Source organism: Bacillus sp. LSHTCR4, assembly GCF_057197025.1.
Genome location: NZ_JBXUNO010000001.1, coordinates 991,851 through 1,222,536, shown reverse-complemented (window position 1 = coordinate 1,222,536; position 230,686 = coordinate 991,851). Strand labels below are relative to the sequence as shown.

Genomic DNA, 230,686 nt, shown 5'->3' with positions numbered 1-230,686 from the left:
AGTGAAATAAAAACTTTTCGTAATCACAATATCAATCCTCTTTTTCATTGGATTTTTGAACTTCCTCTACTTTACGCTGTAACACGTTGTTTAAAGTGGAGACTCCTATGAATACAAAAGTACCCTTAGACAATCCCTGTAGTCCTTATGGTTAGAAGATTTATACTCTATTCATCTCCACCTAATCCATCCCCCATCCTACATATCCAATTAGACGAGGACTCGTTATCCGTATATTGCTTAATACATTTAGTATAAACTTATAAAAGCGCAAAGTTTGTCTAAATTTTGGAGATTCTATAATTTTTTTCTTCTTTATATTGTATACGTTTATAGCTAGAGTATAACAAATAAATAAAAAAAGTGCCTTTATAACGAGGCACTTTTCGAATGAATTTCTTCTTCTCTTTTCTTTTTTCGCTTACTCACAATCTTTGATAAAGCAATACTAATTTCATAAATACAAATAAGCGGTACCGCAACTAAACTATGTGATAAAAAATCTGGCGGTGATATACACGATGCAATGATAATTAATGCTACGTAAGCATACCTTCTTATTTTTATTAGAAATTCCGCCGTCAATAGTCCAATACTCGTTAAAAACATTACTACTACTGGCAATTCAAAAATTACAGCAAATGGAACTGTTAAATTAAGAACAAAATGAAAATACTTTTCTGTCGTAAACATCGTATTAAACATTTCATTACCTATCGTAGTTAAAAAATGAAATAAAAACGGCATTACAACGAAATATCCAAAGCATAAACCTGCAATAAATAATATAGACAATACCGGTATATACATTACTGTCATCTTTTGTTCATTTGGATGTAAACCCGGTTTTACAAATAACCAAATTTGTATAGCAGCAAAAGGAATTGTACAAACGATAGCAAATACTGTAGCAATCGAGAAAAAAATCCACAATACATCACTTGGACCGAGAACAGTTAATTTCATTGGTAAATCTTTTACAAGCCAAAAATAAATATCCTTCGTAAAAGTAAACCCAATAATTAAAAATAGTACAAAGGATAACACTGTATATATTACTCTTTTGCGAAGCTCAACTATATGTTCTACGACGCTCATTTCCCGATCTTCCATCTCGTTCACCACACTTTATTTATCCATTACGAGGAAAATTCATTACATTTTTTCTTTCTTTTCCTTCTCTTGAAATGCATCATCAGTCAACTCTTTCGTTGATTTTTTGAATTCTTTTAACGTTTCCCCTAAAGCCTTTCCGATTTCCGGCAATTTTTTCGGCCCAAATAAAATAAGTACAGCTACTAAAATTAAAATTAATCCTGGAAAGCCAATATTTGAAAACATTTCTCCATCCCCTTTATTAGTAGATTCCTTGTCCTACTATTACATAATTTTATTTTGTCAAAAAAGTTTGAAAACGTCAACAAATCCATTGGCTTTTGTCAAAAAAATTCAAAAATATAATCAATTATACAAATTTCATTTTCTATTGCCCTTGTGTATGATATGGTAAGGGAAACGACATATTATTTTATGATAGTAGAAAGGATTTGCATTATGACTGAAAAAATGACACGAATGACACAATTTGTGAAAGAAGAAATTGCAAATGCAATTACACATGGTATCGGTGCCATTTTAAGCATCCCTGCCTTAATCATATTAATTATTCATGCCTCTAAGCATGGTACCGCATCTGCAGTAGTTGCATTTACGGTTTATGGTGTAAGCATGTTCTTACTGTACTTGTTTTCGACATTGTTACATAGCATTCACCATCCAAAAGTAGAAAAATTATTTACTATACTAGATCACTCAGCCATTTATTTATTAATCGCTGGCACATATACCCCTTTTTTACTTATTACGCTTCGTGGACCATTAGGTTGGACGTTACTCGCAATTATATGGACACTAGCAATTGGGGGTATCATCTTCAAAATTTTCTTTGTACGACGCTTTATTAAGGCATCAACGCTATGTTATATCATAATGGGATGGCTCATAATCGTTGCTATTAAACCACTTTATGAAAATCTAACTGGACATGGTTTTTCACTACTTTTAGCAGGTGGAATTTTATATTCTGTAGGAGCTATATTCTTCCTTTGGGAAAAGTTACCTTTCAATCATGCCATTTGGCATCTTTTCGTATTAGGTGGTAGTGCGATGATGTTCTTCTGCGTACTCTTTTACGTCTTACCTACGGCATAATAAAAAAGGTTTCAGCTTAATGTAAGCTGAAACCTTTTTTATTACTTATGTAATTGTGATGCGATAACATCCTGTGTATGCTTCGTTAACTCTTTAATATCCATATTCGCATACTCTTCAGGTGTAATCGGCTTAGAAATTGTTACTGTTGCACGAGCTCGCTTCATACGGTTTCCATTCGCTTCAAACATTTTATATGTCCCATCTAATGTTACAGGTAAGATTGCTACACCAGATTTTACAGCAAGATGAAAACTCCCAGCCTTAAACTCTCCAATTTCGCCACCCTTACTTCTCGTTCCTTCAGGGAAAATTACGATAGAATGCCCATTCTTCAATAGTTCAATTCCATCTTTAATGGCTTGAAGTGATTGGCGACGATCGCTACGATCCATAAATACACAATTCATAAGTTCCATCCAAGTTGGTACAACTGGGAACTTTTTAATCTCCGCCTTTGAAACAAAGCCAATTGGTTTATTTAAATAACCTAGTAAAACAGGGATATCCATATTACTCTGGTGATTACTTACAACTAGTACCGGCTTGTCTTTCGGAACATTTTCAAGTCCTTTCACTTCTACTGTTCCCCCAGCTACACGTACCATTTTCTTACCAAACCAATTTGTCGTTTTGTACACAGCATTATCTTTTTCTTGTGGTGACATCGTATTTACTTGTCTTTTAAGACGCCACATTCTCGGTGTAATCGCAATTACGATTAAAATTAAATAAAAGATTTTAAAAAACGTTTGAATCATACAGAACCCCCACCTATTATCATTCCGACCTTCATTATACTAGACAAACGAAGGAAAAAGAAGAAAAAATGTCCAAACAACAAGTGTTTGGACATTTTTAAATATTATATATTAGAAACGTTTTGCTAATTCACGAGCATTAGCAATTGCTGCTTCTTTAATTTCTTGTGCTTTTTCAGGGTTTGCATTCATACCTTCAACTGCAATATATTCAGTATCATTTACACCGACAAATCCTAATACAGTTTTTAAGTGATTGCGTCCGAAGTCTACAGCTGCGTATGCTCCTTCAGAATATACGCCACCTGTCGCTTGAATGTGAAGTGCTTTTTTACCTTCTAATAAGCCAACTGGACCATTTTCAGTATATTTGAATGTTTTACCTGCGATTGCTACGTTATCTAAGTATGCTTTTACTACTGGTGGGTAGCTAAAGTTCCACATTGGAGTTACGAATACATAACGATCTGCATGCATAAATGTTTCTAAGTTTGTGTTCATTGCTGCAACTTTTTGTTGTTGAGCTTCAGTTAAAGTTTCAAAACCTTCACCTGCTGCAAATTTACCCCAAGCAGCAAATACATCTGCATCGATTGCTGGTACTGTAGTATTGAATAAATCAATTGTTACAACTTCGTCTTGTGGATGTTCGTTTTTATAAGCTTCGATGAAAGCTTCCCCTACTGCCATTCCGAAAGAACCTTCTGCTGAATTTGGATTTGCTGTAATAAATAGTACTTTTGTCATTGTATTCTCTCCCTTTTTTCTCTTTATCTTTAATTCAAGATTTGTTTTTTAAAAGTTAATAACTTACCTTATGTAAGTATAATACAAAAAGTTTTAATCGATGTCAATAAAAAATAGCTACTTTTTTTTCGTAAGTTAATGATTTATTTCGTTTCCTTAAAATTCAGTATACAAATATTAAGAATTCCTTCATATAAAAAGGCTAGCTCTACAAATTATAGAGCCAGCCTTTTATTACATATTATTTTTGAAATACATGTTTTACTTTTTCAGCTGGAATATTACTTCCGCCTCTACCTTTTACATCTTCAATCATCATGGTAATGACCATATCTGGTGAATTTAAATCAAATGCAGCGAACCAGCCTAGTTCTTTTCCTTCGGCCTCTTTTGATACTTTTAATTCTGCTGTACCTGTTTTTCCAGCAAGAGTCATGCCATCAATTTTAGCAATTTTCCCAGTACCATCTGGATCATTAATTACTTTCGTCATAGCAGTTTTTAATATATCCTGATTGCCTTTTGAAATTACATTCTCTTTCCAAACTTTTGGTTGCTTATCTGTTTTAATAATATATGGAGAAGGTATGTTTCCATCATTAACAATTGGTGCGTACGTTAATGCTAGATGGAGTGGCGTCATTAATACTTGCCCTTGTCCATAACCTGTGTCTGCCATTTGAATATCATTTTTAATACCATCATTTGCGATTTTAGAAGCTGGGAATCCATATTCAATTGGTAGTTTCTCATCGAATCCGAATTTTTTCGCTTCACTCATAAACTTGTCTTTTCCGATTTTCAAAGCTTCTTGTGCGAAGTAAATATTATCCGAGTATTTCATCGCCTTATCAAAATCAATCGGATTTGCATCTTTTACACGCGTTACATAATAATTACCCCAAGAAGAATCTTTTGTCCATTTTAATCCTTCAATTTTTAACTCTTCTTTTGGATCAATCGTTTTCGTTTCAAGACCGATTGCACCTGTAATTGGTTTAAATACAGAACCTGGAACTGATAATTGTGTAAATCGATTCGTCATCGGTTTTTTTGGATCATTATTCCATGCTTCTCGTTGTGCTTTTGATGTCCCTCTTGCAATTATATTTGGATCATATGCTGGGCTACTTACTAGTGCAATTGTTTCTCCACTTTTCGGATTAATTGCTGCACTTGAACCAGCTTCGCCCTTCATTTCATTATACGTTTTTTCTTGAACAGCACTATCAATCGTTAAAGTTACATTTTCTCCATCAACAGCATCTGTTTTTGCTAAATTTTTAATTTCTTTTCCTTGTGCATCTTCTACAAAGACACGGCCACCTTTTTTACCGCGTAGCTTTTCCTCTAACACTTGCTCTAAACCAGCTTTACCTACTGGATCATCTGCTTGATAGCCTTTCTTTTGTAGCGTTTTTAAATCTTCAGCATTTACTTTTCCAATATAACCAGTCAGATGAGCTGCCGCTTCCCCTAATGGATATGTACGAACATTTACAGGCTTTGTTGAAACACCTGCTAATTCAATGTACGTATTTTGCGTTGCCCCCTCAGGCAAAATTCCAATTGGTACAAGATATCCAGGTTTTACCCATTTAGCAGCTAGTTTTTGATCAATTTCTTCTACAGACATATTTAATAACTTTGCTACTGTCTCTTTCGTTTGCGGAGCAGTATCGCCTAACTTTTCAGGAATCAATCCGATTTCAGAAGCTTTCCCATTCGTTGCAAGACCTTTTCCGTTACGATCGTATATTTCACCACGTTTTGGCTGTGTTGTCTGCATACGCACTTTACTATCTTTCGTCATACCAGGGAAAATAAAATCAGGAGTCCAATCTATTTTCCAAGATTCTTTATCTCCATCTTTTTCTTTCACCATTTTTGCTTCATGACCAAATGTAATTTTACCACCAACTGTATCCATGCTTACTTTAAAAGGAACAGGGCCTTCATCTTTTTTCTCTTCTTTTACTTCCCCTGTTTCTACCTTTAAGTCTTTCACTTCGATACCAGAATAAATTTTTTCATATTTCTCAGTGAATTCTTTCTTTGAAATATCTTTTTTTGCATTTTTTGATAGTTGATCATACATATCTGCAAATTTTTGTTTATTCCACGCTTTTACATATGTATCAAACGCTTCTTGTGGTTTTTCTTCTTTACCACATCCAACTAACATGAATGTTAAGCAAAGAAAAAGAATCCCCCATATCTTTCTCAATCGATTCTCCTCCTCTTTCTATATTAGTACTTTTGAAAATTTTAGCATTTTCACATGCTACCTATCATTATAGCACTATCGAATCTCATCTATAAACTTATATTGGTGAATATAAATAAAAAGATTGATGCGAATTCTCACATCAATCTTTTTTATTATTTTTGTTTCTCATATACATGGTAATAATACGTATACGGGTTTTTTTCATCCGTTAAACCTTTTTCAACAAAAATCTCTTTCCAATTTGTCATATCTATTTCTGGGAAGAATGTATCTCCTTCAAATGCATGATGGATTTTTGTTATATATAACTTGTCTACATACGGTAAAAAGAGATCGTAAATTTGCGCTCCACCAAAAATAAAGATCTCTTCTTCATTTTTGCATAGCTCAAACACTTCTTCTACAGAATGAACAACTTCACAGCCTTCAACATGATACCCTGCATTGCGAGTTACAATAATATTACGTCTTCCAGGCAGTGGTCTACCAATCGCTTCATAGTTCTTTCTTCCCATAATAAGCGGGTGACCCATCGTTGTTTTCTTTACGTATTGTAATTCACTCGGTAAACGCCAAGGTAAATTATTATCTTTACCAATTACTCTATTTTCGTCCATAGCGACCATAAATGAAACAATCATTTTTTCATCTCCTCTACAATTACACTGCAACCGGTGCTTTAATTGCTGGGTGTGGATCATATCCTTCAATCGTTAAGTCTTCCATTTCAAAATCAAACACCGATTTCACATCTGGATTTAGTGTAAGTTCCGGGAACGGACGTGGTTCACGTGCCAATTGCTTTTCTACTTGCTCAAAATGATTCGTATAAATGTGTGCATCTCCAATTGTATGAACAAATTCTCCCACTTCAAGTCCGCATTCATGTGCAATTAAATGTGTTAATAGTGAGTAACTTGCAATGTTAAATGGAATTCCAAGGAATATGTCACCACTTCTTTGATATAGCTGACAAGAAAGTTTGCCATCCGCTACATAAAATTGGAATAGTGTATGACAAGGCGGTAATGCCATACTTGGTACATCTTCAGGATTCCAAGCGGAAACAATTAGGCGACGTGAGTCTGGCGTTTTTTTAATCATTTCAATTACATCTTTTAATTGATCAAGCGTCTCACCAGCTGTCGTTTTCCAAGCACGCCACTGCTTTCCGTATACGTCTCCTAAATAACCATATTTATTTGAGAAATCATCATCTTCTAAAACGTTCTTTTTAAATAATTCCATTTGCTCATCATACTGTACTTTAAATTCCTCATCTTGTTGTGAGCGAAGACCGAAATCGGTCATATCAGGACCAGTATACTCGTCACTTTCTACCCAGCTCTTAAACGCCCATTCATTCCAAATATTATTATTATGCTGCAATAAATAGCGAATATTTGTATCACCTTTCATAAACCAAAGCAGTTCACTTGCTACAAGACGAAACGGCACTCTCTTTGTCGTTAATAAAGGAAAACCTTTACTTAGATCAAAACGCATTTGATAACCAAATACAGATACAGTGCCTGTCCCTGTACGATCTTCTTTCTTCGTACCATGCTCCATTACATGGCGGCATAAATTTAAGTATTCATTTTCAGCATGTTTCATATGTAGAAAAACCTTCTTTCAATCGTATATGGAATTTATCATAACATGAAAAATAGTAAATTTAATCATCCTAATCAATAAAAAATATTTCTATATTAACAGAATTCTACTCCTTTATATTTTTACAAAAGGTAAATTTATAATCGCCTGATACTAAATCCCTTTCAATGTTATGTTCTGCTTTCCAGTGCGTTTCGTCTATCCGCAATGTAGCGCTTGTATTTGGCGGTACAAAAACCTGTAGAAAGGCTTGTTCATTTTCTACACGCCACTCAATCTTAATTTCCCCATAAGCTGTCTCACGTTTTACTCTAATCCATTCTAAATTCGAATCAAAATGTGGTTGTACATAAAAATGTTTATATGCTGGTTTTGTTTCATCCACTTCTAATCCAATAATATATCGGTATATCCATTCAACGATAGAGCCATATGCGTAATGATTGTACGAATTCATACTATCATTCCAAAGTGTTCCATCCTCTTTCACGCCATCCCAATGTTCCCAAATCGTTGTGGCACCTTGTTTCACTTGGTATAACCATGATGGATAATCTTCATGAAATAGAAGCTTACAAGCAAGGTCATGACGGTTAAACTTGCTTAATATTAAATTTAAATACGGTGTTCCTATAAAACCTGTTGTTAAATGATTTTTATTTGCTTTTAAAAGCTCAATTAATCGATTAAATACTTTCTCCTTCACATTATCTGTCACTAGTTCAAAAAGAAGTACTAATATGTGGGCTGTTTGGGTATTTGAAATTAACCTACCATTCGGTGTAACGAATTCATTTTGAAACGCTTGAACAATATTTCCATGTAGCTCTGCATAAAACTTAGCGTCTGTATTTTCACCTAAAATCTCAGCAACCTTTCGTAAAAGCGATGTAGAATACGCGTAATAAGCTGTCGCAATAAAATGCTTGTCTGTTCCGCCTTCATATACATCAGGTTTCGTATCTAATGCAAGCCAATCCCCTAAATGATAGCCTGTATCCCATAAATACTCATTTTCACCTTGTGAACGTATGTAATCTATATACTTCTTCATACTGTCATATTGTTCTTTTAAAATCGATATATCTCCGTAATGTAAATAATGAACCCACGGACATATAATTGCTGCATCGCCCCAACCACCAGAAGTATGTAAATCAAAATCCGCTCTTTTCCCAAACGCATCTGGAATAACTAACGGCACAGCTCCATTAACATTTTAATCTAATGATAAATCTTGGAGCCATTTTTTAAAGAACAATTGCACATTCATAATTTGCGTAGCTGTCCCAATAAACATTTGTGCATCTCCTGTCCATCCAAGTCGATCATCTCGCTGCGGACAATCTGTTGGCACATCAAAAAAGTTCCCTCTTTGAGACCATTCCACATTTTGATGCAGTTGATTGATTAATGGATTAGACGTTTCAAATTCAGTCGCTTTTTCCATATCTGTATGTAATACACCCCCTTCAAAATCTGCTATTTGAGGGGGCTGGGTTAATCCACTTATTTTCACATACCTAAAGCCTTGATAGGTAAAATGAGGCTCAAACGTTTCCTCTTCCTCTCCTTTTGCTATATACACTATTTTTTGTTTTGCCTTTCGGAGATTCCCAGTATAAAAGCTACCGTCTTTATTTAATATTTCAGCGTGATGCAATTCTATCTTTTGTCCAGTATAAACATGACGGACTTTAAACCGAACCCAACCTACCATATTTTGCCCCATATCAATAAGCCATTCATGATTTGGTAGTTTTGAAATAGCGATTGGTTTTATAATTTTCATTTTACGAATTGCTTCATTTTCTTGTGCAACAATTATTTGTTTAGAATGCACAATTACTTCAACATCTTCTAGCTTTTGATCACTTTCTTCTAGCCTAGCGTCATAAACCTCCCCTTCATATATTTCCGAATACAAAATAGGGCTTGGCATTACTTTCCATGTTTCATCTGTTACAATTTTTTCTTTCGTTCCATCTTCATATGTTATATGTATTTGAGCAATTATCGCACGTCTTTTCCCGTAATAATTACGTACATGCTGCATAGTAATCGGCCCTTTATACCAGCCATTACCTACCAGAGTAGAAATATCATTATACCCAATCTTTAATACATGCGTTATATCATACGTTTGATACAACACCCTCTTATCATAACTTGTCCATCCAGGGGTAAAATAACAATCCCCAATACGCTCTCCATTTATAGAAGCCTCGTATAATCCTAAACTTGTGATATATAAACGTGCTTTTTCAACTAATTTTTTAACAGAAAAGCTTTTATGAAAAGACATAACTTGCGTGCGCTCTCTTTTCGCAGCAATCCAGTTTCCGCTCCAATTATCTTGCCTTTGTAATCCAGTCTCCCAAAATGCTACTTCTGACCAAGACGACTCTTCTTCATGATTATCCCATGCCTTCACTCGGTAAAAATAACGTGTTTCCTTACTATATGAAAACGAATTGATTGGTATATATAAACTTTGATCTGTTTCTATCTTCTGTGAATCAAATACTATAGTTTGAAACTCTTTATCCTTCGCAACCTGCAATTGATACGCAAGTTGTTTTACATTTCGGTTACTCGACTCGAATTGCCAACTAATTTTAACAACTTTCGAATCTATACCTATCGGATTATTTTTATTATCACAGAGCAATTTTTTTATTGTTAGCACACTTTTTCACCATCTTTTCTACATATTAATTTAAATTAATTATAATAAAAATAAAATTCTAAATAAATAATAATTTTATTCATCCTTACAAAATTATTAACTTTCCATAATTAAAAAGGTTTTCATTTTCTATTACCGAAAGTATAGTGCGGTAGAACAAAAATTATATTTGGAGGTTAGAAGTATGTCTAAAATTGAAACTCCTGTTATGGCTTCTTTACAAACAACGGTGGAAAAAATGATGAAGGATTTAAATGTTCCTGGTGCTGCTGTGGCTGTTATAAAAGACGGGGAAATCATTATTTCAGAAGGATTTGGCTATCGAAATCTAGAAACAAAAGACGCTGTTACACCGCGTACTTTGTTCGCAATCGGTTCCTCAACGAAAGCTTTCGGCACACTTTCATTAAGCTTGTTAGCACAGCAACAAAAGTTTAATTGGGATGCTCCTGTCCAATCTTATATACCAAACTTCTCTTTATCTGAACCACTTGCTAGCTCACAAGTTACAGGACGAGATTTAGCTTCTCATCGAACTGGCGTAAGTCGTCATGACGCTCTTTGGTACAGCTCTTCCTTATCTCGAAAAGATCTCGTTGAAAAAATAAAACATTTACCACTTGATGCACCGTTCCGCACATCATTTCTATATAACAACTTAATGTATGCAACAATTAGCTATATTGTAGAAAACATCACGAATCAAACGTGGGAGCAATACGCTACAGAACATATTTTAGAGCCTTTAAATATGAGGCATACAAATTTCTCTGTTACCGATTCACAAACGACAGATAATTATGCTTTACCTTACATCGAAAATGATAGTGAAATAAAAGAAGTTCCTTTCCGCAACATCGATACAGTTGGCGCTGCTGGATGTATTAATTCTACAATTGAAGATATGGCAAATTGGGTCCTTCTTCACTTAAACGAAGGAAAATTTGGAGATCATGAATTAATCTCCTCTGAATTATTACAACAAATATATACACCACACAATTCAATTCCAGACCAACCAGTTTTATCACTCCCTGAATCTCCATTAAATAGTTATAGTCTTGGTTGGTTTATTAGTGCTTATCGTGGGAATAAGGTAATTCATCATGGCGGGAATATTGATGGATTTTCAGCGCTTGTGTCATTCATGCCAACAGAAAACATAGGCCTTGTCATTTTAACGAATGCTGGAGGCACATTACTGCCTACTTATCTCGCTAATCAAATTTATGACGAACTGCTTGAATTAGAATCCATTGATTGGCATAAACGTGCTGTAGAAGATACTGAAAAAATGAAGGAAATGATGAAAGAAGCAACTGAATCCATTCCAGAACAAATAAAAGGAACTACACCTTCTCATAAATTAGAAGATTATACTGGTACTTTCGAACATCCGGCATACGGAACATTACAAGTATACAAACGAGATGATTTGTTATTTGTACAATTTATGGAGATGGACATTCAATTAGGGCATCATCATTACGACATCTTTTCTGCAAAAGTTGATTTATTCCAAATGAAAATGAGTTTATTATTCGCTTATGAAATGAATGTGAGTGGTGAATTTCCATCGCTTCAGTTACATGTGCCAGCTTCACTTAGTACTCAGCCACTTGCATTTAAGAAAACAAAATAAATATTTTAATAGAGGGACGATAACTCTTCCCTCTATTCCCCTTTTCTCTATGCAAAAAGGATAATACATAAAGGATACCGAATTCTATTATTTATCTAATTAAATTATCTGGAGGAAAAGCTATGTACACAGAAATTTTCAAAGAAGTTGTTTCAATTACTCATCACGATTATTCAGGCTGTATAGATAAGAAAGGATGGGACGATTCTACTACTTATTTACATTCAATAGAGAAACTAGAGAAACAAGGAGAACTAACACCAATACCCTTTACTGAAATTGTAAATGACTACTTACTAGACTATAAAGACAATCATATGTTTTTCAAAATTATCACTAGCGATCAACCTCTTAACAATGTTGGCTTCCAAGTGAAAAGATACGAAGATCGCTTATATATTACATCTACTTCAGCTGAAAAAAGAGTAAAAAAAGGACAAGCTATCCTTGCATTAGACAATATGAAAATCCCTGATTTATTAATAAAATATAAGAAGTATTTAAATGAGAATTCATATGAACGTGAAAAATGGGGATATGTTTTATCAAAGTTTTCAAATTGTACACTTATAGATGAAAATGGATTGACCCACACAATTACTTTACAAAAGTATAAACAGAGCAAATATACACCTATATATTCATTAGAAAAATATAATAAAGATACTCTCTTAATTACTTTGACGGACTTCGCAAATGCTGAAGCTATCAATACATTATTAGACTCACACAAAAATGAGCTTAATTCTTTTCCAAACTTAATTATTGATGTGCGATTAAATCGTGGCGGAAGTGATGATGCATTTTTCAACCTACTTCCTTACTTATTTGAAGACAAAGAGATTTCTCTTTTCGATTCTTCTGATACAATGCAATTAAATCATACAGAACGAAACTTTCATTTACGTATGAAAGACATGGAAATGGATGATTATGATTCTTTAGACGAACTTTCCAAATTATTCACTAATATGTTTATTCAAGATTTAAAAAAGAATTATAAAAAAGGATTCGTTACATTTGATACCTCTGGGTTACCAAAAGAACTTCAATCATTAAAAATACACGGACGAAAATTACCTAGTAGAGTAGTCATATTAACAGATGTTACATGCGGGAGTTCTGGCGATTCTTTTGTAGAAGTTGCAAAAAAATCATTGAAAGTAAAAGTAATAGGTCGTCCTACAGCTGGTTTAAACGATTATTCTAATTTAGCAGTAATGGAATGGGCTGATACATTTGCACTTTACTATCCTACTTCAAGGCTTTCAATTATAGATAAAGGTGAAGGAATGTCCGGAATTGGTATTCAACCACATATACATATCCCTTGGACTCCGAAACATATACAAGAAGATGTAGATTTAAAATTAGCATTGCAACTACTTCAAAAGGAAGAATGGTAAAAAACAATAGGTAGGTGTGAATCACACCTACCTTTTCTATCTCATATCAACATTTTCTGGTTGAAACCAAATTGGCTTTAATAGCTCAAAGTCTTTATGATCGTCTAAAACGATAGTAAGACGTTCTAACGTATCATCTAACATATGCGGTGCTGCTCGTAATGTCCAGACAACTGAAGAGAAAACTGTCATGCCAACGTACACCGCATATAATTTCCAGAACTCCTCTGGTATTCTCCCATTAAAGTATCCTTCTATTTGTCCGATTGAATACGGAATACTAATGTCTCTTGCAAATAGTGCAATTTTTACGAAATCATGAAGTGGGTCGCCCCAATCATAACCATTAAAATCAACAACACCTACATATTTCCCATCCTGTACAATTATATTTTCTAAATGAAAATCATCGTGTTGAAATCGATTTGGGCGGTTTTGTAAATACATTTCATTTTCATCGATAAACTTAATGATTTTATCATCATTTTTTATTTTTATTCCGCATGTTTTGTATGCCTCTATATATTTTTGGTTTTTTTTCATTGCTCTTTCATACCATGGAAGTATATCATTAGGAGCTTCATATGTATGCATTTTTGCTAAATCTTTTCCTGCCCCTATACCAATTTCATATTGTTCTTTTGGTGAATATGTAGGCAATAGCTTCTTCGCATCCTCCCCTTCTAAATACGAAAAAATGCCATAGCATAAACCTTCTTCTGCCAACACCCCCATTTCAATTGGTTTTTGCGCTTGCACACTACGGTTTTGCATTTCATTTAAAATTTGAAACTCTATTTTCTTTCTTTCATACTCTTTTATATCGCCCGTCCGCAATAAATATTTTTCATTATTCGCACTTGTAATGATATATTTCTTATCAGGCGAAAAACCTTTAGAAATTTCCTTAATATCCACTGCACCTTTTACTATTTGTATATTATTTTGCCATGCTGTATTTGTCTTCATGTTTATTCCCCTTACATTTCTACATTTGGTGTGTAAGCTACTTCTATAATAAACCCATTCGGATCATAAAAATCAATCGTATAGTACCCTTCCGAATAATGATTCATTTCAATTGGACCACGTATTACGTAAACATTCGTAATAGAAAGAAACTCTGCTATTTCATCAAAAACCTCTCTTTTAATAGCTATGATCAATACCTGCTCGGAGTGTATTCATATTAAGAATACGCCCCTTGTACTACTTGCACAATTTCCATCGGCTTATGAACCATATAATCTGGTGCATCTTTTTTCACTGTTTCAATGACATCATATCCCCAAGATACCCAAATTACGTTCACCCCAGCCTTTTTACACGCTGCTACGTCTCGCTGTTCATCACCGACATATAACATATCTTTCTCTGTGATTTTTTTCGATTTTAAAAACCTTTTTATCATTTTATCTTTACCGAACAAATTTTTAGAACAATACACTTCTTGTATATTTTCTATACCATTATTGTGTAAAAATGCCCGAATATGCTCTTCTGAGTTCGATGATATGACTGCAATTCCGTAGCCTTTTTTATGTAGTTCATCTAATACTTCCTTCATCCCATGGAACAAAATAAGATCTTTTATGGCAGGTTGATACAATTTATAAAACTCCAGCGCTAATATCGGTAATTTATACAGTGGTACATCGAGTTGTTTACATCTCTCCGGCATCGTTAATTTACGTAAATACTCAATTTCTTCTTCCCTTACCGTTTTATATCCGTGCTTTTCAGCAAGTTGATTATAAATTGGTACAAATATATTTTGTGAATCTACTAATGTGCCATCAAAGTCAAAAACAATATATTTTTGCATTGTCCTACTCCCTTTACTTCTTTTTCTAAACCTATTTTATTCAACAACATAGTCGTCTTACCCTTCTATAAACATAAAAAAAGAACAAGATTTCTCTCGTTCTTTTTAAGAAAGCCATTTTGGCGGCACATTCGTATTCCAATAAATATTTCCTAACTCATGATGTCCTGAGTACCCATCATCAAAACGGTGATAGTGGAAATTAAAATAATACCCATCTTGCGGTGGATGATCTCTTCTTACGTGGAAACGCAATAAGTCATTTCCTGTTTTCGTATCGTAAACGTGAAAAATCTTTTCATTATTTCCACCAGCTGGTTTTTGAGAAATCGCTAATGATTGTAACGACTCCTCTGGTACATCATTTGCCAGTTCAGCAATTGCCTCTTCAATTTTCGGTAATATTACATCTTTAAACTCATCTTCAATTACTGGACCAATTTTAGTGCCAAACTTTTGCATTGACTGCTTCTCTGCTTCTTGCATTGCATACGTAATAAAAGTATCGGTGGTTAACCTGTCATTCGTTTCTTCATATGTATAGGACGTACTCTCCAAATTTTGTTGCCCAGCTGTGCTCGTAGGCTTGTCCGCAGCTTTGGCATTATCAAGTAATATGGAGGGAGGCGTCACTAGACCAAATGTAAATACGGTAATTAATGCGACTAAGGTTTTTCTAAACCAATTTGGCATGTATGTTCCTCCCCTTTCACTCATTATATTTTATATAACGGTTGTTTCCTCTATTATACAAAATGATTGTAATTTTTGCACTTTACAATTTTATTAACGTTCACATATTTTTCACTTGAATATGAAATTGTAAGATTTCATACAATAAAAATACAACAATAATGAGGAGGAGATCCGATGACTTTAGATGTCATGTATTCCGCCGCAAGCATACTCGTTTTAGTATATTTTATTTATCAATGTGTTACGGATTAGAAAAAAGAGCCATTTTCCGGCTCTTTTTTCTATGGTAAGAATACTATCCAACCAATCCATACTATAAAAATAATCCCGGCAATTACAGCTGGTAATAAATAAAAATGAGAAAGTATAACTATTCCATACAAGAGTATTACTGGAAACAATAAATAGCGATCTGCCTTCCATCTTAACAATAGTAATTTGCCTTCATCACAATATAAATGAAGAAACATTTTTTTCGTAAATTCAGTCCAATAATCGCGCGCATAGCGGGAAATTGCAACTAAAGTAAATACAAGAATTATAGCTGAAATCCACCTCGGACTCATAATAATACTTACAGTACTTATACATACAATTTGAATAGAAAATATTCGTGCACTACTTGTACGAAAAAATTCTTTCAAAAAGGATTCAACAATACGATCATCAGTTTTCTTCCCTAAAAACTTTTTAGAACGCGGAAACATCCACGGCTTTTTATTCGAACTACTCGGTTTAGCCGCATGACCACCAACTTGCATAATCCCGCTCGTCCAGCGCATACTTTCTTCTTTTTCTTTCTCAACTTCTTTAAAAAAGAAATTTTTATAATTCAATTTTTCTTTTATCAATACGATAATTAGAAAAACTGCTAGACCGATACATAATATAGAATAAAATGGATTTTTATAAATAAGAAACAGACTCAATCCAAAAAAGGATAGACTTATAGAAAATATTACATTTTTGATAACCCATAGTAACCATCTTTTTCCCACACGTACATGAATACATCTCGTTAATAACGACAACATAAATCGAAATACAGTAAAGAATAGCCAAAATAATACGACTTGTACCTTCGTCACTCCAATACTTTTCAGCAGCACTGGTAACATAACAACTACTACCAGTACATTCGTTATCGCTATCCGAATAAATGTATATGTCATGCCATACTGGATTAACTTTTGCATATGAACAGGATACGAAATTAAAAATAAACTATCCGCTTGTTCAAAAAATGAACGAACTCCTCTTGCATATGTAATCACATAAAATGCGAATAGACCTAATCCGAAATAAACCGTCTCTCCCATCGATAGTTCTTCCGTCCATAGTGAACGATAATAAATCCCTATAAATATAAGTGCTGGAATAATAATATATAGCGCAACCGTCCAATCAGTTACCGAACGTATAGACTTCCATTTTCGTCCCAGTTCATGGCGCAATCTTTTATAAAATTGTCGTTTAATCATGCTGTTCACGCCTTACGATTACATCAAAACAATCTAACAGTGAACTTCCTGGCATTTCTGCTAACGTTTGAATTGCCTCTAAATGGCCATCTGCGACTAATGTACCTTGTGAGATGAGTAAAAATCTTTCGCAAATTCTTTCAGCTGTATCTAATACGTGCGTACAAAGTAAAATTCCTGCCCCGCGTTCTTTCTCTTTATATAAATAACTTAAAAACTCTTTCGTAGCTACCGGATCTAAACCGATAAAAGGTTCATCAATGATATAAAAATCTGGTTCAGTTAAAAATGCTAATATAAGCATCGATTTTTGTTTCATCCCTTTTGAAAACTTTGATAAATACTCATGTTTATGTTTATCCATTCGAAACATATGTAATAATTCTTCCGCTTTCCATTCCCAGCTTCCTTTCTCATTCTCACGAGCAGCCATTAATAATTCAATATGTTCCCAGAGCGTCAAGTAATCATAATATGTTGGATGTTCTGGTACGTATGCATACGGATTTTTCTTTTCACCGAATGATATTTCACCATTCACATTTACGAGTAACCCGAGCATCGTTTTAATCGTCGTACTTTTCCCAGCACCATTTGCGCCAATAAGAGCAACTAATTCACCTTTTTCAATAGAAAAAGCGATATCATGAATTGTCTTTTCCCCTAAATCATATCCTGCAGAGCGGATATTCACTTCTAACATAATACATTCCCCTTCTTTCCATTTCCAATACAAACAAGGAAAAGAATAACATATAACTATCTATATATCATTATAAAATATTTATTTTCATGGCAGGAAAAAAATTTTTTTAACAGAATACTAAATGTTTGATTACATTTTATTGGAGTGGATAATATGTCTTTTCAAATTCGTGAAGCGGAGATAGACGATATAGATGCACTTTGCTCTTTAGTAAAAGAATTAAAAGGTTCCTCTATTTCCTATGAAGATATGAATAACCGATTGCAATTCGTACAAATGAGTCCTTTTGATTTTTTATATGTTTATGAGGAAGAAGACACTATATTTGGATTACTTGGGTTCCGTATACGTGAAAATTTAGAAGATGTAACGCGGTATGGAGAAATTTCAATTATTAGCGTTGATTCAACAATAAGACGAAAAGGCATTGGACAAGCGTTAATGGATTATGCTGAGCAATTAGCAAAGACACATAATTGTATCGGCACATGGCTAGTAAGTGGAACAAAACGAGTAGAAGCACATCCTTTTTACAAAAAATTAGGATACGAAGTAAATGGTTACCGATTTGTAAAATATTTTTAAACTACTTTTTAACGGAAAGGACTATAACTATGACAAACATTCAAGCAATTTTCATTGACCGTGACGGTACAATCGGTGGCGATACTACAATACATTATCCAGGATCTTTTACATTATTCCCTTTTACAAAAGCAGCTCTACAAAAACTAAAAGCACAAAATATAAAAATTTTCTCTTTCACAAATCAACCAGGTATCTCGGATGGGATAGCAACTGTAGCCGATTTTGTACAAGAATTAGAAGGCTTCGGTTTTGATGATATTTATGTATGTCCTCATAAACATGATGATGGTTGTGAATGCCGGAAACCAAGTACAGGTATGCTTCTTAAAGCAGCAGAAAAACATGGCCTTGATTTAACACAATGTGCTGTAGTGGGTGATCGCTGGACTGATATCGTTGCAGGGGCAACAGTAAACGCGACAACGATTTTAGTACGAACAGGCGCTGGATATGATGCTTTACATACATACCGAGACAAATGGGCTCATATTGAACCCAACTACATTGCAGAAAACTTTGAAGATGCGACAAACTGGATTTTAAGTCAACTATAGTGCAAATTAAAAGAGCCGTTTTCACAATGAAAACGGCTCTTTTAATCTTAAAATTTTTTAAAACGTCAATTCATAATGGAAATAACGATTATCTCTCAAATAACCATTTTCAGCGTATAATCGCTGTGCTGATAAATTATCAATCTCCGTTTGTAATTTTACACCTTTTGCACCATTTTCTAAGGCAAATTCTTTCGCAGCTTCTAATAATTTTTTTCCTGTTCCTGCTCCGCGCTTAGTAGCTTGTACAAATAAATCATTTAAAATCCATAATTCTTTCATCGAAATAGAAGAAAATGATGGATATAATTGTGTAAATCCAATATATTCGCCGTCTTCAACTGCCACGAAAATAACGGATTCCTTTCTCTCGATTCTATTTCGTAAAAATACTTTTGCTCCTTCTAAATCGGAATCTTGTCTATAAAACATACGATAGTTATTAAAAACTGATGCTAGTCCATCTAAATCTGCAATTGTTGCCTCATATATTCTCATTTTACTCCATTCCCCTTCCAATACTGTTTCATTATATCCGTTGCCCATTTAGGCTGTACAATTTCTTCTTTCGGCATAAACTCTTTCATTATTGGCTTTATATCCAATATAGGGGTGCCATCAATAGCATCTAACCCCTGAACAATAATTGATTTACCTTCTCTTTTAATTACCTTTACAATTGTTGCTCCTATGCGATTCGGACGATTTTTCCCACGCTGTGCAAAAATGCCTACTTTAGGATAATCATTATTATTTCTAGGGTGTCTAGCAACATATTGAATTTGTTCATCAGTTACTTTATGAAAATAAAAAACTACTTCAATATGAGAAAAATCTTCAATCCCTTGTATACTTTCCTCTGTATACATTTCAGTTAAAGTAATATAGGATCTTACTTCTCCCCACTCATCATCTTTTATTTCCTTTCTTTCATTATGTACAAATGCGATTGGTTGAACTGAAAACATACGCATTCCCCCTTACATGTAACCACTTACATTATAAAGTATTTTCTGAATGTTTTCCACACATGCGAACTAGGTTACATAATATAATTATAATCAATTTTGTAAGGCGAAATGAACTGCTTCAACTGCATGTATATGGGTTGTGTCGAATATCGGAATGGATACGTCTTCCTGCTTAATTAATAATCCTATTTCTGTACAACCTAAAATAATTCCTTCGGCCCCTTCTTGTATTAGATTTTCTATAACTCTTTTATAATACTCTCTAGATTGAGATGTTATCTTTCCTAAACACAATTCTGTATATATTACTTCATTTACCTTATCTCTATCCTTTTCTGATGGTACCATTACTTTTATATGATTCTCTTCAATACGTGACTTATAGAAGTCTTGCTCCATTGTATATTTAGTTCCAAGCAAACCAACTGTTTGAATATCTTTTCTTTTAATTTCTTTTGCAGTTGCATCTGCAATATGTAAGACTGGAATATGAATATTCTCCTTTATTTTCTCAACTACTTTATGCATTGTATTTGTGCAAATAATAATAAAGTCTGCGCCTCCCTTTTGTAATGAATATGCTGCATTCCCTAGAATTTCTCCTGCACTATCCCAATCACCACTAGACTGATATCGTTCAATCTCTTCAAAGTCTACACTATTAATTAAACATTTAGCTGAATGTAACCCACCTAATTTACTTTTTATTTCTTCATTTATGATTCGATAATATTCAGAAGTTGATTCCCAACTCATACCACCAATTAACCCTATTGTTTTCATGAAAACATCACCTACCTCATAATATTTTTTAGCTAATTAAAACGTTTTATTATGTATATTATACATAATAAAACAAGACTTTACGTTTGAAATATAAAGTCTTGTTTTAACTATTTCCAAGGAAATTTTATAAGAATATTCTGAAATTAATTATCTGATATTTTTATAGAATCTTCATATCGATAATGAAAACATTCTCGATACAACTGCTTGATTTCATCATAGGATGGTACTCGTGGATTATTTCCTGGACTTCCACTTTCAATTGCATCTGACGCCATTTTAGAAATAGCTTTTTCAAATTCAACTTCACCGATTCCGTATTCTTTTAAGTTTGGAATACGAAGATCAAAACAAAGTTTTTTTATTGCCCTCAGTGTGTAATCGGCTACTTCTTCATCACAATGGGAATACATATCTTTATTTAAACAACGTCCAATTTCCGCTAGTCTTTTTACTGCACTACCTTTTGTATATTCTAAAACTGTAGGTAATAGTATTGCATTTGATATACCATGTGGTACATGAAATAACGCCCCTACTGGTCTTGACATTCCATGAACTAATGTAACAGATGCATTAGAAAATGCGATCCCAGCTTGTAAAGACGCAATCATCATCGCTTCTCTTGCCTCCATATTCTCTCCCTCTTCATATGCAATACGTAAATACTTCATAATACTTTCAATTGCTGAAAGAGCGAGTACATCTGTAAGTGATTGTGAAACTTTAGAAATATATGCTTCGACTGCATGACATAATGCATCTATCCCTGTTGCTGCTGTTATATGAGGTGGTACCGAACGTGTTAAAATCGGGTCAATTATAGCTACTTGCGGGGTAAAACTTGGATGCTTTATCATCATTTTTACATCTGTTCGTTTATTTGTTATTACTGCTACACTTGTTACTTCCGATCCAGTGCCAGAAGTTGTTGGAATTGCAATAAGTGGTAGCGGATCATTGTCTATTTCTAAATCCTTTTGAACATAATTTTCCACTTCTCCACCATTTGTATATAACACCGCAACTGCTTTTGCTGCATCAATACAACTACCACCACCAAGACCGATAATAAAATCACATTTTTCTTCTTTACAAATAGTTAACGCCTCTAACACGTGTATATTTGTAGGCTCAGCATTTACTTTATTATATGTAATCACAGTTATACCTTTCGTATTTAATTGTTGTATACACCTCTCAACATATCCTAAATCCTCCATAATTGTATCCGTAACTATAAACGCTCTTTTCCCGAATTTCTTAGATTGTTCCCCCAGTTTTTCAAGTGAATTTCTTCCATATAATACAGACTTCGGCATACGAAACTCAGCAACTTCTTGCAAGTACTCCACCCCTTCTTACCCTAATTAATATTTTAGTTCATAAAATATCGACTTAATAAATTCCTGTTACCGTATAGAATGCGATAACTAAAAATACAGCAAGCGTTTTCAAAACTGTAATTGCAAATATATCTTTATATGACTGTTTATGAGTTAATCCTGTTACTGTAAGAATAGTAATAATAGCCCCATTATGTGGTAGTGTATCCATTCCGCCTGATGCCATTGATACGATACGATGCATTACTTCTAACGGAATATCAAATTGATGAGCCGCTGCAATAAACTTATCCCCCATTGCACTTAAAACGATTCCCATTCCTCCTGATGCAGAGCCTGTAATACCGGCTAAAATATTCGTCGTGACTGCTCCATTCACGAGGGGGTTTGTGAATGTGGCAGAGATGCCATCTCGCATAATCGCAAATCCTGGAAGTGCTGCGATGACACCACCGAATCCAAACTCAGCTCCTGTATTCATCGTTGCAAGTAGAGCTCCACCAATACTTGTATTTAATCCAGCTTGGAATCCTGTTACTACTCGTTTCCAATATAATAATAACGTTGTTACTATACCTATAATAAGCGCTAATTCTACTGACCATATTCCAACTACTGCACTTAACTCTACTTTTCCAAATGCTTTCATACCAATTGTAGAAAAATCAAAACCGTTCGGATACCACTTCGGTATCATAATAGTAAAAACTTTATTCATTACACCTACTAAAATAAGTGGTATAAAAGCAATTACTTGCTGTGCTCTTGTAATTTCAAGGCTTTTAAGTAACGGCATATCTTTTTGTTCTACTTGTAAAGAAGCTGCCATTTCAGTATTCCCATCGTTAAAACCAAAGTACCCTTCACCTGCTGTCTTCGCCTTCTTACGTCTACTCTCTAAATATAGTAAACCTAATGTAAGAACAAAAATTGCTCCTACAATCCCAAGTACCGGTGCAGCATAAATGTCCGTTTTGAAAAAAGTTGTAGGTATTACGTTTTGAATTTGTGGTGATCCAGGTAGCGCATCCATCGTAAACGTGACTGCTCCAAGTACAATCGTTCCAGGGATTAAACGCTTCGGAATATTCGCTTGTCGAAACAGCTTAGCTGCGAACGGATATACAGCAAACACTACTACATACACACTAACACCGCTATACGTTAAAATAGCACCCATTAATACAATCGCTAATATCGTACGTTTTTCACCAACTAACTCTATAATTGTCTTTGCAATCGAATCTGCAATTCCTGACATTTCTACTACTTTCCCAAATATTGCTCCGAGTAAAAATACAGGAAAATATAGTTTAATAAAACCTACCATTTTCTCCATAAAGATATTCGAAAAGAAAGGTAATACAAAACTAGGCTCTGTCAAAAATACCGCAAATAATGCAAATATCGGTGCAAATAAAATAACAGAAAACCCTCTATATGCTACAAACATTAGTAAACTAAGTGCTAATAATATAATAACTAGCTCCAATTATACCCCTCCTTTAAACTGAAAATTCTAACTTTTATTGATAAATTTCTATTAATCCTTTGATTCTGACATCACTCCTCTTATTCATACAAATTTTTTATGCTAAAAATGTCTAATTATAAGTATTCGATTACATATGAAAAATCCCTTTAAACAAAAACGATTTCATCATCATACGTTATAAAGGGGTTTTCAGTCTCTATATTTACTTCTTTATCAAACTATTTTCTAAACAAAAATGATGTAGTTCTTTTACATCATTTACTATATGAGTCGCACCAACTTCAGTCAATTCTGTTTCACTACCATAGCCATATAAAACGCCAATCGATGCAATTTCATTATGATTCGCACCAATTATATCGTGCTTTCTATCTCCAATCATAACAATTTCTTCTTTATTAAGGGCTTCATTTGTTTGTAAAATATGAGCAATGATTTCTTCTTTTTTTATTCTTGTACCATCTAAATTACTTCCAATAATACCTTCGAAATAATTTGTTAGCTGAAAATGCTCTATAACTTGTTCAGCAAATACAGTAGGCTTTGAAGTTGCTATAAATAAACGATTTCCGGTATCTTTTAATTGTTTTAAAAGATTTGGAATACCCTCGTAAACATTATTCTCCAACAATCCACGGTGCTTTAAATATTCTCTGAAATAAAAAACAGCTCGTTCAACTTCTCCCTGATTCATATTATATCTCTCTACAAATGATTGCTGGATGGGTGGACCGATAAATGAATTTAAATCGTTTATATGTAATTCTTCAATTCCAAGCTTTTTTAATGCATATAAAACTGAATTTACAATGCCTTCTTTCGGATCCGTCAATGTTCCATCTAAATCAAATAGAAATGTTGTGTACATGTTTCAATCCCCCACTCATTTTACTTTATAAGTAACCTATAACAGCTTTTCCCACTTTATCTTTTATTATAATACTATCATTATCTTTTTTTCTGAAAAATTACTTTTCCTATGTCACATACTTTCAGTTACAAAAAAAGATACATATGGTAAAGTAAAAAAGTTACAATTATTTTAATAGAAACTGGTGAAACAAATGTCAATTACGTTAATTTTTATAATGGCTTTCACAATTATTATCCATGCGGTTGAAACTAGCTCTTATAGTATTCGATTAGCTGGTGTACGTTTAAAAAAGATTGCCGTTGCCTTATCCGTCGTAGGAATGGTACTGCTTATTTCAAGAACATCTAACTTACTACAAGCCTTTTTAATCGGTGGTATTGTAGATGAAGCAAAACTAGATTCTTCTATTGATTTAGAGCATATTATACGTCTCGTTCTATTATCTGCTTCTATCGGTACATTACTTGCGATTATACTGTATCCAACTTTGACAAAACTATTTGGATACGTCATTCAAAATTTTGAAACAGATGGTTCATTCATTCGAATGATGAAGACGAATAACATTCAAAAGTTAAAGTACACAAAAAAATATGTACGGTTTCCAAAGTTAGAAATGATTCATAGACTACGTATTGGTGGTATTCCAAAACGTATTATGCTTATTAATATGTTTGCTACTGCTATTTATACAGCTGGTGTTCTTTCTGCTCTGTACGCTTCATTTCTAAATCCAGACTATGCAACAAACGCAAGTACAGCTTCTGGTCTTGTAAATGGTTTTGCTACAATTTTATTAACCGTACTACTCGATCCACGCATCGCTCTTTTAACAGAACGTGCTTTACAATCAGAGCATGGTGCTGAGTCTATGAGTAAAATGTACGGTTGGCTAATGATTTCTAGACTTTTCGGTACATTATTAGCACAACTACTATTTGTACCAGGTGCTTACTGGATTTTATGGATTATTGAACTAATACATTAATTTACTAGAAAGGTGAATGTATCAATGAATATCCAAACAGAGCAACATATCATTCGCTTAATAGAAAACGACGAATGGATGATGAACGTATTACAATTAGCAAAATCACTTGAGCTACCTGATTGGTGGATTTGCGCCGGGTTTGTTCGTTCTAAAATTTGGGATACTTTACATAACTACGAAATAAGAACAACTACACCAGACGTTGATGTCATTTATTTTGACCCTTTTCGTAAAGATGAGATATACGAACAATTATTAGAAAAGAAACTGATAAATTTGGATGCCTCTATACCTTGGTCAGTAAAAAATCAAGCTCGTATGCATGTAGTGAATAATATGCTACCGTACTCTTCTTCTGTTGATGCTATTTCTAAATTTCCTGAAACAGCAACGGCTTTAGGGGTTACATTAGACGAAAAAAATAATGTTATATTAACAGCTCCGTGCGGTATTGAAGATGTTCTTTCCTTACAAGTGAGACCAACAGCTCATTTTCTTGAATCAAAAGAACGATTACATATGTACGAAAACAGAGTTATAAAAAAGAATTGGCAAAGTAAGTGGCCTAACATCACAATCACATATCCAGAAATTTAGAAAGGGTGCTTCTCATTTATAGAAGCACCCTTTTCTTCATTTCAAAAAATGTATGATTGTTTCTGCAAATCTATCTGCTTCCTCATAATGAGGTGAATGACCGCTCTCTTCAAATACGATATACTTGCCGTTTCGGGCATCTTTATTAAATATTTCAATTTGTTTTTCACACGTTACTACATCATGTTTTCCTACAATTAATAACATTGGATTTTGTACATCTTTTATTTTTCGTAATAATGAAGTATGAAATGCTCCTTCTAATTTTAATCTATCAAAATGAACCTTGGAGCGATTTGAAAATTCTTCCCACTTTTCATCACTATATAAACTCTCGTCTGTCACATCTTCCTTATAATTGTAAAGTTCCATTCTTCTTTCTTCTAATTCATCACTTAACCTTATATAAGCTTCTAACAACTCTTCTGAACAAGCATTACTAGATGAATAAGCAAGAGACTCTTCTGCTACTGCTTCTTTTCCATGCTTTTTTAATAAATGCCCTGTCTTTTTCAACAAAGCTCTACTTGTTAATGCAAAATCAAAAGTTGGTCCTTCAAATATTATTTTCTCTATTGAACTTGGATATATCGACGCATAAAGCAATGCTACATATCCACCGAAAGAATGTCCAATTACAGACCACTTCTCAATTTGTAATACTTTTTTTAGTTCCTCACAGTCTTCAATCAAATCATTTAATCCAAAAGCTTCGTCTTCAGTAATTTCTTCTGAGCGACAAACACCTCTTTGATCTATCATAATTACATATAAAGAATCTTTTAAACGTTCCGCTTGATGAAATGAAAAATCATAACAACTTTCTCCCGGTCCACCATGTAAGTATAGAACTGGTTTATTTTTAGGGTTTCCATGCGTTTCAACGTATAGCTTTTTGCCTCTAATATGCATGTATTTCCCTGCTTCTATCAAATTCGCCTTTATGATCATCACCTTCTTTTTTTATTGAATATTATAACACTTCACCTTAAATAATCCCTATTACATTTAAAAAGACGATGATGATTGCGAGCGGTGCTACAAATCGAAGTAAAAACGCCCAACAAGTAAATACTTTCTTTCCATAATTTCCACCTACAAAAAACTCTGCTTCTAGTACCTTCTTTTCCATTTTGAATGAAACAAAAATACTAATAAACAGTGCTCCAAGTGGCATTAATATATTACTAGATAAGAAGTCTACTGCATCAAAAATATTCTTTCCGAAAATCGTAATATCACTCCATACTCCAAATGATAACGCAGATGGTATACCTACTAAGAAAATGCAGAAACCGATCATCCATGATAATTTTCTTCTTCTTTCTTGTTCCCCATTTGTTAATGCTGAAACAACTGTCTCTAGTAGAGAAAATGCGGATGTTAATGTCGCAAATGTAAATAGTGCAAGAAATACTGTTAAGAAAAACCCACCGAACGGAATTTGACTAAATACAGATGGTAATACGATAAATAGTAATCCAGGCCCTTCTGTTGGCTCCATTCCTAATGAAAATACAGCCGGAAAAATAGCAAGACCCGCAAATAATGAAACAAATAAATTCAATCCAACAATTGTTATTGCTGATTTTGGTAAACTTTCTTTTTTATTTAAATAGGAACTATACGTAACCATAATAGAAATCCCGATACTAATCGCAAAGAACGATTGACCCATTGCAAACAAAATACTTTCTGAAGTAATCTTTGAAAAATCTGGTTGTAAGAAAAACTTCACACCTTCCATTGCATTATCAAGTGTTAATGAGCGAACAATAAGAGCGACAAATAAAACGAACAACGCTGGCAACATATATTTACTTGCTTTTTCAATTCCATTTTGTACACCTTTTGATACAACCCAAATCGTAATAAACATAAAAGCAAAATGTCCCATTATCGCCCAAGCCGGATTTCCAATTGTTTCAGTAAATAATGCTCCGTAATTTTGTCCTGGAGTAATAAGTTGTCCTGTTACACCTCTAAATAAATAAATTAATACCCATCCACCTACAACACTATAAAATGAAAGTAGTATAAAACACGTTCCAACACCAAGGCGTCCAATCCAGTGCCACCCTGTATTTGGTGCAATACTTTTAAATGCGCCAACTGCTTGTTTCTGCGTACTACGTCCAATCATAAATTCAGCTATAAGTAGTGGTAATCCAATTAATACAGTAAATAATATAAAAATTAAAAAGAATGCTCCTCCCCCGCTCTTCCCGGCGATATAAGGAAACTTCCATATTGCACCAAGTCCTATTGCTGATCCTGCTGCAGCCATTATAAAACCTAATTTCGAAGTCCATTGCTCCGTTTGTTTCATCTTATTTTCCTCCCAATTAAATCTTTTTATATAAATAAATAAATTTTATGAACCTATCCAAATAAACCCTCCATTTCTTTTTCTATAAAATAAAAAATGGCTCAGCATCTCTTTATATAAAGAGACGCTAAGCCATTTACTTAACGCGGTACCACCCTTATTGATTCCATTATGAATCCACCTTAGTAGTAATCGTTTGATTACAAACCTAATATCGAAGGTTAACCGTTAAGATTTACTAAGAATGTGATTCCGTTCCACCTTACTGCTCCTAGGCGAGTTCAGGATGTCATTTGACTATGTCACACCAACCCATAGCTCTCTGTACAAATATACGACCTTACTACTCCTATTCAACACATTGTAATATTTAGAATATATTTTCTTTTGAAATTAATATGAAGTATATCGGTTATATTGGTAACTGTCAAGGTATATATTGATTTTTTTGTCGAAAAGGATTATTTCGGCCCTATTTTATTTTTTACTATCGTTATTTTAGCTGTATATATGATGTTATCTGGAATGCAAAATGCATAAAAAAATGAAATAGTTCATATTGATAGCTCACTTTTACTAAGTTTTTTAGCAAAAGAAAGGATCACTATTTCCCCTTTTTAAACCAACTATAAAATAGCATTAAAAAAGAATCTTCGCGATAATCGCGAAGATTCTTTTTACGGTATAAGACGAGTACAATCTCTCGGAAAAGCACTCGCCTCTCGTACGTTTGTTAATTCTAAAAGTTTATATACAACTCGTTCTAATCCAATTCCAAACCCTCCATGTGGTGGACAACCGTATCGGAATGTATTTAAATACGATTGAAATGTATCTGGATATAATCCTTTTTCTTTAAACGAAGCGAGTAACATTTCATAATTATGAATTCGCTGTGCTCCTGAAGTTATTTCTAATCCTTTATATAGTAGGTCAAACGAATCAGTAATAGCTGGATTCTCGTTATTCGGCATCGTATACATCGGTCTCGCTTCTTTCGGATAATGTGTAATGAAAACAAATTCACTCTTATATGTTTCCTGCACATATTTCCCTAGTAGCTTTTCACCTTCTGTATCTAAATCCCCAATTGGCGATTCTTTCCTATACTTACTTTTCAAAATTTCTTGTGCTTGTAACAATGTAATTTTCGGTATTTCTGTAATAACAGGTACTTCTATTTGTAATAGTTGTAGTTCTTTTTTACAGTTTTTTGCTACTTGTTGAAACATATATCGTAAAACATCCGTTTCTAATTGCATCACTTCATGAAAATCATGAATAAAGCCAAGTTCTACGTCTAACGATATATATTCATTCAAATGACGGGAAGAATTATGATGCTCCGCTCTGTAAACAGGTGCAATTTCAAAAACACGTTCTAAGCCTCCAGCTACCATCATCTGTTTATAAAACTGTGGTGATTGTGCTAAATAAGCTTCTTTTTGAAAGTATGGAAGCTTAAAAACATTCGCTCCTCCTTCTGCCCCTTGTGAAACAATTTTCGGAGTAAATATACGTGTGAAATCGTTCTCTATAAGAAATTCACTAAAGCTCTGAACAAGTGTAGATTTCACTTTAAATATCGCCGCGATCCTCTCATGTCTTAATGATAATACCCGCTCATTCAGTAGTTGATCTAAGCCAACTTGCAATTTCTTTTTATTTATTTCAAACGGAAGTGGTTCTGCGCGATTTAATATTTTCACTTCGTGAGCGAGCACTTCAACTCCTAATTCTGTTTTCGAAGTCTCTACTATTTGGCCTACTACTTGAACGACACTTTCCACATCTACCTTATATCCAGCTAACTCATTTTCTAATACACATTGCATAACTCCTGAGCGATCTCTTATTAATAAAAAACTAACATTACCTAGATGACGAATCTTTTTTACCCATCCTTGAAGTAATACAACTTTTCCGCTTTGCTTTGTACATTCTTTTGTGAGTGAACGCTTCATTATTGACTCCATTATTTTTCCCTCCAGTAATTTTATATTTATTTACGTTATTGTTGTTGTCATCGTCATCATCCACGGTCACTCACCTCCCTTAAAAGAATACAAAAATCCGCCCCTATAAATAGGGACGGATTTTTCCGCGGTACCACCCAAATTGTCATAATGACCATCTTAGCCCTGATAACGGTAGGTACCGTTTGCTTTTACTAATTATCACGTTCAAAGCAACACTCACAGGTGTCTTTCCATCATGCGGTATCGCAATCTTCTCAGCAACCGATTGCTCTCTGTAGACCTTTGCATCATGTACTTTTCCTGATCATCACTTTTTATATTTACAGAGTATTCTATCTCTTTAACTTATAAAATGCAAGCACTTTTAAATATATTTTGATTTTTCACATCCAGTTTTGTACAATCTCCTCTAAAGCCATTCCACGTGAACCTTTCAATAAAACAACATCCTTTTTCGTTATTACTTTTAATACTTCCTCTGCTATCTCGGCTTTATTATCAAATGACTGTACTTTTCCTGTATGATAGTTCTTTCTTGCTTCTTCCGCTACAATTTTGGCTAATTCTCCATACGTAAATACATATTGAATGCTCTCCTCATTTAACATTTTACCAATTTCTCTATGATATGTTTCCGCTTTCTTGCCTAACTCCAACATATCCCCAATCACTATAATTTTTTTCTTATAGGCATTTAATTTCTGCAACGTTTCAATTGCTGCCTTCATGGAGGACGGACTGGCATTCCATGCATCGTTAATAATCGTAAAACCTGTTTTAGCGGTTAAAAACTGAAAGCGCATTTGTGTAATATTTATTTGCTGCAATGCTGCTTGTATTTTTTTTATAGGGACTTTGTAAAATTGACCTACAGCTATTCCAACAATCGTATTAAAAATATTATGTTTTCCATATAAGGGAACATCGTACTGTATTTTTGAATGATTTAATTGAAAATGAACGCCATATTCATCTAATTGTACGTTCGTTGGAAACAAATCATTTGTATACTTTCCACCAAACGACTTACTTTCTATACCTAGCATATTAATATGTTGAGAAAGTAATGGCTCATCACCATTATATAAGAACAGTCCATCATCATTTAATCCGTCTACAATTTCAAATTTAACCCTCGCAATCTCTTCTCTTGATCCAAGCGTTTCTAAGTGTGACTGTCCAATCATTGTAATGATCGCTACATCTGGCTGTGCGATTCGTGATAAAATTCGAATTTGTCCTTTTTCACTCATTCCCATTTCAAGTATTAAGAACTCAGTATTTCGTTCCATTTCTAAAATTGTTAACGGCAAACCGATTTGACTATTAAAATTCCCTTTTGTTTTATGCACTTTATAAGTTGAACTTAAAATGCCTCCTATTATATCTTTTACCGTAGTCTTGCCATTACTACCTGTAATTCCTATTACTTTTACATTTATCTCTCTTCGATAAAATTGTGCCAATTGTTGTAAAGCAAACAAAGTGTCATTCACAAATATAATTGGAATCCCTTTTGGCGGAGTACCGTAAGACTTTTTCCATAAGGAAGCGACAGCTCCATTATCCATTGCCTCTTTCACATACTCATGCCCATCTTTCACCCTAATGATTGGAACAAATAAATTTCCTTCTTCCATGCTTTTAGAATCTATGCAGACACCATGTATCTCTATAAGATGAAACGATTCTTGTAATCCTTCTCCATTTACTACTTCTTCAAGTTTTTTCAAATTCATTTGAATCAAAGCATCACCTTTTTTCCATCAAATTACATATTCACTGTTTTATTTACGCATATTAATAAAAATTTTATAGCGAGGTGTTTATATGAAAAAAGCGATTAGTTTCTTTCTTCTTTTGTTATGCCTAATTGTAGTGAATGAAACGTACGCCTATTCACCAAAATCTTTACCTATCTCTCAAAACTCTGATCAATGGCAAGTGAATATTGCTGAACCGAAAAAAGTAAACAAAAAAAAGCTTCAAGCTAAAAAAGACGAATTTCAAACATATCAATTTTCAGTAAAAAATGTTGGAAACAGTGAAGTATATAACGTACAAGTCGAAGTATTCCGCAACGAACCAAAAACAAAAACGAAATATGAACTCTTCTCCCTAAAGGAAAGTCGTTTAGCAAGTGGAAAAACTGGATTTGAACATGCTAATTTTCCAGTTGCTACAAAAGCAGATGAGGTTGATGTTATTATTACATGGCAAGAACACCCATTCCGATCGATGCGAAATGGTCAAAAAGTTGAATCTAGAAAATTTAAAGAGCATTTTCTTTTTAAAGACGAAAAAAAATAAATGAAATGCGAATAAATTCACATTATCATTCATATAGCTTACTTTACTAGTACCAGTTCTAAAGCAAATTAAAAAGTCGTGGCTTATACATGCCACGACTTTTTATATTAATTCGTACTAATTCCTCTCGCTGCCCAAATACGATCGATATCAGCGGCATGTTGTCCGCCATATAAAAGAGCATCCGCTTGCTTAATCGCTTTTGCTCCATCACTGAATTTAGAGTTTGGTGTTAACGACCAGTGCGATTGTAAAATAATTTTCGTTGCAACATCACGACCAAATGCTTGCGCCATCTCATATTGTCCTTGAGCCCAAATTTCTCCATCATCATGGACTTCATTCGTAATATCTTTCGGATACACTTTATTATTATCTAATCGGCGTAAGCACGTTGGATCTGAACTAGAATAAGCAGTCGCATCCCATTCTCCAACACATGCTTTTCCGTAGCCTGTTGTCGATACTGCATCTTCATACGTAGCACCTAAGAAATCACCAAATCCTTCTCCCATCGCTCCACCTTCTGCAGAACTACCGAAGCCAGGAACTTGGTTATCTTGAATTGAATGTCCATATTCATGTGCGATAATACCCGCATCTTCTGCATCATCTACTCCGCCAGTACCAAAGGTTAAAGCTTTCGTTGTCGGAGAATAAAATGAGTTGTCCGCCGTCGTTCCATTCACATTCACTTTAATAGAGCGATTATTAATATTTTTAAAACCTAGACTTTGAATGTAACGTTGTAAAGTATCGATATGATAATACGACATCACATCTTCAAAGCTATCATTTGCGCGTGTATAGTTAAATTGTAAGTTTGTAGATTTCGTTTTTGCTTTTGAAGAAATCGTTACATACTCTCCAATTAAAAATCCTGTTCCATCTAAACCTTTTAACGTAACAGTCTTTAATTGGTTCGTTAACGCTGTTGAATCTGCATCATTATTATCTTTTAAACCTACTTTACTACCGCTAGATACGACTGGGTTAGGTAAAAATACTTTTCCTGATCCTTCTGCTTTACGGTTTATATCAACCTTTTTAATTAACTTTCCATTTTCTGCATCAACAAATGTTTCCCATGCACCAAACGGATTATTAGAATGGACTACAACTTTGTATACTGGACGAGCAATTCCCTCTTCTACAATATATCCGAATTCTTTCTCTGTAGGCGCCCATAAGTTTTGTTCACTTGCTTCTCCAACATACGCCATTGACTTTTGTATTGCATCTTTTTCACTAATTTTTGTCGTTACTTCCTTCACACCTTTAACAGATTGATAATCAGAAACAGCAAGTACTCCCTTTCCCTCTCCGTTAAGAGTAACTGTAATTTGTTTTGAAAATACAGGTGCACCATTCACAACTTGTTGGAACCTAACATATGAAGCTACTGACGTTTCTGTTGTAGAAATATATTGTAAGTCTGAAAGGTCTGCTTTTAATCCATACTGCGCAGCATTTTCTTTTAAATATTCAGTTGCTTTTTTCTGCGGTGAATAAGCTTCTAGCTTTACTTGCTGTTGTTTTTCCAATGCCGAAACTGTAGAAATTGTCCCCATTACTAACGGCACAGTCATTGCCATTGCCACCATTTTTTTATTAAACATAGAACCACTCCCCCTAATAAAGTAGCTCAACCTTATCCCATTACCACTAGGCAATCATTCCCCACAAAATGGGAGGATAAAAATTGAATCTACGAGTAATTCTCTATGAACATTTCTATTACCTTTCCATTTAGGGTGAGTGAAATTTTCTCAACATTTATGTGTAAAGTGAAAACAATACTGTAGAAATATTTTTCTACAGTATTGTTTTCAGTGTGCTATGAAAAAAGATATTTGTTACGGGTCCTATCGAATGTATAGCCAAACAAATTCTAAACATACAAAAAGGAAGTTGGAATGATTCCAACTTCCTTTTTTTTAATTAGCTGAACTTAATTTAATGCGGACTTTTGTCTCACCTAAAGAAAGTTCATCGTCTTCATTCGTTAAGTGACCAAATGTAAATTGTTTAACGAGTAAGTTTTCTTCCAACAACTGTTTATGATTCGTTAATGTTTGCTGCAGTTCTTCCTCTGTATCAAGAATTACATCTACTCGTAAATTAACAGGTAAATTCAACTGTTTACGATATTCTTGAACGGCGCGAATGAATTCACGTGCTACCCCTTCTTGTAGCAATTCTTCCGTCACATTCGTATCTAACATTACTGTATATTGTCCGTTAGTTGTATTAGAGAATCCAGATTTTGCAACTTTCTCTACTAATACATCTTCAGTCGTTACAACTACTTCTTCTCCTGATGCTGCTTCGTAAACTGCTCTTTCTGTAGTGACAAAGTTTTGTACCTCGTCTTGTGATAATTGTTTTAGCCAGTCATTTACTGCATTCACATTTTTACCGAACTTCGGCCCAGCCGTTTTAAAATTCAGCTTTAATTGATAGGACGTGTATTTCGTTTCATCAAGTTCAACATGGAACGCCTTCACATTTAACTCATCCATGACGATATCACGATAAGATTCCCAATCCATATCATTTTCATTATGCTCAAGTAATACAAGTTCCGCTAACGGCTGTTTTACTTTTAAAGAATGCTGATTACGATTACTTCTTCCAAGTTCAACAACTTGTAAAACTGCATCCATTTCCGCTTCTAATTTCGGCTGAAGTAGTGATTCATTTACAACTGGATAATCCTCTAAATGAACGCTACTTCCAGTTAAATTCAAATGAATATCTTCAGCGACAAACGGTGTAAATGGTGCAATTAACTTACTAATTGTCACAAGTACTTCATGGAGTGTCTCATACGCAGCAGCTTTTTCAGCATTCATACCAGATTCCCAGAAACGATTACGTGACCGCCTTACGTACCAATTGCTTATTTCATCTACAAGCGCCGCGATTTCACGAGCTGCATTCGTAAATTGATACTCATCAAGTGCAGTTCTCACTTTTTTCGTTGTGCTATGCAATCTTGATAATACCCATTCATCCAATTTCGTCCGCTTTACGTCATACGTTTCGTTCGGATTATACTCATCTAAACTTGCATATAAAACGTAGAAGCTATACACATTGACTAACGTATCTACAAATTTAGATTTTGCTTCTAATACTGTTCTTTCAGAAAAACGCTTCGCATTCCACGGAGCACTGTCAACGAGTAAAGCCCATCTTAAAGCATCTGCACCAAACTTCTCTACTAAATCAACTGGATCTAGTGCATTCCCTTTACTTTTAGACATTTTCTGTCCTTCCTCGTCTAGAACATGCCCTAGTGATAACACTCGTTTATACGGTACTTTTCCAGTATATAGTGCTGATACAGCTAATAAACTATAAAACCAACCGCGTGTTTGATCAATTCCTTCTGCAATTACATCTGCTGGAAACTGTTCTTCAAATAACTCTTTATTTTCAAACGGATAATGATATTGCGCAAATGGCATCGAACCACTATCAAACCAAACATCAATTACTTCTGGTGTACGATTCATTGTACTTCCGCATTTTTCGCAGCAAACTTGCACTTCATCTACATATGGCTTATGCAATTCTAAGTCTTCAGGTGTCTCTTTCGTACTATGCTTTCTTAAATCAGCCATACTTTTCGGTGCGAATTGATGATCGCAACTTTCACATTCCCATACGTTTAATGGTGTTCCCCAATATCTATTTCGGCTAATATTCCAGTCCACCATGTTTTCTAAAAACTTACCAAATCGTCCATTTTTCATATGATCTGGATACCAAGTAACAGTATCGTTATTTTGTAAAAATGTATCTTTAATTGCAGTCGTGCGGATTAACCAGCTCTCTCCTGCATAATAAAGAAGTGGTGAATCACAGCGCCAACAATGTGGGTAACTATGTTCATACTTTTCTTTATGGTATAGTAAACCTTCCTTCGCTAAATAACGAACGATATCTACGTCACAATCTTTAACAAATTTACCTTTCAAAAATGGTACTGCCTCTGTATACTCACCTTTCTCATCTACAACATGTAAGAATGACAAACCTTCACTTTGAACGACTCTATAATCATCCTCTCCGTATGCTGGAGCAATATGAACAAGTCCTGTACCACTATCTGCCGTTACAAAATCTGCTCCGATAACACGGTAACCATTTGTAACTTCTTTCATTGGAAACGGTGCTGTGTAAGAAGTATTTAATAATTCTTCTCCTTTATGAACAGATAATACTTCATAGTTTTCTTTTAATACATCTTGTACACGTTCTTTTGCAACAATGTATACATGACCTTCTTGTTTCGCTTTCACGTATTCCATATTTGGATGTACAGCGAGTGCAACATTTGCTGGAAGTGTCCAAGGTGTTGTCGTCCAACCTAGGAAGTATTCATTGTCACTATCTTTCACTTTAAACTTAACTGTTGCACTTAAATCTTTTACTGTTTTATACCCTTGGGCAACCTCATGTGAACTTAGTGAAGTTTGACAACTTGGGCAATATGGTGAAACTCTATGCCCTTTATACAATAATCCTTTTTCATGAATCGTCCCTAAAATATGCCATACACTTTCGATATAAGGATTCTCTAACGTAACGTATGGATCATCCATATCTACCCAATAACCGATACTTTCAGTGAATTCACGCCATTGCTTCTCATATGTGAATACACTCTCTTTACACTTCTGAATAAATGGCTCAATTCCATACTCTTCGATTTCATGTTTACCTGAAATACCGAGTTGCTTCTCAACACCTAATTCTACAGGTAAACCGTGTGTATCCCATCCCGCTTTTCTTAACACTTTATAACCAGCCATCGTTTTATATCTTGCTACTACATCTTTAATTGTTCGTCCAAGCGCATGACCTACATGCGGTAGTCCGTTCGCCGTCGGTGGTCCTTCATAAAATACGAAAGACTGTGCGCCTTCTCGATTCTGAATTGATTGCTCAAAAATGCTTTGCTCGTTCCACTGTTTACGAATACGTGTTTCTCTCCCTACAGCTGACTCTTTTACATCTACTTTCTTCATCTACAATCACTCCTTTTGAATGTTTTAAAGCACACAAAAAACCCGTCCCTATAAAGTAGGGACGGGTTTACCCGCGATACCACCCTAATTCTATTAGCTCTTCACTAATAGCACTTAGCAACGTACGATCATACGTGTTCTTTGTAACGGTAGACATCCGTCCGAGCTTACTTATTTTCAGCCTCGGCTCCTCGGAGATGATTTTCAAATAACGTCTGCACACCGGCTTTCAGCAATAGACCGGCTCTCTGGGGAACAGTACACTATTTTACTCTTTCTCGTCTTCAGATTTGTATACTTTGTTAAAAGCTATTTTATGCCATCAGGCGATGAATTGTCAACTAATTCAAAATATATTTTTATCTATATCCTTTTTTCCCTATTCTTATACAATTACTTTTCAGATCCTCGTACTGCTGCTAAATTTTCATCATCCTCGATACGTTCAGCAAAGAATCCCGACTCATCCTCACGAAGTACAATTTCAAGCTCTTCCTTCGCCTCTTCATTCCTGTTTAACTGTGCTAAATAACAAGCACGATCATATCTTGCTAACAAATCACTCGCATCCATTGTTAATACTTCATTTGTTATTTTTTCTGCCTTTATCGTTTGGCCAGCACCATGATATGAAGATGCTAAAGAAAGAAGAATTGCTGTTTCATTCGGATGATGTATAGCGGCATTTTCTAATACATGAATTGCCTCTTCAAACCTCTCTTGACTTTGATATATTTCTCCTAAAGCAAGAAATGCTCTACTTACAAATGGTGTTTGCTCCGTTAATTGTAAGGTAATCTTTTCTGCCCTTCTTTCTTCCCCTGCTTTAAACAATACTTGTGCTTGCAGAAGAAGAGTATCATAATCATCTGGTAACTCTCGAACCATTTGCTTCGTTAATTCCGAAGCATCCCTTATCATATCCTCTTCCTCGTACTCTATGAAAAGATTTACAAGTTGCTTCGCTACATCATAATCCCATTTATTTTCTAACGATGTTTGCAATACATCTATCGCCTCTTTATTCATCATTACATTCTCGTAAAACAGTGCAAATCGCAGCGCTGCCATGCTATTTTTCGGATTTAACTGTAACGAAATTTCATATAAATCAATGATTGTAGTAATGATTGAAATTTCTTTCGCACGGTTTTTCATACGATAAAGGGCTCTCGTAAATATGGATTTCTTCGGCTGTTCATTTTGTTGACGTTCAATCCATCTTTCTGTAACCGCAGATGCAGCATACATAAACGCCATACTTCTGTCTGCCTTTTTTACTTTTAATATATGAAGAAAATCTCGTATGTTAGACCATTTCTTATGTTGTTCTATCGCTTTTACATATACATCAAATATACGTTCATTATTTACATCTTTTTGTATAACCTTCATTGCAATTTCAATTGCTTTTGCATTTCTATTTTTCACTAATACTTTTGCATAATGATATAAAACTTCTGTATGCTCGCCATCTAATCGTAGTGCCTCTTCAATCTGTGCTTGTTCTTTATCTATTTCATCCATTGCTCCGTACACATATGCAATCGCATCTAATCGCCATATTTCAGGTACTTCGTCCGTTAATTGTTCTAGTTCAGCCAGCAATTCTTCCTGAAGATTCATTTCTACTGAAAGCTGTGCCAAATATTCCATATTAATATGCAACGGCTCTTCTTTCATCGCCTGAACCATATGACTTTGTTCTTTAGAACGATTTTCTTCTTTTTCATATATTTCCGCAAGCTGTAAATGTACACCGACGAAATTCCCATCAAGTTCTAAACATGTTTCATACGCTTGTTTTGCTTCTGACAACTGCCCTAATGCCATAAGTGTTTCACCAATTCGGTAATACGGTAATGCCGTTTCCTTTTGTTCTATCGCCCTTTTATATCTTTTCATCGCTTGGCCATACTGTCCGATAGATTCATATAAAATACCTGTATAACAACCGTATTCACTTACTTCATTTCTTTCTTTGTGTAACGTTCTTAAGAATGCTATACCTCGCTGTACAAATACAGTTCCTTTCATTCGATTCACATATTCATCTAACGCACTTGCTACATTATATTCGCTCTGCTTTATACCACTCTCTAACTTAGACAACGCTACTTTAAACCCTTCTTCACTTCCACCAAGTTCAACTTCAGCATCCCATAAAACCATTCCCGCATTCATGAGGAAATCTTGGCTCTTTTCAATTTGCTTCTCAAGACCAAGAATATATTCTTTTGCTTCCTTGTATTGTTCTCTTGCCATATACACTTGCGTAATTCCGAAGTGAGAATAAACATCATCATGATTTTCTTCTAAAGCACGAGTATACAACGATTCTGCTTCTTCCAGGCTATCATTTTGAAAATGATAGTCACCCAGTTTTACATATAGAGGTGCCTTATCATCACAATTCTCAATACCGTTTAATAAAATTTCTTTCGTACCTTCCTCATCCTTCAAATCAGATTCGTATATTTCCGAAAGTTTCGTATAAATGTAGGGTGCATTACTATCCAAATGAATCGCTACTTTAAGCCCTTTTATCGCTAAATGTAATTTCCCTAAATGATGCGCACATCTCGCTCGCTCATACCATACATGTGCCTCATTTTTATACTCTCTTAACAGGTCGTTAAAGATTTCATACGCTTCTTCATATCTTTCTAAATCTATTAATATTAACCCGTGATTCGTTAAAGTAAATCTTTCTGGACTACGTTCTAAAGCAACTTGAGAAAACTGCAATGCCTTATCAGATTGATCGATATACATATATGATAACGCAAGGAAACTCCAAGCAATCGGCTGATCTGCATCTAATTGTAATGAGGAACGAAAACTTGAAATCGCTTCTATATAACTCTCCTGCTCAAAAGCATATCTTCCGTTTATGAAATGATATAAAGCACGATTATTTTTCTTCTCAACACTCGCAAGCATTTGTCCAGCTTTCTCTAATTCTTCAAGGCGAATAAAGCACTGCGCACCATGTAATTTAACAAAGTCCGAGTTTGGAAACTTCTCCATTAAATTTTCTATACAATATAAAATAAATTCTTTATCTACTTCAACATCTAAATGCTTAACCGTATATAACCACGTATTCGGATTATCACTTGTCTCTTTTAAAAACTGTACTAACTTATGAACCCCCTCTTTATCTTGTTCATCTAAATGATCCGTTAAAGAAAAAATTGATTTGAAATAAGTATTTTCTTCTTCATTTAAAAATGATAGCTGTTCCTTCTTTTCCTTTGGAACAAATGTAATCGCTAAACAACCTGTATAACGATATTTTTCTTGTAACTTACTATATTCCACAATAACTGGCTCTATAAAGTTCGGATCTTGAACATAAAAGGCCTGCAATGTATCATCATATCCAGCTAGTACTTGTACATGTGAAGCATGCTCAATATCTATACTTAATAAAACAGGAATTCCTTCATCAATCAGTCTCTTATAATTCTCTTCATTACCTTTAAAATAACGATATTCATAACCTAATTCTTCTACATAAGAAACAGTATCTGAAAACTTCGATCCTGTCATATCAAAAATAAACTCTGCTATTTCATCTTGTGTACGTTTTTCTCCCCATAACTGCAACATCATTTCCAAACTTGTCGGTACACAATAATTATCCTTTTGTACAATAGGAACGATCGGCAAGTGAACCTTTTTTCCATCTGGATTTTTTTCTAAATTATGATATAAAGACCCTTTTAAACTTTTTTCTTCTTTTAATAATTGTTGTAAATCTACAAGTTTATTCATTTTGTACATCGCTTCTGCTCGTAAATGTACGAAATAAGCCTTATACGCATGATAAGGAAGCTGATTATTTATGTTATCTATTACCGATAACATATCTTCGTACTTCCCTAAATCTAATAAATATTTTACCTTTTCAAAATGAAAATATGGTACTTGCGGGAACTTTACAATCGCATCATCAATTAGCTGCAATGCACGTTTCTGTTCCCCTTTATTCGCATATAACTGTGATAATAAATAGGTAGATAACTCTTCACAATCTTTATGCTGCATACCGGCGATAAATTGTTCTTCAGCTTTCTCCCATTCACCTGTATGCATATAGACGTAGCCCCATTTATCAAATACGGCACGTGTACTGTACTCCTCCGCTTTTTGCATATAGATTAGCGCTTCTTCATTTCGTTTCATTTCTAAAAGACATCGTACTAAAGTAAAATATGTTTTCGCTAAAAAATCGGCATCTATTTCTTCTTTATTGCTCTCTTCTAAAGCGTCCTTTAGCAACTGTTCTGCTTCAAGAATTTTCCGCTCATCAATTAACTCATCACAATATAAAGAGAGCGTTCTCATATTTGGGAATTTTTTATAGGCGTAGCGAATGAGGAATGAACTGTATTGGTGCATAAGCCCTTCATCAGTAAGGCGTATTAATATATCAAACTCCTTATGTGAAGGAACATTAGCAAGCCAACTCTTCAAATAAGATAAAGTATTCTTTTCTTTTATATATGAAATTTCATTATTTATTTCCTGTAATCCATCTATAAATCTCTTGTCTTTCAAACAAGCATCTAACTGCTTAAAATCTAGCATGTATTCACCTCTAATATTTATTTGCACTGCTACTTGCTTAGATTTTACACATCATATTGTAGGTATTCAACTAAAATCTCCTATAATGGATAGTATTATTTAATATTATTCGAATTTATAACAAAATATAGTAAAAATGATTGTTTTTCTCTGTATTTTGTTTGATTATATGGAATAACGTAACATGTGGATCTTATCTTTTGGAATCTGGAATCAGTACATGGAATTATATCGGCGATAATTCAAATATATCAGCGATTCTTTCGTTTTATTGGCGATTTTCAGAATATATCTACCGATACTTAACTTATAGCAGCGATTATATGTCGAATATCGACTCATCGACATTAAGCGACACTTTTCATCGTATTGCTACCCTTTAACTTACTATTTCACCAAATGTAATTTTCATATTTGGAGCATATACTAAAGAGGAATGTAAATGAAATGCTTTAAAAAAGCATAGTTCAGCTTCATATTGAGCTAGCCCATCATCATATGTTAATCCTCTACCCATTAAACGTTCTATAAATTGCTGTTTATCTCCCGGATTGCCCGCTATTCCCTCTTCTTTTAAAGAATGATATAAATCATTTTTATCTTTGTGATGTATATTAGAGTCTAAAAAATTCACTTTATCGCTCACTCGACACTCAATATTTTTTACACCTAATTCACTTAAATACATCGGTATTTTCATGCCGATATTGCCATCTTTACCGTTTCTCTTCGTATCACTTTCAAATAACCTTTGCAAAATACCTAGCTGAATAATTTCCGATTGCTCCTCCCCATCTAACACGTATGAAGACATATTTGAAATCCAATGTGGTTCAAAACAGATTATTTTTCCGCCCTTTTTAACTGAATGCATCATTTTTTGTAACATCGTTTTTGGTGAACTCATATGTAATAAGAAAGCATGACAGATTGCTATATCGTATGTATTCAATTCAATTTCTGTAGCATCCCCCTCAATAAATTCTGATTCATATGGGAGTGAACGAAACAACTCTCTCGCTTCCGCTATTAATATTTTCCCACTATCAATGCCTGTATACTTGGATCCTTTTGGAAGTAATGGCATTAATACTAAGCCTAAATAACCATAGCCACAACCGAAATCAACGATATGTACGGGCTTATTAATCTTCCAAACTGTATTTACTAAAAAGCTTACATAATCGTCGTTGTAATATAAATCTCTTGTATTTTTTAAATAAGTTAGTTTACTGTTCCAGTCGTATGTTTCCAAGATTAACGCCTCCTTTATTTATATGACATTACAATTCTCCATTTAATACGGACATTCCTACACCTGAAACAATTCTAGAAAAGTTTAGATTTAATAAAATATAACTGTTACTTACATATTTTCTATAAAAATAAATAGGCATACATATCTAATATGATACGTATACCTATTTGTTTTACATCTCCTCAGGTGCCTCCACCCCAAGTAAACGCAATCCTTCTTTTAATACAACCGTCACAGCATACACTAATGCAAGTCTGCTATCTTTCTCTTCGCTCTCTTCCAATATACGCACATTTCCATAATATTTATTAAACGATTTTGCCAAATCTAATACGTATTTCGAAATAACCGATGGCTCATTTTTGTTACATGCTGCTTCAATTACTTTCGGGAATTTGTTTAGTAATTTTACGATATTCCAACTATGATCATCTTTTAAAGCAAACGTACACGTTTCAAATTCTACACTTTCTTTTCTTAAAATAGAGCACGCACGTGCATGTGTGTACTGTACATACGGTCCTGTTTCCCCTTCAAATTTCAGCATATTTTCTAATGAGAATTCAATATTATGCATACGTTCATTTTTTAAATCGTGGAAGATAACTGCCCCTACACCAACTTGCTTTGCTACTTCGTCTTTTTGTTTTAAGTTTGGATTTTTCTCTTCAATATTTTGTTTTGCAAGTTCGATTGCTTCCTCAAGTACTTCTTCAAGTAAAATAACTCTTCCTTTACGTGTCGACATTTTCTTACCATCTTTTAAAATAAAGCCAAACGGTACATGTTCCATGCCGTCAACCCAAGTGTAGCCAAGCTTTTTTAATACAGTGAAAAATTGATTGAAGTGTAAACTTTGTTCCGGGCCAACTACATATAACGCTTTATCAAAACCAAATGTGTTTTGACGATATAGTGCTGCTGTTAAGTCACGTGTTGCATAAATCGTCGCACCATCTGATTTTCTAATTAAGCAAGGCGGCATTCCCTCTTCTTCTAAATTAACGACTAATGCGCCTTCTGACTCTTCAAGCAAATCATGTTCCTCTAAAATCCCAATAAAGTCTTCCATTAAATTATTATAAAAAGCTTCTCCTTGAAAATTAGTAAATTCCACACCGAGAAGTTCATAAATACGAGAAAATTCTTTTAAGGATTCGTGGCGGAACCAATTCCAAAGCTCAACAGCTTCTTCATCACCTTCTTCTAATTTCTTAAACCAAGCGCGTCCTTCTTCTTCTAATTCTTCGTCGTCTTTTACCTCTTCATGAAATTGAACATATAACTTAAATAATTCACGTATTGGATCCTCTTTCACTACTGCTTCATTTCCCCATTTTTTATAAGCCGTAATTAACTTTCCAAACTGTGTTCCCCAGTCTCCAATATAATTAATTCCTACAACTTCATACCCACATTTTTCAGCGATATGTTTCAATGAATTCCCTATCATTGTAGAGCGTAAATGCCCCATTGAAAATGGCTTTGCGATATTAGGAGAGGAATAATCGATAACGACCGTTTTTTCATATCCAAAATGATTGTGACCGTACTCTTCTTTCTCCGCTAAAATCGTTTTTAATACTGTATCACTTACAGTTTCACGATTAAAAAGTACATTTACATAAGGACCAACGGCTTCTACTTTCGTAAAAAATGGATCGCTTAATTTCTGTGCAACTTCCTTTGCAATAATAGCCGGTGCTTTTTTATATTGCTTCGCTAATGAAAAGCATGGGAACGCTGCATCTCCAAATTCATCTTGTTTCGGTGATTCAATTAAATCTAAAATTTGTTTTTGCGTTAATTCATTCGTGAAAATATTAGATAAACTTTCCGCAAAATGCATTTTATAATCCATAATTTAACCTCCTTATTTTTTAAAACACAAAAAACTCGTCTCTAAAAAAGAGACGAGTTTTAACCCGTGGTACCACCCTTGTTGTTCATTACGAACCACTTTCCCGTTTATAACGAGGACAGGGGGCCTCGGCTTACTCTACTATTCGTTCAAGAAGCGTCTCCGAAGTGCGCTTCATCTTTTTCTTCCGCACTAGGCTCACACCATCCCTAGCTCGCTTTCCTTCTAAAAAAGACTACTCTCTTCATCACAGACAGTATATTTAATTAATTATTGCTTATTATACATCTTTTCAAACAATTAGCAAGGGTCAATTACACCAAAGTGAAACTTAGCACTTTTTCTTTTGTATACGTAAAAATTATGTTTTTCAAATCTAGAACTTCGGAAATGGTCTTTCAGAACGACACGCTTTCTCGCCACACGCTTCGCTTCCGCAATTGTTTCATCAGTAATATCATGATACAAAGCGAAGTGTTTTAATCCTTTTATTCCGTCAGATTCTATGACACTTTCTTCAAACATCGGATCGAGATAAACGATGTCATAGCTATTATCTTCACATTGTTTTAAAAATGCGTAATGCTCAGTTTGCTTTACATCAATTCGTTGCATTGCTTCATCAATTTCAGAAACGGATGAAGACCATGTTTTCAAACCATTTTCCATAATATAAGCCATATACTCATTGCCTTCAAGTCCTGTTACTTTTCCATTTTCACCAACAAAATAACTAGCTACAATACTATCTGATGCCATACCGAGCGTACAATCTAACACTGTCATTCCGCTCTCTAATTTAGCAGCTTGTACAAATGGATCGTGTTCTCCGCGCATTAACCTTTTCACACGAAACATCGCTGAATTCGGATGAAAGAAAAACGATTCTTCTGTACCTTTCGGATAAATAGTTAATCGGTTCTTCCCTACGACAAGTACATCTTGTTCATACTGTTCATGCAGTTTATGTACTGGTATGTCATTACGTATAACGAAATTACTATTTAATTCTCCCGCTACCTGCTTTGCATAAGATGTCATTTCTTTGTTCGTTCTTCCTGCTGTTGTTACTATCATTGTTTCACCTCTATATAAAGAAAAGAGAGAGATTTACTCTCCCCCTTCTTTAGCAATTCTTTTCAAAAGCTTGTTCTAAGTTCGTAATAATTTCGTCCATAGTTGCACCTTCAATTTCATGACGGTGAATGAAGTGAACAACTTCTTTTCCTTTTAATAATGCCATAGATGGTGAAGATGGAGGAATTTCTCCGAAGTATTCACGCATTTTTGCAGTAGCATCTTTATCTTGACCTGCGAATACAGTTACAAGATGATCAGGTTGTTTTTCAGCACGAACAACCGCTTGACCTGCTGATGGACGTGCTAAACCAGCTGCACAACCACAAACAGAGTTTACAACTACTAAAGTTGTACCCGTTGTGTTTTCCATAAATTCTGTTACAGCTTCTTCTGTAGTTAACTCTTCAAACCCAGAACGCACTAATTCTTGACGCATTGGGATTACCATTTGGCGCATGTATTCTTCATAAGCATTTGACATCTTGTAATCTCTCCTTCAACTTTCATTCCAAATTCATCATATCACGCTCTATTAATAGGTGCAAAAGAAAGATAACGATGATTTCATTTTTTTGTAGGGATTTCACAAACCCCATCACGACAATGTCCAACTGGAACAAGTTTTCTATTGTTAGCGATATAATCGTATACTTTACTTCCAAAACCAAGTACGATAGATAGCTTTATAAAAGGAACTGCAAACCAATAAGATGGAACGGCCTTTGCTAATACATGTATGCTATGAATGCCGTCATACCACTTATTATTTTTTAAAATATACAGTCTTTGTTCCATCTTACTTTGTAATTCTTGAGAAAGTTCATACCTTTCAACTACATCTTCATCTCGAAATGAAACAAATTTCATCTTACCCTTTTTATCTAATTTTTTCGTACGTTCTGCAACGGCCGTACACATCGGACACCAACTATCATAGAAAACAATCATACATTATTCCCCTTTACGAGACTCCGTCATTTGTTTCCATACAGAACCTTTTGCTTCTTCTCCGCCTTCAATACGCTCTAATGCTAGACGTGCTTGCATTGCTACTTCAAACTCTGGATCATCTTGCGCTACTTTTAAAGCGGGAATCGCACTTTCATCTCCAAGTTCAAATAAGAACATAGCAGCACGCCAGCGTACTAATTTACTTGGGTCTTTCAGAGATTTAATCATAACAAACATCGCTGCTGGATCACCTACATCTGATAAACAATCTCCCGCAGTACGACGAACACTTACAGATCGATCTAATAAAGCTTTATATAATAACGGTAATACTTCATCACCTTTTACCATACCTAAATACGCTGTTGCTAAACGGCGGATTGAAACTTTTTCATCATCTAACGCCATCTTCAACACTGGAATATCTTCTTCTGTAGGATCCATTTGTTCTAATGCTGCAAAACGGTTTTTCCAGTCAGCATCTTTCATCATCTCTTCTGTTACTTTATATGGCTCACGCTTTTGAATCGTTACTTCAACAGCACCTGCTTGATTTAATAACTCTTTAACCGTTTCATTTACACGTTCTTCTGAATAAGCAGCAACAATCTCTTCTACTACTTCTTTCCCGATTTCTTCAAAATTACCGTAACGTGTACTTTGTTCCACCCATTTACGTTCTTTTACAACGTTTGGTGCAGACATTTGTACTTTCATAATTGATTCTTTAAAACGATCTGGTAAACCAACACGTTCTTCCGTCGTGCCATCTGTTAGCTTTACTTGCATTGGAATTGTAAAGAACATTTGAACAAACACTTTTACTTCTCCAAAATGAGCAAGTTGTTGTTCTTCACTTTCTTCTACTACTTCTTCACCGAAAACAGCACGAACTTGTTGTAATAAAACTTTCCAGTCATACTTTGCATTTCGTTCCACTGCTAAAAAGTCGGCTACATGATATACACCTTTAATGCCTTCAATTTTCAAAATCTCTTGCACTTGCATTGGCGCTTGTTCTGTATTTTCTTTTGTATAATTATTACGTGCTCCTGATGGTAATACTTCATTCAAAATAACTTTCATTGTATTTGGACTTGGCGTCGGTTCAATTGCTTTAATCTTCACGTAAAAAACTCTCCTTTATTGCATGTTCTTAGCTGTATTGTAACATGTTCCACCTCTTTAAACCTACTCGGATGCTTTATCTTGCTGATTTCTTTCCATCATCATACTTTATCTTTCCTCCTAATTCCCCCAAGTCCCATCTTTTTTTGATGCACCCTCCCGCCTTTTCTCCAAAAATGTAATGCTCTCAATCAGAACTTCTGTTATATATATTCTCTTTCCTTGATCATCCTCGTAATTCCTCGTATGAATACGTCCAGTAATTCCAACAAGTGATCCCTTCTTACAATATTCAGTTACATTCTCAGCCGATTTTCTCCAAACGACACAATTAATAAAATCTACTTGCTGCTCACCTAAACTATTTCGAAAACCTCTATTCACCCCAACACATACTCGTGCATACGCGACGCCTTGCTTTGTGTAGTATAATTCTGGCTCCTTTGTCAATCTACCGATTAATACAACTCGATTCATCATAAGTTATACCACCTCACATATTTTTCTTCATTGTAAAGAAAAATGTTTGAAGGGTAAAAAGCTTAAAATAATATATTTTATAATAAAAAATATATTTTTATATCTTATAAAAACAAAAAAGAAACCTTACATACTTTAAACATGTAAGGTTTCAAAAAATTATACTTCACTGCATGAAATGTAATATCCTCCGCGGGCCATCTTGATTTCCGCACGATACAATACTTCGTCTAAGTAGAAAGTTATCGGTTTTACTTTACTCTCAAATTTCAGTTGTTCATTACATTCAGCTGCATAACTTTCAATAGCTGAAGTAATAACTTCTGATGATGGATACGTTAAAGCATCATCTAGTTCTATGAAAAAACTTTTAGAAAATAGTTTTTTCATAATCCCTTTCTTCTCTTTCATCATATTCCATCCCCTTCAATTTAAGGTTACCAACATCCATATTATACCATATCATCAATTTATCTTTGAAAATAAAAAAATCCTGCATTTTTCATGCAGGATTTTTTATTAGTCATTTTTCGTAAAGTAAGAAACGAAACGAAGAATTTCTAAGTATAACCAAACTAATGTAAGCATTAGTCCCATTGCAGTGTACCACTCCATATATTTCGGAGCTTGACTACGTACACCATTTTCGATTAAATCGAAATCTAGTAATAAGTTTAATGCAGCAACTACGATAACAACTGCACTAATAATAATACCAATCGTACCACCTTGGTGAATGTACGGAACAGTTACACCAAACATGTTTAGTAGAAATACGACTAAATACATAACCATAATTCCAAGTGTTGCTGCCATCACGCCTGTACGGAATTTATCCGTTACTTTTACTACACGTGTTGCATATAACACTAACATTGCAAATAGAATTGAGATTGTTAGTAAAACAGCATTTAAAACGATAGAATCGCCAAATTTCATTGTATAAACCGCTGAAATACTACCTAACACAACCCCTTCTACTGCCGCATAGATTGGTGCACCAAAAGGTGAAATACGTGGGAAGAACATAGACGCAAATGCGATGATTGCCGCAACGATTAAAGCGCCAATTAATACTGGCATCTTCATCGTACCCTCTATCATCTGTATGTATGAATAGACAGACGTTGCAAGTAGCAAGATAAGCATAATAAACGTTTTGCCTACTGTTCCGCCAATAGTCATCGCAGAAGCACTTGCTCCTTCTTTACGGAATGCCTCTTTTTTCAACATTGGATTAGATGTTCTCATTTTTTCCCTCCTAAAATAGGTTCTACCAATAGTGTAAAGTTTTTCTCTTTACTTTTCAATATATGCAGCTTGTTTTTATTTTAATCCTTCAACAATGTCGGATAGTTCACTCCATCTTTCCATCGTTTTTTCTAACTCTTCTTCTGTTTTTTGCTGTGCTTCAGACAATTCTTGCGCCTTCGTAAAATCAGAACCAACATTCGCAAGCTCTTCTCCAATTGATTCTAGCTTTTCTTCAAGTTCCGCAATTGTATCTTCAATTGTTTCCCATTCGCGCTGCTCGTTATATGAAAGTTTACGCTTACGTTGTTGTTTCGGTGCTTCTTCTACTACTTTTTTCTCTTTCTGTACTTCCGCTTTCTCAATAAGTTCTCTCGTTTTTTCCATTTCTAAATAATCCGTATAACTACCTAGAAATTCACGCACTTCCCCTTCTCCCGTAAAGATGAACAATTCATCTACTACTTTATCTAAGAAGTAACGGTCATGCGATACAGTTAAAACAACACCTGGGAAATCCTCTAAATAATCTTCTAATACAGTTAATGTTTGTGTATCTAGATCATTCGTAGGCTCATCCAGTAATAGTACGTTCGGTTCTCCCATTAATATACGTAATAAGTATAAACGTCTTCTTTCACCACCAGATAATTTGCCAAGCGGTGTACCATGTGAATGCGGCGGGAATAAGAAACGTTCTAACATTTGAGACGCACCAATTACTTTTCCATCTGTCGTATGAATAACTTCCGCGATTTCTTTAATGTATTCAATCATACGTTGATTTAAATTCATTTCTTCATTTTCTTGCGTATAGTACGCGATTTTTACTGTTTGCCCAACTTCAATTTCACCACTATCAGGAGATATTTTACCTGCAAGCATATTTAATAGCGAAGATTTCCCGCTTCCATTCGCTCCAATAATACCGATACGATCGCCTGGTTTCACGATATGATTAAAGTTGTTTAATACCGTTTTATCACCAAATTTTTTCGTCACATCTTTTAACTCAAGTACTTTTTTTCCTAGACGGCTACCGCTAAGTGCAATATCAACTGACTGTTTTGCAGCTGGACCTTCTTGACCTTTTAGCTCTTCAAAACGTTGAATACGTGCCTTTTGCTTTGTCGAACGAGCTTTTGCACCACGGCGAATCCATGCTAGTTCACGGCGATATAAGTTTTGACGCTTTGATTCTTGCGCAAGTTCTTGCTCTTCACGAAGTGCTTTCGCTTCTAAAAACGTACTGTAATTCCCTTCATAACTATACAGTTTTCCATTATCTAATTCGAAAATACGATTCGTCACACGATCTAAGAAATAACGATCATGGGTTACAAGTAATACCGCACCTGTGTACCTTGCTAAATATTCCTCTAACCACTCAACTGTCTCATGGTCAAGATGGTTCGTAGGCTCATCTAAAATTAATAGGTCAGGTGTTTCAATAAAACACTGCGCCATCGCAATACGTTTTTTCTGCCCACCAGATAAATTTCCAACAGTTGCTGTGAAATCCGTAATTCCTAGTTTCGTTAATAACGATTTAGCATTCGCATTTGCTTCCCACGCACTCATTGCGTCCATACGTTGTTGCACTGCAAATAATTGTTCCTGTACCTTTTCATTACTTGGATCTTTTTCAATATGTAATAGCGCCTTTTCATAATCACGAAGAAGACGAATTAAAGGTGTATCACCATGGAAAACTTGTTCTAATACTGTTAATTGTTCATCAAACTCTGGTTGCTGTGATAAATAACTAATTGTATACCCACGTGAATGAGTCATATCACCTGTGTCAGGAATTTCTGCCCCTGCAATAATTTTTAATAACGTTGATTTACCAGTACCATTTACACCGATAATTCCGGCACGTTGTCCTTCTGCAATACTAAATGATAATCCATCAAATAACGGTTTTTCTCCATATGATTTTGATAAGTTTTCCACAGTTAACATTTTCATATTTGTGCATTCCACTCTTTCATAAATTGTTCAATAAACTGTTCCATATAACGATGACGAACTTCAGCCTCTTGTTTTGCTGCATCTGTATTCATTAAGTCTTTTAGTTTTAAAAGTTTTTCATAAAAATGATTTAAAGATGGATCATTATTTTTTCTATATTCATCTTTCGTCATCACTTCACGAGGAGGAATAGTTGGATCATACATTAATCTCCCTTTCGCCCCGCCATACGCAAATGTGCGAGCTATTCCAATTGCACCAAGCGCGTCTAAACGATCTGCATCTTGAACAATCTTCCCTTCAAGCGACTCCACTTTACCGCCATGACCACCTTTATAAGACATATTGGCGATAATATGAAGAACATGTTTACTTTCCTCTTCTTCAACATGTAACTCTTCTAACCAATCAGAAACTTTTTTCATTCCTGCTTCTTCACTCTCATTTAACTTCTCATCTGCCACATCGTGAAGTAATGCTGCCATTTCAATTATAAAACGATTTCCTCCTTCTTGCTCAGATAATGAAATCGCCAGTTTATGTACACGCTCAATATGATACCAATCATGCCCACTCGCATCTTTTTCTAAAATATCTTTTACAAAAGTAATGGTTTTTTGAATCTTTTCTTGTTTTGTCATTTTATCTTCACCCAGTTACTTATTGTAACACGCCCGCATTTTTTCATCACATATTTTCTTGTCCGCCCATACACTGGGTGGTAGGCATCATCATGAAGGAGGAATAAATATGTTCTATAATAATCAACCGCCTTACCCACATCAACCATTTTACCCTCAGCAACAGGAACAAAGATATACAGAACAATATGAAGAACAAGAGTTACAACAGCAAGAGCAACAATATGAACAAAATCCATACGCAACAACGCAATATCAAGAAGCTGATTATCCACAAAATCCATATACAGCGCCGCAAAATCAAGAACAACAATTTCAACAAAATTCATACGACACACGTCCAAATTATGAATATCCTCAAAATCCATATGCAGCACCGCAAAATCAGGAACAACAATTTCAACAAAATCCATACGCAACAACGCAAAATCAAGAAACTGAATATCAACAAAATCCATTCGACACACGTCCAAATTATGAATACCCTCAAAATCCATATGTAGCGCCACAAAATCAAGAACAACAATTTCAACAAAATCCATACACAACTCAACCTCAACAACCACAATATCAGCCGCAAATGTACCAACCAAACTATGACGCGCGTGTTTCACCGCCAGCACCACCAACAATTGATCCGACACAACCACAAATCTTACCACCAGGACCTACATTCGATATTACACAGCCTCAAATTTTACCACCTGGACCAATTACAGAACCAACGCAACAACAAATTCAACAAGTTGTCGGTACACAGTTTTTACCTTTAAAGAAACCTGTACTAGATTTCGTAAAACCTTGGGTAGATTACGGTTTAAATGAAGCAAAACATACTTCACACAAACACGCTTTAACAGAAGTTGCGGCGATTATGTTTTTAGTTGGGAAAGGATTCAACCCGACGATTGCACATTATATTGTGGAATCTTGGGAGAAGAATGAGCAGTTTTAGGGTTGTTCATTTTACTTTTAACAAAACTACAAAAGTGTCACGAATGCCTGTTATACAAGCATTTGCGATGCTTTTTATTTGTTACGTTATATCTTATTATAAAAATATAATTCATATTTTTTCGCGTGTTTTTATAACATTTGTGAGCAAAATGTGAGCAAAAAATAGCCTCTTAATTAAACTACATTAGATAACTTTTATTAAAAAATTCCTCATCGAAGTTCGCCACTCACAATCTTATTACATTTTAAAAAGCTATCCTTATAGCCATTGAATACCAGAACGTTGTATTACTTTTAAAAACTCTTTTTACAGTGAATCTAAAATGATTTGAGGGTTCTGGAAGGTTGTTAGACTTCACAATAGAGCTATAAATCATATTAAAACTGAGGGGTAGAGAATTAAATAACGAACAGGAGATTACTATTGGCTTAAAATTTATTAAAAAGTGTGTATGAATATTAAACATGGAGTAAAAATACAGCATGATAAATTCACTTATTTCAGCAGAATTATAAATTACTTGATAAATAATACCAATGTCCCCAATGTTTGATATAATGATACAGTTATTAATATCAACTTGGAGGAATAAATCTATGAAAAAATTAATTGTAGCAGGACTATCTCTAGGACTTTTAGCTGGTTGTGGTTCTACAGAAGAGAAAACTGAGGCAAAAGATAAGTCCGTACAAAAACATGAAGTCAAAAAAGAAACATCTAAAGAAGGGCCAGATCAGCAAAAAAGCGTAGTGGCTGAGGCAGAATTTATTACTTATGCAAAGTCTATCAAAGGCGGGAACTTCATTAAAGAAATAAAAGTTAACAATAACAATGCTGAAATTACATATTATGACTCTTTCGCAGCTTACAAATCTGCACACGCTGATAGTACTACTACGGAGGAACAATACAAGCAATACTTTTCAACCGGAGATGCTATCGAGAAATTATTTGTTGGTGAACCTGCAAGACTACTAAGACATTTTCATGCTTTAAACTCAGTAAAAATGACTCTTCCATTTGAAGGAAAAACATATAATATCAACCTAGATAGAAATACTTTAAATACATACCTCGGATTTAAAATTGAATCTTTAAAAGTTGACGATAATTCTTGGACTAATAAATTTAACAATCCATATGTATACACTAAAGCTAAACGAGCAGAATTCTTCAAAAAATTTGTCACTGTTAAATAATCACAAATAAAAAAAGCCGTCGAATGACGGCTTTTTTACTTCACATCAACAAATTTAGAACTAGCTGTAATGTAGTAAACATGACCTTTAGAATTTTTTACCTTGTACTGTGGAGATCCATTTGCTATTACTTTATCAATAATTTCGAATCCGTTGCCTTCAGTTGCAAATCCAGCGACATCTTTATCTTCCCAAGAAGGTTTAGAATAAAATCGTAATTGGGCTACCTTTGAAACTACGCGGTTTCCTGCTTCTGGTACGACTCCTCCTATATGACCAGCTGTGAACCACGCTAAAGATTTGCTACCTATTAGATAATTCAAATCACATTTACCGATTCCATCCACATTTCCTGTTTCAGTGTATTGCCAGATATCACATGGATATCCCGGTTTGTTCCCGCCATAACGAGGAATCCAAACAAAATCTGCTAAAATAGTATAGGCTTCAAATTGCTCATAAGTATGATGGCCTACATATAATCCGACTTTCTTAGCTCCAAGTTTTCGTAATTCATCAATAAATGCTTGCGTACCTGCCTTCATATCTCCCATAGTTTTTACTTCCACATCAGCAACCCAGAATAATGCATCTTTGTCACCGCGATTCCAGAAGTCGCGGGCTTCTACACGTGCATCATTTTCAGATACAAAACGACAAAACGCATAGTTCCCAAATGGTACCCCGCGCTTTTTCATTTCACATACATAACCTTGATACATATGATCTACAGTTGTTGAACCATCTTGTACCCTTGCAATTACTAAATCCAATTTTGGTGCTGCTACATCCCAATTAATATTACCGTTCCATTTAGAAATATCTACAATATGACCCATTATTGAACATCTCCTTTTTTATCTTCTTGTTTGTGTTTACCGCCTAAAACTTCAACTGCGTTTGTCAAAGCCTGTGGGAGTGGTATTCCCATGCGACCAGCATTTTCTAAAAGTGAAAGTAACTCGTTTCCAATAAAGAAAAAGATTGTAGCTTCACGAATAGCACTATTGCTTCCAAGCGCTGTATCTAACTGAGTTGCCACTCCAACCAAAAGAAAAAGCATTACCTTTTTGACAATGCCTTTGAAACCAACTTTGCTTTTCAACTCTCCGTAATATCCAGCTGCAAATACTCCTGTAATATAGTCGATAGCTGCCATAATAACTAGAACTTTCAATGTCGTATCCCATCCTCCCAAAAAGTATCCACAAAAGCCACCAGACGCGGCTACAAATGATTTCATTAATACATCAATTCGTTCCATCTTTACACTCCTTTTCTAAAAATAAAAAATACCCGTTTATAACTGCTCTTTAGTTTCTTCTTTCATCGGTATCACTTGCTTAATTTCAATCTTAGAAAAAATTAACGATCCAATCAAAACAGTCATTACTTCATTACTGTTCAGCTGTTCATTTAACTTAATTGCATCTTCCACCTCATATTTTTCTACCTTTACAACATGTTGCTCTCCACTATGTGTAATGATTTTAATTATTTGCATATTGTCTCCAACTCTTTTTATATTTTCGTTAATTTATATTAAAACGTTCCACCGCTTCTTGATTGGATAAAAAGACGACCTGTAACAGTGGCGTTTATCCTCGCTAAACTATTTGGAGTGATTTTAATTTCAACATAACGGCCACGTTGAAGTTTCCCATCCTTATCTTTTGCTAAATAGGGAATTAAATTTATATCTTGTCCTCTTATTGAATCAAACGGTAACCTATTCCCATCAACTTCAATCATCACTTTTGATGGTGTTTCGTATAATTCAAAAATACCAAATTCAATTTCATGTGTATGGTCTGGTAATGCTATTTCATGCGTATGGTTTGGTATATTAATATCATGTGTGTGATTTGGAATATTCATTGAGTGTGCGTGACTTGGAATAGTAGTAGTATGAGTGTGGTTCGGCAATGTTGTTTCATGCGTATGATTTCCACTAGAACTATACGTGTATAAGTCACTCCCTGTTCCTCTTGCGTACATTGTAGCCATTGTATTTCTCCCTGGATCGGAATAAGCTGTGTACATTCCTTTTGTTTCAGGTTCAAAACCAACAATTCCCGCACCGTCAAACATCTTATGGACATGATCCCCACCAGCACTCGATGTTTTAACAATACCACTGCCAGAACTACTTGTTTGTACAGCTCCTCCACCTGCTAAAGTTGTTCCGACCACACCACCACCTGAACTAGTCGAACCAACTGTTGCGCCACCAGCTGAAGTTGAAGCTACCACAGCTCCCCCGCCTTTAATCGCTCGTTCATACGCCCTAAATTTTAATGTTTCAAATGTGAGTATCATTTCATTCACATACTTCACATCGTTAGGTATTTGAAATCTAATAATAGCTGGATGATTTGGATCACAGTTATCTTGAAATGGTTGACTGTCAATATTAGTGCTACCTTGGGAATATGTATCATTGACCAACTGTTTTTTCTGTAAATCAGTAATTGTCGTCCCAATATCATCACGAACATTCCCAATTTCAAATTGTATATTTGATGGATCACCATAGATATCTGATTTTGTGATTTTCATAATGCGTAAATCATCATTTGTATCAGTGTCTTCGTCATACACGCCTACTACTTTTGAAATATCGTATTTTACAAGCTTATATGGATCAATCAGCTCATAATCTATGCAATCTACAGATATAGTGACTTGCGGCTTTTTATATCTATCTAACAAACCTTGTGCAGATGCCTTTAATGACTGTGCATTCTCAAACTTTCTATCAACCCATATACGTTTGTGAATACCATACTGGTCAATAATAGATTGTTCTGCCTGTAAATACGGTACGCCATTATTCACACTCTCAATACCAAGTTGATTTACACCTTCACCAGAACCCAACGGGTAAATTCTTGTTATTAACCCTGTTGGGTCTTCCTCCTTTTCAATACCTTTTAAATTTTTTCCATATCGAATGATATCTATTTTTTCATCTGTTGCACGAACCAAATTAAGTGTAAATGGATATTTCGTATCATCCCACGTCCACAAATATGATTCGTTAAATGGTTTAGGTACGCTTATAAGTGCGTTTAATAACGAATCTTCATTTTCCCATGCATACTCAAAATACTTTGTAAACGCTACTGTTCCTAATTTCCAATGCTTTATTTCTTGTTGATCGATAAGGTATTGAAGTACATCTTTTGTGGTCCAATTCGTTTTTTGATGGTAACGAAAAAGCACGTCTGAGTGGAATGTACTCAAAACGTGCTCACAATTGTACGTTATGCTCTGGTCACTTTCGTTTTTGACTGTCTTTTTAGGATTAACAATGAATTTACCAATATATTTATCATGGTCGTACAGTTCAATAAAATACTTTGGCTTCACCTCGAAACGTTTTGGATCATCAAGAGGTAATGAAAAGGAGAAAGTCCACAAATTGTTAGTTTCTTTTTCATAACCAATCTTATAGGCATTTTCCAAAATAGCCACTAGATTCATTTTAATATCATAAATTCTTAAATGTTTCATAATCTCACCACACTTTATAACCAAAGCCAAGATGCTTCATTATATTTTTAAACATTAATTCATATCCAACATCATTAGGATGAAGTCCATCTGCTAGTAAAGAATTAAGGTCTTTTTCCGTATACATTAAATAATCAATCATAAAGTGATAATTATTGATAAATGGAACTTGCATTTCATGTGCTAAAGCTACAAGTTTATTATTAATATCCTCCATATGCCAAGCATACGGATAAGATGTTTCACTTGCTGTAGGTGCTGGGATAGATGCCATCATAATTACCTTCTTACCTTGTCCTCTTGCATAGTTAATGAAATTTCGTTGATGCTCTTGTGTATATCCATATGGATCACGCTGCCTATCGTTTGTTCCCAATTGCAATAAGATGAAATCATCATCTGCTTCAACCCATTTCGTTCCGTCATAAGTTAAGTGACGAGATTGTCTACCACTAATACCCCAGTTTTTAACGATTGTTGTTTGCGGTATTTTTAAACCTTGAATGTATATCGTTGTCCCTGTGGATGAGGCGTTCTTACTTGCCGTTTCAACAAATCTCACTTTATGATAATCATTTGATAACCCAGTAACATCAACAGGAGTAAATTGTGTAAAACTAGAATCATAAGTGTCAATTGTTGTTTTTTTTACACCATCAATATATACATCAAACATACCTCTTGATGCGGCTTTAGAAATAAGTACAGAAAAAGACTCGCCGTAAAATGTAAACTCTAACATGTTACAGCCAGCCTGTTTATTTGGAAATTGATATTGATAACCTGTTCCTACTGTAGAATCATATTGAATGAAACTACCATCATATGATCCTAATTTAATTTCAGGATGAGATAAATCTACCAGAAAGACTTTATTAAACTTTTCTTCTAAGTACTTCTTCAACATATTTGCCCAACAAATGGCATCTTCCACATTCGCTCTTTGCTCTTTACCAGTCGAATCAATAAACATTAATTCACCTGTTGGTGAGTAACCTGTCCCGCCGACACCGGCTGTAATGGAGTCACCAATAATTTTTATCTTTATTCTTTTGAAAGGATTCATAATGTGATACAAAAGATCTGTGATTACATCTTTTTGTAAAACGTTTTTTATGGCGGCTGGAGTTTTATACACTTCATAAGTGGTAGCATATCCACCTTCTTCAAGTTGAACTTTGCTTTCATTTCCCTTTACAATCGATACTCGGATATAATACGCATCCGCTGGAGAGGTAAATGTTTTAGTTGCGGCTACTCCAGTAATACCACTTATATACTTCTTATTTTTATCGTAAAAAGCTAATTGATCAGCTGGCGTGAGTGTGTATGAAGTACTTGGTTTAATGAAAATAAAATCACTAGCACTATAACTAGAGTTTGGATTCTCGTTCCCTGTTCCAGCACCAATGTAATAACCTACTTTAATTCGCGATTTATCAATTAAATTTTTAGAAGGTGTGATATAAGTAACAGGCGTCGCCATATGTCTAATATCCACTATTTTTTCATCAATTTTAGTAGCGGTTACGGCTTTATCGTCAATAATAGATGTAGATGCCGCCCCATCTGCCATTTTCTCTTTTGTTACTGAATTAGGTTTTAATCTTTCAGTTCCAATTGGTTCCGTTACTTTATTTAAAGCTGTATTTGCATTGTCTATCGCTTGATTAATCTTCGGATAACCTTCTCGTAACTTATCCGTTGGTAATAACTTTTGTGCATCAGCCATATAATCACCACCTTACATGTATTTCGCGCGGAATTTAAATGTAATATTTATGTTTAAGCTAGTACCGCCGACACCAACTGTATTTGCACCTGGCATTAATTCTAAAAAATCTCCTGTCATCTTGTGGATATAATTTTGTCCATCCTTCATCACAACATAATGTGCGCTATCAATTAGAAGTTCTGCTCCTTCAGGAAATCCGCCAACAGAAAAACTCTTACCATTAGCGGTAAGAGTCATAGAACTTGTACTCCCTGTTATTTCGATAACTGGACGAACAACAAGAGAACCTAAATTTTCAACTCGCAAGTACGACGGTCCTGTTACGTTATATTGAAAATTTTCAATTCCAAAAGGTATATCTGAAAGAAACGGGATATCATCCCCCCATAAGACATCATCTGATGTATCAATTACTGAGTATGCGTGTGGATCAAACGCTGTTAATGGAATAACAAGATTAGTCATTGTTTTAAAACGATTTGTATCTAAACTACCGCTATACCTTACCTTGTAATATTTATCTGGTTCATAATCAAATATTAACTTTACAGTCTTCGGCTTTCCATATGGGTCGAAAAAAGTCTTCATGATCTCTCGTATTTTTGGAGCTGATTCATAAATCGATTGCGGTTTAACTAGTAATGGTAAAGTAAATGGCCTTACTTCTAAATCAGCTCCGAAATCATATGCGCCAGACATTCCTGGAATTGTAACTGTATAATCGCGTGTAGAAGGTGCGGCTGAATGTTCATGCCCTGGTAAAAGCGCTAAACCCAATTCATTTAACGTTTTTCCATCGATTGTAAGACTCATTTTTCATCACACCTTTCTACCCGCTCCATTAATAATTTTAGTCATTTCTCTTGCTAATTTTTGTACATCCGCTTCTTCTCTAATGACAAATGTTGAACCTCTAAACATGTCAGCTAAATTATATGAAACATTAGCATTTGATTTAGAAGTGTTACCTTCCACACTTCTTTGACTAGCGTTTCGACTCATTGCTTGAGAGCTGCTAGCCATACTGCCATATACATTGCTCATTACGCTTTTTAAGCCAGATAGCTCTTTCATAGAACTAGCCATTGAATAACTCATATCGCCAATTAATCGACTCATAGTACCTGTGATACCAAGTGATTTTTCATTTGAAGATAATGGCGTAACAGATACACGATTACCTCTCTTGGTAAATAACTCTGGTCCAGCTTCTCCAGCAATAAACGATCCATCCCCAAGAACATGTCCTCCAGTTGCTAACATAGGAATTCTAGGGATATTCGGTTTGCTACCTCCAATAAACGGGACCCAATCCGGCATTTCTATGCTGTTAATACCTTCAATCAATCCATTAAGCATTGATACTACAGCATTTATTGGTGCTTTCGCCGCTGATTTAATACCTTCGAAAACACCGCTGAATATTTTCACAATTCCTCCCCATGCTTTTTCCCAGTTTCCTGAGAAAATACCGGAAATGAAATCTATAATTCCGTTAAGAATTGGTTTTAAAACATTATTCCACATATCCTTTATTCCACTAAATGCATCTGACACTACACTACCAATAGCAGAGAATACAAATTTAAACGCTGGTAAAAGAACTGTTTTGATAATGGAACCAATGGCTGAAAAAACAGGTGATAGTATTTCATCCCACACACGTTTGATAATTTCAAATGCATCTTTAACAATATCTTTTATGATTTTAAAACCTTCATCAAAGACTGGCTGTAAAGTCTCAGTAATTATAGATACTATTTGATCTATCGTGGGTTTGAAATATTCATTGTATATAGCCATTATTTTATCGCCGAATAATACCCATATAGCAATTAATCCTGCAATTGCCGCAACCACTAAAGCAATCGGGCTTGTTAGAACAGCCATAACTCCCGCAAAGGTAATAGCCCCTGATGTGGCTAAGAATATTACTGGGGCGAGAGCCGCACAAATACCAACAAGTATACCAATTGCAACTGTTATAGCTGTAATTGTGGCTGCTAGCACTGGATGAGCTGATATGAAACCAGCAAATGCCGAAACGACATCAGCTACTGTAAGTAACACTGGTTCAAGAGATTCTTTTAACTCTTTCATCGCATCTTTCCATTTGACCATCGGTGATGCATCCATTTTATTTGCCGATTCTTGTAAATCATCTATTCCTTTTTTTAAATCAGCTTGTTTTTCTTCCGTTTCTAAAATTGTATTGATGATATTTTGACCTTGATCTTCAAACATTGTACCAAACAGTTCTACGCCAATCGCTTCTCGCAAAGCAGCATCATCGATTTGATCTAGCCATTTAACCATATCTACAAATGCCTGCTTACCTTCTTCGCCACCTTTAGCAATCGCTTTGCCCCAGCCTTCTAATTGAGCAAATATTTCTTGTACTGCCGCACTATCTGGTGGATTTTTCGCAAGTTCAAGTTTCTCCGCATTCATTTCTTTGAAAGATTCAAGTTCTTCCCTATGAGCTTCTCGTACAGCGTCCATTTCATCGCTCAAACGCTCACTTAACGCTTGTTTACGGTTATTGTGACTTTCTTTCAAAGCTGATAAGTTTGCTTGATTCACTTCTCTTAACGAATCAAGTTGTGCTTTATTTGATTCGCTAATCGCTTTTAAATTCTCTTGTTTGTTCTGCTGGAAAGCCTCTTTTTGTTCTTGCTGTCGTTCTTTCAGCGCTTCCTTTTCATTGTTTATTTGCTCTTTAACTTGCTCTTTTCGGCTATCAATCTCTGACTTCAACGCTTCTTTCTTTGCGTCAGATGCTTCTTTAATACTGTCTTTTTCCTCTTTTAATCTGTCAATCTGACTTTTACGTTCTTCACGTATTTTATCAAGCTGCATTTTCTCTTCAAGATCTCGCAATGCTTTTACTGCTGCCTGACGCTCTTCTTCGTTTTTGGCTTTGCTTATTTTCACCTTTAAATCAGCACGTTTTTCAGCATTCTCACGGTCTTTAAAATATTTATCTTCAGCTGCCGTTTTCACATCCAAAGAATTAATTTGATCGTCAACCGCTTTAAGACGATTATATTTTTCCTCATCGATCACTTTCAGACGTGCCATATATTCTTTATCAATGAGTTTTATTTTCTGTTCAGATGATTTTTCGAACGCTTTAAGTTCCGCTTCGAGGGACTTTTCAAGCGCTTTTTGTTGCCTATCGTAATTTTTAGATGTTGCATCATATTGAGCGCTAAGTTTCTTCTCTAAATTCTTTTGCTGATTTTCATAACTTTTGGAAACTGCATTGTACTCAGTATCAAGACTTTTAGCTAATTCATTTTGTCTTTTGCTATGACTTTTAGAGAGCGCCTTTTCTTGATTACTAAATGATTTAGCAAGTTCAGATTCTTGTTTCGCGAGTCCTTTTTGCATCACTACAACTTGTTCATCAGACATTTTCTCAGTATCATCCACAACATCACGAATAGAATCTTTCATACTGTTGCTTAATCCACGTGCCATTTCAACAGAACGAATACGTCCTTCTTTTAGTCCATCTAATAAGTTATCGATATTCCAAGATTTTTGAGAAGCTGCACTTGCCATAATACTTTGTACTTCTTGTGCCGTATAACCAACCCGTCTTAGTTGCTGGCCGTATTCAGCAATAATATCGAGTTGTTCTGGCGGAAAACCTATTTTCAAAAGAGAGTTAACTAATCCTAGCGCTTCTTTATTTGAAATATTTAATTCGCTACCAATTTCATTGGTTTCTTGTATTAATTCTGTAAAATCAATCTGCGAATAGGAACTAGCGATGTTAGCTGCCCCTTTTATAATTTCCGTATTTGCTGCGTCAGAAGCATCTTTATTTAATGCCCATTGTCTACGTACACCCTCCAGCGCTTCCTCTGCATCACCGCCATATGCAATAACAGTTCTAACTGCATCTTCCACAGATCGCTTTGAGGATTCTGGAACGTCAAAATTAATATCAATTTTTGTCTTTAACTCTGACATGTCTAAAGCCTGTCCGATGACTTCCTGAATGCCCCCACCAGCAACTATTCCACCCAATACGTTTTCTAATTCAACACCTAATCCCTTAACACTTTCACCTGCTTGTTCTGCTTCTTGGGAAAGTTGATTTAAGTCGTTTCTTATGTTTTGAATGGAATTACCATCATCAACAGAACGAAGCGCCTGTTGTAGCTTCTCAATATCAGCTTCAGCTCCTAGAGCTTCTCTACCGATTATCTCAATGGCTTGTTGTAACTGCCTACTTGATGCGGTACCGTTTTTAATTGCATTTACAAGACGATTCCCTAATGCATCTGCAAAATCATCAACACTTTTTCCAGTGGCGCTAAATAAAGTCTCTAATTGTCTTGTTGAACTTGCTGCTTTTTCTTGCTCAGCCTTTAATCCTGCAAGACTGTTTTTGAATCCATTAAGTTGCCCTTCTGTAAATTCAATTTCACGCCTGAACGCTCGATATTGCTTCTCGTTAATCGCGCCACTTTCAAACTGTGCTTGCACTTGCTGTTGGGCTGCTTTTAAGCTATCTAATTTTTTCGTTGTATTCTCAATTTGTTGAGTAAGCAATTGTTGTTTTTGCGCTAGTGCCTCCACATTGCCTGGATTGAATTTCAAGAGTCGTTCAATATCTTTTAGCTCTTTAGTTACGGCTTCACTTTGTTTGTTAACGTCTTTTAAGGCGTTCTGTAACGGTTGAGTGTTCCCGCCGATTTCTATCGTTATTCCCTTAATTCTTCCTGCCATGTTATCACCTCACTCGCTTAGAAATTATTAAAGTCATCTTGTGTAGCTGTTCTTGTGTTTTCTTGTTCTTTCTTCGGATTTCGTAATTCAACATACTCATCGATATAATCCAAGCAATCACCTATTGTCATATCTTCTAAATCTTCTTTTGATAATTTGCATGAATAACAAAGAGCAAGGAATGTATCAACGGAAAACATTCCTTTCCCATCGCTACGTCCTTGCCCTTGTTCATCTTCTGTTATTTTTTTTTTGACTGAACAGTACTTTTAATTAAGTCCTGGATTTCAGTGATAATTTCAGTGATAGGAAATTCGCCGAATGTATCTAGCCAAGTTAATGGATCTGGTACGTCCTTATTTGCTGTCTTAGCAAATGCCCAAACTAAGTTATAAATAACTTCAAAATCTAATTTACTTAGATCAACCTGCGAAAGATCGATATTATTTTGGTCACCATCAGTTGAAATATATGAAGAAAGTACCCCCAAACCAAGGATATCCGCAAACATATCACGTCTAAATTGTGATTTATAGCGGATTGCCGTGCCAGCGGTACTTTTCAAAAGGACTGCTTTTTCATCAATTATAATTGTTTTTTCCATTTAATTACGCTCCTACAACTTTTTCGTAAACTTTTGTATACCAAGCATCATAAATAGCTGCTGGCGTACCTACTGTTGTTGAATCCTTCACTTTTAATGTTTCTGGATGCTGTGATGCAACGAATTTCAATTCCGTTGTAGTTGGCTCTGTTTTATCACTCTTTGTGGAAGAACCGAATCCAGGACGTGATACAGTCACATTGTATAGTAAATGACGAATGGCTTTTACATCGCCATCAAATTCAAACATAAGAGCAATTTTTTTTGTTTTTGCATTTGAGACTTCTGAAATAACTTTGTCTTTTTCATCTAAAACTTCGCCTAGTACTTCAGTTCGAAAAGCTTCTGTTAACTTAGCAAGATTCAAAGTTCCTTCATAACCTTGGTTACTTGATTCAGTGTAATAATTGCTATCGTCAGCATAGAAGTCTGATTGCTCGCCTTTTGGCTCCAATTTCATTTCAACCGCACCTGGTAATTTAGCTGGAGTTCCGTATATGATTTTTCCTGTTTCGTCTTCAGTGATAACACTGTAATGCACTTTCTTTAGACCGAAAATTACTTTGTTTTCATTCATTTATATCAACCTCGTTTCGTATATTTTTTGATACATTTTTTCAGATTCAATAAAAGTCCCATACGAATCATAAGGAATCTCATGATCGTCTAGGACTTGTTCAAGTTTTGCTTCTGCAGTTAAGTCTTTTTTTACTGTATAAAGCTCAATATTTAAATCATTTATTTTGTGATAAACCTTATTGTCAGCCATTAAATTTGCTGATCCATCCACAAGAAAACAAATATATGGTGGCTTCGGTACTGGCTTGCCTGGTGTTGCTGTGAAATGCGAATAAGCCACAGGGTAGCCTGTAGCCTCAAGAATTTTCGTTACTTCACCTAATGTCATTGTTGAACCGCCCCTTCTATACGTCTTGGCAATTCATCAATAATATAATCTTCAACCGGACTGATGTGTACTTGCGCTGGAACTCGACCACCTTCAGCTTTTGCATGACCTTTTTCTAAAAGATGTGTTAATTGTCCCTTTGTATTATAAATAACAATATTCTTACCATCTTTTTTCTTACGCCACCCTTTACGATACGCACCTGTTTTTTTAGGACTGTCTTGCTTTAATTTTTCTACAGCAACATCAGCCACTTCTTCTTGTGCTATAAGTAATTCCTCTTCCACAACATTTGCATATCTTTGCAATTCTCTAGCAAGATCACTCGCAAAATCATCCATATCAAGTATGCTCCTTTGCGATAATAGTCAATGTTTGATACATTTCATCATCATTCATTGGCGGTTCGATAATATCAAAAATACGACCCTTCATAGTAATTCGCATTAATTCTGTAATCCCTGTTGTATAAGGAACTACAAACCGATAAATCCGTGTAGACTGTGAAACCGAAGCTTCAATATACTCTGAGCCTTTTACTGTTTTTATCATTGCCCATGCCTTTTTAACTTCTTGCCAATTCCCTGTTTCAACTTCTTGATTTAGTTCATCTTTTATTACTTCAGGTTGTTCAATGATAATTCGATTTCTACAATCGCCAGTATTCAGTGGGTTTTTATACTGAAAAGGACGCATATTAATCACCGTCCAATTTAATTTCTTCTAATGCTTTATCGATGCCTAAACTATTAATCTGATTTAAAAAATTCTTGTCAAAATACTCTAGTGCATCGTTATAAACATAACGAGAGCGTTCAAAGACTAATTCCTTGAACTCCTCGTCATTATTTAAATCGTAAGCTCCACAAACCCTAAGTAATGCCTTGTTAGATGTAGAAAGGATGCGCTTTAGGTTATCATCTTCCTCATCCCCTAAGTGCATCCTATCTTTGAACTCCTGTATAATTACATCTGAAATTACTGTATCCATTCACATCATCCTTGTGTCGGTGGCGTTACTTCCTCAATTTTCAATTCATAAACTTGTGCAGCATATTTATCTTTTGGTTTACCTGTAGCATATTGTTTAGCGATATAAAGTGTTGCATCCTCTAACGCTAACGTTTGATCAAACTTTTTAATCGGCTCCGTTCCACCCATTGCTGCAATATACTGCCCTTTAACAAAAAATAACACTTTCCCTTGAGGTACAAACACTGATTCTGTAGGTGTTGGATTAAATGGTAAGCTCGTTACATAAACCCCAGCTGCATTTAAAGTTGTTGCATTTGCTTGAACATCAAACGTGTCAAACGGATTCGTCACCATAACTACTTTCCCTGCAATATTCTTCGGCTTATCTGCATCCTTACCATCAGCTTTTAATTTTTTAGCAAGTAACTTAACAACATTTTTCAATTCATTAATTGTTTTACGACCAGGTTCAAAAGTTAAAGTTCCAGCGACTTTTTTATCTGGATATACCCCATTCGTAACACTTCCACTAGGGTCTTTTAATAATCCAATAGGCTCATTTTTACCTGTACCCACTACAAACCCTCGCTCCAATCCAACTGCCATTGCTTCTGTAATCATTGTGCGAACATAACGTTCTACCCATACTGGACCTAAATTTAACATATCATTTGATAGTGGAATAAATGCTGTTAATTTAAGTTGTGTAATAGGTTCTTTTCGGAACGTAGCATTTAGTTGTCCTTGAATATCACCAAATAATGGTCCCCATACAGCTGCACCTTCTGGATCTCCATAGATAAGTTCTGTAACAGCTCCTAAATTTTCTAACCCAATATGCTCTAAGAATGAATGTCCACTTACTAAATCGTCAAAGATTCGCTCTTGTGTTGTTTTAGGTAAAATCTCAGTATCTTTAAATCCGCCATCTTGCACAACCGCATTAAAGAACTTCATTTCTTCGCTTGTTAATACATTGGAACCACGAGATTGCATAATAGAACGGTCTACCATAGATTCATTTACTTGATTTAAAATATCTACTCGCACATCTGTAGCAAGTGCCTCAATCATGGAGTTTAATGCTGCCGTTTGTTCTTCTGGCGTACCTTCCTGCGTTGCTTTCGCGAAAGCTAGTTTCTTATCTTCAAAATCATTAAATTTAATCACCATATTTTATTTTCCCCCTAAATTTAAAAAGAGCGTACTCAGATTCTGTTTTGTATTAACAGGCTCTTGAATAGGCTCTTTTGAATTTTGATTATTTGGTTGTTGCATATACTTTGCTACTAAATCTTCTTTGAAATTTTCTACAACTTCCACTTCTTCATCTTCTTGCGTATCATCAATTTCAATTTCATCAGCAATTTCGTCAGCTAAACCAAGAGCAACCGCTTCCTCTGCTGTTAGCCAAGTTTCATCTTTTAGAAGTTGTTTTAATTCTTCGTCTGTTCCAACAAAGCGTTTTTTATAAGATGCTGCTAAAGCTGAATCAATCTTTCGTAAATCTCGTGCTGTTTTTTCAAAAAGATCTGCATTTCCATATTCAAAGGTACTCGCTTGATGAATCATCATCATCCTAGTATTACTAGGCATAATGATTTTATCACCTGCCATTGCAATTACAGATGCGGCACTAGCCGCCCAACCATCAATATGAACTATAATTTCTGCATTATGTTGCTTTAACTGATTACAAATTGCTACACCATCGAATGCGGAACCTCCCCCCGAATTAATATGAACGTGAATTTTTTCTGCTTTAACATCTTGAATTTTTCTTCTTACTGCTTCAGCATTGTTTTCACTAAACCATCCACCAATTGACCCATAAACAGTTAATTTGTATTCATTTTCACCTTTAGCTTCAAAACGAATATCTCGCTTTAAATTCAAAAGCTTATTCATACTCACATGTTCCATCATTTCTCACCTCCTTCAGATTCATTTAATTTTGTATAGTTCTTCGTAATATGATGGATATTTAGATTTGGATCATCCGACTCTTCATAATCTACTTCTGAACGAATTTCATTTCCTGTAAATGCACTTGAAGAAATGAGTTTATCAATACTTGTCGCAAGATCAAATATACTTTGATAGGAAACAGCCTTAACTTCAATTTTTTGTCCTAAAAGATATTCACTCATTTCAAAGAATTTAACGTTCGCTTCATCAGATAGCTTTTTTAATAATGGCCTTACTGTAAAAAGCATATAATTTTTCGTTTGCTTTTCTACATCAGCCATTTCTCCATATATCAAAGCTACAGGAATACCAATTGCCATAGCTACTTGATTTAAGAAACCATTTGTTACTTTATTAATTTCTTCCACGCTTGGACCATTCGCAACACCATTGTATATCTCGTTATAATTTATACCTTTTTGTTGTGGAACAATAGCTATATCTTTTGAACCAATTGATTTATACATGTTGTCTATAAACTCTTGTAACTTTGCTATTTATTCTTCAGTTTTGGCACCAATCATATCCATATCAACCGTACCACGAACTTGATTTTTACGTTTTTGAGAGTTTAATATCCTGCCGAATAAATCTCCGTAGTCTGCAAATAGTCCATCAATAAGTGGAGATAATTTATCATTCCGATACTTCAAATGAATAACTTCGCTTTGCTTAAAACTTCTCTTAAACGTATAATCTTTTACCCTTACATCAGTAAAAGTATCTTCAAACACAGCATACTCATTATGTTGAAATCCATCTGCAATAAGTAAATCCCCATCATCAGCTTGTATAACTAAACACTCATTATCATAAATAAGTTTGCGAACAAACCTTTCCCAAAAGGTACTTGCGGTCATATTCTTATTTGGTCTTACATTTAATCGATAATAAAGCTCATCCTTCTTAAATGCTTTACCATTTCTTACTCTAAATTCAGATTGACTAATTGTCCTTCCTAAAAATGATACGCATGTATCAATCGCCAAACGTTTCATATGAAGCCTGTTTGCTGTATCAGTTATTATGTCTAGATCCAACATGAATTCTAATTCTTTATTTCTTTTAAATACTGAACCTAACCATCCAATGGTTATCACCCCCTTTATTAGAATTTAATATTGCCTATAACAAAGTCAATAGCTTCTTGTATCTCGTCCGCCCGATAAAGAGCATGAACAAAACACTGAAACCCATCTGTTTTTCGACGAACGGGCTCTTTCTTTTCATATATTTTATTTCCATCAGCTTTGATAACAACCAAAACATTTTGTGTATACCAACGCATTAGCGGATTATCATCAAACACAATTTGTTGATTTGCAAACGCCATTTCAATACGTGGAGCTAATAAACTATGAATTGCTTTTGGGTTTCGTATAACCTCTATTTCAAACCCTTCTGCTACTAATAGTGGCCTTATTGCTTCCATTCTGAAGTTATCAGCTATAATCTTTTTAATTCCATATTGTTCTCGCATTTCTACAAACCAATCAACAATGTGTTGAGGATTAATAGTCGGTTCATCCACAACTGTTAGTAGCCCTTGCTCTTCCCACTCTTTAATTGGAGCGAATTTTTGTTTCTTGAACTCGCCGGCTTTTTTAGAATACCCGTAATAGATATCAACAAATTCTTTTCGTACTAAGGAATGAGTTTTAAAAATATATTCACCATTTCGTCTAAATAAAAGACCACATGCTGCAAAATCTCGAATACTTGCAAAGTCTAACGCTCCTATGCATTCTTGAGCATATAAATTAGGAAATGGACGGTTTGTAGCAAGAATCTCTGACCATTTTGCAACAGATCGTTCTAGATTTGTAACTGGTAAGTTCATACGCTTTGTCATAAACTCTTCTCGGTTACTTGGATCATCCTCTAAATCTTCATATTCTTCCTTTATCGTTTCAAGCAACCCTTCAGCATACTCACTTAACGGTTTTGATAACATTGGATTTGCTAATTCCCAATTATCAATGTCATCGACTTCCTTTTCATCATTAAGCTTACAGATAAATGGAAATACAGCATTGGGACGAGCTTCACCTTTTAAAACCTTCACCGCTTTATCTTTTTGCTTATCTAAGAAACCATCACGTACATATCCATCTGTACCAATATAAAACTCGCGTGGGTTTTTCTTTTTCCCTAAACCGCTGATATGGACTCGAACGTCTTTATTACTTTCATATTGATGTATTTCATCAAATACAACCGCACCATCACGTAGCCCATCTTTTGTATCACCATTTGAAGTTCTAAACTTTAGTACACTTTCAGTAGCTTTTGAAACAGTTTGAGTTAATGTTGTTTTAAAGGCTCTCTGTAAAATCTCATTTTTTTTAACGCACTTATGAACTTCGTCAGGACTTGTTTTTGCTTGTTCTTCACTATTTGCAACAACGGAAATGTTATACTCTGGAATACCGTGCAATTCACTAATTAAAAAGTGAATAATTACAGATATCAGACCATTTTTACCGCCACCACGTCCTAACATCCATAGGAATTTCCGATAAAATACGCGTCCATTTTTCTTATAAAACAAAAAAACGAATGCTATTAAGAATTTCTGAAATGATTGTAACGGGAAATACCATTTCTCTCCAAAGCGGATACACTTCTCAATCATTTCATCATCAAAATACAAATCGTCTCTGTTTAAAACATATTTTTCTAGATAGTCAATTAACAGTTCTCTTTCTTTATTAAACTTTATTTTCCCACTTCTATAAAGCTCAATGTATTCATCTACATACTTTTGCCTGATCATATTAAATCACTTGGGCTGTACCCCGTATTAGAAACACCAACTTTAGGAACAAATTTTATATCTCTTCCTAAAGCAATTAATGAACTGTTAATTTTATTCCTCTCACTTATAAGAGGGTGGGCTTTAACAAAAACTTGAGTACCGTTTTTTATCGTTACGGACTCACCTTCTTTATTAATAGTTTTATTTATTTTTCTAAATGCTTTTACAAGATCAATGTACCTTTCTACCTTTTCAACTTCGACTAAATCTGTAATATCAATACTATTCATGAGCTGTTCTTTTAACCTCACAATACTAACAGCCATCTACCCACCCCCCTTACGTGCGTAAAATCGAAAAAAAACTGACAGTTAACCCCCTCCTCCGGTGCCCCTTAGACGAAAAAAAGCCCAATTCTCGAACCGGGGGGTGTTATTATCGAATCATTTTTACCACTTTTCATCATTTTCCCATTTGTTGATTTTCTTTTTGAATGTTCTACCGTGTTCTTTATTGTGGCAATCCACACAGATTGTTTCTAAATTATTTATTTCTAATGCAAGATCAGGATGATGCTCGAGCTCCTTGATATGATGGACAACCAACTGTATCTTCTTACGCTTTGCACTCTCACTGTATTCATTGGTGTCCACACGAACACTACCATTACGCTTACACTCTTGGCATTCATAGTTGTCTCGCTTCTTTACTTGCTCACGTATACTCTTCCACTCAGAACTATCATAGAACTTACGCTTCTGTTGTTTGGTTTTATATTCTTTCATTATCCTCTACCAATCAATATTGCATTAGCTTTATCAGCTTTTAATAGATCTTCCATTGAAGTACGTTCAAGATATCCAACAGAATAAAGCATGTGTTCCTCACCATACAGTTTGTAATATTTAATACGATTAATATCTATCTTCGCTCGCTTGTATGTTTCCTCATAAGGTTTTAGATATTTGTTATAAGCTGTCTCATCTATGATAAGAAGACCGAGTGTATTAATCTTTCTTTGTAAGTCTGTATCGAGTACTCCTCCAGTCGGAAACACTAATTGACTTCCACACTCAGGACAATTCTTTCCATCCGTTGCGAATGCTGTTCCACTAAATGAATGTCCACAATCACGACAACCACAGGTGATTAACTCCTTACTCATCTATCCTCACTCCTTATCACTGTCTACATACTCACGAGCCACAGAATCCCAAACCTCACAATTGTCGAACCGTTCTTTTTCTTCTTCATACCATTCGATCGCTTCTTGTCTAGAATCAGTAGATTTCAGAATGTCAGCAAACCCACCGTTATGATAATATTGATCGAACCCAAAACACCAATATCTATGATTTAAATCAATCTCATCCATCCTTCATCCTCCTCCAAAATAAAAAGCATCCACTATGTGAACGCTTCGTGTTATTATATTTAAGCTATATTAATTCAGATTGTAAGTGAAACAAATGGAAAACAAGGAACCTGAACAAAAGTAAGATTTAAGCAAAACATACACATACACAGAACGTCCTGATAAAATTTAAATAGACTAAACTAATAAGAGGATAGTATGTTCAATATAAGAGCATGCCATCCTCTTTCTTGTATATGTTAGAATTATTAACATGATATTGGAAATATAGTTTAATATGTTTAAAATATCAAGCAAGAATCTGTGTTCTTTTTATGGCGGGTGTAGTGTACATTGAAAGGTGTACTGAAGTCTTTAAACTGTAAATTTCGTGATTGAGGAGGAATTGTTATAAGAGTACAAGAGGTTCTTATAGAGGGTAAGAAGAAAAGATATATATTGCTGAATCAAGATGGATTTCCAGTGGTACCAGTTATGAAGTATATCAAATATTTAGATAAGACTGGGAAAAGCCCAAACACTCAAAAAACATATTGTTATTCCTTAAAACACTTTTTTACGTACCTGGATGAAACCAAAAAAGATTATAGCTGTACAAGGTTCGAAGATTTAGTTCAATTTGTTGGTTGGTTAAGAAGTCCTTATGAAAGTTCGAAAGCTATTCCCTTTAAGAAGGAAAAGGCCAAACGAACCGAAAGAACCATTAACTTAACAATCACTGTTATTGCTAACTTCTACGATTATTTATTTCGAAATAACGAAGTACAAAATGACATTATAGAAAAATTAATAAAACAAGTATTTGTAGGGGGACGCTCACATTATAAAAGTTTCTTACACCATGTCAATAAGGATAACCCTTCAACAAGAAATGTACTTAAATTAAAAGAACCAAGCAAGAAGGTAAAAACTTTGACAAAGGAACAGGTGCAGCAAGTATTAAAAGCAACAACCAATATAAGGGATACGTTTTTGATTCAGCTGTTATTTGAAACTGGTTTGCGGATTGGAGAGGCTTTATCTCTATTTATTGAAGATTTTGTTTTTGACCATGCAAAAGGACACCGCATTCGTTTGGTAGATAGAGGAGAATTAGAAAACGGTGCTATGTTAAAAACAGGAGAACGGGAAATTCATATATCACAAGCTTTAATGGATTTATATGACGATTACTTGTATGAAGTGATCGATGAATTAGAAATTGATTCAAATTTTGTTTTTGTGAAACTCCGTGGGATAAATGCCGGGAAACCAATGGAGTATTGGAACGTGAATTCCCTTATTAAACGGTTAAAGAAAAAAACAGATATTAACCTTTATCCACATTTATTTCGTCACACCCACGCTACAATATATTATCAGAAAACAAAGAATATTAAACAAGTGCAAGAACGTCTAGGGCACTCTCAAATTCAAACAACAATGAACCTTTACCTTCACCCTTCAGATGAGGAAATAAGAGACGAATGGAAAAAAGCACAGAGTGCTTTTCAAATTAATCAATAGAAATGATGTGAGCATGATACAAATACAACAAATCAACCAAAAACAAGGATTTCACGAGGTTTTACTATCTGAGATGCTGAGCTATCCTAGTAAAACCATACAAGGCGATGGTTTAATAACAACTCATCAAATTAAAGATGCTTATTTTATAAAAAATAATACTTGGAATCTTAGTTTCTTGAAAACTATTCCTCAATTTAAGGAACCGATAAAAAATTATAAAAGCAATGGCCAATATCTGCATTTTAACATCAAAAACCCTGCCATTAAGCTTGAAATAAAATTTGTGTTTCATCAGAAGTTATTTAGGGAGATGTGGTCAATTACGACTATTTTTAATGCGTACAAATCCAACTTAAACAAGTTATCGGTATTTATTAATGAAACCTATCCAAACCTTTCTTCTCTTCAAGATTTGGATATAAATGAAGCTGAACATGAATGGGTTATTTATTTAGAGCGAAATGGAATTGTCACAGAGCAAACTAAAAACGATATAACTTACGGGAAAATTATATCTAAGAATTCTACTTCCAAGTTCTTACGAACTATTTATACTAATTTTATTTCATTAATCGATGTTCGAGAAGAATGGGAAAAAGATCGCTGGGATGTACGAATACTACATGATAAATATGGCATTTCCTATAATAAGAGTAGATCTGACTATTATTTAAATTTCACAAAAATTAAACATGAAAATATGCGTCAACAGATAAAAAAATATATTCGACAACGTTTACTTATAGATTCATTAGCTCATAGTACGGCAATAGATTATTTAAAAGTCATAAGCATGTTTCTATCTTTTATACTTAAAAACGAACCAAAATGGAATGATTTAAAGAGTTTAGAACGATCCCATATAGAACTATACTTAATTTGGTTATACGAATATTCTAATAGTAATTTAAAGCAAAAAAATGCAAACCCTAAAAACTATATACGTCTATCTTTAGCTTATATTGGGAAATTTCTACAAGATATACAGCGATTCGAATATGATATTGCACCTACGACGCCTTATCAGCAACTACTTTTTCCTGAAGACAGACCAAAAATAGCAAAGAAGCCAATAGAACAAATTGATTATATTCCTGATTACGTGTTGTCTCAACTTTATGCTTGCCTCAACGATTTGCCTGAAGAAACCATACCAGTGGTATGGATAGCCTTTAAAACTGGTTTGCGAATTTCAGATATATTAGGCCTAAATCAAGAGTGTCTAATAAAATTGAACGGTAAATACTCAATTATAACTGATATTGAGAAAACATTTGTCAAAGGCCATCGAATTCCTATCGACGAAGAACTTGCAGATATCTTGGCAGTTCTCATTCAGCATTCTATAGAAAAAAGTAATAAAGATAATAATCCTGAAAGATATATTTTTATTCGCTACAAAGGTGTAAGGAAAGGTAAGCCATTTAATCAAAAAACTATTCGTGATCAATTAAATAAATTAGCACGTAAAAATAAAATTCTCGACGAAAATGGAGATATTTTCTATTTTAAAATCCACCAATTTCGTCACACATATGCTGTCAAAATGTTAAACGGCGGTGCAGATATTCTAACAGTACAGGAGTTATTGGCTCATGCTTCTCCAGAAATGACATTAAGGTATGCAAAACTATTAGATGATACTAAAAGAAAAGTCTTTGAGTCAGTCATAAAGCAAGGTGTTTTTAGCTTTGACTTAAACGGTGAAGTACAGGAAATTAAATCAGGAGAAGATATTCCAACAGACATATTGGATGCATTATGGCAAGACCACAAGCTAAATGCGATGGACAACCCTTATGGAACGTGTCACGCTCGTTTAAACGGAAACTGCCCTCATATGGAAGCCCCGCCTTGTCTAACTTGTGGTGATAATCAAACTCCATGTAAAGACTTAGCGGTGGGTTTTTCAGAGTTAGATAAACAAAAATATGAACTTCACATTAAAACCACTACGAAGGCAATTGAAATAGCAAAACAACGTGGTAGAGAGGATATTGCGGAGAGGAACCAAAAGAATCTACAACGTTACCAAAATATTTTAAATACCCTCCAAGATGGAAATGTTATCTTTGGTAGACAAGGTCGGATGAAACGAAAGTTAGGTGTTAAAAATGTCTGAATATGACCGTTCTACACATTTGAAAGAGATTCACGCCAACCGTAAGGCTAACACCTATCAGAAGGTAGATGAAGCCATTAAAAGGCTTATAAAAGCTAATGAAAAGATAAACTTTAACAGTGTATCCAGTGAAGCTAATGTATCAAAAGCAACACTCTATAACAACAAGGACTTCCGCTCCAGGATCGAAACATTACGAGAACAGCAAGCACAAGTACCTACACCCAAACAAGCAAAACGAGAAATGAACGAAAGCAATAAGGATGCCCTTATCGCCTCTCTAAAAAGGAAGAATAAAAAATTGGGCGAGGAAAACAAGCAACTTAGAGAACAGCTAAAAGTAGCTTATGCAGATGTTTACAAAAAGTTATAAAGGAGAACGTTGTTCTCCCTCCTTTTCCTCACTACCGAAGCATAGTCGAAGAGTCCTAATTGTTCAGCGAACGGGCCATTTAATGGAATAACTCTTTATAATATAATTGGATATTTACGTTAAAATTATTGAGAAGATTGTGAATAAGTGTACTTAAGCTAACTAGCTGGTTAGTGAAAGAAGGATTATAGGGGTAAATTAACAGAACCGAACTAAAGCGAGGAGTGGAATTAAAGCTATTAAGCCTTATCAAAGACATTTGCCTATTTCAAAAGGCCGTTTTATCTTCGATAACCCAGCAATTTACATATCGAAGACATTTCGACCTTGTTTTGGGGCTGTTTTATCTTTAATGACCGCGTGGAAAGAATTTTTTCAGCAGTCTCGAACCGTCCCTATGCTTCATTATTGTCTTATGACATCAAAGCTTGTCCGCATCTGGATCGAGAAAATGAGTCCATGCGAAATTAGCAGTAGGGTCATCTCGCGTCAATCCTTTTGTATCGTTTAAAAGAGAACTCTCTTCCAAATCGGAGGAATCAAAAACCATAGCAGAAGCTGGAAGGGTCAGCCAATGCTTCAAACCGACGGCAAAGTTCACAAAATGTGAATGATCTAGACCAAGATGTTTGCGCCAAAGCGCGATTCGAAGGTCACGGGCGAACCTTCCTCCTGCAGCACGTTCAATAGGTTCTTCCGTAATACCTGCCATAATCTCAGTATCGTAAGTGTATCCACGATCGTCACAATTTGCAGATCCAACTGCCACGTACTGGTCGTCGACAATCCAGAGCTTCGAGTGTACAAACTCTCCACACCAAGGTCTACGGCCTGAATCCGTTGTTGGTTTCAAACTGAACATACGCCACTTTTTTCGTCCTGGATCGACTTTCGCAAAATCGGTGCGAAATTCGTTGCGAACTCCAATCAGGTAAGGAAATTCGCCCCCACCATTTTCCTCGAAAGCCTTTGAGTTTCCCATAAGGATAAGGAGGAATTTGAAATTTGGCTCCTTTAACTTTTCAACCAGCAAATCCTTCACACGGCGACTGACAAGGTATTGATCTTCGATATAAATGAACTCTTTTGCATTAGTGATTCCATTTTTGACAAGCTGCCAAGCAGATTGGTCGGGGTTTTTAAACTGATAAGAGTCCCCAGGTTTGAACTTTGCCAGGTTGGGAAAGGTTCGGCCAATCGAAACAAGCATTCTTCTAGGTTTAACTTTTCTTCCTGGTACTGTGCATGTGTCCATAACCTCCGATTTTGAAGTTGTAACTCTTATAAAATCCTGCCTAACATCATCTGGATTCATTTGAAATTTGGCACTATCTAGCTCGGGCGTTGACGGATGATCCATCCAGCGATCCCGAAAGATACTTAGGGCCTCCGCTGCTGATGGACCGTTTAAACGAACATGTACATCGTGTAATGGCATATTCCCAGACACGTTGACCCGTGTTTTGTTCACATCCATCCCACCAAGGAATGCGACAAGACCACAGGACCCACTGACAACAATTAGTTTCTGGTGGTGAACGTTAGGTGACAATAACATATTAGGTTTCAACTCAATTAATTTAGCATCCTCGAGGGCTGCACCGTTTGGCAAACTGTTGATGAATTCTGCTATTTTCTTGTTGTCGCCATCCTTGCCATTTTTTATTGGCTTATTCCAAAATAAACCCCGGACTTGTGCTTTCGTATTTTTCAAATAATCTTGAAGAAGTGTGTTCACTGGCGGGTCACCAACAAGTGGATTCTTCATAGGCGTACACGGGTCATACCACCAGCCGATTAGATATATTCGATGGTCGGATGATTTGGCTTTGGCCAGAGCTTCAGCGATATCATCGAAAGCACAGCGTCCATAGATATAGGGCACGACTACATTACCTGTCGAAGGTGTCGGTGCACCGTCAAACCATTTCATTGCATTTTCAGTTAGACGCTTCCACTTCATTCTTTCGTTAGGCCATCCCAAATCGATTCCCTGAGTTGGAAGTTTTGCAATCTCTTCAGCATCCGTACTACAACTGTTCGTAAATGGTTCCCCCGGTTTTGTAATTTCACTACGTGCAGGTACCGTCGGCAGCACGGGCCGTTTAGGTGGGATTATTGTGCCGGGGATGGGCTTGTTAGGTGTCACATGATCCTTATTTTCCATCTCGGGTCACCACAGAAGCATGTGTCATCAATAACCAACTAAAATGAAAATCAACTGCTAAGCCTTTGTTTATCCTCATCTTCATTCCTCCGTATTTGATCCTACATTGATTGCATCAGTTAATTGCTGAAAAATGTAAATAAAACCCCAAATAATATTGAGAATTATTTTTTGCAAAGTAAGTAAAATCCTTCTAGACAACGATATATTCATAAATTGTGTTTAATTAGGCTCCTTTATACGTCAAACATACTCCTTTTATAACAAAAGTTAAGCCGATTATCCTATTTCACAGAATAATCGGCTTAGGATATATTTTAGAAAAGTCATTATGGATTTAAATCATTAGGATGATATTCTACCGCAACAATCTGATCAGTTGGCAATACCGAGATCCATTGACTAAACACCTCATTTGCATCCAATCCTGCATCAAAACCGCCTTTCAAGTGATCGAATCCGTGTTCGAAGACTTTCTCCGTTGCTAATACATTTTGAATATCCTCATTCTGCTGTTGCAGCCGGTCTGCTATGATTTTTAGGACCTCGCCCATTTTCATCCCCTGAAACTCTGGTTCTGTCCCTAAATAGCTAGTGTCCCAACCATCCTGGTCATGCTCTTCGATGGATTTTAGCCAATTAAGAGCTGCATTTTCCTTGCCAGGACGAATTGGAATAACCGCCTTAACCCAAGGTGCATTTAAGAACGCATTACGCAGGTTATCGCCGTCAAGCTGAAGCAGCCATCCTAAAGAACTTCCGAGTGGAGCGGGGGCTGAGTCTTCTGTAATCATATAGTTATCAGGCCGGTCTTCTCCACCCCAGCTCACAATATTCTTATCAGTCAGATGAAGAGGCTTCATGTAATCTTCCGTAATCTTATTAAGATCATGATGGCTTTGATGAAGACGCGGCATCCACCACTCAGGGGCTACAAAATACATCATACTATCAACGTCAAAAATTGATCGAATGACCTCAGAACGAATGTGGCTTAGCTTTCGGTTGTCAGGCTTATCTAACATTAAACGTTCAAGCAACTTGCGGTAAACAACAGTGCGTTCTTCTTCACGCAGGTCCCATGACGGTCGTTTATTAATGGCACTCGCATCCTTAATACGTTTACGAATTTCTTCTAAATAAGATTTGTATGCTAGACGATTTTTTTCAGCATCGTAGTCTTTCTTTGCATTGTCATTTAGCTCGTTTACTCGTTTAATCTCATCCTGAGTTGGGGTAAAGAAAAGGTCAAATTCCAGATTCACCACATTTTCCCCACCAAAGTTTACGCGTTGGAGAATAATGTTAATAGTCCCATCAGACTTTGCCTCGGTTGCACGAAGGATTGCCATCTTACCTCCTTGGACACCCGTCATCCTTATATCATCCGTTTTAAAATCGTAGCCACTTGGAACATCTACCTTAAATACTTGTTCGATGACAATTTGACTATTATCATCATTCCCATCGGCTTTGATAATACCCAGCTGAGGTTTATTTGGGTCACCGTCTGCATGACCTTGATATTCATATTGGGCACCGTTTTTATAGTAATCCAGTACAGGTTTAAACGGAAATGGGACAACCCATTTTTTGGTTATTGTAGTTGGGTCAGGTATCTTATCAGGTTCTTTTAAAGTTGAAAGATCAGGTGATTGAGCGATATGTACCAAATCGGCCAGCCCCAGTGTAGTGCCAGGGTCATCGACAAACACTTGCCAACATAGACGAGTTCCTATATCTTGCAGCTGCACGCCTACTCTTCTCATCTTTCGTCTTAGTTCGTAGTTCACAAGATTTGGCGATGGATTAGTGATGATATGTCTCCGACTAGTTGTATCTGTCGTTTCAGTGACCATTCGAAATGTCGTCTTATAGCTCTGTTTAATCTGACTCGATACCTTCTCGGTCTGCTCTCGATTCTGTTTGTGAATCGTCTCTCGTGTGTTTTTCCGGGTAGACTCCAGTCCGAAATTAGCAGAGATGCTCCCTTGATAAACACAAGTATTGACTGTATTGTTCTGAGAAATCCCCAGCTTGGTACTGTTGCTATTTTCTTCTTTGACAGCTTCACTAATTTCATCCTGTGTCTTCAATTCACTTTCAGAGCTAGTGGTGGTCTCACTAAATGTTTCAGTAGAACGCTCTATCGTAGTTTTTCGGGTACTAGTCTCATACATCTCAATCGTTGTACCCGGTGCCAGCCAAATATGTTCCACTGGCTCGCCAAGGAATGTCCCCAGATTAAAGAAGTATTGGCGGAACAAGTGAACGAGACCAAGGGGTGATAAAGCCCCACGGTCGTCTCTGGGGTCAATACCAGCCAAAGGATCTGTAGGACGCAGAATGTCGCTCAAAGGAGGAACTTTCTTTACTTGGAACAGTTTGTTTAAATCATTCTGGTTATAGCCAGGTTGTCCCTCAGCATAAAATACAAGAAAGGTAGCAATCTGAGACTCGTACTGCATCAATTCCAAATGTGCCTTTTTGATTTCAGCCACCATCGTTTCTGTAAGGTGTCTTTCAGGTGCCCGTAAAATGGCCTCCTCATAGAGACGCCTGCGGTGAATATCGTTAACTTTTCTTAAATCACCATGTACTTTATCCATCAAATTATTAATATCAATAATCGTAAGCCATTCACTGCCTGATGGAAGTTGACCGTTATGCTCATCAACAAATTTTTGTACTTTATCCTGGATTAGTTTCAACAAATCGCTTTTCAAATCTTTTGCGAGAAGGACCCTATAGGGCGATAGTCCGGAACCAGGCTGTAATGGTTCAGCAAGCATTTCCCAAATATCGTCTGGATTGATTTTTTCAGGACCAGGTTTAATGTTTTGATCAAGAATAACTTTAATTTGAGGGTCAATCATAGGGCCGGCCATTTGAAGCCATTGTTTTGTCAAACGAGACTCCCACCCTAAAAGAGGCTGATACACACCGTAAAGTTCGCTGGCGTATGGTGGAATGCCCTTATATTTATCAACATCTTTAAATAAATCAAACATACTGATTCTCCTTTGCTCGTAATAAGAACTCAAATTTCAACAAGTAATTGCCAATCGCAATTATTATCTATCCAACTAGTTATAAATAAACCAAGATAAATAAAAACAATTCCATTGAACCATTCATACCTATTTAAAGAAAAAAGAAGAAGAGTATTTTGCACACCCCCCGAAAAGGTGGAATAAGAAAAAAGCAACTTTTGCATTCATTTAACTAAAGTTACTACACATTAAATGACCTTTTAGAGATTGCAACAGATAAGAAACACGGTACGGTACGGCAAGGCAAATGATTGTTGATGGACTAGGCAAATTTAAAGACAAGAAGGTAATACCTGTTTTGGTGGGGCTATTAGAGGATAAAGATGTTCAAGGACACGCACTATCAGCCCTTTCAAAATTTAAAGAACCTGAGTTGATAACCTATATAAAGCCATTTGTTAATCACGAAATAACTTGGATTAGATATATTGCTAAAAGGGCAATATCGAAACTTAAAAAATTAAGCAAAGAATAAATAATCCTTATTCAGCTAACGGGCGCGATTGTTGAAAAAGAATTACAAGGGTGATACATATTACACATGACTAATATGTATCACCCTTTATTTTTTATGACTTTTTGCGTTTTAGGTATTGATAATAAGATCAGCGGTCGCTGTGATAATTGCGATAATACAGCGTTTAAGAGTTCCGTTAAAGATTTCATCTATTTAAGAGAATGCCGTAAATGCGGCATGAAGAAAATCATATAGCCCTAGACAGGGCTTTTTTCTTTGTATAATAAAAAGCACTCCATATAGAATGCTTTAGATACTTTTAATAAATATTTTACTTATTTATAAATATAATCAATAGTATTAAAGGAAAGAAAAATATAATAATTCTTTGAAATCCTTCTCTCCGCCTATGACTATCTATTTCCTTTTTATATTTCTCTTCATTTTCAGAATTGCATGTCATGAAGTCAATACTAACATGATTTTCTTTTTCCAAAATTAACTTTTCATAATCTCGGTGAAGTTCCTTTAGTTTCAATTGATTAATTGCACCCTGATTAGCTTCTAATCGTTGTAGTTTATTTAATAACACACTTAATTGTTGATAATTGTTTTCAAAATTAGTAGCACGTTCCTTGTAACTTTTAACCCCTAGAAACATAGTGAAAAATGTTAATGATAAAGACGATATTAGCAATACTTTTGGTATATCTCCTTTTCCCTCAATAAACCATATAGATAAAATTAACACTACTACAGAATAGAAATATGAAGTTCTTTCGAAAAACTCATGTTTCTCTCTTAATCTATCTGAAGCTTTTATTCTTGCTCTTCTAGTTAAATCAACCCTCCTCTTCAATTCATTAAACACATCAATTTCAGTACTCATCCAAACATCCCTCCAACATTAATCATATTACGGTTGGTAATGTTTGTCACTAATCTATATAGACATAATAAAAGAGCAACCATGCATCAGTTGCCCTTTCATCAGAACTTTCTATTTACTGTTATGGAACAGTAACACCCACAATAATTGCTATTGGTTAAATTATCTTGTATCTATCTTTTTTCCATTTTACTCAATTAAACCTGAAGCTAAGAATCGCCAAAGTATTACATATAACTCCTTATGCTTCCGCTTTCTCATCTCCTTATACAAAATTATAATGTCCAATAGTTTTTGTAAGTTTAACATCAAATCCAAATAAACATATGCGTTATCTAGATTTATTTGCTATAATTCTTTTGGTTAGGAGGTGAATACTATGAATAAATCTTCATACTCTTTCACAGATTATGTAAACGCTATTATCTGGCTTTTGTTACCTTGTGCTTTTATTTTTGGGCTTGCATATCCAACTTTTCTTTTAATTTTCATTCTATTTCTCTCAATATTACTTTCGTATTATGGGTTTACTATGAAATCTTTATTAAATACTTATGGTTTGGATTCGGGCTTGATGATTCCAATCTATCGATTATTTGCTTTTTTGCTTTCACCAATGTTTTTTTCAATATTTATTGTGTTAATACCAAACCACAAGATTGCTTTTTTATCTTTATTAACAATAAAGTACGGGGAAGAACTGTATTATTTACTAATCATGTATATGATTTCTACATTACTATTTTCTCTATTCGAGATATTATTTTATCTTTATAAGAATATTAAAGACCCAAAGAATATTACAAATGGATTTGAACGGTTAACATTCAGTATACATCTTTTCATAGCCATCCTTACCACATTTATACTACCTGATATATTTTTTGGAGCGCTATATACTTTCACATTTATTAATTATGATGATACAATGGATGTAAAAAGCCTTTTTGAATTTTCATATTTTAGTTTCCTTATCCATTATGCATTACCTATAAATTCTGATAGTATCCAATACTACGTGCGACTTCTTAATGAGCACACATTATCTAGAGTTATTCAAGTAGTGCATATTATTACATGCAAATTTCTTGATTTAACATTTTTAGCTGTTCTAATTCAATATTTTTTAGGGTTTATAAACACGTTCAATACTGAAAATAAAAACAATAAAGGTTCATAGAATATTTTGCTCAGGTTACTATATTGATCTGAGCAAAATTTAATAAAAAGAGCAACCATGCACCAGTTGCCCTTTCGTCAATTTCTTATGTTATTACTATAAATACGGTAAATGAAGTTTTATTCTTCTTCCAACCACCTAATGTTGTTTACATTTACCTGCCCCAGCAGTATTAAGTACCTGGAAGAAGAGCAAAAGCCCTTCTCCGTTTACACAACGTAGATTACAATTGAATGTGAAATCAAGAAACAACTGTTCACCCAATCTGCAACCATCACCACCGGTTATGACGATCCATTCTCAGTTATAAGGAATTTTTATGAGCAATGTTTTCCGCCACTCTCACAATACAAATATATCACGTTGAATCCAAAATAAACGGCACATTTACGGCCAAAAGGCGGTCACGACTCTGCCATTAAAATATAGCGGGCTCATCTAATGTTGAATGAACTACAGGGATATTCTCCAATCCATACCTTTTTAATACATCCTTAATTAATTCTTGAAACCACCCTGGCAATGTTGGAGCTATATAAATCTTTTCAATTAATTGTTCATAGTTAACCCCTACAAACTTCCCCTGTTCATAAATATGTTTTTGCCGGCGTATTTTAGCGATAGGATGTGATATTAAAACTCTTAGTTCTTCTTCGTGTTTAAATGATTGTCTTTTATGTAAAAACGGTGCAATACCATAAACATCTGGTATTTCCGATGTGTTATCTTTATTGTGATCAATATACTTAACTGGTGCTATATTAATAAATTGACCATCGTCTTCTTTGTAAATACTATATATATCTAAATTCTCCTTTAGCCTTGCATATGTGCTTTGAATAGCTATACCTTCGCTATTCTGAGAATATAACTTCCACATTGCCTCTGACTCGTATTCATTCATATGCCAACAATTAATAACTACATATTTTCTCATTGCTTTTGCATTGTAAGAGTTTAATTTTTTTATATGCTCTATGTATACTTTGTAATTTTCCATCTGTTCTTCAGTTATAATTTCTTTCTTTGCGTATTTAAAATCACTTGTCCACAGCTTATTGTCATTCACCGCAAGTGCCCCTTCGAATTGGTCCTCAAATTTATCTGCTCGACAGAAATATAAACCATACTCTAAGAAACTTACAAACTTAGTAAAACCCATATACCTCCAAATTTTCGTTTCATCCGCTATTGAGCTATCAAATGTTACAGTCACCTTATCACTCCATCAATAAACATTATTTACACATTATATTTTAACACTATTTTAACCACTTACCCATATCTTATATTTTGTGTAACTAAGTCAAACGCTACACACTTTGATATTCATAGCTTCATAGCAATTTCCTTCTTGAGTTACACCGTACAATAACTATGTGTAACTCAAAAACTAATTATTTTATTTAACTCCTTCTAAAATTTGTTCTGCAGTCAATTTAAACTGATTGTTCTTTCTCTTCATTTGAAATACTTTAATTTGCTTTTCTTCAGCAATTTTTAGTATTTCCTTTTTATCTTCTTCCGATATCTCAGCTCCTAAATAAATTGATTCAGGTGTAAATAATTTTTGATTAAATCCTTCGCTATCTTTTTTTCGGAAAACTAATCTCCATTCCCGTTCGTAACTCCACTCTGTTGCCTTTACGATAGCCGCGTATCCTCCAAGCAAGTTATTTAATCCATTAGAATTCTCTGGTGTATGTTCAAAATGCTTACCTATATCAAACATTTCTTCTCTATATATCACTGGCTGTAGTTTTTTTGTTAGAATAGAATCTCTACCAACTTTCTTGAAATTGTATTCAATACAAAATCCTTTATGATTATTAGCATAATGACTCCACATTAAAATAGAGTCATTTACTTCACTAAAACAACTTATCATTGTTTCTTTTTGTGATATTTCGTTCATAAGTTGCAATTCTTTGTCGATGTTTTTATCATAGTCTGCTTTAGGTCCCTCATAAGCTAAAGCGAGTTCTGCTTTTGATATATTTTCTCCACCCATTAGATAAAATATTTTTCCCATAAAATAATCTTTTAGTTCTGGCAGCTCCATTTTTTCGATAGTTTTAATATTTTGGTTTATTGGCATTATTTTAATTAGCTCAAGCATTCCAACCCTTATAATGTGATCTGCATAATCACCTAACATCAATGCACAATCATAAGGATCGTTAAAAGTAGCTGCCGGATTACACCAAACTCTATTACTTTTCAGATTCTCTATATTATAGGAATCTTTATCAAATGTTCTATATCGATATAGGGATTTCGGGATATTTTGAAACTTAAGTTGCATAGCTTCTTCCTTCCTCATATGCTCCATATTGTTCGGGTACATTAAATTAATATATTTTTCTTTCCACGCCATAAAACACTACTCCTTAAACGTTCTTATTTTGATTAAATCAATTACAGTAACAAATTTTAACATATTTAAAGATACTAATTTACTAAATCTTAAATTTCTTCATTGCTTTATCCATTGTATCTTGGTTTACTCCTATATAACGCAACGTTACCCGTTCGCTTGAATGATTGAATATTTCCATCAGCAAGGCTATATTCTTTGTCTGCATGTACATGTGATATCCAAATGTCTTACGTAATGTATGTGTTCCGATTTCGTCCAATCCAAACTCTGCTGCTGTAGTACTAAGTATTTTATATGCCATGCTTCTTCCTATCGGTCGATTCTTCCCTTGTCTGCTCTTAATTAGATATTCATTGTCTTGCATATCTTCAATGTACCATTTCAACTCTCTTCTTAGTGCCGCAGTAATTTGAATACGTTTCTGTTTACCCGTCTTCATTTCACGCATCGAAATATGACTACCTTTTAAATCACCAACTCTTAACTTTAAAATATCACTAATCCGTAAACCTGTATTAATACCCATTACAAACAAAATATAATTACGCTCGTTATTTCCCTTAAGATATTCTTTAATCTGCTGTATCAGCTCTGCTTCACGTATTGGCTGAACAAAATTCATATGTTATCGCCTCCGTCATGCTCTTCTATCTCATATACTTCTAATCTGAGAGCAAACGCTAATTTATAAAAAGCATTAGATTTATTTCGTCTGTATGTACGTTCACTCATACCAATCTCGTTATAAACCATGTAATCAAAGACTTCTTCACCTTCTAAATATCGCTTTACTATGATGTCTCTTTGATTCTTACTAAAGCGACTTAATGCCTTATCAATTTGAAAAGATAAGCTTTGCAATTTTACTTCTCTTTCACTCATTGCGATATTTGTTAAAGCAACATCTTCAGTTGGCTTACCTACCATATTTGTTGGGCCATGATACCTTACTTCGCAAGAAGCTGTGACTTTCATCTCATTTCTAATCATCCCAAATTGTCTATGAATACGAACATTTTCAAGAACTTCTTCTAAACGAACTTGTGTCGCTTTACGATCAATTTTAGGTAAGAAAGTTAATTGCGTCATTTATAAAAACACTCCTTGTCTATTTTATTAATAAAAAACAAAAAAGCGGACATCAAACCATAGAGCAATATTGCTAATGCTCTTTATGGTTTAATGTCCGCTGGTTCTTCCAGTAGGACTAAATATTTTATTGTTATATATTATACCTGTCTAATCTTCGTCTGATGAAACAGCATAAAAATACTTAAGCAAGAATAGGCGAATACATGTACCTAATAACATTACCGAATATATTATAGAAAAATATATAAAATAAGTTATTACAAATCCTCCAATTAAAAACGTCCAATAATTAAATTGAATTTTTGTGAAAGATGCTATGTATGTTAAGAGGCATAAAATAATTGAAAATCCTGTTGATGCGCCCGCAAAATAAAAATTAAAAATTACACTCATAAAATGATCTATTTTACGTTTTGTTCTTATATTTGAAATTGTACTATTATCTATTGTACCTGTTAAAATTGCTAAACCTCCTATCGAAAAACCAAGAAGACTGAAAAAACCTCCAGCAACTCCTAACAACAAGCTTCTAACTGGTTCAACCACAGATTCAATATAATAATCTTGTCCAGAAAACCCCTTCATAATACCAGAAGAAATGTCCGTCTCATGAGTTAATATTAAATTTAAAAAGCAAACTGTTATTAAAGTTAGTATAAGCGTAATAAAAGCTTCTTTACTTTTATATAAGTCCTTATATTTTCGGGTCACAAACAATAGATTAAAAAATCGATTCTTCCTGTAATAGAACTCTATATCATTAGCTTTATTCTGCCCCTTTTCCTGACTCAATTGTTCTCACCCTCGCTTTTGTAGCAAGTAATTTCACACTACCTGCTCTAGTTTTTTCTTGTATTGCAGGGATACTGTCTTTATTGTGATCCGCTATCGGTCTTGTAAACGGTGTATCATCCTCACTATTTATTGTAATATCTTCACCTGTTGAATTTTTACCTTTTACTTTTAATTTACCATAACCTAAACGTACACCCTTTATAAATCGACTAATATACTTTGATGAGATATCAACACCCTTTTTAGCTGTACCTGCTATCACAAAAGTAAACCTTGTACCATCAGTCTTTCTTAACTCCTCTGAGTCTAAACCGAACAACTCCTTAAATTCTTCTTTATCCCCATTCGGAGGAATTAATCGAACATCTATCTCTTTTGTATGAGATAAAACTTTTAATTTTTCATCCAGTAATTCTGAATCATTCTCTAAAAACAATTCTACTTCCCCAATATCACAACATGCTTCCACTAAATCTTTGAACTTTTCCATGAATTTTTTTCTACCAAAATTAAATTTGGGAACAAAACCAATAATTTCTCGTTGCACATCAAAACTAAACGTTATATATGTAGCCTTTTTATCATCTTGTTCTTCAACAATATTATCTTCAATATCATCATAACTTGAATGAATCCCTGGTGCATACAAAACAATTCTGCCGTTAATTACTAATGTATCAAGATTTTTATCTAAATTAATAAACTTATATGTTCCATCATTGTCTACTAATTTCACTTCATTATTAATTTCTCTATACATTTTATTTAGCAATTCATTAAGTAGCCCTTGATTTTCATATACCTTATAAATATTTTCATTCACATTAAATTTCGCAAAATATACTCTAGACATATTAATCCTCCAAATCCTTTTTAACATTCACTTAAACAATACTAAAAAATCCCATAAGATAATTCAATATTATTCTATCAAAATATTAAAATGCACACAAAAAATCTAGTAGATTAAAAAAAACGAGTTACATTGACTATTGTTTTATCGCCTTTCCCTAACTTCAATCGGTCCTTTTGACATCATTTTAGTCATTTCTTCCTCTTTCATTCCCTTTTCATTTTAAAATAATGCTTTTATTCATTTCCCTCATTCGGTTTATCTACCATTATCTTTAAGGCATTCCATACATCATCCAATGTTCTTTTATCGCCTAGAATTTCTCTGTTTGTTTCGATATGCCAAACAATATTCTCCAATTTTCTTTTTATATCCATATTTTCTCACCACCTCGTGTTAAAATAACAATAGATTCCTTTAATACCCAAAAGAGGAACTTCATAGATTATGTCTAAACAAAAAATATCTGCTAAAGGAGACAATTTTTAATGAAAAACTGTTTTATTGTTTGTCCAATTGGAAATGAGGATTCACCTCAGCGAAAACGCTCTGATATCGTTTTAAAACATATTATTGAGCCTGTTTGTAATGAGCTTGAATTTAAAGTTACACGAGTCGACAAACTTCATAGTGTTGACAGAATAGATAATACTATCATTGAACATTTAAATAGTGCAGATTTAGTCATTGCTGATATGACTGAACATAATCCTAATGCATTTTATGAAATGGGCTTTCGTCACGCTCTAGGAAAACCTTTAATTCCAATTGTGGAAGAAGAAACCAAGCTTCCATTTGACGTCGCTAATTTACGAACTATCACCTATGCTACAAATGACCTAGAAAAAGCTGATGCTGCTAAAAATCGTTTACGTGAAACAATCTTATTATTCGATATTCAAGAGAAAGAGGAGAACAGCCAAACGGTACAACCTACATCTGAACAAGGACATTTAAATGTTGTTCCTTATTTACTTAACATTCAAGATAACCTTGCTGAATTGAAATCACTTGTTATTGAACGTAATAATGAATTAGCAGCACAAACAATTGATTTAGCAATGAATCAAATTCAAAAAAATACAGTTCAACCAGAGATAAAAATGATGGAAGTATTATTATCCCAAGCTTTCCAAGACCCTGAAAAATTCAAACAATTAGCCAAGATGTCACAACAATATCAACCTACTAAGTAAATAAATTTCTCACTACTGCAATAAGGTCCAAAATAAATAATATTTTGGACCTTATTTTTTTGTAATACTCTCCTATTTTGTTCATAATTTTCATCTTTCTTAACAAATTTCAGATTTGATTAAAATAACTGTGTTTTTCGTTCTTCCATACGAATTACTTTTCCACTTTGATATACAAATGATTGTTCACCAAATCCACCTTGAGGTGGCTCTATTAGTTGGACTTGACCATTTTTAACAACATATATTCCATTTGTTTTCAAATCTATTTCAGCTGTCATTTCTACAAGATTTTCTTTTCTAATTCCCACCAAGATCACTCCCATATGTTATAATTACTTTTCCGGAGTAAGTTGAGAGTGATCTCAGCTTTTTTATTTGTCTATAAATATTGCAAAACATTTTCCGGAACAAATGATTGTTCCAGTGATAGATGGAGCCGAATTGGAATCGGCTCTTTTTCATCTCTTGCTCGCTTACACATTTCTTCTGCCTCTTCCCACCCAAATTGTTTATCCTCCGCTCGCTTATAACGCCAAATTCCAATTGTGTAATCTTCGAATAACTCATAACGTTCATCAGGTGCTGTCGTCGGTTTTAATTCATCAATCGCTTTTGCTTGACGTGGTATTTGTACAACTACATCTGCATATCGTAGTTTTGAATTCAAATGATGGATTTGAGCTTTCTTAGGATTAAATGATACAACTATTTCCACATCAAAGATTGTTAATTGCTTGGGCATCATTGGTTCCCTCCAATACCTTCAAGCTTGCAACTAAGATTCCTTCAAGCTGCGTTAACGTTAGTTGATCTAATGTTTGTCCGTTAATTTCAGCTAACCCTAATCTCAATAATTTACGAATAATTGCTAGTTTTCTACGTTCTACTTCCTGACGTAACAACATGATTAAGCCTCCTGTTGATGATTGAACTTTCTCTCTAAATTTATAAACTTACTAAATTCTTTAATGAATGCTAGTTCAACAACGCCAACTGGACCATTCCTCTGTTTTGCTAAAATAATTTCTGTTATGTTTTTATTTTCTGTCTCGCGGTCATAGTAGTCTTCCCGGTATAGGAATGCTATTAAATCCGCATCTTGCTCAATTTGACCATTTTCACGTAAATCTGATAGTAACGGTCTCTTATCTTGCCTACTTTCGACAGCACGACTTAGCTGTGATAATGCCACGACACATACATTTAATTCTCTTGCCATCAATTTTAACTTACGACTAATCTCACCTATTTCTTGCATGCGGTTTCCTCTATGCTTTGGATCCCCCACAATAAGCTGCAAATAATCAATTGCAATTAAAACCTTTTTATCAGGGTACTTACGCTTTAGTTTCCTCGTTTTAGCGTAAATCTCTTGCATCGTGACATTTGCTTTATCGTAAATTTCTAATGGCAAATCATTTATCAATCCCATTGCCTGACTAATCTTTTCCCAATCCTTTAAATTACATAACTTTTTAGGATTCTTTAATTTCGTAGCATCGATATTTCCAGTACTAGAGATCATACGCTTAACTAACTGCTTTTCTCCCATTTCTAACGAAAAGATTCCTGTTGCTGTATGTGCACTGGCCGCATGGAAAGCAACGTTTAGTACAAATGCTGTTTTCCCCATCGAAGGACGGGCACCTACAATAATTAAATCCCCTTCTTGTAATCCAGCTGTCATTCTGTTTAGATCATCGTAACCAGTTGGTATACCAGTTAAATCACCTACATCAATCTGCATTTCCTTATACAGATCAACAAGTGTTTCTTTCAAGTTGAATTCATCTGAGTAACCTGTTTCTTCAATGGAGCTCAGTTCATCAATCGCTCTACTAATAGCACTCATATCTCTTTCATGCTGAAGGCGGTTATATAAGTTACCAGCAACCTCTTGGGCATGTCTCATTTTCCAAGACTCAATGATTAACCCTTCGTGATACGAAAAATTTTTAGTTGTCGTAACAACTTCTGTGAGGTTTACAAAGAATTCGATTCCACCAATTTGATGCATAAAACTTTCATCGAATTTTCCAATAAGAGCAACTAGATCTACTGGTACTTCAGCATCCTCTAACTCTCTCATCGCTTTAAAAATCATTTGGTGTGTTGGTAAAGAAAACTGTTTTACCTTTAGCTGACAATCTTTAATTAAATCGCCTTCTTGGATAATGCTACCTAAAACACTTTGTTCAGCTTCTACATTACGAATCATATCGTTACTCATTGGGCCAACCACGCATTCTGTCGGTTAAGTACTGCAAGTTCTTCTTCTGTTGGAATGTTCTGCTCCCATGCTTGTTGCTGCTGTAATACGTTTTGAGTAGATGCTGATAGACCTTTATTTTGATAAGGTGCTTGAGTTTTCTGCTGTCCCTTTGCTAGTCGTTGATCACGAAATGCTTTATCAGCTGCTTCAACGTCCATTATTGTTTTCAATCCCTTAAGATGCCAATCTCTTAAAATCGTATTTACGTAATTCATATTTCTTGTATTTTTCTCTAAAGCGATTTCCATAGCTTTTACAACCAGCTCTGCATTTAAATCATCTACCCATGCATGAATACCCTCTGCAATAAAAGGTGTAATCAGTCCGAAGTTCTGTTCGTAAAAAGAAATTGGATTAGCCTCAACAACTTCTTCCGCACTCGCGCGTTTTTCTTGTTGTTGTTCTTTTTCTTCTTCTTTTTCTTTTTCTTCTTCCTTGCTAGGGTCTTGGAAGCCCCTTATAAGCCCCTCCAAACGGACTGATAAATACTCCTTAATACGAGGAATTTTAAAACCTTGCTCTCGTTCTAATTGCAAACAAGTTTCATAGAAATCAACTAAAAAATCCTGGTCCTTTACGGACTGAATCTCTTTTAAAACGCACTTTTCAATATTTACATTTTTAATTGGATTGAATTTCAACCAGTTAATTAAGAACAACTCTTTTGTTTTTTGGTTGTAATTAATTTTCCCATACTCAGCAAAACGTTCTAATAGCTTCATAACAGTTTCACGGTTGTACCCTGTATCAGTTTCAATGATGCGAAGTGGAAGCTCATAGATGCCTGATTGAGACGTCTTACTGTTTGTCATCAAATACAAGTAAAAATACTTTTCCTCTGGTGTAAGATCTAAAACAAATGAATCCTGCCAAAATGAAACGTGTACCGGTCTATAAACTGCCATATTATTCATCCTCCATTGTTTTACTTGATTTACTTTGATATAATTTAACTAAATTAATATTTATAAAGACTCGCTATACGAGCCTTAAATCTATCACTCTGCCAAGTGATAGATTTTTTATTTTCTACGACTAACTAATGATGCATTGATTCCTTTACCTCGAAGATTTTTAACAACTACTCGATAACTTTTTAATACATCATGTTCTTCTCTTGCGTTACGAATACTCTTGAATTCTTTAGCGCACCTATTTAACTCTTTCTCCCAGTGATCTGCTTCATCAAGCGAACTAGCATTGAACATATTATGAATACATGTCATCATGCAGTTATGTAATTCATTTGCAAAAGCAAAGTCTCCTGGTAGAACTAAATCAAACAGACGATTACAATCTACTTTCATGTTTCATTCCTCACTTCAAATAATTTGATACTGTACGTATCGTTATGGCCAGAAAGTACAATCTTATAAACTATTAACAATAGGAGAACAATTCTTTCTGGCCATAACGACAAGCGCAGTTGCTTGTCGCATTAAATCGGAATATGTTATAATTTATTTTTTGATATTATTGGTTATCGCGGGCTATGCGGTAGCCATTTCTTTTTTCTTTTTATTTTTCAAAACAAATGCAGCTTCTATAATTCGAATTCTTATCTCCGTTAATTTCTTCTCTTGCTTTAAACTTTTTGCCTTTATAAAATCTCCACAAATTGATGCGATTCGGATATCCCCATATAAATTCGCTTCTTTTCTTACCAGTTCTTTATATTGCCTTAAAGTTGGACTCACATAATCAATTGTCATTACTTTTACCTCCCTAGTAATAATCAAATTAACCATCTGTATATTTCCTTGCTCTTAATGAAACCTTCCAATACTTAAATATATCTGTCATTGAAAAACCGTACTGATCACATAAGACCGCTACTAGACTCATCATCGAACCAGTAGCATCTAAAATTTCATGCATAGCCTTTTTCATAGATTCTTTCTCATGTTCAGACCATACTTGTGAAGGTTTAAACCAACATAATGCATCAAGCTGTTTCAAAGCTTCATTTGTTTCTTGCTGAACCATGTACCTCATACTTGTAGGATGAAGGTCAATGTATTCCCCATTAAAGAATGGAATGCTTACATGACCTGTTGCTTCACTCCACATTTTAAAAAACAGTTGCGGGTCATCTATTCCTTCAGTAATACATTTTCGTAAATCTTCTGGTAACCGTCGTTGTTCAGTTTCATATTTTGCTAGTGACTCACGACTCACAGGGATTTCTAAGGAGAGTTGTTCTTGAGTGATTCCCTTTCGTTTACGTGCCATAGCAACTTCTTTTCCTATAGACATCGTTTACTTCCCCCATTCGTACCTAACGTATTATTTATTTGTGACAACCCAACATGGTAACTTAGTATTAGACGGATTCTTTAAATGGATTGTAGTACTCAGTATTATTTTCGACCCAGTCCGTATGATTCTCCATCCACTTAAAAAGAAGATGTGTAGGAATAAGAACTCCTGCTTCACGGCATACTGGAAAATCAGAACGATTTAATAACTCAGATGCTTTGGTACGTTTAATATGTAACAGGTCCATTAATTCCGAAATAGTTAAAAATGGTGGTAGTTCGTTCATTGGTTGAAGATGCTCAGTTGCTCTTTGTACTTCTTCACGGATGATTTGACGGAATGATTCAATGTCGAAGTTAATCATTATTTACAACCCCCTTGTAAATTATAGTTTACAAATATATCTAAAATATATTCTCTACATTTGTCCCTAAAGCTTTAGCAATTTTTATAGCCAATTTAACATTCGGCTGCTTTTTATTGTTTTCTATTTCAGAAATATAGGTACGGGATGAGCCGACATAAGTCGCTAACTCTTTTTGTGATATTAATTTTTCTTTTCTGAATACAGCTAATTTATTCATACATTTCCCCCTCCCTTTGTATTCATATGATTACAAAACAATTGTAAACCATAGTTTACTCCACTGTCAACAATGTTTTACTTATATTTTTGTCTATTTTCGTTTCTTTTTGTAAATTATTGTTTACAATTATGTTAGGAGGTTAAAAAATGAAAAGAACTCTTGGTGAAATTATTAAAGATTATCGCTTAAAAAATAAACTCTCTTTACGAGATTTCGCTCAAAAGTGTGATGTAAGTCATACATATATAGATAAACTCGAAAAAGGAATTGACTCTAGAACTGGCAAACCTGTAGAACCAACACTATTAGTAATTGAAAAAATAGCAACAGCCATGAATAAGAGAACAGGTACTCTCTTAGAAGAAATAGGGTTCATTAATGGAGAGAATATTGAAGTGAAGACTAATATTATTAACGATCCTGAATTAGGTCTCTGGTTTAAAGATATTCAGAACGCATCTCCTGAGAAACGCGAAGAATTAAAACGTTTTTGGGAATTCATAATGCAGAATGAAAAGAATAGAAAAAACGAAGATAAATAAAATTTTTACCTGCACCGAATATATACAAATTTCTTTTTATCTATATTCTATTAATTGAAACAGAAATGGAGAAAACTATGCAGATATTATATCTATGGATTAATCAAGGCGAGCATTTAAAAGATCTTTCCTTAAATTTCGGAGGTGAATTTTTATTTAATATTAGAAATCACACAATGACAATCGAAGAAAACCCTTTTTATATACAAGATTTTTTTCATACTAATGATTTTTTAAACAAAAATGCTAAAATCAATTCAGTAACTGGAATTGTTGGGGAAAATGGAACAGGAAAGTCAACGATATTAGATACTTTAAAATTAATACTTACTTCTAAAGCTCATATTAAAACTTCCTTCTTTATGGTGTATAAACAAAATGATTCTTATTACTTCTACTATAATCATTGTTATTCATTAATACTGAAGATCGATAACGAAGATATTGATATTATTAAAACAAGCTCTTTTCAATACAAAGAAACTACTTTTAAACAAACAAATCTTAATAATAACTCATTTCATACTATATTCTTTTCCAATGTCTATGACATCAAAGCACATGTCAAAAATAATACATATGATAGTCTATTTGATTTATCTACTAATCGTTTATGCTATGATAGTTCTTATCTTGAAAATCAATTATTTAACCAAATTCTATTTACAAACAAGTACGGTAACGATTATAAAATCAATACAAAGATAAATATACCTAAAGAAATCGAAATAAAAAATACTTATCTCGAAAATTTACTAGCATTTCCAGCTAAATATTTAAAATCAGCAAGTAAAATAATGGATACAGATTTTCTTTTAGGAATAAGTTCATTTCTTAAAATAGATTTTAATAGTTTTTTAGACGAAGCTATATATTGTATTAATCTAGATTTTTGTTTAGATGCTATTGACTCATTACATAAGTCCTATGATTTGTATAAAGACCCACAAACTGTGTCATCATTATACATACAAATGTTTAATATATTAAAATCTTCAGATCAAACTGTCGACATTTTAAATATTTTAACAAAAGAAGTAAAAAAAGAACTCAAAATAAGCCCTAAAGATATCAATAACTCATCTGATAAATTTAAATATACCTTTGAGTTAATAGCAAACCAATATCTTAATTCTAGAAAATTAATAGCTACCCTACTATCTTTTGGAATAACAGGTAAAAGCTCTAGTCAACGTTTAAAAACCGATGATCCCAATTTAATAAAATTCATCAATCAATACGAGGTATTTTCTTCTACCAGTCAACTATTTAATATATCTTGGTCTGAGTTAAGCAGTGGAGAATATGCTTTTTTAAACCTATTTAGTAGATTTCATTCTATTAAAGATAGAGTAGAAAACAATTTGGTAATTTTAATAGATGAGGGTGATTTATATTTCCACCCTCAATGGCAAAAAGAATGGTTACATACTTTCATGGATATAATTTCTTATATGTACAAAGACTCGAGTATACAAATTATCTTAACAACTCATTCACCTTTTATATTATCCGATTTACCAAGTAATAATGTGATATTTCTCAAACGAAATCAAGATAATATTACAAGCACAATAAAAAATTTAGAAGGGAATCAACTAACCTTCGCTGCCAATATACATAATTTATTAACCAATTCCTTTTTTATGCATGATGGACTAGTTGGTAAATTTGCTAAAAATAAAATTAACAATTTGATAGATGAAATATTAGATTCTTCAAGTGAAAAAGTCAGAAAGAATAGTGCCCGTATTAGAAAACAAATTGAAATTATCGGAGAGCCTATTGTGAAAAGAAAACTTATAGAGATTTTTGAAGATAGGATAAAATTGGATGTACTAAGCATAAATGAAAAAATTGAAGAATTACAAAAACAAATAAATAAATTAAAGGCGCAAAATCATGATGAAGATTGAATTAAGTACTGAAATTCTAAAAAAACATCTGAATTATTGTATGGGGAACGAACCTGAAGCAAATAGTAACCGAATTTCGTTATACCAAAAACTAAATAACGAAATTCAACATTGTAGTGATATAGATTTAAAAGAAATACTAGTTTCCCTCTCTGAAAAATTCAAGGATCTTGTTATTGGTAATCCAATTGTACTAAGTGAAATAAAGGAAGAAATTATCGAGAAAATAGACATTATCATTCAAAAAGAGACAACTTGCAAACAAAAAAAAAGACGAGCAGCGGAGATTAATAGTGTTTTAGAAAATATTTTTGATAAAGAATATGAGCGTTTTACAGATCGAGATGTTAAAAATCCTAACCTATGGTGGGCATATACTTTTGTTAAACAAATTAATATATCCATTTGTCCATATTGTAATAGTCAGTTTATTTTTACATACCTAAATGATAATGGACGAACGAGACCGGTATTAGACCATTTCTTTTGTAAAAGTAAATACCCCTTTTTAGCAATATCCATTTATAACTTAGTTCCCTGTTGCAAAGTATGTAATTCAGATTTTAAGGGCTCGACTAAAGTTGATTTAGAAAAATATATAAATCCTTATATACACGAATTTGGAGAAAAAGTTGTTTTTAAACGCGAAGTTACAACAGATCGAACTAAAAGTGATCCAAAAGACTTCTTTAGTACTATTAGTGGTGAAACTGATGATTTTAAATTAGAATTAGATTATACTAGAATCCCCGAAGAACTAAGGGGCCCATATGAAAAGCACGCTGAATTATTCCATATTGAAGATATTTATCAATACCATAAGAAATATGTAAAAAATATTATTGTAACCTCTAAAATATATACCGATATATATAATAATCAATTAAAACACTCCTACGGTAAACTCTTTCAAAGTGATGAAGATTTACGTCAAATTCTCATACCTAGAGCAGACCAAATGAACAATGTTATATTATCAAAGTTAACCAAGGACATCATAAGTAATGAACTTTCCAATAAAAATAATAATGATAAAAAGAGAAGCTGACATACACTAGCTTCTTTTTTTATCATCTCTAAGAATATAATTATAAATTCCTGAATTAGCAATTAAATTTATATTCCCTTTTGCGATTCTATCTTGGTTATTATTATGAATAATTGATACACTTTATTTAAATAGGTAACTTTTATCTGCCCATAGTAATATTAATTTTAGATCCAATCTTAAAACCCTCAATCAACAGATTATTATTAATTTAATTAAAATATTATCCAAAAAATTTTTTCAATAAATTGAGCTTCTTCTACAAGTCTAACTTGCCTCATAAAGATATGTTCGCCAGGTTGAAATGCCTCAAACAAATATACACCTATTCCCTTTTCATTGGATTCGTACAATGTTTTGTTTTGGTTGTGTTTGGTGCCCTTCTTGTCCCACTCCAGGGTAAAATAATCTACCTTTAACCCAACGATCATCATAAATACCTTTTGTATGATCAGAAAATAACACTAATGTATTTGTCTTTTTAGATTGTTTCATTCCGCCCATGTTTCCACATTTAAGACGTTTAACGATTTCACTATTATCGTATATTTTACCTATTCCCATTGAATCGCTGTTTCTTCTAATACTTTTTAACCACTCTGCTACTTTCTCTTTCTTACGAGCGCTAATTTTATAAGATGGTAATCCTTCTTTTTCCATAGCAACCAACGTATCTCTAGATAAATTGAAATGTTCCAAAATTTACTTTTTTGTTACCATTGTTCTCATTTCCAACTACTCTCAACCCTCTTTGCCATATATTTCTTTCGTTTATTACCGCCTCTTAACATTTAATTCCTGACAAGATATTAATTAGCAATCTCATATAATTTTATATATATAAATTAATATAAAAAATAAAACTTCAAACTCTTTCTCTTTTATTATAAAATAAGAACAGACGTTCTTATTTTATAATTTAAATGGAGTGAAAATCATGTTTCAATCGCAACCCTACTACACGACACAACTCGAAGACTATATCCAGCACATGTACCAATCCTTATCTATTATTGTTCCAGAAGAAATTGATATGATGGAGATTGCGAATAAATTAAGTATTTGTGTTTACTTTGCCCCATTTGGTAGCCATGCTATTGAAAGAAATGGAATGTATAGCTTAGTAATTGATAATCGTAAAACAAAGCAGGAACAATGGGAAGATTTCGGACATGAGCTATGCCACATACTCTTACATTCTGGTAATCAATTATTAATGTCTAAAATGTTTCTAGATTATCAAGAAGCAAAAGCTAAGAATTTCGAATTACATTTTTGTATTCCAACTTTCATGTTAAGAAACCTGCTCCCTTCACATTTAACAGTGCATTTTATAGCTGAGACTTTTAATGTCTCACTCCAATTCGCTGAAAAAAGGCTACTGCGTTATGAAAATCAACTATTAGCTAGTAAGTTACAAAATGCCATTACTCAACACTACAAAATGATTTAATAATTTTTTAAGGAGGGTTAAATTTGAAGGGGTACTTTCATAAGCGTGGAGATAAATGGTCGTTTACTATAGATGTTGGTATAGATCCAATGACAGGCAAAAGAAAGCAAAAAAGTAAAGGTGGATTTAGAACTAAAAAAGATGCTCAAAATGCTGCTGCAATAATGATTACACAGATAGAAAAAGGCATCTATTTTGATGACAAGCAAATAAGCGTTTTAGATATTTGGGAAAAATTAAAACCTATTCGTAAAGCTGAATTAAAAGTTACATCTTATGAAAAGGACATGAGCTTAGTTAGACTCTACATCCTTCCTTCATTTGGTTATAAAAAAATTAGAAGTATTAAACCAGTGATGATTCAAAGTTATTATGCTGAGCTTAAAGATAAGGGTTTATCCAACGGGACAATCAGTAATATCCATCGCTGTTTCAGATGCATATTTAAATATGCTGTAGAATGGGAAATCATACATGATAATATTATGAATAAAGTAAAAAAACCACGTGAAGAACAAAGTGAAATGAAAACCTGGTCTAGCGAGGAATGTAATCGATTTCTTGATTATTTAAAAGAAAAAAACAATAAGTACCATATGTTCTTTTTACTCGCGATTTATACAGGGATGAGACGTGGAGAATTACTTGCACTAACATGGAAAGATATCGACTTCAATAATAAACGTATCTTAGTAAATAAATCGCTGGTAAAAACAGAAAAGGGACTATTTAAAGCTGCTACAAAAACTAAGTCTTCAAATAGAAGCATTAGTATCTCTTCTTTTGTTATAGAGAAGTTACAATCCTACTACGCCTATAAAAAGAAAGAATTTTTCCGCTGGGGTATACACTTGAATGAAGAAGCCTTTATTTTCACTGGCAATACGATACATTCGCCCTTACATATAGATGCTCCTCATCGCTTTTTGAATGATCACTATAAAAAAGCTGGTGTTCCTCGAATTCGTATACACGACTTACGACATACTCACGCTACACTTATGCTTCAGGCTGGGGAACACCCTAAAATCGTACAAGATCGCTTAGGACACTCTTCTATTCAAATGACTTTAGATAAATATAGCCATATCACACAAAACATGCAGCAACAAGCTGCAGAAAATTTTGAGAATGTAATAAAATCTTATGAAAATATCAAATAAAAACTGAAAAAATTCTAATGTGAGCAAAATGTGAGCATTGAGGAAAGACAGAGCTTATAAACCTTTATATAACAAGGTTTATAAGCCTATCTCGTTGAATCTTGGGAGAAGAATGAGCAGTTTTAAGTTCGTTGATTTTTTATTAAACAAAACTATAAAAGTGTCACAAATGCCTGTTATATAAGCATTTGTGACACTTTTAATTTGTTGTATTTATATAAATGTCACTTTAAGAGTGAAAAACTTTGGTGATTTCTTATAAGCTATCTTTTCATTAATTATCTTCCCATTAAGACCTTTTCTTCCTAGGACCTATAATCAATTTAATCGCCGTTCTTTCTTGATCATTAATCGTAACTTCTTGAAATGCTGGAACAAAGGCTAAGTCAATACCACCTGGAGCAACAAATCCTCTTGCGATTGCAATTGCTTTAATCGCTTGGTTTAATGAACCAGCCCCAATCGCTTGAATTTCTACATTGCCACTTGTTCTTAGCACACCCGCTATTGCACCTGCGACTGAATTTGGGCTTGATTTTGAAGATACCTTTAATATATTTTCCATGTTAGTTGCTCCTTCTATAATTTATTCGTTCTTTCGTTACGGTTTAAAATATTTCAACGTATCTTTTACTACTATTCACACCAAAAGCAAACAATGCTACATATGTACATTCATTCGATACTTTTCGTCTTCTTCCTGCCCTACTACATAAATAAAAGCAAACGACTATAAATCCTAATATAAAAATGACCCAAAGATAGAAATCCCTTTAAATGATCAAATCATTGCAACCGAGGAGAATGGTTTTATTTTTGCAGGTGCAATTAAAATATAAAAAGCATTCCTGCTACATTTCAATATTTCAAGAATTCCCCACCAAATCATTAACCTTCGTGTCTTCATAATCTGTTCCAGCTATTATCCTATTACTATATTTCTTCATTTGGGTACTTTATATTCCAAATCTATCACCCTTTTTATACGACAAGCATAAACTACTATAAGTCTAAAATTTATTAATAATAGGAGGTAATACATTGGGTTCATACTATCATTCTTCAAATTCAAATAAAAAATGTTCATGCAAATCTTCTTCCAGCTCATATAAAAAATGCTCATGCAACTCCTCTTCTAGTTCCTATAAAAAATGTTCCTGCGACCATTCACATAAAAAAAGCTGTCCAGCATACGGCACTTTTTGGCAAACTGAGTTTATAACAGTTCCTTTTGGAGATCCTTTTCCATTTAATCACGTTGGCCCTATAGCAGGAGGCGTTTCTTTACTAAATCCTACTACTATACAATTTAGTCAAGCTGGTGATTATAGAGTTTCTTTCATTTCATCTATTAACACGACTTTAAATCCTGTATTTCCACATATTCCAGTCATGACTATATTTTTAAATAATAACCCACTTGCTAATAGTCAAGGTGACTTCGCTTTTCAAATGAATACTTCATCAAATAACGAATGCCTTCAACTAGCAGGCGAAACAATTGTTACAGTACCAGCTAATTCAACTCTTCAACTGAAAAATAATAGTGGGTTTAATCGCCAAAGTATTATAACTTGTGATAATGGTATCAATTCAGTTGAATTAACCGTTATAAAACTAAGTTGATATTCACCCTCACATTCAGATGCTATTTCAGCATCTTTTTTTATTGAATAATGTTCTTTTGATTTCCATCGTTTCCCTCATAAAACATACTTTTCTGTTAATCTATTACACATGAAAAAAGTACCGAACTCTACTACTACAAAAGTTCAGTACTTTTTTCTCATTCTTTCTTACTTCTCCACATAAACCGACTTAACAATTGTACGATTATATGGTTGTCCTTCTTTATTCATCCCTTTTATATCCATCGTAACGTTGTATACTCCTGGTTGCTTTATGTCCTTCAAAGCACCAGTAAATGTAGTATTATTAACATTTTGTAGTTCATTGTATGCAGAGATTAGTTTCCCTTCTTTATTCACGATTCTTACTGTTATAGAAAGATCCCCTTTCATTTCAGGTGCCACAGGTGATTTTTTCAGTTTATACTCAGATTTATTCGCTTTCACTTTAGTAGGCATTTGAAGTACAAATGGCGCGTCACTTTTGTAATCGCTTACAATCAAGTATGCATCTTTCGACTGCTTCGCCATCATTTTGACTTTCCATTCTCCTACATCCATTTTATCAAATTTAAATGTTTTAATTGTCGCGCCACCAAAGAAAGATTCATCTTCACCAGTAGTTATAACACTATCCTTATTTGTATACATTTTTCCTTTTGGAGATATCATTTGTACTTCCACATCAGAAGAAGCAGTTAATATTGAAACGATTCCTTCTGCCTTTTTATCAACCGCAACAGTTTGCTCTATCCACTGATTTTGTGGCAATTCCCCTCCTAAAATATTTTGATTTGAAGTTGTATTTAATTGTTCTATATTTTCATTTGAACTAGTGCTGGTTGCTACTAAAGCTGGAACCGGTACACTTGCTGTACGTAAATATGGTTCAATTCGCGAGAAAACAGCTGATCCTTTTCGTATATTATCATGATCAAATCTGGAATCTGTAAATAAATGAGTTCCATACGGCAGCTTAGCACTCCACTCATTTACTAGTCCATCATTTGAACCGTATGATGACAAATATAATCCTCCCATTGATAAAGCCGAAAATACAGGGCCCCAGCTAGTCCCAGTAACTGTATAATAACGGTTTAATTTAGCAGCTGGATTATTATCAATCGTTGAACGAAATTTTGCCATTTCGCCCATTTGTAATGAATACGTACCATCATCTTTTTGACCTAATATAGAAGCAAGCCACCCTGCCCACCAACTATATGATAAATCCGCTAAATTTGATCCATGATGTGGCGTTGCAAGCGTAATCACATTTCCAACAAATCGATTTGCTCCATATCCTACTAATGCAGCTTGTGTATCGATACCACCTTTACTATGTGCTACAATATTAACTTTTTTACCGAAATGATTATATATTTCTTCTAGTTTTTGTGCTAACAATTTTCCGTTATCCCACTGACTCGCTGATCCTTTCCCAGCAGCATCATATAATTGTATAAATACTGTTTGATAACCAGCCTTCAAAGCATAATCATACATATCATTTATATCGTGATACACTGTCTTTCCATACCAACTATCAGCATTCCCATTCCTTCCTTGCACAAAGAGAATTGGAGGCTTATTCTCATCATAATTAGCAGGCTTTTGGCCTAAAAACCATTCTCCAGGTGTAAAGACTTCTTGATCTGGAAAGCCTGTTTTAAGCTCTTTTACAACTTCTGCTCGCACATTTGTGCTAATCATTGGAGCCATAATAAAAAATACAATCAGCAAGGCAACACATCTTCTCATCAATCTCATGTTACTCCCCCCACTTTTTTTTGAAAGAAGGTGCTCTTTGTAATATTTTTTATCTTCTCTCTTACTACTAGATAATCTTTTTACTTAAAAAAGATCTTGTCCCTCTTCTCAAGAGATTACTAGTATCCCTTCTTCCTTAACACACGTTATTCTCTTTGATTCAATCTCTTCCTTTTGAGAGAACACTATAAAAAAGTTTCTCAACAATTGTTAACTTTACTGAATCTAATATCCCCCAATTATTATTGTTTATATAAAGCATACAAATCTTGAAAAAACTTTAGTAAAAAAACACTTTATTACCAGCCAGTTATAAAAAAGGGTAATGAAGATATGTGCTTTTATTTAATGAAATACAAACTAAACAAAATAGACGCTTATCTTGTAAGACTTTCGTATCATTAAATATTAAACTGAAATTTCCGAATATAAAATATTATTTCCAGAAACATATATTATGATAATTTTCGCAGACTTGAATTAAACTTTTAGAAGTACTAACCTATCGATGAGCAGAAGAAAATTCTGTGAAAAGAAAGGAGAATGCTTTATGATGACTGATTTACAAAAGGAGTTTTTTAAACGATTAAAAATTCCTGCAAAAGAAATAACATTTAATGATTTAGATGAAATTCTCTTGAAAATGGGCTTGATTCTCCCCTATGAAAATCTCGATATTATGGCTGGTACTATTAAAGACATCTCAAAAAATAACTTAATAGAAAAGTTACTTATTCAAAAACGAGGCGGTCTTTGTTATGAATTAAACTCCTTATTGTATTACTTTTTAATGGATTGTGGGTTTCAAGTATATAAAGTAGCTGGTACTGTTTATGACCTTTATGATAATAAATGGAAACCCGATGATGGTCATGTCATTATCATATTACATCATAATAATAAAGATTATGTTATAGACGCCGGTTTTGCCTCTCATCTACCTTTACATCCAGTCCCTTTTAACAGAGAAGTCATCTCTTCTCAAACGGGTGAATATCGAATTCGCAAACGAATTACCCGAAAAGGTACACACATTTTAGAAATGAGAAAAGGAGCTAACGGGGAATCTACAAATTTCTTGCAATCTGAACCTTCAAATGAATGGAAAATAGGCTATGCCTTCACTTTAGATCCAATAGATGAGAAAAAGGTGAATAACATTCAGAAAGTCATTGTAGAACATAAAGAATCTCCTTTTAATAAAGGGGCTATCACTTGTAAATTAACTAATTATGGTCACGTATCATTAACAAATAAAAATTATACAGAAACCTTTAAAGGCACAAAAAATAAACGTCCAATAGAATCAAAAGATTATGCTCGCATTCTTCGTGAATCTTTCGGAATAACGCAAGTGAAATATGTAGGAAAAACACTAGAAAGAGGTTAGTTGACTAAAAGTATTTCATAATAAAGCAGATTCCATATTTAGAATCTGCTTTATTTTATATTTTGTTATAAAGAAATTTATTTTGCTCTTACCCTTTAATTTTCAATTATATACTCATCATCATATTTATCGTATTGGAGCCCTGAACCTATTTTTGATTCCGTAACTTGATCTCTTAAAAACGGTGCACCTTCCATTTTGCTAGTTGCAATTTCAATTCCATATTTCTTCGTTAAATGGGCTAATTCTATTAAAAACCACTCTCTTCGCAATGTAACTGGAATATCAAATGTTCTTCTTTTCATATATAATAGCACCTCTTTAATTTTCATAACTTAAAAACATCACTGCATGCACGTATGAAAACTACTTTTCATCACTAACAGCCAATGAAACATTATAGTATATGCATGTCCATTTTAAACGTGCTATTAAAAAAGAATACTTCAGTTTACATAAAATAATTATGTATTAGTAGAAAGAGGCTTGTCCTCCTCTTTCTACTCTAGAGATTTAAATTAAGAACATCTTGGTACACCTAAAGCTAAGAATAAACCTGCTACTCCCGCAGTAATCGGTACTTTCAAAGTAATTACATCGTCTACCTTCGTTACTAAAAAGTAAGCATTACCTTCTTGTAATATACAAGTCACCAACAATTGGAATTCCATTCAAATCTCCTCCTTTCAATCGATATACTATAATTTATGAAATCTCTTTAAAAACGTAATAGGAAATACATCCAAATTTCCTTATATACGAATAAATGTTTGTTTGTCTATTAAAAATATTAATTTTCTAAAATTATATAAATCGTGTAATATCCAATAAATCCCTATATAATCAATAGTGAAAATCTTACAAATTGAGGCATGAAAATGGCGATTTTGAGTAATATTGGTGCAGCTTTATTTTTTATAGCTTTTATTCTTTTAATTCTATGTATCATTTCATTCTTTAAGAAAACTGGAAAAGCAACACGATACGGTCGTCCTGCCGTTATTCTTTTTATGATTTCGATTGTACTAATAATAACTAGTGCTGAGACTTCTAATAACCCAATTGTTGAATTCTTTTCTATTTTAAGTTTTGTTTTATTTGTTTTCTTCCTCGTACTAGCAATCTTATCTGTAATTAAAAAGACAGGTGTAGCAAAAAAACAATTTATCATTACAGCTATTTTATTTGTCCTTTTTGGTGCTTTATCTAGTATTTCAAACCCTTCTTCTGAAAAAACGACAGTAACTAGTAAACAAGTTGTATCTAACAATGCAGAACAAAAAGATAGCGAGAAGAAAAAAGAACTAGAAAAGAAAGAAGCAGACGAAAAAGCTCAAAAGCAAGAAGATGAGAAACGTCAAGCCGATGAACAAGTTCGGAAGCAAGAGGATGAAAAACGCCTAGCCGATGAACAAGCTCGGAAGCAAGAGGATGAAAAACGCCTAGCCGATGAACAAGCTCGTAAACAACAAGAAGAACAAAAACGCCTAGCTGATGAACAGGCTCGTAAACAACAAGAAGAACAAAAACGCCTAGCTGATGAGCAAGCTCGTAAACAACAAGTAGAGCAAAAACGTCTGGCTGATGAACAAGCTCGCAAACAACAAGAGGAACAGAAAAAATCACAGCAAACACAACCTGCTTCAGGAAATACTAGTAGTGCATATTACAAAAATTGTGCCGCAGTTAGAGCTGCCGAGAAAGCTCCTCTATATAAAGGACAACCAGGTTATGACTCACATCTTGATCGTGATGGCGATGGAGTTGCATGTGAAAAATAGTAGTAAAAAAGAAGCTTCTAGTAAGCTTCTTTTTTACTGTTACGTATAAGATCTAATTACTCTTCCATTCTTTTAAGTCATATATCAATTCAAAATGGCATCTTATTTTTGAATGCTTGTAACATTAATCATTAACTGGATCAATACTCCAATTTATGATTTCAATATGTTTCACCTCCACTTTCCCTTTGACAAGAACATGTGGAATTAAGTGAAACATCCCGAACCTCCTACCATTTTTGTATTCATCTCTATAATATTCTTTTGTGTAGGTATTTAATTGCTTTAATTCTTTATATTCATTAAAATTGATGAATTCTATTTCACATTCTTTTAATTCGCTATTTGGTCCACCCCAATTATGCTTTGAGTACTTGTATATTGCCATACACTGACCATTCAGTGCGCTAATAGGAATTTTATAAAATAGCTTATTTGTATGAATGTTTACTCCTATTTCCAATAATACTTTATAAATCTCATAAGGATGCAGTGGTAAAAAATGCACAACATCATTCCATAAACATTCTAATTTGGGTATTTTACGTGTTAATAAGTGTTCTCTTTGAGTATGATCTTTATATTTTTGTATATACTCACCATATAAATTTGGATATACCCTTTTCAATTCATTTAATGGGATTAAATATTCTCCTTTTAGTTCTTCTGGTACCATATGATAAACATATTCCATAAATGCCCCCTATAAAAGATATACTTCCAACTACCCAAAAGCGAACTTAGATTGATAGAATATAAATTTGTATACTATCTAAATCATAATAATGCCCTGTGGATAATTTCCTACTCAAAAAATCCTTCGCCATCCGCTCTATAATGTCCTCTGTTAAATACCACTCCTATTATTCTCAAAACTGACACATAATAAGTGATTTCAATCACCACATTGTTTTTCATTTATCGCTATTCTTAATTTAGATGTTACATTCAAACTTTATGGAGGCATTCATATGGAACATACCTTTACTGAAACTTCACTTGTTGTTGAGATTGTTACACAATTTCCGAAAGCTAGTGATCTTTTTAAATCATATAGAATTGATTTTTGTTGTGGTGGTAATAAACCACTTATTGATGCAATTCATGAAAGAAATTCATCAGCAACAGAAGTACTTACAGAGTTAAATACGCTTTATCATAATACGAAACGATTAAATGAATTGGAAAAATGCTTCTTATCGTGAATTGATTGATTATGTAATTAATAAGCATCATCGTTATTTAAATGAAGTGTTACCACAGTTAAGTCCTTATTTGACGAAAGTATTACTCGTTCATGGAGTAAATCAGCCGCATTTAGCTAAAATTCATAAGCTATTTCATAAACTTAAAATGGAATTAGAACAGCATTTAATTAAAGAAGAAACAGAAGATTTCCCATTAATTTTAGAATTTGAAAAAAATCCAACTGATGAAAACTATACAAATATACAAGAAGACACACCAGTAGCCTTTATCGAATGGGGTACAACTGGTAAACAACGCGTTGTCACAGGTACACTTTCAACCTTGGAAGCAAAAAACTTTTAGTATTGATGATATTAAAAATGCTCATCATATTTATGCAGCTACAAATCAACTGGCTGTAAATATGATGGTCAAACAGGCTGCCCATGATTTCCAATAGGTTAACGTTGTAAGTGATGGTACAGAATCATCGTTTCACACACATGGTGTCATACGACATGATGAATATGTCGTCACTATTTCAACTTCAGGTAAAGATCCATCGTTTACGAAGCGTTTGAAGCAAGAACTAACATCTATATTTCCTAAACTTATAAAAAAGCTTTCTCGTACTCACAAATAATAATCTATTCCTTAGCTAAAATAGTAATTGCCTTTAGGTGAACGTTCGTTCTTTTTGTTTTGGTTCCTTTTTTTGAAATGCCACAAGTAATCTGCGAAGAAAATGAATGGTGTTGGCAACTTGTAAACAAGTGAATTTTATGACAAGTGCAACATTACGAGCACCTCGTTTAATTTAGTTTTTATATTGAGTATTCATTCAACCAAATTAGCGCTTGTTCATAATCATCAAAAAATTTTACAGATTCTTTCGTATTGGATTGTTGCAAATAATTCAGTATTTCCCCTTCTTCAAGAAGAAATGCAATCGCCTTACTGTGATTCAAAATAGTTTCATTGAAGAATTTATCTTTCCATACTTTTTGAACAGAAAAATGATTTGGTGTGTATCCTTTTCTATCTACCAATAATTTATATTTCCGCCCCTCAGAAATAAATTGCTGACAAGCCTGTTCAAAATCATTAAACCATTCATACACATCCTCTGTTTTAATTTGGCCAATTAGATGGGTAACAATCAAATCTCCTGAAACTATTGTGCTGATATTCTGTTTACTCAACTTTTAATCATCTCCCTTAGTAGCAATTATGCATAAAATTCTTACTTGACACTCCCACCCCACCGCTATCTACCTAAGCTCATGTAACGTCAATTATAAGTGAGATTGTGTCTTTTTTTCGCAAGTCTATATGTAGATGCTTTAAAGATTTGCATACGAAATAATCCCTAATGAGTTTCCTTTTTTGAATTAAGTCGCTTGATTATCAGACATGGTACAAGTGGAAACAACCCCAATATATCAAAGACTGTTTTCTTCTCATATCGATGGGATTTCCGTCCATCATTTACCGCATCAAATCTATTCGTTTTTGCACGTATATTCAAAATAAAATATATGACAAATAAATAACGACAGTTACTGTAATAACGCTGAAAAGTGTTGAAAATAAAACGATTTGTGCATGTAATTCAGGCTCTATTTGATACTCCATAGCAATGGTTGATGTATTTCTCGAAGTAGGAAAAGAACTTGCAATAAATAATGATTGTGCAACAATACCATCAATGTTTAGTAGGTATATCATGGCAAGTGCTAATAATGGTCCCATAAATAATCTTCCAATTAAAGCCCATGTTATGACTCGATGGAAAAAATTAAGCTTAATGTTGGATAATTGCGCTCCTAGCAATATGAGTGCTATTGCAACAAAACTATTCGCGAGCTCATTAAGAGGTAGAAAGATAGAATTAGGTATTTGAATTGTAAAAGATTGAAAGAGAACCCCTAATATGAGTGCATGAAATACAGGCAGTCTTAAAAATGATTGAATAATACTTCCGATTGTTTTTGTTGCTGATAGTAAGTTATATATCCCATATGAATAAGTTAAAATATTCTGGAAAATTACAATGAAAATCTGAATGGAAACCCCCACTGGATTGTGACTGAAAATCAATTGACTTACTGGCAATCCATAATTACCGGAATTCATTAACGAAATGCTATTTTTTAGAGCTGCACTTTCTCCTTTTTCTAACTTTAATATTTTTGAAATGAAATGACTTACTATGATCAGACTTAGACTATAAAGCATTAAATAGTATATTATTTGGAGCAATAAATCTATTTCTATACGAATATCATATATATTCACAAATACAGCCGCTGGCATCAAGCAATAAGTAATAAGTGTAGATAGCTGCTTTAAGTTAAATTGAAACTTTCTTTGTAAGATTGTACCAATTAGCATCAATATTAATATTGGTAATATTACGTCTAATATAATAAATACAAACATTTAAAACCCCATTCTAAATATATTTTAGTTCGATTAAACCCTTTACTAAATATGGATCACATTTAATTCATCGGAAAACACCCTTATTTCTCAATAATATGAAAATACGCATCAAAAATTCTTATTTCATTTCATTTCCCTCCCCTCTCTTTTCTTTAACATATCAAATATGACTCATAAAGAAAATTATGGATTATTTATACAAATTCATAATTTTATCTTATTGACCTAAACTGTATTCTTTAGTTTAAGTGTACTATTTCACAATATCCATTAGTCTTACTAAAGAATCTAGTTCTAAAAATATGAGGATTTTCCTTCCACTGTTCCCATACTATAAAAAAGCTTTTTACTTCTGCATATAAGGCTCTACGAATCGTTTAAACAGAGTTTGATTGCATGCCCCAATAGTTCATATCAGCTTGCATAGCAGCATCCACTTCTTTTACAGTAGTCATTTTATTATGATTCAAATAACTTTGTTTAATCGTGTACAAGCCAACATTTCGCACAGTTCAAGAGATTGTCAAAAATTCAGTAGAAAATAAGTTTGTGAGAACATCTTTTGTTCTGTTGTGGAGGGTTATGGTTAATCGTGATTATTAGGAGAATGGTATTTTGAGATATCGACTATTTTGCAAAAGAAAAAACGCAGGAAAAATTCCTACGTTTTTTATAAATATATGAAAAAGAGTTTTGACATTACTTCAAAAATGCCATAAAGAAAAGGTTGTAAATTGCATGTAAGGAATTTTTTCTTTAACAATATTATTTTATCAAGGCATGTTTCATATAAAACTACAATTCATTATTTACCATATTGCCCTTAGTTGCGGAAACAATTATACTAGATGTAATCACAATAAATAATCTGAATATTCTCAGAATTTAAAATAAGAGCTTTACTACTCACAAATAGAAGAATACATTCTATTTTTCACTAAATAGATTAGAAAACGATAATAACACATTAGGAGGATTACCATGCACCAGCTTGATTCATTACATCCCATTATAGAAAAAATAATTAACAATATTGAAAAGTTAATGGTCGGCAAACGAAAAGAAACGATCTTAGCTTTGACAGCTCTCTTGGCTGAAGGTCATGTACTATTAGAAGATGTGCCTGGCGTTGGGAAAACAATGTTAGTACGTGCTCTTTCTAAATCCATTGATGCTGATTACAAGCGCATTCAATTCACACCTGACTTACTGCCGTCAGATGTTACAGGTGTTTCTATTTATAATCCGAAAGAGCTCCAATTTGAGTTCAAGCCTGGACCAATCATGGGGAATTTTATACTTGCTGATGAAATTAATCGTACATCTCCAAAAACACAGTCTGCTCTACTTGAAAGTATGGAAGAAGGCAATATTACAATAGATGGCATTACTAGACCGTTACCAAAACCGTTTTTTGTAATGGCTACACAAAATCCGGTCGAATATGAAGGAACATATTCTCTACCAGAAGCTCAGCTCGATCGTTTCTTATTGAAACTAAGAATGGGATATCCTACACCAGAAGAAGAATTTGAAATTTTAAACCGGATGGAAAAAGCGAACCCCCTCTCCCATTTACAAGCTATTACAACAATAGAAGAATTACTTTATTTACAACAAAGCGTACGGGAAGTAAGTATGGACAAAGGAATCAAGCATTACATTGTAAAGCTTGTTAGTCAAACTCGTTCTTATAGTTCTATACAGCTAGGCGCAAGTCCACGCGGCTCAATTGCTTTAATGAAAGCTTCACAAGCTTATGCATTCATTCATGGCAGAAATTATGTTATTCCAGACGATGTTAAATTTTTAGCTCCTTACGTGTTAGCTCACAGACTTATTCTAAAAATGGAAGCAAAATTTGAAGGAATAACAGGGGAACAAGTTATTTCAAAAATCGTTGCACGAACTGCCGTGCCGACTCAAAGGACGATGAACCTTTGATGAAACGCATGCTACGAGCACTATATCACGTTACGAAGTTATTACTAATCCCTTTATGCCTAGTCTTAACATTTGTATACACTATGTTTCAAGGAGGATTTGTAAGTTGGTTTCTGTTTTACAGTATGATTCCTATCGGCCTTTATTCACTATTCCTTCCCTTCTACGCTTTACGGGGCGCTGAAGTAAAAAGAATAACAAATCAAAACGATTATGTAGCTGGAGAACGATTTGTAAGCACCATTACAATAAAAAGAAAATTTCCTTTCCCCTTACTTTATTTAATTATAGAAGATGAATTACCAATACAATTTACAAATTGTAAACAAATGAAGATGAATAAAGTAATACTCTTTCCAGGATTGAAACGAAATATTTCGTTTCAATATGCTATTGACACAATCCCTAGAGGAGAACACACTTTTTCAAGCGTACGTGTCAAAACTGGTGATTTATTCGGCATGATGGAGAAAGAAGTAACTTTTTCAGTTCCAGATACATATTTAGTCTATCCGCAGTATGTAGATATAGCGTATCGACAATTGGAAAATCATTTCGAACAAGGGGCGCTTTCTGCAAATCTCAATTTAGCAAAAGACTCTACCATTTCTGTCGGTGTCAGAGAATATAAACCTGGTGACCGCTTTTCATGGATTGATTGGAAAGCAACTGCAAGAACGAACAATATTATGACGAAAGAATTTGAACAACAGCGCAGCCATAATATTATGTTATTCATGGACAGAACCGAGTCTCCTCTATTCGAATCAGTTGTAATGTTTACTGCCTCTATTGTGAGGGCTGTCTTGAAGCAAAATTCACCAGCGTCATTCGTGTCTGTCGGAAAAGAACGTACTTTTTTTCCTTTAGACAATGGAGATAGCCAGTTGCAACAAATCTTTTGTCATTTAGCGAAAGTACAAGCAGACAGTGTATTCCCACTCTCTCGGAGTATAGAAATGGAATTAAGAAAAGTTTATGTGCCTGTAACGATTATACTCGTGACCAGTAATCTTTCTCCCGACATTCAAAAGGCGGCTGATTGTGCTGCTATAAAAAATAGAAAATTACTAGTTTTTGTCGTGAAAGAAAAACCGAATCAACTCTCACATCGAGAACTAAGTATTTTAGAAACTCTACAAAAACGAAAAATTTTTGTAAATGTGGTTTATGAAAACCGATATACAAATGTGTTTTTTGAGGTGAGCAAATGACAACATTACAAACAAAATACAAATGGGATATGAGTAGATTCTTCATGCATGTATGTGCATTTCTACTTTTACTAGAATGGCTAAGACCCCTTATAGATATTACAAACGTAGGGAGATTAGATATTTTTGTAATATTTATAGGAATTTGCTTCACTCTCTCTTTTTTTCAAACAAGGTGGCAGATTCCAATAAAGGTCGTCACGATTTTATTCATCATTCATTTCCTATATTATAAAAATACTTTTATAAATCCATCTTGGCTAACGACATTTTTTACTGATATGTCTCGAAATTCCTCCTTGTTATTTCAGGGGAATTTGCTAGATATTTCTCCCGTTTTTCCAACACTTTTATTTTTTATATCATTTTGGTTTTTAAGTGCTTTCATCTCTTTTTGGATGATTCATAAAAAGCGTGGATTGTTATTTCTTATATTGACTATTATTTATATCACCGTTTTTCATAACTTACATATATACAATGCAAACTACGCTATTATTCGTACTGTTGTCATCGGCTTTTTTATACTTAGTCTTATCCGCATAGAACGAATAAAAGAGAATGAACACTTACAAAATTATGCTAGAGAAATCTCAAAATTACTTAGACCTCTTACAATATTTATTGTATTGTCAGCGACCATCGCATACTTCGCTCCAAAATTTGGTCCTCAATGGCCAAACCCAATGGATTTTTTACAATTTAACACATCCGAAGCAAGTAAAAAACAAGAAGTTTCTAAAATTGGATATGGTTTAGATGACTCGCGATTAGGTGGTCCTTTTAAGGCGGATCCTACAATTGTTTTCACAGCACAAACGCAAAACAAACAATATTGGAGAGTCGAAACGAAAGATTTTTATACCGGAAAAGGCTGGGAAGTTTCTGAAAAGCAAAAGAAGGTTTCTTTTAAAAATAAAAACGACGTCGTGAGCTGGTACGAACAAAATACAAAAAAAGAGACAACTAAGGCAACAATCACCATGCAAAAAAAGTATCCTCACCTTACCTATCCAGCAGGATTAGTATCAGTTGAGGCTTCTTCTGATGTATCATACAACGTTGACCCATTTTCAGAAAAAATCTATACGATGGACGGAGACTCTTCTACTACTTTACATTCATATAAAGTAACATATGAGGTTCCGGAGTTTTCCATAGAAAACTTAAAAGCTGTAAAAACGAATGAAGGCCAAGAAACAAATCCTTATTTCATGACAAAGTACACGCAACTTCCCGAATCATTACCACAGCGAGTAAGAGACTTAGCTGGTAATCTAACAAAGGATAAAGACAACAGATATGATCAAGTATTAGCTATTGAAAACTATTTCACCGACCATTCTTTTGTATATGAAACAACGAATGTCTCATTCCCTGCCAAAAACCAAGATTATGTAGATCAATTCCTTTTTGATACAAAAAGCGGCTACTGTAATAATTTTTCGACGTCTATGATTGTGTTACTTCGTTCTGCTGGGATTCCAGCTCGCTGGGTAAAAGGTTATACAGAAGGAACTCTTGATAATACGCTGGTTGGTGCTGAAGGTGAGGATGTTTATAAAGTCGCGAACGATAACGCACACTCTTGGGTCGAAGTATATTTCCCAGAATACGGATGGATTCCATTCGAACCGACAAAAGGATTTACTAATCCCTATAATTTTATAAATAATACTCCTGCTCCTACTATACAAAATCGCGAAGAAACAAATTCTCAAAACGCGCAAATGCACCAAAGAAACAATGAAGCAAAGCTCAAAAGTTTAATAGAAGATACTGAAGAAACTCCTACTAAAAAGATTACAAATACTAAAAATAGATTCTCTTGGTGGTACGTATTTCTCTCTTCGATACCAATTAGTATTATAGGATACATTCTCTTCATCACTAGAATGAAATGGATTACATTTTTTATCATTCTTTTCTATAAATATCGAAAAGATGATGCCGTTTTTACAAAAGCTTACGATGCACTTCTAAAACAATTTGCGAGAATTGGTATACAACGAGGAGAGAGTCAAACATTCCGAGAATATGCTCTCCATGTCGATACACTTTACAACTCGGCCGATATGCAACAACTTACTTTCAATTATGAGAATGCTATGTATCAAAAGGGACAGGCCTCAGTAGAATGGAAAAAATCCGTACACTTATGGGAAGTGCTTATGAAAAAAGCAGCTTCTCCGCCTAAATCAAATGACTTCCATTCAGCAATTTAATGTTGATAATGTGAATGTAAAGAAAACGCCTCAAAGAACAAAGTAGTTCTTTGAGGCGTTTTTTAAGTAAAGTGAAAATGCTAATTATTCCCCAAGTACCTTCTCAATCTCAACCTCTAAATCCACCGGCTTCGTCTGCGGCGCAAAACGCCCTACTACTTTTCCGTCTTTTCCAATTAAAAACTTTGTAAAGTTCCATTTTACTGCTTTCATACCGAGTAAACCTGGTGCTTGTTCTGTCATGTATGTATACAGAGGATGAGCCTTATCGCCTTTCACATCAATCTTTGCAAACATCGGGAAGTTTACACCGTAGTTTAACTCACAAAAACTAGTAATATCTGCTTCTGTACCTGGTTCTTGTCCTCCAAATTGGTTACAAGGGAAACCGAGTATTTCAAGTCCTTGGTCTTTATATTTATCATATACTTCTTGTAATCCTTTATATTGCGGTGTAAACCCGCATTTACTAGCTACATTTACAATAAGAAGTACTTTTCCCTCGTAATCTTTTAACGATTTTTCTTCACCTGTTATCGTTTTAGCTGAAAAATCATAAACTGTCATTGTTTATGCCCCTCTCTTCACTATCATTCTATGTTTATACTATACTACATTCGTGAATTTACGGCTCTTATTACATATTTCTCTCCATAAATGAAAGCGCTTCATTATTATTCGAAAATTCGACACAATATACTAGACTTTTATGATGGAAAGTTTTACAATTAAATTGTGAACAAAATGTGACAGTTTATATTCTATTATTATAGAAAAGGATGGTGTTCAATATGAAAACTGCACAACATGAAACGATTTCAAATCGCGAGTTTTATTTCGTACTATATATGATGTTATTGTATGTGATTGGTTGGGTAATCGATGTTAATGGTTTATTCTTAAGCTCCTACTTTAATTTAGCAGGAGAGATTATGCTTCCATTAGTTGGCGGCATTGTTGGGCTGTTCGTTATGTCTATTAATAAACAACAAAGGCAATAAGAAAAATACAAAAAGGCAGAAGACGAATCTTTCGTTTTCTGCCTTTTTGTATTTTTAGCGTATAATAGTTACATACCGTATATAAGGAGTGGTAAAGATGAAAAAAGTAGAGCAATTATCTTCTCACCTATATCTTATTGATGATTTTGATTTACAGCATAATGAACGAACAGGTACTTACGTTTTATTAGGTGACGATATTACTTTAATTGAAACTTGTGCAGCCCCTTCTCTTCCGTATATTTTAGACGGCTTACAACAATTACATATTGATTTAAACGATGTTAAAAACATTATTGTTACACATGTTCATTTAGATCACGCTGGCGCGGCTGGTTTAATGATGGAAAAGTGCCCAAATGCTACTTTATATGTGCATTCTCGTGGTGCTCGTCATATGATTGATCCAACAAAACTCATTTTAGGCGCAAAAGCTGTGTACAAAGAAGATTTCGATAAACTTTTCGATCCAATTCTTCCTATAGAAGAAGAACGTGTTCGTATTGTACAACATGGTGATACATTAAAAATTGCAGAAGACCGTACACTTACATTTTACGATACACCAGGACATGCTAAGCACCATATTAGCATTCACGATTCATTAACAAATGGTATTTTCACTGGCGATACAATTGGAATTTATTATAGAGAACTTGCAGACCTTGGTGTAGAACTGTATCTACCCTCAACGTCTCCTTCTCAATTCCAACCAGATGCGATGATTGCTTCTAAAAATCACATTCAAAGTATGAACGTAGATACAATTTATTTCGGCCATTACGGTGCATCATCCAATGTTACAGAAATATATAACCAACTGGAACATTGGTTACCTATTTTCGTTCATACTGGTAAAGAGGTCTTTGAAAAGTATAATGATTTCGATGAAGCGACTAAAGCTTTACAAATCTTATTAATGGATAAGATTTCTTCTCACCTTACAAAGTTAAACGTCCCATTAGATCATTCCGTTTATAACATTTTACATCTAGATATAGAAATTAGTGCAATGGGCATTATTGATTATTTCACTAAGCAAGAAAAAGTAAAATCCACTATTAACTAACAGTAAAAGAAGAGATATACAACAGTAGTTATTGTATATCTCTTCTTTTTTTGAATATATTTTGAGTAAAGGATGGTGGAATGTAATGCAAAAAGTGATGCTATACCTCTGCTTCACATTATTTATCGTCTTATTATTATTTGTCGGAGTGAAAATTCAATTTTATTTAGATACAGACGCGCAAGTGAACTTTAACGTTTATCCAAGATTATTCTATTTTACACTCTTCCCTCTTATAGTTGGTATTTTATTACGATTCCTTCAATCTATTAATCGCGAAACGAGTAAACAAAACTGGAGCTTTCAACCGGATAAATTTGTTGCTATTACGTTGCCTACACTATTTATTTCCTTTTCTCCAGCTCTACTCTTTTCACCAGTTGGTTCGTACTTACCTTATTTAGCTAATATTATTCTTATAAATACAACTTTTGTTACGATAGTTAGTTTAATAGCTGGTTATTCACTTTTAGATTGTTTTATACAAAAGGACAATGCAACTATAAAAAAATATAATTGATGACCAATACTTAAATGTCATTGGTTCCGGCGGTTTATTTATAAATGCAATATTACTTGTAAAAGTCGCTATCCACGAGAAAAGGAAATTTATGTTAAACTAAAGAAAATCAAGTACTAAGTCAAATTATATTTCAATCAAGGGAGAATTATTATGTATAGATTTTTGGGATTCTCGTGTCTAATGTTTCTCGCAAGTATATGTTCTTTCTTTATTTTAAGAGGACCTAATGCAAATTTAACTTTAATTATTACGATTCTAGCTATACTTTCATTACTCGGTATTATTTTTGCAATCGCATCATAAAATTGGTTATGCGGAATAGTTGGTACAGTATTAAATGGACTAATACTAGTAGTTGTATATTTCCTATTGCTAGCAAAAGGCATAGGTGGTTAATATATTTACGTTTCAATAAAAAAGCTCAGACCTTAGGCTCTGAGCTTTTTTACTCATCTCACCTTTTCATTTACATACTCCATAAACTGCTCCGCTTTAATAAACCTTTCTTTGTACGCCTCAGGTATTTCTTCTACTTTTATTGCACCAGTTGATTTTGTTTTCACCCGTACGATTTCATGTGTCATTAAAGCTTCCATATAGCGATCAAACTCTTCTCGCGTTAATATTTCTCTACTTGATTTATGACCATTTAATTTATCAAAGTATGGTTGAAGGCCCATACTTACCTTTTTCATTTCTTCTCTTTTTTCTGGTGATAATGCATCATAATCAATATTACCGTTCGAATCTCCGTACGCAAGCTTTGCATTTGTTAATTTTTTTAGTTCTTTTGTAAACTCTTCATATTCTTTCGTACCCATTTCATCTTTCGCTTCAGATAACTTTGCACTAAAACGCATGTACGCCTCTAATGTCATCGTTCCAGCATGTTTTTTAAAATTCTCAAAAGATCCGTATATACCATCTGCCATAATAGATTGATACGCAAAACCAGTCGTCGGGATTAAAAAAGCTGCTGCAAGTACTCCTGCGATAAGGCGTTTTTTCCTCTTACTTCCACCACGATTCATTTTTATTTGAACGATTACTTTTTCTTTCAACTCCGGCGGGGCAACAATCCTCTTGGCTTCTTCTTGTATAGATTCTCGGACTTTACAATCTAAACTCATTTCACATTCCCTACCTCTCCTAAAAAGATTTCTTCTACTTGCTCTTTTTGACGTAGTTTTTTTAATGCTGCGTGAATTCTAGATTTCACAGTACCAATTGGAATATGTAATATTTGTGCTACTTCTTCTTGTGAGTAGTCGTGCAAGTATCTTAAAATAATAACTTGTTTCAATTTATACGGTAATTTATGAATAAGTTCGATTAGTTTTTGGTTTGATATTTTACTTATAACATCGTTAGAAAAATCAATTTGTACTGGTTTTCTTTGCTCTTCTGCTTTTTTTATAATTCGTAGTCGCATCCACCTCTTTCTTCTATAAGAGTGAATTTGCTTAATCGCAAGTCCAATGAACCAAGGACGAAATGGCTTCTCGCTATCATACTTACGAAGCGATTCATATAGCTGTATGTATATTTCTTGAACAACATCATCTACATCCGCTTTATCATCTATTAAAAAATGTGCTGTCTTATATACTTCGTGAATCGTTACATCATACAATTCGCTATACGCTTCTTTATTGCCTGATAAAGTTAATTTGATTAAATCTATATACACTATTTCATTCTTCATGTACCATCCCTCCTTTGTCTTACACTTTATATTGGCAAGTAATCCATATTTCGTTCGATTTTTTCAAAAGTTTTTTATATAAATTAATATAATGATTCAATACGTTCATAAGCTTCACTTATAACCATGCATAACAATTATATAATTTTCCAATCCCTAATGAAGATTTAAAATGATTTATATAGTCAAATTTAGGGGGATAAATAATGAAAGCTATCATTGTAACGTCGTTCGGTGGTCCTGAAGTGATGCAATATACAGATGTGGATATGCCGGTTATTGCAGAAAATCAAGTATTAATTCGTGTTGTTGCTACGAGTGTAAATTTCGCCGACGTTAAATCACGATATGGCAAAAAAGGAAATAAAGCATTTCCCTTTATTCCAGGAATAGATGTCGCTGGTATAGTAGAACGTGTCGGTTCTCATGTGAAAAATATTTATCCTGGCCAACGTGTCATTGCATTTCCTCAAAATGGATCTTATGCAGAATACGTTGTCGCAAATGAAAATCTTACTTTCGTTTTACCTGATGAAGTCGATTTCCAAACTGCAGCTGCTTGCCCTATCGTATCTTTTACAAGCTATAATTTACTTGCAAATGTAGCAAGGCTTCAACAAGGTGAATCTATACTCATTCATGCAGCTGCTGGTGGAATTGGCACTACTGCTATTCAACTTGCAAAACTATTAGGGGCTGGAAAAGTTATCGGTACTGTTGGAAGTGAAGCAAAAAAAGAAATTGCTTTAGATGCCGGAGCTGATTATGTTATTTGTCATCAAGATGAAGATTTTGTAGAGAAAGTCAATGAACTGACAAATAGAGAAGGCGTAAATATAATTTTAGACTCTATTTCTGGAACGGTTTCGGAAAGAAGTTTAAACTGTCTTGCTTATTATGGTCGCCTCGTTCATTTCGGTAATGCAAGCGGTGAAATTGGTAACTTTCAAACGAAAGATTTACACGCAAGTTGCCGCTCTATACTCGGTTTTAGCTTTGGAACTACACGAAAAAAACGTCCTGAACTACTCCAAGAAACTGCAAATGAAGTATTCCGTTATTTGCGTGACGGACGTTTGCAAATTAAGGCTACGAAATCTTTTCCACTTCAAGATGCAGGGAAAGCACATGAATGGGTCGAAAGTAGAAAAAGTACAGGGAAAGTAATACTAACTGTTCAGTCCTCTTCCTGAAATGAATACTTGAAACCGAGGTGTCATTCATGGGATCACGAATTATGCATGCTATTATTGCTAACAGGATTGCCGAGAAATTATGTATTCAAGATAAAACTTCTTTCATACTTGGAGGTGTAGCCCCTGATGCGGTTCATTCAGCAGAAGAAAAAGGAACTTCACATTTTTACGCTGGCACAACGAAAAATTATACGAGAAGGATAGATTTCGATGCTTTTTTTCAAAAATATAAAGCCCAAATGGATTCTCCTTTTCTCTTAGGCTATTATACCCACCTCATTGCCGATGATAATTGGCTAAGTGGCTTTTTTCTACCTTGGCTAAAAAATAGAATAGAAAATGACGAAACGATCGCACCTATGTACTATAACGATTTTAAATTGTTAAATGCAAAGTTGCTTCATTATTACGATAAAGAACAACAACTCTTCTCTCTTCTCAATGAAGAAGCTCACATTGTCGATATTGAAGAGGTTTCTAAAAAAAATGTTTTAGAATTTCGAAAGTATCTTTTTGAAGATATGTTGTATCCAGAGCAACATTTGCATGAAGACTTACAGGTGTTTACGTTTAATCAAATTGTCGGTTATATGGAAACCGCTATTGAAAAAGGAACATTTTTTATTAAACAACTCTCTCATGATAAATTCATTTCAAAGATTTAATCCCCCTTAATATGTTTGAGGGGGATTTTCACATAACAATATTATTATTGGTTCTTTTCCATAACCGCAAAATAATTCCCTTCACTATCAGCAAAGTTAAACACTTTACCAGAAGGCATAGTTACCATTTCTCCAACAGTAACATTTTTATTTGTTAAATCTGTATATAATTGATCAAGATTTTCTGAGAAGAACATTAAAGATGGTGTACCAAGATTCAATTCTGGGCTCATTTTAGAAATCACTTCTTTATTATGTAGTATAATGCTCGTTTCAGCACCGTTAGTTGGAGCGATTTCAATCCATCTCATTCCTTGTTTGTTATCTTCCTCTGCAACTACATGAAATCCTACCTTTTCCGTCCAAAAATTGACTGCCTCATCTTGATTATTTACATATAACATAATTTGTCCAACTTTATGAATCATTGCATTTCCCCCTAATGATTTTTATATTCTATGTAGCTTTCTTTCTACAGATACTGTTATTATTCCTTTTTCATTTAATGACAAACAAAAAAGACGTAACTACAAATAGTTACGCCTTCCCCATTCTTTATCTAGGCTTTTTCTTCCCAGTAAAGGCTGGTTTCTTTTTCTTTGGTGCTTTCGGTTTCGTTTCTACAAATGATCCTTTGAACATTTCTTGCTTCGTAAATACGATGCCTAGTTTTTTCGCAAATTGTAGTAATTTACGCTCTTCTTGTGGTGTTACAAGAGATACAACAGTTCCTTCTTTGCCCATACGTCCAGTACGTCCAGAGCGGTGAATATATTGGTCTACTGTATCTGGCAATTCTAAGTGAATTACATGTGTTAAATCATCGATATCGATACCGCGTGCTGCAATATCAGTAGCAAGTAGAATTTCTAATTTTCCGCCGCGGAATGCACGCATTGTCGCTTCACGCTCTTGTTTACTTGCTTCTGCATGAAGAGCTGCTGCCTTCATTTTACGGAATTTCAATTTCTGCGTAATTTCATCTAAACGGAATGGGTCGTTTAAGAAAGCAACTGCTTTTACATCGCCCATATGCATAATTCTTCTTACATAATCATTCTTTTCGCGTCGCTCACAAATGATATATGTGTGCTCAACTAAGCTTTTTGATTCTGCACGTGTTACACGTGTTAATTGTGGTTCAACTGCTAAATCACGTGCTGCGTCTTCTGCCGCTTTTGTCATTGTTGCCGAGAAGAACACTAATTGACGATCGCGCATCGTAGATTTAATTACATCTTGTACAGCGCCCATCATCTTTTGTTTTACAATTTGATCAAACTCATCAAATACAATTGTTTTCACTTCATGCATTTTTAGCTTTTTCATACGAATTAATTCTAAAATACGTCCTGGCGAACCGACAATCACTCTTGGGTGTTTCTTTAATTTTTCAACTTGGCGCTTAATATCTGCACCACCAATTAAAGATGCACCTGAAATCTCAGTTCCTGCTGTAAACTTTTGAACCTCTTCATGAATTTGCATGACAAGTTCACGTGTTGGTGCTAAAACAACAACTTGTGGCTGTTTTACTTCAGGATTAATTTTATGTAAAAGGGGTAATAAGTACGCTAATGTTTTTCCTGTTCCAGTTGGAGATTCAGCTATAACGTCTTGTCCTTCTAAAATAGTTGGAATTGCTTGTTTTTGAATTTCAGTTAATTCTTTAAAACCAGCCTTCTCCCAAGCTTGTTGTAAAAATGGTTGCATATCTTTTATCATTTGTTTTTCTCCTTTATCTCTATTTTTGAAGAAAATGTTGTATTGTTCGCACCGTTTCTATCATGTGTGAAATAACAGCTATTAAATCATCAACATGGTCTTCTGTAATCGCTTTTTGAAATAGAACCTCTACCTTATTATGATATGAAATCGCTTGCTTATTATATTCGTATGAAAGTTTTTGCGTAATCATTCTTTCTTTTCCCCATATAGAATGCATGAAAGTTTCAATTTCTTCGCACATTACTTCTGGTTTTTCTATCGGGAATGAAAATGCTAATTTCATTTCACAACCTGGTGTAAATTGTGATACTTCTAATATTTCACTAGACAAGTTCTTTGCATCTACAGATAGTGAAAATGTTGCTTCTACTAACGGTTCGAATGGTTCTGTTAATTGAAATGAAATATGATATATACGACTTAATGAAGCAAGGTCCATCATATCTTTTCGATTTGTTACAAGAATATCTCCATGTAAATCAAAATCATAAACAGCACCTTCTACGATTACTTTTAAATTATCAAAAGCAGTTGGATCAAACATAATTTCCTCCAAAAAACAGGCGCCTTTCGATGGAAAGGCGCCACTTGATGTATATATAGTTTACAGATAAACGAGATGAATTACAACCTTTTAGAATAAACCTACTGCTTTTCCATCTTCATTTACATCCATTTGTAGTGCTGCTGGTTGTTTTGGAAGGCCTGGCATTGTTAACATTGTTCCTGTTAACGCAACGATAAAGCCTGCACCAATAGATGGTTTTAGCTCACGAATTGTAACGATAAAGTCAGATGGACGACCTAATTTCGTTGCATCGTCAGAAAGAGAGTATTGTGTTTTCGCCATACAAACTGGTAGGTTACTCCAACCTTCTCCTTCATATTGAGCTAATTGCTTACGTGCTTTCGGAGCAAATTCAATATCTTTTGCACCGTACACTTTTTGAGCGATTGTACGAATTTTTTCTTCTAATGGTAATTCTAATTCATAAAGTGGTGCGTAGTTGTTTTCACCTTTTTCAATTTCTTTTAACACTTTTTCAGCAAGGTCAACTCCGCCTTGGCCACCTTTCTCCCAAACTTCCGTTAAGGATACTGCATAGCCTCGCTCATTACACCATTCTTGTAAGTATGCAACTTCTGCATCTGTATCTGTAATGAATTTATTAATTGCAATGACGAAAGGTACACCGAAGCTTTGAATTGTTTCAACATGCTTCTGTAAGTTTTCCATACCTTTTGCTAATGCATCTACATTTTCTTCTTTTAATTGATCTTTTGCTACGCCGCCATGCATTTTAAGCGCACGAATCGTCGCAACAATAACAACAGCTTCTGGTTTAATGCCAGCTGCACGAGCTTTAATATCTAAAAACTTCTCTGCACCTAAATCAGCACCGAATCCAGCTTCTGTAATAACATAATCACCTAATTTTGCTGCCATTGTTGTAGCAATAACACTGTTACAACCGTGAGCAATATTCGCAAATGGTCCGCCGTGAATGATAGCTGGTGTATTTTCTAACGTTTGCACTAAGTTTGGTTTTAATGCGTCTTTTAATAATAATGTTAACGCACCTTCTACCCCTAGATCCTTAACCGTTACAGGTTGATTTGCAAAGTTATAAGCAACTACGATGCGAGATAGACGCGCTTTTAAATCTTGAATATCTGTTGCAAGGCAGAATACGGCCATAATTTCAGATGCTACTGTAATATCAAAACCGTCTTCACGTGGTACACCTTGAACTGGCCCCCCAAGACCAATTACTACGTTACGTAGGGCACGATCATTTAAATCAACACAGCGTTTCCAAACGATTTTACGCGTATCAATTCCAAGTGTGTTTCCTTGTTGGATATGATTATCAATAAACGCCGCTAACGCGTTATTAGCAGTTGTGATCGCATGGATATCTCCAGTAAAGTGAAGGTTAATGTCTTCCATAGGTACAACCTGCGAAAAACCACCACCTGCTGCTCCACCTTTTAGTCCCATCGTTGGTCCAAGAGATGGTTCGCGAAGTGCAATTACTGTTTTCTTACCAATTTTATTAAATGCTTGACCTAAACCAACTGTTACTGTTGATTTACCTTCTCCAGCTGGAGTTGGGTTAATCGCTGTTACTAAAACAACTTTACCGTCTTTCTCATTCTGTAAGCGCTTAAAAATATCAAGAGATAGCTTACCTTTATAATGCCCGTATGGCTCTAATTCATCTTCTAAAATATTTAAATCAGCTGCAATTTCTTGAATCTTCTTCATACTCGCTTCTTGTGCGATTTCAATGTCGGATTTAACTGTTGTAGTAGTTGTCATATACCCTAGTCCCCCTTTAATTGGTTCTGATGATATTGTATCAGTTTTTTGTATTTTCTGCACTTATTTACCTCCTAAAAATTCTTTCATTTCTTTATACGTTTTTTAACATAAATACCCATAAGAATGTTAACGATTGTTGTAACTCTGTAGGGAGTTGACCTAGCATCTTCTCATTTACTCCGCGCTTATATACACCGATTCCATCTACAACTTCAAAACCTTGTTCTTTCGCTAACTGTTCAAATTCCCAAGGCATCATCGTATTACAAACAACGTCTTTGCCGTATAAACGAGGATAACTGTTCTCGCGTGGCTTTGCTGTCGGTCCTAGAATTGCAATACATGCATATCCATCTCTTTTTAAAACACGCTTTATCTCATTCAATGCTTGTAATGGCTCCTCGGTCCATTCTAAAGAATTAATTGCCATAATTGATTCAAATTGCTCATTTTCAAATGGTAAGGAAGTAAGATCTCCTTTTATGAAAGATAAATTTGGTCCTTCTCCGCGCTCTTTCCCTTTTTGAATCATCACTTCTGATAAATCTACTCCAACTGCTTTATAGCCCGCGTGACTTAATTTATATGTACCGTATCCATCTCCACAACCAACATCAAGCACTTTCGCTTCTTTCTTCACGTATTGTTCAAAAAATGGAATAATTGTACTCCTACTCCCGCTATCCCACATCTCCTGACTATTTTGATTCCAAAATTCTGCACTACTATCCCATTTCTTTTCTGCTGATTCATGCCAATTAAATTTCGTCATGCATTCCCCTACCTTCACGGTTTATCACTCATTTCATTCTACATCATTTTCCAAAATTCCTGTTTATCTTCATTAGGAGATGTAGATGCTAACGATGGGATCCTTATTCTCCAATTTTTGCTTTACTTGGGTTTAACTCATACTCATGTTCTTCTCTTTATGAAAGATACTATAGGTACACCCAATTGAAAGAGAGGGATGTACATGCGAAGAAAGAGAAATCATCATTTTAAAAGTGGTGAAAAAAACGAAGAGTATGCAGCTGAAATATCACCAGCTGGCATACCAATTAGACATAAGCGTAAAGAAATTGCAAATGAAATAGAAGGTACAAATACTGGTGCAATGATAGGTTATGTCGCTTTATTTCTTTCGCTTTTCTCCATTGCATTTTATCCGGTTACACTTGGTTCTCTTGCGATTTTAGTTGGCTTATTAGCTGTCAATTTCGGAGCGAGAACACTTGGATATACCGCAATTGGTTTTGGTAGTTTTTCTGTTTTATTCACTTTATTTTATCCGCTTGCTTTGTCAGCGTTTTAAAAAAACACACCAAGTTATACTTGGTGTGTTCATTCGTGATACAACATAATATGACCGCATCCACAACAATGCTTTGCTGTAATTTCTTGAAACACTGGATAATTTTCTTCATCCCGATGCTCAATAAACACCTTTTCAAATCGATACATATTTGGTGCATACGCCCAATCTTGTTTTGTACGTGCGTATAATGTAGAAGAGAAAAACTCCTCACCGCCACAAACAATACATTCCTTCTTCATCAATACCCCTCCTATGCTTGTCTTACTTCATCTATATGAACATAAGCATAAGAAAAAGACCTTCTATTACTAGAAAGTCTTCTCTGAAACAAAAAGAAATGTACCAAACATTCCTACTCCGCTATATTCTTTCGTAACACCAGCTTCTGTTTTAAATGTTTGCTTTACAGTCATAAAGAATACACCATTTCGTGCATCTGTACTTTCAAATTTTAGTTTTTCTTTTTTACCATCTACATTTTGTGTGCATTCAAAACTACTCTCGTCACATTTCAATGCATACTTATCTTCTAGATACAATTTAAAATCTGATTCTTTCGGACAAGTTATAAGTAAAATTGCCACAAGAATAATACTTACAATACCCACAATTGTATAATATTTCTTCATTTGTACTCCTTTCAAAAGACAAGAAAACTTGACTGCATGCGCCAAGTTTTCTTAGTCCACAACCCATTGCCACTCTTGTTCTTTCTTATCAAAAATAAGCCAACCAGTCTCTGTTGCTTCTTCTTTCAATTCATCAATATTATCTAGTACCTCATCCGTACTTTCATACGAACCCACTACATATACCGGAATTTCAAGACCCCTTCTTGACTCAATTTTCCCTGCCAGATCAATATAAAGACCATCTTCCATTAATGGAATAAGCCCCATAATCACTTCTTTTGAAATTGCTGGGAAAATTTTTGATTTTTGGAAAAAAGAAAAACGTTTCTTACCGAAAGCACCGAGTTTATAAGGAATAACTTTACTTAACATTCCTACAAAATCAGCAATTCTACGATAATACACTTTGTTGTACCATCCGTCATCATGTGAAAAATAAACAAATCTATTTTTCAATAACGGAAAGAACGTTCTTGCAAGTGGTTCTTTTTTGTGAGCCAAATATAAAAGCTCTGCAATTTCTTTTGGCTCTAGTTCATCTAAATCGCTTGCATCATCAAAATCTACCCAACAAAATTCATCAAATTCATCAATCTCTGCTTGAATTAACTTATGTATATTTTCTTCCTCAACATATTCAAATAAAGTATGATAATGAAAATCTGTCCATTCAAAGTTATGCTTCAAAAGCAACACTTGATGAAGCGGTGAAGGGATGTTACTTGCAAACTCTTTAAACGTAATTCCTGATGTAATAAAACAATGACCTCGACGATTACCATTAATATATATCATATTCTTTACTTGGTCAGATCCTCCAGACAAAGCACCTAGCCACCTTCGTTTTATATGTTTCAATTCTATAGCATATTTTAACATGAAAAATTTTAGAAACATAGAAAAAACTTCAAAAACTATTTACAATTTCATGTGTTTTATTACATAGTGATTACAAGAAAAAACGCCTGCTCATAAGCAGGCGTTTTTAAAGGATTTCATCTGGGTTTTGAGGATGATGATTTCCCTCTTTCTTTTCATCTTTTTGGAACATCGATTGAATTTTATCAATTGTTTGTGGAGCTAATTCAATCATTTTTTCTGCTAAATGTGTCGCATTTTGTAAATGAAGAATATTTACTCCATCTTTATTCACTACAAGAAATGCTACTGGTGTAATAGAAACACCACCTGCGCTACCACCACCAAATGCAGGGTTACCGTGCGCTCTTTGTCCATCATTCGTTTGGAAATCAGAACCTCCTGCTCCAAACCCGAACGCTACTTTAGAAACCGTTAACACCACACCACCGTCAGCCGTTTGAACAGGCTCTCCAACAATCGTATTTACATCAACCATTTCTTTTAAATTTTCCATTGCTGCTTTCATTAACCCTTGAATTGGATGATCCACCGTTCATAACCTCCTTTGTCATATCTTTCCTAGTTTTTCCGAAAGTTTGTGAACTAAACATAAAATTTTATATTGATTTCAAAAAACTTAAGTTGTAATATTTAGAAAAATAAAAAAAGAGGTCGATTCGTTATGATGCGAAAATTAACAAAGAAAGATCATAAACAAATATTTTCCTTTCTAAAAGAAGAAGCAGCCCTTAACTTATTTATTATTGGAGATATTGAGGCCTTCGGTTATGATACAGATTTCCAAGAACTATGGGGCGTATTTAAAGAGAATGGAACATTAAAATCAATTCTACTCCGATTCCACGATTCATTTATATCCTATAGTAAAGAAGAACTTGTTACCACTGATTATGAGACACTTCTTTCCGCATATAAGCCGCTTAAACTCTCTGGTAAGTCAACTATTGTAGAAAGGTTTGAAACTGCTCCAAGTCTACAATTAGGCTCCAAAAATGAAATGTATTTTTGCGAATGTCTAGATGCCGACAACATACCTAGTACGCCTGCCCAAGAAACAATTAAACTTGCCACACTAGATGATGTAGAGCGAATTATGCAATTACGAAGTAACATCGCTGAATTCCCGACTGCTAATGAATCAGAGAAAATATTAAGACAAGCTCTCGAAACAAATACAGGACGTACGTATTATATTGAAAAAGACGGCGCTATTATTGCATCCGCCTCTACATCTGCTGAAAATTCATTATCCGCTATGGTAATTGGCGTATGTACACATCCCAATTATCGCGGGAACGGATATGCTTCGCTTATATTACAAAAAATGATCCGGGACTTTACGAATGAAGGCCGAACACTTTGTTTATTTTATAACAATCCAGCTGCTGGACGAATTTATAAACGATTAGGTTTTAAAGACATTGGAATGTGGACGATGTATCAATAATTAAAAGCCGATTTTAAATCGGCTTTTATACATACTCTGCTATTCCAGCTTCAAAGGCTTTCTTATCATTATGTAATACGCCAAATAATGCTTCTTGAAGCGCAAATGTACTCTTATAAAAATACATTCGCTCCTTTACTGCTTCTAAATTAGGATAATAGGCTTCAAATAGTTGTAAAAATTCTTCTCCATAACTAGCTAATATGCCAGCAAAATCATAAGCTGGATCTCCAATGCTCGCCCCACCAAAATCTATGACCCCTGAAATATTCTTTTTTGTTGCACTATATAAAATGTTTGTCATGCCAAAGTCCCCATGAACAAGACTAGGAGTAAAGTTAAAATGACTACTTTCATTTAAATATAACTCAAACGATGTTGAGACCTCTTTTCTCGCTACATTTCTCATGAATGGATAAACATGTTCTTTTAATTGGCTATATAAACTATTTATTTCTGAATACATATCAGTACTATCACATTGCATAATACCTTCGAATGTAGATAACGGAATTTCATGCAACTCTTTTAAAAATCTCGCCAATGTGCACGCAAGTTTCTGTAATCGCTTTTCATCATTTATTTCCGTAAAAACATTTTTCCAAAACGGGTCTCCTTCAATCATCTCATAACCTGCAAATACTTTCCCTGGTACTTCATTTTGAAACCCTCGATAACTTGGATTGGGAATTTGAAGCGTAATGAAGGGTCTTATTCTCTCTAGTAACTGTGTTTCTATTCGAAGTTTCTGAATACCTTTTTCATATTTTGGAAAACGGAATACTAAATTATCATTTACAATTAACACATCATTATTTTGACCTATTTCATTTATATAAACGGAATTTATTTGTAATTCAGAATACAACCTTTGTAAATACGCAACATACTCATTTTCTTTTCTCATTCTTTCTCTTCTCCCGTTTAAACTATTATTCTCACTTCAAAGTCATAATGACCTGCCTTTCAACAAAACCAAACTCTTCGTACATCTCTTTTGCAAAATTTCCAGCAAATACATTCAAACGAATTTCCGAATAATTCTTTTGTAATTTCTTAATACCAGCCTCCATTAACTTTCTTGAAAATCCTTTCCCGCGGTACTCTGGAAAAACATACAATTCGTATATAAACCCTAGTTTTTCATGAGAAAAATAGTCCGTATTTTCCCCTATTAATATCCAACCCATTACAACGTTTTTTTCTTTAACGACTAAATAATACGCCCCCTTTTCTACAATCGGCCTTGTAATTTCAATCGCTTTCTCTGTATTTAAACGACAATTTCCCCTCGTACCTTCAAAAAGCGATTGAGCTGCATATTGTATTATTTCGTCCGTTTCTTCCCGATTTGCCTTTTCTATCATTTTTCACAACTCTCCTCTTTAATAGGCATTAATATCGCTCGTTCAAGATCCTCCGCTTCCATAACAATTGCCATTAATCCATGCTCTGTACTTGTCTCATGAAGCTCCCCCTTTTCCCAAAACACAGCTTGTCCCGCTTCCACCTTCACTTTTTCTTTCTCTGCCCCACATACATATCCTTCGCCGTCCACAATAAGAAGCAGTTGCGATACAACTGCTTCATGATATCCAATTATTCCATTCTCTTTTAAATGCATAGCACCGATATGTATATTCCCCTGATGATTCACTATTTTCGACATTATGAAATTAGATTGAAATGCTGTGATTTGCTTTCCTACTTTTTCATTAAAATCAAAAATTTTCACTTCTAGTCCTCCTTATATGTATAAAACCATCCTTACTGTCTGCATCATATGCCCTTCAAAATCTTCTTCAAATTCCTCTAATTGCGCAAAACCTTTCGCTTCATAAAACCGTTTTCCTTTTTCATTCGCTGCTTCTACATGAATGTATAGTTTCCGAATTCCTTTTAATACCGTTAACCCTTTTTGTAATAAAGCACTTCCTATCCCTTTCCCTTGTTGATTTGGTAACAAATAAATTGCTCCTAATTCTGCTTCGTTTTGCAGCCTAACAGGTGAAAAATTTGCAAAGCCAATTACTTCTCCCTCTTCTTCTGCAACGAATAAATGTGTATTCTCAAGACGATATTTCATTTTTTCATCAGAATAAGCCTCGTCTAAAAAATTGTCTTGAATCTCTCTCGGAATAATGCCTTCGTATGTATCATGCCAAGCTATTTTAGCTACTGATTGTACGGCGTGAATGTCTTCTTGCTTCATTTCTCTAATTACATAAGTCATCTCGATGTCTCCATTCTCTTTAAATTACATTCTGCTAATATACTAGAAGAAATGGCAGAACCATTTTCATAATTTACCTTAATTAATTTTAATTTCTCAATTGAAGCTGTTGTAAAATCAAATTTTTCATATACATATCCCATTACATTTAAAAACTGATTTATATTTACCCTGTTAGCAATCGTGCAATGCGGAATCCATTTTCCTGGTACGTAATATGAATTTGGGTTGTCATGAAAAGTTTTAAAATAATCATGATAAGAATGATGCATTTTTAACAATTCATCGGTAACAGTCGGTGCTAGAAAGACCGTTCCGTTAGTAGGAAAAGTTCCAACAGAAGGAAAAGTTACTGGATCCATATTTTCTTGAATAGCTACAAACTCCCCTAATTTCTCCTTATACAAATGAACATTTAACTCATTATAATCAGCTAACGTAATATGAGGTTCTACTCCGGCTAATTGATTTGTGCCAATGATATTTGTTAATTCATTTTGTAATTCTGTAATTTTATTAGTAAACACTCGATCAAATGTAGCAATAATAGCGTACATATTCCTTCACCCCTTTGTTACACATAGCGCTTCCCATTCTTCACGAATCATTCCCATTCGAATAGAATCATAGTACGTTCCGTTATAATACCGGCATTTGCGCATTCTACCTTCTAAAGTCATTCCTATTTTCTCAGCTACTTTCATCATTCGTTCATTACCAGACCAAGTCGTGAGCCCTACTCTACCAATCTCCATCTTTTCAAATAACAAATCTCGATATAACGCTAACGCTTCTGTACCGTAGCCACCATTCCAGTAAGCCGGATTATAAATGACAATTCCCATCTCCAACCAACGCGTCGGTTTATGTTCCCAATAAAATCCGACCGTCCCTATAACTTGACCGTTATTTTCTATAATTAAATTGGATAGCGGTTCTTCTTGTAAACGAGTTTGCATCTTTTCCTTATAGGATGAGTATTCTTGCATTGAAAACGGAAAATACGGTGCATCCCATTTTTTCCATTCTGGATTTTCTTCTTTAAATATGAGATTCCATAATGTTTTTATATCTGATTCTTCAATTGTACGAATTGTTACTTTATCCCCTTTTACTATTACGCTATTCATAATTTCCTCCTACACTCCTCTTTATTTCATATATAATTATAATATTTTTTCTGAAAAATCAAAACAAATATCATTTATTATATTGTATAATTTTGTTATAAGGTACCAATTATTCATGTAGAAAGCTGGTGATTTAATGAATAATCGATTTAGTATTGCTTTATTTCTTACTATTATTATGACAAATATTATTCTCTATTTCTTCTTACCATTAAGTATTGTTACGAAATGGGACTTCAATGGAGCACCTACATCAACTATGGATAAAGGCACTTTTGTTATCTTAAATATAATTATATGTTCCTTCGTATTCTTTTTATTTTTAGCTTTATCTAAAGCAGCGAGTAATCAGAAATTTCTCCTTTGGATCGGCAATACTATTTTACTATTCTTATTTTTTGTCGATATTGTCATTACCCTCATCGCCCTTGGCTTTTCACTTCCTCTTGATCATTTCATATTTATAGCATTAGGGCTTTTATTTATATTAATAGGTTATTTCAGTTCCAAAGTTGATACGAGTAAATCAACGGTTTCATTGGAATGGAATGATAAGCACCTTGAAAAAAGAGCTTCAAATATTTGTAATATTTCAATGGTAATAGCAGGTATTTTCCTAGCGGGGCTTCCATTTATCGTTTCTGCTCCGTATAGAGGTTATGCTATACTAGCAATTATTTTAGGAATGACGCTTGTCATTTTACCGAGTACGATTTATTTACTTATTAAAGACAGCAAGCAATCTACACCTTAAAAAAATAGGAGGTTACATCCCTCCTATTTCAGCTTCATGTTTTCTTTTTCATTTTTTCTATCTCAACTAATATCCCTTTCTCTATCCAGCCTTCTACTCCATCTCTTTTAACTAAATCATATCCTGAACAGCTACCATCAATGAGAGAAACAATATCCCCTTTTTTTACGCTTATTTGTGCACAAGAAATATCGGTTTTCACTGTATATTCACCTGAATCAAGTTGCCTAATGTATTCATCTTTCACTGAAAGTAATGTATTTGTTTCCTTTTGCCTGCATATTGTGTAATCTTGCTTCTTCTCAATAGGCTCTATGTAATAATGTGGATAGGTAACCCCGCCCTGCATTGTTGCATCGGCATGAAAATCTGCTATTACTTCATATTCCGGGAAATAGTCTACATATGTATAAGAAAACTTATCACTTGCACTTGTCCTCTGAATGATAAATGCATTTAATTGTCCTGCCTCTTTAATCGCATTTCCGCCGTCAATTGCTATAATCTTTTTCTCCTTATCAATAACTGGATTGTTAGACGGTGCCTTCTCTGAGTAGTTTACAACAGGCCAATGACCGACAACTACATACTTATTTGCTTTATGTGATTGATTGAAAAACTCCGGCATTGCTATCGCATTTTTTCGTTCTGTCTCTTTCCAATCCTCTCTATCTTCAAGGCCAGCATGTACAAATATATAATCCTCAGTTTCAATCGCTGTTGGCAATTCTGTTAGCCACTTTATTTCTTTTGAGAAATGACCCATCAATATGTTTTTCACTTCACAAATATCACTTTCTTCATTAACGGTAACATTCAATTGTGCTAGCCATTCATTAAAAATTGTATTCTTTCTCGTACATAAATAATGTATTAGCGCAGGATTTTCGTTTACAAGTGCTTCAACTACAACTTCACAATTCCCTTCTATTACATAAACATTTGGCTTACTAACTACTAGATCCATCACATAGTTTACGACGCCAATACTATTTCTTCCTTTTTCACAAAGATCACCATTAATAATTAAATAATCCTCATCTTTAAAATTAACTTTATATAATAGTTCCTTAAAAAGATCTAATTCTCCATGAATATCAGAAATAATAATGACTCTTACATCATTTGGTATAGATAATTTCTTTATTTTTTCCAAGTATAAACGCTCCTAACATTCTCTGCATTCAATATTCTGTTGTTAATTTCTAATATTCGACAAATTATATGACTAAACCTGTTCCTAACTCAAATCTGAAAAAGAAAATAGGCTCCATATATTTTACACACACGGAACCTACTTAGTATTATAACGCTTTATAAAAAGAATAGCTTATCTTATCAAAACCCTCTCTTTCATAAAAACGATGTGCATCAATTCTTGGAAACGCAGATGTAAGAACGATAGAACTGCATCCTTTTTCTTTCCCCCATTTTTCTACATATGACAGCAGAACCTTACCATAACCTTTTGATCTGTGAGCTTCCGCGGTTACAAGGTCATACACAAAAACATGTTTCTCATTATAAAAATTCGTACAAATTGCTACACCAGCTAGACTAACAACTTCATCCTCTTCATTGCGTAGCGAAAATAGTTTATAGTTTTCTTCTTTCATTTTTTGAAATAAACAACTTGCTTCTTCTCTTGAAAGTTTCATTCGTAATTGCTGTAATACGGGAAATACTTCATGTAAATCTGCTTCTGTTACTACTTCTTTAATATTCATTATGATTCTCCCCTTACTATTTATAAAATTTTCTAAATGTTATATCATCATTATAGAAAGTAACTGCCCTTAACTTAAGTGACAGTTCTATTCTTTTTTATAAGGCCAGTATAAAAAGGAGCGTCTACAAATGGATTTGACTATCCCATTAGTGTTACAAAATAAAACACCTATTTACTTACAAATTTATGAATATATGAAACGAGAAATCTCTCAAGGATCACTACGTGCCGGTACACGCCTTCCTTCTCACAGAAATTTAGCTATGCAGCTTAATGTAAGTCGTATTACAGTTGAATCTGCTTATCAACAATTACTAGCTGAAGGTTATGTAGAAAGCAAACCGAAACGCGGAATTTTTGTTGCGGAAGTTGATATTGATGTTATTCAAAAGAAACAGCAAATTACATCAAACAGTGCTAACAATAAAGAAAAAGAACAATATGATTATGATTGTAGTCAAGGACTTATTGATCAAAAATCTTTTCCAATAACAAACTGGAGAAGAGCATTACACGAAACTTTATTTCAATATGAAAATGAATTATTTGCTAAAGAGGATCCACAAGGTGAGCTCGCTCTACGAGAACATATTTCAAAGTATTTATATCATGCTCGCGGGGTACATTCTTCACCTGATCAAATTATTATTGGAGCAGGTACGCAGCCACTTCTTTGGTTACTACTTCAACTACTTGGTTCAAAAAAAGAATACGGAATCGAAAATCCTGGATTTCACCGTATACCTGCTATAATTCAAAGTTCTGGCCTTCCTGTTCACCCTATCCCTTTAGATGATAAAGGAATTCATATTTCTGCTTTACGTGAATCGGGTTCCAATGTGGCATATGTCACTCCATCTCACCAATTTCCACTCGGAATCATTATGCCGTTATCTAGAAGACTCGAGTTATTAAAATGGGCGAATGATTGTAAAGGGTATATTATTGAAGATGATTATGATGGAGAATTTCGCTATATTGGAAAACCTATTCCTTCTTTACAAGGGCTAGATTCAAATGAACGTGTTATTTATATGGGAACTTTTTCGAAATCTTTTTTACCTTCTTTACGAATGGGATATATCGTTTTACCACCTCACCTGCTAAAAACCTATAAAGAACTTGGTGGTATGTATAAACAAACAGTTTCTACAATGCAACAACTTACCTTTGCTACCTTTATTCAAAGTGGTGATTGGGAACGTCATATTAACCGAAGTCGTACGTTATATAAAAGAAAACATATTTCTTTAATTAAATCTATTACAAACGAAATGGGAAATAACGTGCATATACTCGGTGAACAATCCGGACTTCATATTGTACTTCACGTTCATAACGGGATGAATGAACAAGAACTTATTCATGCAGCTGCAAAAGAACGCATTAAGTTATACCCTCTATCCACATACGATTCTGTTCATAATGTGAGGGAGGAGTCATATGTATTGCTCGGTTTTGGCAGTATTCCAGAGGATTGTATCGAAACTGTTGTCAAATTACTGAAAAAAGCGTGGTTCCCTAAATAAGAATAGCTCCACGTAAGTTATACTTACGTGGAGCTATTTTCATTCACTATTTTTCCGATCTCGCTGCCCTTCCCGGACGTTTGACACCTGTTGTTTCTGTTGAATAAGACGCTTCAATTATTGCAGTTGGATCTACAGAGAGAACGAGATCTTTCATTTTCGGATAAATGAAACGGTTTGTAATACAGTAAATGATTCTCTTATGTTCTCCTAAAAAACCACCTTCTCCATGTAGATACGTAACGGATAATTGCAATTCTTTCATAAGTAGATCGCCTATTTCTTTATTTTTACCAGAAATTATCATAACACTTTTTCCTTGATTAATACCATCTAATATGAAATCAATCATCTTCGTAACAATATAGAAAATTGCTAATGAGAACATTGCTTGTTCAATTGAAAATAGAATGGCAACAAAGATAAAAATAACTGCATTTACAGCAAGTAAAAATGTACTAATCGGCACTTTAAAATGTTTATTCATCCAAACAGCTAGCATTTCTGATCCATCAATTGCTCCGCCCATTTTTACTACAATCCCTACACCAACACCAAATAGAACTCCTCCATAAAGAACAATTAATAGTTCAGAAGTTGTAATTGCTGGAAATGGTTTTAAATAAATCAATCCGAGTGTTGTAACAACATTTGCATAGGATGTACGAATAAAGAACTTCTTCCCCATTACTTTTGCAGTAAATAATAAAATTGGGATATTAATTCCTAAGAACACTCCATAAAGCGGTAATCCAGCAACTTTATTCGCCATAATAGCAATAGCCGTTACCCCACCATCTACTAATCCGTTAGGTGCTAAAATAAGCTCTAATGAACCCGCTACAATAATCGATCCAATTGTTAATAATATGTATTCAAATACTTTCTTCATTCATTACCCCCAAAACTTATATATTTTCTTAGTATTATTTTAACGTAATTTCTCTACTAATACAAAGATATGAGTTTATATACACAAAAGTTTCACCTTTACAATGATTTTTTATGTAATTTATTTATAGAAACACACTTACATATTACAGTAAGTGTGCTCCAATCATTATTTAAGTTTTAAGTACGAATTCTTTTTCATTTTAAATATTTCATCAACTGCCCTATTATACCCACCAGCATTTCGAAGTGACTCTCCAACTTTACAACTATTTTCCTTAAACGTTACATCATTCATCACTTTCTTTACAGACTCACGTAACAATTCAGAAGTGAGCTCTTTACGATTTAGCCTTATTCCAGCCCCTACTTCATTTACTCGTTTCGCAACTAAAGGCTGATCTCCTGTTACCGGAATTACAACTAACGGGACACCGTAATATAGTGCTTCACTCGAACTATTCATGCCACCGTGTGTCACGAATACATCAGCATGCTGTAATACTTCTAATTGTGGCACATAATTATACAACTTAAAGTTATTCGGAATGTTTTCAAATTGACTTATATTTATCTTCTTACCAACAACTAATACGACTGTCGCTTCTACATCTTTAAAAGCTTCAAAACATTTTTCATATAGCTCAGGTTGTTCATTAAAAACGGTTCCCATAGAAATGAAAATCAATTTTTCACCTTTTAAATCTTCCATAGGAAAGCTATCTACTTCTTTTCGAGTAGCAATTGATGGACCGACAAACTTATACGATTCATCGAATACATCTGAACGCGGCTGATATTCTTTGGAAGTATATACAATCGTAATATCACCAGGATGATTCATAATATCATACATACTAGTACACTTCATTCCATACTGTTTATTCCATTGTTCCATTCCCGCTAAACAAGATTGATATAATGGATTCGTTTCATCTACTTCTCTCGATTTTTGTTCATCGTTAAAAGTAATGTACTGATTAAAAGCAAACGTTGTACAAGACGAAACGCTAGGTAATTGTAAAACATTCGCTATGATACGTCCTACTGGAAAATGATTATCGTATAGTAAATAATCGTACTGTTCTCCTTTTGTTTCTTCTACAATTTGAGTAACAATACGCTCTGATGCTTCAATCATATGAGATAGCATCGTCAAAGGACTCCCTCCTTCATTTACTCGTTCCATAATATTAATTTGAGAGAGAAAATTCTCAAAATCTCGGAATTCTGCACCTGTTGCTTCAATCTTCTTTCTATAATCTTCAATACAATAAGAAACAACTGTTTCCCCTCGACGAATTAACTCACTTACAATAGCTAAAGTCGGATTAATATGGCCTTCTCCAGGAAAATTTATTACGAGTACATTTGCCATCATATTCTCTCCTATCTAATATAATTAATAATTAATTATATTAATTAATTTAAAACTATTATAAAGGAATCTATTCTACTTCTTCATTTTTTTCTCTTCATTTTATTATTGAGAAATATTTTTCATAACCTACTTTATACCCCTATTGAAAGTGTGCTTAACTCTTCATTTACTGAAAAATATGAGATTTATATTTGGTATTTTTACAGATTTATCATCAGAAAAATTATTTTGATAATTCATACAAAAGTAGAAAAATATAATTTTCACACTGATTTCTCACCGTAAATTTATTTAAGTTCTATGTTGTCCCTATCATTATCCACTTCGTACACATTCTGTTATATAATGAATTTATAGAATTTACAGAAAAAAGGAGCACCTTCATGCTACAACAACTATTCGCTTCACCTATTTTCTCTGTTCAAACTTTACATCCAGGTTATGAAGACCATGCAAGCGATGTATTTCTTGTTAAAACAGCATTTGAAGAAGTTATTGTTCGTTCCTCAAAAATGACTGAAGAACCAAACAATGATTTTTGGTGGGGATGTAAAAACCTTTTTGGAATCGATCCAAGGAACGTACATCATTTAGAGCATATACACGAATTATTGAAAAAGCATACTAACTTGCCCATCCCCACTATTTTGCAAAAACATGTTTTAAATGGCCGGAAGTATGTTAGTGTCGAAAAACTAACAGGAAGTACGCTCCAATCCTTTATCGGACAATCTGATTCAATTTTATTCAGCCTTGGAAAAGGACTAGCAGAAATTCATTCGTTTCAAGCAGAGTTTACAGGAAACCCATCAGGTACTTTCCAAGTTCCACTAGAAGAATTTAAGTCTCACATACTAAATGTCAGTAAAGAACTTGTAAATAGATTTTATTCCGATACTGCGAGCATCCGTAACGCATTTTCTACTTTTGAATCACAACTTTCTTCCTTGCCAACACCAAAGGAAGCTACGCTCGTTTTAATTGATATGGACCCTACTCAGTTTTTATCTGATGGTGCAACTATTACAGGTTTAGTAGATACAGAAGCTTACGCAGTTGCTCCCCGAGAATTTGATTTTATCGGCTTAGAATATGTATTTACAGAAAAGGAAGCTCATGCTTTTAAACAAGGTTATGAAACCATCATGCCTATTCCTAATCTTGTAGCATGTAGACGTCCCTATCGATATTTGTACCGTTTATTATCTGTTCAGGGCAGTGTGGAGTTAGAAAAGTGGCTAAGTCATCCATCCTATTTTTAAATACGAAGGTGAGGGGTTATGAAATGGAAATTCAGAAAAAGTGTTCTTTAACAGAATGTGAAATACAACAAATGAAAGATTTAGCTCATATTTGCGGGCAACACGATCAAATTGATTACTCGTCAGATTTACATGTAAACTTTTTAACTGCTCGTAATAAAGAAGAGATAAATGACTTTTTACTCTATGACGATACTCAATTAGTCGGTGCATTAAGTATGTATGACTTTGAAAGACCTACCAAACTTGAGTTATTAGGCTTTGTTCATCCGAACTATAGGAAACAACATATAGGTACTACTCTTTTACAAACCGCAATGAAAGAAATACGATTAAGAGAGGCAGACGAAGCTCTTCTTATTATGAATGGGGAGTCTGCTTCTGGGAAAGCATTTGCAATACATATGAAGCTGCCTTATTTATATAGTGAATATAGTATGGAGTTCAAAGCAAATGAAGCGCAAAAAAGAACGAAGAATGCTATACAGCTTACTCTTGCATCTTCAAAATCACTTCTTGATCTGATTGAAATTTCTAGTAAAGCGTTTGGAGATTCAGTAGAAAACACCGCTACATGGTTACAAAAGATGATGGATTCATCTTCCCATCAAGTTTACAGTGCTCTTATCGATGAAAAAGTGATAGGAACAATTACAGTTTCTAAACAAGAGCAATCTACTACACTATCAGGATTCGCCGTTCATCCTTCCTATCAAGGTAAAGGATACGGAAAAGATATTCTTATGTCCATGGTACATACCCTTATTACAAAAGGAGCTTCAACAATTGAATTAGACGTCGAAATGAAAAATAACCATGCTTTAAAATTGTATACACAATGTGGTTTTGAAATGAAAACGAAGTATGATTATTATAATGTAATGAATTTCGAGGTGAATGCATGTGTCTAAAAAACTAATTTATTCTGATTATGATATTTTCGCATCCATTTATAATAAACATTGGGGGCATTATGCTGAACACTCCTATCTACTTTTGGAAAAACTCGTTTTACAATACGCACCACCACATTCTCATATTTTAGATCTTTGCTGCGGGACTGGTCACCTTACTAAGAAATTAATTGATAATCATTTTGTAGTAACTGGTATAGATGGTTCTACTCAAATGATTGAATACGCACGTCAAAATGCTCCAGACGCATCCTTTATCGTCGATGATGCTCGCTATTTCAATATAAATGAGCAATTTCAATATGTTATCTCTACTGGCGATAGCTTAAACCATATTTTGAAATTAGATGAATTAAAAAGTGTTTTTCATAATGTCTACTCCGTATTACATAGCGAAGGTACATTCGTATTTGATATGAATATGGAAAAAGGCTTTCTTAAAAATTGGAGTGCTTCATTTCATATTTCAGCAGATGAATATGTTTGTACGATTGATTCTACATATGATAATGAAAATAAAAAAGCAGTCATGAACTTTATACTATTTCAACATGACATAGATTATAATTGGACAAGAAGTGACTTTTCATTTGAAGAAGCTTGTTATTCAAATGAAGAAATAATTTCTTCGCTAGAATCCGTAGGTTTTAAGGACATTCAATCCCACGGTACAAATAGAGCATTTTTCATTTGTCAAAAATAAAAAACTGAATCATAACGATTCAGTTTTTTCTTAGTATATTTACAATAGCAGTCGTTTCATTATTTTCTTTATATACACGTGGAATTCTTCTGTCTAACATACATGTAACTTCATAGTTAATTGTACCTAACATATCCGCTATTTCTTCAACAGCGATGTTTTCTTCGCCTTGTTTACCGTAGAATACTACTTCGTCTCCTACTTGTACTGGCATTGCTTTTGAAACGTCTAGCATGAGCTGATCCATACAAACACGGCCAATAACAGGTACTCGAACTCCATTTATTAATGCATGCCCTTTATTAGATAACTGACGATTATATCCATCCGCATAACCAATCGGTACAGTTGCAATCCATTCGTCACCAGTCGTTACATACGTATTCCCATAACTTACACCGCGATTTTTCTTCGCATGCTTAATATGGGCTACTTTTGATTTTAACGACAACGCAGGCTGTAGAGAAACAACTGAATGATCTACCTCTTTTGAAGGATACATTCCATAAATCCCAATACCTACACGAACCATATTTTGAAATGTATTGCTAAGTTCCATTGAACCTGCACTATTTGAACTATGAATATATGGAATATGAATCCCTAATTCTTTTGCTGCATTGACAGCTTTCTCAAATAAACTTGTTTGCATATTCGTATATGATTTATCGATTTCATCTGCCGTAGAGTAATGTGTAAACATTCCTACTACCTCTACATACTCCATACGTTTTAATTCTTCTAAAAATGGTTTAATCTCTTCTTCTTGTAAACCAATGCGACTCATTCCTGTATCAATTTTCACCTGAATTTGCGCTTTCTTTTGAAGACGGTTTGCGATTTCATTTATACCTTGTAAATCTTCACTTCTATAAACAGTCATCATAACGTCATATTGAATTGCCTCTTCCGCAGCTGTTACTGATGTATAGCCTAAAATTAAAATCGGTACGTTAATTCCTGCTTCTCTTAACTCTATCGCTTCATCTACAAATGCAACTGCAAGCTGGTTTATTCCCGCTTCAATAGCAGCTTTCGCAACTTCAATTGCCCCATGACCATACCCATTCGCTTTTACAGCAGCCATCATTGCAATATTTTCATCATTCACTCGTTTTTTAAATTCTTTTACATTATGTTTTACTGCATTTAAGTCAACTTCAACAATTGTATCTCTTCCATATTTCAAACTCATTGGTCTAACTCCTAACTCAATAATTGCATTCCATTCTACTTCACGTTTCATATGACCTTTTACAATATAATACTTTTCAATATGCTAGTCAAACTACTAGAATTTTCGGAATTTTGAGTATGATATAATACCCTCAAGAAACTATTATATACGTAGATGAGGAGAATTACAATGTTTGTTCAATCTGCATTACACCAACTACAAGTTGCTGTTGATACTTCTATTCAACTGCTTAACCAATATAATGTAGCCGATTTAAAAATACAACCCATTCACTCAAAGCGATCATTATTTGAAATGTGTGCACATCTTTCTCTTATTTGCCATGCAGATTTACTCATTTTAAATGGTAGTACGGAAAAAGAGTTACGCACCTTTTATTTAGAACATACACCAGAAACAATTGCCTATATGCAACAAATAATGATTGAAGGATACAATCTTCTCTCTAAAACATTTCTTTCCTATTCCCAAGAAGAATTAGCAGAAGTTATGACTGCCTATTGGGGTGTTTCTTATTCTCGGTTTGAATGGTTACTTGAAATTCTCTCGCATTTTTATCATCATCGTGGACAAATACATATTTTATTGTGCGAGCACATTAAAGATCCTAACATACCTTTATTTCAATAAAGGTATGTTAGACGATATGAAATTTTTCTAAGGCAAATAAAATACCGCCTTCACTTGATTTCTTTGTAACGAAATCAGCTCTTGTTTTTAACTCTTGTCCGCCATTGCCCATTGCAATCCCTAATCCTACATACTGCAACATCTCAATATCATTTCCACCGTCACCAAAAGCAACAGCTTCTGATTTACAAATGTTTAAATGATCCAATACTTTTTGAATTGCAGTTAGCTTCGATACTTCACTATCTTCCAATACATTTATAACGTAATTATGAAAACACTCAAACGTAAGCATTGGATATCTTTCAAGAAATTTTTGAGCTTCTATTTCATCCGCATACAGACATAAACAATAGACCTCTTCTGACAAATCCCTGCTTTTTTCAGGATACTTTGCTAAATTTAAAGTCTCGTTAAGCGCTTGAATTACACGTTCATTATCCGAGGCTATCCCGTTCATTGCAAAATCCTCTGTAAAATAAGAAACGCCGTGACCATGTAATTCAGCAAACCCTGAGATATCATGAACGATTTCACTTGAAAGTACTGATTTATGTATAACTGTTTCTCCACACTTAATATGTGCACCATTTGCAGAAATAATTGTATGTATACCTAGCTCTTTAAATTGTATGCATAAACTATATGGTCTCCCTGTCGTAACAACTACATGAATCCCTTTCTCTATTAACCTATGTATCGCTTCTTTTGTACTCTCGTGCATACTTCTATCAATCTCACTTAAAAGCGTACCGTCAACATCGAAAAATACAACTTTGTACATAAGTCTCTACATCCCGTCCAAATGATTCGTATCATTAATGAAATGTACTGTTTTTTGTTCACCATCAATTTCAATTAAGCTTATTCCCGTATCTCCCATTTTAAAATAATAGTCCATTGAAATTGGCATTTTGAAGAACGCACGTAATAGACTATTTATTACACCACCGTGTGCAACAATTGCAATTCGGTCATATGTATTCTCTGTCACGATTTTAGAAAAGATGCCTTCTATTCTCATTCTAAATTCAATAAATGACTCCCCATTTTCAAAACGATCATGAAGAAACTTTGGCTCTGGATATTTCTTTGCTTCTTCAAACGAAAGACCTGCTTGCACTCCATTATTGAACTCCATTAATTCCTCTTCTAATTGAATGGGACACCCAATTCCTTCCGCTAATGTTTCACCCGTTTCACGAGCACGTTTTAATGTACTTGCCCAAATGAAATCTGGCGGAAAATCTGCTTTCACTTTCTGTACAAGCCTTTGCACTTGCTGCCTTCCCTTTTCTGTCAATTCAAAATCAGCTCGTCCTTCATGTACGTTTAAAATATCAGCTTCTGATTCTCCGTGGCGTATTAGTAGTATTTGCATGTATTCTCCACTCCCTCTATTTAATATTCGCAAAATTCAATTATATCACACTCTAAATTTTTTATAAAAAAATAGAGTGCTTTAACAATTGTTCAATCCCTTTTAGTTAAGGCGTTATTTCCCTTAACAATTCCATGTACTCTAGACTTATAATTCTTTCAAAAGTGACGTAGAAAAGAGTCCTATCCATACGTATAGGACTCTTTTGTCTATTAAAATTCAGCTTGAGCTGTCTTCATCAATTGGGCTTTATAAGATACAATCCCTTTTCCTTCTGTCGCACTTTTCCGTTCACTTTTGAGTTCGATTGTTGCATCCTCACCGTTAATAACTAATATTCCAGTGCCTTTTGTACCGATATCATCTGTCCAAGCAAATATCCAAGTTGTTTCATTTTGTTTTGTAGCCTGCGTTTCGAACATACCAGTAAGTGTATTGTTTAGGCGCTGTTCTACATGCAGCGTAGCTTTATCTATATTCGGATTTGATTCAGTAGTTCCCCATGTTTGAATGAATACACTTACCTGATTTTCACTGTTACTATCAACAGGATCGAAGAACGCCTTTAGTGATTCCGATTGTTCCGTATTGTTTTTAGTGCCATCATTTGGGTTATTTTCATCCGGTTGACTTACTCCTGCGTTGCTATCAGAACTTGGCATTGCTTGTTTTGCTCTCTCTTCCTCCATTGCTTTTTCTGACGATCTTGTTAGGACCATTGGATAATCCCCTTGAGTAATGCGTATTTTATCCTTACTAAGTTTTTCTAACTTAAATTCTAAAGCTGGTTCTTGATGCGTACCAGGATACATAAATGTATATTCCGGTTTCCCTGAAAAAACATTTTTTTGTATATTTGTAAACTTCACTACCGCTGTGTAGTCCGTTTCATTTAAAGCCATTGCAGAAACTTCAATTATATTTTGACCTTTTTCAACTATCTTATAGAAATATGTTTTATCCTTTTCACTCTGCCACATTCCTTTTAGCCCTTTTGTTGCATCTGAGGCATAATCCTTAATTGTGATAGGTATCTTTCTTGTTAATTCTCCATTATGCTTTTTATTTTTATAACTAACTTCAATTTCCACACTTATTTTTGAAGGTGACTCGTTTGCAATGATATTCACTTGCCCACTTTCGGTTATTTTCACCTTAGCAACATTTTCATCTTTTGATTTAACCGATAGAAATTCTTTTTCAGCCGCCCCTAAGTTTATCGTATTTTCTTTTGCTGTTCCTTCATCGTATAACCTTAAGGATAAATTAATGTTTTTTTCTTCACCAGGCTTCAGTGATACTTCACTGAAATTTGCAATAAGTTCCTTGGCTATTATACTTGCATCCGCTTTTTCCACATTCACATTTGCTTTTTGTTCTTCTTTCTTCGGTTCTGTTTGTTTCTTTTCAGTTTGTTGTCGCTCTGTATTCGTTTTTTCCCCCTGTGATTCATACACAAAAAACGCAGACATACACACAATCATAATCCCTATAAAAATAATAATTCCCTTTTTCACAATTCCCCCTCGATTCTATAATACTTAATAACTTTGCTTTCTTTTCTACTTTTGATAACTATTTATATATAAAATTGACTAATTCATTTAAAATATATTACAAATCAGAAACATTTAAAACGTTTATTTCGAATATTTTTACTTCCCCTCAAAAAGCAGATATAAAATAAATTGAAACTTTAATCAGTGGTTTTTTTCATCCCTCACCTTACTTCTTTGCTTTCGCTGAATTTTGAGGTGGGGGTCTTACTGCCCATTAAAGCGGGATAAATAACGAATTGCAAGACTAAGAAATTGCAAGCTATATTGTGTACAACAAATAAGAGAAAACACCATCTTAAGATGGTGTTTTCTCTTATCTATCTCATCTACAATATCGATCGGGTTGACCGCAGGTATCACAGTATTCACAGGGATATGGGTCGCATTAACTTCAACACATACATGGATGGTCATTACATTTGCAACACGTGCATTCGCGTTCAATTTCACCACACCCGAAACAGCGAGCTGCATGCATCTCATCTTCATAGTCTCTTTGTTGCGGACTACGTCCTAAAAAGTCGTCAGCTGCATCCACCATATATTCATTACCGCCTTGTTGTCTATAAAAGCGGGCATCTTCCTCAGCTTGATTCTTCCGTTCTTCATAATCGTTAATATGATCATAAGTACCAGTATATCCGCCATATCCTGTATTGGCGGGCCTTATTATAGGTTCCCTAATTGGATTACTGTTAAAACCTCCGCCATAATTCCTTTTATCATTTTGTTCTTTTTTTCTCGTTGTATCATACAATATTCCTGCTGCAAATAATACAAGTAAAATGGCAAAAGCACCTAAAAGAATTGAAATAGATACAGCTACAAAGAATAGCATAACAGTACCTAAAAAAAACAACACACTTTTTACATTTTTATATGCAATTGTAGAAATTATAATAATAAAAATACAACTATATTCTACAATTGCAGCACTTGGTAAATCCAAGAAATACCAAATAATCGGTATAACCGTTGCTAATATTACCCACATAAATTCTTTCCCCCTTGTTTTCCTCTCTTACATATCATATGAAATATATTATAAAAAATAAATATGCATATAAGAAAAATGCTAGGAATATATATCTTTTTTTATATTATTTTTCCGTTTATTCTTCTTCGGTTTCTTTCAAGATCGTTTCCTGTTCCTTTTTGTAGTCTAGTATTTCCCCCTCCATTCTGCTCTTACTATCATTTTTAACTTTATATTCCATTTATTATAATTTATAATAATTATTTGTTTTTTTCTATCAATAAAATATGTAGACACAAAAACAGCGGAATTATAATTCCGCTGTTCGCTTTTTCACTTAATATTAATTCCGAATTTATCTCCAAATTTCAAATCAGCATTAGGAGCAATAGTAATTTCGGCCTGACCTTTCTTAATAGCATGTATTGTATATTCCTCAATAGGCATTGCAACTCTTCCTTCATGAGGGACTTCATCCATACTTAACGTATCCGCACTTACTAAGATTTTAAGTGGCTGATCTGGGTCCATATTCTTATGGTGGAGTTTTAGCTTCTGCCCTACTGACATTTGTAAAAGTCCATCCGCCCCTGGAATATGCCAAATCACTTTATTAGTCCCTTTTTCTATTTCAAAATCTATAATATACTCTCCATTCTCTCCAATCTTGACTTGATTATCCTCATCTGCTGTTTTACCTGATGTTTCAATTTGTGCTTCAGGTTTACTCTCTTTCGCATCCTGTTTAACACCACTAGAATCTATTTTTTCCTTAGGCTTATTTTCTTCTGTATTTTGTTTTACATCACCTGCAACAGTCTGCTCCTTAGGCTTATTCTGTTCAGCTTCTTGTTTCTCATTACTTGATGTAGCTTGCTCATTCGGTTTGCTTTCTTCAGTTTGTGACTTTTCACTACTTAATTCAGTTTTTTGTTTTTCGCCACACCCTGATAATGAAATCAATATAACAATAAGTAAAAGCCATCCTTTGCGCATATAACTAATCCCCTTCCCCTTTTATACATGTACTTACTCATGTTAATCCATCTAGTATGTTGATTGGTATTCTCTTATTCAACAAATCTCTCCCAAAAAGCGCACTACATACGGAATCTCCATTAAATAATTTTCTTGAAAAATAATTAAATCAAACTTTTACCACCTCATTGTGGTAAATAATTCTATGTACTTACTTTTTCAAACACCCTAATCCTACAAGGATTTCAAAAGAATCAGACAAGAAAAATCCTATCTATGTGTATAAGATTGAACTTTCCTTGTCTTTTAGAATTCTTGGCTGTGCTGTTTTTTTACTAGTCCTTTTTAAGTTTTACGTTTTGAGTTATTACTCCTCTTCCTTCAATGCCATTTCGATTTCCTTTTAAGTCTAATATTACGTTGCCTTCTTGAAATGTAATAGTACCTGTTCCTTTGGTTTCAAAGTTATCAACCCATGTGAATGACCATGTGGACTCATTTTGCTTTACGGCATTCGATGTAAACATCCCCATCATGGAAGTTGTTATTCCATTACTATTATTAGACCGCTGTTCTACTTGGATTGTTGCATTTTTGTCATCAACCATGGTAAACAAAGCACTGACAAGAAGTTTATCTTCATTTTGGATATTATAATAATCTCCATTTAGTTTGTTATTTTGACTTGTTTTTGCATTATTATCTTGTTTTGGTTGTGTAGTTTTGCCTTGATTTGGTTGCGTATTGGTACTTTGGTCCCCTCCAACAGGAACTAACTGTGCTTGTTCGAATTCTGCTTTAGACGATTTCGTCAAATTCAATACATCTTTCCCTTTGTGCACAACCACTTTATTTACACTAACTCTCTCTAGGGTGAACTCTTCATCTGGTGGTATATCTCCATCTTGTGCGTAGGCCTGTGTATACTTCATTTTTCCGAATAATTCTTTTTGCTTAAATGCATTAAATTGAACATCACCTGTATACCAGATTTCATACAAATCAAACGCTTGAAACTCTATTTTCTTTGCATTTTTCTGATTTATTTTCACAAACAATTTTTTATTATTTTCATCACGCCAATACCCTTCTAATCCTTGTGTTACATTTGTTTCCTGATTGTTAATTGTAATAGGTATCTTTACTGCTGATTCTCTATTTTTCTTTTTATTTCTATAAGTAATCTCAATTTCCGTACTTTTTTGTGATGGGGACTCGTTTGCAATAATTTTCACTTGCCCATTTTTCATTATATTTGCCTCTGCAACATCATCATTTCTAGATTTAACGGATAGAAACTCTACTTCATCTACTCCTAGGTTAAACGTATTTTCTTTTGTTGTTTTTTCATCATATAATTTTAAAGATAAAGTGACGCTACTTTCTTCACCGGGTTTCAGCGATACTTCTTTAGGATTTGAAATAAGTTCCTTGGCTATTATACTTGCATCCGCTTTTTTCACATTCACATTTGCTTTTTGTTCTTCTTTCTTCGGTTCTGTTTGTTTCTTTTCAGTTTGTTGTCGCTCTGTATTCGTTTTTTCCCCCTGTGATTGATATACAAAAAATACAGACATACACACAATTATAATCCCTATAAAAATAATAATTCCCTTTTTCACAAATTCCCCTCAATTCTATAATACTTAATAACTTCTCTTTCTTTTCTACTTTTCATAACTATTTTTATTTATAACTCACTAAGACATTTAAAATATATTACATATTATTAACATTTAAAACCCTTATTTTGAATATTTTTAAATTTATGTAAAAAAATACAGACATAGATTAAAATCTCTGAGAAATATTACTTAAAAACAGCTAGGAAACTAGTTACAACTCTGTGCATCAAAACAATGGAAAAACTGTCTACTATTATTACACGAATCAAAAATTAAAAGAGAAATGGCACCCCATTTCTCTTTTTCACTCTTATTGCTCTTTTTCTGTATTATTTAAAGGCAGTTTCTTCGCTTGTTTTTCTTTAAAGATTTCTCCAATTGCCCCGAGAGTACCAAGTGTTTCAATTGCATTAGATGGAATAAAAACTTTATTTGCTGGCCCTTTCGCAACTTCAGCTAATGATTCAAATGATTTGTAAGCAAGTATACGTTCATCTAAATTCGCTTCACGAAGTAATTCAATTCGGTTTTGTTCTGCTTTTGCGATTTCCTCAATCGCTCTTGCTTCCCCTTGCGCTTCTAATTCTTTTGCTTCTTTAATACCTTCCGCTTCTCGAATACGTGCTTCTTTATCCCCTTCAGCCATTAAGATTTTACTTTGCTTCTCCCCTTCAGCACGAAGGACTTTATCTTGCTTTGCAGCTTCAGCTTCTAATATGATCGCACGTTTATTACGTTCTGCTTTCATTTGTTTTTCCATTGACGCTTGCACATCTTTTGGCGGATTAATATCGACAACTTCAACACGTTCAATGCGAACGCCCCATTTTTCTGTTGCTTCATCAAGCGCTAAGCGAATTTCTGTTGAAATTTTTTCACGACCCGATAACGTTTCATCCAGTTCCATTTTACCAATGATTTGACGCATCGTTGCTGAAGTAATGTTACGAACACCATATTCATAGTTCGAAATACCATATGTCGCAAGTTCCGGTTCAACGACTTGATAGAAAATAATCGTATCAATTTCTACTTGTACATTATCTTTCGTAATTACCTTCTGCGGTGGTACATTCGTTTGTTGAATACGTAAGTCATGATATACACGAACGCGATCTACAATTGGTATTAATAAATTTAATCCTGGCTGCATTACACGCTGAAACTTACCAAATCTTTCAACGACTCCAACTTTTTGCTGTGGAATAATTTTTATTGTTAATGCGATAAATGTAACAACAATTAATGCAAATATAATCGTTAACGTTAATGCGACTACCATATTTATTCACTCTCCTTTTTTACTTGTAATATAGTACTATGCCTCTTTATAACAATAACTTTTTCTCCAGCATCAATTGGTTCATCGGCAATAGCTGTCCAAGTATCTCCATCCACCTTCACAATACCGTTCGTTTCATTTGTAATCGCTTGCATAATAATCCCTTTTTTACCGACTAGCATATCTACTGTATCAGTAAAACCTTTTGCTTCTCGAAAGTTTTTTGAAATTTTTTTTGTAAAGAAAGTCAATGTTAAACTTACAATCCCACCAGCAATAACTTGTAACAGTAGTGCTTCAGGAACGAACAAAGCAATAAGACCTCCGACAACAGCTCCAATTCCAAGCCAAAGCATGTAAAATGTAATCGACAACATTTCTGCAATAAATAAAATACCAGCTATTATAAACCAAATTACCCAAGCAGCCATATGCAACCCTCACTTTCTTTCTCATTTTCTATATGTATATGAAGAAAAGAATGGTTTATCCGCCCTTTCTACTACGTGGGCGCTTACTACAAGCTATTGTACATATTCACTGTATAATAAGTATTATTAAAATACTATATTAATATATTCTTCATTATACATGAAAAACCCTTTCAAAAAGTGACAAAAAATTTAATTCTTTCAAAATTTATTTTTCAAATTATAATTATTATAACTACTGTCATATTTTTCCCAGAAAGGTTGTGTGCTTATTGCAAAAACGTTCATTGACTTACTATTTAGGATCGAAAATATGCATTACTCTCGCTGACATCGTATACATAATGATTATTACTACTCATATGTATATTACAACTAAATCCGCTGCATTAACTGCTCTTTTTCCATTATTACAAGTCATGACTAATCTTATAGCAAATACATCTGCACCACTTATAATGAATCGTTTTTCATCTTATTCATTACTTTTTACACTGCAGTGGCTAAAAACTGCTCTATTATTTTTATTCACGCTATTATTCCCAATGGTTTCCACAAGCATTGTAACACTATTCATTTTCATCTTTTTCATTTCATTGTGTAGTGGCTGGAGTGCTCCATTATTATACGGTATTCTTCCGCGCCTTACACCGAAAGAAAAATTAGTAAAAGTAAATAGTATATTTTCCTTTTCTACACAAATTGCGCAAGCCGCTGCTTATTCATTTACAAGTATTATTGTTCTTCTCGTCGGCGCTACTTCTACACTCATGATGAATAACATATTAATGATTTTTGGATGTGTTGCATTACATATTTCATTACGATCCATACATACTGAACGAGTAATAGAGCCTTCTTCTTCAAAAGGTGCTGCTTTATTGGAAGGTTGGAAACTCTTATTTCAAAACCCTTCTCTTCGTACTGTTACATGTATGGACTTAATTGAAACTTTTGCAGGGACAATATGGATCGGTGCTATTACGATGGCTTATGTAACAACTGTCCTTCATAAAGGAGAAGAATGGTGGGGATTTATTAATACAAGTTATTATGTTGGGACGTTAATTGGCGGTCTATTAGCATGGAAAATGAGTACATACATTCAAAACAATTTAATACGCTCTATGGCGATAGGCTCTCTTATGTTTAGTATTCTTACATTTTTATATGGTATGACAAGTAGCGGCTTTATTGCGCTTTTTCTGTGCGTTCTAATGGGACCATGTTATCAAATTAGAGATATTTCTCAAACGACAGTTCTACAATCAAGTGTCGCTCCTTCTTTACTATCAAAAATGTATACAGCTCATGGCGCACTTCTTTCGACAGCTTCTGGTCTTTCTATGCTTAGTGTTGGCATTATCACTGATATATTCGGTGTTCGTACAATTTATATCATTGCTGCTTTTCTTATTTTATGTTCTGCTTGTTTATCTTTTAGCCTATTAAAATATCATAAGACAAATCAAAAAGATATTTCAATGTAATCAATAAAACAAAAAGGACAGAAATTCCTGTCCTTTTTGTATATTCTATTTATGACAAACCCGGAATTTTTCTATGTTTTGTCGCTTGTTCAAAAGCATATGCCAGCTTAATTAATATTCCTTCACTAAAAGCTGTACTTGCAAAAGTAATTCCAAAAGGCCTTCCGCTTTCCATATATCCCGCAGGTATTGCTATAGACGGATAACCTGCTTTCGCACATATAGTGGAGCCTATATAAGAAGGGAACAGAATTGCATCAAGATTATATTTTTCCAGTGCAAAATCAATACCTTGTTCTTGTGAAAAATATATATCTTCTAATCTTGCATTTAAATATTCTGGATTTCTTAACGTATTAGGAAAATCTTTTCTTCTTTCTAACTTAGTTTGTCCATATTTCAGAGCTCTTTCTGCTATGTTTTCATTAAACTCCATTAACTCTGAAATAGAATGCACTGGTATAGTAGACGGTAATTTCGAAAGATAGTTATCTAAACTATGCTTTAATTCATAGAGTGATACACCCCAGCTCCATTCTCTATGAAAAGACGGAATATTAATATCCTCTACTACCCTCGCACCCTTACTACGTAATACTTCAATTGTTTCCTTAAACAATTTCTCATCATACTCACCAGATTCATAATACTCTTTTGGGGCGTTGTTATATACACCAATCTTTGTTCCATTTAAACCGTTAACATCCAGATACTCTGTATAATCATGTTCTGCTATCCCTTCACTTTTATGAGTAGCTATATCTTTCTCATCTACCCCAGTTAACCCCCCTAGTAAAATAGCAGCATCCGTTACTGTTCTAGCAAATGGACCAGCTGTATCTTGCGAATATGTGAACGGAATAATACCTCTACGACTAATTAGACCAACAGTCGGTTTAATACCGACTACAGAGTTTTGAACAGCTGGACTCAAAATAGAACCATCCGTTTCTGTTCCAACCGATACTACTGTAAAGTTAGCAGCAACTGCTATGGCAGACCCTGTACTTGAGCCACCAACAAACATATCATCCTCACCCGTACCGTAAGGGTTTATTGTTTGTCCACCTCTTGCACTATATCCAGCCCACATTTCAAATGACATTGCATTTGCTAATTCTGTCATATTTGTTTTCCCTACTATCACTGCTCCTGCTTCTCGCAGCTTCGTGACGAGAAATGCATCTTCACTACTTATATTTTTTTCTAGCGCAATCGTACCTGCGCTTGTATGCATAGAGTCATTCGTTTCAATATTATCCTTAAGTAAAACCGGTATACCATGTAATGGACCTCTTATACCTTGAATCTTTCTTTCATAATCTAACGCTTCTGCAATAAAGATGGCGTCTGGATTGATTTCTAAAATAGAATTGATTTTCGGTCCGTCTTGATCATACTTTGCGATTCTATGAAGGTAATACATAACTAATTCTTTTGATGTTAATTGCCCAGCTGCCATTGCTTTTTGTATATCATGAATTGTTAATTCTTTTTGTAGTAGTGTATTGAACCGAATCTCCATCATCATTCTCCTTTTATAAAGCCTTTTATTGATTACATGTACCTATTAGTTTTTCATTTTCTCCGCTCCTCGCGTATACAATTACAATCCCTTTAAAAGAATTCAACTTACCAATAGAAAAACCTTTTATTTCCTGAAAAATAAAAAGAATCTGAAACGAATGAATTTACGTTTCAGACTCTTTTATTACTGTGCATATACTTCATCTAACAAATGTAAAAACTCACCTTGTTTCCCCGCTAATTCAGGGCATTTTGCAATATCAATCCATTCGTAGCAAAATACTAAGCCTTCATCTTCCTCACCGGCACTTACAATATGTTCCCAACTATCTTTTACATCTGTTAGTAATGTTACGTGGAAGAAATGACGTTTTTGATATTCCTTTTTTTCTTTCACATGTATGATGTAATCAGCTAGGAATCGTTCTATGCATAAATGACGTAACCCAGACTCTTCTTGTACTTCACGTAAAATCGCTGCTTCTAGCGTTTCCCCTTCTTCAACTGTTCCCCCTGGCACTTGTATACCAGCTTCATGTATATCACGATGTTTAAAAACAAGCAGTTGCATAACTCCTTCTTTTTCTCTTGTCACATATGCGTGTACTTTTTTCTTATATAACACCGTCATAATCCTTCTCTCCCCTCAATTGTTCACTGCGCTACTTCTTCAAGTGTCAGTTGATTTTCATATAAATATATAGCTTGTGGATTTCCCACATACCTCACGTGCCATGGTTCAAATCGATAGCCCGTAATCGATTCTTTCTCTTTTGTATATCGAATGACAAAACCAAATTTATGGGCATTTTCAGAAAGCCACTGCCCTTCTTTCGTTTCACCAAAAATTGTCTCTAACTGAAACTTAGCAGATTGTGATGTGATATCCATAGCTAGTCCTGTTTGATGTTCACTCGTTCCAGGAACTGCACTCGACATTGCTGTTTTTGCTTCTCCATCTTGCTTTTTATACATCGTATTTAACGCTTTTTGCCGATCAAAAGATCTAAATCCAGAGACTGCAAATAAGAAAACACGCTCTTTATCCGCTTGCTGAAACATTTCCTCAAGCGCACCGGCTGCCTCTTTCCTCATTTTTTTCTTTTCTTGATCACCTTCACTAGAGTAGCGCACTTTCGGAATAACTAAATCTGGCGGTCTATACCCATCTGGTAAACGTCTACTTTTATTCACAAGCACAAGCATTGAATTCGGATTACTAATTACCGCAATATCCCCATCCATATTCGCAATCGTTTCTTTCGCTTTCGGAAATATGTTATTTACATTTACCTCGCGTGCTTGCTTATCCTTATACATCTTATAATTGATTCCCGCTACTCCAACAATGAGTATCGCCGCTACGATACCAAGTAGTATCCATCTTTTTTTCATATAACGACCTCTTATTTTAATAATTTGGCCATTTCATACTCATCGATGTTCTCTCCATCGATAATAAGAGAAGCTCTTTTGACACCTTCTTTCTCAAATCCAGCTTTTTTATATAGTGCCAGAGCTCTTGTATTGTGGGCCATTACCGTTAATTCTAAACGCCATACATCATGTAATCTTGCCCACTTCTCGACCTCTTTAAACAATCTAGTCCCAATACCTCGCCCGCTATACTCTTGCAAAATCCCAATTACAATACTTGCTACATGTCTCTTTCTTTGAATATGATTTCCATTCACTAAAATAAATCCTACTATTCTCTCTTCTTCAACTGCTACCAATATTGTTGCATATTTATTTTCTACAAAGCGCTGAATCATTTGCTCTTGTTGCTTAACTGTAAATTTCCTTTCTCCTGGTTCATACAACATAAATTTCGTTTCTTCATCTAATTGCTTACTTAATTGCAAAAATGATGCTGCATCTTCTATTTGGATCTTCCTAATCACTTCAATCACCCTACCAGTTTCATAATAAAAAGCTTTCCTTGTAAAAAGATTTTCTCTACTTTCCCGAAAATCCCTTTGTAAATCTCCCAGTATAATTTGACAAATTTCGATATTACTATAACAACGACAAATTATGTCTATTCTGTGACGTCTCATCATTACAAAAAAACGCAAGCATTACACTCACGTTTTTCACACTCTCCCACTAATTTAAGATCACTTTATCCATTCACCTTTTCTGCCTGCCAAAAATATTCACCAAATGCTTTAGCTAATGCATCAATCGATCGATTTAGTTCTTCCTCTGTATTATCTACACCACCAACTTCAATTAATATTGCTTGCCCTGACAAATCTTGATTATAGACTCCATTGCCTGTTTGGAATCCTTTTTGTATGACACCGCGGCTAACCCCTGGATATTTCTTATTAATTGTCTCGTGTAAAGCCGTTGCTAATTGTAAGTTCTTTTCATAGTTTTTATTTCCTTTTCCTATTACGAAAGCAAGCTTTGCATATGATTTATCTCCAATTGCTTTTGTCGTTACATTTTTCCGAGCACTATCACGATGTAAGTCAAAAAAGTACTGCAATTCCTTATTGCCCGTCATTGCTTCTTGTACAATTTCCCGTGACATTTTATAAGAACTATTACTATTTAACCCTTTACTAATCAACTTTTGACCCACATCAGTCTTGTCGTTAGTTGCTCCGATCCCTTCATTTGCTAATTGTTCACGAAATCGGTCGCCGACTATTGAAATATTCGTTACGGAACTTGTTGCTTTATTCGGATTTGGATCATTTGTTAAATTCAATAACGGCAAATAAGATTCCCAGCTATGCGAATGATAAATAAATGCAACTTGTCGTTTCCCTGTCGTTTGGGCTGGTTGCTTTTTCTCTTTATTCGTATCCTGCTTTGGAGCCTGTCCTCCTTCTCCAGTCCGTTCTTTTACTACTTCTTCAAGTGGAACGCTCGATTCTATCGGTAAGTTAGAATAATTTGTCCCTTCACCCGCAATAACAATTTCTGTATCGTACTTACCAAAACCAGGTAGCTCTTTACCGACAAAACTGCGTACATCGTTAAAACGAATATTCGTAGCCATAGAAAAGAGAAACGAAGAAATTGAAAAATCCTGATTTAAATTTCGATATTCCTGTGTAAAATAATGATTCTCTTTCCCAAGAATATACATGTAACCATTCATCGATAACTCATTTAACCAATTATATAAATACGTTGACTTTGTCTCTTTCATAGAAGTTACCATCATACTAATAAGAAAAAAAGTCGCTAGTACTGTCGTAATAATAAATAATACTAACTTACGTACACTCGTGAATTTCACATAAAAAAAGCCTCGATTCATACTATCACCCTCTCTATTTCAAGTTATGTACAAGCTCTAGAGAATAGACCGTCTAAATTCCGGCTATATTGTTTATGAGGTGAAATGAATTGAAGCTACTAATAGGAACATTACCCATTGTACTATCATTTATTTTTTATTGGCTTGCTAAGCATCCTACAACCCGCGTTGCGTTACATATTTCTGCGTACTTAGCACTTTATGTACTCGGTACAATTATTTCTATTCATATATACGATGTTTTAATACGAGATTTAGTTTTTATGACAAGCATTCATGGAATTTTACTAAATCCATTTTTCCTTCTCTCAGGAGCGTATATAGGAATATACACTTTGTACCTACTTTTGTCTTATATTATTGCAAATATAAAACATGGAGTATAATGAAATGCAACCACCGTTCATCTGTCATACATGTAAAAAAAGAATTGCACGAAAGAAAGATCTTATTACTGCCACATCGTACTTCCGCTTTTATTTATTTCACAGTGATTGCTTTAAAAGACAGCAAGTGTTTATCTCGCGATTTATCCCCGTGAATACACTTTTTAATTTCTTTCTTATTATATATGGACTTATTTTTGGCAGCATTCTTATGATTACAGAGCCATCTATCATTTGGCTCATTTTCTTATTTCCAATTTCATATCGGTTTCTTTCCTATTATTATGTTGAACGTTTTTTCTCTACATAACTTGCAAACTGTCCTCTAGGAATACTTAAACATTCCCACTCATTTTCTTTTAACATTTTACCAATGTAAATCATTTGTCCAATATGCAAAGCATAATGAGAGATTTGTCTTTCAATTGCTTGCATGACAGTATGTGCTTCACCGCGAATATATACCGTCTGTAATACCTGTTCCGGCGTTAGCACATTCATCGTTTTAAAAACATATTCCCATCCTTCATTCCATGCTGCAAGTACCTCTTTCTTAGAAGAATAACCACCTTCAAATTCAGCATCTCGGTTACGATCTATTTTTTCACCATCAGATGATAAAAAATCCGTCCATCTAGAACGCATATTACCGTGCAGATGCTTAATTATGATTGCTATGCTATTTGTTGCTTCATGAGAAGACCATTCAATCTGTTCATGTGTTAATTGTGAAAGCACACGTTCCCCTTGTTTCTTTGTTGCTTCAAAATTCGAAATGGCACACTGTACATATTCGCGTCCAATATCCATGTTCGCCCGCCTTTACATTAACTAATTTTTGTTCCGTTTGGTAATTCCATATTAGGCTGAAGCAGCACAACATCACCAGTTTCAGGAACTCCTCCCAATACAAGTACTTCAGATTTGAATCCAGCTACACGTTTTGGCGGAAAATTTACAATCGCAACGATTTGCTGACCAACTAAATCTTCTGGATTATACCTTTTCGTAATTTGAGCACTTGAATGCTTTATCCCAAGTTCCCCAAAATCAATTTCTAGTTTAATCGCGGGCACTCTTGCTTCTTTAAATTCCTCTGCGTGTGTTACAGTTCCAATTCTTACATCCAAAGTTAAAAAATCTTCAAAATTAGCCATTTTATCATTCCTCCCAATTATTACTTAGACAAAACCTAAAAATCCCCTTTAAAAAAAGAAAGGCACCTAAGCACCTTTCTTTTGTAATTCACTTGATTCATTTGATTTATAGAAGAAGAAACCGAGAATCCCGCCAATACATGATGGGATTAACCATCCTATTCCTTCGTTATATAATGGTAACATTTGCAATACGTTAGAAATCGCGTCAATTTTAATCTTCGCACTTTCTAAACCGTTAAAGAAACTAATTAACAATGCACCTAAAATAGCTCCAATATAAATGGTATTACGCTTCCCAATCCATTTATGGAAGTAAGAAAGTACGATTAATACGATTGCAACTGGATAAATGATCATCAACACTGGTAAAGTAACTGCGATTAATTGTGTTAAACCTAGGTTAGATACAATTAAGCTAAATACACATACCATTGTTACAATCGTTTTATGCGAAAGTTTTGGGAATAAGTTTGTAAAGAAGCCAGCACAAGCTGATGTTAATCCAACAGAAGTTGTTAAACAAGCAAGTATAATAACAAGTCCTAATAAAATTTTACCACTTGTTCCATATAACTCATTTACAACATTCGTTAAAATAAGCCCACCATTCTCTGATACCCCAAGTGATGTACTTGTTGAACCAAGATAAGCAAGTGATAAATAGATTAACGTTAAACCAAGTACAGCGATAATACCTGATACTACTGTTATTTTTGCAATTTGATTACTCTCTTTTATTCCTTTAGAGCGGATAACTTGTACAACAACAATTCCAAATACAAGCGCACTAATTGCATCCATCGTTAAATATCCTTGAATAAATCCACCAAAGAAAGCATTTTCTTTGTATGCCGCTAGCGGCGCAGCTGGTTCTCCAATCGGATCAACCATTGCCTTTCCGACAATTACAGCAACAATCAATACTAACAATGGTGTAAGAAATTTCCCGAACCAATCCACTAATTTTGATGGATTTAAAGATAAATACCAAGTTATTCCGAAGAAAATTATAGTGAAAAGAAATAGCATGTACCACTCTGAAACTAATGTCTCTGATAAAAATGGCTTCATACCCATTTCAAATGAAACGGCTCCCGTACGTGGAATCGCGAAAAATGGTCCAATCGCTAAATAACTAATCAATGGGAAAATAAACGCAAATATAGGGTGAACTCTAGAAGATAGCGCTTTCAAGTCCCCCTCTACAAACGCGACAGCTGTTACAGCTAATAGGGGTAATCCGACTCCCGTTACAAGGAATCCAATTGTAGCAACCCAAACATTCTCTCCAGCTTGTTGACCTAAAACTGGTGGGAAAATTAAATTTCCTGCTCCTAAAAATAGTGCAAATAACATTAAACCGATTGCTACCGTATCACCTGGCCTTAAACGTCCCTTCATGCTTTTCATTTGCATAGCACTTTTTCATTGTTTATCTCTAATTTCACAATATGCTATGCATCCTCCTCTCTGCTCAAGCTGATAAAATATGCCCCTTACAAAGCAGTGTCTTTCTCCATAATTTCTCCATTCCCCTTATTTTTACTCTAATTATTAATTTTCGATTTTTGATTTTTTTGAATTTTTAAATCATTAGAGTGGTATTGCGTGGAGTATAGTTGTCAGACCTCTTTGTTTTTATCACACATATAGTAACATATTTAGTTGAAAAATAAAAACATATTTTCAAATTGACTTTTTTGAAAATCAAAATTGTCTACATTTTTTATTCTTTTACACAAATATTGTTTCAGCCTCGCTTATTATTCTATCGTTATTTTTAAATAACTTTATACACGTAACATAACAAAAGCCATCTAACATAATTAGACGGCTTTTGCATGTTACTCTATCGTTTCAACTTCACGTGGATTTTTCATCTCTTCCACATATACAACTCTAAATCCGTGATCTTCTAAATCTTTCAATAACGTCTCTAATTCACCATCGTTAAACTCTTCTCCTAATGTAAACATAATTCTACGAACTAATAAGGCATCATTATCAAAAGTCATTAAACTTTGGATACCTGTATATTTTTTTAATACTGTCGATAATTTTTGAATAGCTCCATTATAATCTTGTGTCCCAATCATGACAGAGTATTTACTAGAATGAACGCCCCAAGCATCTTCTAATAGCTCAAAAACTTTTTTATGCGTTAAAATCCCAAGAAAGACTCCTTTTTCATCAACTACTGATAAATAAGGTAATTTTTTTATTGTAAAAAATACTTTAAAGAACGAAGAATCTTCTCTGACATACCCTTCTTTATCGTTTAATAGTTGTAATACACTCTCTTCTAGTGAGCCTTTATATTCTAAAATATCTACTTTATATATATTCCCTAAATATTTCTCTTTTTTTTCATCTAAAACTGGTACACAACGATAACCAGTTTTATTTAAATGCTCTAGCGCTTCCCCTATTGTAATTGAACTTGAGCAAAATAAAACTTCCCTTTTCGGCACATAATTCCCTTTAATCCTCATAAACAGCCTCCTTATGTTAAAATACTTTCTGTGCCATAACTATATTATATTTTCAGAAAAAAATAAATAATTTATTTTATTTTTCTGAAAATTATTCATTTTCTTGTCATAATTTATTCACGTTTCATTCACTTATATCTCCTACAATATGAAATATTCTCTCTAAACTTCTTTAAGAAAATATATTGTAACTTACACCGAAAAAAGCTAAAATAAGAATAAGAATTTTCTGAATATTCTAAGAGTAGGTGATTACATGTCTTTATTGCGCTCTCATATATGTAAATTTATCGTTGGTGTTCTCATTATATTTATCATTAGTCCTATTCCAGCTTTATTCATTACACATAAATACTCATACATAACCGGCTTTATAAGCATTTTCCATAACTTCGCACAACTTTCTTCGATGACAATTCCAAAGATTGATTGGATGCACGAATCTATCTTTTTCTCAGCAAATCAGATGGTACATACCGCTAATCAATCAACACCGTTATTCCCTTACATATGGGAGATATATTTTTTATCGATTGTTCGTTTTTCCTTTACTCTTGCAATCGGATTTTTCATCAGCTTAGGGATCGGTCATTTATTTTTTAAAGCACCTCAATCAATTAAAAAGTTCTCTTCTTTATTAAGATGGATACCTTATTCTTTATGTACTGTATTATTACAATGCTCAGTCTTATTACTACTCCTATACATCACAAAATTTATGAAGCTTCCTTACTACTCATCTTTTATCATCGTTTGTAGTACTTCCATGATTATCGTTATGCAAGCAATAAAAAAATGGATTCCTTTCTTAAGTAATACAAATGAATATGAAATAAAACAATCCTCTTTCCTTGTAGATACATTGTTTTTAGCGCTTACCTCGAATCATAAATCTATTTTAGGTTCCATTATCCTTTCATTTGTTTTTATGGAATGCGTTTTTCACGCAAGTGGACTATTGCAATTTATCGTTCAATTCGGCGGAAATGCACCTATTATTGTTACGATTAGCTTATTGCTCTTGTATATCCCGTATTGCATGCTCTCATTCCTTCAAACACTATGGACGACAAACCATTTTAAACAACAATCATACGCTTTAACGAAAAGTATTCCAAAACCTTAATTTGAAATAACCCTCTAGAATCTGAAAGTAGAGGGTTATTCCTTTTGTATAGCGGACAAAATAACAGCAAATTCAAAAACCATTGCAGAAACATACCAATATTTACCCTTTTTCTTTGACTATTCTTTTCATTTGGATTTATTATAAAAGTATAACATAATTGCAGGAGGTGACATCTTTATTCCAAACGATGGGATAGAGAATACACTTGGACATATTAAATATTTTTCTCATCTTTATACTTATCCTTATTTCTGGCTTTTTCGTTGCATCAGAATTCGCTGTTGTAAAAGTACGAAAAAGTCGAATTGATCAGCTTGCAAATGAAGGAAATAAACAAGCCTTAGCTGCAAGAAGTGTCATATCCAATTTAGACGTTTATTTATCAGCTTGTCAGCTCGGGATTACAATTACTTCTTTAGGGCTTGGTTGGCTTGGTGAACCGACTGTGGAACATTTACTACGACCGCTCTTTGAAAAGATTAATATTACTGGAACAATGGCAAATACTTTATCCTTTATTATTGCTTTTAGTGTGATTACATTTTTCCATGTTGTATTAGGTGAATTAGTTCCAAAGTCTTTTGCAATTCAAAAAGCAGAAGCAATCACACTTAAGTTTGCACGACCACTTATTTTATTTGATAAAATTATGTACCCGTTCATTTGGTTACTTAATAGTACTGCTATCTTTTTCACAAAACTACTCGGTTTAGAACCTGCGAAAGAAAATGAACTTGCCCATTCTGAAGAGGAACTACGACTCATTTTAGGTGAAAGTTTCAAAAGCGGCGAAATAAATCAAACCGAATATAAATATGTAAATAATATTTTTGAATTTGACGACCGAGTTGCGAAAGAAATTATGGTCCCTCGTACAGAAATGATTTGCCTATCTACTGAAAATACGTTAGAAGAAAATATGGATATCGTCGCAACTGAAAAGTATACACGCTACCCTATCATCGAAAAAGATAAAGATGATATTATCGGTATGATCAATACGAAAGAAGTATTTCATGATCAAACAAAAGGCATCCATAAGCCACTTGAATCTTACATACATCCAGTACTAACTGTATTTGAAACTGTTCCAATTCGCAAAACGTTAGTTCATCTACAAAAGAATCGCGTTCAGATGGCAATCGTTATGGATGAATATGGTGGTACTGCTGGACTTTTAACAATGGAAGATATTCTTGAAGAAATCATTGGGGAAATTCAAGATGAGTTTGATGCGGATGAATCACCTATGATTGAAAAGCGTACGCCTAAACTTACTGTTTTAGATGGAAAAGTACTTATTTCTGAAGTAAATGATATGTTTGGCTTACATATTGATGAGAGCGACTTAGATACAATCGGAGGCTGGCTATTATCGCAAGCCGTTGACGTAAATATTGAAGCTGGCTACTCCATCGAATATGCCGGTTTTCAATTTAAGGCATTAGAACTTGATGGACATCAAGTCAAAAAAATTGCTGTACATAAATTAGATATAAAAAAGGAGCTATAAAGTGACAGTATTATTAACAATCTGTATCATTGCCTGTTTCATTGTTTCATTTCTCGCCTTTATTTATCCTATCATTCCAGGCATCCTTGCTGTCTGGGCTGGATACTTCATTTACCATTTCGGTATAAATGGCGGAGAACTAACAACTTCCTTTTGGATTATTCAAGTCATTTTCACACTATTCATTTTCGTTGCTGATTTTATTGCAAATGGATATTTCTTGAAAAAATATGGAAGTTCTAAATGGGGAGAACGTGTCGGTATGATTTCTATCATCGTCGGATCTTTCTTTTTCCCGCCATTCGGTTTAATTATCATACCGTTCTTATCGGTATTTATTACAGAACTCATGCATAAAAAAGCGCCAAAAGACGCCTTTCTAGTAGGAGTTGCTACTGTAGTTGGTTTTTTAAGCAGTACAGTAGCGAAAGCCATTCTCCAAATCATTATGATTATCATATTTGTATGTTATATCGTCTTTTAACCATCCCAATTTCGGGATGGTTTTTTTAATATGAAATCCCTACTCGGCTATTCTCATATTTGTTTTTACTACATAGATTCCACGTAAATTGCGCTGTATCACCAACTGTTATTTTTGCTCCTCCTTCTGGTAATACATTTTTTTCAGTTCGATATACCCCTGTCACATCACCATCAATTAAATGCGTCGGACAAACGACCGTCCAACATAAATTACTACTACTTAGTATCTTAAATGCAGCTAAATGATCTTCTGCTGCTGTTGTCGACTTCCTTTTTGATTCCGTTGATTGAAAACGATATAAATTTAGATTTGTTCTTGCTTGTAAAATACCAGCTGTTCCTATTGTAATGATTTTACGAACTCCTTCTTCTTCCATTTTCTTTATAATTTGTGGCATACTCTTCGCTAACGTCCCATTTTGATCCGTTCCAAGTGCACTAATTACTATATCGCTTCCTTCTATCGCTTTCTTTATATCATTTTCGTTCAATACATTCCCTTCTATAACTCGTAACCTTTCATGATGTATTTCTATTCTATTTAAATCACGCGCTAATGCAGTCACTTCAGCTGAATCCTTTAATGCTAATTTTATTATGTTTGAACCTACTCTACCTGTTGCTCCCAATATACATACTTTCATTTGTTTTCCCCCTCTTTCATTCTTTCTCTATTTTTCAATAATCTCAATCAATTTACAACAAAAAAGCTTCCTCATATATAAGAGGAAGCTCTATTATTACATTATTTCTTTTCTTTAGAATCCGTAGACTTCTCAGTTCCACTTGTTTCTTTATCCTTTTTGTCCTCTTGTTGTGTTGTTGTATCGTCTTCTTTCTTCTTGTCCTCACCTTTACTACAACCTACCATTAATAAAGAACTTGCAAGTGCCATAGCAGTTAATGATTTAACCCATTTGTTCATTTGCGTTTCCTCCTTTAGATAGAATATGTACAATCCCATATTACTCTCTATTTTTAAAGGAAAGATTGAAAAATAGTAAATAAACGGTAAACTTTTGTAAATTTTCCGATAATATATGCAGGCATTTTTTCTCCGCGAAAAGCAAAAAACTAAGGCGCCTATCTTTCCGCCTTAGTTTCTTATGCAAACTTCTCATTTTCATATACATGTTTAATCTTATACTCTTTCTTGACGACATATTGCCATACACTATAGGCATAACGATTCATTTTCAGGAAGCAGTTTTCTAAAAACGAGCGAAATTCTGGATTTGCAACTTCAACTGCCACTTGAGCAAACTTTAACGCTAACCGTTTTAAATGCGAAATATAACAAGTTGCAATATAAATATCCCCTGTATATTTACTACCAGTTTCCTTTTCCATTTCATGAAAATGAAATGAAATTGGTTCACAAGTTATATGCTGTACATTCTCTCCTTCTTGAAAATTCACTTGTTCATTATATGCTTGCAACATATATGGTAAATGATGCTGTAATAGCTCCTTTAATTCTCCGTCTCTTACCTCTTCTGTATACTCTCCAACCTTATATATAAGCATATAACTATACCTCATTAATTCTTTCATACAATCCATGAAAGTGCCTCCCTTCTTTTTGTCTATATGTTATAAATATGATGCTATAACATTTGCTATTCTTGCTAAAAACCAATCCCATTTACTAATTTTCTCAAAATCTTCTTCCGAAAATCTTTTTGATTTATGGAAGTCTTCTTTTAATCGGTTCCATACGTCAGCAACAACTGTTTTATCATATATGACACAGTTAGATTCACAATTTAAATAAAAACTTCTATTATCAAAATTCGCCGTACCTATATCAACAATTTCTCCATCAATGATTGTTACTTTCCCATGAAAAAAACCATTCCGATATTGATAAATCTCCGCTCCAGCATGGTTCATCTCTTTCAAATACGGGTAGGCTGCTTGTTTTAACAAGACCGCATCACTTTTAAATGGTACGAGAATTTTCACATTAACACCGCGGTTTAATGCATCTTTTAACGCTTTCATCATTTCTTTACTTGGTACAAAATATGGCGTAGCAATAATTAAAGACTTTTTAGCCTGCTTTAAAAGAGCTCCATATTTTTCCCATAAACCTTTTCCGTCTGAAAATAAATATTGATATTTTACATTCCCTATTGCAGGTAAACTTTCATGTACAGACATTTTTTCTCCCGTATCTTCTTTCCAGTCATCAGCGAATTTTCTTTCCATATCCGTGGCACCATTCCCCTTGACTCGTACATGATAATCACGCCATGGACCAAATTTCGGATCTTGTCCAAGGTATTCCTTTCCGATGTTAAAGCCGCCGATATATGATAATTTTCCGTCTATCGTAACAATTCTTCTATGATTTCGTTGATGCAACGAATAGAATATGTGTTTTAGTTTAGGCTTTTTACTAAACGTAAACTGGACACCATTGCTTTTTAGTTGACGAATTATCTTTTTCTTCAGCTTATATCCACCTATTCGATCGACTGACAATTTCACTTCTACTCCACTCGCTGCCTTTTTCTCAAGCAACTGCAAAAACTCTTTGCTTATTCCATCTTTACCTACAATATAAAAATGGATATATATGTATTTTTCCGCATTGCGTATATCCTCAAATAATTTTGTATATAATTCTTCACCGTTCGTATACAGTTGAAATTCACCCAATCGAACTTGTCCTAATTCATATTCACTAGCCATTTTTTTCCCCATTTCCACATCGATGTTCATCCAAATGAATACACCTATTACACAAAGGATTACAACGGAAAAGTGTTTCATGGATATTTTCCTTTCTCCACTTACTGTTATTTCTATATCTTCCCTTTTTTAATACAATATCATTCAAGAAAATATGTCATTGCATGATATATGTCCATATCAAACGATAGCTCATTTGCATATTGTATGTTGTATCTTAAAATAAAAGGAGGAAATAACAATGGGCTTCGCACATGGTAATGGATTCGCGCTATTAGTCGTATTATTTATCCTCTTAATCATCGTTGGTGCTGCTTGCTTCTGCTAAGTAGTTACAGACATATGATATGTGGATGAAAAAACTATAAAAGCGGACACCTACTTTTAGGTGTCCGCTTTTCATATGAAAAACATTTCGTTCTGTTATAATACCTTTAACAACTAAATATTCAACTCAAAAAGTAAGTAATGTAGCTACTTTCTTACTCTCTGCCTTACGTATATGACGTTGTTCTGCACGTAACACTGCAATACGATGTAATTCTTTCTCTTCTCCTGTTTCAGGGATTAATCGCGGCACAGGAACTGGATTGTTCTCCTTACTAAGTGCAACAAAAGTAACAAATGACGTTGCTGCGATACGCTTCTCACCTGAAATTAAATCTTCCGCTACTACCTTCACAAACACTTCCATAGAAGTTCTACCTGTCCAAATTACGAAGGATTCATAACTAACACAATCTGAAGAGCGAACAGGATGTAAGAAATCTACCCAATCCATAGAGGCTGTGACACATTCTTTTCTTGCATGCCTCGTTGCTGAAATAGAAGCAACCATATCCATCTCGGCTAATATCTTTCCACCAAATAGCGTATTATGATCATTTAAATCTGTTGGAAATACTCGGCTCGTTTTAAACACTCTAGACTCATTAGCTGTTTTTCCTTTTACTTCAGTCATTGCTATCACCTCTTTGATTATTTAACCCGCTATTTACAGACATTAAAAATCTCACCACAAAATTTGGCTGGAGCAAAGAAGTTTGGCAAGAGTTCCTTTTCCCATTAACACTTGAACAGTATGAACTTATCACTACTACCTGTTTAATATTAACAACATTCAGAACTTTTAGTCCACAAAAAAGAACCGATGTTATCAATCGGCTCCCCTAAATACATATTGTTCTTTCGGCTGTTCAACTTTATTCCATTTCGTTACTTCTAAAACAGGAATATTCGCATGGAACGGTTGATAAAATTCAGTAGAAATTTCTCCTTCTATTTGAATCCAATCATCGTTTTTCCATTCTACACCTTCTGGCTTTTTCACTAACATACCATATACACCAGAATCCGCTACACAGTGTATAATACCGAAACGGAATAAGAAATATTGTTCTTTTTTAGAAGAATCATCTTTGAACACAAACCCTTTGAAAGATAATTTTTTCCCTGTAAACTCGCCAGGATAATTATAAATTGTTTCCATCCCTTTTAAGAAATCCTCATCTTTTAAAGCAATATTGTCTTTCGTAACAAACTCTTTTTTCCCTTTTTCCATTACACCACGGTATCCTTCTTTTCCGTAATAAATACTCGTGTCCGGTCTTAGGAATTGCCTTGTCATAAATGGATCTTTACTTTCTGCTTGTGCTACTGGAAAATGAAATCCCTTCGCTTTAACAATATCTGAATCTAGTGTCGCAATCGGGAAAAATAATCCTGAAACAATTGGAAAACAGAACAGAATATAAGAAAATGTTCGTTTCCACCATGTATTTTCATCTTTTGAATGGTCGTGTCCACAATGACTATGATCACATCCGCAATTGTGCTGTTCTTTTTCTTTTTCCTTTTGGTGCTCTTTTTGAAAAACGACGATAATTTGAACGACCGTTAAAAAACCTAAAATAATTGCTGCTGTTGTTGATAAATAGGCATACTTCATATTGATATACTTCGTAATATTACCGGAAATATGAAGCTGCGCAATTAAGATTGTAAAACCTAATAATATATATGCTCGAAACATAACCTACCACCCCATCGCATAAATGAGTAGTGAGCTTGCATAAACAACAAGTGTAACTGTAACTGTAACGACAATTACAAATTTCGTTTTAAACGTCGCAAGCATCATAAACATATTTTTAATATCCACCATCGGTCCATATACGAGGAACGCGACAAGTGATGCTGTTGAAAAAGTACTTTGGAATGATGAAGCAATAAACGCATCCGCTTCTGAACAAAGTGATAAAATGTAAGCAAGTCCCATCATAACAGCTGGTGAAGAGAACGGCCCTTGCCCTATAGCAAGTAGTGTTGAAGTTTGTACGAACGTTTGAACTGCGGATGCAATTAACGCACCTAATACTAAATATTTTCCCATCGAGAAAAATTCCTCAACAGCATGCGTACATACATCCCACATTTTTTTACGTAATGGACGCTTATGATTCACTTCTGGGAAGTGATCATCTCGTAATTGATGTTCTTTAAACATAAATGATAATATAATTCCAACAATAATTGCTACGATAATCGCTACAATAGAACGATACCATACCATGTGCATACTACTTCCAAAGGCAACGTATGTTGCAAATAATACGACCGGATTAATAATTGGCCCAGTTAACATAAATGCAATCCCTGCATATGGCGGAACCCCTTTTCCGATTAATCGCCTTACAATCGGAACAATTCCACATTCACAGCCTGGAAACATCATACCTAAAAAAGTAGCTACTAAAACGGACAGAAATCGGTTTTTCGGCATCCATTTTGCTACCATATCTTCTGTCACAAACATTTGAATGAATCCTGAAATAAATACACCAATGAGCACAAAAGGAAGTGCTTCGATTAATATGGAGATAAAGATTGTATTCATTTGCAGGAATGCTTTCGGTAATTGAAACAATTCCATGATGTATTTCCTCCAACTTTTCATTAACGATATGTAATTTTAACCCCATTTTATTAATTGGACAAGACTTATACGGAATTCATCCCTTTCATATACATTACATTTTATAAGTTATATTCTATTCAAAATTTGGGATTTCATAGCAAAAAAGCTGCTCTAGCGCAGTTATACAACTATGCTAGAGCAGCTTTTTTATCGTTAAAAGTAACGTTTCTTCCAAAAAACAAATGCTAATGTGAAAGATAGTGTTACACATATTATGAGTACAATTACAAACCCATGTGCTTCTCCTTCAAACGGAACCTTTACGTTCATTCCAAAGAAACTAGAAACCATCGTTGGTAACGATAAAATGATTGTAATAGACGTTAACAGTTTCATAACACTATTTAAATTATTTGATATAACGGAGCTAAAAGTATTCATCATTCCACTTAAAATGTGACTATATATTTCCGCCATTTCAATAGCCTGTTTATTTTCAATTAATACATCTTCTAATAAATCTTGATCGTCTTCATACATTTTTAAAAATGTACTGTTACGCATTAATTTTTGAATTACAATTTTATTTGCCTTTAATGATGTTGTAAAGTAAACTAAACTTTTTTCAAGACCTAGCAATGTGAAAATCTCTTTATTTTTCATCGACTGATTTAATTGATGCTCTAAATCAATTGTTTTTCTGTTAATTTGCTTTAAGTATCTTAAATAATAAGTAGAAATCGTATATAAGAGCTGAAGTGCAAAGCGTGTCTTTTTAAACGTATAAAATTCTTTAATACGTTGATTAATAAAACGTTCAAAAATTGGATTTTCTTCTAAACAAATTGTCACAAAGCAATCTGGCATTACAATCATACCTATTGGAATCGTGTCATAAATCGAATTTCCTTCTTCATCATGTCTAACTGTTGGAATATCCACGATTATTAAAGTATTATTGTCTTCCTTTTCAATACGAGAGCGTTCTTCATCATCTAAAGGATCTTTAATGAAATCTAAGTCCACATTTAAAGTTTGTACTAGATATTGAATTTCTTCTTCCGTTGGATGAAGTACATTAATCCAGCAACCCTTTTGCATTTCCTCAACCTCTTGTAGTTTTCCGTTTCGGTCTGTTAAATAAATATTTAACATACTATCACCCCGATTCTTTTTACATGTAGGAATCTACCTCTCTTACATAACAGTTTTTGAACCGCCATTCTCAGCATATGAAACATACGTTTAAATTTCAATAGAAAAATTATTTTGAAAACGTTTTTATAATAAAAATATTATAAAGTGAAACTTTAATCAGTGGGGGCTTCATCCCCCCACTGATTTTCAGCCCTCACCAATCGGGCTTTTACGAGCAGCCCGCCCCCAACCAAACTTCTTTTCTTTCGCTGAATTTTGAGGTGAGGATCTTACTGCCCGTTAAAGCGGGATAAACAAAGAAAAAGACAGAGTGCTCTCTGCCTTAAAAAGCTTATGTTGCCTTTATAACATATTTAGAAAGCATCCACAAGTTAAAGCCAACTGAAATCGTATAACCAGCGTATGTTGAAATAATAAAACTTACATAATCAAAATACGGAAGCAATACAATATTTAAAACTATCTTCACAATAATGCCAATCACTAATCCTAGCACTGTTTTCTGTTGTTGATTAATTCCTTGCAACATTGCAGCCGTTACTGTAAAAAGCGAAAATAGTATACAAGCAGGTGCGTAATACTGTAAAATAACTCTTCCCATCTCCGGATCATTTCCCGCACCAAATAAAAGAGTATACACTGGTTTTGCTAACACCATCATTCCAATTGCCGCGGGTACCGTAATACCTACTACTAATAGATTCGTCCTCGTAAAATGTTTGTACAGTAACTTCACATTTCCTGCTGTATAAGCTTTTGTCATCTCAGGTACGAGTGACATACTAAAAGCAGTCGCAACGGAAACTGGGATAAGTACAACCATCTGAACAAGTCCAATTATCGCATTAATCTTCTCCGCTTCTCCTTGCATATATCCTATTTGTATAAGTAATTTATTAATTGTAAATGTGTCAATCGTCTGATACAACGGAATGGCTAAACCCACCACAACAAATGGTATTGAATATGTAAAGAGCTCCTTATATAGTGAGAAAAAAGATTTCGTTGTTTGCGGTATACTTGCCATTTCTTTTTTCTTTAAGTGCTTTCTCCTCCTTATGTAATACGCACTTAAAACAGTTAGTCCACCTATCGCTCCCATAAAAGCACCGAACGTTGAAATACCAACAGCTAGTGAGATAGAAGCTTTTAAAACATATAAAACGACAAAGCTTCCTATCAAGATGGTTAATACCCGAAAAAATTGCTCTACAACTACACTTAGAGCAGAAGGCCCCATCGATTGAAACCCTTGAAAAAAGCCTCTTAATAAACTCATTACTGGTACGAGTATTAATGCAAAACTTACAATTTGAATATTAGTAGTGACCGCCGCTACACTATTCCCCGTTTGATCATTTCCATCGATTACAAGTTTAGCCAAATGCGGAGCTAGCATATATAACGTAAAACACGAAATAACTCCCATTATAAACATAAAAACAATTCCACTTTTCAACACTCTCTTAACCGTATGATAATCATTTAATTGATCATATTTTGATACCATCTTTGAAACTGCAAGTGGTAGTCCCATCGTCGCAATGCTGAGCATAATTGTATATGGACGATAAGCATACGTGTATAAAACGTACCCACTCGTACCTACCATTGCTGTAAATGGTATAACATATATAAATCCTAACATCTTTGATATCATCGTTGCCATCGTTAAAAATATCGTTCCACGTATAAACGGTGACCCTTTCATCACATTCCTCCGCTACGCTTTATTATTACACATTATGGACAACTCCTTTTTTTTAGAACTGAAACAAATAAAAAAAGCCAATGAAAAATCATTGACTTTAACGCGCTGCTTTTTTCTTTTTGAAATACTTTAAACCGAAGTATAAAGCAACAAAGAGAACCGCTCCTATAATTATGTAATGTGTGTAATCAGATGCATACTCTTTAATATGTCGCCAATTTCCACCAAGCTTTTCACCTAAATATATAAATAGTATTGACCACGGAATAATCGCAACTACTGTATACAGTGTGAATAGTTTTAATGGCATCTTAGCTAATCCTGCTGGAATAGAGATCGCATGACGTACGACTGGGATAAAACGTGCCGAAAAGATTACTCCTGCTCCGTAACGCTTAAACCAATTTTCTGCTATGTCTAAATGGTGTTTATTAATAAGCAGATATTTCCCATATTTCTCTACAACTGGACGTCCACCATAGTATCCAAGCCAATATAAAAAGATTTGGGCTAAAGTACCACCGATTGTTCCAGCAATAACTGCACCGACAAAGCTAATTTTACCATCTGCGACTAAAAAGCCAGCATACGAAAGTACAATTTCACTCGGGATAATTTCAATCATTAAAGCTAGCGCTACTCCAAAGTAACCTAAACTTGCAAAAAATTGCAATAACTGATCTATTATGCTTGCTAACATTTTATTTTCTATCTCCTTTTTTTCTTCACATACCATCCCATTATTACATAAAGGTTGCATTCTGCCAATATCTTCATGCCGACAATATCACCGACATACGCATGATTAATCTATTAATATTTCTTTCTGAGGTTCTTTTATGTAGGCAAACATCTGTTTAATTTGCTCTTCTGTATTTCTAGCAATCGATAAATTAGGCAATTCATTTTCACCAAAAAACTCCACATCATCTGTTTCAATACTAGTTTTCTTTTCACCACCAATAATTTTACAGCCAATAAAAATTTTATATACGTGCGTTGCTGAAGGCGATGGTTGATGTTTTTCTTTATCAAATATAGCGAGTAGCTTAAAATCATCTACTTCAAACCCTGTCTCCTCTAAAACTTCTTTTGCTGCTACTTCTGTCGGCGTATAACCGATATCAGCCCATCCACCTGGCAATGCCCATTTCCCATCACTTTTTTCTTTCACAAATAATAACTTTTCATTTTCAAAAACGACTGCTCTTATATCGACTTTAGGTGTTTGATAGCCTGTCTCACTTGCAAATAACTTCTCTACAACTTCCCAATCTGTCTTTGTATAATGTGACATCATCGAAATGGAAATATCTCGTAATTGTTGGAAACGTTCTATATCATACACATCCTTAGAATACGTTAAACCCGCTTGAGCTATAGATTGTATTTGTTTTACCCAATCAATCCATTTTACCGTCATGTTTCCACATCTCCATCCTTTATTAAGTATATATTACGCCAATTCTACCAATACATCTTTATTATACAAAAAAAGAGATTGATAATGTTTCAATCTCTTTCAAAATTAATCCAATTCATGTAAATGATCTTGTATATACTTTCTTCTTTTATTTATATATTCCTCAATCATATCAGCTTCTTGATCAAATATTTCTAATTTTTCTTTCATATATGGATCTTGTAGTAAATAAGGACGAATCGACTCACACAAACTTTTTACTTTCGGCATCATAAATGACACGGTAAATTGTTCTTCTAATATTTCTTCCAAAATACCTCGGTATTGCTTTCTAAATACAGGTATATCTAACAATCTTGCACTTAACGTGTTATAACCTTGAATACGAATATATTCATGATTAAGTGGTCTCCCTTGTACATCTCGCCCCCAAGTCGCATCATAATCCCACGGTATCACTTCAAATAAATTTGTTTCATCATTATGATATAGTGCATAGTTATGAACGAAACCATCAAAGTTTTGTGTAAAAATAACGCCAGCTAACCATCGTAAATATTTATCAACATGCAAAAACTTCCCAATTTCTTTTTCATAAGATTCCCTCGACAAAGCGTTCGCTTGAAATACAAATTCACTCAGCTGTTCTTCACTATTTGCATTCGAATATTTAAACTCATAACCCGCAAAGAGCTCGGTCTTAACATCTTTATCTCTCTCACTCATTAAAGAAAAATTCGCATCATCATCTATCGCATAATAGATAGAACCACTTGGTAATCCTCTATTTTTCAAAAAGTTTTCATCAACTGATTCTAACTGTAAATATACACCTTGAATTTGACCATTAATTTTTATAAACACATGTTGTGATTTCGGTGAAAGTACACCAATATCATGAAAAAAGTCTAATGATAATTTATTTCGTATGAGAGACGGATCCATAAACTCAGAATTTAAATGAATCTCTTTCGCACCTTGAAATTTTTTCGGTTTATAAAACATAACATGATAAGACTTTTTCTCAAATTCACGAATATGAGCACCCCGGTATACGATATCAATATCATACTTCTTTTTACCATACGTTAATTTCGCTGGTACTGGACTGTCTGACCAAATGTCTTTTTTCAATTCCACTAAGTACATTGGATGAATAAAAAAATCATATGAAGGTAGCATATTTCCACATCCCTTCTCAGTTCTCTTCATTCAATGTATGCACCTCGTCTTGTCCATACATCCGCTATCAACTATTTATATAAAATTACACTCTTGTCCTGTTCAGAAAGATACCTCCATACATATCCTGTTAAGGAAAAAGAATACCTTTTCAACTAAATACATGATAAGGAGGATTTCTATGAAACGTGATATTAGAAAAGCGGTTGAAGAAATCAAAAGTGCTGGGATGGAGGATTTCTTACACCAAGATCCAAGTACTTTTGAATGCGATGATGATAAATTCACTCACCATACTTGTACAACTGGATGTAAATGTACAACTGGGGGTAAATGTCCAAGAACAAGATGTACTCGCGTGAAACATTGTACGTTCGTTACAAAATGTACGCATGTAAAAAAATGGACATTTGTTACGAAATGTACTCGTGTACGCGTTCAAAAATGGACGTTCGTTACGAAAGTGACGCGTAGAAAAGAATGCGTTTTAGTTACAAAACGTACTCGCAGAAAGCATTGTACTTTCGTTACAAAATGCATACGCTTTGAAAAGAAATTTTTCTGGACAAAACGAAGTTTCTGTAAAAAATGCGAATTCTTCCCTAACAGACACGGTCACTCTTGCGATGATTCATGCGATCATGGTAGAGACTGTCACGATGACGGGCATAAGTGGAACGATTGCAAAGGCGGACATAAATTCCCATCTTGCAAACACAAGAAATTTGATCACTTCTGGTATAAAAAACGTAATTGCTAGTTTTTATGCCTACAAAAAAAGGCCGTTTTGCGGCCTTTTTTACGTTTATCCCGCTTTAATGAGCAGTAAGACCCCACCTCAAAATTCAGCGAAAGCAAAGTAGTTAGGTGGGGGATCAACTGCCCATTAAAGTCCGATTGGTGAGGGCTAATAATCAGTGGGGGATGAAGAACCCCCCACTGATTAAAGTTTCACTTTATTGAAAATGACTTATATCTGCAAATTGCTTCACTTCACCTTTACCATCTTCAAATTCTATTATACTTAGACTAGCACTATGCATAAACGGATCATCCCATACATTTTCTATTTCAATACCCGCAAAATGTCCTACAAGTAATTTTGCCGCTGCCGCATGGGAGACAATTAATATACTTTCTCCTTTATGCTTTTCTAATAGAAGCTGCATCCCCTCAATTACCCTTTTATGAACAGCCTCAAAATTTTCTCCTGATTTTGACTGAAAAAGATGTGGATCATACCAAAATAACTGTATGTCGTCTGGGTATTGTCTTTCTATATCATCAATCGTCTGTCCTTCCCATATACCCATGTTAATTTCATAGAAATGCTCATCCGCGATTATCGGTATTTCACGTTCGCCCTTTATTAACTCTGCAGTATGAAGGGTTCTTTCACTCGGACTACTATAGATCGCATGAATAGATAAATCTTTCATTCGCTCTCCTAATTGCTTAGCCTGCAGTATACCATTTTCAGTTAAAGTAGAATTTTTCCGCCCTTGCATTCGCTTCGCTACATTCCATTCCGTTTCACCATGCCTTGTTACATATACCGTTGTCTTCACTTCAATTCCCCCTTACTATGTCGGCCGCATCTCCCACGGCTCTACTCTTCCTACAATCCATTCATCACATTTACTTTCAATTCCTTTTATTACCCCATCCGATATTTCTTCATGAGTAAGCCATCTTCCATATGTATCTTCTAATATAAAACCTAAAATTATTCTATGATAGCTACATCGCTTACCCCCTATTTTGTGTGAGGCTATTCTCGACGCTTTACTGCCTAAAATATGAAAAACGTTGTATGTTTCAGACGACAAGTCTAATTCTTTACAAATGAGTGATAACGCATCCTTTGCACTTGCGTGTATCCACGCGACAACCAATGTTATTGGGCCATTCCTCTCAATTGTGTTTTTAATAGCTAACTTTACACCGTCATCATTATGATAATCTAACGGAAGGCATGTAATACTTTCAGGTGTAGTACTCTCCCGTTTAACATTTTCTAATTTCACTTCATCTCTTCCAATAATAGAAACATGAAACCCTTGCTCACAAAGCCATATAGAAACCCTCTTTAGCATTCCTGTTCCACCAATTACTAACGCATGCAAATTTCTTTGCCCCCTTAGTAAAACGTCATATGAGGTTTATCTTCCCTATAATAATTAAGCCTTTCTTGCAATGTCCCTGAATGAAATTCAAACTTATGCCCGTCTGGATCAACAAAATATATAGATTCACAATCCCTTACATCCCGTTCTCTTCCTTGTAAAATATGAACATCGTTTTCTTCTAATCGCTGCAGTAGACGTTCAAAGTCTTTCTGTTCAACAGAAAACGCAATATGTGTATAAGATTGATGAATCTCGTTTCTCGGAATATGTATTTCTTCATTAAGCGCTATCCATACTCCACATATATTAAAATATGCAAGTTTTCTTCCTCTAACTAATAATTCTCCTTCCAATACTTTTTCGTAAAATGTAATAGAATCTTCTAAATTAGATACTGAAAAACAAAGATGATTGATTCCTTTTAACAACTCTAATTCCTCCTATACAAATAAAAGATGAGCGAAAATTCACTCATCTTTCATTATACTATTTTTTTGTAATATATGCCCATTTATAACTGAAGTCCCCACCAAAAGTATGATTTGCAATACCTTTTACGTATGGTTTCTCTAAGTATGCGGTACTTTGTTGGTACGTAGGAGAAATGGCAGCATCTTGACCAATTAAGATTTTTTCCGCTTCTGCAAGTGCATTCCAGCGTGCTTTATCATCTTTTAATAGTTCTCCTTTTGATTTCGCTACTAACTCATCATACTTCGGATTAGAATAATCCATTTCATTAAATGAGCTTCCAGTAACAAACATATCAATATAAGTCATTGGATCTGGATAATCTGGACTCCATGCAGATAAAGAGAATTCATATTCAAATTTCTTTTCTAAATCTAACTTCTGTTTATATGGCTGTTGTTTTAAATTCACTTTAATACCAGGTAAGTTTTTCTCTAACTCTTCTTTAATAAAGTCTCCTACTTTTTTACGACTACCGTTATCATCATTTAGTAATTCGACTGTAATTGTATCTTGGCCAAGTTCTTTCTTCGCTTCTTCCCATAATTTTTTCGCTTTTGCTGCATTATCTTTACTGTCACGGAAATTTTTATTTACAGTACGAAAATCTTTCCCATCAGGTCCTGTCGTAAATTTTTCAGGTACTAAGAAATACGCTGGCAATGATCCATCATTTAAAATAACATTTGCAATTCCTTTTTTATCATATGCTAGATCAATTGCTTCACGAACTTTTTGGTTTTTAAACGTTGCATTTTTTTGGTTAAAACGTAAGAAATACATACGTGGATCTAACTTCGTTTTAAATTCATCTGGCTTATTCTTTTTATATTTATCAACAAATTCAGAAGTTAAAATAACACGGTCCGCTTGATCACTATCATATAAATTTACTCCTGTGCTTGTTTCCTTCACAATATTCACATTAATTTCTTCTAACTTCACAGTATCTTTATCCCAATAATTAGGGTTTTTCTTTAACTGATAACTTCTTTCATGTTTCCATTCACTCATCGTAAATGGTCCATTATATAATAATTTATCTGCTTCTAATCCGTATTTATCTCCTTGTTCTTTCACATATTTTTCATTTAAAGGGAAAAATGTTGGGAATGAAGTAAGCTCAAGGAAATATGGGGCTGGTTGTTCTAATTCTACTACTAACGTTTTATCATCCTTCGCTTTCACTCCTAATTGATCTAACGGTAACTCTCCTTTATTTACTTTCTGTGCATTTTTTACGTCAAATAAAATAAATGCATACTCAGCTGCCGTTGCTTTATCTAATGTACGTTGCCATGCATATACAAAATCTTGTGCTCGAACTGGATCACCATTTGACCATTTCGCATCACGTAATTCAAATGTATATGTCTTTTTATCTTCACTAATTTTCACGTCTTTTGCCATACCTGGAGTTGGTTTATTATCCTTATCTAAACGATATAAACCTTCCATTGCATTTACAAAGGCACGGAATGACACAGAGTCTGTTGATTTTGACGTATCCATTGAAGGAATTTCAGCTGTTTCTAGTAAGTTTAATACTTGCTTATCTGCTGCCCCCTTACCTGCTTCTTTCTTCGTTGTAGATGCCTTCTCCCCATTTCCGCAACCTGCAACTAATACACTAGTCGATAATGCAACTGCAGCAATCGTTGTTACCTTTCTCTTCATTCTTCCTTCCCCCAATCTATATGTATAAATGAAAGCCAGTATAATACATATTATTATACAAAAGATTCAGATTATTTCAAATATTATTTTCGTATATATATAAAAGAAGCGGATAGAGAGCTCTTCTATCCACTTCTTTTTCTATTGCTTTTACTTGTAATCCATCCTCTATGTCAAATGGATTTTGAACTTTAAATATTTCGTCCATTATCTTTAAAAATTCTTCCTCATTTTTAGATTCGCCATTAATCATAAGTGAGTATGGCTCAATCTCACCCAATTTATAATCAACAATAAATTGGATCGTAACCTTTTTCCTCGACATATCCGGACTATCTCCTTGGAACTCTACCAATTCTAATCCTTCGGTGCCACGATAATATGTCCAATCCGGATTTCTAAAATAATTTTCAAACGTTTCACCAATAGAAAAGAATGGATATTCATATAGCGAGCTTGTACGAACTTTTTGAATAATATCTCGATCAGTCGGGAAAAAGAAATGGCTGAAAAAGATACTCGCAACCGCTAAAATCGTAACGATTGTTGCTCCCATTTTACTCGTTCCACCACTATCACGAATGAGGTACTTTTCAACCGATTCATCTTGAATTTCTCTTGCTTTTATTCGATATATACGCCTTTCTGCAAATTGATAATATAATCCATTCGCAAAAATCGCCATTCCAAATAAAATAAAAACGAGTAATAGAAACGTAAGAGGCACCATATTAATGATCGGCAAGGCTACGTTGAAACCCATATAATAAGAAAACGCATCACACGCTAATAATAACAACACAAATAAAGCTGCAGGTAAATAATACTTACGATATCCGAGCCAACCTACATTGAAAATAGCGGCCCAAGCATTCCAGCTCCACCTAGCAATCCGCTTTTCCTCAAGCTCCCATTTCCTTTTGTAATACGGATATTGTCTCCCTACATATACTTCTAATTCCTTTTCTATTAGCGAGCTTCCTTCACTCTGTTCAGTATGCAAATTCCGCTGGCAACTTTCACAATTCAACTGATTTCCCTCGCAAAGTTGCCCACAATTTATACATTTCAAAACAATCCCTCTTCCCATCCATACGTCATTTCAAAATACCTTCGTGTTTTAATAACCACTCTTTCCTCCATAAACCACCCGCATACCCAACAAGTTTTCCGCTCTTCCCTATTACACGATGACACGGAACGATTATTGAAATGGGATTACGACTATTTGCTCCTCCTATTGCTCGTACAGCTTTCGTATTTCCGACCTTCTCTGCAATATCTAAATATGAAGCACTTACGCCATAAGGAATCGTATAGAGCGCATCCCATACGTTTTTTTGAAATGATGTTCCCTCAGCAGACAGCGGAACTGTGAACGCTTTTCTTTTTCCCTTAAAATATTCATCTAACTCATTTATACATTGATCTATCATTTCATTTGTATGTTCTTCTTGTCTCTCATCAACAAATATAACAGACGTAATTCCTTTATCGTTCGCTGTAATTTCTAGCAAGCCTAATTCACTTTCATAATAAGCCTGGTACATATGTCATCCTCCAATTCAATTCATATTCATTATTGTAACACGAATAGACAAAATTTTTCGTATAAGCGTTTTATTAGAGCAACCAAAAAGAGAATGATACAATGTAAGAAAATTCAATCTAGGAGGCTATTGGATGAATTCCAAACTTTTTTCACCTTATACAATCAAAGACGTTACACTAAAAAACCGGATTGTCATGTCACCTATGTGCATGTATTCATCAGAAAACGAGGATGGCCAAGTAACGAATTTCCATCTCGTTCATTATGGAACAAGAGCTGCCGGTCAAGTTGGTTTAGTAATGATTGAAGCAACAGCCGTGTTACCTGAAGGTCGAATTTCAAATAAAGACTTAGGCATTTGGGATAACAGTTTAATTGAAGGCTTACATAAAACGACAACTTTTATACACGATAACGGTGCAAAAGCTGCCATTCAACTCGCTCACGCTGGAAGAAAAGCAGAATTAGAAACAGATGCGTTAGCCCCTTCAGCCATTCCATTTAATGAAACAATGAAAATGCCAATAGAAATGAACAAACACCAAATTAAAGATACTGTATTAGCTTTTCAGCAAGCTGCAGTACGATCAAAACAAGCTGGATTTGATGTTATTGAAATACACGGTGCTCATGGTTATCTCATTAATGAATTTCTTTCTCCACTTTCCAATAAGCGGACTGATGAATATGGTGGTTCACCTGAAAACCGCTATCGTTTCTTACGGGAAATCATTGACTCGATAAATGAAGTTTGGAACGGACCGTTATTTGTTCGTATTTCAGCAAATGATTATCATCCTGACGGGTTAACAGTTCAAGATTACGTTCAGTATACGAAATGGATGAAAGAACAAGGGATAGATTTAATCGATTGTAGCTCTGGGGCTGTTGTACCTGCACGCATCGATGTTTATCCTGGGTATCAAGTACAATATGCTAAACATATTAAAGAGCATGCTAACATTGCAACTGGTGCAGTTGGATTGATTACGACTGGGGCACAAGCAGAGCAAATTTTAAACAATAACGAAGCAGATTTAATTTTTATCGGACGTGAGTTACTTCGCAATCCTTACTTCCCAAGAATAGCCGCCAATGAACTTGGCTTTGAGTTAGAAGAACCGTATCAATACGAGCGAGCGCCTGGGAAAATCAGTACAAATAAATAAAACCGAGAAGCTTTTCTTCTCGGTTTTATTTATTCTATCGTTGTAATTTCATTCGAATTATAAATATGGATACCTGATTCTTCTCGCAATGCAGTTATATACATCCCTTTCGCCACATCTTTAGCTGAAATTGGTTTATACTTTTTGAATGCTCCCTTAAATATAAAAGGAATAATACGAGATAATTTTTCCGCCATTCGTTCACCAAAGCGAAATTCTTGTCGGTTTCCTACTAATAAAGATGGCCTAAAAATGTGAATACCACCGATTACTAACTTTTGCAATTCCTCTTCCATTCTTCCTTTCACTTGTGAATAAAAGAAAAACGATTTAGGATTCGCTCCCATTGAGGACACAACAAGGAAATTTTGCACCCCTTGTTTTTCAGCTAAACAAGCCGCTCGTAACGTATATTCATAATCTACCTTTTTGAAATTAGCTTTCGTTTTTGCTTTTTTGATTGTTGTTCCTAGACAACTAAATACGTCATCTACAGCAAAGAACTCTTTATATTCCTCTAATGCCAAATAATCTACTTGCTTTTGCTGTAACTTTTCATGTTGCCATTGCATTGTTTCTCTTACAAAAATAGTAACCGAATCGTAGTAATCTGATTCAAGTAATAGACGCGTTATCTCTTGTCCAACTAAACCACTTGCACCAAGTACTAACGCTGTTCGCTTATTCATATATGCATATACCTCTTATTTTACTTTTCTCTCCTTCAGTAAAATACAACTTTTAGGAGTTTCCTTCTCTCATTTTACCACAAGTAAAGCACTATGCGTACGCATAGTGCTTTACTCATTCTTTTTTCTCATCTTTCGCTCGTAATTTTGTTACGGTTGATGCATCTCCTAAATTACTTATTAATCTTCTTAAAAAAATTAAGACTAAGGCTAATGGTAGTACTACCGCTAATATCAATAAAATAGCTTCCATTAAGTAACCCAAACACTCATCCCCCTCTACACCCTCCTTTCATATATATGAACACTACGTTGTCACATATGCATGTATTTGCAAAAATAACACATCTATATTTGACAACTTTATAACAAAATCAAATCGGAATGATTATTATTTATTGCAACTTTATAAAAGATGTATTATACTAAGTTCGCAAACTAAAACGTAATTATTCCGTTTTGTATTAAAATGATATTTTTCTTCTATAATTGGGGAAAATATATCCGTAAAAAAAGAAAAGAGGAGAACTTCATGCCTAAAAGATTGACTATATTTTCATTCTTACTTATTTTCACTTTAATTTTTACTGGCTGCTCAAATACAAAAGAAGGTAATGCCAAAAAAGACGGAAAGCTAACTGTTTATACAACTATTTTTCCTCTTGCAGATTTCGCAAAAAAAATTGGTGGCGACTATGTAAATGTTGAAGCGATTTACCCACCTGGTGCAGATTCTCATACATTTGAGCCAAGTCAAAAACAAACAGTACAAGTTGCAAAAGCCGATTTATTCGTTTATAACGGTGCTGAATTAGAACCATTTGCTGAAAAAATGGAAAAAACATTGCAAAAAGAAAACGTTAAAATTGTAAATGCATCAAAAGGTATTGAACTGCGTACTTCTACTGAAGAAGAGCATCATGATCACGGAGACGGCCATAAAGAGGATGAACATCATCACGATAAAGACCCACACATTTGGTTGGACCCTACTCTAGCAATGAAACAGGCAGAAAAAATTAAAAATGCACTTGTAGCATTACAACCTGACCATAAACAAGAGTTCGAAAAAAACTTCGCAGCACTTCAAACAAAATTTACTGATTTAGATGATCAATTTAAAGCAGCTGTTGCGAATGCAAAAACGAAAGATATTTTAGTTTCACATGCAGCTTATGGCTACTGGGAACAGCGCTATGGTTTAAAACAAATTGCTATCGCTGGTATTTCTGCATCTGATGAACCATCTCAAAAACAGCTTGCTGACATTACAAAAACAGTAAAAGAACATAATCTAAAATATATTTTATTTGAAACATTTTCTACTCCAAAAGTAGCATCTGTTATTCAAAAAGAAACAGGTACAAAGATTTTACGCTTAAATCACTTAGCTACTATTTCTGAAGACGATGCGAAAAATAATAAAGATTACTTCACTTTAATGGAAGAAAACGTGAATACATTGAAAGAAGCTACTAACTAATCAACTTTTGATAAGAAGCTGAATATGACATTCAGCTTCTTTTTTATGTGCTTCTGCTTGACTTGACCAAAATAACAAGTAAAATTATCCATATTAGCTTTTAAGCTATATTAATTTAGAAGGTGAGTTGGAATTATGACTCTTCACATTTGTGAAGTAACAGAAAAAAATTGGCGTTCGGTAGCTGCTTTAAACGTCGCAAAAGACCAGCAGCAATTTATTGAAAGCAATGCGTTTTCTCTAGCAGAATCATTATATGAGGGAAACGGAACGTCAGTAGGTTTATATGATGGAGAAACACTTGTAGGATATGCAATGTATGGATGGTATTGTGAAGAACGTAAAAGCGTATGGTTAGACCGCTTTATGATTGACCAACAATATCAAGGAAAGGGATACGCAAAACGTTTCCTTCGCTTGCTTATTCAATTCTTACAAGATAAATTTGAATGTAAAACAATTTATTTAAGTTTACATCCAGACAACAAACTTGCAATGGGATTATATGAGTCGTTTGGCTTCCATTTAAATGGCGATATTGATGATGAAGGCCCTGTTGTAGGTGTTGTAATGGAGTTACTTTTAGATGAACATACAAGCCTGTGAAAACAGGTTTTTTTAATCCTTCGTTTTTGGCAATCTAATATTTTTCTACAAAACACTTAGTTAAGTCCAAAAAATAAGCCTGCAATAAACGCAGACTTATTTCACACACTCCTCGAAATGTTCTTGGAACCAGTCTTTATTAATATCTTTTCCGATAAACACGACTTCACTTACTCGTTCTTCGCTCTCTTGCCACTCTCTATCATATGACGCAGCAAACAGTGTATGCACACCTTGGAAAACGATGCGTTTATCTACTCCATCAATCGATAAAATTCCTTTGTAGCGGTATAAATATTCACCTAGTTCTTGAACGACAGCTGACATCCATTCATTCAGTTTTTGTAAATCTAGCGGACGCTCTTCGCGTAGTACAAACGATTTTACACCTTCTAGATGATTATGCTCTGTATGAGGATAAATTTGTAACGTATCCTTCGTTTTAAACGTTTGAATTTTTAGTAACGATGGAATATCCACATCACAGTTAGTCGACTGAATTAACTTTGCAGTCGGGTTTATTCCTTGAAGTTCATGCAAGAGATTTTCTTTTTCGCTCTCTTCAATTAAATCTAACTTATTCACTAATACAACATCAGCAAATGCAATTTGTTCTTTTGCTTCTAGTCCTTTTTCAAAATGTTTATGTATATGATAACTATCTACTACTGTTACAACACCGTTAATTTGGTATGCAGATTGAATAACAGGATCTAAAAAGAATGTTTGAATAATAGGACCTGGATTTGCAAGACCAGTCGTTTCAATTACTAATCCATCAAAGTCCATTTTACCTTCTGCTTTTACGTCTAGTAATTGTTTTAATGCAACGAGTAAATCTTCCCGTACAGTACAGCATAAACAACCGTTTGTCATTTCCATAATTTCTTCTTCAACATTCATAATCAACTGATTATCGATACCAATTTGCCCTATTTCATTTACAATCACCGCTAATTTCTGACCGTGATTCTCTGACAAAATGCGATTTAATAGTGTCGTTTTCCCTGAACCAAGAAAACCAGTTAATATTGTTACTGGAATCATTTCGTACATCTCCTTATAGCTATATGTTTTTACATTATAGCATATCGAAATAATCGTTTTTGTAGCAAAACATATTTATTGTATGTACACCCATCTAACTATATAATAATACTTAGAAAGAAAGCCTTTTCAAAAATATTATTATTCATCAAGGGGGCACTTATAATGGAACGAGTTCAAATGACCGAAAAGCTAGAATTTTCTCGTATTATTCAAGGTTTTTGGCGTTTAGCAGAATGGAATATGACGAAACAAGAATTACTTTCTTTTATTGAAGAATGCATGGATATGGGGATTACTACTTTCGATCACGCTGATATTTATGGCGGTTATAAGTGTGAAGGACTGTTCGGAGAGGCATTACAACTAAAGCCTTCCATACGTGAAAACATGCAAATCATCACAAAATGTGGAATCGCTCCCCCATCACCAAAATTTCCAAAGCGATATGTTGCGCACTACAACACTTGTGCAGAACATATTATTCAAAGTGCAGAAGCATCACTCAAAAATTTACATACAGATTATATTGACGTATTACTTATCCATCGTCCTGATCCATTTATGGATCCAAATGAAGTGGCAGAAGCGTTCTCACGCTTAAAGCAAGAAGGAAAAGTTCGTCACTTCGGTGTATCTAACTTCTTACCTTCCCAATTTAATATGTTAAATTCGTACTTAGATTTCCCACTTATTACGAATCAAATTGAAGTATCCCCAATGCAGCTTGAGCATTTTGAAAAAGGAACAATTGATTTATGCCAAGAAAAACGAATCAATCCAATGATTTGGTCACCTCTTGCTGGCGGAGAAATCTTTACTGGTCAATCAGAACGTACCGTACGTGTACGTGAAACTTTACAAAAAGTTGCCACTGAGCTAGGTGTTAGTAGCATTGATACTGTTATGTATGCATGGTTACTTGCACATCCAGCAAAAATGATGCCAATCATCGGCTCTGGTAAATTAGATCGTGTTAAAACAGCCGCTCTTGCCACCAAAGTTCACTTAGACCGTCAACAATGGTTTACAATTTTCGAAAGTTCTAATGGACATCCTGTACCATAATACACAAAAAGAAGAGTTGATTCTTACAGCTCTTCTTTTTCATATGTATTTCTAGTCATCGCAAATACACACATATCTCTTAATCCATTGCCATCTACTGCTACACTCGCACTTTCTAAAATACCCTCTAATTTAAAGCCTAATTTCTCAGGTATTGCTCTACTCTTCTTATTTAAAGAATCACAACGAATTTCTACGCGGTTTGCTTTCAGCTCAGAAAAAGCATAATCTGTTATTCCCTTTGCTGCCTCTACCATATAGCCCTTTCCACTGAATCTTGAATCAATCCAATACCCGATTTCAAATTGAGGTATATCCCAATTAATACGGTGCAATCCAGCTGATGCAATAAATTCACCTGTTTCTTTCAAAAATACTAGCAATCTCAAATCCTCACGCTGCAAAAATTGGATATGTGATTTTCTGATGCTTTCTTCTACTTCTTTCTCTGTTTGCTCTTTTTGAGCAAAAACCATCCATGGTTTTAATTCTTGCGTAGAAGCTTGAATTGCATCGTATACAACTTTACCGTCACCCGGTTTCGGCATTCGAATACATAGCCTTTCAGTATAAAATTCAGAAGGAAAATCGAATAATAATGGATTCACTGTAAACACTCCCTATAACTCTTTTATATATAATAATATCCATCTCAAACTATACAGTAAAGAAATTTCTGAATTTTACACCTTTTATCCATTCACCTCTACCGCTACACGAACTCCAGATTCAATTGCCCCTTGAATCCATCCGTGATATAACGTCGTATGGTCTCCAGCGAAGAATATTCTTCCCTCTGGTTTGACAATCGCTGGTTGCAACTCTGATTCTTGACCGGCCTGAAATAGTGCAAACCCTCCAAGTGCATATGGATCCAACGTCCAACTTTTTGATATACCAGATAAGAATTCATCATATACTTGACCACCTAATATCGTTGCTAAGTTTTGTAATGTATAATAAATACGGTCACCCTTTGATAAGCCATCCCATAACAACGCATCATAAGACCATGTATAGCTTCCTAGCATCATAGCTGGTCCCTTCTCTCCAATTCCATAGCTTGGATAATAGGCGTAACGTATTGGCAAATCCGTTATAATTCTACCACCTAATTGTCCTTGTTCTTCCCAAAATCGGCTTTTAAATTGAATTCCTATTTTTGTCGCAGGCATATAATGTAATTCACGAATTGCTTTCCATTTCTCATGAGAGATAGAATCAAATGGATCTACTTCTACAAACCGCATTGTCGAAAACGGAATGGTAACAATAACCAAGTCCCCTGTAATACTACTATATTCAAACGTTTCTTCGTTTCGATAGAAAGCTGTCACACCATTATCATGTTGATGTAGCTTCATTAATTTTTGATTATATACAATATCTTCCTCTAATTGTGGTAAAAAAGACTTTGGTAATCTATCATTCCCGCCTATTATTTCACAAAATCCGCTCTCCTCTTGCATAATGTATAAAAAACGCAATGTCTCAACGAATGACCTCTCTAAAAAACCTTCTAAATCTAACAGAACACCTATCATCTCAATTGTTACTGGCGAGAAATATGTATTATATTGATAAGGATGATACTTTAAAAATTGCCCTGTAGAGTATCTCCCAAAATCCTTTACTACAACATCCCAATTTTTCTCTGGGTTCTTTTTAATAAAATTTATAATAGGCTGCACCGCTAACAATAATAGCTCCTCAGACGTTTTCCCAATTTCATTCATTTCCACAGGATACTTTAATACACTTGGATCTTTTTCATATTGTTTTAATATCGTTTTGCGGCCGTTTACGTAAATAATATCAGTCTCATTCCTATTAATAAAAGGGCTCACCTGTAGCCCAAATTTTCTTATATATGCCATCGTTAATGTATGCGAATACGGAATTCTCATTGCCCCAACATCCAAATATAATCCGGTATCTTCCATTTTAACTGTCTCTATGCGGCCACCTACCCGGTTGTTTGCTTCAAAAATTTTCACCTCATGTCCTGCTGCCTTTAATAAAGAGGCCGAAACTAAACCAGCCATACCAGCCCCTACTACAATAATTTGTTTCGGGCTGGTCGTCTTCTTCAATCCCTTATTTATAACTTGTAACGTTTCATCCATCTCAGTGTTAAACATTATATCTTTCTGCACAATTCCACCCCTTACTTCATCAAATGGGCATTAGTCGTTTAGTGCATTTTATTCATAAATTCCTATAAACATAACAACAGAGCAAGTTGAATATTCACTAAAAATACATAAGAGATAGCGCTCACATCTCTTCACGCTTCGTATAATATAGCAACAACAAATAAGGAGTGGTTGAAAATGAAACCAACTTACGACTACAATGCTACAAAAAAGTATTTAGAAGAAAAAAAACAACAGCTATGCAACAAACTTAGTAATATGCATCTATCTAAAAAAGAACGTGAACAATTAAAACTCGAGATTGATAACTACGAATACATTTTAAATTTAGTTGAAATGAATCATTATGAACGAGGATTTTCACGTTAAAAGTGGATATGTAATTGATCCACTTTTTATTTTGAGCATTTCATTACGCATTTTTCGTAAGTAAATATATAATAGGATGTACATTAAGATTGAGAGGTATATTCTATGATCAAATTAAGTGTATTAGACCAATCCCCTATTTCAGATGGTAGTACGGCAGCCCAAGCTTTTTCACATACAGTTACGCTTGCGCAAGAAGTTGAAAAACTCGGATATACACGCTTTTGGGTATCAGAACATCATAATTCTGTAAGCCTTGCTGGTTCAAGTCCAGAAATACTTATTTCTCATATTGCAGCAAAAACGGAGCGTATGAGAGTTGGCTCGGGTGGTGTTATGTTACCTCACTATAGCCCGTATAAAGTTGCTGAGAATTTCCGCGTTTTAGAAGCGCTTTATCCAAACCGTATCGACCTCGGTGTCGGCAGAGCACCTGGTGGTATGCCAATTGCAACCCGCGCACTTCAAGAAGGAAAAATGGTCTCACTTGATCAATACCCGGAACAAATTGCAGATGTTGCAATGTACTTACATGATCAAGTACCAGAAAACCATCATTATGCAAATTTAAAGGCTACTCCTGTCATTCCAACATCTCCCGAGCTGTGGATGCTCGGTTCTAGCGGAGAGAGTGCAATGATTGCTGCAAAACAAGGTGCTTCTTTTGCATTCGCACAGTTCATTAACGGATACGGCGGCCCTGAAGTAATGGAAGCTTATCAAGAACAATTCCAGCCTTCCTATTTAGGAGATAAACCAAAATCAATCGTCGCTATTTTTGTTATTTGCGGAGAAACAAATGAAGAGGCGGAAAAAATTGCTTCAAGTTTAGATTTATCAATCTTATTACTAGAACAAGGAAAGCGTACAACTGGTACTCCTTCTATCGAAACTGCTCAAAATTATTCATATAGCACGTATGATTTGTTCCGTATAAAAGAAAATCGTCAACGTATGATAGTAGGCGATCCGTCTTCTGTAAAAGAAAAAATCATAAACTTAAGCAAAGCGTACAATACTGAAGAATTTATGATAGTCACAATTACTCATCGATTTGAAGATAAATTGAATTCTTATCGCTTATTGGCAAATGCTTTTAATTTATAATTTTAAAAAGGAGATACATCACATATGATGCATCTCCCTTTCTTACTGCTTATTGTTTTCATTCCCTATATATTCAATAGCTTCTTTCAATACCTCTTCAAAGTTAATAGGATAATCATGATTTAAGTTAGGTATAACTTTATACTTATGTTCTATATTCTTATCTCTTAATAATTGTACAAATTGCTGTGTGCATTCGAAACAATCTTCATCTTGATCACCGCAGACAATATATCCCTTTATATGTTCATCCTGTAGTACTCCCAGCAACTCAGTCCATTCTTCAACCTCTGGAAGCCACGGTGCCATAAAAATAAACCCATCCACAGCTATATCTTTTTGTAAAATTGTATATAGAGCTACTCTTGCCCCAGCAGAAAAACCGCCAATTATTACATTTTCTACTGTACGGTTCTCTATAAGCTTATCGTAATGCTCTTTTAATTCTTCTTTCCCTATATGTAAATCATCCCACACAAACCCATCTGAAAACTGAATTTTCGAAGACTGTGGTAAAGCTAACGTATAATTTTGTGCCAAAACAGATTTCCAATATGGTTCTATTATTCCTATATTTTCTTGATCACCATGCATTGCAATAAATAGTTTCTCTTTTTTCTTACTTTCTATATATTTCACATCTGCTCGTTCTGTTTTCTTTGCTAACTCTTCTCTTTCTTTACATAATTGAACCATTTGATGAAACTCTTCAAATTTATGTAGTGGTTTTAAATCGTCGTCCGAAATTAAATACTCATTTCCATACCAAAAACCCTTTTCTATAATAGCTTCCTTCATTAAATGCAACGCTTCTTCTTCAAGTCCTGCTGCACTCGCTAATGCATATTTAAAATTATATATTTGAGCCTCATTCCCCACTATACCTTTTGCATGCCCCATTATATAAGTATACGCTTCCAAACTTCCTTTATTTGCATAACAACATAATGTTTCATTTAATAATTGAATATAAGTCATACTATTTTTCATACACCCATCCCCCGTAACTTTTTATACTATTTATTTTTCAAACCTTTATACCACTCTGCAATCTCTGTATAAAACTCATGCTAACAATACTCTATTCTTAGCATTATACTTAATCGTTACTCCTCTTTGTCCAATAAGTTTAGTATAAAGTTTAATAAACTGAAAAATCAATATTTTAATGATCAAAAAAAAGACAACAATATATGTATTGTTGTTTTCACTACATCTACCCACTCTTTTGTTTTTTTCTATCTGGTTTACTTGAAACTAAATAATGTTTTTCTGAAATATATAAGTCTCTTTTTAATATACGATCTAAGTAAGGTCCTAGTTTCATTCCGCATATGAGGCGATCTTCACTACCTTCTACAATTGGAAACATTTCTTTTTCTGTTACATATTGATCTACTGCCTTTTGTACGATATCAATTTCTTTAACTAGGTTTAGATTTTCTTCTGTATGTTCAAATACCTCAAGCGTTTCCTTCGTAATAAGAAAAAGGTTTGTTGGAAATGCAGGTAAATATGGCTTTAACAAATCATAATTTACTGTATAATCATCATTCACTAATACTGTATAAACGATATTAGCATTCGTTTCTAGAAACTTAGCCATCGCTTGTTCTAATTCATCTTTCGTAATTTTACGCTCTTCTTTTCCAGTTTTGAAAAAGCGAAACATCGCATCGCCTCCTTTTTACTATATTATAGCATAAAAGAAAACTGAAAAATTGCAAAAAAGTCATTGAAAGAATTTTTCAATGACTTTTTTCTTTATATTCTTATATTTATTTTAAAAACGCACTTAGCATCCATACATGTTGCTCTAATGTTGTATGAATTGCTAACAACATGTCTGCTGATGTTTCATCTCCAGCTTCACCAGCAACTTCCATACCTTCTTTTAATTCTTGAATAAGTGCAGAGTAATCATTCACTAATGTTTGTACCATCTCCTCTGCAGATTCCTTGCTTGTCCCTTCGCTGACACTAGAAGTAGCAAGATATTCTTTCATTGTCGCTAGCGGTTTACCTTCCAATGCTAAAATACGTTCTGCTAATTCATCAATATACGTTCCAGCTTCATTGTAAAACTCTTCAAATTTCTCATGTAATGTAAAGAAGTGTGGTCCTGTCACATACCAGTGATAATTATGTAATTTCACATATAACACATTCCAGTTTGCTACCTGCTTGTTTAATACTTCAACAACATTTGCTTTCGTACTCATACAATCCACTCCTCTTATCATTTTGTAATGACTATCTTTTAATAACCCAATTACATTTTACCATACATTCCCTATCCTTTTGAACGATTAGCTCATATGTAACAAAGTTTTAACACCTTTAATACTTCCCTAATATCTATTAATTCATGTATGTTTTCAAACACTTCATACGTCTAATTGTCCAAGCTCCTACATATGCATAATAGTAAATCAAGCTCATCGTAGTAGAAAGAGGGATAACATGGACAATCAACAATGGCAAGTAGCAAAGAAAGTCGCTGCTACTTATATTGGAACAGTCGTTGGAGCTGGATTTGCTACTGGACGAGAAATTGTTGAATTTTTTACAGTAAACGGATTTTATGGAACAATTGGCATATGTGTAAGTGGATTTTTTTTTATTTGGCTTGGCACAAAGATGATGTTACTTTCATCACAAATCGGTGCATTTTCAGCGCAGGAATTTAACAAATATTTATTTGGGGATGTATTTGGAAATGTGGTAAACACACTATTATTACTCGTATTATTCGGTGTAACGAGCGTTATGTTATCAGGAGCTGGGGCGGTATTTGAAGAGCAACTTCATTTACCAAGACAACTCGGTATTTTCATTACAGTGATCGCCTGTCTCATTATAAGTAGTCGCGGATTGCAGGGTGTTTTTGAAGTAAATACACTTGTCGTACCTATTATGATGATTTTTATTATCGGACTTGCTATTACAACTTTTATTCACGGTACAACACCTATTAGTAACACTATTCCTGCAGAAAGTTGGAATATGAAGTGGATAACTAGTCCTATTACATATGTCGCCTTAAATCTTTCTCTCGCCCAGAGCGTTCTCGTCCCGTTAGCCAGTGAAGTAAAAGATCGAAAGGCCATTTTATGGGGTGGTATTTTAGGCGGAGCAGGACTTTCTTTAATTTTATTATGCAGCCATTTAGCTATCTTATCAGTCGATCAATTTTATCAATATAATATCCCAATGGCTGAAGTCATCAGAAAATTCAATGCAACTTTTCACTTTTTCTTTGTTCTTATCATTTTCGGTGAAGTGTTCACAACTTTAGTTGGCAATGTGTTCGGCATGACAAAACAAATGCAATCCATCACCGGCTGGAAAAGTAACAATATTATTTTCTTCATTTTACTAATAAGCTATTGCTTTAGTTACGTTGGCTACAGTGAATTACTCCACATTCTATATCCTATAATCGGGTGGGTAAGCATCATTTTACTTCCGATTATTGCTTTTAAACAACTGCAAAAAACATAAAAGAAGCATCCATGTTATTGGATGCTTCTTTTATATTTATTCACAATCAGCACATACTTCCCAGTACGGCCCCATTTCGAGTGCTAAATACGGCTTTAATTGCAACCGAATCATTCGACTAGGCATACGTTCTAAAACGAATTGAATCCCTTCTTCCTCTTCGTCTAATTCAACTTTTGAAATCGCAATTCTTTGCATCGTCGAAATAGGCATTCCATCTTTATATAAAGTGATTTTCACCTCATCATATTCATTAAAATACAATTCAACACTCATTTGATTTTTCAACACTTCATCAACAATTTCATATTTATCATTTCGTTCCTGGATTATATATTTCCAGCCGCCCCTACCTTCTTCTTTCGGAGCTGCTTGAAATAATGTCATCAAATCCTCATATAGCATAAGATAACCCCTCTCTTACTAAAAAACGATGAGTATTTTATATACCCTTTATCTCTATCACTATCCATATGTATTGTACCATATATCGCCGTTCTTACCGTATTCATTTGCTTCATAACTGTATATAAAACACCTGATTCTCTGCATTACTTTCTGGATTGTCTCTTAATGCATTTCTTAATCCCCTTCTAAAGCTTTCAAATCATATCAAACTTAAGTAAATGCTTTCTTTGTCCATCCTCCAATTTATTATTTCTATGCAATAAAAAAAGGAGAGTGACTTATATCACTCTCCTTAAAAGAATTTCCCAGTAGCCGCTAACGCTAACACTAGTATTAAAATAGTAAATAATAATGATACAATGAAACTAAAAATAGGTAATGCTTTCTTTTCATTCTTCTTCAAAAGTAACTTTAAACTAAGGAAGATGTTTATTGGTACAAATATAAAATAAAAATATTTAACAATTTGTACCGAACTATTCGAAAGTGTTTTTAAAATAAACACTTCAATTAGAAAAACAATAAAAAATGAAATACTTAACCAAAATGAGACATAACTAAGCCAAGAATGTCTTTTGGTACCCCAGTACACTCCCATATTTATCTCCTTTATTTGTATTCTATATGATAATTATTATACACAAAGTTAACAAATACCTCTATTTTTCGACAAATATTATATAAAATATACCTTTAAATATTATAAAAATACTCTCCATCCCCATTTACTTTTATATAATAAAAACAGGCAACTCCAAAATAGCCATACTACTACTTTGGAGTTGCCTGTCCTCTGCTAAACTTTAAATCTTTCAATTAACCCTTGTAACTCTTCAGCCATTTGAGATAATGTACCAGCCGCAGAACTAATCTCTTCAATGGATGCTAGTTGTTCTTCTGCTGACGCTGCAACGTTTTGGGTACTCGTCGCATTATTCTGTGCCGTCATTGCAATTTGACCTACTGAAATAGATACTTCATTTGCCCCTTTTGACATTCCATTAGCCGTTTCAACCATCGTTTTAATTTGAACTGCAATTTCATTTGTAGATTGTAAAATCTCAGTAAAGTTTTGCTTCGTTTCATTCGCAATTACAAGTCCAGATTGAACTTCTTCATTTACATGCCCCATTGATTTTACCGTCTTACTCATGTCATCTTGTATTTCACTTATTAATTTACTAATTTCACTAGAAGATACGCTAGACTTCTCCGCCAATTTACGTACTTCATCTGCAACGATTGCAAATCCTCTTCCGTGCTCTCCTGCTCTTGCAGCTTCAATTGCCGCATTCAAAGCTAGAAGATTTGTTTGATCTGCAATATTTTGAATGACTTCTAGTATGTCACCAATTTGTTTTGATTTATTATTTAATAACTGTATAACTTCATCTGACTGTGAAACAGATTCTGCAATAGACTGCATTTGATTTACTGTTTTTCCTACTAGTTTTCCACCATCTTCTGCTTTTTCACGAGTATGAGCAGAAGCCGTACTAATTGATGATGAACTATTTGCTACATGCTGAATTCCTTCTGTTACATTAAATAGTAACATTGCACCATTTTCTACACTTGCCGTTTGCGTTGTTGCCCCGCTCGATATTTCATCCATTGCTATTGTAATTTGCTCAGTCGCTTCACTCGCTTGTCTTACACTTGCCGTTAGCTCTTCTGATGCTGCTGCAACATGTCCAGCCGAAGTATTAATTCTTCCGATTAACGTTCGCAATGCATCAGTCATCTCATTAAATCCTTTTGCAAGTTGACCAATTTCATCATTAGAATGAATTTCGATGGTTTGCGTTAGATCTCCCTCACTTATTTCTTTAGAAGTAACAACTAATCTTTTTAATGGCTTCGTTATAGAAAGTGTCACAAAATAAATAAGTGCCCCGCCTATAACTAATGAAATGAACATAACAATTAACATATTATAAAATACAGGCTGCGCAGCTTCAATTACTTCATTTGAGTACATCGTCCCACTGATTTTCCAACCTGTTTTTACATTTGTAGCAAATACCATTTGTTTTTCGCTACCGTCATACGTATATGAAAAAGCGCCATGATTATCTTCATAAATTTTATTTGCCCAAGAATCAGCTGCTTTTTCTCCTGATTTTTCTTGAGGATGCGTAATTATTTTTTGTTTCCCATCTAAAATGAAAGCATATCCTTTTTTACCAATATTGATTAACTTTGTTGTTTTTAATAAATTATCTAAACTTAAATCTACTGCTACAACACCGTTTTTATCTTCTGTTTGTTTTGCAATCGTTACGACAATATGTCCATTACCTTTCGCCTTATACGGCTCAGTAATTACAATACCACCTTGTTTTGCCACTGCATCTTTATACCAAGAACGTTCTGTTGGATCATAGTCCGCTGCCATTTGTATATTTGGTTCTTGCACAAATTTCTTATCATTTCCAGCAACGTATACTTGTTCAATATCTTTATTTAAATTGATATATTGAGAAAGCATTTTTCTTAATTCATCTTGATTTTCCCCTTGATACATATTCCCTTGAATCACTCGCGCAAAATTATTTATATCATTAAATTTTGCCTCAATCATTTGATTGATTAAATTATCTAATATTTTTATATTGTCGTGAGCACTACTCGTAATTTGTGATTCAAAATTCTTTTTAGCTGTTTGATAAGACATACCTCCGATAATAGAAACAGCCGCAATTAAAATGATGAAAAATGAAATTAGTAGTTTTTTTGCTACTTTCATATCACGAAACCAATTTAATAGTCTACCCATTACAAACCTCCTGCTTTTCAATTTTATAAGGTAAATCTTGTGAATTATAAATATTTCCCATTCCCGAATTATTATTTTCATAACCTATTATGATGAATACTTTGTAAAGTTTAAACAAATAAATTCTATTTGTCTATATATTTGAATAATATTATTATAAAATTTACAAATGTAAAAAACCAAAGGAATATTCCTTTGGTTTTTTACATTTTTTTATGTTGTTTGGAAATCTTCTTCCACTTGTCACGCTCTGCTCTTGCAAGAATAGCATCTTGTTTTCTCATAAAATACGCCAGTTCTCTTTGTAATTTTTTATAGCTTTGCAAACGATTTATCGTAATAATTCCAGTTTCAATTGCATTATGCACTGCGCACCCTGGCTCATTTTCATGTTTACAGTCCCTAAAACGACATGTTTTTGCTAATTCTTCAATATCAGAAAATGTCGTTTGAATTGCATCGCTTCCTTCCCAAAGCTGCAACTCCCTCATGCCCGGGGTGTCAATAACTAAACTACCACTCGGTAATCGGAACAATTCACGATGCGTTGTCGTATGCCTTCCTTTACTATCTTCTTCACGAATATCTCCCGTTTTTGCTACTTCAAGCCCTATGAGCGCATTTAACAAAGTGGATTTCCCAACCCCCGATGACCCGACTAAAGCAATTGTTTTTCCAGAAGAAACAAATTGCTGCAACGATTCAATACCAGTATGCTCTACACTATCAACGACGAAGATCGGAACACCAATTGCCACGGCTTCCGTTTCTATAATTTTCTGTTCCACATCTTCACATAAACTACTCTTTGTTAAAACAATAACAGGCATTGCGCCGCTTTCATATGCTAATAGTAAATAACGTTCTATTCTTCTTACATTAAAATCATGGTTCAGTGCATTCACTAAAAATAAATAATCTACATTTGCTGCTATTACTTGTTCTTCCGTTCGATTACCAGCCTCTTGTCTAGAAAAAGAGCTTCTTCTTGGAAAAATACGATGAATAATTGCTTTCTTTTCATTCTCTATTTTCTTTATATACACCCAATCACCAACTGCTGGATAATCTCCCTTCGTTACTGCTTCATGCCGAAACTTTCCAGACAGTTCTGCCATATATTCACCATCATTACAAATAATTCGATATATATGCTTATGCTCAAGTAAAATACGCCCTACCTCAAAGTTCTCTACAGCTTGTTCCTCAAAGAAAGAATCCCAGCCGAACAATTCTAAAATATTTTGATTCAAATTGATATCCTCCCTAGTGTAAGCTAAGTGGAAGGATCGTGCGCTCACTTATATAGTATCGCCCTTTCCCTCCACCTTTGTATTTGGTTTATGATTCATATAAGTTATTTTCGCCATAATACATCACCCCGTTCTCATTTTAATTACTCTCATTATATGGAATATTTATTTAAAAAGCTACCTTATTTAACGTAATTTTCAAATAATTTATTTTTCATCATTCTAATTTGCCCACGGTGACTAATCTCATCTTCTAGCACGTGAAACCACAAATAGTACTGGTTATACGCTACACCGTTAGGCCACTTTCTTTCTGACATTAGCCATGCATCATCTTGTTTACTCAAATACTTCAGGGATTCTTCTCGAACACTCTGTAAAAGTTGTACATAATACTTCATTTCATGACCACGGATTGTTCTCCCCACTTCGCCTAAATACAGTGCGTCTTCCCATATTTCTAATTCTTCCTTTGTAAAGTCACGCTCTTCAAATGAAATAAGCTGATGTGCTTTTTCAATAGCTGCAATATGCTTTAATAAAGCTCCGATGAATTCCCTCCACTTGGCATAATTAAATCTAATTGCTCAACTGATAGATTGTTTATTTCCTGTAATGTTACAGCCCTCGTATGCTCCAGCATGCTTACTAATTCCCCTATATTTTTTGTATAACCATCCACACTTCTTATTCGGTAATCTATATTCATATCACGCACCCCTTTCTGTATTCATATTAAGGAATAACAGCTTCATATAATAGACTGAAATATATCAGATTTTTCTGTTATAATTAAATTGAATACGTAATACCCCCAAACAAACTTTCTCAATATGCTTCTATGAAATATTAAAAGGAATCAATATAAAATAATCGAATCTTATTCACTAAAAGGAGTGGATTCGATGGAAATGTATCAATGGCTAACTGCTATACTCGTTGGTGGCATCACCGGTTTCGTTTCCCATCTAATCAATAACCAAGGTAAGTTATTGCTTCCACGCCGTTTGAAGACTTTTTTTCACTTTGGGTTTTTGACTGATATTTTCACTGGTAGTCTAGCTGCACTTCTTGGACTCGTTTTATTTGATGTCACCTTAATAAAAGAAATTATTAAAGTATCCATTGTGACTGCTATTTCCGGTCAGACTTTTTTACTACATCAAGCTCTTGGTGGCGAACAGGCTAAAAATACGCAAATCGGGAAAGCTGATGAGAAGATTCAAGAAATTGACAAATTATTGCGACGTTAGTCTATACTTTTTTTGAAAATTATTGCTATAATAAACAATAAATATTTTCTATTGCGTCGTTTGTCAGAAGAAAGGGTGTTTCGTATGACAAAAAAGAAAATAGAAGATTTCTTAACAGACACTGAAAAAGAGGAACTGCTAGAAAACTATAAATGTTTACGAGAAGCCCGCACAAAAAGCGAAGCTAACTATTTTGGAGAAGCAGTAAACCATCTATTAAATAAAGCTAAACAACGAATTATTAAAGATGCAGGCATACATGATGAAAATGCAGCAACTGTTCAATCAAAGAGAAAAGCACTGTTTTAGTTCATTAGCTAAAACAGTGCTTTTTATTATGTTATTTTTCACATTACTTTCACATCTATTTCACAATTATAAGTAGTCCTATATGTTATACTCAGTATATCCTTTTCCAAGGAACTATATGCCGATATATTAATCCCTATCTCTATAGGGATTTTTATTTTTGGGCTCTTTTTTATTTGTAAAGACTTTATGACGCAATTCCTGTTTCACGATTCTCAGTTAGCCTTTCACTTTTTCTAAACAGAAATAAAGCTAAAATATATAATAACGCAGTAAAACTACCTACAAATATAAAATTGTGAGATGCTGCAAATAACATTCCTGCCATTGCCGCTCCAATCATTTGACCAATATACATAGAAGCATTAGCTAGAGCCGCTCCTGTTCCTCTTGCTACGATAGATATGTTTTGTAAGTGCCTCATCATTAATACAAACAAAATTCCTGTCATAAAAAATAAAACAAAGAATAATAACTCCACAATTATAATGTTGTTTACATGAGGAAGTAATGCATATAGAACTGCTGTAAATATAATTCCACCATAGAATGAAAGGTTATAACCAATTTTATTTACGATTCTAGGTCCAAAAATATTACCAGTTAAATTTCCTAATCCTAATACGAGCATAGCTGTTCCTATTTCATGAATTTGCAAGCTAAATTGAATAGACAGCCACACACCGAAGAATGAAAATGCAGCAAAATTACCAGTTTGAAAAACAAAATATGCAAAATAAGAAAGTGAAACCTTAGAATCTGAAAGTAATTGTTTATAGCGCTTTAAGATATTTGTTTTCTTTTCTCTTATATGAACCGGTTGTATTTCTGGTAATACTCCATAAATAACAATAACAAGTAGCGCTGATAATATACCAATGATAAAGAATGGTGTTGTATAGTGTATCATTGCTAAATATGATCCAACTGGCAGTCCTAAAATTTGAGAGAGTGACAATCCTGCTGTTGCAATCCCAATTGCCTTTACAATTTGTTCCTTCTCTATAAGCAGCGGAATAGATGCCCACACTTGTGGAGATACAAAGGCTGCACTTACACCTGCTAAAAATCTAAATGCTAGCATCCATCGAAAACTCGGTGCAATTCCACATAAAAACGTACTAAACGCAAAAAAACTCATTCCTATTACTATCACTTTTTTTCTGTTTAAACTATCTGATATAGGACCAGCGATAAGTGCAAATGCAGCATATCCTAAAGCATATGAACTCACCATCCACCCTGACAACTCAGTTGAAATATGATACACCTGTTGTAATGTGGGTAAAAGTGGTGAAATTAAGAAAGTATCTGTACCGATCATAAACATGATTGTAAAGAATACAGCTAGTACTCTTTTCATTTAAATCTTCTCCTTTTATATAAAAGGAGGGAATTATCCCTCCTTTCAACTAATCTTCTAAAATAGATTCAATCTCTTTCATGACATCTCCATTCAATGAAACTTCCACCACTCTTACACTTTCTCTTATTTGCTCTGCTCGTTTCCCACCAGGAATAACAGTATCAATTCCTTTTTGGTTTAATAACCACGCTAAAGCTACATGCGATAATTCGAGATCCTTTTCTTTAGCTATGTCTTTTAACTTTTCAACTTTCTTAAAGTTGCTCTTATATGTATTCTCTTCAAATAGATTTACACTTTGACGCCAATCTCCTTTATTCAATTTGAAATCTTCTGTATATTTACCACCTAGTATCCCAAAAGCAAGAGGCCTGTACGGAATAAATGAAATACCTGATTCTATACAATATGGCAAAAGTTCTTGCCCAGCAGTACGATCTAACATATTATACGGTGATTGTACAACATCTATGTGCCCATGCTGATTCGCTTCTTTTAATTGCTCTACGTTTACGTTAGATATGCCAATTGAACGAATTTTTCCTTCTTCTTTTAGGCGAGTAAGTTCTCCAATTGAATCTATGTAACTTGTTTCTGGATTTGTAAAATGTAAATAATATAAATCAATATAATCAGTTTGCAATCTTCTTAAGCTATTTTCCACAGCATTTCTTAAATAGCTTGGTTCATTATTCATATAAACCTCTCCATTTAATAACGGCTGTATTCCACCTTTTGTAGCAAGTATAACTTCGTGGCGTTTTCCCTTCAATACTTCCCCTACCAATTCTTCTGATCTGCCGAAACCGTATGAATCTGCTGTATCAATAAAGGTAATCCCTTGCCCCATAGCTTCTTCTATTAATCGTTTTCCTTCTTCCTCATTCACATCAGCATATAAATTATGTCCCCCTACAGCGTTTGTTCCTAACCCCAATTTTGAAATATTTAGTCCTGCCTTTTGCAATTTTGTATACTTCATTTTTTCTCCCCCTATATTTCTATTGTTCGAATATATTCGAACAATAGAAATATACCACTTTATATGTTATAGTGCAAATATATTACTTATACGAGCAGGTGAAAAAATGCGTACTCTCTATCATCCAAATCGAGAAGAAATTCAATTTTCTTCTATTTTATATGCACTTAGTGATCAAATTCGTTTACAAATTGTAACTATGCTACTAGAGAAAAATGAACAATCTTGTGGTGCGTTAAACATTCCAATTGCGAAATCAACTTTATCTCACCATTTCAAAGTTTTACGTGAATCTGGTGTTATGTATACACGCCTTGAAGGCACACAACGTTTCATTTCAATTCGTGAAGATGACTTAAATGCTAGATTCCCCGGTTTATTAGATGTCATAATACATGCAACAGAACCATACTAAAACAACATCTCATAGGAATATGAGATGTTGTTTAGTTTTTTCTATTTTTTTAATACTGTGAAGCTTTATTCATTGAGGCTTTTGTTCTTCACTATAACTACCAAACCCCTTCCTAAATTAAAGTTTGAATAAAACGTTTGAACGCTAATATCCCTTCTTCATCTCGTTTAAAAACACCAGCATCTTCAAGCGCCTGAATAAATTTCCGTCCCAATTCTTCTCTGATAATCTCCTGTATATTTTGTTCATTCATCCTATTTTCATATTTGTTTTTTAATTGTTCTGCCCATTGTATATGAGGTGCTGGAATATTATTTGGAATATTAAGTAAGAATTTCCCCACTTCCTGAAGTTCTGTTTTTAAACGAGCAGGAAGTACAGCTAGCCCCATTACTTCAATCAGACCGATATTTTCCTTTTTAATATGTTGTATTTCCGCATGCGGGTGGAAAATACCTAGTGGATATTCCTCACTTGTATAATTGTTCCGTAAAACTAGATCCAATTCGTACATATTATTCTGGTAACGAGCAATAGGAGTAATCGTATTATGCGGAACATCATTCGTAAATGCAAATATATTAACAGAAGGATCACTATATCCCTTCCAACTCTCTAATATGTACTCCCCTGCATTTACTATTTGTTCTATGTCGTTACTTCTTAAGCGAATAACTGACATAGGCCATTTAATAATCGAACATTGCATTTTTGGAAAGTTAGTTAGTTCAAAAATTAGGTCGTTCGATGCATTTGCCATAGCAAATTCATAGTTTCCACCTTGATAGTGATCATGTGTTAGAATAGATCCTCCTACAATTGGCAAATCTGCATTGGAACCGAGGAAATAATGCGGGAATTTTTCTACAAATTTTAACAAACGTAAAAATGTTTGACGATCAATTTTCATTTCCCGGTGGTCTGAGGACAATACAATACAGTGTTCATTGAAGTATATATACGGAGAATACTGTAGAAACCAGCTTTCATCTGTAATGTTCATTCGAATCATACGATGATTCGAGCGTGCAGGATGTCCAATTCTGCCCCTATATCCTTCATTCTCTATACAGAGTAAACATTTTGGATAATTTGTATTTTCCAATACTCTTTCTTTAGCAATTTGCTTAGGGTCTTTTTCTGGTTTTGATAAATTAATCGTTATATCAATGGCACCGTATTCCGTATTTACTTTATATTTTATATTTTTGGCAATTTGCTTCATTTGGATATAGTTGCTGTTTTTACTTAATTCATAGAAGTAATCTGTCGCAGCCTTCGGATTTTGTTCGTATTTTTCATAAAATAGAGTATTGATAACGGACGGTTTGGACATAAAAACATCCATAATTGTACTTGCTAAAATCTCCTTCTCATCCAGTACTTCCTCAATGACTTTATGCATACAAGCATATTCTATTAACTCTTCCAACAACTCCGAAATTACTTTCTTTGCAGGCCCAGGAGCTGGTGCTTCCACTACAAAGCCATCTAAACGAAGTAAGGAAAGGATTTTATTCCTTGTATATATTGCATCTTCTTGTTCAATCAATTGAATTTTGATAGCACGATCAATTAACTGCTGGATAGCTTGATATATCATCAGCATTTACCTCCTCTAGTCTCATAGCGTTTTAGGTTATTGCGATACCAGTTCCATGTACCTTTTATCATTTTATGGACAGACGTACGGAATAACCATCATTCTAATATACGTTTTTCTTTCTTCGAAGCAACTATTGGCATACTCAATCGCCCGTTTAGTAAACTTTTTTGTTACATTATACGTTCGTAAAAACACTTCTACAATCAACATCTTGTCGTATTTTTTAGACATCTTGCTTTTCATTTTTAACATCTCACTAAAAACATACAAAAGAACAATTTTCAAAAGCAGTTTCCGGCGATTCAATGAATACAATGAGGCCTATCTCCTTCGAGATAGGCCTCTATTAACGATATTACACTAGCTATAAATCTATCTTTTTCTTAAATTCAGAGTCTTTACCTCTGTGACGCTCCCCCTGAAGCTTGCCTTTCAATACGTAGATTATCTAAAATAAACGTACCTGCTCCGGTATCTCCATTTAAATTAGTTCCATCACTGAAAATTCCAACGTAAGTTTGACCGTTCTCAGAACCTGTCACAGTAAACTCTGCTGTTTTTGTGTCAGTAGATGCAGTAAGAGTGTTATTCACACTCAATCCCTTTGCACTCGCAATGTCTCGAACATCAATTTCTTGATCCCCTGAAATAAAGCGATATGCGTTTGCTGTTGTTTGATAGTCAAATGATACTTTATAAGTTACGCCAGATTCGAAATGGTAATTTTGAGGAATGGTACGGTACAGCAAACCTTTATTTCCAGTGTTTACTTTAACGGACCAATTCCCACCTAATACATCATCAACTAATTTTTTACCTGCCCATCCTTTTTGCGTATATGGAGCATGCAATTCCGACAAATGAATTCTGTTGTCTTCTACACCTTCTGTATTACCAATAACAAATGGGTAAATACCTTGTACTACCGATTCAAAATCTTGTTTAAATTCCGTCGGTGAGACATTATTTTTTAAAGACTTTTGAACAATTCGAATGTCATCAAATTTTGTGTTTCCTTTTCCAGAATCACGGCTTAGAGTTAATTTAGCCTTATTAGATGCAGCTGTAAAACTCAATTGCATGATTTGCATTTTGCTATTATATCCATCATTTGTGGCATGTGAATCTGCCTTAACATAGTTCTTTTGCAGGCTGCGAAGTGTGTAATTGCTAGCATCTTCTTTCCCACCTGTTACTGTAATTCCGGCCTTTACATCACTATTGTTTTCAACATATACTTCTGCTACGTAATCTTTACCTGGTTCCAAACCAGTAAGGACACGGGAAACAGTTGTATCTTTTGATGGACTATTAATATTTAAGTAGTAATCTCCACTACTTACATTACGGTTGTTTCCAGTTTGATTCGTTCTGATGACGCTTACTGCTTTATTATCACCCTCAATGGTTGTATATGCACTTACTTTTCCTGTATTGAATCCCCCATCATATATATGAGCATCCTTGCCCCAATTGTATTCAAGGATTTCCAAACCCTTATCTCTTTTTGGTACGACAACATAAGGAGTTGCGGCACTAGCTGTCAAAGTTATCTTATTATTTACGACCTTTACTTCTTTCACATCTGTTCTACCTTGATCTGTCAATTTGTATACATAAACAGTAGTGGCATTTTTATATTCATCTGGAAGTGTCCAAGTCGTTGTACCACCTTCCAAATTCCAGTGATATAATTTTTCTGAATCAGCAGTTGGATTTTTAAAGTCTTGTTTCACCCAAGGAATTAAATACGCATGGCCATCAAGTATAACATTTCCATTTAGCTTAATAACACGTTCTCTAGCATTGTCTTTTCTAGTTACATCGACAACATCCCCATTGCTTGGGTCCTTCAATTTTATTGCCTTTTCTAAGTTCGTCTTGCTTTTATCCCCTTCTACATCTGTCCAGTTCGTTACATAATATTTTTGTAGGAATTTAGTAGGTAAATTCGTATCAAATGTCATACGAATAAAGTTATCGAAATTCTTATCAGATTGCCATCCTTCGAAACCAGCTAATTCAAATCCACCGAGCAATGGATGGTCAGCAGTTCCACCTACTTCAGGCCAATTTAACACCCATGAATCTCTTTGGTGATTACTAATAAAGCGCAGTACTTCTGAGTTAATACCTTTACTTTCCGGTCCACCGTAGTTTTTATCAGTAGCCCAATGTTGCCACGTTGAATAATTGGCCATAGAACCACCAAATTCCGTTGTTAATCTCCAACCTCTATCTTTAAATTGATCTGCTATTCTATTTGATTCCCATTGATTTTGATACCATACATCCAAATAAATAAAGTCAAGATCAGGAGCAGCAGTTTTCAATTCATCTAGTCTTTTCGCACGCGATCCAGAATACAAATCTTTTAATTTATTAATTGTGTAAGATTGATCTAACCATCCCCATCCTAATGAACTTGGACGATCAATAAAATCATTATTGAAAGCTTTTGCTTCTGGATAAGTTTCTTGAGCATTTATATGGACACCAAATTGGGTATTATACTTACGTCCCTCTTTAATAAGCGTATTTAAATCTTTAACGCCTCCCATACGTTCACCCACATCACCATAATCTGGATGACCACTATCATGCCCTTCGTTTGCATATCCTTTTAATATTACAGCTTGCCCCAATTCATCTGTAGCAAGAGCAACCTTTTTCACATTATCTGATGTTTTTAAGAATGGTTGTTGCGCTTGTGAGCCGAAATTCATTGCAATACGCATTCCAACATTATTGTTTACATCCTGATATCCTTTAATGTCTTGCATAATATCACGGTATGCAATCGCCGCATCCTGCCAGTCTGCCTTATTATCATTATTCAAATCTTTAGCAATAGCTATTTTAATAGTTGGTTTATTTTTTTGTGGTTCTGGCATAAAATCTCGTTGGTAATAAAGTGCACTAGAACCTATTCCCATTACTTTGGCGCCATTTTTATTTACATATCGATTAGCAACTAAATTTTTATAGCCGTCCACTTCTGAACTAGACCATACACCTGCACTTAATTCATCAGTTGACAAGAATGCAGTATAATTTTTAGTAGATGTACCTATTTCTCCCATAGAAGAATCTACGCTTACATCTACATCACCTGTTTTCCTAACATCTGTACTAATATTCGTTAATTTAGCTTTTGCACCTTTTTGTTCCGAATTTACCGAGATAAAGTTCATATCAGCAAACTCAACCATCTCAATTTTTGCACTACCATTATTCTTAATTTCATCGAAACTATAAATAACCTTATTATCATTCACCTTCAAAGATACCTTAAATACAGCATCAAGATTTTTCATTTCATCCACAACTTTTAATGTATATAACACTTCACTATCGTTTAACTTTTCAAAGATTACTTTAGGATAGTATAGTCCACCATTTACTTTCAATCCGTAAACAGGAGCCTCCTGTCCACCCATTACTTTATCGCCAACTTTGTATTTCACAATCCGCGGGAATACTTGGTCAATTGTGACATCCATATACTTTGACTTTATTATATCTTCTACTGGTTGAGTATCTGGAGGCTTTGGTGCACTATACTCCTTTATTTTGACATTTGAAATCGTAATATCAGCAGCACCTCGGCTTTTTTCAAATCCTAGTAAGCCAGCTTGATCTACACCACCTGTTAAAGTCCAAGAATCTACCTTTTTACCATCAATGTATAACGTCGCAACATCGTCCATGAATACTAAACGTAAATGGTATGTTTGTTTTGCTTTTAACGGCACGTTTGAAGTCATCGACGTCCAATTGTTTATAGGACCAAAAGTTTCTCCAAAATACTGATCGTTCGTATCCCCTGTTCCCACATATGTGTATGTAGATGAATTTTGAACACGATAGATGAATCCAAATCGATTCATCTTATCAGTATTAGTAGTAACATCCGCTTCAAAAACACCATTTTTAATCGCTTTCATTTGATTGTAGACAATTCGATTCTTTTGGGTAGATGTAACACCGAAAGTGGCTGAACCATCTTCATTATAGGTAACTTTTCCGTCACCTGAGATAATTTTCAAGTCGCCTTCTTCCAATTTATTATCCGTAATGTCGACAAGTTTTTCATTTCCCGGATCTGTGCCTCCATCCCCAGGTGCATTTCCTAATTCAATGAGGACTTGACTATTTTTATTTCCATAAGCACCAAGTTTAATCGCTTCCTTACCTGTAAGAAGGTTATTTACATCATTAGATAAAGTAACTGGTCCAAATAAATCTTTTCCATCTAATGTAATATTCAAAGTGGTTTTATTATAATCAATTTTAATAGAGTGCGAAGTTCCAGCCTCTGGAAGTGGAACATTAGGTCTAGTTTTTAACCAGTCACCTTTCCCTTGATATTTGTATTCATAGAACCATCCAAGTGAGTCGTAGCCTACAAAAACGAAATTATTATTGTCGATATAATGAGGATAGAAGCCGAATCTAGTATCTTCTCCCTTGGTTTCTGGAATAAAGATATATTCCATCGTTCCCGATTCTTTAGCAACTTTATTCTGCTCTTGAAAAACTGCAGCTTTAGCCCCATTATCGTTTCCAGCACCTGCTCCAAGCCTTGCATATGACTTTCCATTTTGTTCTATTAATGCATTGATTTCGTTTCCACCAGATGAAATTGTAACCCATGGATTAGACGTATTTGCCCCTACATGTAATGGCACAATCATGCTCACTAAAAATGTTGGCACAATCAGCATACATGCAAGAAGGGCATTAAAAACTCTCTTGAAATGCTTATTTTCCAATTCTTCTCCTCCTTTGAATTTAAACTTTTGGTTAAAGCCGATACCTGCACATTAATTTTTAAATAAACAAAAACCTGAAAGGCACCGCTTTCACTTATGTTTAGAATAGTTTTTTTAAAGTGCCTACACAATAAAGATATTGTTTCTTTTTTTAGGTATATTGTCTTTTTAAAAACGCTTACAAGATAAAGATATTATTACCTTTTCAAGTGTATTTTTTGGCGAAATCCCACTAAAATTCAATCAGTTTGATTGTCCATGGCAATTAGCACTTACCATTTTCTTTTTATATAAAGGTCATCCCATATATCTTTACTTGAAGCTATGGTTACTACTGCCTTTGCTGTTTTCGATTTCCATCTTAGGATTTGCACCATGGTGGACGTACTAAAAAAGAACAGACGAATGTCTGCTCTTTTTTTCATTTCGTTTAAAAAGCGATTCTGGTGCAAATATCACTTAATAATAGAAAGAAATGAAGGACATATATTAGAAAAGATATCGTACTAACTTTGAAGCTCCGCTGTTTGTTTTACTTTAACGAACCATGAGTTGGCTGTCTCTTTCAACACGAGATTTAGTTCTTCAGCATTCCTTTTACCAGTATCTTTTAACCAATCACGACCTGCTTGTTCGCCGTTTATAGCAAAAGGTGCCACACCGTCTTTCCAGGTTGCCCGACCACATAACACCCCGTTAAAGGTAGAACCAGATTCTTTAGCAAATCTTAATGTTTCTTGGAATAATTTAGCACTTACACCTGCACTTAAGAAGATAAACGGCAGCTCAGTTACTTCACTTTGTTCTTTGAAAAAAGAAGCAGCTTCTTCTTTTCTGTAAACGAATTCGCCTGCCGTATACCCTTCCACAAAATTCATATCCACCGGAACCTCTACTTTTAAAACATCTACTTGATATTGAGGTTTCGAGAACTCCTTCATGGCCTCAATCACTTTATGTGGTTTTATTTTTGCGTACGCTTTACTTTTCGCATCATCATTTTCAGCATCATAAGTAACAATCTCCAAGAAAAATGGAATATCTTCAGCAGCACACTCAGATCCGATACGTTCCATATAGACATGTTTATAGTTATTAATTTTTTCATCTTCATCGAAATCATAGTAGAGTAAGAATTTAATAGCATCGGCACCTGCTGCCTTTAATCGTTTCACCGACCATTCCGATAATAAATCTGGTAACCGTCCTACTTCTGACGCATCGTATCCAGTTTTTTCATACGCTACTATTAAGCCTGATTCTTTATCTCGGACCTTTGCCGCTGGCAGTCCGTATTCCGGGTCCAAAAGAATCGCTGTTGCAAATGGTGTTAATTCCTCAGAAACCAATTCTTTGAAACGGATAATGCCCTCATCTCCAACATGACTTGCACCGCCAGACGCAATCATTTTTTTCAATGAACCGCGTTGATCAATAGCCAATGCTCCAATTATGCCATTTTCAGCAGATAAACGTTTTAGAGCTTCCAATTTATTCTTGGTTAGTTCTAACATCAACATTCTCCTCTACCAATCTATTTTTTCAATTTTAATGAGATCAAAATATTGTTTAAACTTATTCACATTAATATAACCAGTGCCAGCTTCCATCGTATTTAATATTCCTGTAGTCATCGCCGTTTTAAGAACAGTCTCAACCGTTTGATTTTGATATAGTGCCACAGCTAGCCCTGCAACTGTCGCATCACCAGATCCAACCGGATTGACCACTTCTATTTTTGGAACCGTAACTTGGTAATAGTTCTCCCCATTCCTGACAAAGGCACCTTCACTACCCAATGACACGATAATCCACTCAATTCCAGTAAATATTTCATGGTTTAATGCTTGCTTCAGATCTATGATTCCCATTTCCATGTTAATGCCCAACAACTGAGATAATTCTTCTTTATTTGGTTTGATGGCAAATGGTTTTTCTTTATGCACCAAGGCGTTTTTCAAAGATTTCCCTGATGAATCTATAATCACTGGAATTCCATTGTTATTACAGATTTCTAACATTTGATAATAAAAGTTAGTCGGTAACCCTTTCGGCAAACTACCTGAAATTGTCACAAGTGAAGCTGTTGTAAGCAAACATTCAAATTTTTCTAAAAAAGTTACCCCTTCTTCATTGGATAATGTCGGCCCTGATTCTAAAATCTCTGTTTGCATCCCTTCATGAAGAATGGCAATACAATTTCTTGATTCTTTTTTAATTTTTAAAAAGTCATTTGGAATATTGTTTTTATTTAATTCTTGAATAATATATTCGCCAATCGTACCACCAATCACACCTGTCGCTAGAACAGCTTCTTCCATTTGAGCGATCACTCGCGCCACATTCAATCCCTTTCCACCAGCAGTTTTGTGAACTGTTTCCACACGGTTAACAACATCTAACTTTAATTCATGAGTCGAATAGGAAATATCGACAGATGGATTCATGGTGACAGATAAAATCATTTGAAATCCCTCTTTCAGAAAAATATTTAAGCTTGAAAACGGCACACACCATCAAGATAGGTAGCTACTAAATCCATCGCTGGCGTCAGTACTATAAAGTCAGCAGCATATCCCTCAGCGATCTTCCCACATTCGCCATCTAGTTGAATACTTTTAGCTGGTGCAGTACTCGCCATGTAAATTGCTTGCTCGGGCGCGGCAATTCCCCAATCGACGACATTTTTGACAGCATCTTTTAATTGCAAAATGCTACCTGCTAAACTTCCGCTTTCCAAACGAGCCATCCCACCTTTTACTTTCACAGGAAATTCTCCCAATTGATACGTTCCTTCAGGCATACCTCCGGCCATCATACAATCGGATACCATTACAACCTCTTCTCTGCCGCGGACATTCATTAAAATATTTAAAGCAACAGGATGAACATGATGTCCATCACATATGATTTCGGTAAAAACATCTTTTAAATTCATAGCTGCTCCAACCATCCCTGGCTCACGATGGTGCAGCGGACTCATACCATTGAAAGTATGAACAAAAATGGATGCGCCTTTTTCACTAGCTTGCTTGGCTTCTTCATAAGTTGCATCACTATGGGCCAATGCTACTATAATCTCTTCTCCTACAGCATATTCAATGAATTCCACTGCTCCTTTTCTTTCAGGTGCAATCGCAATTTTTTTAATAGAATCATTTGATAATTTCTGCCAAGCTTTCAACATATCAACTGATGGGTCACAAAAATATTTCGTGTTTTGTGCTCCTTTATGCTTTTCAGTAAAAAACGGCCCTTCTAAAAAGATCCCTTTAATTTTTGCGCCCTGTACTTTCTTGTAATTGGCACCAATCATTTCAACGACCTTATTCACCAATTCTATTGAAGATGTTAAAGTTGTCGGTAAAAAGGATGTAACGCCGCAAGAAAGGAGTCCTATCGATATTTGATTCAGTCCTTCAAAATTATTGTCCATAACGTCGTGATTTCTAAATCCATGAATATGTGTATCCACTAGACCAGGAGCAATCCAATATCCTGCATAATTGATGATTTCTTCCGCTTCTTCTGGCCTGTTTTCCGAAAAAACACCGAATTTTCCATCTTTTATTCCCAAAAAACCAGGACCTACGACCTTCCCCTCAAGAAAAAACTTATCTGCAAAGATAAAAATAGACATGTATATTTCCCCTACCCTAGTTACTCATATTCGTAGATAGTAACACCTTTAACGACACGGTTCACCGTCCCTGTCGGTGAAGGTGTATCCGGTGTATTACCTACTTTCACGGAGGCTAACAGTGATATTGTTTGCCCAATCATTACAAAAGGTAATGCTAAGTATGCATCTGGTACAGACTGTGCCTCGCTGCCAAATACAAACCTATTCCCAGCGTAATTGCTTTCTCCATCAACCTCGATGGCACATATATAGCTGGCAATGTTGTCCTGTTGCATTTCGTTTAACATATCTAAATCATATTGACGTGTATACGGATTGTTAGAAACAAACACAAAAACTAATGATTTTTCGTTTACAAATGATTTTGGACCGTGCCGGAATCCTAGTGGTGAATCAAAAGCGGTGACAATTTTTCCAGCTGTCAGTTCTAATATTTTTAATTGTGATTCTTTCGCTAAACCTTCTAAACTACCAGAACCTAAGTAAATAATTCGGTCAAAATGCAAATCTACTATCTTTTGGATAGCGTCTTCTCTTTGAATGACACTTTCACCCATTTGATAAATTTCTTTCACTATCTTTGATTTTTCTTCAGTCGATATAGAATCAAAAACAAGTAATGCCGTTAACGCCATGCAAGTATAACTCCCTGTCATTGCAAAACCATGATCATTTGATTTTTCGGGCATCAATAGCAATAAGTTTTTGTCATTATTCACGGCCTGTTTAGCTAATTTTCCATCTTTCGCACAAGTAATCGTTATTTGATACAAATCGCTTACTATTTGCTCAGCTAATTGTACGGCAGCGACACTTTCTGGGCTGTTCCCGCTTCTAGCAAATGAAACGAGTAAGGTTGGAAAATCCTTTTTGAAAAATTGGTAAGGATTTGAAACTAACGTAGTTGTCGGGATACTTAGTACTTCCCACTGTTGTTCATCTACTTTTTCTATTACATAAGGGGTGACTGTATCACCGACATAAGCAGACGTTCCAGCGCCTGTAAAAATAACTCGAACCCGATTATGTTTCGTTACTATTTTTTGCAAAAACGCAGCAATTCTCTCGCTCTTCTCCATATACAAAGCAAAGGTTTCAATCCATAAATCAGGCTGCCGTCTTATTTCCGCCGTTGTTATTGATGCGCCTAACGAAACTAATTTTTCTTGACTTAATGTAAACATATTCGTCACTCCTCTACCTATTTGCCATCATTCTCTCCATAAAAGAAAAGAAGACCAGCACCGCCTCATTACATACCTTCAAATACTCGTAATCCCGCACCAACAACTCCATTATTTTGTGCCAATGTACTGATGCTCATCTGCTCCAAAAGATGTTGTTGCTCAGGAAGCTGAAAACTCTTTAGCTTCACTTTGATCAACTCCAGTAGAAATGGGTTTTTCACAATGACACTGCCACCAAAAACCATTCTATGTGGATCTAATAAACAGGAAATCTTATAAAGACCTTGAGCTAAATAATCAGTTACCTCATTGATAATGGACTGATATTCTGGTACCCCATTTATATAACTAGCAAAAACATCTTTTGTTGAAATCGTACCTACCTGTAAGTCTCTTTCGGCTATTCTCTGGATCCCTGGCCCAGCAGCGATTTTTTCTAATCGTTCATTGATCCCCTTCGATAGAACAGGGATCAAACCTAGTTCTCCAGCAAATCCTGCTCCCCTAAAAAATGAGCCTTTATGAATGATAGAACAAGATATTCCCGTACTTATAGTCACGTAGACAAAGGTTTCATTTCCTTTTACATGTGCTGCTTTCCATTCGGCAAAAGCCGCCATATAGACATCATTGTCAATCGTGATCCGCTGGATTCCAAATTGCTCCTGCAAACGGACTGAAATAGGAAACTGGCTCCACGGTAAATTGTTTTGAAAAACGGCAATTCCATTCTCACAATCCACTTTTCCCGGTACTCCAACGCCAATACCCTCGATATCAGAGATGGAAATTGATAATTTTCTGAGAACTTGTTCCACAGCTTCTACAACTCTACCAAACATTTCTTCCCGGTCTAAAGGATCACTTTTTACTTCCGTACGTTCGAGCAGTTCGCCTGTATCTGAAACAACTCCCGCTGCAATCTTCGTTCCTCCAATATCAATACCGACTGCCTTTTTCATTTGTCTGCACCCCTAAGTTTGTATTTGATGCACTGAGTAGTTTTCTATGTTCATTATCGTTGAACATAGACCTGCGATTTCGTAATCAATCCACTTGCCCTAATTGATTTATACGTATTTCCGATTGTAATTATAAAGCAGCCCTAAGAGACCAGCTAATCCAATTAACATCATACCCAGTTCAAATTTACCAGCTGTCTTTTGGTAGATGATAATGAAAGATAGACATACGATAAACACAACAATTTTAATAACGAATAAAATATTAGCCTTCATTTGAAAAATCCTCCCACCGGATTTCACTAGGTGCCAACATCACTTCTTTCCTGTTTCCTTTTCCATCGTAGACAAACGTCATTTGTTCGACCATCGAGTTGTTAACAATCGCTTTTTTTTGAATAGATGGATATGCATGAACTTCACAATAAATGTTGCTCGCATGATACTTTTGAAATTCTTCTTCTTTATGGGCAGCATAGTATAACGCACGCATCAGCAGACGTGTATTTTCTTCGCTGTATGGAAGCCCTGCTATATAGACAGCTCTGCCTTCTCCAAACGGATGAGCAGAAAGGTGAACTTCTCCATTTGAATATTCGATTATTTCGGTTTCTTCTGATAACGCATAAACATTTTTCATTCCTTCACCAAAATTAAATTGGGTGCTGTCAGCAGAAATAAAATGATTTTCGACAGGATTATTAAAATATTTATCTGTTGATAAGCTGAATCCGAGTTCCTTGTCAACGCCTAAGACATTTGCCAATTGAAAATAATGTCCTTCATGCTGATAAGCTGTAGGTTCCCCAATACCTATGAATCCTCCGCCATTATACATCCAAGCTCTGATTGTAGTGACTAACTTTTCATTAATCCAATTAGCCCCCCCTGAAAAAGCTGTGCCCACATCTCCGGCATTAATGATTACATCAATATCCTCTGGTATCCCATCATTAATGACATCATCAAAACTAATGAACGAAACCTCCACGGCAGCCCCACTCAAAGACTCTAAAACGCCTAAATAAGAATAAATTTGTTTATACCATAGTGCATGGGCAACCATATGCGTTTGCCAAGTTCTCAACTTGCCCCAAGAATTCAAAATCGCAACTTTAAGACCGCTATATGGTTTCACACCTTTGATTGTGTCATGAATTTCACGAAATTCCTCAGTAACTTTTTCAATATAGGAGATGAATTCTGGGAATTGATACGCTAGACTTAAATACCCCCCATATCCGATACGATCAACAGGATTACGCAGTATAGCTCTACGCGCCGTTAGCCAATTTTCATTCGCTTCAATCGTCGGGTTGTTACCTTCGTAAAAAGTATCTGGAAAGAAATAAGGTAAGAAACGCCCTTCTGTATATCGAACATGTGGTATATCTGCAATCATACGCAATGTGGCTCCACCGCCCACACTGCCTACAACTGCATCCAATCCGATATTTTCAAAGTATTTTCCATATGGTTCTGTACCAATCCAGTTATCACCAAGGAACATCATTGCTTCTTTTCCACTTTCATGGACAATATCCACAAGTTTCTTTGCTTCTTCAGCAACGAACTTATGAACAAAATCTATATAATCTAAAAAAGCTGGGGTTGGAATTCGAAACGAAGTATTATAATAACCTTGATCAACAATGTCCTCTGGTCTTAAGCGATAGCCTTTTTCTTTTTGAAAAGCATCCAACGCAGCAACTGAAACACTAGCACCATATCCGAACCAATCCACAAACTTCTCTTTGCCAAGATTATTGAACACAAGGGTAAAATGATAGAAAAACGTTGTAAACCTGACCACATCTGTATCCGGATTTTCTGTCAGCCATTGTTTTAAATAGTTTTTCATAAATTCATTAGAATGTGGCTGCCTGACATCAAAAGGAATATCATGTGGCTTATCTCCCCAATTATTAGTAATATGATTGTACATTTGGGTTGGATCCCAAATCGCATAGACTAGGAATGAAACCGTATATTCATGCCAAGGAATCGCCTTCGTAATCAAAACACGCTTTTGATCTTCGTTTACTTCCCAATCATTAACGTCAACAACTTCTCCTGTTGTCCGATCAATAACCTCCCAGTATTTTTTTGGACTGTGAACATAATCCGGTTTTAATTGTTCCTCAAAGTAGCCTTTCATAAAATCAATTTCGAGGGTGTCAGTAATCGCAGTATTGAACAAGCTCATTAAATAAAGTTGCTGGCATTCATCCATATGCTTCTCTGCGAACTCATTGTGAGCTCGAGCAACAAAATAGGTCGTATAAATTTTCGCATCCAATTGTTTAATATCATTATCTAGTTTCGTTCCATCACTATCGCGAATCGCATCCGCACCCCATCGTTCCATTAATTCTTTTGTTTCCTTAAGAAAATTTTCTTCACTCGGTAAAGTAACTCGGCCTGTTTTCCTTTTCATGTAAATCCTCCTCTAATCCTTTAAACCACCAAGGGTCATTCCTTGTGTTAATTTTTTTTGAACAATGATATATAAAATCAAAGTTGGCAGCATGACAAGAACCATTCCTGCATACATTTGACCATAGTTGGCAGCAGATTTTTGAGCTGCCATCAAGTTCATTAACCCAACAGGTAACGTCTTATTCGGCCCTGGAATTAATGTTAAAGCAATAATGTATTCGTTCCAAAAGGCAAGAAAATTAAATAGAATGACGGCAATAATACTCGGACGAGCTATCGGAATCATAACTGAAATCATTGTTTTGAAATATCCGGCACCATCGACCAACGCCGCTTCCTCATACGTGGATGGAAGCGATTGAAAAAAACTAGACAGCAAGTAAATCGTGAATGGTAACGCCGTCGCCGCATATACCACAGCTAAAACAAATAAATTGTCTAGTAGGAATCCTTCACCCAGTTGGCCTCGTAAAAAGTTATCTCCGTCCAATAACATCAAGAAAATTGGCACAACAATGTAGTTCACATTGATGAATAATCCAGCTTTAAAAAAAGTATTTATTAATTTGCTTCCCCTAAAGGTATATCTTGCCAACACATAAGCTGCTGGTAAAGCCACAATCAACAAAATAAGAAGAGCTAACGCAGTTACCATAACTGAATTCAACATATAAGTACCCATATTTGCCTTTTGGAAAGCATCGATAAAGTTTTGAAAATAGAAACTTTTCGGCATGGCCCAAGGACTTCCATAAAACTCCGAATTTTTCTTCACTGAGGCTAAGAAAACCCATGCAACAGGAATAATAATTGAAATTGTTAACGTAATTAGTGCTACGTAGATAAAACAGCGATATATTGCTTCTGTAGTCATTCCTTTTTGTGTTTTCATTGTTTTTTGGGGTTGATAAGCTGTTTCTACAGTTATTTCTTTTTGTGTTTCCATCGTTTTTGGACCTCCTTAATACTCCAACACTTCCCTTTTAGTAACACCACTGATAATTGCAGATAATGCGAATGAGAATAAGAAAATGACCACCCCAATAGCCATACCGTAACCGTAAGAAGAATTCGTGTAAGCCTGCTTATACATGTAGCTTAAAAACACTTCCGTCGATCCATCAGGTCCACCGCCAGTCATTGCTTGAACGAGAAGAAAACTTAAATTAATCGTACTAATAACGAAGAAAGTTAACGTCGTCCGAATGTTATTCCAAATTAACGGTAAAGTAATACTGAAAAATTGTCTGAATCGTCCAGCACCTTCCAAAGCAGATGCTTCATAAAAACTTTCCGGGATACTTGCCATTGCCGCCATATACATGACCATATAGTAGCCAATTGCTTGCCAAATGAGCGCCCCGCCAATGCTGTAAATGGCAATTTTTTGATTGCCAAGCCACATCTTTTGTAGGTTTTCCAGGTTAAATAAAGCTAGTAAATTATTTAACAACCCTGTAGTTGGGTCATAAACTGCAGAAAATATTCCCGCGATAACTACAACCGATAAGATATTAGGGATATAAAAAACAATTCGAAAGAAGCCTTTTCCTTTGATTTTTTCTCTTGTTAATAAAGTGGCAAACAAGATCGCCATCACCATCGTGATGAGTGTGACGATAATAATCAAGACAATACTATTTTGGAGAGACCGAAAGAAGTTCATATCATTCCATAAAATCTTGAAGTTTTCGAGCCCAACAAATACCTTATTATTAGAAAATCCTCCCCACTTATATAAGGACATCCTGAATACCTCAATCGTAGGAACAATCATAAAAATAGCTAATAGGATTAGTGCCGGTGCAGTACAAACAAAAATAAAAATTCTTTTTTCTGTCGTCTTATTCATGCCATCACCTCAGTTAATAAGTACAATGGTGACACTTGCGACTCACCATTGTACGTAGTAAAAACTAAAAAACTAATTTATTTTAATGCAGACCGTAATTGATCACTCGTTTTTTCAACAGATTTCTGCCAATCTTCCACTTTTTTATCACCAGAGATAACACTGTCTATCGTTCTGAATAATGTATCTGCCATGCTTACTCCTTCAACTGCTTTCGTTGCGGCAAATCCACCTGTCCCTACTTTCGCTCCATTATCATAGATACCATAGAACAATTTATTGCTATCTGTCAGTTTACTAGAAATACCTTTGATAGGTTGTATCGCACTAGATTCTGCAAATTTTTCAACGGCTTTATCAGAATAAACAAACGTCAAGAAATCTTTAGCAGCTTGTTTATTTTTAGCTGCAGAAGGGATCCACATTTGTTCAAAATAAGTAAATGCATAACGATCATTGCTAGCATCAAAACTTGGTAAAGTCATCATGCCCCATTCAAAACCTTTAGATCGAGGCGCTTCTTTCATTTCACCAGCAACCCACGTACCATTTGGCATAAACAATGCTTTGTTATCAAGAATCAATTGTTGATTTTTCTTATAATCTTTGTCATTGGCATTCGCAACAGTTGTTGGCTCTGTATATTTTGCTAATTTTCCGAAAATTTCAAATATCTTTGTTGCTTCAGGAGTTTCCCAAATACCATTTTCATATTTCATAGCTTTATTGTAGAACTCTGGTCCCCCTACCCCTAATAGTAAAGTATAGAAAAATGTATCAAAATAACCAGTGGTAGGATAAGTAAATAATGAAATTCCTTCTGCTTTCGCTTTATCTCCCAAAGTCCACATTTCGTCCCAAGTTTTTGGTACTTCCCAACCTTTTTCCTTTAATAAGCTGGCATTATAAAATAATCCAGTTGGACTATAGAACATCGGCGCCATGTAAGTTTTGTTATCGTTATAAGGATTAGTGGCCAATGTACCAGTAAGCCCCGGTATTAACTTATCTTTCACTTTAACATCTTCACCAAAAACGTTCCGATCTAAAACATCAGTAATGTCTTCTAAAGCTTTATCTTTAATCAATGTTTCTGTCAGTGCCTGTTTTCTTCCGGTCGCCAACAACACAACATCCGGATAGTTTCCTGCTTTCATATTCGAGCCTATAACATCCTCAAGATTTTTGTCCACCGTTAATTTAACATCAACTTTTGGATTAGCAGCTTCATATGCGTCAATCACTTTAGTCCACATCTCTTTACCATAAGCCGATTCAAGCGCTGCCACATGAAGGACTTGTTTTTTACTAGAGTTTGAGTTATCAACCTTTGTAGTATTACTTTGGCATGCTATTAAACTAAAAGATAACAAAGCTGTCATTCCAGACAACAATAACTTTTTTTTCATCTTTATCTTACCCCCATCTCCTAATCTTCCTTTCATAATTAAAGAATACAAAATAGATAACGCTTTCACAATAAACATCTTGTTCTGTTTTTTAGATATCTTGCTTTTTACTGAATATCCCACTAAAATCTTTATAAAATAGATAAAAAGTCTAAGAAGGAGGGATTCATTTGTCCAATGAAGTATATGAGATTCCACAATTTCAACGAAACCATCTTCCAGTAAAACTTCTTTATATAACAAAATCAAAATACGATAAAGATTGGCATAGTACCATTCATGCTCATCACTTTACAGAGCTATTGTATATTACTAAGGGCAAAGGAACTTTTATCTTTTACAAAGAAGAAATCCCTGTTCAAGAACACAATTTGATTATCGTCAATCCAAATATCGAGCACACGGAAAAGTCTGATACAAATCATCCACTCGAATATATTGCACTTGGTATTCAAGGCCTGTCCTTTTCATCCATAGAAAATCCTAGTCCTGTCACTATTCATAACTATAAACAGGATCAAAAAAACTTCCTCTTCTACCTTCAGCAATTGGTCGAAGAAGTGGAAAACCATCAAGAAGATTACGACTTAATTATACAAAATATTCTGGAAATTTTATTACTTAAGATGATGCGAAAAAAATCTTTTAATGTAGAGAAAACATCTACTCAAAAAATTAATAAAGATATTGAATTTATTAAAAACTATATTAAGCAGCATTTTCACGAAAATATCAGCCTAGATACATTAGCAAGCATTAGTCATATTAATAAATATTATCTATCCCATTCCTTTAGGAAATTCGTCGGTGTATCGCCTATTGAATATTTAATTCAAACTCGTATTAGAGAAAGTAAAATTTTGTTAGAAACTACTAACTATTCGATTTCTAATATTTCAACCATTACCGGTTTTTCTTCCCAATCATTCTTTGCACAATCATTTAAACGAGAAATGAATCTATCTCCTTCACAATACAGAAACGCTATAAATTCTAGCAAAAACAAACTAGATTCTAGTGCAAAAATTTAAAGATAAATGCACTGAATCTATACTTCTTTAATATATTGTTACTATTATTTTGGAAAGAGAGTGTTCCTATGATTCAACAATTAAAAACATATTATGGTGAGGATATAAAAATCAATGAAGCTGTGTTGTCAGAAGATTATAGCTGGTTTTTAGTTGAAGGAAATAAAGTCGGGATTCGAAAAATTCGATTACATCAAAAGGAACATCAATTGCTTTCATCCATCTTAACACCCATTCATACTGATACATTTTATAAAACGGAAAAAGAAAAATCATGGTACGAAGCATTATACAGAAATAACAATATCCCTATACGATCAGTTCGTTTTTTACACTTCTTCACAACACAATCTATTGTAGAAAGAGAAGAATTTCAAGATGCTTTACAGTCTATGTTTTCTTTTACTACTACAATGTTATGGGAAACTTCGCAAGCCGGTGTCCTCATCTTAGAAGAAAACATAACGGAATCTGTATTGCAAACAGCCTTAGATACACTAGAAACAGATTTTTTTATATCCCTATCCTTCTTTGTTGGAAGACGTTATTCGCAAACAACTGAATTTACTTACCTGTATCAATGGGAACGAACATTATTTTCTGTTCTTTCTCCCTATTTATCAAAAAAAATTACATACATTGAACAACTTCTCCCTTATCAATTAATGATTTCATTACAAAAAGAAGAAAGGAAAAAATACACGAATCAATTATTGGAAAATATTTCAAAAGATAAAGAACTAATAGATAGCGTTAAAGTATTCTTCCAGTGTAACTTAAATGTCTCTCTTGCAGCTAAACAATTATATTTACATCGTAATACTTTGCAGTATCGAATTGATAAATTCATTGAAAAAACAGGGATTAATATAAAAACCTTTGAAGGTGCAGTAGCAGTTTATATGGCGTTTCTTTCTTTAGATATCTCGTGAAAGACGATACAATATTCATTTCTCTTATATCATCATCATTTTATAGTCTCTTGTGTGACTGGGAAACTCTATAAACTTATTTTTCTACGAGAAAAGAATACTTTCTTCCCATATCTATAGATGAACTTAAGTTCTACAGGAGCTTTCTCGTATCTTAAATCTGTAAACTTGCATAAAAGCTCCTCATTCTTTTGTGCACAATGCCAATTTACTTACGCTTTTAACAATCTTATAATTCTATCAATTACAAAAAAGGAGTGGATATTTATGGCCGAACTTGTATTAGATCATATTTTTAAAGTTTATGATAATAAAATCACTGCCGTTTCTGACTTTAATTTACATATTAAAGATAAAGAGTTTATTGTATTTGTCGGTCCTTCTGGATGCGGAAAATCAACAACTCTACGTATGATTGCAGGTCTAGAAGACATTTCTGATGGTTCGTTTTATATTGATGGGGATCGTATGAATGATGTTGCTCCAAAAGATCGCAACATTGCGATGGTATTTCAAAATTACGCACTCTATCCGCATATGACCGTCTATGATAATATGGCGTTTGGCTTAAAGCTACGCAAACTTTCAAAAGATGAAATTAATCGCCGGGTAACGGAGGCAGCAAAAATCTTAGGGCTAGAAGATTACTTACAACGAAAACCAAAGGCATTATCAGGTGGACAACGCCAACGGGTTGCACTAGGAAGAGCTATAGTCCGGGATGCAAAAGTATTTTTAATGGACGAGCCTCTATCGAATTTAGACGCAAAATTACGCGTAAGTATGCGTTCAGAAATTTCTAAACTTCACCGCCGTTTAAATACGACCACTATATATGTGACACATGATCAAACAGAGGCAATGACAATGGCATCACGCCTTGTTGTTATGAAGGATGGGCTCATCCAGCAAGTTGGAACTCCAAAAGAAGTATATGATACTCCTGAGAACATATTTGTTGGCGGATTCATTGGTTCTCCAGCTATGAATTTCTTTACTGGGACATTACAAGATAGCTATTTTCACATGGAAGATATACGCTTCAAAGTACCAGATGGTCAACTAAAAACATTAAAGCAAAAAGGGTATAATGGACAAAAAATCATACTCGGTATTCGTCCTGAAGACATTCATGATGAACCTATCGTTCTTCAATCTTCTCCTGAATCCACAGTCGAAGTTACAGTAGAAGTTGCTGAATTATTAGGTGCTGAAACGATGATTCATGGAAAACTTTCAAATCAAAACTTTATTGCGCGAATTAACGCTCGTTCCGAGATTAAAACTAACGATACACTTCCATTAGCTTTTAGTTTAACGAAAGCACACTTTTTCGATATCACTACTGAACAACGTATACGTAATAATTGACGAATGTCTTTACAAAAAATCCGGATAGAATTGTCCCGTAAGTAAATCAATCTTTTCATTTTTAATGTATGCATAACTTCTACTTCAAAACAAATAGATGTAGCTGCGACAAACATTTCTTGAAAAAGAATGCAAGACTAGATTGCCCGTTACATGCGACAGAATCATACTAAAAAACATCTCATATGAATATGAAATGTTTTTTAGTATTTTCTATTCTTTTAATAAATCTAATAAACCATTACCTTCAGATGTACGTTCATATCCTAAAGGTACAGTTCTTTTAATAAGTTGTGCATATATTTCTGGTTCTGATAACTTTCTACCATATTCCCTTTCACACTGCTTTATGAGCAATGCCAGCGCTCCAGCGACATGCGGTGTGGCCATAGAAGTTCCACTTAATACCGCATATTTCCCCTCAGGATACGTAGATAGTATTCCATCGCCTGGTGCCACTAAATCAATTTCTTGATTTGAATTACTAAAACATGCGATTTTCCGCTCTAAATTGACGGCACCGACTTCAATTACTTCTGAGTATGCACCTGGGAAATCTAGTTCCTCCGTATTATCATTACAATCTCCATTATTCCCAGCAGCACATACGACGAGAACATCTTGCTTTACCGCATTTTGAATTGCCTCATGTAATTCTGGAACGTCTTGTGGGCCACCAAGTGACATGGAAATGACTCTAACTCTTTCTTTATTAGGTCCTCTCCAATTTACAGCATAATGAATTGCCTCAATAATTTGCTCATAACTTCCAGAACCATCTCCTGCTAAAACCTTTAACACTAACATTTTAGCGAGTGGTGCGACCCCTAAAACACCTACACCATTTTCAGTCGCTGCAATTGTCCCAGCTACATGAGTACCGTGTCCGTTATTATCAAGATATATATTTGGATCCCCTTCGTAATCTTTCGTGAAATTTCTTCCACCGATAATACGATCCTTTAAATCTATATGATTCATATCACACCCTGTATCTAATACGGCAACAACAATATCTTTTCCTTTTGCACTCTTCTCCCATACTTGTGGAGCATGAATGAGTTGTACACCTGGTGGAATTTCATTTACTTGTTCAACTACCTTATCTACTGTAAAAGGAATCAATTGTATACCTTTTTGTTTATTCGCTGTACTACTGTTCATCGTAATCCCTCCTGAAAATATATTATTTTCATTTCAGACCACTTTTGAAAATGCTTACATGTAACATTCGTTTTATTCGTTTCGTTTTCCTTCCTTAAAAATATTTCTCAATAAGGCTTACGATTTTTATACTAATTTTTTATTTATCTCGTAATTTTTAGACACCAAAACC

The 230,686-nt window shown here is 34.4% G+C and carries 231 protein-coding genes, 11 pseudogenes and 4 other annotated features (1 of these 246 running past the window's edge); of the genes and pseudogenes, 65 read left to right on the top strand and 177 right to left on the bottom strand.

Going from position 1 to position 230,686, the window contains the following annotated elements:
* The 3 genes from AC2CGR_RS06270 to AC2CGR_RS06260 form a co-directional block, all read right to left on the bottom strand.
* Nucleotides 1–27, bottom strand: the 5' portion of a protein-coding gene (locus AC2CGR_RS06270; RefSeq protein ID WP_000629012.1) for a DUF2535 family protein. The gene continues 225 nt to the left of window position 1, outside the view; 27 of the gene's 252 nt are visible here — the first part of the coding sequence; it begins with the start codon at nucleotides 25–27; its stop codon lies off the left edge, out of view.
* 342 nt (nucleotides 28–369) lie between these two features.
* Nucleotides 370–1,113, bottom strand: coding sequence for a twin-arginine translocase subunit TatC (tatC, locus tag AC2CGR_RS06265; protein ID WP_042515284.1), 744 nt, complete (start codon nucleotides 1,111–1,113; stop codon nucleotides 370–372).
* Nucleotides 1,114–1,155: 42 nt separating this feature from the next.
* Nucleotides 1,156–1,341, bottom strand: a complete 186-nt coding sequence (locus AC2CGR_RS06260; RefSeq protein WP_000492443.1) for a twin-arginine translocase TatA/TatE family subunit — start codon at nucleotides 1,339–1,341, stop codon at nucleotides 1,156–1,158.
* 213 nt (nucleotides 1,342–1,554) lie between these two features.
* On the opposite strand from AC2CGR_RS06260, the gene trhA reads away from it, so the two are divergent.
* Nucleotides 1,555–2,211, top strand: coding sequence for a PAQR family membrane homeostasis protein TrhA (trhA, locus tag AC2CGR_RS06255; RefSeq protein WP_000136894.1), 657 nt, complete (start codon nucleotides 1,555–1,557; stop codon nucleotides 2,209–2,211).
* 41 nt (nucleotides 2,212–2,252) lie between these two features.
* Here the strand turns inward: trhA and AC2CGR_RS06250 are convergent, their stop codons facing one another.
* The 6 genes and pseudogenes from AC2CGR_RS06250 to AC2CGR_RS06225 all read right to left on the bottom strand — a co-directional run bounded on the left by AC2CGR_RS06250 (nucleotide 2,253) and on the right by AC2CGR_RS06225 (nucleotide 10,255).
* A complete protein-coding gene (locus tag AC2CGR_RS06250) occupies nucleotides 2,253–2,972 on the bottom strand; it encodes a lysophospholipid acyltransferase family protein (RefSeq protein WP_001991933.1) in 720 nt (239 codons plus the stop codon).
* 111 nt (nucleotides 2,973–3,083) lie between these two features.
* Nucleotides 3,084–3,719, bottom strand: a complete 636-nt coding sequence (locus AC2CGR_RS06245) for an FMN-dependent NADH-azoreductase (protein WP_001991934.1) — start codon at nucleotides 3,717–3,719, stop codon at nucleotides 3,084–3,086.
* Nucleotides 3,720–3,960: 241 nt separating this feature from the next.
* Nucleotides 3,961–5,946, bottom strand: coding sequence for a penicillin-binding protein 3 (gene pbpC / locus AC2CGR_RS06240; protein ID WP_087964189.1), 1,986 nt, complete (start codon nucleotides 5,944–5,946; stop codon nucleotides 3,961–3,963).
* A gap of 155 nt (nucleotides 5,947–6,101) precedes the next feature.
* On the bottom strand, nucleotides 6,102–6,590 hold the full coding sequence (locus tag AC2CGR_RS06235) for a dihydrofolate reductase (RefSeq protein ID WP_087964190.1): 489 nt from the start codon (nucleotides 6,588–6,590) through the stop codon (nucleotides 6,102–6,104).
* A 19-nt stretch (nucleotides 6,591–6,609) separates the two neighbouring features.
* Complete coding sequence (locus tag AC2CGR_RS06230) at nucleotides 6,610–7,566, bottom strand: thymidylate synthase (protein ID WP_000679597.1); 957 nt, start codon at nucleotides 7,564–7,566, stop codon at nucleotides 6,610–6,612.
* Between the two features lie 106 nt (nucleotides 7,567–7,672).
* Nucleotides 7,673–10,255 (bottom strand): annotated as a pseudogene (locus AC2CGR_RS06225) (family 78 glycoside hydrolase catalytic domain).
* Between the two features lie 184 nt (nucleotides 10,256–10,439).
* Between AC2CGR_RS06225 and AC2CGR_RS06220 the strand changes: the two are divergent.
* Nucleotides 10,440–11,897 (top strand): serine hydrolase, encoded by a 1,458-nt coding sequence (locus tag AC2CGR_RS06220; RefSeq protein ID WP_131102036.1) that lies wholly within the window; start codon nucleotides 10,440–10,442, stop codon nucleotides 11,895–11,897.
* Between the two features lie 122 nt (nucleotides 11,898–12,019).
* Complete coding sequence (locus AC2CGR_RS06215) at nucleotides 12,020–13,303, top strand: S41 family peptidase (protein WP_270185248.1); 1,284 nt, start codon at nucleotides 12,020–12,022, stop codon at nucleotides 13,301–13,303.
* A gap of 36 nt (nucleotides 13,304–13,339) precedes the next feature.
* On the opposite strand, the gene AC2CGR_RS06210 is transcribed toward AC2CGR_RS06215, so the two are convergent.
* The 6 genes and pseudogenes from AC2CGR_RS06210 to AC2CGR_RS06185 all read right to left on the bottom strand — a co-directional run bounded on the left by AC2CGR_RS06210 (nucleotide 13,340) and on the right by AC2CGR_RS06185 (nucleotide 18,008).
* Nucleotides 13,340–14,272 carry an aminoglycoside phosphotransferase family protein gene (locus AC2CGR_RS06210; protein WP_484480667.1) on the bottom strand — a complete coding sequence of 311 codons (933 nt, stop codon included), beginning with the start codon at nucleotides 14,270–14,272 and terminating at the stop codon, nucleotides 13,340–13,342.
* Between the two features lie 11 nt (nucleotides 14,273–14,283).
* Nucleotides 14,284–14,460: pseudogene (locus AC2CGR_RS06205) on the bottom strand (VOC family protein); the annotation flags it as partial.
* Nucleotides 14,461–14,492: 32 nt separating this feature from the next.
* Nucleotides 14,493–15,128 carry an HAD family hydrolase gene (locus AC2CGR_RS06200; protein WP_029438115.1) on the bottom strand — a complete coding sequence of 212 codons (636 nt, stop codon included), beginning with the start codon at nucleotides 15,126–15,128 and terminating at the stop codon, nucleotides 14,493–14,495.
* Nucleotides 15,129–15,233: 105 nt separating this feature from the next.
* On the bottom strand, nucleotides 15,234–15,821 hold the full coding sequence (locus tag AC2CGR_RS06195) for a YpjP family protein (RefSeq protein WP_001134414.1): 588 nt from the start codon (nucleotides 15,819–15,821) through the stop codon (nucleotides 15,234–15,236).
* Nucleotides 15,822–16,105: 284 nt separating this feature from the next.
* Complete coding sequence (locus AC2CGR_RS06190; RefSeq protein ID WP_484480666.1) at nucleotides 16,106–17,305, bottom strand: ABC transporter permease; 1,200 nt, start codon at nucleotides 17,303–17,305, stop codon at nucleotides 16,106–16,108.
* Nucleotides 17,298–18,008, bottom strand: a complete 711-nt coding sequence (locus tag AC2CGR_RS06185; RefSeq protein WP_087964196.1) for an ABC transporter ATP-binding protein — start codon at nucleotides 18,006–18,008, stop codon at nucleotides 17,298–17,300. Before AC2CGR_RS06185 ends, AC2CGR_RS06190 begins: the two co-directional genes overlap by 8 nt.
* 156 nt (nucleotides 18,009–18,164) lie before the next feature.
* Between AC2CGR_RS06185 and AC2CGR_RS06180 the strand changes: the two genes are divergently transcribed.
* Together AC2CGR_RS06180 and AC2CGR_RS06175 are read left to right on the top strand one after the other, a co-directional pair.
* A complete protein-coding gene (locus AC2CGR_RS06180) occupies nucleotides 18,165–18,596 on the top strand; it encodes a GNAT family N-acetyltransferase (protein WP_087964197.1) in 432 nt (143 codons plus the stop codon).
* A gap of 29 nt (nucleotides 18,597–18,625) precedes the next feature.
* A complete protein-coding gene (locus tag AC2CGR_RS06175) occupies nucleotides 18,626–19,153 on the top strand; it encodes an HAD-IIIA family hydrolase (protein ID WP_087964198.1) in 528 nt (175 codons plus the stop codon).
* 57 nt (nucleotides 19,154–19,210) lie between these two features.
* Here AC2CGR_RS06175 and AC2CGR_RS06170 read toward each other — a convergent pair whose 3' ends face one another.
* The 6 genes from AC2CGR_RS06170 to AC2CGR_RS06145 all read right to left on the bottom strand — a co-directional run bounded on the left by AC2CGR_RS06170 (nucleotide 19,211) and on the right by AC2CGR_RS06145 (nucleotide 24,619).
* Entirely contained in the window at nucleotides 19,211–19,651 is a 441-nt protein-coding gene (locus AC2CGR_RS06170; protein WP_061679521.1) for a GNAT family N-acetyltransferase, read from the bottom strand.
* The gene (locus AC2CGR_RS06165; RefSeq protein ID WP_087964199.1) at nucleotides 19,648–20,121 is read right to left on the bottom strand and encodes an SAM-dependent methyltransferase; all 474 of its coding nucleotides are present in this window, start codon (nucleotides 20,119–20,121) and stop codon (nucleotides 19,648–19,650) included. Before AC2CGR_RS06165 ends, AC2CGR_RS06170 begins: the two co-directional genes overlap by 4 nt.
* 93 nt (nucleotides 20,122–20,214) lie before the next feature.
* Complete coding sequence (locus tag AC2CGR_RS06160; RefSeq protein ID WP_131102029.1) at nucleotides 20,215–20,907, bottom strand: aspartate/glutamate racemase family protein; 693 nt, start codon at nucleotides 20,905–20,907, stop codon at nucleotides 20,215–20,217.
* 146 nt (nucleotides 20,908–21,053) lie between these two features.
* A complete protein-coding gene (eutG, locus tag AC2CGR_RS06155; RefSeq protein WP_484480665.1) occupies nucleotides 21,054–22,256 on the bottom strand; it encodes an alcohol dehydrogenase EutG in 1,203 nt (400 codons plus the stop codon).
* Between the two features lie 52 nt (nucleotides 22,257–22,308).
* Nucleotides 22,309–23,748: a GntP family permease gene (locus AC2CGR_RS06150; protein WP_131102025.1), complete on the bottom strand. Its 1,440-nt coding sequence runs from the start codon at nucleotides 23,746–23,748 to the stop codon at nucleotides 22,309–22,311.
* A 205-nt stretch (nucleotides 23,749–23,953) separates the two neighbouring features.
* A complete protein-coding gene (locus AC2CGR_RS06145; RefSeq protein ID WP_087964203.1) occupies nucleotides 23,954–24,619 on the bottom strand; it encodes an HAD family hydrolase in 666 nt (221 codons plus the stop codon).
* Nucleotides 24,620–24,815: 196 nt separating this feature from the next.
* Here AC2CGR_RS06145 and AC2CGR_RS06140 point away from each other — a divergent pair, with 196 nt between their 5' ends.
* Nucleotides 24,816–25,613: a lipid II flippase Amj family protein gene (locus AC2CGR_RS06140; protein ID WP_087964204.1), complete on the top strand. Its 798-nt coding sequence runs from the start codon at nucleotides 24,816–24,818 to the stop codon at nucleotides 25,611–25,613.
* A gap of 24 nt (nucleotides 25,614–25,637) precedes the next feature.
* The gene (locus AC2CGR_RS06135) at nucleotides 25,638–26,213 is read left to right on the top strand and encodes a nucleotidyltransferase family protein (RefSeq protein WP_087964205.1); all 576 of its coding nucleotides are present in this window, start codon (nucleotides 25,638–25,640) and stop codon (nucleotides 26,211–26,213) included.
* Between the two features lie 36 nt (nucleotides 26,214–26,249).
* Here the strand turns inward: AC2CGR_RS06135 and AC2CGR_RS06130 are convergent, their stop codons facing one another.
* The 4 genes from AC2CGR_RS06130 to AC2CGR_RS06115 all read right to left on the bottom strand — a co-directional run bounded on the left by AC2CGR_RS06130 (nucleotide 26,250) and on the right by AC2CGR_RS06115 (nucleotide 32,260).
* Entirely contained in the window at nucleotides 26,250–27,164 is a 915-nt protein-coding gene (locus AC2CGR_RS06130) for an alpha/beta fold hydrolase (protein ID WP_087964206.1), read from the bottom strand.
* A gap of 37 nt (nucleotides 27,165–27,201) precedes the next feature.
* Nucleotides 27,202–28,542: a sodium-dependent transporter gene (locus AC2CGR_RS06125; protein ID WP_087964207.1), complete on the bottom strand. Its 1,341-nt coding sequence runs from the start codon at nucleotides 28,540–28,542 to the stop codon at nucleotides 27,202–27,204.
* A gap of 117 nt (nucleotides 28,543–28,659) precedes the next feature.
* Nucleotides 28,660–28,908, bottom strand: a binding site (T-box leader).
* Between the two features lie 311 nt (nucleotides 28,909–29,219).
* Nucleotides 29,220–30,518 (bottom strand): aspartate--tRNA(Asn) ligase, encoded by a 1,299-nt coding sequence (gene aspS, locus AC2CGR_RS06120; protein WP_131102021.1) that lies wholly within the window; start codon nucleotides 30,516–30,518, stop codon nucleotides 29,220–29,222.
* Between the two features lie 108 nt (nucleotides 30,519–30,626).
* Nucleotides 30,627–30,838, bottom strand: a binding site (T-box leader).
* A 66-nt stretch (nucleotides 30,839–30,904) separates the two neighbouring features.
* The gene (locus tag AC2CGR_RS06115) at nucleotides 30,905–32,260 is read right to left on the bottom strand and encodes a UDP-N-acetylmuramoyl-tripeptide--D-alanyl-D-alanine ligase (RefSeq protein WP_484480664.1); all 1,356 of its coding nucleotides are present in this window, start codon (nucleotides 32,258–32,260) and stop codon (nucleotides 30,905–30,907) included.
* A gap of 91 nt (nucleotides 32,261–32,351) precedes the next feature.
* Here AC2CGR_RS06115 and AC2CGR_RS06110 point away from each other — a divergent pair, with 91 nt between their 5' ends.
* Nucleotides 32,352–32,831 (top strand): hypothetical protein, encoded by a 480-nt coding sequence (locus tag AC2CGR_RS06110; RefSeq protein ID WP_484480663.1) that lies wholly within the window; start codon nucleotides 32,352–32,354, stop codon nucleotides 32,829–32,831.
* 107 nt (nucleotides 32,832–32,938) lie between these two features.
* Here the strand turns inward: AC2CGR_RS06110 and AC2CGR_RS06105 are convergent, their stop codons facing one another.
* The 14 genes from AC2CGR_RS06105 to AC2CGR_RS06040 all read right to left on the bottom strand — a co-directional run bounded on the left by AC2CGR_RS06105 (nucleotide 32,939) and on the right by AC2CGR_RS06040 (nucleotide 53,090).
* A complete protein-coding gene (locus AC2CGR_RS06105; protein WP_087964209.1) occupies nucleotides 32,939–34,450 on the bottom strand; it encodes a M36 family metallopeptidase in 1,512 nt (503 codons plus the stop codon).
* A gap of 318 nt (nucleotides 34,451–34,768) precedes the next feature.
* A complete protein-coding gene (gene ileS, locus AC2CGR_RS06100) occupies nucleotides 34,769–37,870 on the bottom strand; it encodes an isoleucine--tRNA ligase (RefSeq protein ID WP_484480662.1) in 3,102 nt (1,033 codons plus the stop codon).
* Nucleotides 37,871–37,924: 54 nt separating this feature from the next.
* Nucleotides 37,925–38,164: a binding site (T-box leader), on the bottom strand.
* Nucleotides 38,165–38,263: 99 nt separating this feature from the next.
* On the bottom strand, nucleotides 38,264–42,466 hold the full coding sequence (locus AC2CGR_RS06095) for a tetratricopeptide repeat protein (RefSeq protein ID WP_484480661.1): 4,203 nt from the start codon (nucleotides 42,464–42,466) through the stop codon (nucleotides 38,264–38,266).
* Nucleotides 42,467–42,845: 379 nt separating this feature from the next.
* The gene (locus AC2CGR_RS06090; protein ID WP_087964212.1) at nucleotides 42,846–43,721 is read right to left on the bottom strand and encodes a class I SAM-dependent methyltransferase; all 876 of its coding nucleotides are present in this window, start codon (nucleotides 43,719–43,721) and stop codon (nucleotides 42,846–42,848) included.
* Nucleotides 43,722–43,896: 175 nt separating this feature from the next.
* On the bottom strand, nucleotides 43,897–45,585 hold the full coding sequence (argS, locus tag AC2CGR_RS06085; RefSeq protein ID WP_087964213.1) for an arginine--tRNA ligase: 1,689 nt from the start codon (nucleotides 45,583–45,585) through the stop codon (nucleotides 43,897–43,899).
* Nucleotides 45,586–45,630: 45 nt separating this feature from the next.
* Nucleotides 45,631–45,845: a binding site (T-box leader), on the bottom strand.
* A 40-nt stretch (nucleotides 45,846–45,885) separates the two neighbouring features.
* Nucleotides 45,886–46,662, bottom strand: a complete 777-nt coding sequence (locus AC2CGR_RS06080) for a class I SAM-dependent methyltransferase (protein WP_087964214.1) — start codon at nucleotides 46,660–46,662, stop codon at nucleotides 45,886–45,888.
* A gap of 49 nt (nucleotides 46,663–46,711) precedes the next feature.
* Nucleotides 46,712–47,146, bottom strand: a complete 435-nt coding sequence (locus tag AC2CGR_RS06075) for a BrxA/BrxB family bacilliredoxin (RefSeq protein WP_000063712.1) — start codon at nucleotides 47,144–47,146, stop codon at nucleotides 46,712–46,714.
* A gap of 83 nt (nucleotides 47,147–47,229) precedes the next feature.
* A complete protein-coding gene (locus AC2CGR_RS06070) occupies nucleotides 47,230–47,613 on the bottom strand; it encodes a thiol-disulfide oxidoreductase DCC family protein (RefSeq protein WP_087964215.1) in 384 nt (127 codons plus the stop codon).
* 3 nt (nucleotides 47,614–47,616) lie between these two features.
* A complete protein-coding gene (locus AC2CGR_RS06065; protein ID WP_087964216.1) occupies nucleotides 47,617–48,744 on the bottom strand; it encodes a conserved virulence factor C family protein in 1,128 nt (375 codons plus the stop codon).
* A gap of 120 nt (nucleotides 48,745–48,864) precedes the next feature.
* Nucleotides 48,865–49,224: a single-stranded DNA-binding protein gene (locus AC2CGR_RS06060; protein ID WP_484480660.1), complete on the bottom strand. Its 360-nt coding sequence runs from the start codon at nucleotides 49,222–49,224 to the stop codon at nucleotides 48,865–48,867.
* A 159-nt stretch (nucleotides 49,225–49,383) separates the two neighbouring features.
* Nucleotides 49,384–49,638, bottom strand: coding sequence for a DUF4318 domain-containing protein (locus tag AC2CGR_RS06055; protein ID WP_087964218.1), 255 nt, complete (start codon nucleotides 49,636–49,638; stop codon nucleotides 49,384–49,386).
* A 105-nt stretch (nucleotides 49,639–49,743) separates the two neighbouring features.
* Nucleotides 49,744–50,475 carry a Bax inhibitor-1/YccA family protein gene (locus AC2CGR_RS06050; RefSeq protein ID WP_001260642.1) on the bottom strand — a complete coding sequence of 244 codons (732 nt, stop codon included), beginning with the start codon at nucleotides 50,473–50,475 and terminating at the stop codon, nucleotides 49,744–49,746.
* 75 nt (nucleotides 50,476–50,550) lie between these two features.
* A complete protein-coding gene (locus AC2CGR_RS06045) occupies nucleotides 50,551–52,446 on the bottom strand; it encodes an ABC-F family ATP-binding cassette domain-containing protein (protein ID WP_000783207.1) in 1,896 nt (631 codons plus the stop codon).
* Complete coding sequence (locus AC2CGR_RS06040; protein ID WP_087964219.1) at nucleotides 52,443–53,090, bottom strand: HD domain-containing protein; 648 nt, start codon at nucleotides 53,088–53,090, stop codon at nucleotides 52,443–52,445. The genes AC2CGR_RS06045 and AC2CGR_RS06040 overlap by 4 nt, the downstream gene beginning before the upstream one ends.
* A 109-nt stretch (nucleotides 53,091–53,199) precedes the next feature.
* Here AC2CGR_RS06040 and AC2CGR_RS06035 point away from each other — a divergent pair, with 109 nt between their 5' ends.
* Nucleotides 53,200–54,045 carry a hypothetical protein gene (locus AC2CGR_RS06035; RefSeq protein WP_087964220.1) on the top strand — a complete coding sequence of 282 codons (846 nt, stop codon included), beginning with the start codon at nucleotides 53,200–53,202 and terminating at the stop codon, nucleotides 54,043–54,045.
* A 599-nt stretch (nucleotides 54,046–54,644) separates the two neighbouring features.
* Nucleotides 54,645–55,247 (top strand): hypothetical protein, encoded by a 603-nt coding sequence (locus AC2CGR_RS06030; RefSeq protein ID WP_484480659.1) that lies wholly within the window; start codon nucleotides 54,645–54,647, stop codon nucleotides 55,245–55,247.
* Nucleotides 55,248–55,531: 284 nt separating this feature from the next.
* Here AC2CGR_RS06030 and AC2CGR_RS06025 read toward each other — a convergent pair.
* The 22 genes and pseudogenes from AC2CGR_RS06025 to AC2CGR_RS05920 form a co-directional block, all read right to left on the bottom strand.
* Nucleotides 55,532–56,086: pseudogene (locus AC2CGR_RS06025) on the bottom strand (glycoside hydrolase family 25 protein); the annotation flags it as partial.
* Complete coding sequence (locus AC2CGR_RS06020; RefSeq protein WP_484480658.1) at nucleotides 56,086–56,511, bottom strand: phage holin family protein; 426 nt, start codon at nucleotides 56,509–56,511, stop codon at nucleotides 56,086–56,088. The gene AC2CGR_RS06020 and the pseudogene AC2CGR_RS06025, both read right to left, overlap by 1 nt.
* A gap of 36 nt (nucleotides 56,512–56,547) precedes the next feature.
* Complete coding sequence (locus tag AC2CGR_RS06015) at nucleotides 56,548–56,751, bottom strand: hypothetical protein (RefSeq protein ID WP_428888738.1); 204 nt, start codon at nucleotides 56,749–56,751, stop codon at nucleotides 56,548–56,550.
* Between the two features lie 38 nt (nucleotides 56,752–56,789).
* Nucleotides 56,790–58,763 (bottom strand): phage tail spike protein, encoded by a 1,974-nt coding sequence (locus AC2CGR_RS06010; RefSeq protein ID WP_484480657.1) that lies wholly within the window; start codon nucleotides 58,761–58,763, stop codon nucleotides 56,790–56,792.
* Nucleotides 58,764–58,767: 4 nt separating this feature from the next.
* Nucleotides 58,768–60,495: an SGNH/GDSL hydrolase family protein gene (locus tag AC2CGR_RS06005; RefSeq protein WP_484480656.1), complete on the bottom strand. Its 1,728-nt coding sequence runs from the start codon at nucleotides 60,493–60,495 to the stop codon at nucleotides 58,768–58,770.
* A 12-nt stretch (nucleotides 60,496–60,507) separates the two neighbouring features.
* Nucleotides 60,508–61,311 (bottom strand): phage tail domain-containing protein, encoded by an 804-nt coding sequence (locus AC2CGR_RS06000; RefSeq protein ID WP_484480655.1) that lies wholly within the window; start codon nucleotides 61,309–61,311, stop codon nucleotides 60,508–60,510.
* Nucleotides 61,312–61,317: 6 nt separating this feature from the next.
* A complete protein-coding gene (locus AC2CGR_RS05995; RefSeq protein WP_484480654.1) occupies nucleotides 61,318–65,241 on the bottom strand; it encodes a tape measure protein in 3,924 nt (1,307 codons plus the stop codon).
* A gap of 17 nt (nucleotides 65,242–65,258) precedes the next feature.
* Nucleotides 65,259–65,441: a hypothetical protein gene (locus tag AC2CGR_RS05990; protein WP_428888734.1), complete on the bottom strand. Its 183-nt coding sequence runs from the start codon at nucleotides 65,439–65,441 to the stop codon at nucleotides 65,259–65,261.
* Between the two features lie 41 nt (nucleotides 65,442–65,482).
* Entirely contained in the window at nucleotides 65,483–65,845 is a 363-nt protein-coding gene (locus AC2CGR_RS05985; RefSeq protein WP_484480653.1) for a hypothetical protein, read from the bottom strand.
* A gap of 4 nt (nucleotides 65,846–65,849) precedes the next feature.
* Nucleotides 65,850–66,422, bottom strand: coding sequence for a major tail protein (locus tag AC2CGR_RS05980; RefSeq protein WP_428888732.1), 573 nt, complete (start codon nucleotides 66,420–66,422; stop codon nucleotides 65,850–65,852).
* Nucleotides 66,423–66,752: a hypothetical protein gene (locus AC2CGR_RS05975; RefSeq protein WP_074620221.1), complete on the bottom strand. Its 330-nt coding sequence runs from the start codon at nucleotides 66,750–66,752 to the stop codon at nucleotides 66,423–66,425. It lies immediately after the preceding gene.
* Entirely contained in the window at nucleotides 66,749–67,093 is a 345-nt protein-coding gene (locus AC2CGR_RS05970; protein ID WP_484480652.1) for an HK97 gp10 family phage protein, read from the bottom strand. Before AC2CGR_RS05970 ends, AC2CGR_RS05975 begins: the two co-directional genes overlap by 4 nt.
* A gap of 1 nt (nucleotide 67,094) precedes the next feature.
* A complete protein-coding gene (locus AC2CGR_RS05965; protein ID WP_484480651.1) occupies nucleotides 67,095–67,448 on the bottom strand; it encodes a phage head closure protein in 354 nt (117 codons plus the stop codon).
* Between the two features lies 1 nt (nucleotide 67,449).
* On the bottom strand, nucleotides 67,450–67,743 hold the full coding sequence (locus AC2CGR_RS05960) for a hypothetical protein (RefSeq protein WP_428888728.1): 294 nt from the start codon (nucleotides 67,741–67,743) through the stop codon (nucleotides 67,450–67,452).
* Nucleotides 67,744–67,748: 5 nt separating this feature from the next.
* Nucleotides 67,749–68,900, bottom strand: a complete 1,152-nt coding sequence (locus AC2CGR_RS05955; RefSeq protein ID WP_428888727.1) for a phage major capsid protein — start codon at nucleotides 68,898–68,900, stop codon at nucleotides 67,749–67,751.
* 3 nt (nucleotides 68,901–68,903) lie between these two features.
* A complete protein-coding gene (locus AC2CGR_RS05950; RefSeq protein ID WP_484480650.1) occupies nucleotides 68,904–69,650 on the bottom strand; it encodes a head maturation protease, ClpP-related in 747 nt (248 codons plus the stop codon).
* Nucleotides 69,650–70,795: pseudogene (locus AC2CGR_RS05945) on the bottom strand (phage portal protein). Before AC2CGR_RS05945 ends, AC2CGR_RS05950 begins: the two are co-directional and overlap by 1 nt.
* A gap of 8 nt (nucleotides 70,796–70,803) precedes the next feature.
* Nucleotides 70,804–72,471, bottom strand: a complete 1,668-nt coding sequence (locus AC2CGR_RS05940) for a terminase TerL endonuclease subunit (RefSeq protein WP_484480649.1) — start codon at nucleotides 72,469–72,471, stop codon at nucleotides 70,804–70,806.
* Nucleotides 72,468–72,779 (bottom strand): P27 family phage terminase small subunit, encoded by a 312-nt coding sequence (locus AC2CGR_RS05935; RefSeq protein WP_484480648.1) that lies wholly within the window; start codon nucleotides 72,777–72,779, stop codon nucleotides 72,468–72,470. The genes AC2CGR_RS05940 and AC2CGR_RS05935 overlap by 4 nt, the downstream gene beginning before the upstream one ends.
* A gap of 123 nt (nucleotides 72,780–72,902) precedes the next feature.
* A complete protein-coding gene (locus AC2CGR_RS05930) occupies nucleotides 72,903–73,238 on the bottom strand; it encodes an HNH endonuclease (RefSeq protein ID WP_484480647.1) in 336 nt (111 codons plus the stop codon).
* Nucleotides 73,238–73,618, bottom strand: coding sequence for a hypothetical protein (locus AC2CGR_RS05925; RefSeq protein ID WP_484480646.1), 381 nt, complete (start codon nucleotides 73,616–73,618; stop codon nucleotides 73,238–73,240). Before AC2CGR_RS05925 ends, AC2CGR_RS05930 begins: the two co-directional genes overlap by 1 nt.
* A 6-nt stretch (nucleotides 73,619–73,624) precedes the next feature.
* Nucleotides 73,625–73,828 (bottom strand): hypothetical protein, encoded by a 204-nt coding sequence (locus AC2CGR_RS05920; RefSeq protein WP_484480645.1) that lies wholly within the window; start codon nucleotides 73,826–73,828, stop codon nucleotides 73,625–73,627.
* A gap of 390 nt (nucleotides 73,829–74,218) precedes the next feature.
* Here AC2CGR_RS05920 and AC2CGR_RS05915 point away from each other — a divergent pair, with 390 nt between their 5' ends.
* Genes AC2CGR_RS05915 through AC2CGR_RS05905 form a run of 3 tightly spaced genes read left to right on the top strand, consistent with a single transcriptional unit; the run spans nucleotide 74,219 to nucleotide 77,832 of the window.
* Nucleotides 74,219–75,334, top strand: a complete 1,116-nt coding sequence (locus AC2CGR_RS05915) for a tyrosine-type recombinase/integrase (protein WP_033657234.1) — start codon at nucleotides 74,219–74,221, stop codon at nucleotides 75,332–75,334.
* Between the two features lie 13 nt (nucleotides 75,335–75,347).
* The gene (locus AC2CGR_RS05910; protein ID WP_484480644.1) at nucleotides 75,348–77,459 is read left to right on the top strand and encodes a tyrosine-type recombinase/integrase; all 2,112 of its coding nucleotides are present in this window, start codon (nucleotides 75,348–75,350) and stop codon (nucleotides 77,457–77,459) included.
* Nucleotides 77,452–77,832 carry a DUF6262 family protein gene (locus tag AC2CGR_RS05905; protein ID WP_088308770.1) on the top strand — a complete coding sequence of 127 codons (381 nt, stop codon included), beginning with the start codon at nucleotides 77,452–77,454 and terminating at the stop codon, nucleotides 77,830–77,832. Before AC2CGR_RS05910 ends, AC2CGR_RS05905 begins: the two co-directional genes overlap by 8 nt.
* 421 nt (nucleotides 77,833–78,253) lie before the next feature.
* Here the strand turns inward: AC2CGR_RS05905 and AC2CGR_RS05900 are convergent, their stop codons facing one another.
* Together AC2CGR_RS05900 and AC2CGR_RS05895 are read right to left on the bottom strand one after the other, a co-directional pair.
* Nucleotides 78,254–79,999, bottom strand: coding sequence for a phospholipase D-like domain-containing protein (locus tag AC2CGR_RS05900; protein WP_088308772.1), 1,746 nt, complete (start codon nucleotides 79,997–79,999; stop codon nucleotides 78,254–78,256).
* 329 nt (nucleotides 80,000–80,328) lie between these two features.
* Nucleotides 80,329–83,010, bottom strand: a complete 2,682-nt coding sequence (locus AC2CGR_RS05895; protein WP_088308774.1) for a hypothetical protein — start codon at nucleotides 83,008–83,010, stop codon at nucleotides 80,329–80,331.
* 289 nt (nucleotides 83,011–83,299) lie between these two features.
* Between AC2CGR_RS05895 and AC2CGR_RS05890 the strand changes: the two genes are divergently transcribed.
* On the top strand, nucleotides 83,300–83,527 hold the full coding sequence (locus tag AC2CGR_RS05890; RefSeq protein WP_088308776.1) for a HEAT repeat domain-containing protein: 228 nt from the start codon (nucleotides 83,300–83,302) through the stop codon (nucleotides 83,525–83,527).
* 135 nt (nucleotides 83,528–83,662) lie between these two features.
* Nucleotides 83,663–83,764: pseudogene (locus tag AC2CGR_RS05885) on the top strand (DUF8096 family protein); the annotation flags it as partial.
* A gap of 76 nt (nucleotides 83,765–83,840) precedes the next feature.
* On the opposite strand, the gene AC2CGR_RS05880 reads toward AC2CGR_RS05885, so the two are convergent.
* On the bottom strand, nucleotides 83,841–84,398 hold the full coding sequence (locus AC2CGR_RS05880) for an SLATT domain-containing protein (RefSeq protein WP_484480643.1): 558 nt from the start codon (nucleotides 84,396–84,398) through the stop codon (nucleotides 83,841–83,843).
* Between the two features lie 379 nt (nucleotides 84,399–84,777).
* On the opposite strand from AC2CGR_RS05880, the gene AC2CGR_RS05875 reads away from it, so the two are divergent.
* Nucleotides 84,778–85,578: a hypothetical protein gene (locus AC2CGR_RS05875; RefSeq protein ID WP_484480642.1), complete on the top strand. Its 801-nt coding sequence runs from the start codon at nucleotides 84,778–84,780 to the stop codon at nucleotides 85,576–85,578.
* A gap of 418 nt (nucleotides 85,579–85,996) precedes the next feature.
* On the opposite strand, the gene AC2CGR_RS05870 is transcribed toward AC2CGR_RS05875, so the two are convergent.
* From AC2CGR_RS05870 to AC2CGR_RS05840, 7 genes are all read right to left on the bottom strand, one after another.
* Nucleotides 85,997–86,794, bottom strand: a complete 798-nt coding sequence (locus AC2CGR_RS05870) for a hypothetical protein (protein ID WP_484480641.1) — start codon at nucleotides 86,792–86,794, stop codon at nucleotides 85,997–85,999.
* A gap of 186 nt (nucleotides 86,795–86,980) precedes the next feature.
* Entirely contained in the window at nucleotides 86,981–87,955 is a 975-nt protein-coding gene (locus AC2CGR_RS05865; RefSeq protein ID WP_484480640.1) for a DUF2971 domain-containing protein, read from the bottom strand.
* An 82-nt stretch (nucleotides 87,956–88,037) separates the two neighbouring features.
* A complete protein-coding gene (locus tag AC2CGR_RS05860; protein WP_484480639.1) occupies nucleotides 88,038–88,580 on the bottom strand; it encodes a site-specific integrase in 543 nt (180 codons plus the stop codon).
* Nucleotides 88,577–89,047 (bottom strand): ArpU family phage packaging/lysis transcriptional regulator, encoded by a 471-nt coding sequence (locus AC2CGR_RS05855; protein WP_484480638.1) that lies wholly within the window; start codon nucleotides 89,045–89,047, stop codon nucleotides 88,577–88,579. The genes AC2CGR_RS05860 and AC2CGR_RS05855 overlap by 4 nt, the downstream gene beginning before the upstream one ends.
* 150 nt (nucleotides 89,048–89,197) lie before the next feature.
* Nucleotides 89,198–89,842 (bottom strand): hypothetical protein, encoded by a 645-nt coding sequence (locus AC2CGR_RS05850; protein ID WP_484480637.1) that lies wholly within the window; start codon nucleotides 89,840–89,842, stop codon nucleotides 89,198–89,200.
* Nucleotides 89,817–90,698: a DUF4747 family protein gene (locus AC2CGR_RS05845; protein ID WP_484480636.1), complete on the bottom strand. Its 882-nt coding sequence runs from the start codon at nucleotides 90,696–90,698 to the stop codon at nucleotides 89,817–89,819. The genes AC2CGR_RS05850 and AC2CGR_RS05845 overlap by 26 nt, the downstream gene beginning before the upstream one ends.
* Before the next feature lie 236 nt (nucleotides 90,699–90,934).
* Entirely contained in the window at nucleotides 90,935–91,075 is a 141-nt protein-coding gene (locus AC2CGR_RS05840; protein WP_484480635.1) for a hypothetical protein, read from the bottom strand.
* 111 nt (nucleotides 91,076–91,186) lie between these two features.
* Between AC2CGR_RS05840 and AC2CGR_RS05835 the strand changes: the two genes are divergently transcribed.
* Nucleotides 91,187–91,894 (top strand): hypothetical protein, encoded by a 708-nt coding sequence (locus AC2CGR_RS05835; RefSeq protein WP_484480634.1) that lies wholly within the window; start codon nucleotides 91,187–91,189, stop codon nucleotides 91,892–91,894.
* A gap of 119 nt (nucleotides 91,895–92,013) precedes the next feature.
* Here AC2CGR_RS05835 and AC2CGR_RS05830 read toward each other — a convergent pair whose 3' ends face one another.
* The 10 genes from AC2CGR_RS05830 to AC2CGR_RS05785 form a co-directional block, all read right to left on the bottom strand.
* Nucleotides 92,014–92,205, bottom strand: coding sequence for a DUF3954 domain-containing protein (locus tag AC2CGR_RS05830; protein WP_484480633.1), 192 nt, complete (start codon nucleotides 92,203–92,205; stop codon nucleotides 92,014–92,016).
* 71 nt (nucleotides 92,206–92,276) lie between these two features.
* A complete protein-coding gene (locus AC2CGR_RS05825) occupies nucleotides 92,277–92,639 on the bottom strand; it encodes a cell division protein SepF (RefSeq protein ID WP_484480632.1) in 363 nt (120 codons plus the stop codon).
* Nucleotides 92,614–92,802, bottom strand: a complete 189-nt coding sequence (locus tag AC2CGR_RS05820; protein WP_484480631.1) for a hypothetical protein — start codon at nucleotides 92,800–92,802, stop codon at nucleotides 92,614–92,616. The genes AC2CGR_RS05825 and AC2CGR_RS05820 overlap by 26 nt, the downstream gene beginning before the upstream one ends.
* Nucleotides 92,803–92,804: 2 nt before the next feature.
* The gene (gene dnaB, locus AC2CGR_RS05815; protein WP_484480630.1) at nucleotides 92,805–94,127 is read right to left on the bottom strand and encodes a replicative DNA helicase; all 1,323 of its coding nucleotides are present in this window, start codon (nucleotides 94,125–94,127) and stop codon (nucleotides 92,805–92,807) included.
* Nucleotides 94,124–95,074: a DnaD domain-containing protein gene (locus tag AC2CGR_RS05810; RefSeq protein ID WP_484480629.1), complete on the bottom strand. Its 951-nt coding sequence runs from the start codon at nucleotides 95,072–95,074 to the stop codon at nucleotides 94,124–94,126. Before AC2CGR_RS05810 ends, dnaB begins: the two co-directional genes overlap by 4 nt.
* A gap of 117 nt (nucleotides 95,075–95,191) precedes the next feature.
* Nucleotides 95,192–95,476, bottom strand: coding sequence for a hypothetical protein (locus tag AC2CGR_RS05805; protein ID WP_484480628.1), 285 nt, complete (start codon nucleotides 95,474–95,476; stop codon nucleotides 95,192–95,194).
* A 183-nt stretch (nucleotides 95,477–95,659) separates the two neighbouring features.
* Complete coding sequence (locus tag AC2CGR_RS05800; RefSeq protein WP_484480627.1) at nucleotides 95,660–95,881, bottom strand: RNA polymerase subunit sigma; 222 nt, start codon at nucleotides 95,879–95,881, stop codon at nucleotides 95,660–95,662.
* Nucleotides 95,882–95,909: 28 nt separating this feature from the next.
* Entirely contained in the window at nucleotides 95,910–96,425 is a 516-nt protein-coding gene (locus AC2CGR_RS05795; protein WP_484480626.1) for a helix-turn-helix domain-containing protein, read from the bottom strand.
* Between the two features lie 67 nt (nucleotides 96,426–96,492).
* Nucleotides 96,493–96,792 carry a helix-turn-helix domain-containing protein gene (locus AC2CGR_RS05790; protein WP_098417151.1) on the bottom strand — a complete coding sequence of 100 codons (300 nt, stop codon included), beginning with the start codon at nucleotides 96,790–96,792 and terminating at the stop codon, nucleotides 96,493–96,495.
* Nucleotides 96,793–96,832: 40 nt separating this feature from the next.
* Nucleotides 96,833–97,012, bottom strand: a complete 180-nt coding sequence (locus AC2CGR_RS05785; RefSeq protein WP_484480625.1) for a helix-turn-helix transcriptional regulator — start codon at nucleotides 97,010–97,012, stop codon at nucleotides 96,833–96,835.
* 149 nt (nucleotides 97,013–97,161) lie between these two features.
* Here AC2CGR_RS05785 and AC2CGR_RS05780 point away from each other — a divergent pair, with 149 nt between their 5' ends.
* The 3 genes from AC2CGR_RS05780 (at nucleotide 97,162) to AC2CGR_RS05770 (ending at nucleotide 100,521) form a co-directional block, all read left to right on the top strand.
* A complete protein-coding gene (locus AC2CGR_RS05780; RefSeq protein WP_484480624.1) occupies nucleotides 97,162–97,557 on the top strand; it encodes a helix-turn-helix domain-containing protein in 396 nt (131 codons plus the stop codon).
* A 77-nt stretch (nucleotides 97,558–97,634) separates the two neighbouring features.
* Complete coding sequence (locus AC2CGR_RS05775; RefSeq protein ID WP_484480623.1) at nucleotides 97,635–99,473, top strand: AAA family ATPase; 1,839 nt, start codon at nucleotides 97,635–97,637, stop codon at nucleotides 99,471–99,473.
* Nucleotides 99,460–100,521, top strand: coding sequence for a hypothetical protein (locus AC2CGR_RS05770; RefSeq protein ID WP_484480622.1), 1,062 nt, complete (start codon nucleotides 99,460–99,462; stop codon nucleotides 100,519–100,521). The genes AC2CGR_RS05775 and AC2CGR_RS05770 overlap by 14 nt, the downstream gene beginning before the upstream one ends.
* 336 nt (nucleotides 100,522–100,857) lie before the next feature.
* Here the strand turns inward: AC2CGR_RS05770 and AC2CGR_RS05765 are convergent, their stop codons facing one another.
* Entirely contained in the window at nucleotides 100,858–101,220 is a 363-nt protein-coding gene (locus AC2CGR_RS05765) for an SRA domain-containing endonuclease (RefSeq protein ID WP_484480621.1), read from the bottom strand.
* Nucleotides 101,221–101,458: 238 nt separating this feature from the next.
* Between AC2CGR_RS05765 and AC2CGR_RS05760 the strand changes: the two genes are divergently transcribed.
* On the top strand, nucleotides 101,459–101,974 hold the full coding sequence (locus tag AC2CGR_RS05760; RefSeq protein ID WP_484480620.1) for an ImmA/IrrE family metallo-endopeptidase: 516 nt from the start codon (nucleotides 101,459–101,461) through the stop codon (nucleotides 101,972–101,974).
* A gap of 23 nt (nucleotides 101,975–101,997) precedes the next feature.
* Nucleotides 101,998–103,137: a site-specific integrase gene (locus tag AC2CGR_RS05755; RefSeq protein WP_484480619.1), complete on the top strand. Its 1,140-nt coding sequence runs from the start codon at nucleotides 101,998–102,000 to the stop codon at nucleotides 103,135–103,137.
* 289 nt (nucleotides 103,138–103,426) lie between these two features.
* Here the strand turns inward: AC2CGR_RS05755 and spoVS are convergent, their stop codons facing one another.
* Nucleotides 103,427–103,702: a stage V sporulation protein SpoVS gene (gene spoVS, locus AC2CGR_RS05750; protein ID WP_000427804.1), complete on the bottom strand. Its 276-nt coding sequence runs from the start codon at nucleotides 103,700–103,702 to the stop codon at nucleotides 103,427–103,429.
* A 476-nt stretch (nucleotides 103,703–104,178) separates the two neighbouring features.
* Between spoVS and AC2CGR_RS05745 the strand changes: the two genes are divergently transcribed.
* Nucleotides 104,179–104,763 carry a preprotein translocase gene (locus AC2CGR_RS05745; RefSeq protein WP_087964221.1) on the top strand — a complete coding sequence of 195 codons (585 nt, stop codon included), beginning with the start codon at nucleotides 104,179–104,181 and terminating at the stop codon, nucleotides 104,761–104,763.
* 170 nt (nucleotides 104,764–104,933) lie between these two features.
* On the opposite strand, the gene AC2CGR_RS05740 is transcribed toward AC2CGR_RS05745, so the two are convergent.
* Nucleotides 104,934–106,535, bottom strand: a complete 1,602-nt coding sequence (locus tag AC2CGR_RS05740) for an esterase/lipase family protein (protein WP_484480618.1) — start codon at nucleotides 106,533–106,535, stop codon at nucleotides 104,934–104,936.
* Nucleotides 106,536–107,085: 550 nt separating this feature from the next.
* Here AC2CGR_RS05740 and AC2CGR_RS05735 point away from each other — a divergent pair.
* The gene (locus AC2CGR_RS05735) at nucleotides 107,086–107,925 is read left to right on the top strand and encodes an arylamine N-acetyltransferase family protein (protein WP_087964223.1); all 840 of its coding nucleotides are present in this window, start codon (nucleotides 107,086–107,088) and stop codon (nucleotides 107,923–107,925) included.
* A gap of 95 nt (nucleotides 107,926–108,020) precedes the next feature.
* On the opposite strand, the gene AC2CGR_RS05730 is transcribed toward AC2CGR_RS05735, so the two are convergent.
* Complete coding sequence (locus AC2CGR_RS05730; RefSeq protein ID WP_029439496.1) at nucleotides 108,021–108,230, bottom strand: hypothetical protein; 210 nt, start codon at nucleotides 108,228–108,230, stop codon at nucleotides 108,021–108,023.
* 213 nt (nucleotides 108,231–108,443) lie between these two features.
* Nucleotides 108,444–108,596, bottom strand: a complete 153-nt coding sequence (gene exsG, locus AC2CGR_RS05725; protein ID WP_000395679.1) for an exosporium protein ExsG — start codon at nucleotides 108,594–108,596, stop codon at nucleotides 108,444–108,446.
* 207 nt (nucleotides 108,597–108,803) lie between these two features.
* Between exsG and AC2CGR_RS05720 the strand changes: the two genes are divergently transcribed.
* Nucleotides 108,804–109,706 (top strand): excalibur calcium-binding domain-containing protein, encoded by a 903-nt coding sequence (locus AC2CGR_RS05720; RefSeq protein WP_484480617.1) that lies wholly within the window; start codon nucleotides 108,804–108,806, stop codon nucleotides 109,704–109,706.
* A 124-nt stretch (nucleotides 109,707–109,830) separates the two neighbouring features.
* On the opposite strand, the gene AC2CGR_RS05715 is transcribed toward AC2CGR_RS05720, so the two are convergent.
* Complete coding sequence (locus tag AC2CGR_RS05715; protein ID WP_484480616.1) at nucleotides 109,831–110,400, bottom strand: group-specific protein; 570 nt, start codon at nucleotides 110,398–110,400, stop codon at nucleotides 109,831–109,833.
* Between the two features lie 277 nt (nucleotides 110,401–110,677).
* Here AC2CGR_RS05715 and AC2CGR_RS05710 point away from each other — a divergent pair.
* Both AC2CGR_RS05710 and AC2CGR_RS05705 read left to right on the top strand, forming a co-directional pair.
* A pseudogene (locus tag AC2CGR_RS05710) lies at nucleotides 110,678–111,164 on the top strand (DUF542 domain-containing protein); the annotation flags it as partial.
* A 70-nt stretch (nucleotides 111,165–111,234) separates the two neighbouring features.
* Nucleotides 111,235–111,537 (top strand): annotated as a pseudogene (locus tag AC2CGR_RS05705) (NAD(P)-dependent oxidoreductase); the annotation flags it as partial.
* Between the two features lie 181 nt (nucleotides 111,538–111,718).
* Here AC2CGR_RS05705 and AC2CGR_RS05700 read toward each other — a convergent pair.
* The 3 genes and pseudogenes from AC2CGR_RS05700 to AC2CGR_RS05690 all read right to left on the bottom strand — a co-directional run.
* Nucleotides 111,719–112,096 (bottom strand): STAS/SEC14 domain-containing protein, encoded by a 378-nt coding sequence (locus tag AC2CGR_RS05700; RefSeq protein WP_060630626.1) that lies wholly within the window; start codon nucleotides 112,094–112,096, stop codon nucleotides 111,719–111,721.
* A 322-nt stretch (nucleotides 112,097–112,418) separates the two neighbouring features.
* Nucleotides 112,419–113,336, bottom strand: coding sequence for an AEC family transporter (locus AC2CGR_RS05695; RefSeq protein ID WP_484480615.1), 918 nt, complete (start codon nucleotides 113,334–113,336; stop codon nucleotides 112,419–112,421).
* Nucleotides 113,337–113,626: 290 nt separating this feature from the next.
* A pseudogene (locus tag AC2CGR_RS05690) lies at nucleotides 113,627–113,848 on the bottom strand (RNA-guided endonuclease TnpB family protein); the annotation flags it as partial.
* Nucleotides 113,849–114,320: 472 nt separating this feature from the next.
* Here AC2CGR_RS05690 and AC2CGR_RS05685 point away from each other — a divergent pair.
* The 3 genes from AC2CGR_RS05685 to AC2CGR_RS05675 are packed head-to-tail and all read left to right on the top strand — an operon-like array spanning nucleotide 114,321 to nucleotide 118,722.
* Complete coding sequence (locus AC2CGR_RS05685) at nucleotides 114,321–115,283, top strand: AAA family ATPase (protein WP_131102009.1); 963 nt, start codon at nucleotides 114,321–114,323, stop codon at nucleotides 115,281–115,283.
* The gene (locus AC2CGR_RS05680) at nucleotides 115,283–116,497 is read left to right on the top strand and encodes a DUF58 domain-containing protein (protein WP_270185559.1); all 1,215 of its coding nucleotides are present in this window, start codon (nucleotides 115,283–115,285) and stop codon (nucleotides 116,495–116,497) included. Before AC2CGR_RS05685 ends, AC2CGR_RS05680 begins: the two co-directional genes overlap by 1 nt.
* On the top strand, nucleotides 116,494–118,722 hold the full coding sequence (locus tag AC2CGR_RS05675) for a transglutaminase TgpA family protein (RefSeq protein ID WP_484480614.1): 2,229 nt from the start codon (nucleotides 116,494–116,496) through the stop codon (nucleotides 118,720–118,722). The genes AC2CGR_RS05680 and AC2CGR_RS05675 overlap by 4 nt, the downstream gene beginning before the upstream one ends.
* A gap of 84 nt (nucleotides 118,723–118,806) precedes the next feature.
* Here AC2CGR_RS05675 and bsaA read toward each other — a convergent pair whose 3' ends face one another.
* Nucleotides 118,807–119,289: a glutathione peroxidase gene (bsaA, locus tag AC2CGR_RS05670; RefSeq protein ID WP_087964231.1), complete on the bottom strand. Its 483-nt coding sequence runs from the start codon at nucleotides 119,287–119,289 to the stop codon at nucleotides 118,807–118,809.
* Nucleotides 119,290–119,513: 224 nt separating this feature from the next.
* Here bsaA and AC2CGR_RS05665 point away from each other — a divergent pair, with 224 nt between their 5' ends.
* From AC2CGR_RS05665 to AC2CGR_RS05650, 4 genes and pseudogenes are all read left to right on the top strand, one after another.
* On the top strand, nucleotides 119,514–119,723 hold the full coding sequence (locus AC2CGR_RS05665) for a DUF3925 family protein (RefSeq protein ID WP_000844978.1): 210 nt from the start codon (nucleotides 119,514–119,516) through the stop codon (nucleotides 119,721–119,723).
* A 97-nt stretch (nucleotides 119,724–119,820) separates the two neighbouring features.
* Nucleotides 119,821–120,792: an MBL fold metallo-hydrolase gene (locus AC2CGR_RS05660; protein ID WP_484480613.1), complete on the top strand. Its 972-nt coding sequence runs from the start codon at nucleotides 119,821–119,823 to the stop codon at nucleotides 120,790–120,792.
* Between the two features lie 85 nt (nucleotides 120,793–120,877).
* Nucleotides 120,878–121,312 carry a hypothetical protein gene (locus AC2CGR_RS05655; protein WP_131102008.1) on the top strand — a complete coding sequence of 145 codons (435 nt, stop codon included), beginning with the start codon at nucleotides 120,878–120,880 and terminating at the stop codon, nucleotides 121,310–121,312.
* Nucleotides 121,313–121,465: 153 nt separating this feature from the next.
* A pseudogene (locus tag AC2CGR_RS05650) lies at nucleotides 121,466–121,711 on the top strand (hypothetical protein).
* Nucleotides 121,712–121,764: 53 nt separating this feature from the next.
* Here the strand turns inward: AC2CGR_RS05650 and AC2CGR_RS05645 are convergent.
* A complete protein-coding gene (locus tag AC2CGR_RS05645) occupies nucleotides 121,765–122,445 on the bottom strand; it encodes a DUF3600 domain-containing protein (RefSeq protein ID WP_484480612.1) in 681 nt (226 codons plus the stop codon).
* Nucleotides 122,442–123,020, bottom strand: coding sequence for a sigma-70 family RNA polymerase sigma factor (locus AC2CGR_RS05640; protein ID WP_087964235.1), 579 nt, complete (start codon nucleotides 123,018–123,020; stop codon nucleotides 122,442–122,444). The genes AC2CGR_RS05645 and AC2CGR_RS05640 overlap by 4 nt, the downstream gene beginning before the upstream one ends.
* Before the next feature lie 206 nt (nucleotides 123,021–123,226).
* On the opposite strand from AC2CGR_RS05640, the gene AC2CGR_RS05635 reads away from it, so the two are divergent.
* Nucleotides 123,227–124,213: a quinone oxidoreductase family protein gene (locus AC2CGR_RS05635; protein ID WP_087964236.1), complete on the top strand. Its 987-nt coding sequence runs from the start codon at nucleotides 123,227–123,229 to the stop codon at nucleotides 124,211–124,213.
* Between the two features lie 29 nt (nucleotides 124,214–124,242).
* Nucleotides 124,243–124,881 (top strand): zinc dependent phospholipase C family protein, encoded by a 639-nt coding sequence (locus tag AC2CGR_RS05630; RefSeq protein WP_087964237.1) that lies wholly within the window; start codon nucleotides 124,243–124,245, stop codon nucleotides 124,879–124,881.
* Between the two features lie 44 nt (nucleotides 124,882–124,925).
* Here the strand turns inward: AC2CGR_RS05630 and AC2CGR_RS05625 are convergent, their stop codons facing one another.
* The 5 genes from AC2CGR_RS05625 to AC2CGR_RS05605 all read right to left on the bottom strand — a co-directional run bounded on the left by AC2CGR_RS05625 (nucleotide 124,926) and on the right by AC2CGR_RS05605 (nucleotide 129,707).
* Nucleotides 124,926–125,309, bottom strand: a complete 384-nt coding sequence (locus AC2CGR_RS05625; RefSeq protein ID WP_000581478.1) for a VOC family protein — start codon at nucleotides 125,307–125,309, stop codon at nucleotides 124,926–124,928.
* 127 nt (nucleotides 125,310–125,436) lie between these two features.
* Nucleotides 125,437–126,606 (bottom strand): DEAD/DEAH box helicase, encoded by a 1,170-nt coding sequence (locus tag AC2CGR_RS05620; protein WP_131102006.1) that lies wholly within the window; start codon nucleotides 126,604–126,606, stop codon nucleotides 125,437–125,439.
* A gap of 19 nt (nucleotides 126,607–126,625) precedes the next feature.
* Nucleotides 126,626–127,153, bottom strand: coding sequence for a hypothetical protein (locus AC2CGR_RS05615; RefSeq protein WP_484480611.1), 528 nt, complete (start codon nucleotides 127,151–127,153; stop codon nucleotides 126,626–126,628).
* 90 nt (nucleotides 127,154–127,243) lie between these two features.
* Nucleotides 127,244–128,932: a formate--tetrahydrofolate ligase gene (locus tag AC2CGR_RS05610; RefSeq protein ID WP_011040261.1), complete on the bottom strand. Its 1,689-nt coding sequence runs from the start codon at nucleotides 128,930–128,932 to the stop codon at nucleotides 127,244–127,246.
* Between the two features lie 94 nt (nucleotides 128,933–129,026).
* Nucleotides 129,027–129,707: a class I SAM-dependent methyltransferase gene (locus AC2CGR_RS05605; protein ID WP_087964240.1), complete on the bottom strand. Its 681-nt coding sequence runs from the start codon at nucleotides 129,705–129,707 to the stop codon at nucleotides 129,027–129,029.
* A 204-nt stretch (nucleotides 129,708–129,911) separates the two neighbouring features.
* On the opposite strand from AC2CGR_RS05605, the gene AC2CGR_RS05600 reads away from it, so the two are divergent.
* On the top strand, nucleotides 129,912–130,250 hold the full coding sequence (locus tag AC2CGR_RS05600) for a hypothetical protein (RefSeq protein ID WP_001253198.1): 339 nt from the start codon (nucleotides 129,912–129,914) through the stop codon (nucleotides 130,248–130,250).
* A 29-nt stretch (nucleotides 130,251–130,279) separates the two neighbouring features.
* Here AC2CGR_RS05600 and AC2CGR_RS05595 read toward each other — a convergent pair whose 3' ends face one another.
* The 4 genes from AC2CGR_RS05595 to ytfJ form a co-directional block, all read right to left on the bottom strand.
* Nucleotides 130,280–130,492 carry a hypothetical protein gene (locus tag AC2CGR_RS05595; protein WP_000711202.1) on the bottom strand — a complete coding sequence of 71 codons (213 nt, stop codon included), beginning with the start codon at nucleotides 130,490–130,492 and terminating at the stop codon, nucleotides 130,280–130,282.
* A gap of 69 nt (nucleotides 130,493–130,561) precedes the next feature.
* Entirely contained in the window at nucleotides 130,562–130,882 is a 321-nt protein-coding gene (locus AC2CGR_RS05590; protein ID WP_000761181.1) for a hypothetical protein, read from the bottom strand.
* Nucleotides 130,883–130,933: 51 nt separating this feature from the next.
* Entirely contained in the window at nucleotides 130,934–131,710 is a 777-nt protein-coding gene (locus AC2CGR_RS05585) for an oxalate:formate antiporter (RefSeq protein ID WP_000014090.1), read from the bottom strand.
* A 160-nt stretch (nucleotides 131,711–131,870) separates the two neighbouring features.
* Nucleotides 131,871–132,296 (bottom strand): GerW family sporulation protein, encoded by a 426-nt coding sequence (gene ytfJ / locus AC2CGR_RS05580; RefSeq protein WP_087964241.1) that lies wholly within the window; start codon nucleotides 132,294–132,296, stop codon nucleotides 131,871–131,873.
* A 132-nt stretch (nucleotides 132,297–132,428) separates the two neighbouring features.
* Here ytfJ and AC2CGR_RS05575 point away from each other — a divergent pair, with 132 nt between their 5' ends.
* Nucleotides 132,429–133,214 carry a GNAT family N-acetyltransferase gene (locus AC2CGR_RS05575; protein WP_087964242.1) on the top strand — a complete coding sequence of 262 codons (786 nt, stop codon included), beginning with the start codon at nucleotides 132,429–132,431 and terminating at the stop codon, nucleotides 133,212–133,214.
* Nucleotides 133,215–133,239: 25 nt separating this feature from the next.
* On the opposite strand, the gene AC2CGR_RS05570 is transcribed toward AC2CGR_RS05575, so the two are convergent.
* The 6 genes from AC2CGR_RS05570 to AC2CGR_RS05545 are packed head-to-tail and all read right to left on the bottom strand — an operon-like array spanning nucleotide 133,240 to nucleotide 136,577.
* On the bottom strand, nucleotides 133,240–134,121 hold the full coding sequence (locus tag AC2CGR_RS05570) for a phosphotransferase family protein (protein ID WP_087964243.1): 882 nt from the start codon (nucleotides 134,119–134,121) through the stop codon (nucleotides 133,240–133,242).
* Between the two features lie 31 nt (nucleotides 134,122–134,152).
* On the bottom strand, nucleotides 134,153–134,581 hold the full coding sequence (locus tag AC2CGR_RS05565; RefSeq protein ID WP_087964244.1) for a GNAT family N-acetyltransferase: 429 nt from the start codon (nucleotides 134,579–134,581) through the stop codon (nucleotides 134,153–134,155).
* A complete protein-coding gene (locus AC2CGR_RS05560; RefSeq protein ID WP_131101997.1) occupies nucleotides 134,578–134,949 on the bottom strand; it encodes a cupin domain-containing protein in 372 nt (123 codons plus the stop codon). Before AC2CGR_RS05560 ends, AC2CGR_RS05565 begins: the two co-directional genes overlap by 4 nt.
* A 12-nt stretch (nucleotides 134,950–134,961) precedes the next feature.
* Nucleotides 134,962–135,447, bottom strand: a complete 486-nt coding sequence (locus AC2CGR_RS05555) for a GNAT family N-acetyltransferase (RefSeq protein ID WP_087964246.1) — start codon at nucleotides 135,445–135,447, stop codon at nucleotides 134,962–134,964.
* Nucleotides 135,444–136,004, bottom strand: a complete 561-nt coding sequence (locus tag AC2CGR_RS05550) for a 2'-5' RNA ligase family protein (protein WP_131101995.1) — start codon at nucleotides 136,002–136,004, stop codon at nucleotides 135,444–135,446. Before AC2CGR_RS05550 ends, AC2CGR_RS05555 begins: the two co-directional genes overlap by 4 nt.
* A 6-nt stretch (nucleotides 136,005–136,010) precedes the next feature.
* Nucleotides 136,011–136,577 (bottom strand): GNAT family N-acetyltransferase, encoded by a 567-nt coding sequence (locus AC2CGR_RS05545; RefSeq protein WP_087964248.1) that lies wholly within the window; start codon nucleotides 136,575–136,577, stop codon nucleotides 136,011–136,013.
* A 136-nt stretch (nucleotides 136,578–136,713) separates the two neighbouring features.
* On the opposite strand from AC2CGR_RS05545, the gene AC2CGR_RS05540 reads away from it, so the two are divergent.
* Nucleotides 136,714–137,331 carry a DUF1648 domain-containing protein gene (locus tag AC2CGR_RS05540; protein ID WP_087964249.1) on the top strand — a complete coding sequence of 206 codons (618 nt, stop codon included), beginning with the start codon at nucleotides 136,714–136,716 and terminating at the stop codon, nucleotides 137,329–137,331.
* Nucleotides 137,332–137,365: 34 nt separating this feature from the next.
* On the opposite strand, the gene AC2CGR_RS05535 is transcribed toward AC2CGR_RS05540, so the two are convergent.
* The gene (locus AC2CGR_RS05535) at nucleotides 137,366–138,487 is read right to left on the bottom strand and encodes a metallophosphoesterase (RefSeq protein WP_087964250.1); all 1,122 of its coding nucleotides are present in this window, start codon (nucleotides 138,485–138,487) and stop codon (nucleotides 137,366–137,368) included.
* A gap of 148 nt (nucleotides 138,488–138,635) precedes the next feature.
* Nucleotides 138,636–139,058: a GNAT family N-acetyltransferase gene (locus AC2CGR_RS05530; RefSeq protein WP_087964251.1), complete on the bottom strand. Its 423-nt coding sequence runs from the start codon at nucleotides 139,056–139,058 to the stop codon at nucleotides 138,636–138,638.
* Nucleotides 139,059–139,188: 130 nt separating this feature from the next.
* Between AC2CGR_RS05530 and pdxR the strand changes: the two genes are divergently transcribed.
* A complete protein-coding gene (gene pdxR / locus AC2CGR_RS05525; protein ID WP_131101991.1) occupies nucleotides 139,189–140,589 on the top strand; it encodes a MocR-like pyridoxine biosynthesis transcription factor PdxR in 1,401 nt (466 codons plus the stop codon).
* A 46-nt stretch (nucleotides 140,590–140,635) separates the two neighbouring features.
* Here the strand turns inward: pdxR and AC2CGR_RS05520 are convergent, their stop codons facing one another.
* On the bottom strand, nucleotides 140,636–141,481 hold the full coding sequence (locus AC2CGR_RS05520) for a YitT family protein (RefSeq protein ID WP_000755119.1): 846 nt from the start codon (nucleotides 141,479–141,481) through the stop codon (nucleotides 140,636–140,638).
* A gap of 168 nt (nucleotides 141,482–141,649) precedes the next feature.
* Complete coding sequence (locus tag AC2CGR_RS05515; protein ID WP_484480610.1) at nucleotides 141,650–142,858, bottom strand: macrolide family glycosyltransferase; 1,209 nt, start codon at nucleotides 142,856–142,858, stop codon at nucleotides 141,650–141,652.
* A 386-nt stretch (nucleotides 142,859–143,244) separates the two neighbouring features.
* On the opposite strand from AC2CGR_RS05515, the gene AC2CGR_RS05510 reads away from it, so the two are divergent.
* The 3 genes from AC2CGR_RS05510 to AC2CGR_RS05500 are packed head-to-tail and all read left to right on the top strand — an operon-like array spanning nucleotide 143,245 to nucleotide 145,740.
* Entirely contained in the window at nucleotides 143,245–144,123 is an 879-nt protein-coding gene (locus AC2CGR_RS05510) for a nitrate reductase (RefSeq protein ID WP_087964254.1), read from the top strand.
* A gap of 23 nt (nucleotides 144,124–144,146) precedes the next feature.
* Entirely contained in the window at nucleotides 144,147–145,034 is an 888-nt protein-coding gene (locus AC2CGR_RS05505) for a GNAT family N-acetyltransferase (RefSeq protein ID WP_484480609.1), read from the top strand.
* Entirely contained in the window at nucleotides 145,027–145,740 is a 714-nt protein-coding gene (locus AC2CGR_RS05500; protein WP_087964256.1) for a class I SAM-dependent DNA methyltransferase, read from the top strand. Before AC2CGR_RS05505 ends, AC2CGR_RS05500 begins: the two co-directional genes overlap by 8 nt.
* Before the next feature lie 19 nt (nucleotides 145,741–145,759).
* On the opposite strand, the gene alr is transcribed toward AC2CGR_RS05500, so the two are convergent.
* Nucleotides 145,760–146,935, bottom strand: a complete 1,176-nt coding sequence (gene alr, locus AC2CGR_RS05495) for an alanine racemase (RefSeq protein ID WP_484480909.1) — start codon at nucleotides 146,933–146,935, stop codon at nucleotides 145,760–145,762.
* A 171-nt stretch (nucleotides 146,936–147,106) separates the two neighbouring features.
* Here alr and AC2CGR_RS05490 point away from each other — a divergent pair, with 171 nt between their 5' ends.
* The gene (locus AC2CGR_RS05490; RefSeq protein ID WP_484480608.1) at nucleotides 147,107–147,568 is read left to right on the top strand and encodes a DinB family protein; all 462 of its coding nucleotides are present in this window, start codon (nucleotides 147,107–147,109) and stop codon (nucleotides 147,566–147,568) included.
* A gap of 7 nt (nucleotides 147,569–147,575) precedes the next feature.
* On the opposite strand, the gene AC2CGR_RS05485 is transcribed toward AC2CGR_RS05490, so the two are convergent.
* From AC2CGR_RS05485 to AC2CGR_RS05450, 8 genes are all read right to left on the bottom strand, one after another.
* Nucleotides 147,576–148,352 carry a Cof-type HAD-IIB family hydrolase gene (locus tag AC2CGR_RS05485; RefSeq protein WP_087964258.1) on the bottom strand — a complete coding sequence of 259 codons (777 nt, stop codon included), beginning with the start codon at nucleotides 148,350–148,352 and terminating at the stop codon, nucleotides 147,576–147,578.
* A 6-nt stretch (nucleotides 148,353–148,358) separates the two neighbouring features.
* Nucleotides 148,359–148,949: a histidine phosphatase family protein gene (locus tag AC2CGR_RS05480; RefSeq protein WP_061688182.1), complete on the bottom strand. Its 591-nt coding sequence runs from the start codon at nucleotides 148,947–148,949 to the stop codon at nucleotides 148,359–148,361.
* Between the two features lie 212 nt (nucleotides 148,950–149,161).
* A complete protein-coding gene (locus tag AC2CGR_RS05475) occupies nucleotides 149,162–150,466 on the bottom strand; it encodes a hypothetical protein (protein WP_484480607.1) in 1,305 nt (434 codons plus the stop codon).
* Between the two features lie 433 nt (nucleotides 150,467–150,899).
* Nucleotides 150,900–151,502, bottom strand: coding sequence for a hypothetical protein (locus AC2CGR_RS05470; RefSeq protein WP_087964261.1), 603 nt, complete (start codon nucleotides 151,500–151,502; stop codon nucleotides 150,900–150,902).
* Between the two features lie 315 nt (nucleotides 151,503–151,817).
* Nucleotides 151,818–152,480 carry a hypothetical protein gene (locus tag AC2CGR_RS05465; RefSeq protein WP_484480606.1) on the bottom strand — a complete coding sequence of 221 codons (663 nt, stop codon included), beginning with the start codon at nucleotides 152,478–152,480 and terminating at the stop codon, nucleotides 151,818–151,820.
* A 317-nt stretch (nucleotides 152,481–152,797) separates the two neighbouring features.
* Entirely contained in the window at nucleotides 152,798–154,084 is a 1,287-nt protein-coding gene (locus AC2CGR_RS05460) for a hypothetical protein (protein WP_087964263.1), read from the bottom strand.
* A 313-nt stretch (nucleotides 154,085–154,397) separates the two neighbouring features.
* Nucleotides 154,398–155,369: an SPFH domain-containing protein gene (locus AC2CGR_RS05455; RefSeq protein ID WP_087964264.1), complete on the bottom strand. Its 972-nt coding sequence runs from the start codon at nucleotides 155,367–155,369 to the stop codon at nucleotides 154,398–154,400.
* Between the two features lie 2 nt (nucleotides 155,370–155,371).
* Nucleotides 155,372–155,800: an NfeD family protein gene (locus AC2CGR_RS05450; RefSeq protein ID WP_087964265.1), complete on the bottom strand. Its 429-nt coding sequence runs from the start codon at nucleotides 155,798–155,800 to the stop codon at nucleotides 155,372–155,374.
* Between the two features lie 272 nt (nucleotides 155,801–156,072).
* On the opposite strand from AC2CGR_RS05450, the gene AC2CGR_RS05445 reads away from it, so the two are divergent.
* Nucleotides 156,073–157,290: an MFS transporter gene (locus tag AC2CGR_RS05445; protein ID WP_131101986.1), complete on the top strand. Its 1,218-nt coding sequence runs from the start codon at nucleotides 156,073–156,075 to the stop codon at nucleotides 157,288–157,290.
* A gap of 49 nt (nucleotides 157,291–157,339) precedes the next feature.
* Here AC2CGR_RS05445 and AC2CGR_RS05440 read toward each other — a convergent pair whose 3' ends face one another.
* The 5 genes from AC2CGR_RS05440 to spoIIP form a co-directional block, all read right to left on the bottom strand.
* Entirely contained in the window at nucleotides 157,340–158,815 is a 1,476-nt protein-coding gene (locus tag AC2CGR_RS05440) for an amidase family protein (protein ID WP_270185265.1), read from the bottom strand.
* Nucleotides 158,816–159,001: 186 nt separating this feature from the next.
* Entirely contained in the window at nucleotides 159,002–159,448 is a 447-nt protein-coding gene (locus AC2CGR_RS05435) for an NUDIX hydrolase (RefSeq protein WP_087964268.1), read from the bottom strand.
* Between the two features lie 23 nt (nucleotides 159,449–159,471).
* A complete protein-coding gene (locus tag AC2CGR_RS05430) occupies nucleotides 159,472–160,212 on the bottom strand; it encodes a M15 family metallopeptidase (RefSeq protein WP_087964269.1) in 741 nt (246 codons plus the stop codon).
* Between the two features lie 11 nt (nucleotides 160,213–160,223).
* A complete protein-coding gene (locus AC2CGR_RS05425) occupies nucleotides 160,224–160,721 on the bottom strand; it encodes a GNAT family N-acetyltransferase (protein ID WP_131101982.1) in 498 nt (165 codons plus the stop codon).
* 221 nt (nucleotides 160,722–160,942) lie between these two features.
* Complete coding sequence (spoIIP, locus tag AC2CGR_RS05420; protein WP_087964271.1) at nucleotides 160,943–162,097, bottom strand: stage II sporulation protein SpoIIP; 1,155 nt, start codon at nucleotides 162,095–162,097, stop codon at nucleotides 160,943–160,945.
* Between the two features lie 89 nt (nucleotides 162,098–162,186).
* On the opposite strand from spoIIP, the gene AC2CGR_RS05415 reads away from it, so the two are divergent.
* A complete protein-coding gene (locus tag AC2CGR_RS05415) occupies nucleotides 162,187–162,483 on the top strand; it encodes a hypothetical protein (protein WP_087964272.1) in 297 nt (98 codons plus the stop codon).
* A 4-nt stretch (nucleotides 162,484–162,487) separates the two neighbouring features.
* Complete coding sequence (locus AC2CGR_RS05410; protein WP_131102729.1) at nucleotides 162,488–162,793, top strand: permease; 306 nt, start codon at nucleotides 162,488–162,490, stop codon at nucleotides 162,791–162,793.
* On the opposite strand, the gene AC2CGR_RS05405 is transcribed toward AC2CGR_RS05410, so the two are convergent.
* From AC2CGR_RS05405 to cbpA, 4 genes are all read right to left on the bottom strand, one after another.
* Nucleotides 162,766–163,293: a DUF1572 domain-containing protein gene (locus AC2CGR_RS05405; RefSeq protein ID WP_484480605.1), complete on the bottom strand. Its 528-nt coding sequence runs from the start codon at nucleotides 163,291–163,293 to the stop codon at nucleotides 162,766–162,768. The two genes, AC2CGR_RS05410 and AC2CGR_RS05405, sit on opposite strands and share 28 nt — an antisense overlap.
* Before the next feature lie 17 nt (nucleotides 163,294–163,310).
* Nucleotides 163,311–163,640 (bottom strand): chaperone CsaA, encoded by a 330-nt coding sequence (gene csaA, locus AC2CGR_RS05400; RefSeq protein ID WP_087964275.1) that lies wholly within the window; start codon nucleotides 163,638–163,640, stop codon nucleotides 163,311–163,313.
* Nucleotides 163,641–163,706: 66 nt separating this feature from the next.
* Entirely contained in the window at nucleotides 163,707–165,044 is a 1,338-nt protein-coding gene (gene brnQ4 / locus AC2CGR_RS05395; protein WP_412678151.1) for a branched-chain amino acid transport system II carrier protein BrnQ4, read from the bottom strand.
* Between the two features lie 443 nt (nucleotides 165,045–165,487).
* Nucleotides 165,488–166,135: a cyclic di-AMP binding protein CbpA gene (gene cbpA, locus AC2CGR_RS05390; protein ID WP_087964277.1), complete on the bottom strand. Its 648-nt coding sequence runs from the start codon at nucleotides 166,133–166,135 to the stop codon at nucleotides 165,488–165,490.
* A gap of 256 nt (nucleotides 166,136–166,391) precedes the next feature.
* Between cbpA and AC2CGR_RS05385 the strand changes: the two genes are divergently transcribed.
* The 3 genes from AC2CGR_RS05385 to AC2CGR_RS05375 all read left to right on the top strand — a co-directional run bounded on the left by AC2CGR_RS05385 (nucleotide 166,392) and on the right by AC2CGR_RS05375 (nucleotide 169,261).
* The gene (locus AC2CGR_RS05385; RefSeq protein WP_087964278.1) at nucleotides 166,392–167,261 is read left to right on the top strand and encodes a hypothetical protein; all 870 of its coding nucleotides are present in this window, start codon (nucleotides 166,392–166,394) and stop codon (nucleotides 167,259–167,261) included.
* A gap of 208 nt (nucleotides 167,262–167,469) precedes the next feature.
* On the top strand, nucleotides 167,470–168,777 hold the full coding sequence (locus AC2CGR_RS05380) for a hemolysin family protein (protein ID WP_000353720.1): 1,308 nt from the start codon (nucleotides 167,470–167,472) through the stop codon (nucleotides 168,775–168,777).
* Nucleotide 168,778: 1 nt separating this feature from the next.
* Nucleotides 168,779–169,261, top strand: a complete 483-nt coding sequence (locus AC2CGR_RS05375) for a DUF456 domain-containing protein (RefSeq protein WP_000217327.1) — start codon at nucleotides 168,779–168,781, stop codon at nucleotides 169,259–169,261.
* Nucleotides 169,262–169,286: 25 nt separating this feature from the next.
* Here the strand turns inward: AC2CGR_RS05375 and AC2CGR_RS05370 are convergent, their stop codons facing one another.
* The 4 genes from AC2CGR_RS05370 to cls form a co-directional block, all read right to left on the bottom strand.
* The gene (locus AC2CGR_RS05370; RefSeq protein WP_087964279.1) at nucleotides 169,287–169,907 is read right to left on the bottom strand and encodes an NAD(P)-dependent oxidoreductase; all 621 of its coding nucleotides are present in this window, start codon (nucleotides 169,905–169,907) and stop codon (nucleotides 169,287–169,289) included.
* 101 nt (nucleotides 169,908–170,008) lie between these two features.
* A complete protein-coding gene (locus AC2CGR_RS05365) occupies nucleotides 170,009–170,188 on the bottom strand; it encodes a hypothetical protein (protein ID WP_001045960.1) in 180 nt (59 codons plus the stop codon).
* A gap of 179 nt (nucleotides 170,189–170,367) precedes the next feature.
* Nucleotides 170,368–170,826: a spore coat protein gene (locus AC2CGR_RS05360; protein WP_087964280.1), complete on the bottom strand. Its 459-nt coding sequence runs from the start codon at nucleotides 170,824–170,826 to the stop codon at nucleotides 170,368–170,370.
* A 30-nt stretch (nucleotides 170,827–170,856) separates the two neighbouring features.
* Nucleotides 170,857–172,041: a cardiolipin synthase gene (gene cls, locus AC2CGR_RS05355; RefSeq protein ID WP_131101976.1), complete on the bottom strand. Its 1,185-nt coding sequence runs from the start codon at nucleotides 172,039–172,041 to the stop codon at nucleotides 170,857–170,859.
* 160 nt (nucleotides 172,042–172,201) lie between these two features.
* On the opposite strand from cls, the gene AC2CGR_RS05350 reads away from it, so the two are divergent.
* Entirely contained in the window at nucleotides 172,202–172,288 is an 87-nt protein-coding gene (locus tag AC2CGR_RS05350; protein ID WP_000505094.1) for a YjcZ family sporulation protein, read from the top strand.
* A 126-nt stretch (nucleotides 172,289–172,414) separates the two neighbouring features.
* On the opposite strand, the gene AC2CGR_RS05345 is transcribed toward AC2CGR_RS05350, so the two are convergent.
* The 8 genes from AC2CGR_RS05345 to cotH form a co-directional block, all read right to left on the bottom strand.
* The gene (locus AC2CGR_RS05345) at nucleotides 172,415–172,921 is read right to left on the bottom strand and encodes an acyl-CoA thioesterase (RefSeq protein WP_061688195.1); all 507 of its coding nucleotides are present in this window, start codon (nucleotides 172,919–172,921) and stop codon (nucleotides 172,415–172,417) included.
* 195 nt (nucleotides 172,922–173,116) lie between these two features.
* Nucleotides 173,117–173,992: a TIGR03943 family putative permease subunit gene (locus AC2CGR_RS05340; protein ID WP_484480604.1), complete on the bottom strand. Its 876-nt coding sequence runs from the start codon at nucleotides 173,990–173,992 to the stop codon at nucleotides 173,117–173,119.
* Between the two features lie 3 nt (nucleotides 173,993–173,995).
* Nucleotides 173,996–174,892, bottom strand: coding sequence for a permease (locus AC2CGR_RS05335; RefSeq protein WP_087964283.1), 897 nt, complete (start codon nucleotides 174,890–174,892; stop codon nucleotides 173,996–173,998).
* Between the two features lie 198 nt (nucleotides 174,893–175,090).
* Entirely contained in the window at nucleotides 175,091–176,032 is a 942-nt protein-coding gene (locus AC2CGR_RS05330; protein ID WP_000932395.1) for a magnesium transporter CorA family protein, read from the bottom strand.
* Between the two features lie 334 nt (nucleotides 176,033–176,366).
* The gene (locus tag AC2CGR_RS05325; RefSeq protein WP_087964284.1) at nucleotides 176,367–177,746 is read right to left on the bottom strand and encodes a putative polysaccharide biosynthesis protein; all 1,380 of its coding nucleotides are present in this window, start codon (nucleotides 177,744–177,746) and stop codon (nucleotides 176,367–176,369) included.
* Nucleotides 177,747–177,843: 97 nt separating this feature from the next.
* Nucleotides 177,844–178,446 carry an undecaprenyl phosphate transporter UptA gene (gene uptA, locus AC2CGR_RS05320; protein WP_000881208.1) on the bottom strand — a complete coding sequence of 201 codons (603 nt, stop codon included), beginning with the start codon at nucleotides 178,444–178,446 and terminating at the stop codon, nucleotides 177,844–177,846.
* A 105-nt stretch (nucleotides 178,447–178,551) separates the two neighbouring features.
* On the bottom strand, nucleotides 178,552–179,169 hold the full coding sequence (locus AC2CGR_RS05315; RefSeq protein WP_131101972.1) for an NUDIX hydrolase N-terminal domain-containing protein: 618 nt from the start codon (nucleotides 179,167–179,169) through the stop codon (nucleotides 178,552–178,554).
* Nucleotides 179,170–179,274: 105 nt separating this feature from the next.
* Entirely contained in the window at nucleotides 179,275–180,351 is a 1,077-nt protein-coding gene (cotH, locus tag AC2CGR_RS05310) for a spore coat protein CotH (protein ID WP_087964319.1), read from the bottom strand.
* Nucleotides 180,352–180,532: 181 nt separating this feature from the next.
* On the opposite strand from cotH, the gene exsB reads away from it, so the two are divergent.
* Nucleotides 180,533–181,111, top strand: a complete 579-nt coding sequence (exsB, locus tag AC2CGR_RS05305; protein WP_087964286.1) for an exosporium protein ExsB — start codon at nucleotides 180,533–180,535, stop codon at nucleotides 181,109–181,111.
* A 196-nt stretch (nucleotides 181,112–181,307) separates the two neighbouring features.
* On the opposite strand, the gene AC2CGR_RS05300 is transcribed toward exsB, so the two are convergent.
* The 6 genes from AC2CGR_RS05300 to AC2CGR_RS05275 all read right to left on the bottom strand — a co-directional run bounded on the left by AC2CGR_RS05300 (nucleotide 181,308) and on the right by AC2CGR_RS05275 (nucleotide 186,178).
* Complete coding sequence (locus tag AC2CGR_RS05300; protein WP_087964287.1) at nucleotides 181,308–181,919, bottom strand: phosphoserine phosphatase 1; 612 nt, start codon at nucleotides 181,917–181,919, stop codon at nucleotides 181,308–181,310.
* A gap of 15 nt (nucleotides 181,920–181,934) precedes the next feature.
* On the bottom strand, nucleotides 181,935–182,477 hold the full coding sequence (locus tag AC2CGR_RS05295) for a short-chain dehydrogenase (protein ID WP_087964288.1): 543 nt from the start codon (nucleotides 182,475–182,477) through the stop codon (nucleotides 181,935–181,937).
* 14 nt (nucleotides 182,478–182,491) lie between these two features.
* The gene (fosB, locus tag AC2CGR_RS05290; RefSeq protein ID WP_000911694.1) at nucleotides 182,492–182,908 is read right to left on the bottom strand and encodes a FosBx1 family fosfomycin resistance bacillithiol transferase; all 417 of its coding nucleotides are present in this window, start codon (nucleotides 182,906–182,908) and stop codon (nucleotides 182,492–182,494) included.
* A gap of 58 nt (nucleotides 182,909–182,966) precedes the next feature.
* Entirely contained in the window at nucleotides 182,967–184,628 is a 1,662-nt protein-coding gene (locus AC2CGR_RS05285) for a peptide ABC transporter substrate-binding protein (RefSeq protein ID WP_000824546.1), read from the bottom strand.
* A 76-nt stretch (nucleotides 184,629–184,704) separates the two neighbouring features.
* The gene (locus tag AC2CGR_RS05280) at nucleotides 184,705–185,718 is read right to left on the bottom strand and encodes a DUF2628 domain-containing protein (protein WP_087964289.1); all 1,014 of its coding nucleotides are present in this window, start codon (nucleotides 185,716–185,718) and stop codon (nucleotides 184,705–184,707) included.
* Nucleotides 185,719–185,725: 7 nt separating this feature from the next.
* A complete protein-coding gene (locus tag AC2CGR_RS05275) occupies nucleotides 185,726–186,178 on the bottom strand; it encodes a methylated-DNA--[protein]-cysteine S-methyltransferase (RefSeq protein WP_087964290.1) in 453 nt (150 codons plus the stop codon).
* Between the two features lie 133 nt (nucleotides 186,179–186,311).
* Between AC2CGR_RS05275 and namA the strand changes: the two genes are divergently transcribed.
* Nucleotides 186,312–187,349, top strand: a complete 1,038-nt coding sequence (gene namA, locus AC2CGR_RS05270) for an NADPH dehydrogenase NamA (RefSeq protein ID WP_087964291.1) — start codon at nucleotides 186,312–186,314, stop codon at nucleotides 187,347–187,349.
* 29 nt (nucleotides 187,350–187,378) lie between these two features.
* Here the strand turns inward: namA and AC2CGR_RS05265 are convergent, their stop codons facing one another.
* Nucleotides 187,379–188,038, bottom strand: coding sequence for an oxidoreductase (locus AC2CGR_RS05265; protein WP_087964292.1), 660 nt, complete (start codon nucleotides 188,036–188,038; stop codon nucleotides 187,379–187,381).
* Between the two features lie 115 nt (nucleotides 188,039–188,153).
* A complete protein-coding gene (locus AC2CGR_RS05260; protein WP_165507128.1) occupies nucleotides 188,154–188,303 on the bottom strand; it encodes a hypothetical protein in 150 nt (49 codons plus the stop codon).
* A gap of 267 nt (nucleotides 188,304–188,570) precedes the next feature.
* Between AC2CGR_RS05260 and AC2CGR_RS05255 the strand changes: the two genes are divergently transcribed.
* Nucleotides 188,571–189,521 carry a metal ABC transporter substrate-binding protein gene (locus AC2CGR_RS05255; RefSeq protein ID WP_087964293.1) on the top strand — a complete coding sequence of 317 codons (951 nt, stop codon included), beginning with the start codon at nucleotides 188,571–188,573 and terminating at the stop codon, nucleotides 189,519–189,521.
* Between the two features lie 135 nt (nucleotides 189,522–189,656).
* Entirely contained in the window at nucleotides 189,657–190,127 is a 471-nt protein-coding gene (locus AC2CGR_RS05250; RefSeq protein WP_029439415.1) for a GNAT family N-acetyltransferase, read from the top strand.
* Between the two features lie 96 nt (nucleotides 190,128–190,223).
* Here the strand turns inward: AC2CGR_RS05250 and AC2CGR_RS05245 are convergent, their stop codons facing one another.
* A complete protein-coding gene (locus AC2CGR_RS05245; protein ID WP_087964294.1) occupies nucleotides 190,224–191,174 on the bottom strand; it encodes a CobW family GTP-binding protein in 951 nt (316 codons plus the stop codon).
* Nucleotides 191,175–191,339: 165 nt separating this feature from the next.
* Here AC2CGR_RS05245 and AC2CGR_RS05240 point away from each other — a divergent pair, with 165 nt between their 5' ends.
* Nucleotides 191,340–192,242, top strand: coding sequence for an aldo/keto reductase (locus AC2CGR_RS05240; protein ID WP_087964295.1), 903 nt, complete (start codon nucleotides 191,340–191,342; stop codon nucleotides 192,240–192,242).
* A gap of 23 nt (nucleotides 192,243–192,265) precedes the next feature.
* Here AC2CGR_RS05240 and AC2CGR_RS05235 read toward each other — a convergent pair whose 3' ends face one another.
* Nucleotides 192,266–192,850, bottom strand: a complete 585-nt coding sequence (locus AC2CGR_RS05235; RefSeq protein ID WP_087964296.1) for a GNAT family N-acetyltransferase — start codon at nucleotides 192,848–192,850, stop codon at nucleotides 192,266–192,268.
* An 84-nt stretch (nucleotides 192,851–192,934) separates the two neighbouring features.
* Nucleotides 192,935–194,398, bottom strand: a complete 1,464-nt coding sequence (locus AC2CGR_RS05230; RefSeq protein ID WP_131101968.1) for a flavin monoamine oxidase family protein — start codon at nucleotides 194,396–194,398, stop codon at nucleotides 192,935–192,937.
* 177 nt (nucleotides 194,399–194,575) lie between these two features.
* Between AC2CGR_RS05230 and AC2CGR_RS05225 the strand changes: the two genes are divergently transcribed.
* Both AC2CGR_RS05225 and AC2CGR_RS05220 read left to right on the top strand, forming a co-directional pair.
* Nucleotides 194,576–194,767, top strand: coding sequence for a DUF3896 domain-containing protein (locus AC2CGR_RS05225; RefSeq protein ID WP_029439410.1), 192 nt, complete (start codon nucleotides 194,576–194,578; stop codon nucleotides 194,765–194,767).
* 105 nt (nucleotides 194,768–194,872) lie between these two features.
* The gene (locus AC2CGR_RS05220) at nucleotides 194,873–195,874 is read left to right on the top strand and encodes an LLM class flavin-dependent oxidoreductase (protein ID WP_000594054.1); all 1,002 of its coding nucleotides are present in this window, start codon (nucleotides 194,873–194,875) and stop codon (nucleotides 195,872–195,874) included.
* Between the two features lie 42 nt (nucleotides 195,875–195,916).
* Here AC2CGR_RS05220 and AC2CGR_RS05215 read toward each other — a convergent pair whose 3' ends face one another.
* From AC2CGR_RS05215 to AC2CGR_RS05205, 3 genes are all read right to left on the bottom strand, one after another.
* On the bottom strand, nucleotides 195,917–196,864 hold the full coding sequence (locus AC2CGR_RS05215) for an alpha/beta hydrolase (RefSeq protein ID WP_131101967.1): 948 nt from the start codon (nucleotides 196,862–196,864) through the stop codon (nucleotides 195,917–195,919).
* Between the two features lie 226 nt (nucleotides 196,865–197,090).
* Nucleotides 197,091–197,546: a DUF3939 domain-containing protein gene (locus AC2CGR_RS05210; protein ID WP_000488195.1), complete on the bottom strand. Its 456-nt coding sequence runs from the start codon at nucleotides 197,544–197,546 to the stop codon at nucleotides 197,091–197,093.
* Nucleotides 197,547–197,652: 106 nt separating this feature from the next.
* Nucleotides 197,653–198,096: a Dps family protein gene (locus AC2CGR_RS05205; RefSeq protein ID WP_000104654.1), complete on the bottom strand. Its 444-nt coding sequence runs from the start codon at nucleotides 198,094–198,096 to the stop codon at nucleotides 197,653–197,655.
* Nucleotides 198,097–198,337: 241 nt separating this feature from the next.
* Here AC2CGR_RS05205 and AC2CGR_RS05200 point away from each other — a divergent pair, with 241 nt between their 5' ends.
* Nucleotides 198,338–199,378 carry a YkvI family membrane protein gene (locus AC2CGR_RS05200; RefSeq protein WP_000370192.1) on the top strand — a complete coding sequence of 347 codons (1,041 nt, stop codon included), beginning with the start codon at nucleotides 198,338–198,340 and terminating at the stop codon, nucleotides 199,376–199,378.
* A 36-nt stretch (nucleotides 199,379–199,414) separates the two neighbouring features.
* On the opposite strand, the gene AC2CGR_RS05195 is transcribed toward AC2CGR_RS05200, so the two are convergent.
* From AC2CGR_RS05195 to AC2CGR_RS05170, 6 genes and pseudogenes are all read right to left on the bottom strand, one after another.
* Nucleotides 199,415–199,783 (bottom strand): DUF3979 family protein, encoded by a 369-nt coding sequence (locus AC2CGR_RS05195; RefSeq protein WP_061688206.1) that lies wholly within the window; start codon nucleotides 199,781–199,783, stop codon nucleotides 199,415–199,417.
* A gap of 295 nt (nucleotides 199,784–200,078) precedes the next feature.
* Nucleotides 200,079–200,384, bottom strand: a complete 306-nt coding sequence (locus AC2CGR_RS05190; RefSeq protein WP_000539568.1) for a hypothetical protein — start codon at nucleotides 200,382–200,384, stop codon at nucleotides 200,079–200,081.
* Between the two features lie 198 nt (nucleotides 200,385–200,582).
* The gene (locus AC2CGR_RS05185) at nucleotides 200,583–201,401 is read right to left on the bottom strand and encodes a methyl-accepting chemotaxis protein (RefSeq protein ID WP_423748950.1); all 819 of its coding nucleotides are present in this window, start codon (nucleotides 201,399–201,401) and stop codon (nucleotides 200,583–200,585) included.
* Nucleotides 201,402–201,524: 123 nt separating this feature from the next.
* Nucleotides 201,525–202,370: pseudogene (locus AC2CGR_RS05180) on the bottom strand (HAMP domain-containing protein); the annotation flags it as partial.
* Between the two features lie 398 nt (nucleotides 202,371–202,768).
* Nucleotides 202,769–203,818, bottom strand: a complete 1,050-nt coding sequence (gene rsgA, locus AC2CGR_RS05175; protein ID WP_001073044.1) for a ribosome small subunit-dependent GTPase A — start codon at nucleotides 203,816–203,818, stop codon at nucleotides 202,769–202,771.
* A gap of 182 nt (nucleotides 203,819–204,000) precedes the next feature.
* Nucleotides 204,001–204,527: pseudogene (locus AC2CGR_RS05170) on the bottom strand (DinB family protein).
* Between the two features lie 196 nt (nucleotides 204,528–204,723).
* Here AC2CGR_RS05170 and AC2CGR_RS05165 point away from each other — a divergent pair.
* Both AC2CGR_RS05165 and AC2CGR_RS05160 read left to right on the top strand, forming a co-directional pair.
* On the top strand, nucleotides 204,724–205,071 hold the full coding sequence (locus tag AC2CGR_RS05165; RefSeq protein WP_000426313.1) for a DUF4257 domain-containing protein: 348 nt from the start codon (nucleotides 204,724–204,726) through the stop codon (nucleotides 205,069–205,071).
* Between the two features lie 84 nt (nucleotides 205,072–205,155).
* Nucleotides 205,156–205,380: a hypothetical protein gene (locus AC2CGR_RS05160; RefSeq protein ID WP_000162601.1), complete on the top strand. Its 225-nt coding sequence runs from the start codon at nucleotides 205,156–205,158 to the stop codon at nucleotides 205,378–205,380.
* Nucleotides 205,381–205,567: 187 nt separating this feature from the next.
* Here AC2CGR_RS05160 and AC2CGR_RS05155 read toward each other — a convergent pair whose 3' ends face one another.
* Together AC2CGR_RS05155 and AC2CGR_RS05150 are read right to left on the bottom strand one after the other, a co-directional pair.
* Nucleotides 205,568–206,743 carry an MFS transporter gene (locus AC2CGR_RS05155; protein WP_484480603.1) on the bottom strand — a complete coding sequence of 392 codons (1,176 nt, stop codon included), beginning with the start codon at nucleotides 206,741–206,743 and terminating at the stop codon, nucleotides 205,568–205,570.
* Nucleotides 206,744–206,792: 49 nt separating this feature from the next.
* The gene (locus AC2CGR_RS05150) at nucleotides 206,793–207,728 is read right to left on the bottom strand and encodes an aldo/keto reductase (RefSeq protein WP_484480602.1); all 936 of its coding nucleotides are present in this window, start codon (nucleotides 207,726–207,728) and stop codon (nucleotides 206,793–206,795) included.
* A gap of 106 nt (nucleotides 207,729–207,834) precedes the next feature.
* Between AC2CGR_RS05150 and AC2CGR_RS05145 the strand changes: the two genes are divergently transcribed.
* Nucleotides 207,835–208,143: an ArsR/SmtB family transcription factor gene (locus AC2CGR_RS05145; RefSeq protein ID WP_001259894.1), complete on the top strand. Its 309-nt coding sequence runs from the start codon at nucleotides 207,835–207,837 to the stop codon at nucleotides 208,141–208,143.
* A gap of 112 nt (nucleotides 208,144–208,255) precedes the next feature.
* Here the strand turns inward: AC2CGR_RS05145 and galT are convergent, their stop codons facing one another.
* From galT to AC2CGR_RS05085, 12 genes are all read right to left on the bottom strand, one after another.
* Nucleotides 208,256–209,746 (bottom strand): UDP-glucose--hexose-1-phosphate uridylyltransferase, encoded by a 1,491-nt coding sequence (gene galT / locus AC2CGR_RS05140; RefSeq protein ID WP_484480601.1) that lies wholly within the window; start codon nucleotides 209,744–209,746, stop codon nucleotides 208,256–208,258.
* A 401-nt stretch (nucleotides 209,747–210,147) separates the two neighbouring features.
* Complete coding sequence (locus AC2CGR_RS05135) at nucleotides 210,148–214,524, bottom strand: endo-alpha-N-acetylgalactosaminidase family protein (RefSeq protein WP_484480600.1); 4,377 nt, start codon at nucleotides 214,522–214,524, stop codon at nucleotides 210,148–210,150.
* A gap of 506 nt (nucleotides 214,525–215,030) precedes the next feature.
* Nucleotides 215,031–216,038, bottom strand: a complete 1,008-nt coding sequence (gene lacD / locus AC2CGR_RS05130) for a tagatose-bisphosphate aldolase (RefSeq protein WP_087964304.1) — start codon at nucleotides 216,036–216,038, stop codon at nucleotides 215,031–215,033.
* A gap of 12 nt (nucleotides 216,039–216,050) precedes the next feature.
* Nucleotides 216,051–216,989, bottom strand: a complete 939-nt coding sequence (gene lacC, locus AC2CGR_RS05125; protein ID WP_484480599.1) for a tagatose-6-phosphate kinase — start codon at nucleotides 216,987–216,989, stop codon at nucleotides 216,051–216,053.
* A gap of 26 nt (nucleotides 216,990–217,015) precedes the next feature.
* Nucleotides 217,016–218,164 (bottom strand): N-acetylglucosamine-6-phosphate deacetylase, encoded by a 1,149-nt coding sequence (gene nagA, locus AC2CGR_RS05120; protein WP_087964306.1) that lies wholly within the window; start codon nucleotides 218,162–218,164, stop codon nucleotides 217,016–217,018.
* Nucleotides 218,165–218,184: 20 nt separating this feature from the next.
* Nucleotides 218,185–219,351: an SIS domain-containing protein gene (locus AC2CGR_RS05115; RefSeq protein WP_087964307.1), complete on the bottom strand. Its 1,167-nt coding sequence runs from the start codon at nucleotides 219,349–219,351 to the stop codon at nucleotides 218,185–218,187.
* A gap of 68 nt (nucleotides 219,352–219,419) precedes the next feature.
* Nucleotides 219,420–220,316 carry an ROK family protein gene (locus AC2CGR_RS05110; RefSeq protein ID WP_484480598.1) on the bottom strand — a complete coding sequence of 299 codons (897 nt, stop codon included), beginning with the start codon at nucleotides 220,314–220,316 and terminating at the stop codon, nucleotides 219,420–219,422.
* A 108-nt stretch (nucleotides 220,317–220,424) separates the two neighbouring features.
* Nucleotides 220,425–220,592, bottom strand: coding sequence for a DUF6903 family protein (locus AC2CGR_RS05105; RefSeq protein WP_165507126.1), 168 nt, complete (start codon nucleotides 220,590–220,592; stop codon nucleotides 220,425–220,427).
* On the bottom strand, nucleotides 220,582–222,753 hold the full coding sequence (gnpA, locus tag AC2CGR_RS05100; protein ID WP_484480597.1) for a 1,3-beta-galactosyl-N-acetylhexosamine phosphorylase: 2,172 nt from the start codon (nucleotides 222,751–222,753) through the stop codon (nucleotides 220,582–220,584). Before gnpA ends, AC2CGR_RS05105 begins: the two co-directional genes overlap by 11 nt.
* 12 nt (nucleotides 222,754–222,765) lie before the next feature.
* A complete protein-coding gene (locus tag AC2CGR_RS05095; RefSeq protein ID WP_484480596.1) occupies nucleotides 222,766–223,701 on the bottom strand; it encodes a carbohydrate ABC transporter permease in 936 nt (311 codons plus the stop codon).
* A gap of 15 nt (nucleotides 223,702–223,716) precedes the next feature.
* A complete protein-coding gene (locus AC2CGR_RS05090) occupies nucleotides 223,717–224,607 on the bottom strand; it encodes a carbohydrate ABC transporter permease (RefSeq protein WP_484480595.1) in 891 nt (296 codons plus the stop codon).
* A gap of 77 nt (nucleotides 224,608–224,684) precedes the next feature.
* Nucleotides 224,685–226,016 (bottom strand): carbohydrate ABC transporter substrate-binding protein, encoded by a 1,332-nt coding sequence (locus tag AC2CGR_RS05085; RefSeq protein ID WP_087964322.1) that lies wholly within the window; start codon nucleotides 226,014–226,016, stop codon nucleotides 224,685–224,687.
* A gap of 170 nt (nucleotides 226,017–226,186) precedes the next feature.
* Here AC2CGR_RS05085 and AC2CGR_RS05080 point away from each other — a divergent pair, with 170 nt between their 5' ends.
* The 3 genes from AC2CGR_RS05080 (at nucleotide 226,187) to AC2CGR_RS05070 (ending at nucleotide 229,350) form a co-directional block, all read left to right on the top strand.
* Nucleotides 226,187–227,047, top strand: coding sequence for an AraC family transcriptional regulator (locus AC2CGR_RS05080; protein WP_074607210.1), 861 nt, complete (start codon nucleotides 226,187–226,189; stop codon nucleotides 227,045–227,047).
* 68 nt (nucleotides 227,048–227,115) lie between these two features.
* Nucleotides 227,116–227,979 carry a PucR family transcriptional regulator gene (locus AC2CGR_RS05075; RefSeq protein WP_087964312.1) on the top strand — a complete coding sequence of 288 codons (864 nt, stop codon included), beginning with the start codon at nucleotides 227,116–227,118 and terminating at the stop codon, nucleotides 227,977–227,979.
* Between the two features lie 267 nt (nucleotides 227,980–228,246).
* The gene (locus tag AC2CGR_RS05070) at nucleotides 228,247–229,350 is read left to right on the top strand and encodes an ABC transporter ATP-binding protein (RefSeq protein ID WP_087964313.1); all 1,104 of its coding nucleotides are present in this window, start codon (nucleotides 228,247–228,249) and stop codon (nucleotides 229,348–229,350) included.
* Between the two features lie 213 nt (nucleotides 229,351–229,563).
* On the opposite strand, the gene AC2CGR_RS05065 is transcribed toward AC2CGR_RS05070, so the two are convergent.
* Nucleotides 229,564–230,514, bottom strand: a complete 951-nt coding sequence (locus AC2CGR_RS05065; protein ID WP_001089039.1) for a serine protease — start codon at nucleotides 230,512–230,514, stop codon at nucleotides 229,564–229,566.
* Between the last annotated feature and the right edge of the window lie 172 nt (nucleotides 230,515–230,686).

Excerpts from the sequence above, each read along its gene's own strand:
- tatC (WP_042515284.1), bottom strand. The coding sequence starts at position 1,113 with ATGGAAGATCGGGAAATGAGCGTCGTAGAACATATAGTTGAGCTTCGC.
- AC2CGR_RS06260 (WP_000492443.1), bottom strand. The coding sequence starts at position 1,341 with ATGTTTTCAAATATTGGCTTTCCAGGATTAATTTTAATTTTAGTAGCT.
- trhA (WP_000136894.1), top strand. The coding sequence starts at position 1,555 with ATGACTGAAAAAATGACACGAATGACACAATTTGTGAAAGAAGAAATT.
- AC2CGR_RS06250 (WP_001991933.1), bottom strand. The coding sequence starts at position 2,972 with ATGATTCAAACGTTTTTTAAAATCTTTTATTTAATTTTAATCGTAATT.
- AC2CGR_RS06245 (WP_001991934.1), bottom strand. The coding sequence starts at position 3,719 with ATGACAAAAGTACTATTTATTACAGCAAATCCAAATTCAGCAGAAGGT.
- AC2CGR_RS06235 (WP_087964190.1), bottom strand. The coding sequence starts at position 6,590 with ATGATTGTTTCATTTATGGTCGCTATGGACGAAAATAGAGTAATTGGT.
- AC2CGR_RS06230 (WP_000679597.1), bottom strand. The coding sequence starts at position 7,566 with ATGAAACATGCTGAAAATGAATACTTAAATTTATGCCGCCATGTAATG.
- AC2CGR_RS06220 (WP_131102036.1), top strand. The coding sequence starts at position 10,440 with ATGTCTAAAATTGAAACTCCTGTTATGGCTTCTTTACAAACAACGGTG.
- AC2CGR_RS06215 (WP_270185248.1), top strand. The coding sequence starts at position 12,020 with ATGTACACAGAAATTTTCAAAGAAGTTGTTTCAATTACTCATCACGAT.
- AC2CGR_RS06210 (WP_484480667.1), bottom strand. The coding sequence starts at position 14,272 with ATGAAGACAAATACAGCATGGCAAAATAATATACAAATAGTAAAAGGT.
- AC2CGR_RS06200 (WP_029438115.1), bottom strand. The coding sequence starts at position 15,128 with ATGCAAAAATATATTGTTTTTGACTTTGATGGCACATTAGTAGATTCA.
- AC2CGR_RS06195 (WP_001134414.1), bottom strand. The coding sequence starts at position 15,821 with ATGCCAAATTGGTTTAGAAAAACCTTAGTCGCATTAATTACCGTATTT.
- AC2CGR_RS06190 (WP_484480666.1), bottom strand. The coding sequence starts at position 17,305 with ATGATTAAACGACAATTTTATAAAAGATTGCGCCATGAACTGGGACGA.
- AC2CGR_RS06185 (WP_087964196.1), bottom strand. The coding sequence starts at position 18,008 with ATGTTAGAAGTGAATATCCGCTCTGCAGGATATGATTTAGGGGAAAAG.
- AC2CGR_RS06180 (WP_087964197.1), top strand. The coding sequence starts at position 18,165 with ATGTCTTTTCAAATTCGTGAAGCGGAGATAGACGATATAGATGCACTT.
- AC2CGR_RS06175 (WP_087964198.1), top strand. The coding sequence starts at position 18,626 with ATGACAAACATTCAAGCAATTTTCATTGACCGTGACGGTACAATCGGT.
- AC2CGR_RS06170 (WP_061679521.1), bottom strand. The coding sequence starts at position 19,651 with ATGAGAATATATGAGGCAACAATTGCAGATTTAGATGGACTAGCATCA.
- AC2CGR_RS06165 (WP_087964199.1), bottom strand. The coding sequence starts at position 20,121 with ATGTTTTCAGTTCAACCAATCGCATTTGTACATAATGAAAGAAAGGAA.
- AC2CGR_RS06160 (WP_131102029.1), bottom strand. The coding sequence starts at position 20,907 with ATGAAAACAATAGGGTTAATTGGTGGTATGAGTTGGGAATCAACTTCT.
- AC2CGR_RS06145 (WP_087964203.1), bottom strand. The coding sequence starts at position 24,619 with ATGTACACAACATTTCTATTTGATTTAGATGGAACATTGACGGATCCG.
- AC2CGR_RS06140 (WP_087964204.1), top strand. The coding sequence starts at position 24,816 with ATGTCAATTACGTTAATTTTTATAATGGCTTTCACAATTATTATCCAT.
- AC2CGR_RS06135 (WP_087964205.1), top strand. The coding sequence starts at position 25,638 with ATGAATATCCAAACAGAGCAACATATCATTCGCTTAATAGAAAACGAC.
- AC2CGR_RS06130 (WP_087964206.1), bottom strand. The coding sequence starts at position 27,164 with ATGATCATAAAGGCGAATTTGATAGAAGCAGGGAAATACATGCATATT.
- AC2CGR_RS06125 (WP_087964207.1), bottom strand. The coding sequence starts at position 28,542 with ATGAAACAAACGGAGCAATGGACTTCGAAATTAGGTTTTATAATGGCT.
- aspS (WP_131102021.1), bottom strand. The coding sequence starts at position 30,518 with ATGGAGTCAATAATGAAGCGTTCACTCACAAAAGAATGTACAAAGCAA.
- AC2CGR_RS06115 (WP_484480664.1), bottom strand. The coding sequence starts at position 32,260 with ATGAATTTGAAAAAACTTGAAGAAGTAGTAAATGGAGAAGGATTACAA.
- AC2CGR_RS06110 (WP_484480663.1), top strand. The coding sequence starts at position 32,352 with ATGAAAAAAGCGATTAGTTTCTTTCTTCTTTTGTTATGCCTAATTGTA.
- AC2CGR_RS06105 (WP_087964209.1), bottom strand. The coding sequence starts at position 34,450 with ATGTTTAATAAAAAAATGGTGGCAATGGCAATGACTGTGCCGTTAGTA.
- ileS (WP_484480662.1), bottom strand. The coding sequence starts at position 37,870 with ATGAAGAAAGTAGATGTAAAAGAGTCAGCTGTAGGGAGAGAAACACGT.
- AC2CGR_RS06095 (WP_484480661.1), bottom strand. The coding sequence starts at position 42,466 with ATGCTAGATTTTAAGCAGTTAGATGCTTGTTTGAAAGACAAGAGATTT.
- argS (WP_087964213.1), bottom strand. The coding sequence starts at position 45,585 with ATGGATTATAAAATGCATTTTGCGGAAAGTTTATCTAATATTTTCACG.
- AC2CGR_RS06080 (WP_087964214.1), bottom strand. The coding sequence starts at position 46,662 with ATGATAGTAACAACAGCAGGAAGAACGAACAAAGAAATGACATCTTAT.
- AC2CGR_RS06075 (WP_000063712.1), bottom strand. The coding sequence starts at position 47,146 with ATGTCAAATGCTTATGAAGAATACATGCGCCAAATGGTAATCCCAATG.
- AC2CGR_RS06070 (WP_087964215.1), bottom strand. The coding sequence starts at position 47,613 with ATGATTGTTTTCTATGATAGTTGGTGTCCGATGTGTACGGCCGTTGCA.
- AC2CGR_RS06060 (WP_484480660.1), bottom strand. The coding sequence starts at position 49,224 with ATGATGAATCGAGTTGTATTAATCGGTAGATTGACAAAGGAGCCAGAA.
- AC2CGR_RS06055 (WP_087964218.1), bottom strand. The coding sequence starts at position 49,638 with ATGATGAAAGAGAAGAAAGGGATTATGAAAAAACTATTTTCTAAAAGT.
- AC2CGR_RS06050 (WP_001260642.1), bottom strand. The coding sequence starts at position 50,475 with ATGAGAACATCTAATCCAATGTTGAAAAAAGAGGCATTCCGTAAAGAA.
- AC2CGR_RS06045 (WP_000783207.1), bottom strand. The coding sequence starts at position 52,446 with ATGAAAATGTTAACTGTGGAAAACTTATCAAAATCATATGGAGAAAAA.
- AC2CGR_RS06040 (WP_087964219.1), bottom strand. The coding sequence starts at position 53,090 with ATGACAAAACAAGAAAAGATTCAAAAAACCATTACTTTTGTAAAAGAT.
- AC2CGR_RS06035 (WP_087964220.1), top strand. The coding sequence starts at position 53,200 with ATGTTCTATAATAATCAACCGCCTTACCCACATCAACCATTTTACCCT.
- AC2CGR_RS06030 (WP_484480659.1), top strand. The coding sequence starts at position 54,645 with ATGAAAAAATTAATTGTAGCAGGACTATCTCTAGGACTTTTAGCTGGT.
- AC2CGR_RS06020 (WP_484480658.1), bottom strand. The coding sequence starts at position 56,511 with ATGGAACGAATTGATGTATTAATGAAATCATTTGTAGCCGCGTCTGGT.
- AC2CGR_RS06015 (WP_428888738.1), bottom strand. The coding sequence starts at position 56,751 with ATGCAAATAATTAAAATCATTACACATAGTGGAGAGCAACATGTTGTA.
- AC2CGR_RS06010 (WP_484480657.1), bottom strand. The coding sequence starts at position 58,763 with ATGAAACATTTAAGAATTTATGATATTAAAATGAATCTAGTGGCTATT.
- AC2CGR_RS06005 (WP_484480656.1), bottom strand. The coding sequence starts at position 60,495 with ATGGCTGATGCACAAAAGTTATTACCAACGGATAAGTTACGAGAAGGT.
- AC2CGR_RS06000 (WP_484480655.1), bottom strand. The coding sequence starts at position 61,311 with ATGAGTCTTACAATCGATGGAAAAACGTTAAATGAATTGGGTTTAGCG.
- AC2CGR_RS05995 (WP_484480654.1), bottom strand. The coding sequence starts at position 65,241 with ATGGCAGGAAGAATTAAGGGAATAACGATAGAAATCGGCGGGAACACT.
- AC2CGR_RS05990 (WP_428888734.1), bottom strand. The coding sequence starts at position 65,441 with ATGTTTTCCGTTGATACATTCCTTGCTCTTTGTTATTCATGCAAATTA.
- AC2CGR_RS05985 (WP_484480653.1), bottom strand. The coding sequence starts at position 65,845 with ATGGAAAAAACAATTATAATTGATGAAAAAGCAGTCCTTTTGAAAAGT.
- AC2CGR_RS05980 (WP_428888732.1), bottom strand. The coding sequence starts at position 66,422 with ATGAATGAAAACAAAGTAATTTTCGGTCTAAAGAAAGTGCATTACAGT.
- AC2CGR_RS05975 (WP_074620221.1), bottom strand. The coding sequence starts at position 66,752 with ATGACATTAGGTGAAGTAACGAAAATTCTTGAGGCTACAGGCTACCCT.
- AC2CGR_RS05970 (WP_484480652.1), bottom strand. The coding sequence starts at position 67,093 with ATGGATGATTTTGCGAGTGATCTTGCTAGAGAATTGCAAAGATATGCA.
- AC2CGR_RS05965 (WP_484480651.1), bottom strand. The coding sequence starts at position 67,448 with ATGCGTCCTTTTCAGTATAAAAACCCACTGAATACTGGCGATTGTAGA.
- AC2CGR_RS05960 (WP_428888728.1), bottom strand. The coding sequence starts at position 67,743 with ATGGATACAGTAATTTCAGATGTAATTATACAGGAGTTCAAAGATAGG.
- AC2CGR_RS05955 (WP_428888727.1), bottom strand. The coding sequence starts at position 68,900 with ATGGTGATTAAATTTAATGATTTTGAAGATAAGAAACTAGCTTTCGCG.
- AC2CGR_RS05950 (WP_484480650.1), bottom strand. The coding sequence starts at position 69,650 with ATGGAACATGTGAGTATGAATAAGCTTTTGAATTTAAAGCGAGATATT.
- AC2CGR_RS05940 (WP_484480649.1), bottom strand. The coding sequence starts at position 72,471 with ATGATCAGGCAAAAGTATGTAGATGAATACATTGAGCTTTATAGAAGT.
- AC2CGR_RS05935 (WP_484480648.1), bottom strand. The coding sequence starts at position 72,779 with ATGGCTGTTAGTATTGTGAGGTTAAAAGAACAGCTCATGAATAGTATT.
- AC2CGR_RS05930 (WP_484480647.1), bottom strand. The coding sequence starts at position 73,238 with ATGAAAGAATATAAAACCAAACAACAGAAGCGTAAGTTCTATGATAGT.
- AC2CGR_RS05925 (WP_484480646.1), bottom strand. The coding sequence starts at position 73,618 with ATGAGTAAGGAGTTAATCACCTGTGGTTGTCGTGATTGTGGACATTCA.
- AC2CGR_RS05920 (WP_484480645.1), bottom strand. The coding sequence starts at position 73,828 with ATGGATGAGATTGATTTAAATCATAGATATTGGTGTTTTGGGTTCGAT.
- AC2CGR_RS05910 (WP_484480644.1), top strand. The coding sequence starts at position 75,348 with ATGATACAAATACAACAAATCAACCAAAAACAAGGATTTCACGAGGTT.
- AC2CGR_RS05905 (WP_088308770.1), top strand. The coding sequence starts at position 77,452 with ATGTCTGAATATGACCGTTCTACACATTTGAAAGAGATTCACGCCAAC.
- AC2CGR_RS05900 (WP_088308772.1), bottom strand. The coding sequence starts at position 79,999 with ATGGAAAATAAGGATCATGTGACACCTAACAAGCCCATCCCCGGCACA.
- AC2CGR_RS05895 (WP_088308774.1), bottom strand. The coding sequence starts at position 83,010 with ATGTTTGATTTATTTAAAGATGTTGATAAATATAAGGGCATTCCACCA.
- AC2CGR_RS05890 (WP_088308776.1), top strand. The coding sequence starts at position 83,300 with ATGATTGTTGATGGACTAGGCAAATTTAAAGACAAGAAGGTAATACCT.
- AC2CGR_RS05880 (WP_484480643.1), bottom strand. The coding sequence starts at position 84,398 with ATGAGTACTGAAATTGATGTGTTTAATGAATTGAAGAGGAGGGTTGAT.
- AC2CGR_RS05875 (WP_484480642.1), top strand. The coding sequence starts at position 84,778 with ATGAATAAATCTTCATACTCTTTCACAGATTATGTAAACGCTATTATC.
- AC2CGR_RS05865 (WP_484480640.1), bottom strand. The coding sequence starts at position 87,955 with ATGGCGTGGAAAGAAAAATATATTAATTTAATGTACCCGAACAATATG.
- AC2CGR_RS05860 (WP_484480639.1), bottom strand. The coding sequence starts at position 88,580 with ATGAATTTTGTTCAGCCAATACGTGAAGCAGAGCTGATACAGCAGATT.
- AC2CGR_RS05855 (WP_484480638.1), bottom strand. The coding sequence starts at position 89,047 with ATGACGCAATTAACTTTCTTACCTAAAATTGATCGTAAAGCGACACAA.
- AC2CGR_RS05845 (WP_484480636.1), bottom strand. The coding sequence starts at position 90,698 with ATGTCTAGAGTATATTTTGCGAAATTTAATGTGAATGAAAATATTTAT.
- AC2CGR_RS05840 (WP_484480635.1), bottom strand. The coding sequence starts at position 91,075 with ATGGATATAAAAAGAAAATTGGAGAATATTGTTTGGCATATCGAAACA.
- AC2CGR_RS05835 (WP_484480634.1), top strand. The coding sequence starts at position 91,187 with ATGAAAAACTGTTTTATTGTTTGTCCAATTGGAAATGAGGATTCACCT.
- AC2CGR_RS05825 (WP_484480632.1), bottom strand. The coding sequence starts at position 92,639 with ATGCCCAAGCAATTAACAATCTTTGATGTGGAAATAGTTGTATCATTT.
- AC2CGR_RS05820 (WP_484480631.1), bottom strand. The coding sequence starts at position 92,802 with ATGTTGTTACGTCAGGAAGTAGAACGTAGAAAACTAGCAATTATTCGT.
- dnaB (WP_484480630.1), bottom strand. The coding sequence starts at position 94,127 with ATGAGTAACGATATGATTCGTAATGTAGAAGCTGAACAAAGTGTTTTA.
- AC2CGR_RS05810 (WP_484480629.1), bottom strand. The coding sequence starts at position 95,074 with ATGGCAGTTTATAGACCGGTACACGTTTCATTTTGGCAGGATTCATTT.
- AC2CGR_RS05805 (WP_484480628.1), bottom strand. The coding sequence starts at position 95,476 with ATGAAAGTAGATTGTAATCGTCTGTTTGATTTAGTTCTACCAGGAGAC.
- AC2CGR_RS05800 (WP_484480627.1), bottom strand. The coding sequence starts at position 95,881 with ATGACAATTGATTATGTGAGTCCAACTTTAAGGCAATATAAAGAACTG.
- AC2CGR_RS05795 (WP_484480626.1), bottom strand. The coding sequence starts at position 96,425 with ATGTCTATAGGAAAAGAAGTTGCTATGGCACGTAAACGAAAGGGAATC.
- AC2CGR_RS05790 (WP_098417151.1), bottom strand. The coding sequence starts at position 96,792 with ATGATTAACTTCGACATTGAATCATTCCGTCAAATCATCCGTGAAGAA.
- AC2CGR_RS05785 (WP_484480625.1), bottom strand. The coding sequence starts at position 97,012 with ATGAATAAATTAGCTGTATTCAGAAAAGAAAAATTAATATCACAAAAA.
- AC2CGR_RS05780 (WP_484480624.1), top strand. The coding sequence starts at position 97,162 with ATGAAAAGAACTCTTGGTGAAATTATTAAAGATTATCGCTTAAAAAAT.
- AC2CGR_RS05775 (WP_484480623.1), top strand. The coding sequence starts at position 97,635 with ATGCAGATATTATATCTATGGATTAATCAAGGCGAGCATTTAAAAGAT.
- AC2CGR_RS05770 (WP_484480622.1), top strand. The coding sequence starts at position 99,460 with ATGATGAAGATTGAATTAAGTACTGAAATTCTAAAAAAACATCTGAAT.
- AC2CGR_RS05760 (WP_484480620.1), top strand. The coding sequence starts at position 101,459 with ATGTTTCAATCGCAACCCTACTACACGACACAACTCGAAGACTATATC.
- spoVS (WP_000427804.1), bottom strand. The coding sequence starts at position 103,702 with ATGGAAAATATATTAAAGGTATCTTCAAAATCAAGCCCAAATTCAGTC.
- AC2CGR_RS05740 (WP_484480618.1), bottom strand. The coding sequence starts at position 106,535 with ATGAGATTGATGAGAAGATGTGTTGCCTTGCTGATTGTATTTTTTATT.
- AC2CGR_RS05735 (WP_087964223.1), top strand. The coding sequence starts at position 107,086 with ATGATGACTGATTTACAAAAGGAGTTTTTTAAACGATTAAAAATTCCT.
- AC2CGR_RS05730 (WP_029439496.1), bottom strand. The coding sequence starts at position 108,230 with ATGAAAAGAAGAACATTTGATATTCCAGTTACATTGCGAAGAGAGTGG.
- exsG (WP_000395679.1), bottom strand. The coding sequence starts at position 108,596 with ATGGAATTCCAATTGTTGGTGACTTGTATATTACAAGAAGGTAATGCT.
- AC2CGR_RS05720 (WP_484480617.1), top strand. The coding sequence starts at position 108,804 with ATGGCGATTTTGAGTAATATTGGTGCAGCTTTATTTTTTATAGCTTTT.
- AC2CGR_RS05715 (WP_484480616.1), bottom strand. The coding sequence starts at position 110,400 with ATGGAATATGTTTATCATATGGTACCAGAAGAACTAAAAGGAGAATAT.
- AC2CGR_RS05695 (WP_484480615.1), bottom strand. The coding sequence starts at position 113,336 with ATGTTTGTATTTATTATATTAGACGTAATATTACCAATATTAATATTG.
- AC2CGR_RS05685 (WP_131102009.1), top strand. The coding sequence starts at position 114,321 with ATGCACCAGCTTGATTCATTACATCCCATTATAGAAAAAATAATTAAC.
- AC2CGR_RS05680 (WP_270185559.1), top strand. The coding sequence starts at position 115,283 with ATGAAACGCATGCTACGAGCACTATATCACGTTACGAAGTTATTACTA.
- AC2CGR_RS05675 (WP_484480614.1), top strand. The coding sequence starts at position 116,494 with ATGACAACATTACAAACAAAATACAAATGGGATATGAGTAGATTCTTC.
- bsaA (WP_087964231.1), bottom strand. The coding sequence starts at position 119,289 with ATGACAGTTTATGATTTTTCAGCTAAAACGATAACAGGTGAAGAAAAA.
- AC2CGR_RS05665 (WP_000844978.1), top strand. The coding sequence starts at position 119,514 with ATGAAAACTGCACAACATGAAACGATTTCAAATCGCGAGTTTTATTTC.
- AC2CGR_RS05660 (WP_484480613.1), top strand. The coding sequence starts at position 119,821 with ATGAAAAAAGTAGAGCAATTATCTTCTCACCTATATCTTATTGATGAT.
- AC2CGR_RS05655 (WP_131102008.1), top strand. The coding sequence starts at position 120,878 with ATGCAAAAAGTGATGCTATACCTCTGCTTCACATTATTTATCGTCTTA.
- AC2CGR_RS05645 (WP_484480612.1), bottom strand. The coding sequence starts at position 122,445 with ATGAGTTTAGATTGTAAAGTCCGAGAATCTATACAAGAAGAAGCCAAG.
- AC2CGR_RS05640 (WP_087964235.1), bottom strand. The coding sequence starts at position 123,020 with ATGAAGAATGAAATAGTGTATATAGATTTAATCAAATTAACTTTATCA.
- AC2CGR_RS05635 (WP_087964236.1), top strand. The coding sequence starts at position 123,227 with ATGAAAGCTATCATTGTAACGTCGTTCGGTGGTCCTGAAGTGATGCAA.
- AC2CGR_RS05630 (WP_087964237.1), top strand. The coding sequence starts at position 124,243 with ATGGGATCACGAATTATGCATGCTATTATTGCTAACAGGATTGCCGAG.
- AC2CGR_RS05625 (WP_000581478.1), bottom strand. The coding sequence starts at position 125,309 with ATGATTCATAAAGTTGGACAAATTATGTTATATGTAAATAATCAAGAT.
- AC2CGR_RS05620 (WP_131102006.1), bottom strand. The coding sequence starts at position 126,606 with ATGATAAAAGATATGCAACCATTTTTACAACAAGCTTGGGAGAAGGCT.
- AC2CGR_RS05615 (WP_484480611.1), bottom strand. The coding sequence starts at position 127,153 with ATGTTTGATCCAACTGCTTTTGATAATTTAAAAGTAATCGTAGAAGGT.
- AC2CGR_RS05610 (WP_011040261.1), bottom strand. The coding sequence starts at position 128,932 with ATGACAACTACTACAACAGTTAAATCCGACATTGAAATCGCACAAGAA.
- AC2CGR_RS05605 (WP_087964240.1), bottom strand. The coding sequence starts at position 129,707 with ATGACGAAATTTAATTGGCATGAATCAGCAGAAAAGAAATGGGATAGT.
- AC2CGR_RS05600 (WP_001253198.1), top strand. The coding sequence starts at position 129,912 with ATGCGAAGAAAGAGAAATCATCATTTTAAAAGTGGTGAAAAAAACGAA.
- AC2CGR_RS05595 (WP_000711202.1), bottom strand. The coding sequence starts at position 130,492 with ATGAAGAAGGAATGTATTGTTTGTGGCGGTGAGGAGTTTTTCTCTTCT.
- AC2CGR_RS05590 (WP_000761181.1), bottom strand. The coding sequence starts at position 130,882 with ATGAAGAAATATTATACAATTGTGGGTATTGTAAGTATTATTCTTGTG.
- AC2CGR_RS05575 (WP_087964242.1), top strand. The coding sequence starts at position 132,429 with ATGATGCGAAAATTAACAAAGAAAGATCATAAACAAATATTTTCCTTT.
- AC2CGR_RS05570 (WP_087964243.1), bottom strand. The coding sequence starts at position 134,121 with ATGAGAAAAGAAAATGAGTATGTTGCGTATTTACAAAGGTTGTATTCT.
- AC2CGR_RS05565 (WP_087964244.1), bottom strand. The coding sequence starts at position 134,581 with ATGATAGAAAAGGCAAATCGGGAAGAAACGGACGAAATAATACAATAT.
- AC2CGR_RS05555 (WP_087964246.1), bottom strand. The coding sequence starts at position 135,447 with ATGACTTATGTAATTAGAGAAATGAAGCAAGAAGACATTCACGCCGTA.
- AC2CGR_RS05550 (WP_131101995.1), bottom strand. The coding sequence starts at position 136,004 with ATGTACGCTATTATTGCTACATTTGATCGAGTGTTTACTAATAAAATT.
- AC2CGR_RS05545 (WP_087964248.1), bottom strand. The coding sequence starts at position 136,577 with ATGAATAGCGTAATAGTAAAAGGGGATAAAGTAACAATTCGTACAATT.
- AC2CGR_RS05540 (WP_087964249.1), top strand. The coding sequence starts at position 136,714 with ATGAATAATCGATTTAGTATTGCTTTATTTCTTACTATTATTATGACA.
- AC2CGR_RS05530 (WP_087964251.1), bottom strand. The coding sequence starts at position 139,058 with ATGAATATTAAAGAAGTAGTAACAGAAGCAGATTTACATGAAGTATTT.
- pdxR (WP_131101991.1), top strand. The coding sequence starts at position 139,189 with ATGGATTTGACTATCCCATTAGTGTTACAAAATAAAACACCTATTTAC.
- AC2CGR_RS05520 (WP_000755119.1), bottom strand. The coding sequence starts at position 141,481 with ATGAAGAAAGTATTTGAATACATATTATTAACAATTGGATCGATTATT.
- AC2CGR_RS05515 (WP_484480610.1), bottom strand. The coding sequence starts at position 142,858 with ATGGCAAATGTACTCGTAATAAATTTTCCTGGAGAAGGCCATATTAAT.
- AC2CGR_RS05510 (WP_087964254.1), top strand. The coding sequence starts at position 143,245 with ATGCTACAACAACTATTCGCTTCACCTATTTTCTCTGTTCAAACTTTA.
- AC2CGR_RS05505 (WP_484480609.1), top strand. The coding sequence starts at position 144,147 with ATGGAAATTCAGAAAAAGTGTTCTTTAACAGAATGTGAAATACAACAA.
- alr (WP_484480909.1), bottom strand. The coding sequence starts at position 146,935 with ATGAGTTTGAAATATGGAAGAGATACAATTGTTGAAGTTGACTTAAAT.
- AC2CGR_RS05490 (WP_484480608.1), top strand. The coding sequence starts at position 147,107 with ATGTTTGTTCAATCTGCATTACACCAACTACAAGTTGCTGTTGATACT.
- AC2CGR_RS05485 (WP_087964258.1), bottom strand. The coding sequence starts at position 148,352 with ATGTACAAAGTTGTATTTTTCGATGTTGACGGTACGCTTTTAAGTGAG.
- AC2CGR_RS05480 (WP_061688182.1), bottom strand. The coding sequence starts at position 148,949 with ATGCAAATACTACTAATACGCCACGGAGAATCAGAAGCTGATATTTTA.
- AC2CGR_RS05470 (WP_087964261.1), bottom strand. The coding sequence starts at position 151,502 with ATGTGGGTAATATTAGCAACGGTTATACCGATTATTTGGTATTTCTTG.
- AC2CGR_RS05465 (WP_484480606.1), bottom strand. The coding sequence starts at position 152,480 with ATGCGCAAAGGATGGCTTTTACTTATTGTTATATTGATTTCATTATCA.
- AC2CGR_RS05455 (WP_087964264.1), bottom strand. The coding sequence starts at position 155,369 with ATGGTAGTCGCATTAACGTTAACGATTATATTTGCATTAATTGTTGTT.
- AC2CGR_RS05450 (WP_087964265.1), bottom strand. The coding sequence starts at position 155,800 with ATGGCTGCTTGGGTAATTTGGTTTATAATAGCTGGTATTTTATTTATT.
- AC2CGR_RS05440 (WP_270185265.1), bottom strand. The coding sequence starts at position 158,815 with ATGGAGATTCGGTTCAATACACTACTACAAAAAGAATTAACAATTCAT.
- AC2CGR_RS05435 (WP_087964268.1), bottom strand. The coding sequence starts at position 159,448 with ATGACGGTGTTATATAAGAAAAAAGTACACGCATATGTGACAAGAGAA.
- AC2CGR_RS05430 (WP_087964269.1), bottom strand. The coding sequence starts at position 160,212 with ATGAAAAAAAGATGGATACTACTTGGTATCGTAGCGGCGATACTCATT.
- spoIIP (WP_087964271.1), bottom strand. The coding sequence starts at position 162,097 with ATGAATCGAGGCTTTTTTTATGTGAAATTCACGAGTGTACGTAAGTTA.
- AC2CGR_RS05410 (WP_131102729.1), top strand. The coding sequence starts at position 162,488 with ATGCAACCACCGTTCATCTGTCATACATGTAAAAAAAGAATTGCACGA.
- AC2CGR_RS05405 (WP_484480605.1), bottom strand. The coding sequence starts at position 163,293 with ATGGATATTGGACGCGAATATGTACAGTGTGCCATTTCGAATTTTGAA.
- csaA (WP_087964275.1), bottom strand. The coding sequence starts at position 163,640 with ATGGCTAATTTTGAAGATTTTTTAACTTTGGATGTAAGAATTGGAACT.
- brnQ4 (WP_412678151.1), bottom strand. The coding sequence starts at position 165,044 with ATGAAGGGACGTTTAAGGCCAGGTGATACGGTAGCAATCGGTTTAATG.
- cbpA (WP_087964277.1), bottom strand. The coding sequence starts at position 166,135 with ATGAGGATTAAAGGGAATTATGTGCCGAAAAGGGAAGTTTTATTTTGC.
- AC2CGR_RS05385 (WP_087964278.1), top strand. The coding sequence starts at position 166,392 with ATGTCTTTATTGCGCTCTCATATATGTAAATTTATCGTTGGTGTTCTC.
- AC2CGR_RS05370 (WP_087964279.1), bottom strand. The coding sequence starts at position 169,907 with ATGAAAGTATGTATATTGGGAGCAACAGGTAGAGTAGGTTCAAACATA.
- AC2CGR_RS05365 (WP_001045960.1), bottom strand. The coding sequence starts at position 170,188 with ATGAACAAATGGGTTAAATCATTAACTGCTATGGCACTTGCAAGTTCT.
- AC2CGR_RS05360 (WP_087964280.1), bottom strand. The coding sequence starts at position 170,826 with ATGGATTGTATGAAAGAATTAATGAGGTATAGTTATATGCTTATATAT.
- cls (WP_131101976.1), bottom strand. The coding sequence starts at position 172,041 with ATGAAACACTTTTCCGTTGTAATCCTTTGTGTAATAGGTGTATTCATT.
- AC2CGR_RS05350 (WP_000505094.1), top strand. The coding sequence starts at position 172,202 with ATGGGCTTCGCACATGGTAATGGATTCGCGCTATTAGTCGTATTATTT.
- AC2CGR_RS05345 (WP_061688195.1), bottom strand. The coding sequence starts at position 172,921 with ATGACTGAAGTAAAAGGAAAAACAGCTAATGAGTCTAGAGTGTTTAAA.
- AC2CGR_RS05340 (WP_484480604.1), bottom strand. The coding sequence starts at position 173,992 with ATGTTTCGAGCATATATATTATTAGGTTTTACAATCTTAATTGCGCAG.
- AC2CGR_RS05335 (WP_087964283.1), bottom strand. The coding sequence starts at position 174,892 with ATGGAATTGTTTCAATTACCGAAAGCATTCCTGCAAATGAATACAATC.
- AC2CGR_RS05330 (WP_000932395.1), bottom strand. The coding sequence starts at position 176,032 with ATGTTAAATATTTATTTAACAGACCGAAACGGAAAACTACAAGAGGTT.
- AC2CGR_RS05325 (WP_087964284.1), bottom strand. The coding sequence starts at position 177,746 with ATGAAAGGGTCACCGTTTATACGTGGAACGATATTTTTAACGATGGCA.
- uptA (WP_000881208.1), bottom strand. The coding sequence starts at position 178,446 with ATGTTAGCAAGCATAATAGATCAGTTATTGCAATTTTTTGCAAGTTTA.
- AC2CGR_RS05315 (WP_131101972.1), bottom strand. The coding sequence starts at position 179,169 with ATGACGGTAAAATGGATTGATTGGGTAAAACAAATACAATCTATAGCT.
- cotH (WP_087964319.1), bottom strand. The coding sequence starts at position 180,351 with ATGCTACCTTCATATGATTTTTTTATTCATCCAATGTACTTAGTGGAA.
- exsB (WP_087964286.1), top strand. The coding sequence starts at position 180,533 with ATGAAACGTGATATTAGAAAAGCGGTTGAAGAAATCAAAAGTGCTGGG.
- AC2CGR_RS05285 (WP_000824546.1), bottom strand. The coding sequence starts at position 184,628 with ATGAAGAGAAAGGTAACAACGATTGCTGCAGTTGCATTATCGACTAGT.
- AC2CGR_RS05280 (WP_087964289.1), bottom strand. The coding sequence starts at position 185,718 with ATGGGAAGAGGGATTGTTTTGAAATGTATAAATTGTGGGCAACTTTGC.
- AC2CGR_RS05275 (WP_087964290.1), bottom strand. The coding sequence starts at position 186,178 with ATGTACCAGGCTTATTATGAAAGTGAATTAGGCTTGCTAGAAATTACA.
- namA (WP_087964291.1), top strand. The coding sequence starts at position 186,312 with ATGAATTCCAAACTTTTTTCACCTTATACAATCAAAGACGTTACACTA.
- AC2CGR_RS05265 (WP_087964292.1), bottom strand. The coding sequence starts at position 188,038 with ATGAATAAGCGAACAGCGTTAGTACTTGGTGCAAGTGGTTTAGTTGGA.
- AC2CGR_RS05255 (WP_087964293.1), top strand. The coding sequence starts at position 188,571 with ATGCCTAAAAGATTGACTATATTTTCATTCTTACTTATTTTCACTTTA.
- AC2CGR_RS05250 (WP_029439415.1), top strand. The coding sequence starts at position 189,657 with ATGACTCTTCACATTTGTGAAGTAACAGAAAAAAATTGGCGTTCGGTA.
- AC2CGR_RS05245 (WP_087964294.1), bottom strand. The coding sequence starts at position 191,174 with ATGATTCCAGTAACAATATTAACTGGTTTTCTTGGTTCAGGGAAAACG.
- AC2CGR_RS05240 (WP_087964295.1), top strand. The coding sequence starts at position 191,340 with ATGGAACGAGTTCAAATGACCGAAAAGCTAGAATTTTCTCGTATTATT.
- AC2CGR_RS05225 (WP_029439410.1), top strand. The coding sequence starts at position 194,576 with ATGAAACCAACTTACGACTACAATGCTACAAAAAAGTATTTAGAAGAA.
- AC2CGR_RS05220 (WP_000594054.1), top strand. The coding sequence starts at position 194,873 with ATGATCAAATTAAGTGTATTAGACCAATCCCCTATTTCAGATGGTAGT.
- AC2CGR_RS05215 (WP_131101967.1), bottom strand. The coding sequence starts at position 196,864 with ATGAAAAATAGTATGACTTATATTCAATTATTAAATGAAACATTATGT.
- AC2CGR_RS05210 (WP_000488195.1), bottom strand. The coding sequence starts at position 197,546 with ATGTTTCGCTTTTTCAAAACTGGAAAAGAAGAGCGTAAAATTACGAAA.
- AC2CGR_RS05205 (WP_000104654.1), bottom strand. The coding sequence starts at position 198,096 with ATGAGTACGAAAGCAAATGTTGTTGAAGTATTAAACAAGCAGGTAGCA.
- AC2CGR_RS05200 (WP_000370192.1), top strand. The coding sequence starts at position 198,338 with ATGGACAATCAACAATGGCAAGTAGCAAAGAAAGTCGCTGCTACTTAT.
- AC2CGR_RS05195 (WP_061688206.1), bottom strand. The coding sequence starts at position 199,783 with ATGCTATATGAGGATTTGATGACATTATTTCAAGCAGCTCCGAAAGAA.
- AC2CGR_RS05190 (WP_000539568.1), bottom strand. The coding sequence starts at position 200,384 with ATGGGAGTGTACTGGGGTACCAAAAGACATTCTTGGCTTAGTTATGTC.
- AC2CGR_RS05185 (WP_423748950.1), bottom strand. The coding sequence starts at position 201,401 with ATGGATGAAATATCGAGCGGGGCAACAACGCAAACGGCAAGTGTAGAA.
- AC2CGR_RS05165 (WP_000426313.1), top strand. The coding sequence starts at position 204,724 with ATGGAAATGTATCAATGGCTAACTGCTATACTCGTTGGTGGCATCACC.
- AC2CGR_RS05160 (WP_000162601.1), top strand. The coding sequence starts at position 205,156 with ATGACAAAAAAGAAAATAGAAGATTTCTTAACAGACACTGAAAAAGAG.
- AC2CGR_RS05155 (WP_484480603.1), bottom strand. The coding sequence starts at position 206,743 with ATGAAAAGAGTACTAGCTGTATTCTTTACAATCATGTTTATGATCGGT.
- AC2CGR_RS05150 (WP_484480602.1), bottom strand. The coding sequence starts at position 207,728 with ATGAAGTATACAAAATTGCAAAAGGCAGGACTAAATATTTCAAAATTG.
- AC2CGR_RS05145 (WP_001259894.1), top strand. The coding sequence starts at position 207,835 with ATGCGTACTCTCTATCATCCAAATCGAGAAGAAATTCAATTTTCTTCT.
- galT (WP_484480601.1), bottom strand. The coding sequence starts at position 209,746 with ATGATATATCAAGCTATCCAGCAGTTAATTGATCGTGCTATCAAAATT.
- lacD (WP_087964304.1), bottom strand. The coding sequence starts at position 216,038 with ATGTTAGAACTAACCAAGAATAAATTGGAAGCTCTAAAACGTTTATCT.
- lacC (WP_484480599.1), bottom strand. The coding sequence starts at position 216,989 with ATGATTTTATCTGTCACCATGAATCCATCTGTCGATATTTCCTATTCG.
- nagA (WP_087964306.1), bottom strand. The coding sequence starts at position 218,164 with ATGTCTATTTTTATCTTTGCAGATAAGTTTTTTCTTGAGGGGAAGGTC.
- AC2CGR_RS05115 (WP_087964307.1), bottom strand. The coding sequence starts at position 219,351 with ATGTTTACATTAAGTCAAGAAAAATTAGTTTCGTTAGGCGCATCAATA.
- AC2CGR_RS05110 (WP_484480598.1), bottom strand. The coding sequence starts at position 220,316 with ATGAAAAAGGCAGTCGGTATTGATATTGGAGGAACGAAGATTGCAGCG.
- AC2CGR_RS05105 (WP_165507126.1), bottom strand. The coding sequence starts at position 220,592 with ATGAAGGCTAATATTTTATTCGTTATTAAAATTGTTGTGTTTATCGTA.
- gnpA (WP_484480597.1), bottom strand. The coding sequence starts at position 222,753 with ATGAAAAGGAAAACAGGCCGAGTTACTTTACCGAGTGAAGAAAATTTT.
- AC2CGR_RS05095 (WP_484480596.1), bottom strand. The coding sequence starts at position 223,701 with ATGGAAACACAAAAAGAAATAACTGTAGAAACAGCTTATCAACCCCAA.
- AC2CGR_RS05090 (WP_484480595.1), bottom strand. The coding sequence starts at position 224,607 with ATGAATAAGACGACAGAAAAAAGAATTTTTATTTTTGTTTGTACTGCA.
- AC2CGR_RS05085 (WP_087964322.1), bottom strand. The coding sequence starts at position 226,016 with ATGAAAAAAAAGTTATTGTTGTCTGGAATGACAGCTTTGTTATCTTTT.
- AC2CGR_RS05075 (WP_087964312.1), top strand. The coding sequence starts at position 227,116 with ATGATTCAACAATTAAAAACATATTATGGTGAGGATATAAAAATCAAT.
- AC2CGR_RS05070 (WP_087964313.1), top strand. The coding sequence starts at position 228,247 with ATGGCCGAACTTGTATTAGATCATATTTTTAAAGTTTATGATAATAAA.
- AC2CGR_RS05065 (WP_001089039.1), bottom strand. The coding sequence starts at position 230,514 with ATGAACAGTAGTACAGCGAATAAACAAAAAGGTATACAATTGATTCCT.